Annotated in this window: 184 protein-coding genes, 6 tRNA genes and 2 pseudogenes (1 of these 192 cut by a window edge); 96 read left to right on the forward strand and 96 right to left on the reverse strand. The window is 71.9% G+C overall.

Annotated features, from left to right (window positions below):
• Positions 1 to 171 (forward strand): annotated as a pseudogene (locus ACH4UM_RS16140) (UTP--glucose-1-phosphate uridylyltransferase); the annotation flags it as partial.
• Between the two features lie 138 nt (positions 172 to 309).
• On the opposite strand, the gene obgE reads toward ACH4UM_RS16140, so the two are convergent.
• The 16 genes from obgE to ACH4UM_RS16220 all read right to left on the reverse strand — a co-directional run bounded on the left by obgE (position 310) and on the right by ACH4UM_RS16220 (position 23,896).
• On the reverse strand, positions 310 to 1,746 hold the full coding sequence (gene obgE / locus ACH4UM_RS16145) for a GTPase ObgE (RefSeq protein ID WP_398178703.1): 1,437 nt from the start codon (positions 1,744 to 1,746) through the stop codon (positions 310 to 312).
• A 141-nt stretch (positions 1,747 to 1,887) separates the two neighbouring features.
• Positions 1,888 to 2,142 (reverse strand): 50S ribosomal protein L27, encoded by a 255-nt coding sequence (gene rpmA / locus ACH4UM_RS16150; RefSeq protein WP_023550764.1) that lies wholly within the window; start codon positions 2,140 to 2,142, stop codon positions 1,888 to 1,890.
• A gap of 14 nt (positions 2,143 to 2,156) precedes the next feature.
• On the reverse strand, positions 2,157 to 2,477 hold the full coding sequence (rplU, locus tag ACH4UM_RS16155) for a 50S ribosomal protein L21 (protein ID WP_009188585.1): 321 nt from the start codon (positions 2,475 to 2,477) through the stop codon (positions 2,157 to 2,159).
• A 295-nt stretch (positions 2,478 to 2,772) separates the two neighbouring features.
• Positions 2,773 to 7,077, reverse strand: a complete 4,305-nt coding sequence (locus tag ACH4UM_RS16160; RefSeq protein WP_398178705.1) for an Rne/Rng family ribonuclease — start codon at positions 7,075 to 7,077, stop codon at positions 2,773 to 2,775.
• Between the two features lie 277 nt (positions 7,078 to 7,354).
• Entirely contained in the window at positions 7,355 to 8,131 is a 777-nt protein-coding gene (locus ACH4UM_RS16165) for a TIGR03936 family radical SAM-associated protein (RefSeq protein WP_398178708.1), read from the reverse strand.
• Positions 8,132 to 8,404: 273 nt separating this feature from the next.
• Entirely contained in the window at positions 8,405 to 10,363 is a 1,959-nt protein-coding gene (locus ACH4UM_RS16170) for a TIGR03960 family B12-binding radical SAM protein (protein WP_398178711.1), read from the reverse strand.
• Between the two features lie 132 nt (positions 10,364 to 10,495).
• Positions 10,496 to 11,998 carry a CHAD domain-containing protein gene (locus tag ACH4UM_RS16175; RefSeq protein ID WP_398178713.1) on the reverse strand — a complete coding sequence of 501 codons (1,503 nt, stop codon included), beginning with the start codon at positions 11,996 to 11,998 and terminating at the stop codon, positions 10,496 to 10,498.
• Between the two features lie 93 nt (positions 11,999 to 12,091).
• On the reverse strand, positions 12,092 to 13,291 hold the full coding sequence (rodA, locus tag ACH4UM_RS16180; RefSeq protein WP_398178716.1) for a rod shape-determining protein RodA: 1,200 nt from the start codon (positions 13,289 to 13,291) through the stop codon (positions 12,092 to 12,094).
• The gene (gene mrdA, locus ACH4UM_RS16185) at positions 13,288 to 15,540 is read right to left on the reverse strand and encodes a penicillin-binding protein 2 (RefSeq protein WP_398178719.1); all 2,253 of its coding nucleotides are present in this window, start codon (positions 15,538 to 15,540) and stop codon (positions 13,288 to 13,290) included. Before mrdA ends, rodA begins: the two co-directional genes overlap by 4 nt.
• A gap of 86 nt (positions 15,541 to 15,626) precedes the next feature.
• A complete protein-coding gene (mreD, locus tag ACH4UM_RS16190) occupies positions 15,627 to 16,304 on the reverse strand; it encodes a rod shape-determining protein MreD (protein ID WP_398178721.1) in 678 nt (225 codons plus the stop codon).
• An 18-nt stretch (positions 16,305 to 16,322) separates the two neighbouring features.
• Positions 16,323 to 17,261: a rod shape-determining protein MreC gene (gene mreC / locus ACH4UM_RS16195; RefSeq protein ID WP_398178724.1), complete on the reverse strand. Its 939-nt coding sequence runs from the start codon at positions 17,259 to 17,261 to the stop codon at positions 16,323 to 16,325.
• 162 nt (positions 17,262 to 17,423) lie between these two features.
• Positions 17,424 to 18,443, reverse strand: coding sequence for a rod shape-determining protein (locus ACH4UM_RS16200; protein WP_037854464.1), 1,020 nt, complete (start codon positions 18,441 to 18,443; stop codon positions 17,424 to 17,426).
• Positions 18,444 to 18,757: 314 nt separating this feature from the next.
• Positions 18,758 to 19,171 (reverse strand): nucleoside-diphosphate kinase, encoded by a 414-nt coding sequence (ndk, locus tag ACH4UM_RS16205; protein ID WP_398178727.1) that lies wholly within the window; start codon positions 19,169 to 19,171, stop codon positions 18,758 to 18,760.
• Between the two features lie 75 nt (positions 19,172 to 19,246).
• Positions 19,247 to 19,621, reverse strand: coding sequence for a DUF4233 domain-containing protein (locus tag ACH4UM_RS16210; RefSeq protein WP_398178730.1), 375 nt, complete (start codon positions 19,619 to 19,621; stop codon positions 19,247 to 19,249).
• Positions 19,622 to 19,627: 6 nt separating this feature from the next.
• Complete coding sequence (locus ACH4UM_RS16215; protein WP_398178733.1) at positions 19,628 to 21,148, reverse strand: bifunctional folylpolyglutamate synthase/dihydrofolate synthase; 1,521 nt, start codon at positions 21,146 to 21,148, stop codon at positions 19,628 to 19,630.
• 117 nt (positions 21,149 to 21,265) lie between these two features.
• Positions 21,266 to 23,896, reverse strand: coding sequence for a valine--tRNA ligase (locus tag ACH4UM_RS16220; protein ID WP_398178736.1), 2,631 nt, complete (start codon positions 23,894 to 23,896; stop codon positions 21,266 to 21,268).
• 137 nt (positions 23,897 to 24,033) lie between these two features.
• On the opposite strand from ACH4UM_RS16220, the gene ACH4UM_RS16225 reads away from it, so the two are divergent.
• Complete coding sequence (locus tag ACH4UM_RS16225; RefSeq protein WP_398178739.1) at positions 24,034 to 25,014, forward strand: hypothetical protein; 981 nt, start codon at positions 24,034 to 24,036, stop codon at positions 25,012 to 25,014.
• A 67-nt stretch (positions 25,015 to 25,081) separates the two neighbouring features.
• Here ACH4UM_RS16225 and clpX read toward each other — a convergent pair whose 3' ends face one another.
• The 5 genes from clpX to ACH4UM_RS16250 form a co-directional block, all read right to left on the reverse strand.
• On the reverse strand, positions 25,082 to 26,368 hold the full coding sequence (gene clpX / locus ACH4UM_RS16230) for an ATP-dependent Clp protease ATP-binding subunit ClpX (protein ID WP_398178742.1): 1,287 nt from the start codon (positions 26,366 to 26,368) through the stop codon (positions 25,082 to 25,084).
• A 160-nt stretch (positions 26,369 to 26,528) separates the two neighbouring features.
• Complete coding sequence (locus tag ACH4UM_RS16235) at positions 26,529 to 27,230, reverse strand: ATP-dependent Clp protease proteolytic subunit (protein WP_398178745.1); 702 nt, start codon at positions 27,228 to 27,230, stop codon at positions 26,529 to 26,531.
• Positions 27,231 to 27,362: 132 nt separating this feature from the next.
• A complete protein-coding gene (locus tag ACH4UM_RS16240) occupies positions 27,363 to 27,968 on the reverse strand; it encodes an ATP-dependent Clp protease proteolytic subunit (RefSeq protein ID WP_398179575.1) in 606 nt (201 codons plus the stop codon).
• 328 nt (positions 27,969 to 28,296) lie between these two features.
• On the reverse strand, positions 28,297 to 29,712 hold the full coding sequence (tig, locus tag ACH4UM_RS16245) for a trigger factor (RefSeq protein WP_398178748.1): 1,416 nt from the start codon (positions 29,710 to 29,712) through the stop codon (positions 28,297 to 28,299).
• 202 nt (positions 29,713 to 29,914) lie between these two features.
• Positions 29,915 to 29,991 (reverse strand) — tRNA-Pro (locus ACH4UM_RS16250).
• 367 nt (positions 29,992 to 30,358) lie between these two features.
• Here ACH4UM_RS16250 and ACH4UM_RS16255 point away from each other — a divergent pair.
• Positions 30,359 to 30,429: transfer RNA gene (locus ACH4UM_RS16255), tRNA-Gly, on the forward strand.
• Positions 30,430 to 30,547: 118 nt separating this feature from the next.
• Positions 30,548 to 30,676: pseudogene (locus ACH4UM_RS16260) on the forward strand (GntR family transcriptional regulator); the annotation flags it as partial.
• 129 nt (positions 30,677 to 30,805) lie between these two features.
• Here ACH4UM_RS16260 and ACH4UM_RS16265 read toward each other — a convergent pair.
• Both ACH4UM_RS16265 and ACH4UM_RS16270 read right to left on the reverse strand, forming a co-directional pair.
• A complete protein-coding gene (locus ACH4UM_RS16265) occupies positions 30,806 to 31,507 on the reverse strand; it encodes a hypothetical protein (protein ID WP_398178751.1) in 702 nt (233 codons plus the stop codon).
• Between the two features lie 551 nt (positions 31,508 to 32,058).
• Positions 32,059 to 32,253 (reverse strand): hypothetical protein, encoded by a 195-nt coding sequence (locus ACH4UM_RS16270; RefSeq protein ID WP_398178753.1) that lies wholly within the window; start codon positions 32,251 to 32,253, stop codon positions 32,059 to 32,061.
• A gap of 512 nt (positions 32,254 to 32,765) precedes the next feature.
• Here ACH4UM_RS16270 and ACH4UM_RS16275 point away from each other — a divergent pair.
• Positions 32,766 to 33,968, forward strand: a complete 1,203-nt coding sequence (locus ACH4UM_RS16275; protein ID WP_398178756.1) for an acyltransferase family protein — start codon at positions 32,766 to 32,768, stop codon at positions 33,966 to 33,968.
• Here ACH4UM_RS16275 and ACH4UM_RS16280 read toward each other — a convergent pair.
• Both ACH4UM_RS16280 and ACH4UM_RS16285 read right to left on the reverse strand, forming a co-directional pair.
• Positions 33,965 to 34,462, reverse strand: coding sequence for an HD domain-containing protein (locus ACH4UM_RS16280; protein ID WP_398179578.1), 498 nt, complete (start codon positions 34,460 to 34,462; stop codon positions 33,965 to 33,967). The genes ACH4UM_RS16275 and ACH4UM_RS16280 overlap by 4 nt on opposite strands.
• 213 nt (positions 34,463 to 34,675) lie before the next feature.
• Positions 34,676 to 35,854, reverse strand: coding sequence for a PP2C family protein-serine/threonine phosphatase (locus ACH4UM_RS16285; RefSeq protein ID WP_398178758.1), 1,179 nt, complete (start codon positions 35,852 to 35,854; stop codon positions 34,676 to 34,678).
• A 162-nt stretch (positions 35,855 to 36,016) separates the two neighbouring features.
• Between ACH4UM_RS16285 and ACH4UM_RS16290 the strand changes: the two genes are divergently transcribed.
• Positions 36,017 to 37,258 carry a GNAT family N-acetyltransferase gene (locus ACH4UM_RS16290; RefSeq protein WP_398178760.1) on the forward strand — a complete coding sequence of 414 codons (1,242 nt, stop codon included), beginning with the start codon at positions 36,017 to 36,019 and terminating at the stop codon, positions 37,256 to 37,258.
• A gap of 45 nt (positions 37,259 to 37,303) precedes the next feature.
• Here the strand turns inward: ACH4UM_RS16290 and ACH4UM_RS16295 are convergent, their stop codons facing one another.
• Both ACH4UM_RS16295 and ACH4UM_RS16300 read right to left on the reverse strand, forming a co-directional pair.
• A complete protein-coding gene (locus tag ACH4UM_RS16295; RefSeq protein ID WP_398178763.1) occupies positions 37,304 to 38,113 on the reverse strand; it encodes an Fpg/Nei family DNA glycosylase in 810 nt (269 codons plus the stop codon).
• Between the two features lie 237 nt (positions 38,114 to 38,350).
• Positions 38,351 to 38,836: a ribose-5-phosphate isomerase gene (locus ACH4UM_RS16300; protein ID WP_398178766.1), complete on the reverse strand. Its 486-nt coding sequence runs from the start codon at positions 38,834 to 38,836 to the stop codon at positions 38,351 to 38,353.
• A gap of 216 nt (positions 38,837 to 39,052) precedes the next feature.
• Between ACH4UM_RS16300 and ACH4UM_RS16305 the strand changes: the two genes are divergently transcribed.
• The gene (locus tag ACH4UM_RS16305) at positions 39,053 to 40,549 is read left to right on the forward strand and encodes an amino acid permease (RefSeq protein ID WP_398178768.1); all 1,497 of its coding nucleotides are present in this window, start codon (positions 39,053 to 39,055) and stop codon (positions 40,547 to 40,549) included.
• A 166-nt stretch (positions 40,550 to 40,715) separates the two neighbouring features.
• Here the strand turns inward: ACH4UM_RS16305 and ACH4UM_RS16310 are convergent, their stop codons facing one another.
• A complete protein-coding gene (locus ACH4UM_RS16310; RefSeq protein ID WP_398178771.1) occupies positions 40,716 to 42,827 on the reverse strand; it encodes a serine/threonine-protein kinase in 2,112 nt (703 codons plus the stop codon).
• A 231-nt stretch (positions 42,828 to 43,058) separates the two neighbouring features.
• Between ACH4UM_RS16310 and ACH4UM_RS16315 the strand changes: the two genes are divergently transcribed.
• Positions 43,059 to 43,781, forward strand: a complete 723-nt coding sequence (locus ACH4UM_RS16315) for a hypothetical protein (protein WP_398178774.1) — start codon at positions 43,059 to 43,061, stop codon at positions 43,779 to 43,781.
• Positions 43,782 to 43,874: 93 nt separating this feature from the next.
• Here the strand turns inward: ACH4UM_RS16315 and ACH4UM_RS16320 are convergent, their stop codons facing one another.
• A complete protein-coding gene (locus tag ACH4UM_RS16320; protein WP_398178777.1) occupies positions 43,875 to 44,465 on the reverse strand; it encodes a biotin transporter BioY in 591 nt (196 codons plus the stop codon).
• Between the two features lie 392 nt (positions 44,466 to 44,857).
• Here ACH4UM_RS16320 and ACH4UM_RS16325 point away from each other — a divergent pair, with 392 nt between their 5' ends.
• Both ACH4UM_RS16325 and ACH4UM_RS16330 read left to right on the forward strand, forming a co-directional pair.
• Positions 44,858 to 46,243, forward strand: a complete 1,386-nt coding sequence (locus tag ACH4UM_RS16325; protein ID WP_398178780.1) for an amino acid permease — start codon at positions 44,858 to 44,860, stop codon at positions 46,241 to 46,243.
• A gap of 142 nt (positions 46,244 to 46,385) precedes the next feature.
• Positions 46,386 to 47,027 carry a superoxide dismutase gene (locus ACH4UM_RS16330; RefSeq protein ID WP_398178783.1) on the forward strand — a complete coding sequence of 214 codons (642 nt, stop codon included), beginning with the start codon at positions 46,386 to 46,388 and terminating at the stop codon, positions 47,025 to 47,027.
• A gap of 119 nt (positions 47,028 to 47,146) precedes the next feature.
• On the opposite strand, the gene ACH4UM_RS16335 is transcribed toward ACH4UM_RS16330, so the two are convergent.
• The gene (locus ACH4UM_RS16335) at positions 47,147 to 47,809 is read right to left on the reverse strand and encodes a DsbA family protein (protein ID WP_398178786.1); all 663 of its coding nucleotides are present in this window, start codon (positions 47,807 to 47,809) and stop codon (positions 47,147 to 47,149) included.
• A gap of 169 nt (positions 47,810 to 47,978) precedes the next feature.
• On the opposite strand from ACH4UM_RS16335, the gene pepN (ACH4UM_RS16340) reads away from it, so the two are divergent.
• Both pepN (ACH4UM_RS16340) and ACH4UM_RS16345 read left to right on the forward strand, forming a co-directional pair.
• Positions 47,979 to 50,576: an aminopeptidase N gene (gene pepN, locus ACH4UM_RS16340; RefSeq protein WP_398178789.1), complete on the forward strand. Its 2,598-nt coding sequence runs from the start codon at positions 47,979 to 47,981 to the stop codon at positions 50,574 to 50,576.
• A 201-nt stretch (positions 50,577 to 50,777) separates the two neighbouring features.
• Positions 50,778 to 51,851 (forward strand): hypothetical protein, encoded by a 1,074-nt coding sequence (locus ACH4UM_RS16345; RefSeq protein WP_398178791.1) that lies wholly within the window; start codon positions 50,778 to 50,780, stop codon positions 51,849 to 51,851.
• A gap of 67 nt (positions 51,852 to 51,918) precedes the next feature.
• Here the strand turns inward: ACH4UM_RS16345 and ACH4UM_RS16350 are convergent, their stop codons facing one another.
• The 5 genes from ACH4UM_RS16350 to ACH4UM_RS16370 all read right to left on the reverse strand — a co-directional run bounded on the left by ACH4UM_RS16350 (position 51,919) and on the right by ACH4UM_RS16370 (position 56,993).
• Complete coding sequence (locus ACH4UM_RS16350) at positions 51,919 to 53,091, reverse strand: serine hydrolase domain-containing protein (RefSeq protein WP_398178794.1); 1,173 nt, start codon at positions 53,089 to 53,091, stop codon at positions 51,919 to 51,921.
• Between the two features lie 89 nt (positions 53,092 to 53,180).
• Positions 53,181 to 54,944: a TIGR03767 family metallophosphoesterase gene (locus tag ACH4UM_RS16355; protein ID WP_398178797.1), complete on the reverse strand. Its 1,764-nt coding sequence runs from the start codon at positions 54,942 to 54,944 to the stop codon at positions 53,181 to 53,183.
• Positions 54,945 to 55,143: 199 nt separating this feature from the next.
• Positions 55,144 to 55,638 carry an NUDIX hydrolase gene (locus tag ACH4UM_RS16360; RefSeq protein WP_398178800.1) on the reverse strand — a complete coding sequence of 165 codons (495 nt, stop codon included), beginning with the start codon at positions 55,636 to 55,638 and terminating at the stop codon, positions 55,144 to 55,146.
• A gap of 9 nt (positions 55,639 to 55,647) precedes the next feature.
• Positions 55,648 to 56,529 (reverse strand): pyridoxamine 5'-phosphate oxidase family protein, encoded by an 882-nt coding sequence (locus ACH4UM_RS16365; RefSeq protein WP_398178803.1) that lies wholly within the window; start codon positions 56,527 to 56,529, stop codon positions 55,648 to 55,650.
• Positions 56,530 to 56,546: 17 nt separating this feature from the next.
• Entirely contained in the window at positions 56,547 to 56,993 is a 447-nt protein-coding gene (locus ACH4UM_RS16370) for a VOC family protein (RefSeq protein ID WP_398178806.1), read from the reverse strand.
• A 127-nt stretch (positions 56,994 to 57,120) separates the two neighbouring features.
• On the opposite strand from ACH4UM_RS16370, the gene ACH4UM_RS16375 reads away from it, so the two are divergent.
• On the forward strand, positions 57,121 to 57,660 hold the full coding sequence (locus ACH4UM_RS16375; RefSeq protein ID WP_398178809.1) for a CGNR zinc finger domain-containing protein: 540 nt from the start codon (positions 57,121 to 57,123) through the stop codon (positions 57,658 to 57,660).
• 177 nt (positions 57,661 to 57,837) lie between these two features.
• Here the strand turns inward: ACH4UM_RS16375 and ACH4UM_RS16380 are convergent, their stop codons facing one another.
• Complete coding sequence (locus ACH4UM_RS16380) at positions 57,838 to 59,040, reverse strand: hypothetical protein (RefSeq protein WP_398178812.1); 1,203 nt, start codon at positions 59,038 to 59,040, stop codon at positions 57,838 to 57,840.
• A 1-nt stretch (position 59,041) separates the two neighbouring features.
• Positions 59,042 to 59,578, reverse strand: coding sequence for a sigma-70 family RNA polymerase sigma factor (locus ACH4UM_RS16385; RefSeq protein WP_398179581.1), 537 nt, complete (start codon positions 59,576 to 59,578; stop codon positions 59,042 to 59,044).
• Positions 59,579 to 59,935: 357 nt separating this feature from the next.
• On the opposite strand from ACH4UM_RS16385, the gene ACH4UM_RS16390 reads away from it, so the two are divergent.
• Both ACH4UM_RS16390 and pepN (ACH4UM_RS16395) read left to right on the forward strand, forming a co-directional pair.
• On the forward strand, positions 59,936 to 60,952 hold the full coding sequence (locus ACH4UM_RS16390; protein WP_398178814.1) for an aspartate-semialdehyde dehydrogenase: 1,017 nt from the start codon (positions 59,936 to 59,938) through the stop codon (positions 60,950 to 60,952).
• Between the two features lie 139 nt (positions 60,953 to 61,091).
• Complete coding sequence (gene pepN / locus ACH4UM_RS16395) at positions 61,092 to 63,716, forward strand: aminopeptidase N (RefSeq protein WP_398178817.1); 2,625 nt, start codon at positions 61,092 to 61,094, stop codon at positions 63,714 to 63,716.
• A gap of 70 nt (positions 63,717 to 63,786) precedes the next feature.
• On the opposite strand, the gene ACH4UM_RS16400 is transcribed toward pepN (ACH4UM_RS16395), so the two are convergent.
• On the reverse strand, positions 63,787 to 64,905 hold the full coding sequence (locus ACH4UM_RS16400) for an EamA family transporter (RefSeq protein ID WP_398178820.1): 1,119 nt from the start codon (positions 64,903 to 64,905) through the stop codon (positions 63,787 to 63,789).
• 106 nt (positions 64,906 to 65,011) lie between these two features.
• Here ACH4UM_RS16400 and ACH4UM_RS16405 point away from each other — a divergent pair, with 106 nt between their 5' ends.
• Positions 65,012 to 65,533, forward strand: coding sequence for a MarR family winged helix-turn-helix transcriptional regulator (locus tag ACH4UM_RS16405; protein ID WP_398178822.1), 522 nt, complete (start codon positions 65,012 to 65,014; stop codon positions 65,531 to 65,533).
• Between the two features lie 19 nt (positions 65,534 to 65,552).
• On the opposite strand, the gene ACH4UM_RS16410 is transcribed toward ACH4UM_RS16405, so the two are convergent.
• Positions 65,553 to 67,007 carry an FAD-dependent monooxygenase gene (locus ACH4UM_RS16410; protein ID WP_398178824.1) on the reverse strand — a complete coding sequence of 485 codons (1,455 nt, stop codon included), beginning with the start codon at positions 67,005 to 67,007 and terminating at the stop codon, positions 65,553 to 65,555.
• A gap of 142 nt (positions 67,008 to 67,149) precedes the next feature.
• Here ACH4UM_RS16410 and ACH4UM_RS16415 point away from each other — a divergent pair, with 142 nt between their 5' ends.
• On the forward strand, positions 67,150 to 67,770 hold the full coding sequence (locus ACH4UM_RS16415) for a TetR family transcriptional regulator (protein ID WP_398178827.1): 621 nt from the start codon (positions 67,150 to 67,152) through the stop codon (positions 67,768 to 67,770).
• A 113-nt stretch (positions 67,771 to 67,883) separates the two neighbouring features.
• On the opposite strand, the gene ACH4UM_RS16420 is transcribed toward ACH4UM_RS16415, so the two are convergent.
• From ACH4UM_RS16420 to ACH4UM_RS16430, 3 genes are all read right to left on the reverse strand, one after another.
• Positions 67,884 to 68,153: a hypothetical protein gene (locus ACH4UM_RS16420; protein ID WP_398178829.1), complete on the reverse strand. Its 270-nt coding sequence runs from the start codon at positions 68,151 to 68,153 to the stop codon at positions 67,884 to 67,886.
• A 146-nt stretch (positions 68,154 to 68,299) separates the two neighbouring features.
• Positions 68,300 to 70,603 (reverse strand): 4-alpha-glucanotransferase, encoded by a 2,304-nt coding sequence (gene malQ, locus ACH4UM_RS16425; protein ID WP_398178832.1) that lies wholly within the window; start codon positions 70,601 to 70,603, stop codon positions 68,300 to 68,302.
• Complete coding sequence (locus ACH4UM_RS16430) at positions 70,604 to 70,951, reverse strand: hypothetical protein (protein WP_398178835.1); 348 nt, start codon at positions 70,949 to 70,951, stop codon at positions 70,604 to 70,606. It lies immediately after the preceding gene.
• A gap of 231 nt (positions 70,952 to 71,182) precedes the next feature.
• Here ACH4UM_RS16430 and ACH4UM_RS16435 point away from each other — a divergent pair, with 231 nt between their 5' ends.
• The 5 genes from ACH4UM_RS16435 (at position 71,183) to ACH4UM_RS16455 (ending at position 77,718) form a co-directional block, all read left to right on the forward strand.
• Positions 71,183 to 74,281, forward strand: a complete 3,099-nt coding sequence (locus tag ACH4UM_RS16435; protein ID WP_398178838.1) for a beta-N-acetylglucosaminidase domain-containing protein — start codon at positions 71,183 to 71,185, stop codon at positions 74,279 to 74,281.
• A 347-nt stretch (positions 74,282 to 74,628) separates the two neighbouring features.
• Positions 74,629 to 75,051 (forward strand): hypothetical protein, encoded by a 423-nt coding sequence (locus ACH4UM_RS16440; RefSeq protein ID WP_398178841.1) that lies wholly within the window; start codon positions 74,629 to 74,631, stop codon positions 75,049 to 75,051.
• 134 nt (positions 75,052 to 75,185) lie between these two features.
• Complete coding sequence (locus ACH4UM_RS16445; RefSeq protein ID WP_398178844.1) at positions 75,186 to 76,403, forward strand: hypothetical protein; 1,218 nt, start codon at positions 75,186 to 75,188, stop codon at positions 76,401 to 76,403.
• Positions 76,400 to 76,978 (forward strand): hypothetical protein, encoded by a 579-nt coding sequence (locus ACH4UM_RS16450; RefSeq protein ID WP_398178846.1) that lies wholly within the window; start codon positions 76,400 to 76,402, stop codon positions 76,976 to 76,978. Before ACH4UM_RS16445 ends, ACH4UM_RS16450 begins: the two co-directional genes overlap by 4 nt.
• Complete coding sequence (locus ACH4UM_RS16455; protein WP_398178849.1) at positions 76,975 to 77,718, forward strand: ATP-binding cassette domain-containing protein; 744 nt, start codon at positions 76,975 to 76,977, stop codon at positions 77,716 to 77,718. Before ACH4UM_RS16450 ends, ACH4UM_RS16455 begins: the two co-directional genes overlap by 4 nt.
• A gap of 72 nt (positions 77,719 to 77,790) precedes the next feature.
• Here the strand turns inward: ACH4UM_RS16455 and ACH4UM_RS16460 are convergent, their stop codons facing one another.
• Positions 77,791 to 78,327 carry an HNH endonuclease gene (locus ACH4UM_RS16460; RefSeq protein WP_398178852.1) on the reverse strand — a complete coding sequence of 179 codons (537 nt, stop codon included), beginning with the start codon at positions 78,325 to 78,327 and terminating at the stop codon, positions 77,791 to 77,793.
• A gap of 334 nt (positions 78,328 to 78,661) precedes the next feature.
• Here ACH4UM_RS16460 and ACH4UM_RS16465 point away from each other — a divergent pair, with 334 nt between their 5' ends.
• From ACH4UM_RS16465 to ACH4UM_RS16530, 14 genes are all read left to right on the forward strand, one after another.
• On the forward strand, positions 78,662 to 79,759 hold the full coding sequence (locus ACH4UM_RS16465) for a mechanosensitive ion channel family protein (RefSeq protein WP_398178855.1): 1,098 nt from the start codon (positions 78,662 to 78,664) through the stop codon (positions 79,757 to 79,759).
• A 335-nt stretch (positions 79,760 to 80,094) separates the two neighbouring features.
• Positions 80,095 to 81,306 (forward strand): ROK family protein, encoded by a 1,212-nt coding sequence (locus tag ACH4UM_RS16470; RefSeq protein ID WP_398178858.1) that lies wholly within the window; start codon positions 80,095 to 80,097, stop codon positions 81,304 to 81,306.
• 76 nt (positions 81,307 to 81,382) lie between these two features.
• Positions 81,383 to 82,720, forward strand: coding sequence for an ABC transporter substrate-binding protein (locus ACH4UM_RS16475; protein ID WP_398178861.1), 1,338 nt, complete (start codon positions 81,383 to 81,385; stop codon positions 82,718 to 82,720).
• A gap of 6 nt (positions 82,721 to 82,726) precedes the next feature.
• Positions 82,727 to 83,668, forward strand: coding sequence for a carbohydrate ABC transporter permease (locus ACH4UM_RS16480; RefSeq protein ID WP_398178864.1), 942 nt, complete (start codon positions 82,727 to 82,729; stop codon positions 83,666 to 83,668).
• A gap of 2 nt (positions 83,669 to 83,670) precedes the next feature.
• A complete protein-coding gene (locus ACH4UM_RS16485; RefSeq protein WP_398178867.1) occupies positions 83,671 to 84,564 on the forward strand; it encodes a carbohydrate ABC transporter permease in 894 nt (297 codons plus the stop codon).
• Between the two features lie 4 nt (positions 84,565 to 84,568).
• Positions 84,569 to 85,840 carry a 6-phospho-beta-glucosidase gene (locus tag ACH4UM_RS16490; protein ID WP_398178869.1) on the forward strand — a complete coding sequence of 424 codons (1,272 nt, stop codon included), beginning with the start codon at positions 84,569 to 84,571 and terminating at the stop codon, positions 85,838 to 85,840.
• Positions 85,831 to 86,799 (forward strand): N-acetylglucosamine kinase, encoded by a 969-nt coding sequence (locus ACH4UM_RS16495; RefSeq protein ID WP_398178872.1) that lies wholly within the window; start codon positions 85,831 to 85,833, stop codon positions 86,797 to 86,799. Before ACH4UM_RS16490 ends, ACH4UM_RS16495 begins: the two co-directional genes overlap by 10 nt.
• Positions 86,800 to 87,097: 298 nt before the next feature.
• Complete coding sequence (locus ACH4UM_RS16500) at positions 87,098 to 88,549, forward strand: hypothetical protein (RefSeq protein WP_398178875.1); 1,452 nt, start codon at positions 87,098 to 87,100, stop codon at positions 88,547 to 88,549.
• Positions 88,550 to 88,584: 35 nt separating this feature from the next.
• The gene (locus ACH4UM_RS16505; RefSeq protein ID WP_398178878.1) at positions 88,585 to 89,601 is read left to right on the forward strand and encodes a glutamate ABC transporter substrate-binding protein; all 1,017 of its coding nucleotides are present in this window, start codon (positions 88,585 to 88,587) and stop codon (positions 89,599 to 89,601) included.
• 104 nt (positions 89,602 to 89,705) lie between these two features.
• On the forward strand, positions 89,706 to 91,037 hold the full coding sequence (locus ACH4UM_RS16510) for a hypothetical protein (protein WP_398178881.1): 1,332 nt from the start codon (positions 89,706 to 89,708) through the stop codon (positions 91,035 to 91,037).
• Positions 91,034 to 93,598, forward strand: coding sequence for a tetratricopeptide repeat protein (locus ACH4UM_RS16515; protein ID WP_398178884.1), 2,565 nt, complete (start codon positions 91,034 to 91,036; stop codon positions 93,596 to 93,598). The genes ACH4UM_RS16510 and ACH4UM_RS16515 overlap by 4 nt, the downstream gene beginning before the upstream one ends.
• Positions 93,599 to 93,601: 3 nt before the next feature.
• A complete protein-coding gene (locus tag ACH4UM_RS16520) occupies positions 93,602 to 95,029 on the forward strand; it encodes a PP2C family serine/threonine-protein phosphatase (protein ID WP_398178887.1) in 1,428 nt (475 codons plus the stop codon).
• A 142-nt stretch (positions 95,030 to 95,171) separates the two neighbouring features.
• Positions 95,172 to 96,554 carry a VWA domain-containing protein gene (locus ACH4UM_RS16525; RefSeq protein ID WP_398178890.1) on the forward strand — a complete coding sequence of 461 codons (1,383 nt, stop codon included), beginning with the start codon at positions 95,172 to 95,174 and terminating at the stop codon, positions 96,552 to 96,554.
• A gap of 92 nt (positions 96,555 to 96,646) precedes the next feature.
• Positions 96,647 to 98,086: an FHA domain-containing protein gene (locus ACH4UM_RS16530; protein WP_398178893.1), complete on the forward strand. Its 1,440-nt coding sequence runs from the start codon at positions 96,647 to 96,649 to the stop codon at positions 98,084 to 98,086.
• Between the two features lie 183 nt (positions 98,087 to 98,269).
• Here ACH4UM_RS16530 and ACH4UM_RS16535 read toward each other — a convergent pair whose 3' ends face one another.
• Positions 98,270 to 99,256, reverse strand: a complete 987-nt coding sequence (locus ACH4UM_RS16535) for a methyltransferase domain-containing protein (protein WP_398178896.1) — start codon at positions 99,254 to 99,256, stop codon at positions 98,270 to 98,272.
• A gap of 140 nt (positions 99,257 to 99,396) precedes the next feature.
• Here ACH4UM_RS16535 and ACH4UM_RS16540 point away from each other — a divergent pair, with 140 nt between their 5' ends.
• Complete coding sequence (locus tag ACH4UM_RS16540) at positions 99,397 to 99,801, forward strand: globin (protein WP_398178899.1); 405 nt, start codon at positions 99,397 to 99,399, stop codon at positions 99,799 to 99,801.
• Between the two features lie 167 nt (positions 99,802 to 99,968).
• Here ACH4UM_RS16540 and ACH4UM_RS16545 read toward each other — a convergent pair whose 3' ends face one another.
• The 4 genes from ACH4UM_RS16545 to ACH4UM_RS16560 all read right to left on the reverse strand — a co-directional run bounded on the left by ACH4UM_RS16545 (position 99,969) and on the right by ACH4UM_RS16560 (position 103,190).
• Positions 99,969 to 100,652 carry a hypothetical protein gene (locus ACH4UM_RS16545; RefSeq protein WP_398178902.1) on the reverse strand — a complete coding sequence of 228 codons (684 nt, stop codon included), beginning with the start codon at positions 100,650 to 100,652 and terminating at the stop codon, positions 99,969 to 99,971.
• Positions 100,649 to 101,086, reverse strand: a complete 438-nt coding sequence (locus ACH4UM_RS16550; protein ID WP_398178905.1) for an acyl-CoA thioesterase — start codon at positions 101,084 to 101,086, stop codon at positions 100,649 to 100,651. Before ACH4UM_RS16550 ends, ACH4UM_RS16545 begins: the two co-directional genes overlap by 4 nt.
• Positions 101,087 to 101,094: 8 nt before the next feature.
• Positions 101,095 to 102,759, reverse strand: a complete 1,665-nt coding sequence (gene ettA / locus ACH4UM_RS16555; protein ID WP_398178908.1) for an energy-dependent translational throttle protein EttA — start codon at positions 102,757 to 102,759, stop codon at positions 101,095 to 101,097.
• A gap of 355 nt (positions 102,760 to 103,114) precedes the next feature.
• Positions 103,115 to 103,190: transfer RNA gene (locus ACH4UM_RS16560), tRNA-Arg, on the reverse strand.
• A 321-nt stretch (positions 103,191 to 103,511) separates the two neighbouring features.
• Here ACH4UM_RS16560 and ACH4UM_RS16565 point away from each other — a divergent pair.
• The 4 genes from ACH4UM_RS16565 to ACH4UM_RS16580 all read left to right on the forward strand — a co-directional run bounded on the left by ACH4UM_RS16565 (position 103,512) and on the right by ACH4UM_RS16580 (position 109,903).
• Entirely contained in the window at positions 103,512 to 105,125 is a 1,614-nt protein-coding gene (locus tag ACH4UM_RS16565; protein WP_398178910.1) for a dynamin family protein, read from the forward strand.
• A 423-nt stretch (positions 105,126 to 105,548) separates the two neighbouring features.
• Positions 105,549 to 107,441 (forward strand): GTPase, encoded by a 1,893-nt coding sequence (locus ACH4UM_RS16570; RefSeq protein WP_398178912.1) that lies wholly within the window; start codon positions 105,549 to 105,551, stop codon positions 107,439 to 107,441.
• Positions 107,442 to 107,729: 288 nt separating this feature from the next.
• A complete protein-coding gene (locus ACH4UM_RS16575) occupies positions 107,730 to 108,233 on the forward strand; it encodes a single-stranded DNA-binding protein (RefSeq protein ID WP_398178914.1) in 504 nt (167 codons plus the stop codon).
• Positions 108,234 to 108,568: 335 nt separating this feature from the next.
• The gene (locus tag ACH4UM_RS16580; RefSeq protein ID WP_398178916.1) at positions 108,569 to 109,903 is read left to right on the forward strand and encodes a TQXA domain-containing protein; all 1,335 of its coding nucleotides are present in this window, start codon (positions 108,569 to 108,571) and stop codon (positions 109,901 to 109,903) included.
• A 94-nt stretch (positions 109,904 to 109,997) separates the two neighbouring features.
• Here ACH4UM_RS16580 and ACH4UM_RS16585 read toward each other — a convergent pair whose 3' ends face one another.
• The gene (locus ACH4UM_RS16585) at positions 109,998 to 110,687 is read right to left on the reverse strand and encodes a class F sortase (protein WP_398178918.1); all 690 of its coding nucleotides are present in this window, start codon (positions 110,685 to 110,687) and stop codon (positions 109,998 to 110,000) included.
• Positions 110,688 to 110,820: 133 nt separating this feature from the next.
• Positions 110,821 to 111,870, reverse strand: a complete 1,050-nt coding sequence (locus ACH4UM_RS16590) for a hypothetical protein (protein WP_398178921.1) — start codon at positions 111,868 to 111,870, stop codon at positions 110,821 to 110,823.
• A 414-nt stretch (positions 111,871 to 112,284) separates the two neighbouring features.
• Here ACH4UM_RS16590 and ACH4UM_RS16595 point away from each other — a divergent pair, with 414 nt between their 5' ends.
• Entirely contained in the window at positions 112,285 to 112,521 is a 237-nt protein-coding gene (locus ACH4UM_RS16595; RefSeq protein WP_398178923.1) for a hypothetical protein, read from the forward strand.
• 129 nt (positions 112,522 to 112,650) lie between these two features.
• Here the strand turns inward: ACH4UM_RS16595 and ACH4UM_RS16600 are convergent, their stop codons facing one another.
• The 9 genes from ACH4UM_RS16600 to ACH4UM_RS16640 all read right to left on the reverse strand — a co-directional run bounded on the left by ACH4UM_RS16600 (position 112,651) and on the right by ACH4UM_RS16640 (position 124,355).
• Positions 112,651 to 112,890 (reverse strand): chaplin, encoded by a 240-nt coding sequence (locus ACH4UM_RS16600; RefSeq protein ID WP_398178926.1) that lies wholly within the window; start codon positions 112,888 to 112,890, stop codon positions 112,651 to 112,653.
• A 199-nt stretch (positions 112,891 to 113,089) separates the two neighbouring features.
• Positions 113,090 to 113,821: a chaplin family protein gene (locus tag ACH4UM_RS16605; RefSeq protein WP_398178929.1), complete on the reverse strand. Its 732-nt coding sequence runs from the start codon at positions 113,819 to 113,821 to the stop codon at positions 113,090 to 113,092.
• Positions 113,822 to 113,952: 131 nt separating this feature from the next.
• Positions 113,953 to 114,180, reverse strand: coding sequence for a chaplin (locus ACH4UM_RS16610; protein WP_398178932.1), 228 nt, complete (start codon positions 114,178 to 114,180; stop codon positions 113,953 to 113,955).
• Between the two features lie 598 nt (positions 114,181 to 114,778).
• Positions 114,779 to 115,669 carry an ABC transporter permease gene (locus tag ACH4UM_RS16615; protein ID WP_398178935.1) on the reverse strand — a complete coding sequence of 297 codons (891 nt, stop codon included), beginning with the start codon at positions 115,667 to 115,669 and terminating at the stop codon, positions 114,779 to 114,781.
• Entirely contained in the window at positions 115,666 to 118,320 is a 2,655-nt protein-coding gene (locus tag ACH4UM_RS16620; protein WP_398178938.1) for a CocE/NonD family hydrolase, read from the reverse strand. The genes ACH4UM_RS16615 and ACH4UM_RS16620 overlap by 4 nt, the downstream gene beginning before the upstream one ends.
• Positions 118,321 to 118,485: 165 nt before the next feature.
• Positions 118,486 to 119,904: an APC family permease gene (locus ACH4UM_RS16625; protein ID WP_398178941.1), complete on the reverse strand. Its 1,419-nt coding sequence runs from the start codon at positions 119,902 to 119,904 to the stop codon at positions 118,486 to 118,488.
• A gap of 380 nt (positions 119,905 to 120,284) precedes the next feature.
• Positions 120,285 to 121,787 carry a CoA-acylating methylmalonate-semialdehyde dehydrogenase gene (gene mmsA, locus ACH4UM_RS16630; RefSeq protein WP_398178944.1) on the reverse strand — a complete coding sequence of 501 codons (1,503 nt, stop codon included), beginning with the start codon at positions 121,785 to 121,787 and terminating at the stop codon, positions 120,285 to 120,287.
• Between the two features lie 14 nt (positions 121,788 to 121,801).
• Positions 121,802 to 123,685, reverse strand: a complete 1,884-nt coding sequence (gene iolD, locus ACH4UM_RS16635) for a 3D-(3,5/4)-trihydroxycyclohexane-1,2-dione acylhydrolase (decyclizing) (RefSeq protein ID WP_398178946.1) — start codon at positions 123,683 to 123,685, stop codon at positions 121,802 to 121,804.
• A gap of 481 nt (positions 123,686 to 124,166) precedes the next feature.
• Positions 124,167 to 124,355, reverse strand: coding sequence for a hypothetical protein (locus ACH4UM_RS16640; protein ID WP_398178949.1), 189 nt, complete (start codon positions 124,353 to 124,355; stop codon positions 124,167 to 124,169).
• A gap of 329 nt (positions 124,356 to 124,684) precedes the next feature.
• Here ACH4UM_RS16640 and ACH4UM_RS16645 point away from each other — a divergent pair, with 329 nt between their 5' ends.
• A complete protein-coding gene (locus ACH4UM_RS16645) occupies positions 124,685 to 124,885 on the forward strand; it encodes a helix-turn-helix transcriptional regulator (RefSeq protein WP_398178952.1) in 201 nt (66 codons plus the stop codon).
• A gap of 59 nt (positions 124,886 to 124,944) precedes the next feature.
• Here the strand turns inward: ACH4UM_RS16645 and ACH4UM_RS16650 are convergent, their stop codons facing one another.
• A complete protein-coding gene (locus ACH4UM_RS16650; RefSeq protein WP_398178954.1) occupies positions 124,945 to 125,988 on the reverse strand; it encodes a zinc-dependent alcohol dehydrogenase family protein in 1,044 nt (347 codons plus the stop codon).
• A gap of 73 nt (positions 125,989 to 126,061) precedes the next feature.
• A complete protein-coding gene (locus tag ACH4UM_RS16655; RefSeq protein WP_398178957.1) occupies positions 126,062 to 128,485 on the reverse strand; it encodes an MMPL family transporter in 2,424 nt (807 codons plus the stop codon).
• A 164-nt stretch (positions 128,486 to 128,649) separates the two neighbouring features.
• Between ACH4UM_RS16655 and ACH4UM_RS16660 the strand changes: the two genes are divergently transcribed.
• The 3 genes from ACH4UM_RS16660 (at position 128,650) to ACH4UM_RS16670 (ending at position 132,038) form a co-directional block, all read left to right on the forward strand.
• Entirely contained in the window at positions 128,650 to 129,339 is a 690-nt protein-coding gene (locus ACH4UM_RS16660; protein ID WP_398178960.1) for a TetR family transcriptional regulator, read from the forward strand.
• 70 nt (positions 129,340 to 129,409) lie between these two features.
• A complete protein-coding gene (locus tag ACH4UM_RS16665) occupies positions 129,410 to 129,658 on the forward strand; it encodes a heavy-metal-associated domain-containing protein (protein WP_398178962.1) in 249 nt (82 codons plus the stop codon).
• Positions 129,659 to 129,752: 94 nt separating this feature from the next.
• Positions 129,753 to 132,038, forward strand: coding sequence for a heavy metal translocating P-type ATPase (locus tag ACH4UM_RS16670; RefSeq protein WP_398178965.1), 2,286 nt, complete (start codon positions 129,753 to 129,755; stop codon positions 132,036 to 132,038).
• 650 nt (positions 132,039 to 132,688) lie between these two features.
• Here ACH4UM_RS16670 and ACH4UM_RS16675 read toward each other — a convergent pair.
• Both ACH4UM_RS16675 and ACH4UM_RS16680 read right to left on the reverse strand, forming a co-directional pair.
• On the reverse strand, positions 132,689 to 133,978 hold the full coding sequence (locus ACH4UM_RS16675) for a citrate synthase (protein ID WP_398178968.1): 1,290 nt from the start codon (positions 133,976 to 133,978) through the stop codon (positions 132,689 to 132,691).
• 297 nt (positions 133,979 to 134,275) lie between these two features.
• The gene (locus tag ACH4UM_RS16680) at positions 134,276 to 136,540 is read right to left on the reverse strand and encodes an ATP-dependent RecD-like DNA helicase (protein WP_398178971.1); all 2,265 of its coding nucleotides are present in this window, start codon (positions 136,538 to 136,540) and stop codon (positions 134,276 to 134,278) included.
• 349 nt (positions 136,541 to 136,889) lie between these two features.
• On the opposite strand from ACH4UM_RS16680, the gene ACH4UM_RS16685 reads away from it, so the two are divergent.
• The gene (locus ACH4UM_RS16685; RefSeq protein WP_398178974.1) at positions 136,890 to 138,056 is read left to right on the forward strand and encodes a ribokinase; all 1,167 of its coding nucleotides are present in this window, start codon (positions 136,890 to 136,892) and stop codon (positions 138,054 to 138,056) included.
• Between the two features lie 376 nt (positions 138,057 to 138,432).
• Here ACH4UM_RS16685 and ACH4UM_RS16690 read toward each other — a convergent pair whose 3' ends face one another.
• Genes ACH4UM_RS16690 through ACH4UM_RS16700 form a run of 3 tightly spaced genes read right to left on the reverse strand, consistent with a single transcriptional unit; the run spans position 138,433 to position 141,721 of the window.
• Positions 138,433 to 139,269, reverse strand: a complete 837-nt coding sequence (locus ACH4UM_RS16690; RefSeq protein ID WP_398178977.1) for a sugar phosphate isomerase/epimerase family protein — start codon at positions 139,267 to 139,269, stop codon at positions 138,433 to 138,435.
• A complete protein-coding gene (locus tag ACH4UM_RS16695; protein WP_398178980.1) occupies positions 139,266 to 140,573 on the reverse strand; it encodes a dihydrodipicolinate synthase family protein in 1,308 nt (435 codons plus the stop codon). Before ACH4UM_RS16695 ends, ACH4UM_RS16690 begins: the two co-directional genes overlap by 4 nt.
• Positions 140,570 to 141,721, reverse strand: a complete 1,152-nt coding sequence (locus tag ACH4UM_RS16700) for a Gfo/Idh/MocA family protein (protein ID WP_398178983.1) — start codon at positions 141,719 to 141,721, stop codon at positions 140,570 to 140,572. The genes ACH4UM_RS16695 and ACH4UM_RS16700 overlap by 4 nt, the downstream gene beginning before the upstream one ends.
• 421 nt (positions 141,722 to 142,142) lie before the next feature.
• Between ACH4UM_RS16700 and ACH4UM_RS16705 the strand changes: the two genes are divergently transcribed.
• Both ACH4UM_RS16705 and ACH4UM_RS16710 read left to right on the forward strand, forming a co-directional pair.
• Positions 142,143 to 143,189 (forward strand): LacI family DNA-binding transcriptional regulator, encoded by a 1,047-nt coding sequence (locus ACH4UM_RS16705; protein WP_398178986.1) that lies wholly within the window; start codon positions 142,143 to 142,145, stop codon positions 143,187 to 143,189.
• A 155-nt stretch (positions 143,190 to 143,344) separates the two neighbouring features.
• Positions 143,345 to 144,145, forward strand: coding sequence for a sugar phosphate isomerase/epimerase family protein (locus ACH4UM_RS16710; protein ID WP_398178989.1), 801 nt, complete (start codon positions 143,345 to 143,347; stop codon positions 144,143 to 144,145).
• Positions 144,146 to 144,177: 32 nt separating this feature from the next.
• Here the strand turns inward: ACH4UM_RS16710 and ACH4UM_RS16715 are convergent, their stop codons facing one another.
• Positions 144,178 to 144,825 (reverse strand): GNAT family N-acetyltransferase, encoded by a 648-nt coding sequence (locus tag ACH4UM_RS16715; RefSeq protein ID WP_398178992.1) that lies wholly within the window; start codon positions 144,823 to 144,825, stop codon positions 144,178 to 144,180.
• A 235-nt stretch (positions 144,826 to 145,060) separates the two neighbouring features.
• On the opposite strand from ACH4UM_RS16715, the gene ACH4UM_RS16720 reads away from it, so the two are divergent.
• From ACH4UM_RS16720 to ACH4UM_RS16740, 5 genes are all read left to right on the forward strand, one after another.
• Positions 145,061 to 145,561 (forward strand): SAV_915 family protein, encoded by a 501-nt coding sequence (locus ACH4UM_RS16720; RefSeq protein ID WP_398178995.1) that lies wholly within the window; start codon positions 145,061 to 145,063, stop codon positions 145,559 to 145,561.
• Entirely contained in the window at positions 145,561 to 145,863 is a 303-nt protein-coding gene (locus ACH4UM_RS16725) for a DUF6317 family protein (protein WP_398178998.1), read from the forward strand. Before ACH4UM_RS16720 ends, ACH4UM_RS16725 begins: the two co-directional genes overlap by 1 nt.
• Positions 145,863 to 147,152 carry a WXG100 family type VII secretion target gene (locus tag ACH4UM_RS16730; protein WP_398179000.1) on the forward strand — a complete coding sequence of 430 codons (1,290 nt, stop codon included), beginning with the start codon at positions 145,863 to 145,865 and terminating at the stop codon, positions 147,150 to 147,152. Before ACH4UM_RS16725 ends, ACH4UM_RS16730 begins: the two co-directional genes overlap by 1 nt.
• Positions 147,133 to 147,654 carry a hypothetical protein gene (locus ACH4UM_RS16735; RefSeq protein WP_398179003.1) on the forward strand — a complete coding sequence of 174 codons (522 nt, stop codon included), beginning with the start codon at positions 147,133 to 147,135 and terminating at the stop codon, positions 147,652 to 147,654. The genes ACH4UM_RS16730 and ACH4UM_RS16735 overlap by 20 nt, the downstream gene beginning before the upstream one ends.
• Before the next feature lie 131 nt (positions 147,655 to 147,785).
• Positions 147,786 to 148,256, forward strand: coding sequence for a hypothetical protein (locus ACH4UM_RS16740; RefSeq protein ID WP_398179006.1), 471 nt, complete (start codon positions 147,786 to 147,788; stop codon positions 148,254 to 148,256).
• Here ACH4UM_RS16740 and ACH4UM_RS16745 read toward each other — a convergent pair.
• Positions 148,204 to 149,130, reverse strand: a complete 927-nt coding sequence (locus ACH4UM_RS16745; RefSeq protein WP_398179008.1) for an EamA family transporter — start codon at positions 149,128 to 149,130, stop codon at positions 148,204 to 148,206. The genes ACH4UM_RS16740 and ACH4UM_RS16745 overlap by 53 nt on opposite strands.
• Positions 149,131 to 149,259: 129 nt before the next feature.
• On the opposite strand from ACH4UM_RS16745, the gene ACH4UM_RS16750 reads away from it, so the two are divergent.
• The 3 genes from ACH4UM_RS16750 (at position 149,260) to ACH4UM_RS16760 (ending at position 153,246) form a co-directional block, all read left to right on the forward strand.
• Positions 149,260 to 150,177: a LysR family transcriptional regulator gene (locus ACH4UM_RS16750; RefSeq protein ID WP_398179010.1), complete on the forward strand. Its 918-nt coding sequence runs from the start codon at positions 149,260 to 149,262 to the stop codon at positions 150,175 to 150,177.
• Between the two features lie 341 nt (positions 150,178 to 150,518).
• Entirely contained in the window at positions 150,519 to 152,408 is a 1,890-nt protein-coding gene (locus tag ACH4UM_RS16755; RefSeq protein ID WP_398179013.1) for a glycoside hydrolase family 3 protein, read from the forward strand.
• 175 nt (positions 152,409 to 152,583) lie between these two features.
• Positions 152,584 to 153,246, forward strand: a complete 663-nt coding sequence (locus tag ACH4UM_RS16760; protein ID WP_398179016.1) for a hypothetical protein — start codon at positions 152,584 to 152,586, stop codon at positions 153,244 to 153,246.
• Between the two features lie 22 nt (positions 153,247 to 153,268).
• Here ACH4UM_RS16760 and ACH4UM_RS16765 read toward each other — a convergent pair whose 3' ends face one another.
• The 8 genes from ACH4UM_RS16765 to ACH4UM_RS16800 all read right to left on the reverse strand — a co-directional run bounded on the left by ACH4UM_RS16765 (position 153,269) and on the right by ACH4UM_RS16800 (position 165,942).
• Positions 153,269 to 154,723, reverse strand: coding sequence for a S28 family serine protease (locus ACH4UM_RS16765; protein ID WP_398179019.1), 1,455 nt, complete (start codon positions 154,721 to 154,723; stop codon positions 153,269 to 153,271).
• A 98-nt stretch (positions 154,724 to 154,821) separates the two neighbouring features.
• Positions 154,822 to 155,211 (reverse strand): hypothetical protein, encoded by a 390-nt coding sequence (locus tag ACH4UM_RS16770; protein ID WP_398179022.1) that lies wholly within the window; start codon positions 155,209 to 155,211, stop codon positions 154,822 to 154,824.
• 91 nt (positions 155,212 to 155,302) lie between these two features.
• The gene (locus tag ACH4UM_RS16775; RefSeq protein ID WP_398179025.1) at positions 155,303 to 159,091 is read right to left on the reverse strand and encodes an ABC transporter ATP-binding protein; all 3,789 of its coding nucleotides are present in this window, start codon (positions 159,089 to 159,091) and stop codon (positions 155,303 to 155,305) included.
• 85 nt (positions 159,092 to 159,176) lie between these two features.
• Positions 159,177 to 160,208 carry an esterase-like activity of phytase family protein gene (locus ACH4UM_RS16780; RefSeq protein ID WP_398179028.1) on the reverse strand — a complete coding sequence of 344 codons (1,032 nt, stop codon included), beginning with the start codon at positions 160,206 to 160,208 and terminating at the stop codon, positions 159,177 to 159,179.
• Between the two features lie 51 nt (positions 160,209 to 160,259).
• Positions 160,260 to 161,186 carry a serine hydrolase gene (locus ACH4UM_RS16785; RefSeq protein WP_398179031.1) on the reverse strand — a complete coding sequence of 309 codons (927 nt, stop codon included), beginning with the start codon at positions 161,184 to 161,186 and terminating at the stop codon, positions 160,260 to 160,262.
• A 561-nt stretch (positions 161,187 to 161,747) separates the two neighbouring features.
• Entirely contained in the window at positions 161,748 to 163,433 is a 1,686-nt protein-coding gene (locus ACH4UM_RS16790; RefSeq protein ID WP_398179034.1) for a thiamine pyrophosphate-binding protein, read from the reverse strand.
• A 23-nt stretch (positions 163,434 to 163,456) separates the two neighbouring features.
• Entirely contained in the window at positions 163,457 to 164,425 is a 969-nt protein-coding gene (speB, locus tag ACH4UM_RS16795; RefSeq protein ID WP_398179037.1) for an agmatinase, read from the reverse strand.
• A 56-nt stretch (positions 164,426 to 164,481) separates the two neighbouring features.
• Positions 164,482 to 165,942, reverse strand: coding sequence for a sodium:solute symporter (locus ACH4UM_RS16800; protein WP_398179040.1), 1,461 nt, complete (start codon positions 165,940 to 165,942; stop codon positions 164,482 to 164,484).
• Between the two features lie 220 nt (positions 165,943 to 166,162).
• Between ACH4UM_RS16800 and ACH4UM_RS16805 the strand changes: the two genes are divergently transcribed.
• The gene (locus ACH4UM_RS16805; RefSeq protein ID WP_398179042.1) at positions 166,163 to 167,845 is read left to right on the forward strand and encodes a PucR family transcriptional regulator; all 1,683 of its coding nucleotides are present in this window, start codon (positions 166,163 to 166,165) and stop codon (positions 167,843 to 167,845) included.
• 94 nt (positions 167,846 to 167,939) lie between these two features.
• Positions 167,940 to 168,755: a phosphatase gene (locus ACH4UM_RS16810; RefSeq protein ID WP_398179045.1), complete on the forward strand. Its 816-nt coding sequence runs from the start codon at positions 167,940 to 167,942 to the stop codon at positions 168,753 to 168,755.
• Between the two features lie 103 nt (positions 168,756 to 168,858).
• On the opposite strand, the gene tesB is transcribed toward ACH4UM_RS16810, so the two are convergent.
• The 3 genes from tesB to ACH4UM_RS16825 all read right to left on the reverse strand — a co-directional run bounded on the left by tesB (position 168,859) and on the right by ACH4UM_RS16825 (position 171,686).
• Positions 168,859 to 169,731 carry an acyl-CoA thioesterase II gene (gene tesB / locus ACH4UM_RS16815; protein ID WP_398179048.1) on the reverse strand — a complete coding sequence of 291 codons (873 nt, stop codon included), beginning with the start codon at positions 169,729 to 169,731 and terminating at the stop codon, positions 168,859 to 168,861.
• Positions 169,732 to 169,775: 44 nt separating this feature from the next.
• Positions 169,776 to 170,933: an acyl-CoA dehydrogenase family protein gene (locus ACH4UM_RS16820; RefSeq protein ID WP_398179051.1), complete on the reverse strand. Its 1,158-nt coding sequence runs from the start codon at positions 170,931 to 170,933 to the stop codon at positions 169,776 to 169,778.
• A gap of 132 nt (positions 170,934 to 171,065) precedes the next feature.
• Complete coding sequence (locus tag ACH4UM_RS16825; protein WP_398179053.1) at positions 171,066 to 171,686, reverse strand: TetR/AcrR family transcriptional regulator; 621 nt, start codon at positions 171,684 to 171,686, stop codon at positions 171,066 to 171,068.
• A 95-nt stretch (positions 171,687 to 171,781) separates the two neighbouring features.
• On the opposite strand from ACH4UM_RS16825, the gene ACH4UM_RS16830 reads away from it, so the two are divergent.
• The 10 genes from ACH4UM_RS16830 (at position 171,782) to ACH4UM_RS16875 (ending at position 184,809) form a co-directional block, all read left to right on the forward strand.
• Entirely contained in the window at positions 171,782 to 173,398 is a 1,617-nt protein-coding gene (locus tag ACH4UM_RS16830) for a carboxyl transferase domain-containing protein (RefSeq protein ID WP_398179056.1), read from the forward strand.
• A 17-nt stretch (positions 173,399 to 173,415) separates the two neighbouring features.
• Positions 173,416 to 175,398 carry a biotin carboxylase N-terminal domain-containing protein gene (locus ACH4UM_RS16835; protein WP_398179059.1) on the forward strand — a complete coding sequence of 661 codons (1,983 nt, stop codon included), beginning with the start codon at positions 173,416 to 173,418 and terminating at the stop codon, positions 175,396 to 175,398.
• Positions 175,395 to 176,345 (forward strand): hydroxymethylglutaryl-CoA lyase, encoded by a 951-nt coding sequence (locus ACH4UM_RS16840; protein ID WP_398179062.1) that lies wholly within the window; start codon positions 175,395 to 175,397, stop codon positions 176,343 to 176,345. The genes ACH4UM_RS16835 and ACH4UM_RS16840 overlap by 4 nt, the downstream gene beginning before the upstream one ends.
• 6 nt (positions 176,346 to 176,351) lie before the next feature.
• The gene (locus ACH4UM_RS16845; protein ID WP_398179065.1) at positions 176,352 to 177,512 is read left to right on the forward strand and encodes an acyl-CoA dehydrogenase family protein; all 1,161 of its coding nucleotides are present in this window, start codon (positions 176,352 to 176,354) and stop codon (positions 177,510 to 177,512) included.
• A 160-nt stretch (positions 177,513 to 177,672) separates the two neighbouring features.
• The gene (locus tag ACH4UM_RS16850) at positions 177,673 to 178,722 is read left to right on the forward strand and encodes an ABC transporter substrate-binding protein (RefSeq protein WP_398179068.1); all 1,050 of its coding nucleotides are present in this window, start codon (positions 177,673 to 177,675) and stop codon (positions 178,720 to 178,722) included.
• Positions 178,723 to 178,770: 48 nt separating this feature from the next.
• Positions 178,771 to 179,604: a siderophore-interacting protein gene (locus tag ACH4UM_RS16855; protein WP_398179071.1), complete on the forward strand. Its 834-nt coding sequence runs from the start codon at positions 178,771 to 178,773 to the stop codon at positions 179,602 to 179,604.
• 184 nt (positions 179,605 to 179,788) lie between these two features.
• Entirely contained in the window at positions 179,789 to 181,231 is a 1,443-nt protein-coding gene (gene desA, locus ACH4UM_RS16860; protein WP_398179074.1) for a lysine decarboxylase DesA, read from the forward strand.
• Positions 181,215 to 182,504, forward strand: coding sequence for a lysine N(6)-hydroxylase/L-ornithine N(5)-oxygenase family protein (locus ACH4UM_RS16865; RefSeq protein WP_398179077.1), 1,290 nt, complete (start codon positions 181,215 to 181,217; stop codon positions 182,502 to 182,504). The genes desA and ACH4UM_RS16865 overlap by 17 nt, the downstream gene beginning before the upstream one ends.
• Positions 182,501 to 183,034: a GNAT family N-acetyltransferase gene (locus tag ACH4UM_RS16870; RefSeq protein WP_398179080.1), complete on the forward strand. Its 534-nt coding sequence runs from the start codon at positions 182,501 to 182,503 to the stop codon at positions 183,032 to 183,034. Before ACH4UM_RS16865 ends, ACH4UM_RS16870 begins: the two co-directional genes overlap by 4 nt.
• Positions 183,031 to 184,809, forward strand: a complete 1,779-nt coding sequence (locus ACH4UM_RS16875) for an IucA/IucC family protein (protein WP_398179083.1) — start codon at positions 183,031 to 183,033, stop codon at positions 184,807 to 184,809. Before ACH4UM_RS16870 ends, ACH4UM_RS16875 begins: the two co-directional genes overlap by 4 nt.
• 72 nt (positions 184,810 to 184,881) lie before the next feature.
• On the opposite strand, the gene ACH4UM_RS16880 is transcribed toward ACH4UM_RS16875, so the two are convergent.
• Positions 184,882 to 186,501 carry a beta-N-acetylhexosaminidase gene (locus ACH4UM_RS16880; protein ID WP_398179086.1) on the reverse strand — a complete coding sequence of 540 codons (1,620 nt, stop codon included), beginning with the start codon at positions 186,499 to 186,501 and terminating at the stop codon, positions 184,882 to 184,884.
• A 96-nt stretch (positions 186,502 to 186,597) separates the two neighbouring features.
• Between ACH4UM_RS16880 and ACH4UM_RS16885 the strand changes: the two genes are divergently transcribed.
• From ACH4UM_RS16885 to glmS, 3 genes are all read left to right on the forward strand, one after another.
• Positions 186,598 to 187,551 (forward strand): DUF4429 domain-containing protein, encoded by a 954-nt coding sequence (locus ACH4UM_RS16885; RefSeq protein WP_398179089.1) that lies wholly within the window; start codon positions 186,598 to 186,600, stop codon positions 187,549 to 187,551.
• A 175-nt stretch (positions 187,552 to 187,726) separates the two neighbouring features.
• On the forward strand, positions 187,727 to 187,984 hold the full coding sequence (locus ACH4UM_RS16890) for a hypothetical protein (protein ID WP_313748401.1): 258 nt from the start codon (positions 187,727 to 187,729) through the stop codon (positions 187,982 to 187,984).
• Positions 187,985 to 188,053: 69 nt separating this feature from the next.
• Positions 188,054 to 189,871 (forward strand): glutamine--fructose-6-phosphate transaminase (isomerizing), encoded by a 1,818-nt coding sequence (gene glmS / locus ACH4UM_RS16895; protein WP_398179092.1) that lies wholly within the window; start codon positions 188,054 to 188,056, stop codon positions 189,869 to 189,871.
• A 186-nt stretch (positions 189,872 to 190,057) separates the two neighbouring features.
• Here glmS and ACH4UM_RS16900 read toward each other — a convergent pair whose 3' ends face one another.
• Entirely contained in the window at positions 190,058 to 190,621 is a 564-nt protein-coding gene (locus ACH4UM_RS16900) for a GPR1/FUN34/YaaH family transporter (protein ID WP_398179095.1), read from the reverse strand.
• A 140-nt stretch (positions 190,622 to 190,761) separates the two neighbouring features.
• Positions 190,762 to 191,289, reverse strand: a complete 528-nt coding sequence (locus ACH4UM_RS16905; RefSeq protein WP_398179098.1) for a universal stress protein — start codon at positions 191,287 to 191,289, stop codon at positions 190,762 to 190,764.
• 532 nt (positions 191,290 to 191,821) lie between these two features.
• On the opposite strand from ACH4UM_RS16905, the gene ACH4UM_RS16910 reads away from it, so the two are divergent.
• The 4 genes from ACH4UM_RS16910 to ACH4UM_RS16925 all read left to right on the forward strand — a co-directional run bounded on the left by ACH4UM_RS16910 (position 191,822) and on the right by ACH4UM_RS16925 (position 194,656).
• Positions 191,822 to 192,085 carry a hypothetical protein gene (locus ACH4UM_RS16910; RefSeq protein WP_398179584.1) on the forward strand — a complete coding sequence of 88 codons (264 nt, stop codon included), beginning with the start codon at positions 191,822 to 191,824 and terminating at the stop codon, positions 192,083 to 192,085.
• A 377-nt stretch (positions 192,086 to 192,462) separates the two neighbouring features.
• A complete protein-coding gene (locus ACH4UM_RS16915) occupies positions 192,463 to 193,674 on the forward strand; it encodes a helix-turn-helix domain-containing protein (protein ID WP_398179101.1) in 1,212 nt (403 codons plus the stop codon).
• Between the two features lie 188 nt (positions 193,675 to 193,862).
• Positions 193,863 to 194,471, forward strand: a complete 609-nt coding sequence (gene orn / locus ACH4UM_RS16920; protein ID WP_398179104.1) for an oligoribonuclease — start codon at positions 193,863 to 193,865, stop codon at positions 194,469 to 194,471.
• A gap of 112 nt (positions 194,472 to 194,583) precedes the next feature.
• Positions 194,584 to 194,656, forward strand: a tRNA-His gene (locus ACH4UM_RS16925).
• Positions 194,657 to 194,851: 195 nt separating this feature from the next.
• On the opposite strand, the gene ACH4UM_RS16930 is transcribed toward ACH4UM_RS16925, so the two are convergent.
• Positions 194,852 to 195,907 carry a LacI family DNA-binding transcriptional regulator gene (locus ACH4UM_RS16930; protein WP_398179107.1) on the reverse strand — a complete coding sequence of 352 codons (1,056 nt, stop codon included), beginning with the start codon at positions 195,905 to 195,907 and terminating at the stop codon, positions 194,852 to 194,854.
• Between the two features lie 436 nt (positions 195,908 to 196,343).
• Here ACH4UM_RS16930 and ACH4UM_RS16935 point away from each other — a divergent pair, with 436 nt between their 5' ends.
• From ACH4UM_RS16935 to ACH4UM_RS16950, 4 genes are all read left to right on the forward strand, one after another.
• On the forward strand, positions 196,344 to 197,702 hold the full coding sequence (locus tag ACH4UM_RS16935) for an ABC transporter substrate-binding protein (protein WP_398179110.1): 1,359 nt from the start codon (positions 196,344 to 196,346) through the stop codon (positions 197,700 to 197,702).
• A gap of 5 nt (positions 197,703 to 197,707) precedes the next feature.
• Positions 197,708 to 198,721, forward strand: coding sequence for a carbohydrate ABC transporter permease (locus ACH4UM_RS16940; RefSeq protein WP_398179113.1), 1,014 nt, complete (start codon positions 197,708 to 197,710; stop codon positions 198,719 to 198,721).
• Between the two features lie 11 nt (positions 198,722 to 198,732).
• On the forward strand, positions 198,733 to 199,632 hold the full coding sequence (locus ACH4UM_RS16945; protein ID WP_398179116.1) for a carbohydrate ABC transporter permease: 900 nt from the start codon (positions 198,733 to 198,735) through the stop codon (positions 199,630 to 199,632).
• A gap of 113 nt (positions 199,633 to 199,745) precedes the next feature.
• The gene (locus ACH4UM_RS16950; RefSeq protein ID WP_398179119.1) at positions 199,746 to 201,182 is read left to right on the forward strand and encodes a GH1 family beta-glucosidase; all 1,437 of its coding nucleotides are present in this window, start codon (positions 199,746 to 199,748) and stop codon (positions 201,180 to 201,182) included.
• Between the two features lie 6 nt (positions 201,183 to 201,188).
• Here the strand turns inward: ACH4UM_RS16950 and ACH4UM_RS16955 are convergent, their stop codons facing one another.
• The 3 genes from ACH4UM_RS16955 to ACH4UM_RS16965 form a co-directional block, all read right to left on the reverse strand.
• Complete coding sequence (locus ACH4UM_RS16955; RefSeq protein WP_398179122.1) at positions 201,189 to 202,655, reverse strand: cellulose binding domain-containing protein; 1,467 nt, start codon at positions 202,653 to 202,655, stop codon at positions 201,189 to 201,191.
• A gap of 213 nt (positions 202,656 to 202,868) precedes the next feature.
• Complete coding sequence (locus ACH4UM_RS16960) at positions 202,869 to 204,242, reverse strand: sensor histidine kinase (RefSeq protein ID WP_398179125.1); 1,374 nt, start codon at positions 204,240 to 204,242, stop codon at positions 202,869 to 202,871.
• On the reverse strand, positions 204,239 to 204,946 hold the full coding sequence (locus ACH4UM_RS16965; protein ID WP_398179128.1) for a response regulator transcription factor: 708 nt from the start codon (positions 204,944 to 204,946) through the stop codon (positions 204,239 to 204,241). Before ACH4UM_RS16965 ends, ACH4UM_RS16960 begins: the two co-directional genes overlap by 4 nt.
• Before the next feature lie 139 nt (positions 204,947 to 205,085).
• On the opposite strand from ACH4UM_RS16965, the gene ACH4UM_RS16970 reads away from it, so the two are divergent.
• Positions 205,086 to 205,613, forward strand: a complete 528-nt coding sequence (locus ACH4UM_RS16970) for a hypothetical protein (RefSeq protein WP_398179131.1) — start codon at positions 205,086 to 205,088, stop codon at positions 205,611 to 205,613.
• 28 nt (positions 205,614 to 205,641) lie between these two features.
• Here the strand turns inward: ACH4UM_RS16970 and ACH4UM_RS16975 are convergent, their stop codons facing one another.
• Positions 205,642 to 206,520: a spermidine synthase gene (locus ACH4UM_RS16975; protein ID WP_398179134.1), complete on the reverse strand. Its 879-nt coding sequence runs from the start codon at positions 206,518 to 206,520 to the stop codon at positions 205,642 to 205,644.
• Positions 206,521 to 207,248: 728 nt separating this feature from the next.
• Complete coding sequence (locus ACH4UM_RS16980) at positions 207,249 to 207,629, reverse strand: hypothetical protein (protein WP_398179587.1); 381 nt, start codon at positions 207,627 to 207,629, stop codon at positions 207,249 to 207,251.
• Positions 207,630 to 207,929: 300 nt separating this feature from the next.
• On the opposite strand from ACH4UM_RS16980, the gene ACH4UM_RS16985 reads away from it, so the two are divergent.
• Positions 207,930 to 209,465 carry a hypothetical protein gene (locus tag ACH4UM_RS16985; RefSeq protein WP_398179137.1) on the forward strand — a complete coding sequence of 512 codons (1,536 nt, stop codon included), beginning with the start codon at positions 207,930 to 207,932 and terminating at the stop codon, positions 209,463 to 209,465.
• Between the two features lie 85 nt (positions 209,466 to 209,550).
• On the opposite strand, the gene ACH4UM_RS16990 is transcribed toward ACH4UM_RS16985, so the two are convergent.
• On the reverse strand, positions 209,551 to 210,147 hold the full coding sequence (locus tag ACH4UM_RS16990) for a histidine phosphatase family protein (protein WP_398179139.1): 597 nt from the start codon (positions 210,145 to 210,147) through the stop codon (positions 209,551 to 209,553).
• 210 nt (positions 210,148 to 210,357) lie between these two features.
• On the opposite strand from ACH4UM_RS16990, the gene ACH4UM_RS16995 reads away from it, so the two are divergent.
• The 7 genes from ACH4UM_RS16995 to ACH4UM_RS17025 all read left to right on the forward strand — a co-directional run bounded on the left by ACH4UM_RS16995 (position 210,358) and on the right by ACH4UM_RS17025 (position 216,766).
• Positions 210,358 to 211,353, forward strand: a complete 996-nt coding sequence (locus ACH4UM_RS16995; protein WP_398179142.1) for a phosphatase PAP2 family protein — start codon at positions 210,358 to 210,360, stop codon at positions 211,351 to 211,353.
• Positions 211,268 to 212,437 (forward strand): hypothetical protein, encoded by a 1,170-nt coding sequence (locus tag ACH4UM_RS17000; RefSeq protein WP_398179590.1) that lies wholly within the window; start codon positions 211,268 to 211,270, stop codon positions 212,435 to 212,437. The genes ACH4UM_RS16995 and ACH4UM_RS17000 overlap by 86 nt, the downstream gene beginning before the upstream one ends.
• A complete protein-coding gene (locus ACH4UM_RS17005) occupies positions 212,428 to 214,023 on the forward strand; it encodes a hypothetical protein (RefSeq protein WP_398179145.1) in 1,596 nt (531 codons plus the stop codon). The genes ACH4UM_RS17000 and ACH4UM_RS17005 overlap by 10 nt, the downstream gene beginning before the upstream one ends.
• Complete coding sequence (locus ACH4UM_RS17010; protein WP_398179148.1) at positions 214,020 to 215,435, forward strand: AAA domain-containing protein; 1,416 nt, start codon at positions 214,020 to 214,022, stop codon at positions 215,433 to 215,435. Before ACH4UM_RS17005 ends, ACH4UM_RS17010 begins: the two co-directional genes overlap by 4 nt.
• A 134-nt stretch (positions 215,436 to 215,569) precedes the next feature.
• A complete protein-coding gene (locus ACH4UM_RS17015; protein WP_398179151.1) occupies positions 215,570 to 215,944 on the forward strand; it encodes a hypothetical protein in 375 nt (124 codons plus the stop codon).
• A 116-nt stretch (positions 215,945 to 216,060) separates the two neighbouring features.
• Positions 216,061 to 216,702 (forward strand): bifunctional DNA primase/polymerase, encoded by a 642-nt coding sequence (locus ACH4UM_RS17020; protein WP_398179154.1) that lies wholly within the window; start codon positions 216,061 to 216,063, stop codon positions 216,700 to 216,702.
• Positions 216,693 to 216,766 (forward strand) — tRNA-Lys (locus ACH4UM_RS17025). Before ACH4UM_RS17020 ends, ACH4UM_RS17025 begins: the two co-directional genes overlap by 10 nt.
• Positions 216,767 to 216,830: 64 nt before the next feature.
• Here ACH4UM_RS17025 and ACH4UM_RS17030 read toward each other — a convergent pair.
• The gene (locus ACH4UM_RS17030; protein WP_398179157.1) at positions 216,831 to 218,333 is read right to left on the reverse strand and encodes a M6 family metalloprotease domain-containing protein; all 1,503 of its coding nucleotides are present in this window, start codon (positions 218,331 to 218,333) and stop codon (positions 216,831 to 216,833) included.
• Between the two features lie 838 nt (positions 218,334 to 219,171).
• Here ACH4UM_RS17030 and ACH4UM_RS17035 point away from each other — a divergent pair.
• Entirely contained in the window at positions 219,172 to 220,983 is a 1,812-nt protein-coding gene (locus tag ACH4UM_RS17035; protein WP_398179160.1) for a putative bifunctional diguanylate cyclase/phosphodiesterase, read from the forward strand.
• Between the two features lie 170 nt (positions 220,984 to 221,153).
• Here ACH4UM_RS17035 and ACH4UM_RS17040 read toward each other — a convergent pair whose 3' ends face one another.
• The 3 genes from ACH4UM_RS17040 to ACH4UM_RS17050 all read right to left on the reverse strand — a co-directional run bounded on the left by ACH4UM_RS17040 (position 221,154) and on the right by ACH4UM_RS17050 (position 224,508).
• Positions 221,154 to 222,269: an LLM class flavin-dependent oxidoreductase gene (locus ACH4UM_RS17040; RefSeq protein WP_398179163.1), complete on the reverse strand. Its 1,116-nt coding sequence runs from the start codon at positions 222,267 to 222,269 to the stop codon at positions 221,154 to 221,156.
• A gap of 164 nt (positions 222,270 to 222,433) precedes the next feature.
• Positions 222,434 to 223,588: a glutathione-independent formaldehyde dehydrogenase gene (locus ACH4UM_RS17045; RefSeq protein ID WP_398179593.1), complete on the reverse strand. Its 1,155-nt coding sequence runs from the start codon at positions 223,586 to 223,588 to the stop codon at positions 222,434 to 222,436.
• A 188-nt stretch (positions 223,589 to 223,776) separates the two neighbouring features.
• Positions 223,777 to 224,508: a decarboxylase gene (locus ACH4UM_RS17050; protein WP_398179166.1), complete on the reverse strand. Its 732-nt coding sequence runs from the start codon at positions 224,506 to 224,508 to the stop codon at positions 223,777 to 223,779.
• Positions 224,509 to 224,672: 164 nt separating this feature from the next.
• On the opposite strand from ACH4UM_RS17050, the gene ehuB reads away from it, so the two are divergent.
• From ehuB to ACH4UM_RS17080, 6 genes are all read left to right on the forward strand, one after another.
• Entirely contained in the window at positions 224,673 to 225,590 is a 918-nt protein-coding gene (gene ehuB / locus ACH4UM_RS17055; protein WP_398179169.1) for an ectoine/hydroxyectoine ABC transporter substrate-binding protein EhuB, read from the forward strand.
• A complete protein-coding gene (gene ehuC / locus ACH4UM_RS17060; RefSeq protein WP_398179172.1) occupies positions 225,587 to 226,315 on the forward strand; it encodes an ectoine/hydroxyectoine ABC transporter permease subunit EhuC in 729 nt (242 codons plus the stop codon). Before ehuB ends, ehuC begins: the two co-directional genes overlap by 4 nt.
• A complete protein-coding gene (ehuD, locus tag ACH4UM_RS17065; RefSeq protein ID WP_398179175.1) occupies positions 226,312 to 226,962 on the forward strand; it encodes an ectoine/hydroxyectoine ABC transporter permease subunit EhuD in 651 nt (216 codons plus the stop codon). Before ehuC ends, ehuD begins: the two co-directional genes overlap by 4 nt.
• The gene (ehuA, locus tag ACH4UM_RS17070; protein WP_398179178.1) at positions 226,952 to 227,740 is read left to right on the forward strand and encodes an ectoine/hydroxyectoine ABC transporter ATP-binding protein EhuA; all 789 of its coding nucleotides are present in this window, start codon (positions 226,952 to 226,954) and stop codon (positions 227,738 to 227,740) included. The genes ehuD and ehuA overlap by 11 nt, the downstream gene beginning before the upstream one ends.
• A gap of 265 nt (positions 227,741 to 228,005) precedes the next feature.
• On the forward strand, positions 228,006 to 228,764 hold the full coding sequence (locus ACH4UM_RS17075; protein WP_398179181.1) for an IclR family transcriptional regulator: 759 nt from the start codon (positions 228,006 to 228,008) through the stop codon (positions 228,762 to 228,764).
• A gap of 85 nt (positions 228,765 to 228,849) precedes the next feature.
• A tRNA-Lys gene (locus tag ACH4UM_RS17080) sits at positions 228,850 to 228,923 on the forward strand.
• A gap of 123 nt (positions 228,924 to 229,046) precedes the next feature.
• Here the strand turns inward: ACH4UM_RS17080 and ACH4UM_RS17085 are convergent.
• The 3 genes from ACH4UM_RS17085 to ACH4UM_RS17095 all read right to left on the reverse strand — a co-directional run.
• On the reverse strand, positions 229,047 to 229,508 hold the full coding sequence (locus tag ACH4UM_RS17085) for a DUF3592 domain-containing protein (protein WP_398179184.1): 462 nt from the start codon (positions 229,506 to 229,508) through the stop codon (positions 229,047 to 229,049).
• Positions 229,509 to 229,597: 89 nt separating this feature from the next.
• Positions 229,598 to 230,203, reverse strand: coding sequence for a lytic polysaccharide monooxygenase (locus ACH4UM_RS17090; protein ID WP_398179187.1), 606 nt, complete (start codon positions 230,201 to 230,203; stop codon positions 229,598 to 229,600).
• 114 nt (positions 230,204 to 230,317) lie between these two features.
• Positions 230,318 to 230,686, reverse strand: the end of a protein-coding gene (locus ACH4UM_RS17095) for an SPFH domain-containing protein (protein ID WP_398179190.1). It continues 783 nt past the right edge of the window; only the last 369 of its 1,152 coding nucleotides appear in the window; its start codon lies off the right edge, out of view; its stop codon occupies positions 230,318 to 230,320.

A 230,686-nucleotide genomic window follows, 5' to 3' on the forward strand; every position in this document is an offset into this window, starting at 1 on the left:
GGCCCGGTGCACGGCGTCGTCTTCAAGGGCCGCCGCTACGACACCGGCGACCGCGGCGACTACCTGCGTGCCATCGTCCGGCTCGCGTGCGAACGCGAGGACCTGGGCCCCGGCTTCAGGGCCTGGCTGCGGGAGTACGTCGGCCAGGAGCTGGCGGGGGGCAACGCCTGACGGCGGCGCCGGAACAGCGCGAAGGGCGGGCCCCGGAGGAGAACTCCGGGGCCCGCCCTTCCGGTTCCGTGCGCCCTCGCGCCGGCCGGGCGCAGGCCCTGAGAACGCCCGGGGCCCGACCCGCCGGACGGGCCGGCCCTAGAACGGCTCGAAGTCGTCGAAGTCCTGCTGGGCCTCGTCGCGTTCGGCCTGCCGGTCGCGGCGGCGCTGCGCGGCGGGGCGTACCCCTTCGAAGCGGTGGTCCTCGCCGCGCCGGCCGAGCATCTCCGCGCCCGCCATCACCGACGGCTCCCAGTCGAAGACGACCGCGTTGTCCTCGGGGCCGATGGCGACCCCGTCACCGCCGCGGGCGCCCGCCTTCATCAACCCCTCCTCGACGCCGAGGCGGTTGAGGCGGTCGGCGAGGTAGCCGACGGCCTCGTCGTTGTTGAAGTCGGTCTGCCGCACCCAGCGTTCGGGCTTCTCGCCGCGCACCCGGAACAGCCCGTCTTCCTCGCGGGTGACGGTGAAGCCCGCGTCGTCGACCGCCTTCGGCCGGATGACGATCCGCGTCGCCTCCTCCTTCGGCCGGGCCGCGCGCGCCTTCGCGACCAGCTCGGCGAGCGCGTACGACAGCTCCTTCAGCCCCGTGTGCGCCACCGCCGAGACCTCGAAGACACGGTAGCCGCGCGCCTGGAGGTCGGGCCGGACCATCTCGGCGAGGTCCCGGCCGTCCGGGACGTCGATCTTGTTGAGGACGACGATGCGCGGCCGGTCGTCGAGCCCGCCGTACTGGCGCAGCTCCTCCTCGATGACGTCGAGGTCGGAGACCGGGTCGCGGTCGGACTCCAGGGTCGCCGTGTCCAGCACATGCACCAGCACGCTGCACCGCTCCACGTGCCGCAGGAACTCCAGGCCCAGCCCCTTGCCCTGGCTGGCGCCCGGGATCAGGCCGGGCACGTCGGCGATGGTGTAGACGGTCGAACCGGCCGTCACCACGCCCAGGTTGGGGACGAGGGTGGTGAAGGGATAGTCGGCGATCTTCGGCTTGGCCGCGCTCAGCACGGAGATCAGCGAGGACTTGCCGGCGCTCGGGTAACCGACCAGCGCCACGTCGGCGACGGTCTTCAGCTCCAGGACGATGTCCCGCAGGTCCCCGGGCTCGCCGAGCAGCGCGAAGCCGGGCGCCTTGCGCCGGGCCGAGGCCAGCGCCGCGTTGCCCAGACCGCCCCGGCCGCCCTGTGCGGCGACGAAGGAGGTGCCGTGGCCGACCAGGTCGGCCAGCACGTTTCCGGCCTTGTCCAGGACGACGGTGCCGTCCGGCACCACCAGGACCAGGTCCTCGCCGTCCTTGCCGGAGCGGTTGCCGCCCTCGCCCGGCTTGCCGTTGGTGGCCTTGCGGTGCGGGGAGTGGTGGTATTCGAGCAGCGTGGTGACGGACTGGTCGACGGTGAGGATCACGTCGCCGCCGCGTCCTCCGTTGCCGCCGTCCGGGCCGCCCAGCGGCTTGAACTTCTCGCGGTGGACGGAGGCACAGCCGTGACCTCCGTTACCCGCGGCGACATGCAGCTCGACGCGGTCCACGAAGGTGGTCATGGTGAGTGCCTCCTGGGGATCCCCCGGCCCGAAGGCTGGGGGAGTACGGGTGTGTCTTGTTCTCAACGCGCGAAAGGCGGACCCGCCTTCCCGCCCGGGAAGTGAGGTCCGCCTCGCGAGACGTTCGGTCTGAGCCTGAGGTCAGGCGACCGGAACGATGTTCACGACCTTGCGGCCACGGTGGGTGCCGAACTCCACCGCACCGGCCTGCAGCGCGAACAGCGTGTCGTCGCCGCCGCGGCCGACGCCCGCACCCGGGTGGAAGTGGGTGCCGCGCTGGCGGACCAGGATCTCACCGGCGTTCACGACCTGACCGCCGAAGCGCTTCACGCCGAGCCGCTGGGCGTTGGAGTCGCGACCGTTCCGGGTGGACGATGCGCCCTTCTTGTGTGCCATCTGTTCTCAGTCCCTTACTTCGCAGCCGTGGGGATCGACGTGACCTTGATCGCCGTGTACTGCTGGCGGTGGCCCTGCCGACGGCGGTAGCCGGTCTTGTTCTTGTAGCGCAGAATGTCGATCTTCTGGCCCTTGTGGTGGTCCACGACCTCGGCCTGGACCTTGATGCCGGCCAGCACCCACGGGTCGCTGGTCACAGCGTCGCCGTCGACAACGAGCAGGGTCGAGAGCTCGACCGTGTCGCCAACCTTGGCAGTGGAAATCTTGTCAACCTCAACGATGTCGCCGACAGCAACCTTGTGCTGGCGACCACCGCTGCGCACGATGGCGTACACGCGGATCTCACTCTCTCGCTCGGGGAACGGCACCCCCGCAGGCCAGCCGCCCGGCATGCGGGCAACCTCTCCCGGCCAACCGTGTGCCCGGGAGGAAGAGGTTTACGGGGATGTGGCGTGCTCAGTGGACACGCCGACGGTCTAGGTTACGGGTCCTGCCGCACAGGGGTCAAACCGGGCCCCGGCCGGGACACGGGCAGGACATGGGCAGGGGTCCCGGCCGGGGCACAGCGGCCCCCGGCAGCGGTGCGGCCCTGCCCGCACGGGGCAGGGCCGCACCGCTTCGTCGAACCGCTCAGTCCTCGTCGGTCGAGGCCGACACGGAGGACAGCGTCTGCTGCGCCGCCGCGGTCTTCTTCGACGCCGACTTCTTCGCGGCCGTGGCCGTCTTGGCGGTCTTCGCCGCCTTCTTGGCCGTCACCTTCTTGGCGGCGGTCTTCTTGGCCGCCGTCTTCTTGGTGGCGGCCTTCTTCGCCGTGGCCTTCTTGGCGACCTTGCGGGCCGTCTTCTTGGCCGGGGCGGCCTCGACGGCGCCCTCGCCCGTCTCGGCAACCGGTACGGCCGCCTCGGGGGTCTCGCCGGCCTCCGCGGTCTCCGCCCGGGTCTCGTCGGCCGGGCCCGCCGGGACGACCACCACGGCCGCCTCCTCGGACGCGGTCGGCGCAGTGGCCTTGCGCACGGCACGGCGGCGCGGACGGGCCGGGGCGGCGCTCTCGGCGGGGGCGGGCGCCTCGGCCGGGGCCACGGCCTGCTCGGCCGCCGGAGCCCCGGTCGCCACGGCCGCCGGAGCCTCGGCCGCCGGAGCCTCGGCCGCCTCGGGCACCGTCACCACGGCCGCCCCGGCTCCCACGGGGGAACCGGCCGGCGCCGACACCTTGCGGGTCGCGCGGCGGCGCGTACGGCCCTTGGGCGCGGCCTCCTCGGCGGCCGGCGCGGTCGCGGACGCCGGGACGACCGGGGCCTCGGCGGCCACGGGCTCGGCCTGCGCCGTGGGAGCCGGCTCCTGGCGCACCGGGCGCTCGGCCTCCTCGGCGGCGGTGACCGCCTGCGCCGTGGCAGCCGGGCCGGCACCGTCGGTGTGCGCCTTCGGCGCGCCCGCGGGAGCGGACGCCCGACGGCTCGCCCGGCGACGGCTGCGGCCACGGGTGGCCGCGGCCTCCGCCTCGGCGATGCTGCTGTACAGCTCCTCGTCGGGGGCGATGTCGGGCGCGGGCAGCGCGACCGGCTCGGCGACCTCGGCGGCGACTTCGGCGGCTGCGGCCTCCGACTCGATCTCCGCCTCCTCCTCGGCAGTCTGCGCGGCGGCCTCCACGGCCTCGTGCTCGGGCGGCAGCTCGGCACCGGCGCGGGCGCGCTTGCGGCGCTTGCCGCCACCCTGGCCGCCGGCGGTCGGCTGCTCCATGTGGACGATGACACCGCGGCCGTTGCAGTGGACGCAGGTCTCGGAGAACGACTCCAGCAGACCCTGGCCGACCCGCTTGCGGGTCATCTGGACCAGGCCGAGCGAGGTCACCTCGGCCACCTGGTGCTTCGTACGGTCGCGGCCCAGGCACTCCAGCAGGCGGCGCAGCACCAGGTCGCGGTTGGACTCCAGGACCATGTCGATGAAGTCGATCACGATGATGCCACCGAGGTCACGCAGCCTGAGCTGGCGCACGATCTCCTCGGCCGCCTCCAGGTTGTTCCTGGTGACCGTCTCCTCCAGGTTGCCGCCCTGACCGGTGAACTTGCCGGTGTTGACGTCGATGACGACCATCGCCTCGGTCCGGTCGATCACCAGCGAACCGCCGCTGGGCAGCCAGACCTTGCGGTCCAGCGCCTTGGCGAGCTGCTCGTCGATCCGGTACGTGGCGAAGACGTCGACCTCGCTGGTCCAGCGCTGCAGGCGCGGCGCGAGGTCCGGGGCGACGTGCGAGACGTATCCGTGGACGGTCTCCCATGCCTCGTCACCGCTGACGATGACCTTGGAGAAGTCCTCGTTGAAGATGTCGCGCACGACCCGGACGGTCATGTCCGGCTCGCCGTACAGCAGCGAAGGCGCACTTGAGCTGCCGCCGCTCTTGGCCTTCTTCCGGATGTCCTCCCACTGCGCCTGCAGCCGCTCGACGTCCCGGCGCAGTTCGTCCTCGCTCGCGCCCTCGGCGGCGGTGCGCACGATGACGCCCGCGTCCTCGGGAACGATCTTCTTGAGGATGGTCTTCAGCCGGGCCCGCTCGGTGTCGGGCAGCTTGCGGCTGATGCCGGTCATCGAGCCCTCGGGCACGTACACGAGGTAGCGGCCGGGGAGGGAGACCTGGCTGGTCAGCCGGGCGCCCTTGTGGCCGATCGGGTCCTTGGTCACCTGGACCAGGACGGACTGCCCGGACTTCAGGGCGGACTCGATGCGGCGCGGGCCGTTGGCCATGCCCAGCGCCTCGAAGTTGACCTCGCCGGCGTACAGGACGGCGTTGCGGCCCTTGCCGATGTCGATGAAGGCGGCCTCCATCGACGGCAGGACGTTCTGCACCTTGCCGAGGTAGACGTTGCCGACGTACGAGGTCGACTGCTCCTTGTTGACGTAGTGCTCGACGAGCACTCCGTCCTCCATGACGCCGATCTGCGTACGGTCGCCGTTCTGCCGGACCGCCATCACGCGCTCGACGGCCTCGCGGCGGGCCAGGAACTCGGCCTCGGTGATGATCGGCACACGGCGGCGGCCCTGCTCGCGCCCCTCGCGGCGGCGCTGCTTCTTGGCCTCGAGACGGGTCGAGCCCTTGATGGACTGCACCTCGTCGGCGGCGTCACCGTGCCGCTCGTCCTTCTTGCGCGGCTCACGGACCTTGACGACGGTGCGCTCGGGGTCGTCGGCGGACGGCTCGCCGTCGGTGCCGCCGTCACCGGCCCGGCGGCGACGGCGACGGCGACGACGGCTGCTGCTGTTGCCACCGGGGCCCGACTGCTCCTCGCCCTCGTCGGCGTCCTCGGCCTCCGCCGCGCTCTCCTCGTCCTCTTCGAGCTGCTCGGCGGTGTCCTCGGCGTCCTGCGCGGCCTGCGCGGCGGCGAGCTCCTCGCTCTCCTCCGCCTCCTCGTCGGCGCCGGACTCCGCGGACTCTCCCCGGCGACGGCGACGGCCACCGCGGCGACGGCGACGGCGGGAGCCGGACTCCTCGCTCTCCTCGTCCTCGGCGGCGTCCTCGGCCGGCTCGGCCTCCTCCTCGTCGGCGGCGACGGCCGTGTCGGCGGCCTGGGCCTCGGGCTCCTCGGCGGAGCCGCGACGACGGCGACGACGGCGCGCGGAGACCTGCTCGCCGGACTCCTCGGCGGCACGCTCGGGCTGCCCGGCCGGGGACTCCTCGGGCTCCTCGGCCTCCGCGGCCTCGGCGGCCGCCTGCGCGGCGGCCCGCTCCGGGGTCTGGAACCTGGGCTCGGCGAAGACGGGCGCCTGGAACACGGCGACGGCGGGACGCGAGGGCCGGCGCGGGGCCTCCTCCTCGGCGGCCCCGGCGGTCCCGGCAGCGGCGGCCGGCCGTCCGGGCTCGGAGAACCCGGTGGCGGCACGCCGCACGACCCGGCGACGGCCACGGCGCGGGCCGGCCTCCTCGGCGGCCTCTGCGGCGGGGGCCGGGGCCTCGGTCCCGGCGGGGGCCTCGGCGGCCTGCGGCGCGGGCACGGAAGCCCGGGAAGCGGGCTCAGCGGCGGCGGGCGCCTCGGGCATCGTCTCGTCCTCGGGGGCACCGGCGGGCGCGGCGACGCGGCGCGTGGCACGACGACGCTCCCGGCGCGGAGCCGGTGTCTCGGCGACGGCCTCGGCGGGCGCCTCGGCGGCAGCGGTCACGTCCTGGGCGGGCGCGGACGCCTCTCCGGAGTCCGCAGTCTCGGCGGTCCCGGCCGCCTCGTCCGGCTTCGGCGCCGCGGCGGGCGCGGACGACCGGCGAGTGGCGCGGCGCCGCGGACGACCGCCGGTCGCGGTCTCGGCGTCCTCGACGGAAGCGACGGCAGGCACCTCGGCGGCGGCCTCCGGCGTGGCGCTCTCCGTGCCGGTGGCGGCAACCGCCGTCTGGTCCGGCTCCGCGATCGCCGGGGCTCCGGTGGGCGCGGAGACGCTGCGCGTGGCGCGGCGGCGGGTACGGCGCGGAGCGGCGTCCGCACCGGCCTCGGCGGACCCGGCGGGCGCCTGGGCCTCGACCGGCTCCGCGGCGGCGGGCGTGTCGGCGGTCACCGGCACGACCGTCTCGGCGGCCTCCTCGCCCTCGGCGGCGTCCTTGGGCGCCCCGGCCGGAGCGGAGGCCCGCCGACGACGCGTGCGACGCGCGGGCGCGGGCTCCTCGGCGGCGGCCTCTGCGGCCTTTGTCATCTCGCTGTCGGCCTCGGTGGCCCCTTCGGTCTCCACTGGCCCGGCGCTCACGGCGCCCTCTTCCTGCTCCACCGGCTCAGCCTCCTCGGCGAGCTCGGCGGGGTCCGCGGCCGGTATGGCCGGCGCGGTGATCTCGGCCGGGGCCTCGGAGGCGCCGGGGGGTCCCGCCGGGCGGGACGCGGCACGGCGCCGGCGACGCGGCGGCAGCGTGTCGCTGGGGGTGTTCAGTTCTTCGGAACCCTCGGTGGGTTCGGTCGGCTCGAGCATGCGGGCGTATCTCCCGTCAGGCTCCCGGGCGCCGCGCCTGGTCCGGTGCCGATCATGTAGATCGAACACCGTTGACGTCCGCGGCCGCGCGATGCGCGATGGCCGCCGTCCGGGGCGCGGGCGCCACACGGGAGCTCTCTGTGTCCTGTCTCGCCGGTTCCGCACGCCTTGTCGCGTACGGCCTGGCGAAAGTCTTCTGGTCGGTGCGCTGCCCGACCCAGGTGGCTCCCGAGTACGAGGGCGGCGCTTCGACGTCCGTCCCTGCGCGGAACCTTCCCTACGCGGGCGCCTTCGCGGCGGCAGTCGCTTCGGCCGGGTGCGGCTCGGTCGCTGCTGCCTCGCGGTCGGGCGCGAGCGGGTCGGTCACCGTGCCGGTCTCTTCATCGAACAGCCCCTGCGCCAGCCTGGTCACCGCTGCGGGGACCGGCGGCGCCAGGTCGGCCACGGCGCGGAGACCGGACAGGACGTCGTCGGGTCGTACGGCAGGCGTCACGTGCCGAACCACCAGCCGCAGTATCGCACAGGGCTGGTCGCTCGGCCTATCAGCCGCCGAACTGTGCGTTTCCGTGCTCTCCAGGTCCACGACCGCGGGGCGGGCGTCGAAGGTGCGCATGCCGTTCTTGGTCAGGCGCTGCACTTCGACGGTCCCGGCGGCGTTGAAGGCCGCGACCGCGCGTTCGGCCTCGGCCGGGTCGACGCCGTCCAGCCGCAGCTCCCACACGGAGGCCGTCAGCCGGTCGGCGAGCCCCGGCGTGCGGGCCTCCACCGCCTCGACGACGTCGAGCCCGGCGGGCAACGACTCGTCGAGGAGGACGCGCAGGCGCTCCGGGTCGCGAAGCGCGGTGAGCGCGATCTCCAGGTACTCCGCCTCACTGCCCGTGCCGGTGGGTGCGGCATTGGCGTAGGACACCTTCGGGTGCGGTGTGAACCCCGCCGAGTACGCCATGGGCACCTCGGCACGGCGCAGCGCACGCTCGAAGGCGCGCTGGAAGTCACGGTGGCTGGTGAACCGGAGGCGGCCGCGCTTGGTGTAGCGCAGTCGGATGCGCTGCACCGCGGGTGCGGGCGGCGGGCCTTCGGGCTGTCGCTTGCCCAGTGTCGTTCAGTCCTTCGTGAGAGCGGTCCTGCTGCCTTCAAGAGTACGTGTCCCGCGTCCCGGAGGTTCCCGCAAGGACGTGCCGATCAGCGGTGCCGCCCCGGCGAGCGGCGTGACGCCTGCGCTCGTGTCGCCGACGAAGGTGGCCGCCGTACCGAACGTGCTGCTGTGCCGGATCGCCTGACCCCGGGCACCGCGGGTTCCCGGCCGCTGACCGTGCCGGAGCCCCGTTCAGCCCGCGTGACCGCCGGTGGCGGCGGGTGCGGCGTTCTTCACCGTCAGCGGCAGCAGCTTCTTGCCGGTCGGGCCGATCTGGATGCTGGTGTCCATGGCGGGGCACACTCCGCAGTCGAAGCAGGGCGTCCAGCGGCAGTCCTCGACCTCGGTCTCGTCGAGGGCGTCCTGCCAGTCCTCCCAGAGCCAGTCCTTGTCCAGTCCGGAGTCCAGGTGGTCCCAGGGCAGGACCTCCTCGTAGGAACGCTCGCGGGTGGTGTACCAGTCGACGTCGACGCCGTAGGGGGCCAGGGCCTTGTCGGCGCAGGCCATCCAGCGGTCGTAGGAGAAGTGCTCGCGCCAGCCGTCGAAGCGGCCGCCGTCGTCGTACACCGCGCGGATGACCGCGCCGATCCGGCGGTCGCCGCGCGAGAGCAGGCCCTCGACGATGCCCGGCTTGCCGTCGTGGTAGCGGAAGCCGATCGAGCGGCCGTACTTCTTGTCGCCGCGGATCTTGTCCCGGAGCTTCTCCAGGCGCGCGTCCGTCTCCTGTGCCGACAGCTGCGGGGCCCACTGGAAGGGCGTGTGCGGCTTGGGGACGAAACCGCCGATCGAGACGGTGCAGCGGATGTCGTTGGAGCCGGAGACCTCACGGCCCTTCTGGATCACGTGCATCGCCATGTCGGCGATCTGGAGGACGTCCTCGTCGGTCTCGGTGGGCAGGCCGCACATGAAGTACAGCTTCACCTGGCGCCAGCCGTTGCCGTACGCCGTGGCGACCGTCCTGATCAGGTCCTCTTCCGAAACCATCTTGTTGATGACCTTGCGGATGCGCTCCGAGCCGCCCTCGGGGGCGAAGGTGAGGCCCGAGCGGCGGCCGTTGCGGGTCAGCTCGTTGGCCAGGTCGATGTTGAAGGCGTCCACGCGGGTGGAGGGGAGCGAGAGGCCGATCTTGTCTTCCTGGTAGCGGTCCGCCAGGCCCTTGGCGATGTCGCCGATCTCGCTGTGGTCCGCGGAGGAGAGGGACAGCAGGCCCACCTCCTCGAAGCCCGTCGCCTTCAGGCCCTTCTCCACCATGTCGCCGATGCCCGTGATCGAACGCTCGCGCACCGGACGGGTGATCATGCCGGCCTGGCAGAAGCGGCAGCCTCGCGTGCAGCCGCGGAAGATCTCGACCGACATGCGCTCGTGGACCGTCTCCGCCAGCGGGACGAGCGGCTGCTTGGGGTACGGCCACTCGTCCAGGTCCATCACCGTGTGCTTCGACACGCGCCACGGGACGCCCGACTTGTTGGGCACCACGCGGGCGATGCGGCCGTCGGGCAGGTACTCGACGTCGTAGAAGCCGGGCACGTAGACCCCGCCGGTCCTGGCCAGCCGGAAGAGGAGTTCCTCGCGGCCGCCCGGACGGCCCTCCGCCTTCCAGGCGCGGATGATCTCCGTGATCTCCAGCACGGCCTGCTCACCGTCGCCGACGACCGCCGCGTCGATGAAGTCGGCGATGGGTTCGGGGTTGAAGGCGGCGTGACCGCCGGCCAGGACGATCGGGTCGTCGACGGTGCGGTCCCCGGCCTCCAGCGGAATGCCCGCCAGGTCCAGAGCCGTGAGCATGTTCGTGTAGCCCAGCTCCGTGGAGAAGGACAGGCCGAACACGTCGAAGGCCTTCACCGGGCGGTGGCTGTCGACCGTGAACTGCGGAACGCCGTGCTCCCGCATCAGCGCCTCGAGGTCCGGCCACACGCTGTAGGTGCGCTCGGCGAGGACGCCCTCCCGCTCGTTGAGGACCTCGTAGAGGATCATGACGCCCTGGTTGGGCAGGCCGACCTCGTAGGCGTCCGGGTACATGAGCGCCCAGCGGACGTCGCACTCGTCCCAGTTCTTGACGGTGGAGTTGAGCTCTCCGCCGACGTACTGGATCGGCTTCTGCACGTGGGGGAGCAGAGCTTCGAGCTGCGGGAAAACCGACTCGACAGGCATCTCGCGAACCTTCATGAGCTGACAGGGGTGACCATCAAGCGTAACCCGCCCGGAAGCCTGCCCCGGACGCCCGGAAACGGACGCCCGGACGGGCGCTCGGACGGGCGCTCGGACGGGCGCCGGGCCGGAGGCTCAGACGGACGTTGCGGACCGGATCGCCCGCCAGACATCCGGCAGCTCCGCCTCCACCGCCGCCGCCCGCTGCTCCTCGCGCCCGTACAGCAGCCCGTAGGTGAACGAGCTCTCCCGTGCCGCGTGCGCCTGACCGGCGAGTTCACGCAGGGCCTGGCGGGCCATGACGCTGTCCTGGTGGTCGCCGAGCAGGCCCTGGAGGGTCTTGGCCGCCTTCACCAGCTCGCCGGCCACGTCGCCGAGGGCGGGGGCGGCGGCCTCGGCCGCGTACCTCGTCCGCTTGGCCTTCTTGCGGGCCTCGTGCAGGGCGAGGTCGCGGTCGTGGCCTGGGGGCAGATCGAGGGCCTGGTCGAGCAGGGCGGACAGCTTGGCGAAGTCCTTCCGTACGGCCCCGGCGATCACTTTGGCGGGCTTCCCGGCGGCCGCCGGACGCAGCGGCGGGTCGGCCAGCAGCGCGTCCAGCGCGTCGAGCAGGGCCAGGTAGCGCCCGCCGTCCAGGACCGCGACGAGCCGGCGGCGCGAGCCGCCGCGGCGAGCCTGCGACCAGGTGCGCAGCCGGTCGCGCACCGGGCCGGTCACCAGCGCCCCGGGCAGGGCGTCGAGGTCGGCGGTGAGGCGCTCGGTGAGCACTTCCTGGTCGCGGTCCAGGCCGAGTTCGCCGCCGAGCCACTTCAGCTCCTCGCCGATCGGGTCGGTGACGGCGCGGTCCAGGACCCTGCCGTAGGTGCGCAGGGCGCTGCGCATCCGGCGGGTGGCGACGCGCATGCGGTGCACGGAGTCGTACACGTCCCGCCGCACGGCCGGGTCCAGCGCGACGACGGCGTCCCGCTGGGCGCGCAGATAGGCGAGGACGTGGTCGCCGGCCGTGCCGCGGGCCGGTTCGGCAGCTTCCGGGCGGCGGTCGGCGGGAGCGGTCTCGGCCAGGGCGCGGGCCAGTTTGGAGGCCGAGGAGGACGGTCGTACGCCGGCCTTGCGCAACCGTTTCTCCACAGTGTCGAGGAAGGCCGGGTCGCCGCCGTCGGCCAGCTCCACCTCGATCTCCGTCCACTGGGCCGACCCGCCCTCGCCGGTGAGCCGCTCGGCCCTCACGGCGTCCACGCCGACCTCGGCGAGCAGTGTGCCGTCGGTGTCGACGAGGTGGCTGACGTCGCGCTGCGAGCGGAGGCGGACCAGGGGCCGCAGCTCGCTGTCGCGGACCCGGGAGCGGACGAGCGCGGCGAGGGCGGGCGGCAGGGTGTCGGAGAGGGGAGCGCGGATCTCGTCCCGGACCCCGGGTGCGACGGGGAACTTCAGGTGCCAGCCCGCGTCCGAGCCTCCGGTGCGGCGGCGCAGGGTGAGTCCGGCGGCGGCGAGGCGCTCGTCGGCGGTGTCGTAGTAGACGGCGTCCAGCTCGGCGACACCCTTGTCGATGACGGCCGCGACCCCGCCGGCGCCGGTCAGATCGGGCAGCCCGCTGTCCTTGGACTCGTACTTCCGCTCGATCTCGCGCTTGGTGTCCGCCATGACCCGAATTTAGTGGCAGTCACGTCCGGGAGCGAGAGGGCGGGGGCGGTCACTCGCACCGGCCCCGCCGAGGGCGGCCCAACCGCCTGAGTCCTACGCCGACATGGGCCGCTGCACCCTGATCGACTGCAACAGCCCCACCGCCACCCACACCGCGAACATCGACGAGCCGCCGTAGGACACGAACGGCAGAGGCAGACCGGTGACCGGCATGATGCCGAGGGTCATGCCGACGTTCTCGAAGGCCTGGAAGGCGAACCAGGCGACGATCCCGGCGGCGACGATGGTGCCGTACAGCTCGGTGGTCTCGCGGGCGATGCGGCAGGCGCGCCACAGCACGACGCCCAGCAGGAAGATGATCAGGCCCGCACCGACGAAACCGAGCTCCTCCCCCGCGACCGTGAAGACGAAGTCGGTCTGCTGTTCCGGGACGAACTGCCCGGTCGTCTGGGAACCGTGGAAGAGGCCCGCGCCGGTCAGACCGCCGGAGCCGATGGCGATGCGGGCCTGGTTGGTGTTGTAGCCGACTCCCGCCGGATCGAGGCTGGGGTTGGCGAAGGCGGCGAATCGGTTGATCTGGTACTGGTCCAGGATGTGCAGCTGCCACACGACGGCACAGCCGACCGCGCCCGCGGTGAGCAGCCCGAAGATCCAGCGGTTGGAGGCGCCCGAGGCGAGCAGCGCGCCCAGGATGATGACCACCATGACCAGGACCGTGCCGAGGTCCGGCATGAGCATCACGATCATGATCGGCACGGCGGCCAGGCCCAGCGACTGCAGCACCGTGCGGTGGTCGGGGTACTGCCTGTCACCCGCGTCCACCCGGGCGGCGAGCAGCATCGCCATGCCCAGGATGATCGTGATCTTCACGAACTCGGAGGGCTGGAGGGAGAAGCCGCCGCCGAAGACGAGCCAGTTGCGGTTGCCGTTGATGGTGGCGCCGAGCGGGGTGAGCACGAGCAGCACCCCGAACAGCGAGACGCCGTAGAGGATCGGCACGGCGGTGCGCAGGGTGCGGTGGCCGAGCCAGACGGTGCCGATCATCAGGGCGAGCCCGATGCCGGTGTTCATCAGATGCCGGATGAGGAAGTAGTACGGGTCGCCCTGGTTGATCTCGGTGCGGTTGCGGGTGGCCGAGAAGACCAGGGCGGAGCCGATCCCGGACAGGACGAGGGCCGACAGCAGTATCGGCCAGTCCAGCCTGCGGGCCATCGAGTCTCGGGCGAAGAGCCGCGTCCAGCCGGCCCGTTCGGGACCGTACCCGGAGACGGAGAAGCTGTTCGCGCCGGTCATGCGGTCATCCTCCGGCTTCCCCCGCGGCGCGGGCGCCTGCGGGTGTTGCGGTTGCCCGTCGGGGTCGAGGTCGTGGTGCCCGGCGTCTGGTCGCCGTTCGGGGCGGTGTCGCTCTGCTCGGCCGCCTTCTCCTGGTCCTTGGCGGGGTCGCCGGAGATCTTCGGGGCGGTGATCGAGCCGTCGGGCTGGACCTTCGGCAGGCTCTTCTGCGGGGTGGGCAGCAGGGCCTTCTTGTCGTCGATGGAGCCGTCGCCCTGAACGCCGTACAGGGCGCTGTAGATGTTGCGCACCGCTTCACCGGAGGCGCCGGAGCCGGTACCGGCCTGGGCGATGGTCATGATGACCGAGTAGTCCTTGGTGTAGGTGGCGAGCCAGGACGTGGTCTGCTTGCCGTAGACCTCGGCGGTACCGGTCTTGGCGTGCAGCGGGATCTTGTCCTGCGGCCAGCCGGTGAACTTCCAGGCGGCCGTACCGCGGGTGGCGACGCCTGCGAGGGCCTCGTCCATCATGTCGCGGGTGGCCTTGGTGATGGGCAGCCGGCCGTGGGACTTGGGCTTGATCTCGGTGACGTGCTTGCCGTCGGGGCTGACGACCGCCTTGCCGATGGTCGGGGTGTACATGGTGCCGCCGTTGGAGATCGCGCCGTAGATGACGGCCTCCTGGATCGGCGTGAGGAGGGTGTCGCCCTGACCGATGGAGTAGTTGATCTCGTCGCCCTCGCGCATCTTGTTGCCCTCGAGGCAGTTCTCGTACGCGATCTTCTCGACGTAACTGCCGTTCTTCTTGCCGGACTTGCACCAGGCGTCCTTGTTGGCCTGCCAGTACCTCTGCTTCCACTGGCGGTCGGGGACGCGACCGGTGACCTCGTTGGGCAGGTCGATGCCGGTCTCCTTGCCGAGGCCGAACTGGTGGGCGGTCTTGAAGAAGTAGTCCTTGGGCTGCCCCTTCTTGGGGTTGATGCCGCCGTCCTTCTTCCACTCGTTGTCCGCGAGGCCGTAGAAGACGGTGTCGCAGGAGACCTCCAGCGCCCGGCCGAGGGAGATGGGGCCGAAGTTCTCGCCCTCGAAGTTCTTGAAGACCTGGCCGCCGACCGAGTAGGAGCTGGTGCAGGGGTAGTTGCCGTTGAAGTCGTAGCCGGCCTGGACCGCGGCGGCGGTGGAGACCACCTTGAAGGTCGAACCGGGCGCGGACTGACCCTGTATGGCCCTGTTGAGCAGCGGGTAGTCGGAGCCCTTGCCGGTGAGCGCCTTGTAGTCCTTGGCGGAGATGCCGCCGACCCAGACGTTGGGGTCGTAGGTGGGGGCGGAGGCCATGGCGACGATACGGCCGGTCCTGGCCTCCATCACCACCACGGCGCCGGAGTCGGCCCTGTAGTTCTCCCCCGTGACCTTGTCGAACTGCTGGCGGGCTGCCTTCATCGCGTTGTCCAGCTGGTACTCGGCGACCCGCTGGACTCGGGAGTCGATGCTGGTGACGAGGTTGGAACCGGGCTCGGCGGCGTCCGCCTTGGCCTTGCCGATGACCCGGCCGAGGTTGTCGACCTCGTAGCGGGTCACGCCGGCCTTGCCGCGCAGCTCCCTGTCGTACTGCCGCTCCAGACCGGAGCGGCCGACCATGTCGGAGCGCAGATAGGGCGATTCGGTGCCCTTGGCCTGCTGGATCTCGTCGTCGGTGACCGGCGAGAGATAGCCGAGGACCTGGGCGGTGTTGGACTTGCCGGGGCCCGCGTATCGGCGCACGGCCTCGGGTTCGGCGGTGATGCCGGGGAAGTCCTCGGCACGCTCGCGGATCTGCAGGGCCTGCTTGGGGGTGGCCTCGTCGGTGATGGGGATGGGCTGGTAGGGCGAGCCGTTCCAGCAGGGCTGGGGGGTCTTGGCGTCGCACAGCCGGACCTTCTGCATGACGTCCTGGGGGGCGATGCCGAGGACACCGGCCAGCTTGGTCAGGACCGCCTTGCCGTCGTCCTTCTGCTTGAGCAGATCGGTGCGGGAGGCGGACACCACCAGCCGGGTCTCGTTGTCGGCGAGCGGCACACCGCGCGCGTCCAGGATCGAGCCGCGCACGGCGGGCTGGACGACCTGCTGGACGTGATTGCCGGAGGCTTCCTTCTGGTACTCGGCGCCGTTGCGGATCTGCAGGTACCACAGGCGGCCGCCGAGGGTGCCGAGCAGGGAGAGGACGAGGATCTGGATGACGACGAGCCGGGTCTGGACCCGTGGGGTCCGGCCGGTCTCGGGGATGTTGGTCACTGGTGCTGCCTCCCCCTCTCAGTGTGTGTACGGGTCGTGTGCGACGAAGCTGTGGGACCCCCGGCGGGCGGTCAACCGGCTCGCTGTCACAGCCGCTTGACCCCCTTGATGCGGCCCACCCGGGCGGAGCGGCTGCGGGCCTTCACCTTCAGGCCGCCGAGCGCGCCGCGCTGGCCGCCGATGCGCAGGCCGGTGCCGGAGGAGAGCCAGCCGGAGGAGATGTCGGCCGCCTTCGACGCGGAGCTGGTCTCGGCGAGCGGATCGTTCTCCGCCCGCCGGGCGAGCGCCATGATGCCGGGCACCACGAAGGGCGCGAGCAGCAGGTCGTACACGGCGGCGCTGATCAGCAGGCCGGGCAGGCCGACATGGCGGGCGGCGGTGTCGCCGACGAGGGCGCCGACGCCGGCGTACAGCAGCGTGGAGCCGATGGCGGCGGCGACCACCACGGCCATGGGGCCGGTGGCCGACTTGACCTGGCCGGTCTCGGGCTTGATGAGCCCGGCGAGGTAGCCGATGACGCAGAGCACGAGGGCGTAGCGGCCGGCGGCGTGGTCGGCGGGCGGGGCGAGGTCGGCGAGCAGTCCGGCGCCGAAGCCGATGAGGGCGCCGCCGACATGACCGTAGACCATGGCGAGGCCCAGGACGGTGAGCAGCAGCAGGTCGGGGACGGCGCCCGGCAGGTGCAGCCGGGACAGCACGCTCACCTGGATCACCAGGGCGACGACGACCAGCGCGGTGGAGAGCAGGATCCGGTTGAGACGCATGGGGACTTCTAGCTCCTACTACTGCGGCTGGCCGGTGGCGGTGGCGTCGGCGGACGGGGTGACCGTGACGGTCACCGTGGGCGTCGGGGTCGGCTTGGGCTTGGGCGGCAGGACCTCGTCGCGCGGGTCCTTCTTCGGGGCCTGGACGACGACGCCGACGATGTCCAGCTTGGTGAAGCCGACATACGGCGTGACATAGACCGTGCGGGTCAGATCGCCGCCGGAGGGGTCCACGCGGGAGACGATGCCGACCGGGACGCCGGGCACGAAGGGCTTGTCGGCCTGCGAGCCGAAGGTGACCAGCCGGTCGCCCTTCTTCACGTCCGCCTTGCCGTTCAGGAGCTGGACGCGCAGCGGACGGTCGCCCTGGCCGGAGGCGAAGCCGAGTTCGTCGCTGCCCTCCATACGGGTCCCGACGGTGAAGTCGGGGTCGTTGGCGAGCAGCACGGTGGCGGAGTCGGGTCCGACGGTGGTGACACGGCCGACCAGGCCGTCGCCGTTGAGGACGGTCATGTCGCGCTTGATGCCCTCGTTGGCGCCGGCGTCGATGGTGATGGTCCAGGAGAAGCCCTGGGCCGCTCCTATGGCGATGACCTCGGCGCCCTTGATGCCGTACTGGCCCTCGCCGGCCACCTTCAGCATCTTGTCGAGCTGCTTGAGGCGGCTGCGGTTGCGGTCGTCGCTGCCGAGTTTCGCCTTGAGGGCCGCGTTCTCCCTCTCCAGTGCGGCGAGCCGGTCGTGGCGGTCGCCGGAGTCACGGATCGCGGAGACCGCGTTGCCGACCGGGTTCACCGCCGCCGACACACCGTTCTCGACCGGGCCGAAGACGGTGGCGGCGGCCTGCCGGGCACCGTCCACCGGGGAGTTCTCCCCGCCACGGATGTCCACCGTGATCAGCGCGAACGCGATGGCGATCAGCAGCACCAGGAGCAGCCGGCTCTCTTTCGTGTCCCTCACGTGCGGCGGCCGTGCCCTTCCTCATAGGAATCGGGTGGCCCCCCAAGGCGCTGAGTGCGAAGCGCAACCCCAAGGGGCCCATTTGTGGGAGCTTATGCCCCTATATCAACGATCCGCCGCACGAGAGGGGATCATCTCGTACGGCGGAATCGAAGAGTTGCCTCATCTGCGCGGCTGGGCGTCCAGGACCTGCTGGAGCGCCTCGAACTCCTCGACGCACTTGCCGGAGCCGAGCGCCACGCTGTCCAGCGGGTCCTCGGCGATGTGGATCGGCATCCCGGTCTCCCGGCGCAGCCGCTCGTCCAGACCGCGCAGCAGCGCCCCGCCGCCGGTCAGAACGATTCCTCGGTCCATGATGTCGCCGGACAGCTCCGGCGGGCACTTGTCCAGGGTCGTCTTGACCGCGTCGACGATCGCGTTGACCGGCTCCTCGATCGCCTTGCGGACCTCGGCGGCCGAGATGACGACGGTCTTCGGCAGTCCGGACACGAGGTCCCGGCCGCGGATTTCGGTGTGCTCGTCGGCGTCGAGTTCGTACGCCGAACCGATCGTGATCTTGATCTGCTCGGCGGTCCGCTCACCCAGCAGCAGGGAGTACTCCTTCTTGACGTGCTGGATGATCGCGTTGTCCAGTTCGTCGCCCGCGACGCGGATGGACTGGGCGGTGACGATGCCGCCGAGCGAGATGACCGCGACCTCCGTGGTGCCACCGCCGATGTCCACCACCATGTTGCCCGTGGCCTCGTGGACCGGCAGGCCGGAGCCGATGGCCGCGGCCATGGGCTCCTCGATGATGTGCACCTGGCGGGCGCCGGCCTGGGACGACGCCTCGATGACGGCGCGGCGCTCGACGCCGGTGATGCCGGAGGGCACGCAGACCACGACCCGCGGACGAGCCAGATACCGCCGCTTGTGGATCTTCAGGATGAAGTAGCGGAGCATCCGCTCGGTGATCTCGAAGTCCGCGATGACGCCGTCCTTGAGCGGACGCACGGCCACGATGTTGCCGGGCGTACGCCCGATCATCTTCTTCGCCTCGGCGCCGACCGCGAGGATGCCACCGGTGTTCGTGTTGATCGCGACGACGGACGGCTCGTTGAGTACGATCCCGCGACCCCTGACGTACACCAGCGTGTTGGCGGTCCCGAGGTCGACAGCCATGTCACGGCCGATGAACGACATTGAGTTCCCCATCAGGATTCGTCTGGCCTTCCCTGGGAGCTTTTGAGGGCATTTCAGGTACGGCGAGGTGGGTGCTGTGACGTGAAGGCTTCCATCGTAGACGCGCCTGCACGAACACTGCGCGAGGGTCTTCGCCATTGTCAGCAGATGGCGTACCGCCTCGCTTGTGGAGACGGTCCATCGGGGGCACGCGTTCCCCCGATCGGCACCGCATATGCCTCAGGGCGGCCGGTGCTGTGCGGCCGCCCTGATCAGGCGGGCCGATCGGCTGACGATACGTCAGGAAAAGCGACCCGGTCCCGGCGCTGCGGCGGTCAGCCCCGGCCCGGGAAGAAGATCTTCACCTCGCGCTCGGCGGACTCCTCGGAGTCGGAGGCGTGGATCAGGTTCTCCCGGACGATCACACCGTAGTCCCCGCGGATGGAGCCGGGAGCGGCGGCGATGGGGTCGGTCGGACCGGCCAGGGCGCGCACGCCCTCGATGACCCGCTCACCCTCGACGATCATGGCCACTACCGGACCGGAGGACATGAACGCCACCAGCGGCTCGTAGAACGGCTTGCCCTGGTGCTCGCCGTAGTGCTGCTCCAGGGTGTCGGTGTCCAGGGTGCGCAGCTCCAGCGCGGTGATCTGCCAGCCGGCCTTGCGCTCGATACGGCTGATGATCTCGCCGGTCAGGCCACGACGGACGGCGTCGGGCTTGAGGAGGACGAGGGTGCGCTGGGTCACGGGGGACTCCTTCTCCTGACAGATGTGCGGTGGGACGAAGGTTACAGGGCGTGTCCCGGCCGCCGTTACGCAGCGTCAGGCAGCGCCGGGCGAGGAGGGGCCGGCCTCGGCGGCCCGGGCCGCCTGGGCCGCGAATCTCGCCTTCGCCTCGTCGACCTTCCGCCCGAAGTGCACCGACGCCCACCACAGCGCCGCGAACACCGCGCCCATGAAGTACATCATCGGCACCACCACGCCGGAGGCGATCAGCGCCACCTGCAGGGCCCAGCCGAGGGCCACGCCACCGGGCCGGGTCAGCACTCCGCACAGCAGCACGCACAGCAGCATCGCGATGCCGCTGACCGTCCACACCGCCGCCATGGACAGGTTCGGGTCCTTCATCGCGACCAGCGCGGCGAAGCCGATGACGAAGAACTCACCGATCAGGGTCGAGGAACAGAGTGTGCGCACGAGAAGTCAGCCCCTCCCGAGGAGCAGTCGGGCCTCACCGACGGTGATGACCGAGCCGGTGACCAGCACACCGCCACCCGCGAACTCGCCCTCCTCCTCGGCGAGCGTGATGGCGGCCTCCAGCGCGTCCGGCAGCCGCGGCTCGACCTGGACCCGCTCCTCGCCGAACACCTCGACGGCGATCGCGGCCAGCTCGTCGGCGCCCATCGCGCGATGGCTGGAGTTCTGCGTGACCACGACCTCCGCGAAGATCGGCTCGAAGGCCTCCAGCAGACCACGCACGTTCTTGTCGCCGCTGGCCCCGACCACGCCGATCAGCCGGCTGAAGTCGAAGGCCTCCTGGACCGCCTCGGCGGTCACCCGCGCACCCGCCGGGTTGTGCGCGGCGTCCAGCACCACGGTCGGCGAGCGCCGCACGACCTCCATCCGGCCCGGTGAGGCGACCGAGGCGAACGCCTTGCGCACCGTCTCCGCGTCCAGCGGCTCGGCGCGCTGCGCGCCGACCCCGAAGAACGCCTCGACGGCGGCCAGCGCGACGGCGGCGTTGTGCGCCTGGTGGGCGCCGTGCAGCGGCAGGTACACCTCGGGGTACTCGCCGCCCAGCCCGCGCAGGGTCAGCAGCTGCCCGCCCACGGCCACCTGCCGCGCCACGACCCCGAACTCCAGCCCCTCACGGGCCACGGTCGCGTCGACCTCCACGGCCTTCTTCAGCAGCACCTGAGCGGCGTCCACCGGCTGCTGGGCCATGATCACGGTGGCGCCCTGCTTGATGACGCCGGCCTTCTCACCGGCGATCTCGGCGGTGCTGGAGCCGAGCCGGTCGGTGTGGTCCAGATCGATGGGGGTGATCACGGCGACGTCCGCGTCGATCACGTTGGTGGCGTCCCAGCTGCCGCCCATGCCGACCTCCACCACGGCCACGTCGACGGGCGCGTCCGCGAAGGCGGCGTAGGCCATGCCGGTCAGCACCTCGAAGAAGGACAGCCGGTACTCCTGGGAGGAGTCGACCATCTCCACGTACGGCTTGACGTCGTGGTAGGTCTCGACGAACCGCTCAGGGCTGATCGGCGCGCCGTCCAGGCTGATCCGCTCGGTGATCGACTGCACGTGCGGGGAGGTGTACCGGCCGGTGCGCAGCTCGAAGGCGCCGAGCAGGGCCTCGATCATGCGGGCGGTGGAGGTCTTGCCGTTGGTCCCGGTGATGTGGAGGGAGGGGTACGACCGCTGCGGCTCCCCCAGGACGTCCATCAGCGCCGCGATCCTGCTGACCGAGGGCTCCAGCTTGGTCTCGCCCCAGCGGCCCGCCAGCTCCTCCTCGACCTCGCGCAGCGCCCGGTCGACCTCGGGGTCCTCCGGCCTGCCCGGCACCTCCGCCTGCGGCGGCCCGCCCTGCGTCCGCAGGGTACGGCTGCCGGCCTCGATCACCGCGAGATCGGGGTCACGCTCGGTCTCCGCCGAGATGATCTCGTCGAACGAGTCGGCGGGGTCGGGCTGCGCACTGTCGTCGTAAGGGGGGAGGTCGCTCACGGGGCAAGTGTACGTAGGCCCGCACGCTCCGCGGGCAGGCGCGGTGAGCGGCCCCCCTGGGGCAGCGCAGGGCCCCGGAGCCCGACGGCTCCGGGGCCCTGCGCGACGTACGGGGAATCAGCCCTGCGGCAGCCGTTCCAGCTGGGCGGCGATCCGCGTGATGTCCTCCTCGGCCTTGGCGAGCCGCGTACGGATCTTCCCGACCACGTGGTCGGGCGCCTTCGCCAGGAACGCCTCGTTGCCGAGCTTGGCGCCCGCCTGGGCCTTCTCCTTCTCCGCGGCCGCGAGGTCCTTGGCCAGGCGCTTGCGCTCGGCGGCCACGTCGATCGTGCCGGACAGGTCCAGCGCGACCTCGGTGCCCGCGACGGGCAGCGTCGCCGTCGCCGTGAAGGAGTCGCCCTCCGGCTGGAGGCGGAGCAGCTGGCGGATGGCGGCCTCGTGCGGTGCCAGCGCCGTGCCGTCCAGCGCCAGCCGGGCCGGAACCCGCTGCCCCGGCTGCAGACCCTGGTCGGCGCGGAACCGGCGCACCTCGGTGATGACGGACTGCAGCGTCTCGATCTCCCGCTCGGCGTCCGCGTCCCGGAAGCCGCTGTCGGCCGGCCACTCGGCGATGACGACCGACTCGCCGCCCGTCAGCGTCGTCCACAGCGTCTCGGTGACGAACGGGACCACCGGGTGCAGCAGCTTCAGGGTGACGTCGAGGACCTCGCCCAGGACCCGCTTGGAGACCTCGGCCGCCTCGCCGCCCGCCTGGAACGTCGTCTTGGACAGCTCGACGTACCAGTCGAAGACCTCGTCCCAGGCGAAGTGGAACAGCGCGTCCGACAGCTTGGCGAACTGGAAGTCCTCGTAGTACGCGTCGACTTCGGCGACGACCGAGTTCAGCCGGGACAGGATCCAGCGGTCGGTGGCCGACATCCGCGAGGCGTCCGGCAGCGGGCCGTCCACGGTCGCGCCGTTCATCAGCGCGAAGCGGGTGGCGTTCCAGATCTTGTTGGCGAAGTTGCGCGAGCCCTGGACCCAGTCCTCGCCGATCGGCACGTCGACGCCGGGGTTGGCACCGCGGGCGAGCGTGAACCGCAGGGCGTCGCTGCCGTACTTGTCCATCCAGTCCAGCGGGTTGACCGCGTTGCCGAAGGACTTCGACATCTTCTTGCCGAACTGGTCGCGGACCATGCCGTGCAGGGCGATGGTGTGGAACGGCGGGGTGCCGTCCATCGCGTACAGGCCGAACATCATCATCCGGGCGACCCAGAAGAAGAGGATGTCGTAGCCGGTGACCAGGACGGAGTTCGGGTAGAACTTCGCCAGGCTCTCGGTCTGCTCCGGCCAGCCCAGCGTGGAGAACGGCCACAGCCCGGAGGAGAACCAGGTGTCGAGGACGTCCGTGTCCTGCTTCCAGCCCTCCGCCTCGGTGCCGGGCGGCTCCTCGTCGGGACCGACGCAGACGACCTCGCCGTTCGGCCCGTACCAGACGGGGATCCGGTGGCCCCACCACAACTGCCGCGAGATGCACCAGTCGTGCAGGTTGTCGACCCAGTCGAAGTACCGCTTCTCCATCTCCTGCGGATGGATCTTGACCTTGCCCTCGCGGACCGCGTCACCGGCGGACTTCGCCAGCGGGCCGACCTTGACCCACCACTGCATGGACAGACGCGGCTCGATGGTGGTCTTGCAGCGCGAGCAGTGGCCGACGGAGTGGACGTAGGGCCGCTTCTCGGCGACGATCCGGCCCTCGGCGCGCAGGGCGGCGACGATGGCCGAGCGGGCCTCGAAACGGTCCAGGCCCTGGAAGGGGCCGTGGACGGTGATGACGGCGTGCTCGTCCATCACGGTGATGGCGGGCAGACCGTGACGCTGGCCGATCTCGAAGTCGTTCGGGTCGTGGGCCGGGGTGACCTTGACGGCGCCCGTGCCGAACTCCGGGTCGACGTGCTCGTCCGCGACGACGGGAATGGACCTCTCCGTCAGCGGCAGCTTGATGAGCTTGCCGACGAGGTGCCTGTAGCGCTCGTCGTCGGGGTGAACGGCGACGGCGGTGTCACCGAGCATGGTCTCGGCACGGGTGGTGGCGACCACGATGGCGTCGTCGCCCTCGCCGTACTTCATGGAGACGAGCTCGCCGTCGTCGTCCTGGTACTCGACCTCGATGTCGGAGATCGCGGTCAGGCACCGGGGGCACCAGTTGATGATGCGCTCGGCGCGGTAGATCAGCTCGTCGTCGTAGAGCCGCTTGAAGATGGTCTGGACGGCCTGGGAGAGTCCCTCGTCCATGGTGAAGCGCTCACGCGACCAGGCGACGCCGTCTCCCAGGCGCCGCATCTGGCCGGAGATCTGGCCGCCGGACTCGGCCTTCCACTGCCAGACCCGCTCGACGAAGGCGTCCCGCCCGAGGTCGTGCCGGGACTTGCCCTCCTTGCCGAGCTCGCGCTCGACGACGTTCTGCGTGGCGATGCCGGCGTGGTCCATGCCCGGCTGCCACAGCGTCTCGTACCCCTGCATCCGCTTGCGGCGGGTGAGGGCGTCGATGAGGGTGTGCTCGAAGGCGTGGCCCAGGTGCAGGCTGCCCGTGACGTTCGGCGGCGGGATGACGATGGTGTACGGCGGCTTGTCGCTCTTCTCGTCCGCCTCGAAGTAACCCCGCTCCACCCAGCGCTCGTACAGCGGCCCCTCTACGTCGGCCGGCGCGTACTGGGTCGGCAGTTCGGTGTCGGGCGCTGGTGGCTGCTGCTGAGCATTCTCGGTCACGGGGCCCAGTTTAGAGGTGTCACGACGCCGTCCCGAACCGCATTTGTTGTGTAACGGTGGGGCCCCCGATGCCGTGCGCCGACCGTGCCTGCGCCAGGATGTCGTGAACACATAAGCATCTGGAGGGGAACCCCGTAATGAGCTACAACCAGCCGGGCCCGTACGGCGGGCAGCCCCAGCAGCCCGGACCGTACGGTCAGCCGGGACAGCCTGGGCCGTACGGCCAGCCGCCCCAGGCACCCCAGCCCGGCTACGGCTACCCCCAGCAGACTCCCCCCGCCCAGCCGCAGCCCGGCTACGGCTACCCGCAGCAGCCCCCGCAGGGCGTCCCGCCCCAGCCGAGCCCCTACGGCCAGCAGCAGCCGCCGTACGGCCAGCCTCCCTACGGCCAGCAGCCCTACGGCGCCGTCCCGCAGCCCCCGGCCCCGGGCGGCGGCAAGAAGAAGACGGGCCTGATCATCGGCGCGGTGGCGGTCGTCGCGGCGATCGCGGTGGGCGCGTACTTCGTCCTCTCGGGCAGCGGCAGCAGCTCGGTGGCGGACGACGGCCCGCACAAGCTGATCACTCCGGCGACGGTGATCAACGGGACGTACAAGAAGTCGAACAGCAGCGGCTCGGACTCCATGAGCGACAGCGACCTGGCGGACTTCAAGAAGTGGGGCGTGAAGGACCCCAAGGACGTCGGCGCCGGATACGTGAACGGCACGGGCCTGACCGCCAAGAACCTTTCCTTCCGCGGTGTCTACGGGACGATCGACGACCCCGAGGCGGTCGTGGACGCCATGTTCGCCAAGCTGAAGTCGCAGTCCGAGAAGGACCCGGGCAGCGGCAAGACCAAGGGCAAGCTGCTCGGCAGCCCTGAGACGGTCCACCCGTCGGGCTTCAACGGCATCATGAAGTGCCAGGTGGCCCAGATCGACAGCACCGACCCCTCGTCCACCGGCGCGAGTGCCGCGAAGTCCATCAAGATGCCGCTGTGCGTCTGGGGTGACCACAGCACCGTCGTGGACGTCACGGCGTTCAGCCTGGCCGGCCTGGCCGGCGGCGACGGAGGCACCACCGAACAGACGGCCGACCTCGCGGCCAAGCTCCGCAACGACGTGCGCGTCAAGGCCTGACGCCCTGCACGCCGAAGGGGCCCCGGTCGGTCGACCGGGGCCCCTTCGCATGCGTGCGGGACGGTGATTACGCCGTCTTCTGCTCGCCCGGGCCCCGGCCCCGTGCGTCCCTCGGGATCAGGGTCGGGTTGACGTTGGAGTGGACGACGTCCGCGGTGATGACGACGCGGGCCACGTCCTTGCGGGACGGGACCTCGTACATCACCGACATCAGGACCTCCTCCATGATGGCGCGCAGGCCGCGGGCGCCGGTCTGGCGGAGGATGGCCTGGTCGGCGATGGCCTCCAGGGCCTCGCGCTCGAAGTCCAGCTCGACGCCGTCGAGTTCGAACAGGCGCTGGTACTGCTTCACCAGGGCGTTGCGCGGCTCGACGAGGATCTTCAGCAGCGCCTCGCGGTCGAGGTTGTGGACCGAGGTGATGACCGGCAGCCGGCCGATGAACTCGGGGATCATGCCGAACTTGACCAGGTCCTCGGGCATGACGTCCTCGAACTGGTCCTTGGCCTCCAGCTCCCGCTTGGACCGGATCGTCGCGCCGAAGCCGATGCCCTTGGCGCCGGCGCGGCCCTCGATGATCTTCTCCAGGCCCGCGAAGGCGCCGCCCACGATGAACAGGACGTTCGTCGTGTCGATCTGGATGAACTCCTGGTGCGGGTGCTTGCGGCCGCCCTGGGGCGGGACGGAGGCCGTGGTGCCCTCGAGGATCTTCAGCAGCGCCTGCTGGACACCCTCGCCGGACACGTCACGGGTGATCGACGGGTTCTCGCTCTTGCGGGCCACCTTGTCGATCTCGTCGATGTAGATGATCCCGGTCTCGGCCTTCTTGACGTCGTAGTCGGCCGCCTGGATCAGCTTCAGGAGGATGTTCTCGACGTCCTCGCCGACGTATCCCGCCTCCGTGAGCGCGGTGGCGTCGGCGATGGCGAACGGGACGTTCAGCATCCGGGCCAGGGTCTGGGCCAGCAGGGTCTTGCCGGAGCCCGTGGGGCCGAGCAGCAGGATGTTGGACTTGGCGAGCTCGATGGCGTCCTCGCGGCCCTGGCCGCCGCCGTTCTCACCGGCCTGAACCCGCTTGTAGTGGTTGTACACCGCAACGGACAGCGACTTCTTCGCGGCCTCCTGGCCGACGACGTACCCGTCGAGGAACTCGTAGATCTCGCGGGGCTTGGGCAGTTCCTCCCAGCGCACCTCGCTGGTCTCCGCGAGCTCCTCCTCGATGATCTCGTTGCAGAGGTCGATGCACTCGTCGCAGATGTACACACCGGGCCCTGCGATGAGCTTCTTGACCTGCTTCTGGCTCTTGCCGCAGAACGAGCACTTGAGCAGATCGCCGCCGTCACCGATGCGTGCCACGGTGTGCTTCCCCTTCGCCTGGGAGACGCCTGGATCCAGCGGCTCCTGGTGCTGCCTTATGTCGACGGTACCTTGCCGGGCCCCCCGTTCGGGCCCCCCTTGGCACGGTTCACTTCGACGTGGCCCGTGCCAAGGAGCGGCAGACGATACAGCGTCCGCGTCAGCGGACCGACGCGTTGTTCATCTTCCGGGTGGAAATGATCTGGTCGATCAGCCCGTACGACAGCGCCTCCTCGGCCGTGAGGATCTTGTCGCGCTCGATGTCCTCACGGATCTTCTCGATCGGCGTAGTGGAGTGCTTGGCCAGCATCTCCTCCAGCTGCGCACGCATCCGGAGGATCTCGTTGGCGGCGATCTCCAGGTCGGAGACCTGACCGCGGCCGGTCTCACTGTAGGGCTGGTGGATCAGCACGCGCGCGTTCGGCAGCGCCATGCGCTTGCCCGGCGTGCCGGCGGCCAGCAGGATGGCGGCGGCGGAGGCCGCCTGGCCCATGCACACCGTCTGGATGTCGGGCTTCACGAACTGCATCGTGTCGTAGATGGCCGTCAGCGCCGTGAAGGAGCCGCCGGGGCTGTTGATGTAGACCGAGATGTCCCGGTCGGGGTCCATCGACTCCAGGCACAGCAGCTGCGCCATGACGTCGTTGGCGGAGGCGTCGTCGATCTGGACGCCGAGGAAGATCACGCGCTCCTCGAAGAGCTTCGCGTACGGGTCGTACTCGCGGATGCCCTGGGAGGTGCGCTCCACGAAGCGCGGGATGACGTAGCGGGACTCGGCCGTGGGGCCGGTGTACTCGGCCGTGGGGGCGGTGTACTCGGCGCGCGTACGGTCGTAGAGGCCGCTGCCGGGGAAGTCGTTCACGGTGTCTCCTGGAAAGGGGCTGGGCGGTCGGCTGGGGGGCTGGCTGGGGCTGCGCGGAGGCGCCTCGGCGGCATTCTGCGGGGCGGACGCTCCGCGGGAGCGTCAGGGGCCGTGTGGGGTCCCTGAAGCGGCTCAGGCCCCGGTGCCGCCGCCGCCCGGCATGCCGGCGGCCGAATCCATGACGTCGTCGATGAGGCCGTACTCCTTGGCCTCGTGGGCGTCGAACCAGCGGTCGCGGTCGGAGTCGCGGGTGATCTGCTCGACCGTCTGGCCGGTGTGGAAGGCGGTGAGCTCGGCCATGCGCTTCTTGGTGTGCAGCAGCCGCTCGGCGTGGATCTTGATGTCCGAGGCCGAGCCGGCCAGGCCGGCGGAGGGCTGGTGGATCAGGATCTCGGCGTTCGGCAGCGCGAAGCGCTTGCCGGGGGTGCCCGCGCTGAGCAGGAACTGGCCCATCGAGGCGGCGAGGCCCATGGCGATGGTCACCACGTCGTTCTTGATGTACTGCATGGTGTCGTAGATCGCCATGCCGGCCGTGATCGAGCCGCCGGGGCTGTTGATGTACAGGTAGATGTCCTTGTCCGGGTCGGCGGCAAGGAGCAGCAGCTGTGCGGTGATCTTGTTCGCGATGTCGTCGTCGACCGGCTGGCCGAGGAAGATGATCCGCTCGTTGAGCAGCCGGTTGTAGACCTGGTCGCCGAGGCCACCACCGATGGAAGGCTCGCCGGCGGCGGAGGGCATCAGATTCGTCACGTATCCACCTGCTCGTCTTACGACGGCGCCGGGCCGTCTCACGTGTTCTGCCGGGGCGCGGGGCCGTCCCGGCCGTATTCGGGGACTCCCCTGCCCTCGTATTCATGGACCCTAACGCGCGGGTCCCTTCGGGGAATCCCGCAGACGGGAGTGTTCGCCGGGGGCGTAGCGCCGTCGGGCCCGGGGACCGTGGATGTATGCGGATCGTGTGTGGCCGGGCGCGCGGTTCCCGGTGCCTCCCGGGGACGCCGATGGGCCCTGGGGTCAGACGCTCCCAGGGCCCATCGTACGTACGTCTGAGGAAGACGCGCGGGGATCAGGCCTCGTCGGCCTTCTCGCCCTCGCCCTCGCCCTTGGCCTCGGCCTCGGCGACGGCGTCCGTGGCCGCGGCCTCGGTGGCCTCGTCCTCGGTGGCCTCGTCCTCGTCGTCCAGGTCGACGATCTCGCCGTTGGTGTCCTTCACGGTCGCGGCCTCGACCACGACGGCCAGGGCCTTGCCGCGGGCGACCTCGCCGACCAGCAGCGGAACCTGGTTCTGCTGGACGACCGCCTGGGCGAACTGGTCGGGGGACATGCCGGAGGAGGCCGCACGCCGCATGAGGTGCTCGGTGAGCTCCTCCTGGTTGACGTTGAGCTTCTCCTTGTTGACGAGCTCGTCCAGCACGAACTGGGTCTTGATGCCCTTGACCGCGGCCTCGCGGGTCTCGGTGTCGAACTCCTCGGCGGTCTTGCCCTGGATCTCCAGGTACTTGTCGAGGGTGAGGCCCATCTGCCCGAGCTGGTGGTGCTCGAGGTTGTGCTTACGGGTGTTGATCTCGTCCTCGAGCAGCTTCTCGGGGACCGGGACCTCGACCAGCTCGAGCAGCTTGTCCAGGACACGCTCCTGGGCCTGCGTGGCCTGGTCGTACTGCTTCATGTCCTCCAGGCGCTTGCGGCTGTCCGCCCTGAGCTCCTCGAGGGTGTCGAACTCGGAGGCGAGCTGCGCGAACTCGTCGTCGAGCTCGGGCAGTTCGCGGGCGGCGACCTGGGTGACCTTGACGGTGACCTCGGCCTCCCTGCCGGCGGCGGAGCCGCCCTTGAGCTCGGAGGTGAAGGTGGCCTCGCCACCGGCCTCCAGGCCCTTGACGGCGTCGTCGATGCCGTCCAGGAGCTCGCCGGAGCCGATGGTGTAGGAGACGCCGTTCGCCACGCCGTCCTCGAGGACCTCGCCGTCGACCTTGGCCTGCAGGTCGATGGTGACGACGTCGCCGTCCTCGGCGGCGCGCTCGACCGGGGAGGTGGAGGCGAAGCGCTCGCGCAGCTGCTCGACCGCCTTCTCGACGTCCTCGTCGGTCACCTCGACCGCGTCGACCTCGACCTCGATGCCGGAGTAGTCCGGGATCTCGATGGTCGGGCGGATGTCGACCTCGGCGGTGAAGTTCAGCGTCTCGCCGTCCTTCAGCTCCGTGATGTCGACCTCGGGCTGGCCCAGCGGGTTCAGCTCCGCCTCGTTGACCGCCTCGGTGTAGAACTTCGGGAGCGCGTCGTTGACGGCCTCCTCCAGAACCGCACCGCGGCCGAACCGCTGGTCGATGACGCGGGCCGGGATCTTGCCCTTGCGGAAGCCCTTCACCGTGACCTGCTGGTTGATCTTCTTGTACGCCGCGTCGAGGCTGTCCTTGAGCTCCTCGAAGGGCACCTCGACAGTGAGCCGAACCCGAGTCGGGTTCAGGGTCTCCACGGCGCTCTTCACGGTTCGGTCTCCTTGTGGCTGACTTCTTGGATTTCGCCGGAGCCAGAGGGCTGTCCGGCGGATTCGCCGCCCGAAGGAGTTCGTAGGCCCAGGGGGCCGGACACACGGGCGCGCAGCTTGCATAGTAACCGCAGCCGCTCAACGCCCCAAAAGGGCGATCATGCGGGATCACGCGAGGTGGCGCCGACCGGCGGCCGGCGGGTGGTCGGGGTGGCGGGATTTGAACCCACGGCCTTCCGCTCCCAAAGCGGACGCGCTACCAAGCTGCGCCACACCCCGTCTGGTGCGACACGTAGGGTACATGCCCGCAGCCAGCACGGCTGCCGCATTTCACCACCACGGGCCCGAGTCTCGGCGCACCGGTGCGTCCCGGAGCGCACCCGGGCGCGCACCCCTTACATCTCACGCCCGCGCACGCGGGCACCCGCGAGCACCGCGGCGCGCACTCCCGATGACCCGATGGGGGGAGGCAACCGAGCCTCGGCCGCTCCGGGACGGATGGCGAAGTGCACGGGCGAGCGTGTGATCTCGGCCTGCGCATACGTCCCGCGCAGGCGCCGGGCGGAATGGGGTGTGCGGTGACGGCGGGTGACCCGCTACGATGCTGTGTGTGCCGCGGTCGCCCGATCTGCGGCGCGCATTGTGTGCGGGCGTAGCTCAATGGTAGAGCCCCAGTCTTCCAAACTGGCTACGCGGGTTCGATTCCCGTCGCCCGCTCTGTACGACTCAGGGCCAGGTCAGAGGATCATTCCTCCGCCTGGCTCTGGTCGTTTCCTGGGGTTCCGTTCAGTCCGGCGTGTCCCCGGCGTGCCCCTCGCGGTTCCGCCGGCTGCAGCTCTCCATGGGCACCCCCGTGATCATGATTTGCCGTACGGCATTCGCGGACCAGGGGCGCCCCGTCGAGGTCAACGAGATGACCCTCGACTCCGCCGCGTACGTCCTGGAGTACGACTTCGACGCCTGATCAACCGGCCCATGTTTCATCCGGTAACGGCTGCACCTTGCCCCCTCCGAGGGGGCGCCGTCGCCGACCGTGGGTCCGTCGTGGCGGACGCTGGGGAGGATGGTGGTGAGGTGCTCGGGAAGCGGAACCCTAGTCGGGCTGTGCAGCGCCCATCCGCTGGAGTTGGCGCAGCATCGCGACCTGACGCGCTCTGTCGGGTGCAGATTTGTCGGCGATCAGGATCGTGTCGCGACACCCCGAGCGCTCGAAGAAGTGGATTTTCGCTCCCAACAGGGACCCCCAAAGGCCGGGCACACTTCGCCAGTCGCCACGAACCGCCTGCTCGGCTGTCATCACGATCTGTGTCTCAGGGTCCCGACGCACTAGGCGGGCCGGTGCGGCGCTGCGAAAGTCAAGGCCGCTGGTGAGCCCGGATATGTCCAGGGCCCAGTCACCATCACAGATCAGCTCGACCCAGTGTTCACCATTGGCTCGCTGGTACCGCGGCCACAGATTGGCGGCCGAGATGCCCAGCTTCGGAAGCAGGCTGATGTTGGCGAAGTGACCGCGTAGCACCACCCGGCGGTAAACACAGCCGAATACCCGCATATGGTCGTCCTCGGGGCCGGCCAGGCCATCGATGAGGACGTCCTCCAACAGCGCCCCTTCCAGGATGCAATCGCGCACCGTGCAACCACGCAAGGTGAGGTTGCGGAAGACTGGCCGCTGAGCGGGATCCTCAACCGCTCGGACCTTTCCGCCGAACAGTTCGTAACCATCGAGCTCACGGCCCTCGACCCGCGTGCCGGGCCCGGAGCGGAGAGCCCCCGTGCTTCCTGGCAGTTGCTTCATCAGCCTTCTCTCGCCTCTACTAGCATCCGAGAGCATCTTGGCAAGAGCGCATACAGCGGCCAACAGCAGGCCTTGAAGCCAAGACGGCGCCACTGATCACGCAAGCGCCACTGGCAAGCCAGCGGGACGGGAACACAACGCACGTGCCCCCCACGTGCCCGATCGGATGGCGAACAGCGGGGAGCAACGGGGAGCGTGCGGCAAGTTGCCCACAAACGCGCAGGTCGCCCTCTTGCCAGGTCAGCACCCAGCTTCACAACCGATCTTCCGAACTGGCTGCGCGAGTTCGATTCCCGTCGCCCGCTCTTTACGTCGAAGGCCCAGGCGAGAGGTTGTTTCTCCGCTCTGGGTCTTCGGTGTTTCCGGGGGGACCAGTCGCCACGGCCGGAGGTTCCCGGCCGGAAGTTCCCACGGCCGGACGCTCCCACCGCCGCACACACCCGCGGCTGCCGTGCCTGTGGCCACACATCCCGCGCGCCGGGCGGCGCAGGGTGGCAGCGCGGCAGGGCCCCGCCGGCCGAGCCCGGGGTCCGGTGTCGCTGCCGCGGCGGTCAGAAGCTGATCGAGTTGATCGTTTCCGCTATCGAGTTCAGGAAGCGGTTGATCGACGGGGCCATGCCGGTGGAGGCGAGGAAGAAGCCGAAGAGCACGGCGACGATGGCCGGCCCGGCCTTGATGGATCCCCCTCGGAGCAACACCACCAGGATGATCGCCAACAGCAGCACCACTGACAGTGAAATGGCCACAACTGATCACACCCTAGGTCGGTCCGCTCTCCCGGCCCGGGAGCGCCAACCCCGCGCACCCCCGCTGGAACCATCGTGCCACCAACCCGGCTCGCCTATGCCGTGGCTGACGCATCATCGGTCACGACCGTGCCACAACTCGTGGCCGGGGCGGCCCCGCCAGGGGTGGGACGTGTGGGTCGTACGCCGCCACGTGTGGCCGTCGCACGGGAATTCGACAGTGGGCGTCGCCGTGGCGCCACGGTCAATTCCGAGCCATCGTTTCCATGTCCACACATCACGTTCGCAGCTAATTCGAATTGTTGTCGCAGACAAGACGCCATGCACCAACTGGTCAGGATGTATCCGGACATTGAGGGTGCATATGGTGTGACCAAACGGCATGCGCGATGTGTCGACCGTCACCCATCCGATCACGTCATGGTCGTCAAATCCCGGGTATCCGCAGCCAATAACCAGGACTGACGTCGGGGGTTTCACGGAATCCCACAGTCAACGCTAGGGTGCCTCAAATGTTCCACGCTGCCTCGTCCCCCGGCCAGAACAGAACGCCGCTCCCGCCGGCACAGTCGCCGGCACCGGGAGCGCCGAGCCCTGGCAGATCCGGCGGGGGCCCTGGCAGGTCCGGCGAGTCGGGAAGGCAGCGCGACCCGTTCTTCGACAACGCCAAGTACCTGGCGATCGTGTTGGTGGCCATGGGCCACTCCTGGGCACCGATCAAGGGCGACAGCCGGTTCCTGGAAGCCGCGTACAACGTCGTGTACACCTTCCACATGCCGGCGTTCATCATCATCTCCGGCTTCTTCTCCCGCAATTTCGACCTGCGCCCGGACCGGCTCAAGCGGCTGATCACCGGCGTCGTCGTGCCGTATGTCGTCTTCGAGACGGCGTATTCACTCTTCCGGATCTTCGTCGGCGGCTCCTCCGACCGGCAGATCAGCCTTCTCACCCCCTGGTACCTGACCTGGTTCCTGTGCGCCCTGTTCATCTGGCGGCTGACCGCCCCCATCTGGAGGCTGGTGCGGTGGCCGCTGCCCATCGCACTGGGCATCGCGGTGCTCGCGTCGGTGTCACCGGGAATGGGTGACGATCTGGACCTCCAGCGCGTCCTGCAGTTCCTGCCCTGCTTCGTGCTGGGCCTGTGCATGAAGCCCGAGCACTTCCATCTGGTGCGCCGCCGCTCGGTGCGCATCCTGTCGGTGCCGGTGTTCGCGGCGGCGCTGGCCGTCGGCTGGTGGAGCGCGCCGCGCCTGGACCTCGCCTGGTTCTACCGGCAGAGCGCCGCTCAGGACCTGGGCGACCCCTGGTGGACCGGGCCGGTCATGGTGCTGGCGATGTTCGGCTGCGCGCTGCTGCTGAGCGCCTGCTTCTTCGCCTGGGTACCGGGCCGGCGCACCTGGTTCACGGCGCTCGGCGCGGGCACGCTGTACGGCTATCTGCTGCACGGTTTCGTGGTCAAGACCGTGCTGTACACGGGCTGGTTCGAGCCGGCCTGGCTGCACCGCCCGCTCGGCGCGGCCCTGGTCACCGCCCTCGCGGCGGCGGCCGTCACCCTGCTGTGCACACGGCCGGTGCAACGCGTCTTCCGGTTCGCCATGGAACCGAGGATGGAATGGGCCTTCCGGCCGCAGGACGACGCGGTCGCACCGGCCGCCACCCGCGAGCACGAGGGCTCCACGGTCCGCACGGCCGAGTTCGAGAAGGTCGGCGCCTAACCCAGGGGACCCGGCCCGCCGGGTCCCGCATCCGTGAGACCGAGAAGTGCGCGCATCCGTGCGTACTTCTCGGTCAGTCGTGCGCGGGTCGCCGCGTCCAGGACCGCCAGGCGGCCCGGGTCGGCGTTGTGCGCGAGGTCCGCCTCCTTCACCAGCAGCGCGCCGGGCGTGGCGAGGATGCGCCGCGCGTACGCCGCCGGGTCCTCGCCCGCCCGCTTGGTGACCGCGAGCACGATGTCCTTCGTCCGGCGGCTCAGCCCCGCCTCGCACAGCCAACGCCCGGAGAGGGCGGCGTCCTCCACGGAGTCGTGCAGCCAGGCCGCCGCGATCTGGTCGGTGTCGCCGCCCCGGGCGCGTACGCCCTCGGCGACGGCCTGAAGATGCCCGGCGTAGGGGCGGCCCGCCTTGTCGGTCTGGCCGGCGTGCGCGGCGCGGGCCACGGACTCGACCTCGGCCAGGGTCAGCGGGCGCTCGTGCGGAAGCGGGTGCGGGATCGGGAGCGGGAGCGGGTGCTGCCGGCGCGGGGGCGCCGGGGGCGGTGTCTCGGTCACCTGTTCAGTGTCTCCCGGGGCACCGAGCGGCTTCCGGCCACCCGCCCGGTGTGGCCAGCATGCCCGAACCGGCCTGCGTGGACGAACCGGCCGGTCCGGCCGGCGTGCACAAACCGGCCGGTCCGGCCGGTCCGGCCGGTGGATCGCCCCCGGCCGTCAGCGGATCGCCTGGGCCGTCGGGCCCTCGCGGCAGATCAGCAGGAGCGCGCGGTCGTCGTTGACGTCCTTGGCGACCGCCTCGATCAGATGCCAGGCTGCGCCGTGGAAGCCGCCGGCGACGTAGCGGTCGGCCTCGCCGGTGAGGCGGTCGAGGCCCTCGACGATGTCCCGGTCGGCCGTCTCCACCAGGCCGTCGGTGAACAGCATCAGCACGTCGCCGGAGCGCAGGGAGCCCTTGACGGGGTCGAACTGGGCGCCGTCGTACACACCGAGGAGTGGGCCCTCGGCGGCCTTCTCCTCCCAGCGGCCGCTGCCCGCGCTGAGCTGCAGGCCGGGCGGATGCCCGGCGGAGTACAACTCGTAGTCGCCGGAGTCCAGGTCCAGCACCAGGTGGATGGAGGTCGCGAAGCCCTCATCCCAGTCCTGGCGCAGGAGGTAGCCGTTGGCCGCCGGGAGGAACGCGTGCGGGGGCAGGCTGCCCAGCAGACCGCCGAAGGCGCCGGACAGCAGCAGCGCCCGGGATCCGGCGTCCATGCCCTTGCCCGACACGTCCGTGAGGACGACCTCCAGGGTGCGGCCGCCGTTGGTGCGGGCCGCGACCACGAAGTCGCCGGAGAAGGACTGGCCGCCGGCCGGGCGCAGCGCCATCTCGTGGTGCCACCCGCCCGGCAGCTGCGGCAACTTGCTCTGCACACGGATGCGTTCGCGCAGGTCGAACAGCATGGTGCCGCCGCGCCGCCAGGGCACGCCGACGCGGCTTCGGAACTGGGCGATCAGCAGGCCGAAGAAGCCGCATGCCGCGACCACCAGCACCACGCCCGGGGTCACCCGGGACGGGCCCTCGGTGTACGGCCCGAGCCGCACCGACTCCACGATCAGTGCCGTGGCCCCCGCCGCGTACAGGCCGAGCAGGCTCGCCGGGCGCAGCAGCAGGCCGCCCGCGACGATGGGCAGCACGAGCGCGACCGGCGAGAACCAGACCGAGTTGGCGAGGGTCAGCGCCGCGATCAGCGGGATGGTCAGCAGCAGTCCGCCGAGCGCGATCCAGTCCGAACCGTCCCCGCGGAAGTAGTCGACGGCGGCCCGGCGCACGCCTACGCGCACCCGGTGCCACTGCATCTTCAACCGGGCCGTGAACGTCTCGGCTTCCGCGCGCCGCCTAAGTCCTGCTGCCATTAGTTCGGGACCCTATCCATCAGACCTGCTGCCTGGCACGGGAGGTCCCACTTGTCCCCCTTCCGAGGCTCGACTTCACAGTGAACTTCACAGAGAGCCACCGCGCTGCCACCCCGGCGAAATTCGCTCGCCCGTCCCCCACCGCCCTGGTAGGCATGGCTCATGGCGACTGACCTTGCGACCGGACCGAGGGTGCTGCGGCGCGACGAGTGGGACACGTGGTACGACAACCTGGTCCGCGCCTTCGGCGGAGGGCCGGCGTCGCCCGAGGAACGGGAACTGGACCGCTCGTTGACGGAATTCGACCGGTCTCTGGTGGTCCGGGACGGGGACGTGTGCGTGGGGACGGCCGGGGCGTTCAGCTTCCTGATGACCGTGCCCGGCGGTGCCCCGGTGCCCGCGGCCGGCGTCACGATGGTCAGCGTGGCCGCCACGCACCGGCGGCGCGGCGTGCTGACGTCGATGATGCGGCGGCAGTTGGACGACGTGCGCTCCTGGGGCGAGCCGCTGGCGGTGCTGACCGCCTCCGAGCCCGCGATCTACGGCCGGTTCGGGTACGGCGCGGCGACCTTCCAACTCGGAGCCGAGATCGACACGAGCCGGGTGACGCTGTCGGTACCGGCCGGCACCGACGACGTACGCCTGAGGTATGCGGCGCCCGCCGATGTGCTCGGCGCGTGCGAGGCGGTGTACGCACGGCTGGTGCCCGCACGGCCCGGGATGCTGGCCCGGCGGGCGGGCTGGGAGCGGGCGGGTCTGCTCGACCCGGAGAGCGAGCGGGACGGCGCGTCACCGCTGCAGTGCGTGGTCGCCGAGCGGGACGGCGAGGTCACGGGGTACGCCCGCTACCGCACCAGGATCGGCTGGGGCGTCGGCGGGCACGACGGCACGGTGCTGCTGGACGACCTCGCCGCGCTGGACCCGGCGACCGACGCGGCGCTGTGGCGGTTCCTCTTCGACATCGACCTGATGACGAATCTGACCGTGCGCGGGCGGCCGGTGGACGACGCCTGGCAGTACCTGGTGTCCGACATCCGGCGCGCCCGGCCGCGGCTGCGCGACGCGTGCTACGTACGGCTCGTCGACGTCGGGGCGGCGCTGGCCGCGCGGACCTACCAGGCGCCGGTGGACGTGGTGTTCGAGCTGGAGGACGCGTTCTGCCCCTGGAACCAGGGGCGTTGGCGGCTGAGCGGGGACGCGAAGGGGGCGTCCTGCGAGCGTACGTCCGACGCGGCCGATCTGGCCCTGTCCGTAAGGGAGTTGGGCGCGGCGTACCTCGGCGGTGTGCCGTTGGCCGCGCTGGCGGCGGCCGGGCGGATACGGGAGCTGCGGCGGGGGGCGCTGGCGGAGGCGTCGGTGGGGTTCGGGTCGGCGGTGGCGCCCTGGCTGCCGCACGGCTTCTAGTGCTCCGGTCTCAGCACCGGGGGCCGCTGTCCGGCGGCCCCGGCCTCAGCGCTTCTGGCAGGTGGGGCACCAGAAGAGATTGCGGGCGGCCAGGTCGGCGGTACGGATCCCGGTGGCGCAGATGTGGCAGGGCAGGGTGGCCCGCCGGTAGACGTAGACCTCGCCGCCGTGGTCGTCGACGCGGGGCGGGCGGCCCATCGCCTCGGGGGTGTGCTCGGGGCGGACGGTGTCGATGCGGTTGTTGCGGACGCCCTCGTGCATGAGCTCGACGAGGTCGGTCCAGATGGCGTCCCACTCGGCCGGGGTGAGGTCCCTGCCGGGGCGGTAGGGGTCGATGCGGTGCCGGAAGAGGACCTCGGCGCGGTAGACGTTGCCCACGCCCGCGATGACCTTCTGGTCCATGAGGAGCGCGGCGATCGTCGTACGGCTGCGGCGGATACGGGCGCAGGCGGTGGCCGGGTCGGCGTCGGGGCGCAGCGGGTCGGGGCCGAGGCGGGCGTGTATGGCGTTCTTCTCGGCCTCGGTGATCAGTGCGCAGGTGGTGGGGCCGCGGAGGTCGACGTACGCGCTCTCGTCGGCGAGGCGGAGGCGGACGGTGTCCGTGGGCGGGGGTGCGGGGGCACCGCCGAAGGTGACCTTGCCGAAGAGGCCGAGGTGGATGTGGACCCAGTCGCTGTCGCGGAAGCGGAGGAAGAGGTGCTTGCCGTGGGCCTCGGTGCCGGTGAGCTCCGCGCCGGTGAGGAGGTCGGCGGCGTCGGAGAACTTGCCCTGGGGGCTGGTGACGCGTACGGGGCCGCGTGAGAAGCGGGCGGCGTAGTCCTGCGCGAGGCGGTGGATCGTGTGCCCCTCTGGCACGGTGCCGTGTCCTTTCCTGCCGCCCGGGGCTCCGCCCCGGACCCCGTCCTTCCCAGCCGCCCACCCGTCTCGGTGGGGGAAGCGTCACCCAGCTCCGGGGCTCCGCCCCGGACCCCGGCGGGGGCTCCGGCCCCCTGCACCCCCGGCAGGGAGCCCCGTCACCACCGGCACGAAGTCCCGCCACCGCCGGCACGGGTCTCCGTCGCCGTCGGACACGAAGCCCCGTGGCGGGTTGCCCTACTGCTGCGGGTGGTGTGCCGGGATCGGGGGGAGGTCGCCCGTCGTCTCGTAGGCCGAGAGCATGTCGATACGGCGGATGTGGCGCTCGTCGCCGGAGAACGGGGTACCGAGGAAGGTCTCGACGAACTTCGTCGCCTCCTCGACCGTGTGCATGCGCGCACCCACCGCGACGACGTTCGCGTTGTTGTGCTGCCGGCCGAGCGACGCGGTCTCCTCGCTCCAGGCGAGGGCCGCGCGCACGCCCTTGACCTTGTTCGCCGCGATCTGCTCGCCGTTGCCGGAGCCGCCGATCACGATGCCGAGGGAGTCGGGGTCGCCGGCCGTGCGCTCCGCGGCGCGCAGGCAGAAGGGCGGGTAGTCGTCCTGGGCGTCGTAGATGTGCGGCCCGCAGTCGACGGGCTCGTGACCCGCCGCCTTGAGCCACTCGACGAGGTGGTTCTTGAGTTCGAAGCCCGCATGGTCCGAGCCGAGATACACGCGCATGGTCCGAGTGTGACACGGCACAGGGCGGGCGGACGCGCCGGGTGGCGCCCTACCACTCCTCGTCAAAAACTGTGAGCAACACTACAAACCTCAAGAGAACCTCAAGTAACGATTGCGTTTCGAAGGTTCACGAATTCCGTTGCCTCCGATTCACTGGACCGGCTCGTACACCGCTCGTACGAGTAACCGCTCACCCGGCGCAAAGGAATTCCGTCCATGACCTCGCAGCCGACCCTGCCAAAGGCTGGAAGCGGCCACACAAGCCCCGAAGAACACGGTTCCGGGCTTAAGGCCGGACTCAAGAACCGTCACCTGACGATGATCGCGATCGGTGGTGTCATCGGTGCGGGACTGTTCGTCGGTTCCAGCTCCGGTATCGCCACCGCCGGCCCCGGCATCCTCCTGTCGTACGCCCTCGTCGGCACCCTCGTCGTCCTCGTGATGCGCATGCTCGGCGAGATGTCCGCCGCCAACCCGACCTCCGGCTCCTTCTCCGCGCACGCCGACCGCGCGCTCGGCAGCTGGGCCGGGTTCTCCATCGGCTGGCTCTACTGGTTCTTCTGGGTCGTCGTGCTGGCCGTGGAGGCCACCGCCGGCGCCAAGATCCTCGAGGGCTGGATCCCCGCCGTTCCCCAGTGGGGCTGGGCGCTCATCGTGATGGTGGTGCTCACCGCCACCAACCTCGTCTCCGTCGGCTCCTACGGCGAGTTCGAGTTCTGGTTCGCCGGTATCAAGGTCGTGGCGATCGGCGCGTTCATCGTCGTCGGCGCGCTGGCGATCTTCGGCGTGCTGCCCGGTGCGCACAGCGACAAGGCGGGCTTCGGCAACCTCACCGACCACGGCGGCTTCCTGCCGCACGGGCCCGGCGCCATTCTCACCGGTGTGCTGCTCGTCGTCTTCTCTTTCATGGGCAGCGAGATCGCGACCCTGGCCGCCGGCGAGTCGGAGGACCCGCAGCGGGCCGTCACCAAGTCGACCAACAGCATCATCTGGCGTATCGGCGTCTTCTACCTCGGCTCGATCCTCGTCGTCGTCACCCTGCTCCCCTGGAACGACAAGTCGATCAGCGACAAGGGCTCGTACGTCGCCGCCCTGGACTCCCTGGGCATCGCGCACGCCGGTCAGATCATGAACTTCATCGTGCTGACCTCGGTGCTGTCCTGCCTCAACTCCGGTCTGTACACGGCCTCCCGCATGGCCTTCTCGCTCGGCGCGCGCGGCGACGCGCCCAAGGCGTTCGCGCGGACCACCAGCCGCGGTGTGCCGATGACCGCCATCGTCGTGTCGGTGGTCTTCGGCTTCGTCGCCGTGTTCTTCAACTACAAGTTCCCGGACTCCGTCTTCCTCTTCCTCGTCAACTCCTCCGGTGCGGTCGCCCTGTTCGTCTGGCTGGTGATCTGCTTCTCGCAGCTGCGCATGCGCAAGATCATCCAGCGTGAGGCGCCGGAGAAGCTGGTCGTGAAGATGTGGCTGTACCCGTACCTGACCTGGGCGACGGCCGCGTTCATCGTCTTCGTCCTCGGCTACATGCTGACCGACACCGAGGGCGAGAGCAGCGGGCGCACGACCGTGCTGCTGTCGGTGCTGGTCGCGGCGATCGTGGTGGCGATCGCCGTCGTCAAGCAGAAGCTCGGCGGCGGCCGGGCCACGGCCGAGTCCGAGGCCGGGCCCGTGACGCAGGCCGCCGGGACGGAGAAGATCTCGGCCGGCTGACGCGAGCACCGGAAACCATCCGCGAGGGAGCCCTTCGGGGCTCCCTTCGCCTTTCCCCGCTCCTTCTTCCTTCTTCTCCTGCTTCTCGCTTCTCGCTTCTCGCTCTTCTTCTCCCGCTGTCGCTCTTCTTCTCCTGCTGTCGCTCCTTCTCCCGCTTCTGCTGCGGTCACAGCACCGTGAAGCTGTCCTTGACCCTCCCGTAGGTCGTCAGCGCCTGCGGTTCCACGTCCGGCTGGTACCAGGTGTTGATCTGGTACGACTTGCCGTCCGCGTCGAAGCCGAGCAACTGGGCGTGCCACGGGATGCCCTTGAGAGTGAACGTGTACTCCCAGATCACCGCCGGGTGGCCGTGGAAGGTCGTCCGTGCCAGGCGGATCTTGCGGTAGTCCTGGCCCTGGTGGGCGTTCTGCTCCGAGGTGCGCCAGGTCTCCATCAGGTCGCCGCGGGCCAGAGAGGACTTGGCTGCCAGCTCCTGCGTGCCGTCCGGCGCGGTGTAGTGCACCTCGGCGCCCGTCTTCACGTCCCGCCGCCACCCCTTCGGCGTCGCCCACGCGAACCCGCCCGCCTCCCAGTGCGCGCCCGGCGGCAGGCTGGGCGGCCGCGACGTGCCCTCGACGGTGGGTGAGGGTGACGGGGAGGACAGGGACGACGGCGAAGACGGCGAAGACGGCGAAGACGGCGAAGACGGCGAAGACGGCGAAGACGGCGAAGACGGCGACGGGTCCGACGGCGACGACCCGGACGAAGCGGAGGATGCCGAGGATGCCGAGGATGCCGAGGATGCCGAGGATGCGGACGGCTGGGTGCTACCCGCCGCGTCGTTCCGCGCCCCGCCGTTGTCCGGCAGGGCCAGTACGACCCCGAGTACGGTCCCGGCGACGACCGCCCCCGCGGCGATGACCAGCCCGGCCCGGCGACGCCTCCTGCCGTGCGGCCCGAGGGGCGCCGCCATGGCCGCCCCCAGCACACCTGGCACACCTGGCACACCTGGCACACCTGGCACACCTGGCACACCTGGCACACCTGCCCCTGGTGGCCCTCCGACGGTCTGCCCCGGCCGTGTGCCGGGCACGCTGTGTCGCCCGGTCACCGCCCGCGTCGGCGGTACGCCGGCCGGGTGCTGCGCGGGCGGAGCCGGGCTCCGCGCGGTCCCGGGAGGAGCAGGGGCCCCGGGAGCTGTGAGATCCGGGTGGGCGGCGGCCGAGGCGGCCGGGCCGCTCGTCGCCGCGCCGGACGGCGGCACCACCGTTGGCGGCGGCTGAAGCGGCACCGGCGTCGGCCACTCCCTGGGCGCCCACGGGAAAGCCGGGGTCGGCGGGATCGGCGGGATGGCCGGGTTCCCCGGGCTGCCCTGCCCGGGTTCCGTCCCCGGCAACCGTGCTGGCTGCCCCACCTCCCCGCTGCCGCCACCGTGCCCGCGCCCGTCCCTTTCCCTGGCGCCGTCTCCGTCCCCTTCCCCTTCCCTGGCGCCGTCCCCGTCCCCGTCCCCGTCTCCGTCCCCGGCCACGGCCACGGTGGGCGTGGGTTCCGGATACGCCACCGGGCGCAGGGCGGCCTCCAGGTCGTCCAGGCCCGGCCGGAACGCCGGCTCCTTCACCAGCAGGGCCGCCAGCGTCTCGTTCAACGGACCTGCGCTGTGGGGAAGTTGAGGCTCATCGTGCAGCACCGCGTGCAGGGTCGCCAAGGTCGTGTCGCGGGAGAAGGGGGAACGGCCTCCCAGGGCCGCGCACAGCGTCGCGCCGAGGGACCACACGTCGGACGGCGGGCCCTGCGGACGGCCGGAGATGCGTTCGGGGGCCATGTAGTCGGGGGAGCCGACCAGCATGCCGACCATGGTGAGCGCCTTGGCGTCCTGGATCGCGGCGATGCCGAAGTCGGTGAGGACGACACGCCGCCCGCCGCTCTCCACCAGCACGTTGCCCGGCTTGATGTCCCGGTGCAGCACCCCCCTCGCGTGCACCTGACGCAGCGCCGCCACCAGTCCGAGTCCGATGCGGGCCGTCTCCCGTGGGCCCAGTGGGCCCTCCCGCACCATGATCTGCTCAAGGGAACGGCCGGACACCAACTCCATGACGATCCACAGCCGTTCACCCTCGTCCACCACGTCGTAGACGCGGACGACATTGGGGTGGTCGATGCGGGCCGTGGCCCTGGCCTCGCGCAGGGTGCGTTCGCGGCGGGTGCGCGTGTCCTCCGGATCGAGGCCGTCGATCCGCATTTCCTTGACCGCGACCTGCCGGTCGAGTATTTCGTCGGCGGCTCGCCACACCCGCCCCATTCCCCCCTGACCAATACTTTCGACCAATCGGTAGCGTCCCGTCACCAGTAACCCCGGAACACCGCCACTCATCGAATTCCCCGGCAATTCGCTGCACCCCCTCAACGACGCCCCGCCCTGTCCCGATGGGAACACAATGGTCACACTTGGGTCCGTCCCAGCATAGTGCGGAGAAATCTTGTGGTACCTCTTCAAGTACTGCGAATTCAGGCGCAGCCAAGGGGGACGAACATGAGTTCTCGTCATATGACGGCCATCGCGGGATCGCTGGTCACAGCAACTTTTTCCACGGTGATGATCCTTTCCCTCACCGCCTCCGCGGATGACCAGGGGCCCGGCAGCAGCCAGGGGGGAAAGGCCGTCGACAAGGCACCGGCGGGCGTGAAGGTGACCACGCTGCTGCCGAAGAAGATCTCGGTCGACAACAGTTCGAAAAAGACGGTGATTAACGCCACCGTACGGAACGAAGGGACCAGCAACAGCGGTGACATCAAACTTCTGTTCGTCGGTTTCGACGGCCTGAAGGTCACGAATGTGCCGGGCTGCTCGGCGATCCCGGAAAAGGGTCTGCCGGCCGGCTCGAACAGTGGATTCAGCTGCGCGGTCGGCCAACTGGCCGCCGGCGCCTCGAAGTCGTACACGGTGGACGCGACGTACGACCTGAGCAAGGAGGGGAAGATCTGCCTGCCCGTGCAGAGCGGCGACGGGAAGAAGACGTACTGGCAGCAGGGCCCGGTGCCGTTCGGCACGACGAACCCGTCACCGAACGCCCCCGCCACCCCACTGCTGCTCGGCACGGACAACAAGCCGGTCGCTCCGGGCGGCGACCAGCTGCCCAGGACGGGTGTGGGGCGTGACGTCCTGCCCCTTGGCGCGGCCGGTACGGCGCTGATCGCGGCGGGCGTGGCCGGGCTCTGGTGGTCGCAGCGGCGGCTTCGGGAGCAGCGGGGCTGAACACCGGCGCGCCCGGCCGCCGGGAGTTGGCCGGGCGACCGGGTGCGCCGGCGCAATGAAGTGCGGGTGCGTCGGCCCGGTGAGGGTGAAGGGTCAGCGCCTGCCGGCGAGCTTCCAGGCGGTGGGCAGCGCGCCCATCGCCAGGGCGGCCTTCAGGGCGTCGCCGATCAGGAACGGGGTGAGGCCGGCCGCGATCGCCAGGGACGCGGACATACCGGTGGCCAGGGCCAGGTAGGGCACGCCGACCGCGTAGATGATCGCCTCGCCGAGCACCATCGCGCCCGCCATCCGCCAGACGCTGCGGTCGGCGCCGCGGCGGGCCAGCGCGCCGACGACCGTGGAGGCGAGCAGCATGCCGAGGATGTAGCCGAAGGAGGGGGCCGCCGCGCCCGAGGTGCCGCCGGCGAACCACGGCACACCCGCCATGCCGGCGAGGGCGTACAGCGCGAGGGCGAGGAAGCCGCGGCGGGCTCCGAGCGCGGTGCCGGCCAGCAGCGCGGCGAAGGTCTGGCCGGTCACCGGCACCGGGGAGCCGGGCACGGGCACCGAGATCTGGGCGGCGAGACCGGTGAGCGCGGCGCCGCCGAGCACGAGAGCGGCGTCCCGGACGCGGGAGGAGGGCAGCAGGTCGGCGAGGACCTGCCCGGTGCGGGCGGGGGCGGGGGCTGCGGCGGCGGTGCTCATGGGGACTCCGCGGAGTGAGGGCAGTTGGGACACCGTGACGCTATCCCGGCGGCCGCGCCCCGATCACCGTCAGCGCCCGACAAAGGGGGGAACCGATGCTTCGTCATATTCACACAAAGAAAGGGACCTACACGCGATCCGGCGTGACGCCGATCACTGAGGTGGAGCGGATTCCGCCACCCTCAGCGGCTTCTGAGTGACTGTAGGGTCCCACCAAACGACTCGGCACCCCGCCCGGACGCCGTCCCGCCCGTCGGCGCCGGCCGCCGCGTAGTCGCCGTCTCACTGCGTGTACAGAGCGCGTCCGGATGGTGGGCGGCCGCCCCGTCCAGGCGGAGCGGCCGCCCAGACTGTGGGCGTTTTGCCCATCTCTCACTGGACGAGCCGCGCCCATGCCCAGCAGCAGCACCACCGTCGAGACGCCGGAGAAGGCGGACGACGTCACCCTGTCCCACGGCCTGAAGCAGCGCCACCTGTCGATGATCGCCCTTGGTGGTGTGATCGGCGCGGGCCTGTTCGTCGGCTCCGGCGCCGGCATCGCCGCCGCCGGTCCCTCGATCGTCGTCGCCTATGCCGTCTCCGGCATCCTCGTGATGCTGGTGATGCGGATGCTCGGTGAGATGTCGGCCGCGTACCCGTCGTCCGGCTCCTTCTCCGCGCACGCCGAGCGGGCGCTCGGGCCGTGGGCCGGTTTCGCCGCGGGCTGGTCGTTCTGGGTGCTGCTGTGCACGGCGGTCGGTCTGGAGGGCATCGGCGCCGCGAAGATCGTCACCGGCTGGTTGCCGGGTACGCCGGAGTGGGCGTGGGTGGCGCTGTTCATGGTGGTGTTCTGCGGCGCGAACCTGGCCGCGGTGAGGAACTTCGGCGAGTTCGAGTTCTGGTTCGCCGCCCTGAAGGTCGGCGCGATCACGCTCTTCCTGGTGCTGGGCGTCCTGGCGATCGCCGGGTTGCTGCCCGGCACGGACTCCCCCGGCGCCTCGAACCTCACCGACTTCCTGCCCCACGGCGGCCAGGGCCTGATCATCGGCCTGCTCGCCTCCGTCTTCGCCTACGGCGGCCTGGAGACGGTCACCATCGCGGCGGCCGAGTCGGAGAACCCGGTGCAGGGCGTGGCGCGCGCGGTCCGTACGGCGATGTGGCGCATCGCGCTCTTCTACGTCGGCTCGATGGCCGTCATCGTCACGCTGGTTCCGTGGAACTCCGAGGACGTCGTCACCAAGGGCCCGTACGTCGCCGCGCTCGACCACCTCGGCATCCCGGGCGCGGGTCAGCTGATGAAGGTGATCGTCCTGGTCGCCCTGCTGTCCGCGATGAACGCCAACATCTACGGCTCCTCGCGCATCGCGTACTCGCTGGTGCAGCGCGGACAGGGCCCGAAGGCGCTGGCACGGGTCTCCGGCGGCGTGCCGCGGGTCGCCGTCCTGGTGTCCTGCGTGTTCGGCTTCGTCTGTGTGCTGCTCAACTACTGGCGGCCGGACGACGTCTTCCCCTGGCTGCTGAACATGATCGGCGCGGTGATCCTGGTCGTCTGGATGTTCATCGCCGTCTCGCAGCTGCGGCTGCGGCGCAGGCTGGAGCGTAGGACGCCGCAGAAGCTGGTCGTGACGATGTGGGGGTTCCCGTGGCTGACGTGGGTCGCGCTGGCCGGTATGGCGACGATCTTCGTCCTGATGGCCCGGGAGGACGGCACGCGGGTGCAGCTGTACTCGACTGGCGGGATGACGCTGTTCCTGGCGGCGGTGGGATACGCCCGGCAGCGGTCCCGCGCCCGCGGCTGACCCGCCGCACCCCTCGCCGAAGGCTCCCACGTGCGACGACACGTGGGGGCCTTCCCGTCTCCCGCGCCGTTGCCCTCATCCGTCTTCTTGTTGATAGCTTGTAGTTGCAAGTCTTTCGCAATAAGAGTCGGAGGGGACCGCCATGCCCGTCTACACGCTGCCTGAACTGCCCTACGGCCACTCCGCGCTCGCCCCCGTGATCAGCCCCGAGATCATCGAGCTGCACCACGGCAAGCACCACGCGGCCTATGTGAAGGGCGCCAACGACACGCTGGAGCAGCTCGCCGAGGCGCGGGACAAGGAGCAGTGGGGCTCTGTCAACGGCCTGGAGAAGAACCTGGCCTTCCACCTCTCCGGGCACATCCTGCACTCGATCTACTGGCAGAACATGGCCGGTGACGGCGGCGGCGAACCGCTGGCCGCCGACGGCGTGGGCGAGCTGGCGGACGCGATCGACGAGTCCTTCGGCTCCTTCGCCGGCTTCAGGGCCCAGCTGTCCAAGGCCGCCGCGACCACCCAGGGCTCCGGCTGGGGCGTCCTCGCCCACGAGCCGCTCAGCGGCCGTCTGATCGTCGAGCAGGTCTACGACCACCAGGGCAACGTCGGCCAGGGCGCGACGCCGCTCCTGGTCTTCGACACCTGGGAGCACGCCTTCTACCTGCAGTACAGGAACCAGAAGGCGGACTTCGTCGAGGCGATGTGGCAGGTCGTCAACTGGCAGGACGTCGCCCGGCGGTACGCCGCCGCCAGGTCCCGCACCGACGTGCTGCTGCTCGCGCCCTGAGCTCCCGCCCCGGATCGTCCTGCCTTGTGATCGTCTTCTCACCCTTCACGCGGGCAGGCGGATGAGAAGAACCGGCCCCCGCGTGGACGTGACACGCGGGGGCCGGTTCCGTTCGGGTCTCAGAGGTTGCTGAAGTCCGGGCCCGCCGTGCGGGTGCGCTTGATCTCGTAGAAGCCGGGGACCGAGGCGACCGCGATCGTGCCGTCCCAGAGGCGGGCGGCCTGCTCGCCCTTGGGGGCGGGGGTGACGACCGGGCCGAAGAAGGCGATCTGCTCGCCGTCGGAGCCCGGGAGCGCGATGACCGGGGTGCCGACGTCCTGGCCGACCTTCTCGATGCCCTCCTTGTGGGAGGCGCGCAGCTCGGCGTCGAACACGAAGTCCTCCTGGTCGGCGTACTCGATGAGGTCGGCGGGCAGGCCGGCGTCCGCCAGCGCGCCGGCGATCGCCTCGCGGGTGGGACCCTCGCCGCGGTTGTGGAAGCGGGTGCCGAGCGCGGTGTAGAACGGGCCGAGGACGTCCTCGCCGTGCTTCTGCCAGGCCGCGGTCACCACGCGCGCCGGCGCCCACGCCTTGGTGGTGAGCAGCTCGCGGTAGTTCTCGGGCAGCTCGTCCAGTTTGTCCTCGTTCAGCACCGCCAGGCTCATGATGTGCCAGCGCACCTCGATGTCGCGGACCTTCTCCACTTCCAGGACCCACCGGGACGTCATCCACGCCCACGGGCACAGCGGGTCGAACCAGAAGTCGACGGGGGTCCTGCCCGGTGTGGCAGCGGTCTCGGACATGTCTCTCCTCGGCAGACGGAAGACGCGCGGCACGGCGCTCGCGGCCCTCCGACGAACAACACCGGTCACTGCGGTCCCATTCCCTGCTGCCGCGCGTCAGGGGTGCGTGGCAGGATCGGTCATGTTCGATCGTGTCCGGCATCCGAGACGTACCGAGGGAGTACCACCCGTGCCCGGTGAGAATCTGTCCCGCGACGAGGCCCGGGAACGGGCCGCCCTGCTGTCCGTCGACGGATACGACGTGTTCCTGGACGTGCGTTCGGCGGTCGGCGAATGGGCCGGGGACGGGCCGCGGACGTTCCGGTCGGTGACCACGATCCGCTTCCGCTGCAACGAGGTGGGCGCGGCCGGCTTCGCGGACCTGATCGCACCGGGCGTCACCGCCGTCTCGCTCAACGGCAAGGACCTGGACCCCAGCGAGGTCTTCGACGGCTCCCGGATCCAGCTCGAGGACCTGGCCGCCGACAACGAACTCGTCGTGGACGCCCAGTGCGCCTACTCGCGCACCGGCGAGGGCCTGCACCGCTTCGTCGACCCGGAGGACGGCGAGGTCTACCTCTACACCCAGTACGAGCCGGCCGACTCCCGCCGGGTGTTCGCGAACTTCGAGCAGCCCGACCTCAAGGCCCCGTTCCGCTTCGAGGTGCGGGCCCCTCAGGGGTGGACGGTGTGGAGCAACGGGGTCGGCGAACAGCACGACGGGGTGTGGCGGTTCGCGGAGACCAAGCCGATCTCGACATACATCACCTGTGTGGTGGCGGGCCCGTACCACTGGGTCACGGACTCCTACGAGCGGGTGTTCGAGGACGGCACACGGCTGGAGATCCCGCTCGGCGCGCTGTGCCGCAAGGGCCTGGCCAAGCACTTCGACGCCGACGACATCTTCCTGGTCACCAAGCAGGGCCTGGACTTCTTCCACGACCACTTCGACTACCCGTACCCGTTCGGGAAGTACGACCAGGCGTTCGTGCCCGAGTACAACCTGGGCGCGATGGAGAACCCGGGCCTGGTGACCTTCCGGGAGGAGTACATCTTCCGCGGGAAGGTGACACAGGCCTCCTACGAGGGCCGGGCCAACGTGGTCCTGCACGAGATGGCGCACATGTGGTTCGGCGACCTGGTCACCATGGAGTGGTGGGACGACCTGTGGCTGAAGGAGTCCTTCGCCGACTTCATGGGCGCCTTCGCGCTGGTCGGCGCGACCCGCTTCACCGACGGCTGGATCACCTTCGCCAACCGCCGCAAGGCGTGGGCCTACCGCGCGGACCAGCTGCCGTCCACGCACCCGATCACCGCCGACATCCGTGACCTGCAGGACGCCAAGCTGAACTTCGACGGCATCACCTATGCCAAGGGCGCCTCGGTGCTCAAGCAGCTGGTGGCGTACGTCGGCCAGGACGCGTTCCTGGAGGGCGCGCGCCGCTACTTCAAGCGGCACGCCTACGGCAACACCCGGCTGGGCGACCTGCTCTCGGCCCTGGAGGAGACCAGCGGCCGGGACATGAGCACCTGGGCGCGGTCGTGGCTGCAGACGGCCGGCGTCGACTCGCTGACCCCGCAGGTGCTGCTGGGCCCCGACGGGCGGATCGAGGAGCTCGCGGTGGTGCAGGAGGCCGTCGAGTCGCATCCCGAGCTGCGCCCGCACCGGGTGGCGGTGGGCCTGTACCAGCGGTCACGGGCCGGGAAGCTCGAGCGGTACGCGCGGGCCGAGGTCGACGTGGCCGGGGCACGGACGGTGGTGCCGGAGCTGGCCGGTGCGAACGCCCCGGAGCTGGTGCTGGTCAACGACGAGGACCTGACGTACTGCAAGATCCGATTCGACGAGACCTCGCTGGCGACCCTGCGCGAGCACCTGGGCGCCCTGACCGACCCCCTGGCCCGCGCCCTGTGCTGGTCGGCGCTGTGGAACCTGACCCGGGACGCGCTGCTGCCGGCGCGGGAGTTCATCGACCTGGTGCTGCGCTTCGCGGGCCGCGAGTCCGACATCGGGGTGCTGCAGATGCTGCACGCCTGGGCGGGCTCAGCGCTGGTCCACTATGTGGCACCGGGGTGGCGGCAGGCGGGCGAGCGGGTGCTGGCCGAGGGCGCGCTGGCCGAGCTGCGGCAGGCCGAGCCGGGCAGCGAGCACCAGCTGGCGTGGGCCCGCTTCTACGCGACGGTGGCATCCGCACCCAACGACCTGGAGCTGCTGAAGGGTCTGCTGGACGGCACGGAAAGGATCACCGGGCTCGACGTCGACCAGGAGCTGCGCTGGGCGTTCCTGGAGCCGCTGGCGACGTACGGGGTCGCGGACGAGAAGGTGCTCGCCGGTGAACTCGCCCGGGACGACACCGCCTCCGGCAAGCGCCACCAGGTGCGCTGCCTGGCCGCGCGCCCCTCGGCCGCCGTCAAGGCGCAGGCGTGGGCGCAGGTGGTGGAGTCGGACGCGCTTTCGAACGCGCTGGTGGAGGCGACGATCGCGGGCTTCGTCCAGCCCTCGCAGCGGGAACTGCTCGCGCCGTACGCGCCGAAGTACTTCGCGGCGATCGAGCGGGTGTGGACCGAGCGGTCGATCCAGATCGGGATGGACGTCGTCCGGGGCCTGTTCCCGTCGCTGCAGGACTCGCAGGAGACCCTGGCGGCGACGGACGCGTGGCTGGCCGCACACGAGGGGGCCGCCCCGGCACTGCGCCGACTGGTGCTCGAGGCCCGGGACGACCTGGCGCGGGCGCTGCGCGGACAGGCGTGCGACACGGCGGCGGGGGCGGCCGGGGAGGGCATCCGGTGAGCCGTAGCTCTGGCCAAGGCTCAGGCGCGCGGTAACCGTTACGAAATTCGGTCAAGACACACCGTAACCCCTGGTCCTCCCGCAGGGGACCAGGGGTTTTCGGCATCCGAACACCCGTCCTTTAGGGCGGGCTTGTCCTGGTTCGTCGACGGACGTGTAACAGCGGTTAGCGGGCGGAGCGGGCGCGGGAACCTGCCGGACATGAACCACAACACCCCCCTCTCCCCCCGCCCCCTCAGCCACCTCTCCGAGACGTGCCGCCGGGTCCTGACGGCCGCTCAGCTGCGCGCCCACGGAGTGCCGACGGCCGAGGCGAACGAGCGGTGCCGTGCGGGCGGCCCCTGGCAGCAACTCCTGCCGGGCGTCCTCCTGCTCCACCCGGGGCCGCCGACCGGCGAGGAGCGACTGCACGCGGTGCTCCTGTACGCGGCGCGCGGACGACTCCCGGCGCCGGCCCCCGGGGTGCCGGCGCAACCGACCGCGCGGCAACCGCACGGCCCGGCCCACGCCGAGGCGATGATCACGGGCCTTGCGGCCCTCACCCTGCACGGCTTCGCCTCCGCCCCGCCCCTGCCGTCGCTGGAGGTGATCGACGTCCTGGTGCCGCGTCTGCGCCGGCTGCGCTCGACCGGCTGCGCGCGGATCGTCCGCACCGCGGGCCTGCCCGTCCCCGAACCGGTCACGGGCCTTCCGGTGGCGCCGGTACCGCGCGCCCTGGCGGACGCGGTGGCCCACCTGACGGACGCGGGCACGGTACGGCGGCTGCTGACGGAGGCGGTGCGCGGCGGGTACTGCGAACCGGCCGCCGTGGTACGGGAGCTGACCGAGGCGCGGCTGCTGGGCCGGCCGCACGTGGTGGACGCGGTGGACTCGCTGCTGGCCGAGGGGCGGGCGCTCGCGGAGGACCGGCTGTACCGGATGGTGCGCGAGCACGGCCTGCCCGACCCGGTCTGGAACGTGAACCTGCGGCTGCCCGGCGGCCCCCACCTGGGCGGCCTGGACGCGTACTGGCCGGAGCAGGCGGTCGCCCTCGAACTCGACACCCGCGCGCCGCGCCCGGGCGACCGGCCGGACGGCGGGCCGGACGAGGACGCCCAGTGGACGGAGTACGCCCGCAAGCGCGAACACCTGGAGCGGCTGGGCATCACGGTCGTCCACATCACCCCCAAAAAGCTCCGCGACGCGATGGACCAGCAGGCGACGGTGGTCCGCACCGCCCTGATGGCGGCCACCGACCGCGACCCGGCCGCGTACGTCGTGGTGCTGCCCCGGTAGTGACGGACCGGGACGCATCAGGAGGGGCAGAGGGGGCCGCCGGTGCCGAGGCCGGCGGCCCCTTCCGTCAACGGCCGGCGCCGGGTCCCGACGGCTGCTGGGGGCAGAACTCCGCGGTCAGCACCGCGTCGCTGTCGCCCGTCCAGTCGCCGTTGAAGTTCAGGGAGAGGGCGTGGCGGCCGTCGGCCGTGGCCGCCGCGGCGGACGCCGAGCCGTGGATGCCGCCGTCGTGGCCCCAGATCCGCACGCCGCAGGAGAGGGTGAGCTCCATCAGGCCCAGGCCGTAACCGGCGTTCGGCTCGCCCGTGTTCGTCACCGTGGTCTTCATCTCCTTCAGCTGGCGCGGCGGCAGCAGCCGGCCCCGCAGCAGGGCGGTGTAGAAGCGGTTCAGGTCGGCCGAGTCGGAGATCATCTCGCCGGCCGAGGAGGCCAGCGAGGGGTTGAGTTCCGTGACGTCGTACGTCGGGCCCGCCGCGGTCCCGCCCAGTTTGGAGTAGGCGCGGCTGCTGGGCCGCGGGACGGTGACCCGGGTGCCCGGCAGGGAGGTGGCCGTCAGGTGCAGCGGGGCGATGATCCGGCTGCGGATCTCCCGCGCGTAGGAGTGGCCCGTCACGCGCCGGATCACCATGCCGGCCAGGACGTAGTTGGTGTTGGAGTACTTCCAGGAGGTGCCCGGCGCGAAGTCCGGACGGTGGGACATGGCGATCCGCACCAGGTCCTCGGGCCGCTCGGTGTCGTAGCGGTGCCGGAAGAAGCCGTCCTTGAGGAAGTAGGTGCGGGCGAAGGTCTCGTCGGACGTGTAGTTGTAGATGCCGCTGGTGTGGTTGAGCAGTTGGCGGACGGTGATGCGGCGGCCGTCGTGACCGTGGCCGTGCACGACGCCCGGCAGCCACTTCTCCACCGTGTCGTCCAGGGACACTCTGCCCTCCGCCTCCAGTTGGAGCAGCACCGTGGCCACGAACGTCTTGGTGATGCTGCCGACCCGGTAGCGGTCCTGCGCCGAACGGGGCCGGCCCGTCCCCGGATCGCCCACGCCCGCGGTCGTGGACCAGGTGCCGTGGGCGTCCCCGGCCGTGGCCGTCACACCGGGCACACCGGCCGCGACCGCCGCCAGGACGGCCCGCCGGGTGGCCTCGTGCCGCCCGGCTCCGGCGGGTGCGGCCGCCGCCAGGGCGGGTGCGGCGAGCGAGGCCGAGAGTGCAACGGCCGTCGCTCCCACCAGGATCGTGCGTACGGACATGAACTTCCCCCTTCGTCGGGCTCGGTCGAGGAAGGGGACTCGTACCGGACCGGGGTGAGTTGCCCCGTCGAACACCAGTCGGGCGGGTTTCAGCCCTTCTTCAGCACCAGTTCCGTGTTCCGGTCCACCGCGCCTCCCGCCAGGTTCTTCAGCGCGCCGGGGGCGTTGAAGGCCAGTTCGCGGTAGAGGGCGGCCAGGCCGGTCTGGCTGAGATCGGCGAAATCCGTGCGGTGCGGGGCGGCCGACTCGATGAGCGTGGTGAAGACCGAGAGCGTGCCGTCCTTGTTGTCCACCAGCTCGATGATGCGGGCGAGGTGGGGGTAGTCGACGTGCGAGGCGGTGGAGATCTCCCAGAAGGCGTGGCCGCCGGAGACGGAGTGCGGGGTGATGACGTTCTTGTGGACGTGCCCGTTCACCCAGGCCAGCACGTTGGGGTGGCCGGCGAGGAGGGCCACCAGCTCGGCACCGCCGTGGCGGCGCTCCCCCGGGCGGGCCGGGTCGGGGCGGGTGTTGTCCATCGAGGCGCTGGTGTGGTGGCTGAAGACGACGGCGTAGGAGTCCTTGTTGTCCGCCAGTGTCCTCTGCAGCCACTTCAGCTGGGCCGTGCCGATGGAGCCCTCGTAACTGCCGCCCGCGTCGGTGGTGTCCAGGCTGATGCCGATGACGTCGTCGGCGACGCGGAAGCTGTAGTACTGGGTGCCCGCGTCCAGGTTCGCGGAGGAGTATCCGTGGCCGACGGGGCCGAGGCCCCGGTGCGCCGGGTCCAGGTGCGCCTTGAGGTAGCCGGCGGGGGTGCAGGGGGCGCGCTTCTCGTCCGGGGTGACCGAGCGCATGTCCCGGGCGTGGGCCTTGAGCAGGTCGCGCAGCCGCACACCCCTGGGGTCCCGGGCGTTCTTGATCGAGTCCTGGAGCCTGCCGGCCTCCGCCGCCGGCAGGCTCATCAGTTTCCTGCCGCCGACGGCGTACTCGGCGAGGTAGGGGTCACCGGGCCCGTAGATGCCGAGCGGGAGGGCGTCGTGGTTGCCGACCGTGGAGTACCACGGAAGGTTGAGGCCAGGGCTGCGGACCTCGCGGGTCGCGGCGGCGAGGAAGCCGTGCAGATGCGGGAAGCCGAGCTGCTTGTCGGCGTCGCGGACGGCCGAGTCGGGCTGCCAGTACAGCTTCAGTCCGCTGTTGTGGACACCCTCGTAATGGCGCGGGTCGCCCGAGTCGGGGGTGATGCGGCCGCCGCTCATGACCTTCATGAACCACTCGAGTTCGGTCCCGGCGTTGTTGTCGGTGTTGTCACCGGTGGTCATGACGAAGTGCAGCGGTGCGCCGGTGACGGGCGCGCCCCGCAGCGCGTTGACCCGCTCGACCAGCGAGATCGCGCCCTGCACGGTGAGCGCCTCGTGCGGCCGCCACAGGCGGTTGTCGCAGGAGCGCAGATACTCCACGCGCAGCGGATGCTGGGTGTCCGCCAGGTGCAGGTCGGTGAACTGCACGAAGGCGGCGAGCATCGTACGGCGCCCGGCGCGGCCGGACCTGGGCGCGGCGAGCTCGCCGCGCACCACCCGCTTCCAGCCGGGGCCGTCGCCGAGCCGGCGGTAGGCGGAGCCGGAGCGGGGCGCGGCGACGGAGTCGAGGGTGGTGCCCTTCGTGTACGGCGCGAGGGGCGCGGCCGGCGCCCTCCGGGAGGACGCGAGCGGAGCCTCGGCCGTACCGGGGCCGCCCCCTTGCGGCGCGGCCTGGCTGTCGGTGGGCCGCAGGGCGTAGCCGACGCCCGCGGACAGGGTCACCGCCCCGGCGGCGGCGAGGACGGTGCGGCGGTCGACCCCCAGCGTGGAGGCGGTGACAGAGCGTGTGCGCGACATGGCGCGATCTCCCCGGGTGCGAACGCGTCGGCAGTGGTCGCGGGCGGTCGCTGACGCGAACCTCCCGCTCGTACCGGATGCTTGGCACCGGGAGTGACCTGCACGTGAACGCGACGGCAACGCGCGGCGCCGATCACCGTACGTGGATCTCGGACCACCGTGTGCGTCCACGGCCGCTCGTCGGGCGGCCCGGGGGTGGCTACTCCTCGTTCATCTTCCGGGGTAGGGGAGCTGTTCCGTCCGGGATCGCGACCCGGCCCGCCGAAGGCCGCTCGTGCCACAGCCGCAGTCCCACGTCGACCAGACCGACCCGCGGGAGCTCGGGGACGGCCTCCAGGGGGTGCCAGGCCGCCCGGTCCGTCGAGCCGTTGGTCTCGTGGCGCAGTTCGCCGCCCGTGACGTGGCCCTCGTAGACGATGCGCAGGCCGTGGAAGTCGGCATGGGTGCCCAGAGAGCGCCGCGGGTAGGTGCGCCGGATGGAGTCGAGGCCGAGGAGGACGACCGGTTCGACGGTGTAGCCGGTCTCCTCCTCCGCCTCGCGGACCACGGTGTCATAGGGGTCCTCGCCGTGTTCCATGCCGCCGCCGGGCAGGGTCCACCGGCGCGTGCCGTCGCCGGCGACCCAGCGGGCCAGCAGCATCCGTCCGTCCCGCACACACACGGCGTAGGCCGCCACTCTCAACTCCTTGCGCATACGGTGACGTTACGGCAGCAACGGGTTGGCCGGTGAGTATTCGGGCGGAGCCCAGCGCAGCGGCACCGCCCCCTGCGTCTCGACGACCCCGGCGACCGTGAACCGCACCACGCGCCCGGCGTCCGCCCCGAACTCCGCCCGCGCCTCACCCGTGAGCTGCAGCGACGTCCCCGTGGTCCAGTCCAGGAAGAGCAGCCCCGCCCGCGGGTCGGCGGCGAGGTTGCCGAGGGTGAGGAACATGGAGTTGCCGGGGTAGTCGCGCCAGAGCAGTTCGCTCGGCGAGATCACCCGTACGAAGCCCGGATTGCCGCCGCGGTGACTGGCGTCGGCGCCGCCCCGGTGCACCGAGGCCAGGAAGAAGGTGTCGGCGCCGGTCACGAAGTCCCGCTGCTCCTCGGACAGTTCGGAGCCGCGGCGCGGCTCGCCCGGGGTGCGGGTGACGCTCTCCCAGGACTCCCTGCGCTGCAGGTACTTGGGGCAGTTGGAGAAGACCTGGTCCGCCTCGACGGCGAAGCCCCGGGAGGTGGGGCGGACTTGGCCGTTGAGGCGCATCCGGCGCCGGGTTCGCGGGTCGAGGGCGATGGTGCCCGCGTACGCGCCGTCCGTGGCGAGCGCCGCCGCCAGCGGGTCGCCGGGGCCCACGCCGCCCGTCACCGACATCCGGCGCGGACCGGTGGCCCGGACGAAGCCCGGCCTTCCGCTGAGCGGCGAGGCCCAGACCGTGCCGGTCACCGGGTCGGTGGCGCCCAGGACGAGCAGGGGCTGCAGTTCCAGGAAGGCGGCGGCGACCGGCCTGATGTCCCGGCCGACGGCCCGGCCCACGTGGTCGGCCGCCGCGCGCACACCGACCCGGTCCTGCACGGTGCGCGAGCCCGCGTGGTAGATCCCCATGTCGAGGCGCCCCCTCTCTAGAAGAAGCCGCAGGTCGGAGCCGTCTCGTGCGGTGCCGGTGCGCCTTCGGCGCCGTCCGCGACCGAGATCTCCAGGCGGGTGCCGTCCGGGTCGTGGAAGAAGATCCCGCCCGAGGCCGAGCCCTCGCGGTGGGCGACCACGCCCTCGTGCGCGAAGTCCACGCCGTACCTCCGCAGCGCCGACTCGTAGGCCCTGACCTGCTCGATCGACTCGGCCGTGAAGGCGAGGTGGTGCAGTCCGGCGCGGTCACCGCCGTACGGCCGCCCGGCCTGCTGCCAGAGGGTGAGCAGGGGCCGGTCGCCGCCGTCGCCGAGGAAGGCGTGGCGCCGGTCCTCCTCCTTGCCCTCCGCGAGCAGCGCGAAGCCGAGCACGTCGCGGTAGAAGGCGAGCGAACGGTCGAGGTCGGTGACGTTCAGGCCGATGTGACCGGTGCGCAGAGACATGGGTGATCCCTTCGAAAGATCCGGGGGAGCCGCAAGAACTAACCCCTTTCATTTCATTTAACGGTTAGAATCGAGGCGCGTCAACCTGTCACGTACTCTTGACTGGTTAGCCGAGAAGGAGTGCCCCATGTCCAGCGCCCGCGACCCCCGCCCCCTGACCGGCGAGCCCCTCGCACTCGACCTGCTCAACACGCGCTGGAACCGGGAGGGGGTCACCCAGGACCTGCTCGCCGGCACCGACGGGCTGGCCGTGTGGCTGGCGGGCAACGGGCTGGGCGGGGAGTACGCGGCCGACCCGTCCGTACTGCGGCATCTGCTCCAGGCCCGGGACGCGCTGAAGGCCGTCGTGGACGGGTCGCCGAAGCAAGGGGCACCGCTCGTCGACGCCGTGCTCGCGCACGGACGGATCCGGGCCGGACTGACCGTCGAAGGGCCCGTCGAGCGGCCCGAGTTCGCCGACCCCTCATGGGGTCCCGCCTGGCTCGCCGCCCGTAACTACCTGGAACTGCTCGCCACCGCGCCGGACCGGATCAGGGCCTGCGCCCACGAGTCGTGCATCCTGCACTTCTTCGACACGTCGAGGAACGGTACGCGCCGCTGGTGCTCCATGGCCGCCTGCGGCAACCGTGCGAAGGCGTCCCGCCACTATGCGCGGTCGCGTGCCTGAAACGCCGAGCGGGCGCCCGAGGGGCGGGAGTTCTTCGGGCGGGTGCAGCCGGTGAACGCGCGCGGCACGGTGGCGGGCATCGGCGACGTGAAGATCGAGAAGGCCGTGCCGCAGGGCTCGGTGCGGCTTCGGTACGGCTGTGGCGGGGGCGGGCGTCCGTGCGGGGGCCCGCCCCCGTCATTCGCATGTGAGGGCGCGGGAGCGGGGCAGCGCTCGGGTGATCCCGTCGCGTTCGGGGGCGATGTCCTTCTCCCCCACGATCCAGGCGTCGGGCTCGGCCGCCCGGAGCGGGATGCCGACGAGCACATGGTCGCCCCTGCCGAAGTCCAGGGGCCCGTCCGCGGTGAACGTCACCTCGCCCCGTTCCTTCTCCGGCTTGTAGGAGCGGGTCACGCGCAGGGTGACGCGGACCTGTCCGGTGCCGGACACCCCCCGTATGTCCGTCACGTCGCCCTCCACGACGAGGCGGGCGCAGGCGAGGTATCCCGGGGCGGCGAACAAGGAGCCCTCGGCCGCCCGCCCGGCACTCGCCTTGTCGGCGGTCCCGCCCCGCGAGTCTCGGCCGGCGCCGCCCTGTTCGACGAGCCACCCCAGGCCGAGGAGGGCGGAGACGGCGGTGGCCACGGCGACGGCGCCGAGTCCGAGGGCCCGAGCTCCGGCCCGGCGCCGGGACCGCGAGCCCGGCCCCACCCGCTCCGGCCGCACCGAGCCCTTCGACCCCCGCGAGCCCGCCCCCCACGCCACGAGGCGCGGACGGGAGCCTGCGGGAGCCGGACGGGCCGAAGCCGGACGGGCCGGAGCCGGACGGGCCGGGGCGGGAGCAGGGTGATCCGCCGCGCGGCCGGCACCCGCCGCCGCAGGGCCCGAGCGTGCCGCCGCACCACCTGGACGGTCCGTCACACCACCCCGGCTCTCGCCGATGCCGTCCCGGCCCGCGCCGACACCGTCCCGGCCCACGCCCGCATCCCGGCCCGTCGCCTCGCCGTCCAGGCCGTCCGCCCCGCAGCCCGAGCAAGCCGCCTCGTCCTCCGGGCCCACCGGCGATCCGGGCCGGTCGGGCGCGGCGTGGGACGGATCCGTCGTCGCGCGGGACGAGCCGGGCGTCGCACCGCAGCGGCCGGCCCCCGGCTCCGGCTCCGGCTCCGGCTCCGGCTCCGGCTCCGGTTCCGGTTCCGGCTGCGGCTGCGGCTGCGGCTGCGGTTCGGTCACCGCGTCCCCGATGATGCGCAACTGCTGCCTGAGCAGGGCGACGTCCGTGCGGGCCGCTCGGTAGGCGGCCATGAAGGCGGGGTCCGCCTGGGGCTCGGCGGGCAGGGGGGCGTCCGTGAGCGCGGCCATCAGCGGGTCGATGCCGTCGTGGCCCTCGTGTTCGGCCGTCACGTCACACCACCTCGTCCTCGTGCAGGCGGTCGCGCAGCGCGCGGACCGCCGTGTGCAGCCTGCTCTTGACCGTGCCCTCCGGTACGCCGAGCTGCTCCGCTATGGAGCGGACCGGCAGGTCGGCGTAGAAGCGCAGGACGACGACCTGCCGCTGGGCGTCGGGCAGCTCGTCCAGACCCTGCGCGACCGCGAGGGACAGCAACCGGGTGTCCTCGCCCCCGGCGGTGTGCTCGGGCGGGCGCAGAGCGGCCAGGCGCTCGCCGAGCCGGTCCTGGCGGCGCCTGGCCCGGTGCCAGTCCATGGCCAGGTTGGAGGCGACGACCGCCGCCCAGGCCGAGACGTCGCGCGGCGCCTCCTGACCGCTCGCGGCCCGTTCCAGCAGCCGCAGCCGGACCTGCTGCACCCCGTCCGGCAGGTCCGCCTGCGGCACGCCGCCGAGCGCGAGCACCGCCCGCACGCGGCGTTCCTGGACCGCGTCCAGCGGATCCTCGCCGCCGTGGTCCGTCTCCTGGCCGCGGCGCGCCCTTCTGCGCAGCACCAGCCACCCCCTCACCGCGTCTCCTCTACGACGCCGGGCCCAGGCGGAACGTTCGGCGTGACCGCGGGCATTTTCCGGCGCCGCGGCAGAGGCGTACGTCACATCGCCGTATGCGCCGGGTAGGGGCGGGCAGGCACGGAGCAGCACGGCTTGCGGCAGGCGGGCCGAACCGGGCGAATTTCTGCAGCTCGCCAGGGGTGCGCACCGCAGGACCGCAACCGTGCGGAAAACGGACTCGTCCCAGTCCTCGGGCACACCGCGCAAAGAATTGGACACGTGGGCCGGGGTCGGCCGCATGATGGACAGGGCCTCGGCCGAGCGCACACGCCACGCACAGCACACGAAGAGGGAGTCACCGTGAGGGTCGGAATCGTCGGAGCCACCGGTCAGGTCGGCACGGTCATGCGCAGGATCCTCACCGAGCGCGACTTCCCGGTCACCGAGCTGCGCCTGTTCGCCTCGGCCCGCTCGGCGGGGACGGTCCTGGACGGGGTGACGGTGGAGGACGCGGCGACGGCCGACTACACCGGCCTGGACATCGTGCTGTTCTCCGCGGGCGGCGCCACCTCCAAGGCGCTGGCCGAGAAGGTCGCCTCGCAGGGCGCCGTGGTGATCGACAACTCCTCGGCGTGGCGCAAGGACCCGGACGTGCCACTGGTGGTGTCCGAGGTGAACCCGCACGCGATCGCCGACCGCCCCAAGGGCATCATCGCCAACCCGAACTGCACCACGATGGCCGCGATGCCGGTGCTGCGGCCGCTGCACGCCGAGGCCGGGCTCGAGGCGCTGGTCGTCGCCACCTACCAGGCGGTGTCGGGCTCCGGTCTGGCGGGCGTGGCGGAGCTGCACGGCCAGACGCAGAAGGTGGTCGCGGAGGCCGACAGGCTGACCCACGACGGCGCGGCGGTGGACTTCCCCGAGCCGGCCGTCTACAAGCGCCCGATCGCCTTCAACGTGCTCCCCTTCGCGGGCAACCTCGTCGACGACGGCCTGAACGAGACCGACGAGGAGCAGAAGCTCCGCAACGAGTCCCGCAAGATCCTGGAGATCCCGGACCTGAAGGTCTCCGGCACCTGTGTGCGTGTCCCCGTCTTCTCCGGGCACTCCCTCCAGGTCAACGCCCGTTTCGCCCGTCCGATCAGCGTGGAGCGCGCCACCGAGCTGCTGGCCGGCGCCCCCGGTGTGGCCCTCTGCGACATCCCGACCCCGCTGCAGGCCGCCGGCCAGGACCCGTCCTACGTCGGCCGCATCCGCCGCGACGAGACGGTGGACAACGGCCTGGCCCTGTTCATCTCCAACGACAACCTCCGCAAGGGCGCGGCCCTGAACGCGGTCCAGATCGCGGAGCTGGTGGCGGCCGAGCTGAGCGCCTAGCGCGGGACCGTCCCCGGCGGACGGGGGCGGGCGCGTACGTACTTCGAGTGGGCGGTCACCGGTAGTCGGTGACCGCCCGTTCACATCAGGGACGACGTGGAAGGATGACCGCACCCACACATCACGAGGAGATGACCGCGTGCCTGGCACAAACCTGACTCGCGAAGAGGCGCAGCAGCGGGCGAAGCTGCTCACCGTTGACTCGTACGAGATCGATCTCGACCTCTCCGGCGCGCAGGAGGGCGGCACCTACCGGTCCGTGACCACGGTGCGCTTCGACGTCGCCGATGGGGGCGCCTTCCGCTCAGGCGAAGCCGAGAGTGGGGGAGGCGCCACGTCCTTCATCGACCTGGTCGCCCCGGCCGTCCACGAGGTGACCCTCAACGGGGAGAGCCTCGACGCCGCCGAGCTCTTCGAGGACTCCCGGATCACCCTCCCGGGCCTGCTGGAGGGCCGCAACGTCCTGCGGGTCGTCGCCGACTGCGCGTACACCAACACCGGCGAGGGCCTGCACCGATTCGTCGACCCGGTCGACGACCAGGCGTACCTCTACACGCAGTTCGAGGTCCCCGACGCACGCCGGGTCTTCGCCTCCTTCGAGCAGCCGGACCTGAAGGCCACCTTCCAGTTCACCGTGCGCGCCCCCGAGGGCTGGACCGTCGTGTCCAACTCGCCGACGCCCGAGCCCCAGGAGAACGTCTGGGTGTTCGAGCCGACGCCGCGCATCTCGACGTACGTCACGGCGCTGATCGCCGGGCCGTACCACAGTGTGCACAGCGTGTACGAGAAGGACGGGCAGTCGGTGCCGCTCGGCATCTACTGCCGCCCCTCGCTCGCCGAGTTCCTCGACTCGGACGCCATCTTCGAGGTGACCCGGCAGGGCTTCGACTGGTTCCAGGAGAAGTTCGACCACGCCTACCCGTTCGCCAAGTACGACCAGCTCTTCGTGCCGGAGTTCAACGCGGGCGCGATGGAGAACGCGGGCGCGGTCACCATCCGCGACCAGTACGTCTTCCGGTCCAAGGTGACCGACGCGGCCTACGAGATGCGCGCCGAGACGATCCTGCACGAGCTGGCCCACATGTGGTTCGGCGACCTGGTCACCATGGAGTGGTGGAACGACCTGTGGCTGAACGAGTCGTTCGCCACCTACACCTCCATCGCCTGCCAGGCGCACGCGCCCGGCTCGCGCTGGCCGCACTCCTGGACCACCTTCGCCAACTCGATGAAGACATGGGCGTACCGGCAGGACCAGCTGCCGTCCACCCACCCGATCATGGCGGAGATCAACGACCTGGACGACGTGCTCGTCAACTTCGACGGCATCACCTACGCCAAGGGCGCCAGCGTGCTCAAGCAGCTGGTGGCCTACGTCGGCATGGACGAGTTCTTCCGGGGCGTGCAGGCGTACTTCAAGCGGCACGCCTACGGCAACACGCGGCTGACCGACCTGCTGGGCGCCCTGGAGGAGACCTCCGGCCGCGATCTGAAGACCTGGTCGAAGAAGTGGCTGGAGACCGCCGGCATCAACATCCTGCGGCCGGAGATCGAGACGGACCAGGAGGACGCCACGGGTGTCATCACCTCCTTCGCCATCCGCCAGGAGGCTCCGGCCCTGCCCGCCGGCGCCAAGGGCGAGCCGACGCTGCGCCCGCACCGGATCGCCGTCGGCCTGTACGACCTCGACGAGGCGAGCGGCAAGCTGGTGCGCGCGGCCGACGGCCGCATCGAGCTGGACGTGGACGGCGAGCTGACCGCCGTACCGCAGCTGGCCGGCCGGCGCCGTCCGGCGGTGGTCCTGCTCAACGACGACGACCTGTCCTACGCCAAGGTCCGCCTCGACGAGCAGTCGCTGGCCTTCGTCACCGAGCACCTGGGCGACTTCGAGTCCTCGCTGCCGCGTGCCCTGTGCTGGGCGTCGGCCTGGGACATGACCCGCGACGGCGAGCTCGCCACCCGCGACTACCTCTCCCTGGTGCTGTCCGGCATCGGCAAGGAGTCCGACATCGGCGTGGTGCAGTCGCTGCACCGCCAGGTGAAGCTGGCGATCGACCTGTACGGCGACCCGGCCGCCCGCGACACCCTGCTCAGCCGCTGGACCGACGCCACGCTGGCGCACCTGCGCGCCGCCGAGCCGGGCAGCGACCACCAGCTGGCGTGGGCGCGCGCCTTCGCGGCCACGGCTCGCACACCGGAGCAGCTCGACCTGCTGAACGCCCTGCTGGAGGGTTCGCAGACGGTCGAGGGCCTGGTCGTGGACACGGAGCTGCGCTGGGCGTTCGTGGAGCGGCTCGCGGCGGTCGGCCGGTTCGACGAGGCGGAGATCGCCGGCGAGTACGAGCGGGACAGGACGGCGGCGGGCGAGCGTCACGCCGCCACCGCCCGCGCCGCCCGCCCGACCGAGGAGGCCAAGGCGGAGGCCTGGGCGTCGGTAGTCGACTCCGACAAGCTGCCGAACGCCGTCCAGGAGGCGGTCATCGCCGGCTTCGTCCAGACCGACCAGCGCGAGCTGCTCGCGCCGTACGCGGAGCGGTACTTCGAGGTGGTCAGGGGCATCTGGGACTCCCGCTCCCACGAGATGGCCCAGCAGATCGCGGTCGGCCTGTACCCGGCGATCCAGGTGTCGCAGGAGACCCTGCGCAGGACCGACGAGTGGCTGGCCTCCGCCGGACCGAACGCGGCCCTGCGCCGGCTGGTCTCGGAGTCCCGCGCGGGCGTCGAGCGTGCGCTGAAGGCCCAGGCGGCGGACGCGGCGGCCCAGTAGTCGGCCGTACGACAGCAGGGGGCGCCCGGTGTTCGGCCGGGCGCCCCTTTCCGTACCGCCCGTGCTCGCTTCACAGCTGGGCGCGTGATGTTCGCGTCGCACCGGAGACGCAGGTGGAGGCGCACGTGGAGGCGCACGTGGAGGCGCACCTGCAGACGCACGTGGAGGTGCAGGGAGAAGTGCGGGTGGAATCGCCCGTGGGCGTGCGTGTGGACGTGTGCGTGGACGTGTGCGTGGACGTGTGGGCAGAAGTGGGGGCGCAGGCGGGGACGGGAGCGGAACCGAACGCTGCCGGCCGGAGCGCAGCGGCCGGGCGGGCCCCCAGCTGCCCCGCGACCGTGGCCCCGAACGCCAGGGCCATGCCGAGCAGTTGGACCGGTGTCAGGGCCTGGCCGAGGGCGGCCCAGCCGAGCACGGCGGCGGTCAGCGGGGACAGCGGGCCGAGGAGGGTGACCTGGGTGGCGGTGAGCCGGCCGATGCCGCGGAACCAGAGCCAGTAGGCGACCGCCGTGTTCACCAGGGCGAGATAGAGGTAGCCGCCGACGGCGCGGGCGTCCAGCGCGGGCGGCGGTCCTTCGGCCAGGAGGGCGAGGGGCGCGATCAGCAGGCCGCCCGCGGTCAGCTGCCAGCCGGTGAGCGCCAGCGGGCCCACGCCGGGCGGGCGGCCCCACTTCTTGGTCAGCACGGTTCCGGTGGACATCGAGGCGGCCGAGGCGAGCGCGGCCAGGACTCCCACCGGGTCCGGCGTCCCGGCAGACCGCAGCACGACCAGGCTGACGCCGGACGCGGCCACCACGGCGGTGAGCAGCGCACGCGCCGTCGGCCGCTGCCCCAGCAGCGGCGCCGCCAGGCCCACCACGAACAGCGGGCCGGCCGAGCCGGCCACGGCCGCCATACCGCCGGGCAGCCGGTAGGCGGAGAGGAAGAGAAGCGGGAAGAAGGCACCGATGTTCAGCGCGCCGAGCACCGCCGACCGCCACCACCAGGCGCCTTTCGGCAGGGCACGGGCCAGGGCGAGCAGCAGCAGCCCGGCGGGCAGGGCACGCGTCAGGGCCGTGAAGAGGGGGCGGCCGGGCGGAAGGAACTCGGTGGTGACGGCATAGGTGGTGCCCCAGGACACGGGGGCCGACGCGGTGAGCACGGTGAGGGCGGTCACGGATATGGCGGCGGGGCGTCGGTCGGTGGCCATGGGAGACCCTTCCGGACGTAGGTCGGTGGAAAGTAGCTTAGCTATAAGCTACTTTTCGTCAAGCTACTTTCTTGCGGGCGACCGTACGGCGGCGGATACTCTGCCCATGAGTGCACGCCCGCCGCAGCGCCAGGACGCCGTCGACGCGATCATCGACCAGTGGGTGGCCGTCCGGCCCGACCTGGACACCGCGGCCATGGAGGTCTTCGGGCGGATCTTCCGGCTGTCGCGCGCGATGGGCGACCGGATGGAGAAGGCGTACGCGCCGTTCGGAATCTCGCGCGGCGAGTTCGACGTCCTCGCCACCCTGCGCCGGTCCGGCGCCCCCCACACCCTCTCCCCCCGGCAGCTCTCGGCGACGCTCATGCTCACCACGGGCGGGATGACCGGCCGCCTGGACAAGCTGGAGCGCGCGGAGCTGCTGCGCCGCTCCCCCGACCCGCACGACCGCCGCGGCCTGCAGGTGACCCTGACCGGGAAGGGACTGCGGCTCATCGACGAGGCGGTCGGCGCGGGCCTGGCCGCCCAGACGGAGGCCCTGTCCGCGCTCGACGCCGAGCAGGCCGGCCAACTGGCCGGCCTGCTCAGGGAGTTGCTGGAGGGGACACAACCGGGCTCCGCGGCCTAGGAAGAACGCGGGACTCCGCTCAGCCCACGTGGGCGGCGAGCGCGGCCTCGATCGCCGCCGGGCCGGCCGCGTCGGCGGCCCAGGCGACGTAGCCGTCGGGGCGGACCAGCACGGCCGTGCGCCGGCCGCTCGCCCAGCGGGTCGCGGTCAGCCGGCCGGCGCGGTCCGGCCCGGCCTCGTACGCCTCCGGGGCGACGAGCACGAACCGGCCGCCGCGCAGGGCCTCGTAGAGGCGGCCGCCGCCGGCGAGAGCGACGTCCGGAACACGGGTCCCCACCAGGCGGTGGGCGCCGCGGGGAGCGGGGTACCGGTAGCCGATGCCGGTGATCTGGCCGGCCACCTTGCGGCGGACCGGGCCCACCTTGTCGAGGACGGTGACGAGCGCGGCGCGCAGGGCGAGCGTCCAGGGGCGCCGGGCCATGGCGAGACGGATGATGCCGCCGCTGCTGCGCAGCACCGACCTGCCGACGGGGTGGCGTTCGGCCTGGTAGGTGTCGAGCAGCGCCTCGGGGGCGTGGCCGGTGACGACCTGGGCGAGCTTCCAGCCGAGGTTGGCCGCGTCCTGCAGACCGGTGTTCATGCCCTGTCCGCCGGCCGGACTGTGCACATGGGCGGCGTCGCCGGCGAGGAAGACCCGCCCGACGCGGTAGGCGGGCGCCTGGCGCTCGTCGCTGTGGAAGCGGGACATCCAGCGGGCGTCGTGCATGCCGTAGTCGCGGCCTAGGGCGAGCCGGGTGATCTCCTTGACCTCGTCGAGGTCCAGAGGCGCACGGTCGGAGACCTCGTGGCCGCGGCGCCAGCCCATGGCGCGGTAGTAGCCGTCGCCGAAGGGCGCGATGAAGGCGAAGGCCTCGCGGGTGGCGTTGACGGTGAGCAGCGTCCCGGGCGGCTCGGCGAGCCGGACGTCCGCCAGGACCATGGAACGGATCACCGAGTGCCCCGGGAACGGCAGCCCGAGCGCCTCCCGCACACCACTGCGCATCCCGTCCGCGCCGACGGCGTACGCCGCCCGCAGCGACTCCGGCTCCCCGTCCGGTCCGCGCACCTCGACCGTCACGCCGGACGCGTCCTGGGTCAGCCCGGTCACCTCGGTCCCGTACCGGAAGTCGGCACCGGCCTTGACCGCGCGGCTCTCCAGGGCCTCCTCCACCTCGTACTGCGGAAGGACGAGCACGTGCCGGAACCGGGAGGGCAGGGCCTCGAGGTCGATGGCCAGCCGGTCGAAGAGCCGCAGCCGTTCGAGGGGGCGGCCGGCCGCCTCCAGACCGTCGGCGAGGTCACGGGCGTCGAGTTGCTCGAGGGTGCGGGCGTGCAGGACGAAGGCGCGGGAGAGGTTGCTGATCCGGTGCGGCCGCTTCTCGAGGAGGGTGACGGGCACGCCGGCGGCGGCGAGATCACCGGCCAGGAGCAGGCCGGTGGGACCGGCGCCGACGACGATCACGGGGACGCCGGGGATGCCAATGGTTCCGGACATGGGGGCCTCCTCGGAGCCGGCTCCGGCAGTCAACAGCCGTTGGCCAACACTTGTGGGTCAACGATTGTTGGCAAACGTAGTCCGCATGGGCCGTCATTGTCAACAGTTGTTGGCCTACACGTGTTGGCCTACGCTTGTTGGCATGGAACGACCCACCTCCGGCTCCCCCAGCACGCCCGCGCCCGCACCCTCGCCGCCCCCGTCATCGCCCTCCCGCCGCTCCGACGCCACCCGCGCCGCCATCCTCACCGCCGCCCGCGAGCGCTTCGCGGCCGACGGGTACGAGCGGGCCACCATCCGGGCGATCGCCAAGGACGCGGGCATCGACCCGTCGATGGTCATGCGGTACTACGGCAACAAGGAGGGACTGTTCGCGGCGGCCGTCTCCCTCGATCTGCGGCTGCCGGACCTGGCCGCGCTGCCCCGTGACGAGGCCGGGTGGGCGCTGGTGTCCCACTTCCTCGACCTGTGGGAGGAGAACGGGGAACTCACGGCGATCCTGCGGGTCGGCGTCACCAACACCGCCGGGGCCGAGCGGATGCAGAAGGTGTTCCGGGACCAGTTGCTGCCCGCCGCCCGGGCGGTGTGCCCCGACCCCGAGCAGGTTCCGGCGCGGGCCGCGCTGTGCGCGTCGCAGCTGCTGGGGCTGGCGCTCACCCGCTATGTGCTGCGTCTGCCGGCGGCCGTCGCCCTGGCGCGCGAGGAGGCGCTGGCGTGGCTGGCGCCCACGGTTCAGCGGTACCTGACCGCGCCCAGCCCCTGACGCGCGTACAAGCCCCGGAACGCGCCGAGGGCGCCGGCCCCGCCGCACGTACGGCGATGCGTACCTGCGGCGGGGCCGGCGCCCTCGGCGTGAAGAACCCGGTGGGCCCTGGGTCAGGCCTTGGCCTTGACGCTCACGCTCCGGCTCGTGTCCCGCTGCTTGCTCCGGGACTTGTCCAGAACGATGACCAGGCCGGCGATGATCAGGAACAGGGCGAGCGGGATACCGACGAAGAGACCCAGCGTCTGGACGACGCTCAGGCCGGACCCGGGGTCGTCGCCGTCGTCGCGGGTCAGCGCGAGCGCGGGAGACGACATGAGCAGCATCATCAGCGTCGTACCGGCGGCCAGGGCGCCGGCGCGCAGGGCGTTCTTCTTGTCCACGGTGCAAAAGTAGCGAACGCCGGAACGGGCCGCGCGCCCGGGGTGCCGTATGAGGCCCCCGACCGGCGCGGGCGCTCCCCGAGCCGGGCCATCGCCGCCCCGCACCGCAACCCCCCGCACCGCAACCCCCCGCACCGCACCGTCCTTCACGACGTCCTGGAGCCGCTGGTCCCGGCCCGCAGCACCTCCGTGAGCGCGCGCAGCCGGGGTGAGGCGGCCAGGTCCTCCAGCGTCACTGGGCGGCCCCCGGCGTCGGCGACGGGCAGGCGCCAGTTCGGGTACTGGTCCCAGGTGCCGGGGAGGTTCTGCGGGCGGCGGTCCCCGACGGTGTCCGGGAGCCAGAGACCGATCATGCGGGCCGGGGTGCGCAGCAGGAAGCGGTGCACGGCCTGGATCTCGGCCTCCTCGGACGGGGGGCCGATGCCGCCGCTCGTGCCCTGCAGCAGGCCCAGTTCCGCCAGCAGCGCCAGCCACTCGCCGGCGTCCGCGGCCGCCTGAGAGCGCTCCTTCTCCAGCGGGCGGGTGAGCAGGCCGAGGCGGTGGCGGAGTTCGACGTGCTCGCCGGTGAGGCGGGCGGCGGTGGGCGGCAGGTCGTGGGTGGTGGCGGTGGCCAGGCACTCGGCGCGCCAGCGTTCGGGCGGCAGCGGACGGCCGTCGCCCTCCCAGTCGCGCTCGAACCACAGCACCGAGGTGCCGAGCACCCCGCGCCGGTGCAGGGTCTCGCGGACCCCGGGCTCCACCGTCCCCAGGTCCTCGCCGATCACCACGGAGCCGGCCCGCGACGCCTCCAGCACCAGGACGGCGAGCATGGCCTCGGCGTCGTAGCGGACGTACGTGCCCTCCGTGGGCGGCCGGCCCTGGGGCACCCACCACAGCCGGAACAGGCCCATGACGTGGTCGATGCGCAGGGCGCCGGCGTAACGGAACAGGGCGCGCAGCAGGCGGCGGAAGGGCGCGTAGCCGGAGGCGGCCAGGCGGTCGGGGCGCCAGGGCGGCAGGCCCCAGTCCTGGCCGCGCGCGTTGAAGGCGTCCGGTGGGGCACCGACGGACATGCCGGCCGCGAAGTGGTCCTGCTGCGCCCAGGCGTCGGCGCCGCCGGGGTGCACGCCCACCGCGAGGTCGTGCACGACCCCGATCGGCATGCCCGCCTCGCGGGCCGCGCGCTGGGCGGCGGTGAGCTGGTCGTCGGTGAGCCAGGCGAGCCGGGAGTGGAAGTCGACGCGGTCCATCAGCTCGGCGCGGGCGCGGGCGGTCTCGGCCGAGCGCGGGTCCCGGAGCCCCTCGGGCCAGTGGCTCCAGTCCGAGCCGTGCACCTCGGCCAGGGCGTACCAGGTGGCGTGGTCCTCCAGTGCCTGGCCATGCTCGGCGAGGAAGTCGGCGTAGGCGGCGCGGCGGCCGGGCCCGAGCGGCACCCGGCGGACGAGTTCCAGCGCCTCGCGCTTCAGTTCCCACACCGCGTCCCGGTCGATCAGCGCGCCCTCGCCGGGCTCCTCGTCACGCTGCTTGCCGGGCCCGGTGCCGGACTCGGTGCCAGGCCCGGTGCCGGACTCGGTGCCGAGCACGGCGGCCCGCAGCCGCCCGGCCCGCTCCAGCAGGGTCCGCACCCGCTCGCGGTCCTCGCGGTCCTCGATGTACGGGAACTCGGGGACGTCCTCCACCCGCAGGTGCACGGGGTCGGGGAAGCGGCGTGAGGAGGGACGGTACGGGGAAGGGTCGGTGGGCGCGCCTGGCACCGCCGCGTGCAGCGGGTTGACCTGCACGAACCCGGCGCCCAGCGCCCGGCCGGCCCACGCGCTCAGCTCGGCCAGGTCGCCGAGGTCGCCCATGCCCCAGGAGCGGCCCGAGAGCAGCGAGTACAGCTGGACGAGCAGCCCGTAGGAGCGTCCGGCCGGCGTGGGCAGCCGGGGCGGGGCGACGATCAGATGTGCCTGTCCGGTACGGCCGTCGGGGGCGGTGGCGGTCAGCCGGTGCACGCCGGGCGGCAGGCGGTCCACGCAGGAGCGGGTCTCCCCCTGCTCGGTCTCGACTCGTAAACGGGTGCCGGGCGGCAGCGTGGCGAGGGCGGCGGGAACAGCGGAAGCAGCGGGGGCGGCGGTTGTTCCGCCGGCACGGCCCGAGGCGCGGACGTCGTCCACGTCACTGGACGTCCCGTCCTCGCCCCAGCACACCACCGTCGGGGGCAGGAGCCGTTCGGCGAGCTCCCGTTCGCGGTCCGTGCGGGCGGTGCGGACCGCCTCGGGGGTGCCCGCGTCGACGCCGAGGGCGGCCAGGGCAGCGACGACCGCGGTGGCGGAGGCGGCGACCGTACGCCCCGGGGAGGGGCTGTAGGAGGTCGCGACGCCGTGCAGCCCGGCGAGCCGGGTCAGCTCCTCGCCGAGGGACTTCCCGGCGGCCGATTTCCCGGGCGGGGACGCCCCGGCGGGGGGCTCGGCCGGCCGTGGCGCCGGCATCTACAGCTCCGTGCAGCGGGGGTCGGGGTCGGCGAACTCGGCGGCGGACTCGCTGGTCAGGGGCGCGGTCTCGGCGAGCGGCGGCTCGCTGGTCAGCGGCTCGGCGTCGGGCAGCGGCGGTTCGCTGGTGAGCGGGACCTCGGCGCCGGCGCCCTCGGCGCCGAAGGCGTACAGCCGGGACTCGGCCGGCAGCGCGTGGTCCGCGAGCGGCTCGGGGGAGGCGGGCACGTACGGCTCCGCCCCGGGTTTGGACGGGGCCGTGCCGTTCGGGGCCGTATAGGGCAGGCCCGTGTCGGACAGGGCCGTGTCGGACAGGGCCGAGAGCAGAAGGTGTGCCGGTGCGGCCACGGGGGCCTCCTTGTCGAGTGCGGCATCGTGCGGATTACCGCAGCCCTACCCAGTGCGCGCGACGGCAGACGTACGAGGACGGGGGACGTGCTTCTGGTCACATTCCGCTCTTTCCAGGGTGGGGCAAACATGGCACAGCGGCCACTCTCGTTGACAGCTGCCCCGCCGGATGGTGGGCTCGATGCTCCTCGATCACCGCCGTGGGGAGGCCGTGCGACGAAGGAGGGGGCCGTGCAGGTTAGGCGCGGAAGGGGGGCCGCCGCCCTCGCGTTCGCCGTCGTCGCCGCGGCGCTGGGCACCGCCCCGGCCGCCGTTGCCGCCCCGGCGGACCCCGGCACCCCGGACCCCGGCACCCCCGCCACGCATCCCGAGCAGCCCACCGCCGCCTCCCCGGGCGTCGCCGTGTGGCCCCGCCCGCAGTCCCTGCGGACGACCGGTGCCCCGGTCGCGGTGACCGACCGGGTGGCCGTGGTCGCCGACGCGACGGCGGACCCGTACGCCCTGGGCGCGCTGCGCGCGCTGCTGCGCGGTGCCGGGGCCCGGACGGTCACGGACGTCACCCCGGCGGACGCCGTCCCCGCGGGCGTCCTGGTGGTGCGGGCGGGCACCGAGCAACCGCACGGCGATCCGCGCCACGCGCTGCCCTCCGGCGGTTATCTCCTGAGTGTCCGGCGCGGTCAGGGACACGGCGAGGGCACCGTGAGTCTCACCGGCGCAGGCGAGGACGGTCTGTTCCACGCCGTGCAGACCCTGCGGCAGCTCGTGCGCCCGGAGGGGACGATCCCCGGCGTCACCGTCCGGGACTGGCCCGGCACCGCCGTGCGCGGCATCACCGAGGGCTTCTACGGCACCCCGTGGACACAGGAACAGCGGCTCGGGCAGCTGGACTTCATGGGCCGGACCAAGCAGAACCGGTACCTGTACGCGCCCGGCGACGACCTGTACCGGCAGGACCGCTGGCGCGAGCCGTACCCGGCGGCGCAGCGGGCGGAGTTCCGGGAGCTGGCCGAGCGGGCGCGCCGCAACCACGTCACGCTCGCCTGGGCGGTGGCGCCGGGCCAGTCGCTGTGCTTCGCCTCGGACGGCGACGTACGGGCGCTGACGCGCAAGCTGGACGCGATGTGGGCGCTCGGTTTCCGGGCCTTCCAGCTGCAGTTCCAGGACGTCAGCTACAGCGAGTGGCACTGCGGCGCGGACCCGGACCGGTTCGGGTCCGGTCCGGACGCGGCGGCACGGGCACAGGCGCGGGTCGCGAACGCCGTCGCCCAGTACCTGGCGGAACGCCATCCCGGGGCGGTTCCGCTGTCGTTGATGCCGACCGAGTACTACGAGGACGGCACGACGCCCTACCGGCAGGCGCTGGCGGGCGCGCTGGACGAGTCGGTCCAGGTGGCCTGGACGGGCGTGGGCGTGGTGCCCCGCACCATCACGGGCAGTGAACTGGCCGAGGCCCGGGAGGTGTTCGGGCACCCGCTGGTGACCATGGACAACTACCCGGTCAACGACTACGCCGAGGACCGCATCTTCCTCGGCCCCTACACGGGCCGCGAACCGGCGGTGGCGAGCGGCTCGGCCGCCCTCCTGGCCAACGCGATGGGGCAGGCTGAGGCCTCCCGCATCCCGCTGTTCACGGCGGCCGACTACGCCTGGAACCCGCGCGACTACCGCCCCGAGGAGTCCTGGCGGGCGGCGATCGCCGACCTGGCGGCGGGCGACGCAGGGCGTGCGGGGGCGCTCTCGGCACTGGCCGGGAACGACGCGTCCTCGGTCCTCGGCGGCACCGAGTCGGCGTATCTGCGCCCGCTGATCGCCGCCCTGTGGCAGGCCCGTACGACGACGGACCGCGCCGCGAACGAGGCCGCCGAACGGCGGCTGCGCGCCGCCTTCACGGTGCTGCGCGACATGCCGGCCCGGCTCGCTCCCGACGGGGTCCTTGCGGCCGAGGTGGCGCCGTGGTCCGCGCAGTTGGCCCGCTACGGCGAGGCGGGCGGCGCGGCGCTCGACATGCTCCGGGCCCAGCGCGCCGGCGACGCGGCGGGCGCCTGGACGGCGTGCCGGACGCTCGGCCGGCTGCGGGAGGAGGTGCGGCGCGGCGGGGTGACCGTGGGCAAGGGCGTACTGGACCCCTTCCTCGACCGGGCGCGGCAGGCGTACGAGGCCTGGGCGGGCCTGACGAACGAGCCGGCCGCGGACCCGGGCGGCAGCGCGGACGGGCGCACCGTCCGCCTCCCGCACGCCCGCGCCCTGACCGCCGTGACGGTGCTGACCGACCCGGGGACGAGCGGAGACGTCGAGGTCCACGTTCCCGGACAGGGCTGGCGCCGCATCGGGACGCTGGCGCAGAAGGGCGCCACGGAAGTCGGGGCCGGGCAGCTCCCGCCCGCGGGCCCGCACACCCGCCCGTCCCACGGCGCCGTGGGCAGCACCCCCTCGTCCGCCGATCCGGTGACGCACCCGCCGGCCGTCTGGCCGCCCGGGCCACCGGCCTCCGGCGCGTGGACCCGCCCGCCGGCCCTGCCGCCGGTCACGCCCCCGGCCGCCGGCACCCTGGTCGACGCCGTCCGCGTGACCGGCCCGTCCTCCTCCCTGGTGCACCATCTGGTTCCGTGGTTCGCGGACACGGCGGCCGCGGACGTGACGGTGCCGGGCTCGGCCGACGCGGAGATCGGCGGCGCCGAACGGCTGACCGCCCGGCTGACGGCGCTGCGCCCGGCCGATGTGCGGGGCAGGGTGACGGTCGAGGCCCCCGAGGGCATCGGGGTCCGCGTCCCCACCGAACCGCTGACGCTGCCGCGCGGCACCACGGTGGACGTCCCCGTCGAGGTGACCGTCTCCCCGACGGCGCCGTCACGGCCGTACGACGTCCGGCTGACCTTCGCCGGGGTGACCCGCACGATCACGGTCCGTGCCTTCCCGCGCACCGCCGGCCCCGACCTGGCCCGCACCGGGACCGCGAGCTCGTCCGGCGACGAGACATCCGGCTTCCCGGCGCCGGCGGCGAACGACGGGAACCCCACGACACGCTGGTCCTCGCCCGTCGACGACGGCGCCTGGTGGCAGCTGGAGCTGGCCCGCCCGGTACGGCTGGGCCAGGTGGTCCTGCGCTGGCAGGACGCGTACGCCGCCGCGTACCGCGTGCAGGTCTCCCCGGACGGGCGCCGCTGGCGCACCGCCGCCACCGTGCGGGACGGCCGCGGCGGCCGCGAGGTACTGCGGATGGACGAGCGGGACGTGCGGTACGTGCGCGTGCAGGGCGAGAAGCGTGCCACCAGGTACGGCTACTCGCTGTGGTCGGTGGAGGCGTACGCGGTCGGCTCACCGACGCGGTGAACCCCACCCGGGACCCGGGCGGGGCCGGGGAACCCCACCCGGGACCCGGGGCGGGGCCGGGGCCGCCGGCCGGCTGCCGTGGTGCCGCGCCCCGGACGGCACCGTGCGTCCACGGCCGGAACGATCATGAAGGGCCATTTTGGACAACACGGCCCAGCTCGGCACATTCTTGATGGCGAAATGCACACTGCCGGGTAAACCAAAACTTGACCTTCCGCGAACCGCACTGTTAGGTTTTGGCCACGGGCTTGCAGCCCTTAGCTGCACGGGGGAGGGGGGATATGGGGGGAAGTGTTTTTCCTTCCAGGCACCTGTCCTGTGCTTTACCAACACAGAAACAGGGGAAAATGAAGCGCAGCGCACGCATTTCCATGGTCGCCGGTACGGCAGCAGTGATCACTCTCGCACTGGCACCCGTCGCCGAGGCCAACTGGAGCAGCTCCATATCCGGCGCCAGTGTCGGCTTCGAGTCCCGGCGCTGGTCCGACGAGCTCTACTCGCAGATCACCTTCCACGGCTGCCACACCGACGGCTCGAAGAGCACCGACGTGCAGATCTGGAACGACATCTCGTTCGCGCCGGACAAGGCGTACGACAACAAGACGTACACCGCCTGCTTCAACGGCGGTGTCAGCAACGGCGAGTGGACCGACCTGCCGTCCGGCAAGCGTGACTACTACTTCAAGATCATGAAGATCGGCGGCTCCACCTTCGGCCCGCAGCTGAGCGTGGACTCCCTCGTCGTGGACACCACCAAGGCCGACGGCTGACGATCCCAGCCCGGAGGGGTGCCCCCGGTGGGGCACCCCTCTTCGGCCGACGAGTGGTTCGGTGAGACTCCATGAAATTCAGCACCTCCCTGCGCAGCGGTAGTGTGCGATGGGCGGCACCTGTCGTTCTCCTATTGACCGGGCTTTACTACCTGTCGGGAGAAACGGCACCCCTCTCAAGTTATTACCACTACGCGCCGAGCATTGTCTCCGCACCACTGGAGACGCTTTATGCTCTGGCGTACGCGGTAGTAGCCGCCCTTTCCTGCTGGGAGAGCGGGCGTCTGAAAAGCGCACGGATATGGGCGCTGGCCCCGGCCCGCTCGCGCTACCGGATCGCCGCCAATGCCCTGGCCCCGGTGATCCTTCTCTCCTGGCTCGTGCTGCTGGTTCCGCCGGCGATCTCCCTCGCACGGTCGGCGACGATGCCCAGTGTCGACAGCCTGCGGCTGCCGCTCGCCGCGATGGTGCTGTGCGTGGCCCACGCCGTCCTCGGATTCGCGCTCGGCTGCTGGGTCCCCCGGATCATCGCCACGCCGATCCTGGCCGTGGCCGACTGGATCACCGTCGCCTTCACCAGGGCGGTGCTGCCCTACTGGCCTCGCCATGTCTCCGGACAGTTCGACGCCGTCGGTTTCGGAGAAGTGCCCGGCTTCGTCACCATGGCGGTCCCCGTGCTGCTGGCCGGCGGCATAGCGGCCGGGCTCATGATCCTTTGGCTGCCCTACGGATGGCGCGCGCTCCGGGTCGCGGCCGCCGCCGTACTCGCCGTGGGCGGCGTCCTCGGGGCCTACCGCACGGCCGCCGACTGGTCGGCCACCGCACCGATGACCACCGGGAACGTGGCGATGACGTGCGCGGGCAGCGCACCACGCATGTGCGTCCCGGAGTTCAACGCGCGCTATCTGCCGCAGGTCCAGCGCGACACCGCCAAGGCACTGCGTACGCTGCGTGACGCCGGGGCGACCTCGGCACAGCCCCGTCTGATTACCGACAGCTACGCCGACGGCCGTCGTCAAAGGCCCTCCACGGACACCGAGTGGCGCATGATGCTGACCGAATCGGTGCCCAGCGGTGACGCGGTGTACCGGGTCGTGGTGCAGGCTCTGCACTTCCGCTGCGAGCAGGTCAGCGCCCGTTCCGCCCATTCGGCCTGGCTGTGGGGTGCCGTGAAGACCGGCCAGGAGAGGGCGTACCGGGAGCGCCGGGAGGAGGAGGGCCTGAATCCCGCGGCCCGGACGCTGGAGAAGCAGGTGCAGGCCGATGTCGCGCGAGTGCTGGCCGAGCCGCGGGCCGAACAGGCCGAGTGGATCAGGGGGACGCTCGACACCTGCGGGGCGAAGAAGTCATGAGGTGGTGGTTCAAGGCCCGCAAGGGCCACACGCTGCTGCCACTGGCCCTGGTCCTCTTCGCCGCGGCCCTCTACGGGGTGCAGGACATCACGGTGCTGCTGCCGTCCATCACCGGCAGCCCCCAGGTCGCGCTCTCCCTGTTCGTCCCCGTCCCGCTGCTCGCCTTCCTGATGGCGATGCTGGAGTCGCGGCTTCCGGCGGCAGAGGTCTCCGGAGTCCGGGCCATGACACGGCTCGACAACACGCTCGTCACCGCGGTCATGGCCGCCGCGGTGCTGTGCAGCGCTCTCATCGCCGCCCTGCAGGGCACGGCCGCCACCGCGACCGGTGGCCGCAACGCCCTGTTCCTGACCGGCTTGATGCTGCTCGGCCGGGCATGGGCCGGCCAGGCGGCGGTGATGTTCCCCGTCGGCTGGCTGGTCACTGTCGTGGTCATCGGATTTCGCGGCAACGTGCCGCGCCCCTGGACCATCATCGCGCTCGCTGCGGACAACCCGCTGGCGGCAGCCGCCTCCCTGGTGGTGTTCGCCGTCGGCCTTGCCGCCCAGATCCGCTCGTCGAGGAAAACAGCGTGACTCTCGAACTCAGCAACTGCACCTACGGCTACCGGCGCTGGAAGCAGCCGGTGCTGCGGGACTTCTCCTACGCCCTGCCGGAAGGCCTCACCGTCCTGCTCGGTCCCAACGGCGCCGGCAAGTCCACCCTGCTGAAGCTCGCGGCCTCGGTGACCAGACCGCAGAAGGGACACGTGGCCCTGGACAGCGCGCCGGCGGGTACCGCGGCGTACCGGCGGGCCGTGGCCTGGATGCCGCAGGACATCGTGCCCATGCCCACGCTCACGGCGCGCGAGTACGTCGCCTACATCGGCTGGCTCAAGGGCATGAACCGCGCCGACGCCTGGAAGAACGCCCGCAAGGCCCTGCTGCGCGTGGACCTGGCCGACAAGACCGACGCCCGCACGAGCCGGCTCTCCGGCGGCCAGTTGCGGCGTGTCGGCGTGGCCGGGGCGCTCGTGCACGGAGCACGGGTTCTGCTGCTGGACGAGCCCACCGCCGGCATGGACCCCTACCAGCGCCGGGTGTTCCGCGACATCCTGCGCGGACTCAGCGACGACGTGCGGGTCCTGCTGTCCACGCACGACGTCGCGGATCTCGCGGAGGAGGCGGACCACGTCACGGTCATGTACGGGGGGACGATCCTGCACCACGGGAACACCGGAGCGTTCCTGGACCACACCCCGGCCGGCACCCTCGAGGGCCGTGCCGCCGAAGCGGCGTACACCGCCCTGCTCAGAAGCCGGGGTGTCGCCGCCTGACCCCCGGCGCCGGCTGTCGGGGCCACGGGGTCGTGGGCGGCCCCGACAGCAGACACCAGAAGGCCCGGATCGTCAGGCGGAGATGCCGTCGATCCGGGCCATGGCGTCGTCCGCGCCGAACGGCTGCAAGTAGGGCAGCCAGCGCGGATCCCTATGCCCGGTGCCGATGATGCGCCAGGCCAGGCCGGTGGGTGGAGCCGGTTTGTGGCGCAGCCGCCAGCCCAGCTCGACGAGGTGACGGTCGGCCTTGACGTGGTTGCAGCGGCGGCAGGAGGCCACCACGTTGTCCCAGACGTGCTTGCCCCCGCGCGAGCGCGGGATGACGTGGTCGACGCTGGTTGCGACGCCACCGCAGTACATGCACCGGCCCCCGTCGCGCGCGAACAGCGCACGCCGGGTCAGAGGAACGGGCCCCCGGTAGGGAACCCGCACGAATCGCTTGAGCCGGACCACGCTGGGTGCGGGGACTGTGACGGTTGCACTGTGCATAAAGGCGCCGGACTCCTCGAGGCAGACTGCCTTGTTCTCGAGCACGAGGACGAGCGCGCGGCGGAGCGGTACGACGCCGAGTGGCTCGTACGACGCGTTGAGGACCAGGACATGCGGCACGGATGCCTCCTTGTGCGTCGGCGGCGCGTGGCTCGCGCCGGGACGATCTGCAGCCAGTCTCCCCTCATGCCTGGTGAACGCGCCACCATGTCCCGGTAACGGGCTGGGAGTGTTTTCGACCACACCTGATTCATCCCCAGGATCACGTCCCCCTTACACGGCCTGATCAGAGGCGGGTGGGCACCGTGTCCCCACCATCCCCACTCGGAACTTCGCGGGAATCCACACACCGTGCCCCGTTAGTGTGGTGGTTCTGCCCGTCCGGTTACCTGTTCGTGACCCAGACGATATTGACCGCTGCGCCGGAGGGTGGACGCACCTGGAGGTACCTGCCGTGTCCTTGCCCGCCGTCCTGCTGGCCGCCGGTTCGCCGCCGTCGCCGTCCGTCTCGGGGTCGCCGACCGTGCCGGTGCCCACGCTCCAGGACGCCCAGGAGAGCGCGACGAACGCCGCCAGCTGGGTCGAGCAGAACTGGTCGACCTGGCTGGCGATCGGTCTGAGGGTCCTGCTGATCCTGGTGATCGCCGGCGTGCTGAGAGTGATGGTCCGGCGGGCGCTGACCAAGCTCATCGACCGGATGACCCGTACGGTCCAGGCGGTGGACGGCACCGCACTGGGCGGACTGCTGGTGAACGCCGAGCGGCGCCGGCAGCGCTCGCAGGCGATCGGCTCGGTGCTGCGCTCGGTGGCGAGCTTCCTGATCCTGGGCACGGCCGCCCTGATGGTGCTGGCCACGTTCCAGATCAATCTGGCCCCGCTGCTGGCGTCGGCCGGTGTGGCGGGCGTGGCGATCGGCTTCGGCGCCCGCAACCTGGTCACGGACTTCCTCTCCGGCGTCTTCATGATCCTGGAGGACCAGTACGGGGTGGGCGACACGATCGACGCGGGGGTGGCCTCCGGCGAGGTGATCGAGGTCGGCCTGCGGGTGACCAAGCTGCGCGGCGACAGCGGCGAGATCTGGTACGTGCGCAACGGCGAGATCAAGAGGATCGGCAACCTCTCCCAGGGCTGGGCGACGGCCGGCGTCGACGTGACCGTCAAGGCGGACGAGGACCTGGACAGGCTGAAGGCCACCCTCGACGAGGTCGCCGGGAAGATGAGCAAGGAGGAGCCCTGGAACGAGCTCCTGTGGAGCCCGATCGAGGTGCTCGGCCTGGACAGCGTGCTGATCGACTCGATGGTGGTCCGCGTCTCGGCGAGGACGATGCCGGGCAAGTCGGTGGCGGTCGAGCGCGAACTGCGCTGGCGCATCAAGCGGGCCTTCGACGCGGCCGACATCCGTATCGTCGGCGGCGCGACGGCCCCGGCGGAGGAGGAACCGGCGCCGGACCCGACGGCGGCGGTCGCGGCCCCGTCGGTGTTCGCCAACTCCGCCTCCCCGCAGGCGGAGGCCACCACTCCGATCACTTCCCAGCGGCCCGCGCCGAGGTAGGCCCGCTCCCTCCCGCGCCCCCCACCGCGCCCCCCACCTTGCCCCCGCGGGTAACGACTGTGTTGCCTCGGGGGCGCCGTCTATTGACGCCCCCTTCGTCCTGGGCTTACGTTCCTTCCACCCGAATAGGAAACTTTCCTAACAGTGATCTCCGTACGGGGCTCCGCACAGGGCTCCACAGGGGTATCCGCGGGAAGCTCCAACGGGCGTCTCCCGGTGAGGACCGAGGGGAACCCGCAGGGAGAACCCGCAGGGAGATTCCGCAGGCACCCCCTGTGGACTTCCGGGTGATCACGTTGAGAAGCTGGGCAGCGGAAGGGCAGGTGGCACAACGCATGGCAGGAACCGCCGGTACGCCGGGCACCCCGCGCGTCCTGCGCGCCATGAACGACCGGACCGCGCTCGACCTGCTGCTGGAGCACGGGCCGCTGTCGCGCACCCGGATCGGCAAGCTCACCGGCCTGTCCAAGCCGACTGCCTCGCAGCTCCTGGCCCGCCTGGAGTCCGCCGGGCTCGTTCTGGCCACCGGGACGAGCGAGGGCCGCCCGGGGCCCAACGCGCAGCTGTACGCGGTCAACCCGGCCGCCGCGTACGCCGCCGGCCTCGACGTCAACCCCGGCCGCATCCGCGCCGCCGTCGCCGACATCACCGGCCGCACGGTCGGCGAGTACGAGCTCGCGACCCCGGGCCGGCGCCCCTCCCAGCCCGTCGTACGGCAGGTCACCGACGCCCTCGACGGCGCGGTGAAGGCGGCCGGGCTGGCCCGGGGCGACGTGCACCGCCTCGTCATCGGCACCCCCGGCGCCTTCGACCCGAACACCGGCCGGCTGCGCTACGCCTCCCATCTGCCCGGCTGGCACTCCCCCGCGATCCTCGACGAACTGGCCGCCGCCCTGCCGATGCCGGTGGAGTACGAGAACGACGTCAACCTCGTCGCCATCGCCGAGCAGCGGCTGGGCGCGGCCCGCGGGCACCGGGACTTCGTGCTGCTGTGGAACCAGGAGGGCCTCGGTGCCGCCCTGGTACTCGGCGGCCGGCTGCACCGCGGCTGGACCGGCGGCGCCGGCGAGGTCGGCTTCCTGCCGGTGCCGGGCGCCCCGCTGGTCCGCCAGGTGACCCGGGCCAACAGCGGCGGCTACCAGGAGCTGGCCGGCTCGCAGGCGCTGCCGGGGCTGGCCCGGGAGCTGGGCATCGAGGACGTGCCCACCGGACCGCACGCCGCGGCCGCCGCCGAGCTCGTGGCCCGGGCCGCCGACCACGCCGGCGGCCCCCACCGCGAACTCCTGACGACGTACGCGACCCGGCTCGCCACCGGTCTCGCCTCCCTCGTCTCCGTCCTCGACCCCGAACTCGTCGTCCTCAGCGGCACCTCGCTCACCGCCGGCGGCGAGGTGCTGCGCACCCTCGTCCAGGCCGAACTGGAGGAGCTGGCCGCCTCCCGGCCGCATCTCGTGGTCGGCGACGTCCGCGAACATCCCGTGCTGCGCGGCGCGTTGGAGAGCGCCCTCGCGGCCACCCGCGACGAGGTCTTCAACACCTCGCGCTGACACCCCGTCCCGTCCCAGAACTCCCCTCCCAGAACTCCCCTCGTCCGACCCCCGCCCGTCCCAGGGAGATCCAGCCATGCCCGAAGTGTCCCGGAAAGCGGCCATCGCTCTGGCCGCCTCCGCCTCCATAGCGCTTTTCGCCACGGCCTGTACTGGCCAGTCGAACTCCGGCGCGAACGACGACGCCTCGAAGGAGACGACGATCAACTTCTGGCACGCCTGGAGCGCGCCGAACGAGGTGAAGGCCGTGCAGTCGCTGATCGCCGGCTTCGAGAAGGCGCACCCCAACATCCACGTCAACGTCGTCGCCAACATGACCGACGACAAGATGAACCAGGCGCTGCGCACGGGCGGCGACAAGGCGCCGGACGTGATCTCCTCCTTCACCACGAACAACGTGGGCAAGTTCTGCTCCTCCGGCGCGCTGATCGACCTCAATCCCTTCTTCAGGAAGGCGGGCGTCGATCCGCGGACGACGTTCCCGAAGGCGATGAACGAGTACACCCAGTTCGGCGGCAACCGCTGCACGGTGCCGCTGCTGGGCGACGCGTACGGCCTCTACTACAACAAGACCGCCTTCGCCAAGGCCGGCATCACCCATCCCCCTAAGACCTGGTCCGAGTTCGAGTCGGACGCCAGGAAACTGACGATCCCCCAGGGTGACGGGTTCAGGCAGCTCGGCTTCATGCCCGACTACCACGGCTGGGAGTCGACGACCGAGCACTACTTCGCGCAGTTCTCGCCGACCTACTTCGGCTCCAGCGGCAAGTCGGACCTCGCCAAGGACCCCGCCTTCGAGAAGGGCTTCACCCTCCAGAAGCGGCTGGTCGACGAACTCGGCGGCTACCAGAAGCTGGAGAAGTACCGCGCCACCCTCGGCGACGAGTGGGGCCCCAAGCACCCCTTCCACACCGGCCAGGTGGCCATGCAGCTCGACGGCGAGTGGCGGCTGGGCATGGCGACGGACGCCAAGCCGAAGTTCGACATCGGCGTCGCCCCGCTGCCCGTCCCGGACGACCGGGCGAGCCAGTACGGCAAGGGCTACATCACCGGCACGATCGCCGGCATCGCCGCCACCAGCCACAAGCAGAACGCCGCCTGGGAGTTCGTCAGGTACATCACCACGGACACCGACGCGGTGGTCGGCTTCGCCAACGACATCCACAACGTGCCGTCCACCCTGGCCGCGCTGAAGTCCCCGAAGCTGAAGTACGACCCGCGCTTCAAGACCTTCCTGGACATCGCGGCGAACCCGGAATCGACCACGACACCGGCGTCGATCAACGGCGGCCAGTACCTGGTGACGATCCAGCAGTTCGGCTACGACTACGAGAGCGGCAGGGAGAAGGATCTGAAGGCCGGCCTGGCCAGGACGGCGAAGCAGATCGACACGGACATCGCGCAGGCGAAGTAGACGCGCATGAGTACCGTCACCCTGTCGTCGAAACGCCGCCGTTCGGCGCTGAGGGCCCTCGCCTTCATGTCGCCCTGGCTGATCGGATTCGCGGTCTTCTTCGCCTATCCGCTGATCTCGACCGTGTACTTCTCGTTCATGCACTACGACGGCTTCCGGCCGCCGGCGTGGAGCGGCACGAAGAACTGGACGTATGTCTTCCGGAACTACCCGCTGTTCTGGCCGGCCCTGCGCAACACCCTCTGGCTGGTCGCGGTCATGGTCACCCTGCGGGTCGTCTTCGGCCTCGGCGTCGGGATGCTGATCACCAAGATCAAGACGGGCACGGGCGTCTTCCGCACCCTCTTCTACCTGCCCTATCTCGCCCCGCCGGTCGCGGCCACCATGGCCTTCGCCTTCCTCCTCAACCCCGGTACCGGCCCGGTCAACTCCCTCCTGGAGAAGGCCGGCATCCCCGCCCCCGGCTGGTTCAACGACCCCACCTGGTCCAAGCCGGCCCTGACCCTGCTCGCCCTGTGGGGCGTCGGCGACCTGATGGTCATCTTCATGGCCGCCCTGCTCGACGTGCCGGCGGAGCAGTACGAGGCGGCCGAACTGGACGGCGCCTCGCCCTGGCAGCGCTTCCGCTACGTCACCCTGCCGAACATCTCCCCGATCGTGATGTTCGCGGTGGTCACCGGCGTGATCCAGACGATGCAGTACTACACCCAGCCGCTGATCGCCGGAAAGGTCGCCTCGGGCGTGATCCAGGGCGCGGGCACGCAGTTCGAGCCCGGCTACCCGGACAAGTCCACACTCACCCTGCCCCAGCTCGTGTACAACCTCGGCTTCCAGCGGTTCGACTACGGCTCGGCCTGCGTGGTGGCACTCGTCCTCTTCGTGCTGTCGATGGTGTTCACCGCGTTCCTGATGCGGCGCCGGGGCGGTCTCATCCAGGCAGGTGACTGACGATGACCCAGGTACTGGACAAGCCGGTCGGACTGAAGGCGCCGGCCTCCCCCGCCGAGCGCACGGCCCGGCGCAGGGCGGTGCTGGAGTGGGTCGCGATCCACTCCCTCGGCGTGGCGGCCGCCCTCTTCTTCACCCTCCCCTTCGTCTTCGTCCTCCTGACCTCCTTGATGAGCGACAGCCAGGCGCTCAGCCGCGACCTGATCCCGCACACCTGGGAGTGGGGCAACTACCGGAAGGTCTTCGACACCCCGGGGTTCCTCACCTGGTGGAAGAACACACTGATCTACGCCGGCCTCGGCACCGTCCTGACGGTCGCGTCCTCCATCCCGGTGGCATACGCGCTCGCGAAGTTCCGCTTCCGGGGCCGCAATCTGTCACTCATGCTGGTGATTTCGATGATGATGCTGCCCCCGCAGGTGGTCATCATCCCGATGTACCTGTTCTGGGCGAAGCAGCTGGACCTGTCCGGCACGCTGTGGCCGCTGATCATCCCGATGGCGTTCGGCGACGCGTTCTCCATCTTCCTGCTGCGGCAGTTCCTGATGACGATCCCGAACGAGTACCTGGACGCGGCGAGGGTGGACGGCTGCGGCGACCTGCGCACCCTGGTGAAGGTCGTCCTGCCCATGGCCAGGCCGGGCATCGCGGCCGTCGCCCTCTTCCAGTTCTTCTACGCCTGGAACGACTACTTCGGCCCGCAGATCTACGCCTCGGAGAACCCGGGCGCGTGGACCCTGTCCTACGGCCTGGAGTCCTTCAAGGGCGCCCACCACACCGACTGGAACCTCACCATGGCCGCCACCGTGCTGGTCATGGCCCCCGTGATCCTCGTGTTCTTCTTCGCCCAGAAGGCGTTCGTCGAGGGCGTCACGCTCACCGGAGTAAAGGGTTAAAGGCATGAAACTCACCGTGGTCGGCGGCGGCTCGACCTACACCCCCGAACTCATCGACGGCTTCGCCCGCCTCAGGGACGCCCTCCCCGTCGAGGAACTGGTCCTCGTCGACCCGGCCACGGACCGCCTGGAGCTGGTCGGCGGCCTGGCCCGCCGCATCTTCGCCAGACAGGACCACCCCGGCCGGATCGTCACCACCTGTGACCTGGACTCGGCCGTGGACGGCGCCGACGCGGTCCTGCTCCAGCTCCGCGTCGGCGGCCAGGCGGCCCGCGAGCAGGACGAGACCTGGCCCCTGGAGTGCGGCTGCGTGGGCCAGGAGACGACGGGCGCCGGCGGCCTGGCCAAGGCCCTGCGGACGGTCCCGGTGGTCCTGGACATCGCGGACCGGGTCCGCCGCGCGAACCCGAACGCCTGGATCATCGACTTCACCAACCCGGTCGGCATCGTCACCCGTGCCCTGCTGCAGGCCGGCCACAAGGCGGTCGGCCTGTGCAACGTGGCGATCGGCTTCCAGCGGAGGTTCGCGGGGATGCTGGGCGTCGCCCCCTCCGACGTCCACCTCGACCACGTGGGCCTCAACCACCTCACCTGGGAGACGGGGGTACGCCTGGGCGGCCCCGAGGGCGAGAACGTCCTGCCCAAGCTCCTGGCGGAGCACGGCGACGCGATCGCCGACGACCTCCACCTGCCGCGCCCGCTCCTGGACCGCCTCGGCGTGGTCCCGTCCTACTACCTGCGCTACTACTACGCGCACGACGAGGTGGTGCGGGAACTGCGCACCAGGCCGTCCCGGGCCACCGAAGTGGCGGCGATGGAACGCGAGTTGCTGACGATGTACGGCGACCCGGCCCTGGACGAGAAGCCGGCCCTGCTCGCCAGGCGCGGCGGCGCCTACTACTCGGAGGCGGCGGTGGACCTGGCGGCGGCCCTGCTGGGCAAGCAGGGCGGCGGCAGCCCGTACCAGGTGGTCAACACCTGCAACAGGGGCACTCTGCCCTTCCTCCCGGACGACGCGGTGATCGAGGTGCAGGCGGCGGTGGGCCCCAAGGGCCCGACCCCCCTCCCCGTCGCCCCCGTGGACCCGCTTTTCGCGGGCCTGACGGCGAACGTGACCGCCTACGAGGACCTGGCCCTGGAGGCGGCCCTGCGCGGCGGCCGGGACCGGGTCCTGCGCGCCCTCCTCTCACACCCGCTCATCGGCCAGTACGAGTACGCCGACACCCTCACCGACCAGCTGATCGCGCACAACCGGGAGCACCTCGCGTGGGCCTGACCGCAAGCGTCCTCGCCATCGACGCGGGCAACAGCAAGACCGACGTCGCGGTCGTGGCGGCCGACGGAAACGTCCTCGCCACCGCCCGCGGCGGCGGTTTCCGGCCACCGGCCGTGGGCATCGAAACGGCGGTGGACGCCCTGGCGGAGACGGTGGACCGGGCCCGCGCGGCGGCCGGGGTCACCTCCGTCGCCCATGTCTCGGCCTGTCTGGCCAACGCCGATCTGCCCGTGGAGGAGGAGCAGTTGGCGGCGGCCCTGCACGCGCGCGCGTGGGGCACGACCGTGGAGGTCCGCAACGACACGTTCGCGATCCTGCGCGCCGGTGTGGCCGAACCGCGCGGCGTGGCGGTGGTCTGCGGCGCCGGCATCAACTGCGTCGGCATGCGCCCGGACGGCCGCACCGCCCGCTTCCCGGCGCTCGGCCGCATCTCCGGCGACTGGGGCGGCGGCTGGGGGCTGGCGGAGGAGGCCCTGTGGTACGCCGCCCGTGCGGAGGACGGCCGCGGCGAGCCCACGGCCCTGGCCCACACCCTGCCGGCCCACTTCGGCCTCGACTCCATGTACGCCCTCATCGAGGCCCTCCATCTGGGACACGTCCAACTCCACCGCCGCCACGAGCTGACTCCCGTCCTGTTCACCACGGCGGCGGCCGGCGACCCGGTCGCCCGCGCGATCGTCGACCACCTGGCCGAAGAGGTCGTGTCCATGGCGATGGTGGCCCTGACCCGCCTCTGCCTCCTCGACGAGGAAACCCCGGTACTCCTCGGCGGCAGCGTCCTGGCCGCCCGGCACCCCCAGTTGAACGACGGCATCCGCGAACTGCTGACCGCCCGGGCACCCAAGGCGGTACCGCAGGTGGTGACGGCGAGCCCGGTCCTGGGCGCGGCACTCCTCGGCCTCGACCACGTAGGGGCCCCGCCGGAGGTGCGGGAGCGACTGCGGGCCCACTTCGCATAGTCGCCCGCGGACACCCGGCGGACCCCACGGCGAAAGCCGCGCCCGCGAGACGGCGGGAGTGGGCCGTGGGGACGGCCCCGCCCCATCCACACCCGGCACGCGCGACGGCGCCCGGAGGGAACCGAACCGATTCCCCCGGCGTATTCATGGGCAGGGGGTGGTGCGGGACGCGGCGCGCGGCGCGCCGTCACGCAAGCCGGCCGCGCTGCGATCCGATCAAGATCCAGTGAAGGCCGGTGCGGATGCCGGTCCCGGCAGCGATACTTGCGGCGACGGATGACCATGGGGGAGGTCAGCAGTGACACACCCGCCGACGAGCAGCACGGCACCACCGGGTTCCGGCCTGCCCACTGTGCCGGCCCTGCCGCCGCAACCCGCCCGGCTCCCCACGGCGACCGCGCCGAACACCCCACCCGCGCCCCCGCGCCGCACCGCCTTCGCCGAGGGCGCCGACCGCCTGCGCGCGGCCGCCACCACCGAGCCCGGCCGGCTCCGCATCATCGGCGCCGTCCTCGCCCTCGTCGTCGTGGCCTTCGGCGCGGTCACCGCCTGGCAGACCACGAACCGCGCGACCGCCGCCGACGACGTCCTGCACAGCAGCCAGCCCCTCAGCTCCGACGCCGCCGACATCTACCGCTCCCTGGCCGACGCCAACACCATGGCCACCAGCGGCTATCTGGCCGGCCTGCAGGAGACCGGCGCCACCCGCGCCCGCTACGAGTCGGACGTCCGCACGGCCGCCGCCAAGCTCGTCACCGCCGCCGCCAGCACCGATCCCGGCTCCCCCTCCGCGGCCACCATCACCAGGCTCAACGAGCTCCTGCCGCGCTACAAGGGGCTGGTCGAGTCCGCCCGCGCCAACAACCGCCAGGGCTACCCGGTCGGCGGCGCCTATCTGCGCGCCGCCAACGACACGATGCAGAACCAGATGCTCCCGGCGGCCGAGGACCTGTACCAGAAGGAGAACCAGCGCCTGCGCGCGGACTACGCGGACGCGACCCCCTACCCGTGGGCCGCGATCGCCCTCGGTGTCCTCACCCTGGCCGTCCTCGCCTGGGCCCAGCACCGCAACTACCGTCGTACCAACCGCGTGCTGAACCATGGCCTGGTGGCCGCCACCGCCGCCACCACCGTCGTCCTGCTGTGGCTGGTCCTCGGCCACAGCATCGCCCGCATGGGCCTGGACGGCTCCTACGCCCACGGCGTCCGCTCGCTGAACGTGCTGCACGACGCCCGTATCGCCTCCCTCAAGGCCCGCAGCGACGAGAACCTGACCCTCGTCAGCCGCGGCGCGGAGACCAAGACCCTGAAGGACGGCACGGTCATGGACGCCTACGACTGGGCGTACGACCAGGAGATCGACCGGCTCGCCAGGACCCTCGCCCAGGCCGGCTCCCTCGCCGACGACACCGCGGGCCAACGGCCCGTGCGGGTCGCCGGCAAGTCGATGACGGTCTGGAAGTCCCGGCACGCGCTGGCCCGCCAGGCCAACGACTCCGGCGACTACCAGAAGGCCCGCGACCGGGTCATCGGCACCAGTGCCAAGGACGAGGCGACGGGCGAGTGCTTCGACAACGTCGACACCTCGCTCGCCTCGGCGCTCACGCACGAGACGAACGAGTTCAAGCAGGCCGCGGGCAGCGGCCGGGACGCGATGACGGGCCTGCCCGTGGGTGCCGGGGCGCTGGCGTTCCTCGGCGCGGCCGGCGCCGTGCTGGGCATCGGGCGCAGGCTGTCGGAGTACCGGTGAGAAGGGGCGTGGCAGCGGTGAGAGGGGGCGTGACGATGCGAGCACGACGTCTGCGGGCCGGCCTGAGGGGCTGGGGCGGCGTAGGGGCGATGGCGGCCGTCTGCGTCCTGGCGCTGGCGTTCGTCCTGCTGCTGCCGCTCACCCAGTCGCACGGCGGCGGCACCCCGGCCGCCGGCGGTCCGGGGACGGCCCGGGCCACCCAGGCCAGGGCCGGCAACTGCAAGGACGGCGACGCCCAGAACCAGAGCCTGTCCCCGTCCGGCGCCGACGGCGCCACCACCGGCGCCATCAGGGCGCGCGGCTACCTCTCGGTCGGCGTCGACCAGAACAGCTACCGCTGGGGCTACCGCAATCCGAACAACTCCTCCGGCGAGCTGGAGGGTTTCGACATCGACCTCGTCCACCGCATCGCCAAGGACATCCTCGGCGACGAGAACAAGGTCCAGTTCAAGGCCATCCCCACCAACGAGCGCATCCCCGCGATCAGAAGCGGCCGGGTGGACATGGTGGTGCGCACCATGACCATCACCTGCGACCGTCTGACGCAGGTGGCGTTCTCCGCCCCCTACTTCCTGACCGGCCAGCAGGTCCTCGCCCCGAAGACGTCGTCGATCACGGGCTACGACAAGTCGCTGGCCGGCAGGCGGATCTGCTCGGCCGCGGGCTCCACGGCCCACGACCACCTCTCCGCCGGCAAGAAGGACGGCACGCTCCCCGCCACCACCGACATCACCACCACCGTCCCCAACCAGCTGGACTGCCTGGTGCGGCTCCAACTCGGCGAGGTGGACGCGGTGGTGACCGACGGCGCGCTCGCCGCCAGCCAGGCCGCACAGGACCCGACGGTGGAGCTGAAGGGCGGCACCTTCACCAAGGAGTACTACGGCGTGGCGATGAAACTGGGCGCCGACGATCTGGTACGCCAGGTCAACCGAATACTGGAGAACTACCGCAAGGACGGCGGCTGGAAGGCGTCGTACGACAAGTGGCTGTCCCCCACGCTGGGCAAGGACTCCCAGTCGGCGACCCCGCCGACGCCGAGCTACCGGTGACCGGCCCCGCCGAAGCGCGCCCGGGGGGGCAGCACGGGCAGCCGGCCACCGGCCGGCGTACGACAGACGGAACACGGAAGACGGAACACAGCGAGAGGTGATCGATGGGCGTCACGGACCCCGCCGGGCCGGTGATGGACCGGGACGAGGTGGACCGTGCGCTGGCGCGGCTCGGCGCGGAGCACGAGGCGATCGAGACCTCGCTCCTGGCCCTGCAGGACCATGCGGGCCGCAGACTCCTGGAGGGCGCCGAGCTCACCGGTGTCACCAAGGAGCGCTGGACGACGACGGAGGCGTCGATAACGCTGCTCTGGGCGTACTTCGACTCCTACAGCGGCGCGCTGCGCACCGCCCGTGAGATCCGCGCCCGGCGCCGCTGGTCCAGCCGCGAGGACCTGGTGGAGCTGACCGAGCTGCTGCGCGGCGAGTCGGTGACGGTCGCCGGTTCCGCCGCGGCCCTCGCGGGCGCTCCCACCCTGTCCGGCCCGGGCCGGCTCAGCCAGAGTTTCTCCCTGGCCACGCTGGTGGACCGGATGAACGAGCTGTACGCGGCCGGCCTGGACATGGTGGTCGCCGCCGACGCCGTGTGGTCGGCGCTGCCCGCCCGGATCGATTTACTGGCCGCGGAACTGCAGCGCACCCGAAGGCTCGCGCACTCGGTCGGCGTGCGCCCCGGCGAGCACCCGGCGGGCGACGACCTGGAGCGCATCACCCGCACCCTGACGAAGCTGCGCGAGCAGGTGGTCTGCGACCCGCTCGCGTTCTGGGTCCCGGCGCAGGGCAGTTCTGCACCCGGCGGCGGCCGGCCGGACACCACGGTGTACGACCGCGAGGCGCGGGCGCTGGAGGAGGTGCGCAGGGAGATCGACGCCGTGCTCGGGGTCCGGCAGGACGCCGAGCAGCGGCTGATCAAGCTGCGGGACGTGCTCTCGCGCGCGGACCGCACGCTCGCCGAGGCGCGTACCGCGCGCGGTGAGGTGCTGGCGAAGATCGCCGCCACGGAGGTGCCGGTGGTCAGCGGCCCGCCGACCGCGCTGCAGGAGCAGCTGGCGACGGCCGCCGAGTACCGCAGACAGGCCCAGTGGCACCGCCTGTCGCCGCTGCTGGAGTCCCTGGAGCAGAAGGCGGAGGACGAACTGCTGCGGGCACGGGAGTCGCTGACGGCGGTCACCGCGCCGCTGGCGGTCCGCGCCGAGCTGCGCGGCCGGCTGGACGCGTACAAGGCGAAGGTCGCCCGGCACGGCCTGGCGGAGGACCCGATGCTGGTCGAGCGGTACGACGCGGCGCGCCGCATGCTGTGGAGCGCGCCCTGCGACCTGCGGGTGGCCGAACAGGCCGTGCTGCGCTACCAGCAGGCGGCGGCCGAGCTGCTCGGCACCGCGCGGGTGCCGGGGCAGGGCGGTCCTCAGGACGGTGACGGTAGGGGGGGTTCATGAGTCAGGCGGGGCAGAGCTGTCAGCGCCCGGACTGCGGCGGGGCGTACGAGGACGTGGGCGGCGGCGAGCTGTACTGCGACACCTGCGGGCTCGCGCCGGTGGTGTCGGCGACCGGGACGGTCGGTTCGCCGCCCACCGGGGTCACCGGCGGTGGCAAGGGCTCACGGGGTTCGGCGGGCAGCGGCGGTTCCCGCTCCAGCGCGCACAGCGGCGGCAGCAGCCGTACCTCGTCGCAGTCGACGGGTTCTTCGAGGTCTCGCCGCTCGGTGTCGGGCCGGCTCTCGCGCTCGCTGTCGGGCAGGTCCACGGGCCGCTTTGTGTCGGTGCGCAGCTCCGGATCCACGACGGGCTCCTCCGGCCGCGGCCGGCTGGGGGCCGGGCTGGTGCAGGTGCCACAGGTGCCGCGCCCCGACCCGCGCTCGATGGTGCTGGAGAACCCGGAGGTCCCGGAGCGGAAGCGGTTCTGCTCGCGCTCGGACTGCGGGGCGCCGGTCGGCCGCGCCCGCGGCGACCGGCCGGGCCGCACGGAGGGCTTCTGCACCAAGTGCGGCCACCCGTACTCCTTCGTGCCCAAGCTGAAGGCCGGGGACATAGTCCACGGGCAGTACGAGGTCGTGGGCTGTCTGGCGCACGGGGGTCTGGGCTGGATCTACCTCGCCGTGGACCGCGCGGTCTCCGACCGCTGGGTGGTGCTCAAGGGCCTGCTCGACACCGGCGACCAGGACGCGATGGCGGCGGCCATCTCCGAGCGGCGCTTCCTCGCGGAGATCGAGCACGCCAACATCGTGCGGATCTACAACTTCGTCGAGCACCTCGACCAGCGCACCGGCTCCCTCGACGGCTACATCGTGATGGAGTACGTCGGCGGCAAGTCGCTCAAGGAGATCGCCAACTCCCGCCGCGCGGCGGACGGCAAGCGCGACCCGCTGCCGGTGGAGCAGGCCTGCGCGTACGGCATCGAGGCCCTGGAGGCGCTGGGGCACCTGCACAGCCGCAACCTGCTGTACTGCGACTTCAAGGTCGACAACGCCATCCAGACCGAGGACCAGCTCAAGCTGATCGACATGGGCGCGGTGCGCCGCATGGACGACGACGAGTCGGCGATCTACGGCACGGTCGGCTACCAGGCGCCGGAGGTCGCCGAGGTCGGCCCGTCGGTGGCCAGCGACCTGTACACGGTGGGCCGTACGCTCGCCGTCCTCACCTTCGACTTCCAGGGCTACACGAACGTCTTCGTGGACCTGCTGCCCGACCCCGACAACATCGAGGTCTTCCGCCGGTACGAGTCCTTCTACCGGCTGCTGGTCCGCGCCACCGACCCCGACCCGGCCCGCCGGTTCGCCTCCGCGCAGGAGATGTCCGAGCAGCTGACGGGTGTGCTCCGGGAGGTCGTCTCCCTGCAGACGGGCCGCGCCCGGCCCGCGCTCTCGACGGTGTTCGGCCCGGAACCGAGGGTCACGGACACGGAGTTGTTCCCCAGGCTGGACGGGGACGTGTCCCGGCTGGGCACGCGGGCCACGACCCGGACGCGCACCCCTGCCCCCGCGCCCGGCGCCGCGCCCTCGGCCGGCAACGCGGCCCCGGTCCCGCCGAACACGCCGGGTGTCCCCGTCACCCCCGCCATCGTCAGGCAGGTCGACTCCCCCGCCGCGGCCCTGGCCCTGCCGGTGCCGCACGTGGACCCCTCGGACCCCAACGCGGGTTTCCTCGCCGGTCTGCTGACTTCGGCACCCGGTGAGCTGATCAACGCCCTCGCGGCCGCGCCCACGCAGTCGACCGAGACCCGGCTGCGCCAGGTCCGCGCCTGGCTGGAGACCGGTGAGTCGGCGACCGCGCTGCAGGCGCTGCGCACACTGGAGGAGCAGGACCCCGACGACTGGCGGATCGTCTGGTACCGGGGCGTGGCCTCCCTGGTCACCGGCGACCACGAGGAGGCGGCGCTCGCCTTCGACGCGATCTACGACGCCTTTCCCGGCGAGGTCGCGCCGAAGCTGGCACTCGGCCTGTGCGCGGAGGTGCTCGGCCAGCTCGACAACGCGGCCGAGTACTACCGGCTGGTGTGGTCCACCGACCCCAGCCATGTGAGCGCCGCGTTCGGCCTGGCCCGCGTCCAGCTCGCCACCGGCGACCGGCGCAGTGCCGTACGCACCCTGGAGTCGGTCCCGGAGTCCTCCATCCACTACACGGCGGCGCGTGTGGCGGCCGTCCGGGCGCGGCTGCGGCACCGTACGGCGGTCGCCTCCGACACGCCGTTCCTCGACGACCTGACCGCCGCCGCCGGGCAGGTCGAGGCGCTGCAGGCGTACGGTCTGGACCCGGCGCGGCGCGAGCAGTTGTCGGCGGAAGTCCTCGGCTGCGCGCTGGACTGGATACTCTCCGGAGGGCGGGCCGCCGACCCGGCCGCCCGGCGGGTGCTGCTCGGCAGCGACCTGGACGAGCGGGGACTCCGCTTCGGCCTGGAGCGCTCGTACCGCACGCTGGCCCGGCTGGCGCCCGGCGGCGAGGAGAGGATCGACCTGGTGGAACGTGCCAACCGTTACCGCCCCCGGACGTGGGTGTAGTTGATGTCCCAGATGCACCAGCAGGCCGCCCTGTCGAAGTGCCCGAGCTGCGCGGAGCCGCTCGAGTCGGGTGACCGTTTCTGCGGCGCCTGCGGATTCGACCTGTCCGCTGCCGCCGCACCGCCGGACGACACGCCGACGCTCACCATGGCGGGCGGCGCGGTGCCACGCCCGGCCGCGCCCGGCGACGACGCCGACGGCTTCGTCTGGCCCCGCGCGCAGCAGCCGGCCGGCGCCGACGCCCCGCCCCGGCGGCATCTGCCCACGGAGCCGGCGGGCACGGAGCCGGGCGGCTCCCCGCTGCCCGCGCACACACCCCCTGCGCACACACCCCCCGCGCCCCACGCATCGCACCAGGAACCCCCCGCACCGCCCGAGCCGGCCCAGTCCCCGCTTCCCGGATCACCGGTGTCGCCGGCCTCGGGCGTACGGTTCGACCGCCCGGCCGAGCCGGACGAGTACCCGCTGCAGGCGCCGGACCCGCGTGTGGCCGCCGACACCGCCCAGGACGAGGGCCCGGCGGTGTGCGTGGCATGCCGCGCCGGCCGGGTGGACAGCGACGGCTACTGCGAGAACTGCGGGCACGCCCAGCCCCGCGAACGCGACCACATGGAGCAGGAGTCGGGCCCGCTGGCGGCGGTCAGCGACCGGGGCCTGCGCCACCACCGCAACGAGGACGCCTTCGCCGTCGGCCGCACCGCGCTGCCCGACGGCTCGCCCGCGGACGTGGCAGTCGTCTGCGACGGCGTGTCCTCCGCGACCCGCCCGGACGACGCCTCGCTCGCCGCGTCCCGGGCGGCGAGCGAGTCCCTGCTGGCCGCGCTGCCCCGAGGCACGCACCCGCAGCAGGCCATGCACGACGCGATCGTCGCCGCCGCGCACGCGGTCAACGCGCTCGCCGAGGAACCCGCGACGGCCCGTGAGCACTCCCCGCACCAGAACGCGCCCGCGTGCACGTTCGTCGGCGCGGTGGTCACCGCCGGGCTGCTGGTCGTCGGCTGGGTCGGCGACAGCCGCGCCTACTGGGTGCCGCTGGACCGGACCACGCCGGCCGCCCGGCTCACCGAGGACGACTCCTGGGCCGCCCAGATGGTCGCCGCCGGCCTGATGAGCGAGGCGGAGGCGTACGCCGACGAGCGCGCCCACGCGATCACCGGCTGGCTCGGCGCGGACGCCTACGAACTGGAGCCGCACACCGCCTCCTTCAAGCCGGACCGGCCGGGTGTGGTGGTGGTCTGCACGGACGGCCTGTGGAACTACGCCGAGACGGCCGAGGAGATGGCCGAGGCCGTTCCCCTCGACGCGGCGGCACGGCCTCTGCACAGCGCCCGGGTGCTGGTCGGCCACGCCCTGGACGGCGGGGGCCACGACAACGTAACAGTGGCCGTCATGCCGTTCCCGGCGCCGCCGCAGGGGGCAGGATCGGCCTGAGGGACGTGGGCCGGGGCACGCGCGCGGAGCCCGGGCCGTCCCTCACACGGGGAACGGGGAAGTTCCGGATGGCCGGAGGGGACCGGTCCGTTCGCAGTCGTCAGCCCCGCTCGCGGGGGTTGTGAGGGGGATCTGAGAAGGCATGGCCAATTTCTCGAAGTCCAGCGTGCCGCAGTTCTCGGTGGACGTGTACCAGAACGAGTACCTGCCGGAGGGCGGCCGGGAGGTCAACGCGATCGTGACGGTCACCGCGACCGGCGGCGGCACGATCGGGAGCGCGGTCGCGGCGCCGCACCTGTACACACCCGGCCAGGGGCCCACCGCGGCGGTGGCGCTCATGGTCGACTGCTCGGGTTCGATGGACTACCCGCCGACCAAGATGCGCAACGCCCGGGACGCCACGGCCGCCGCGATCGACACCCTGCGCGACGGCGTGCACTTCGCGGTGGTCGGCGGCACCCACGTGGCCAAGGAGGTCTACCCGGGCGGCGGGCGCCTCGCGGTCGCCGACGCCACCACCCGTGACCAGGCCAAGCAGGCGCTGCGCAAGCTGAGCGCGGGCGGCGGCACGGCCATCGGCACCTGGCTGCGGCTGGCCGACCGGCTGCTGTCGTCGGCGGACGCCGGCATCCGGCACGGCATCCTGCTCACCGACGGCCGCAACGAGCACGAGTCGCCCGAGGACCTCAAGCGGGCGCTCGAGGACTGCGCCGGCCGCTTCACCTGCGACGCGCGTGGCGTGGGCACCGACTGGGAAGTGAAAGAAGTCACAGGGATCGCCTCGGCGCTGCTCGGCACGGCCGACATCGTCGCCGACCCGGCGGGCCTGGCGGCCGACTTCACGCGGATGATGGAGACGGCGATGGGCAAGGAGGTCGCCGACGTCGCCCTGCGGGTGTGGACCCCGGTGGGCACCACCATCAAGTTCGTCAAGCAGGTCGCGCCCACCGTCGAGGAGTTGACCGACCGCCGTACCGAGGCCGGCCCCCGCGCCGGGGACTACCCGACCGGTTCCTGGGGAGACGAGTCCCGCGACTACCACGTCTGTGTCGAGGTGCCCGCGGCGAACGTCGGCCAGGAGATGCTCGCCGCCCGGGTCTCCCTGGTGGTGCCCCAGCCTGACGGCACCTCCCGCTCGAGCGGAGCCGGGAGTGAGGGAGGAACGGCACAGATCCTCGGCGCCCAGGGCCTGGTACGGGCGGTGTGGACCGACGACATGGCCGCCTCCACCTCGATCAACCCGCAGGTCGCCCACTACACCGGCCAGGCCGAACTGGCACAGGCCATCCAACAGGGGCTCGACCTTCGCAAAGCGGGTGATTTCGATGGAGCAACGGCCAAACTGGGCCGCGCGGTTCAGCTCGCGAGCGCCTCGGGGAACGCGGATACTGCGAAACTGCTTGCGAAGGTGGTGGACGTGGTCGACGCCGCGACAGGTACTGTGCGACTGAAGGCGAAGGTCGAGGACGCCGACGAGATGACTCTCGAGACACGGTCCACAAAGACTGTTCGTGTAAAGAAGTGACGTAGCAGGACCGAAACAGCAACGAGCCCGGCCCCTCGGGGTGGGAGAAAATCCGGTCGAAACGGCCGGAAAGGAGAGGGGGAAGCGCCGACATGCCGACCTGCCCGAACGGACACCAGTCGGGTTCCGACGACTGGTGCGAGGTCTGCGGTCACCGCATGGCCGGTGCCGTGCCTCCTCCTCCCCCGCCGCCCCCGGTCGGCGGCTACGGCTTCCCGCCCGCGCCGGGCCCCGGCGGGCCGCAAGGACCTGGCGGTCCCGGGGGTCACGGTGGACCCGGGGGTCACGGTGGTCACGGTGGACCGGGCGGCCCCGGTCAGCCGGGGGTGCCCGGAGGGCCCGGAGGGCGTGCGCACCTGTCCGCCGTGCCGGACCACCAGCCGGAGCTCTGCCCGCAGTGCCGCACACCCCGCGAGGGCGGTGCGCCGTTCTGCGAGGAGTGCCGGTGGAACTTCCTGACGAACACGGCCACCTCGTACACCCCGGCCGCGCCGCGCCCGCCGGCGCCCGGCCCGGGCCCCGGCCCGGGTGCCCGCTTCCCGCAGCCGCCCGGCCCGACCTTCGGCGGCGACTCCTACGAGTACCAGGGCTCCCGTCCCTCCCAGGTGAACCGGCCCGCCGAGCCGATCCCGCCGGCCCCGCCCTTCGGCGCCGAGCCCCAGGGCCGCCCCGGCGGACCCGGCCCCTCGGGCTTCGGCGGCGACCCCGGCCCCTCGGGCTTCGGCGGCGACCCCGGCCCCTCGGGCTTCGGCGGCGACCCCGGCCCCTCGGGTTTTGGCGGCGACCCCGGCCCCTCCGGGTTCGGCCCCGACCCGTCGCGGGCGTTCCCGCCGCCGCCCGGACCGACGCCGCCCGCCGGTCCCGGTGCGCCCGGTGGTGCCCCGCAGGCGTTCCAGCAGGCCGGTCCGCCCGCTCCGCCGGCGTTCCCGCAGGAGACGGGCCGGCCGCAGCAGGGCGGCCCGTCCTTCGGTGGTGAGGACGACTGGGTGATCTCCCCGCCGTCGTCCCCCGGTCCCGGTGGTCCGGGGGGTCCCGGCGCCGGCCAGGGCGGTGGCTACGGCTACCCGCAGCCCGGTCCCACCCAGGCCCCGCCCGGCCCCGGCTTCCCCCACCAGGCACAGCAGCCGGCGACCTGGACGGCGACGGTCGGGCCGGACCGCGACTACTTCATGGCGATGATGCAGCGCTCCGGCCCCGAGGCCACGGGCCTGAACCTGCCCGCGTACTCACCCGAGCAGCAGCGCACGCTCAGCGGCAACCAGGTCACCATCGGCCGCCGCCGGCACTCCACCGGCGACACCCCCGACATCGACCTGTCGGTGCCCCCGGAGGACCCGGGCGTCTCCCACCAGCACGCGGTGCTGGTCCAGCAGCCCGACGGCAGCTGGGCGGTCGTCGACCAGAACTCGACCAACGGCACCACGGTCAACGGCTCCGAGGAACCGATCCAGCCCTTCGTGCCGGTACCGCTGCAGGACGGCGACCGGGTGCACGTGGGCGCGTGGACCACGATCACCATCAGGCGCGGCTAGCCCCCGTCCGGCCGGAAGGACCAGCCGGACCGGCCCGGAAGGCCGGGTCGGCCCGGAGAGCCGAGTCAGCCCGGAGAGCCGGACCGGCTCGGTCAGTCCGGTCAGTCCGGTCAGTCCAGAAAGCACGGTCGGTCCAGGTACACAGTCGGTCCCGGGAAACACAGTCGGTCCGGGGAAGCCTGGTCAGCCCGGCAAGGACCAGGTGTACGGCCCCTCCGGCTGGTCCAGCCACGCCCATGCGTGCTCGCCGCTCACCGTGATTCCGTAGCGCGGGCGCCGTGGCCGTCCCTCGCCCTCCCACAGGACGTACGCCTCCTGCGCGTCGAGGCGGCCGCGGGTCAGCGCGAGCAGGAAGCGGTACAGCTCGTACTCACGGGCCCGCGGCGGCAGCCCGTCCAGCCGCGGGACGGGCTGCTCGGGCCTGCTCTCGCCGCGCAGCGGCACGAAGTAGGCGGGCGTGTCCAGGAAGTGGCCCTCGGCGTGTGTGGCGTCTCCTACCGTCAGCGCGACCAGCCCGGTGGCGATCGGCGTCAGGATCCGGGCGCCTGGGACGCACTGGGCGAGCCAGGCGGACGGGATCGAGGACAGCTCACACGTGGCGACGATCCGGTCGAAGGGGGCGCGTTCGGGGACCCCGCGGGCACCGTCGCCGGTGACGACCACCGGGTGGTACCCGGCGGCGGCCAGATGCCGGCGCGCCGACTCGGTGATCTCCGGCTCCAGGTCGACCGTGGTGACGAGGCCGTCCTCGCCCAGCCGGTGGGCGAGCAGGGCCGCGTTGTAGCCGGTGCCGGCGCCGATCTCCAGGACCCGGTCGCCGTCCTCCACCCGCAGCTCGGCCAGCATCTCCGCCATGAGCGAGGGCTGGCTGCTGGAGGAGAGAAGCGCCCCGTCGCGCAGCCGGGTGGCCAGCGGGGTGTCGGCGTAGGCGCCACGCAGCCAGCGCTCGCGCGCCCGGGGGTCCGGGCTCTCGCCCCAGCGCCGCTCGTAGCCGCCGGCGACGGCGACGTAGTAGTACGGCACGAAGAGATGCCGCGGCACCGCGGCGAACGCCTCCCGCCACACCGGGTCCGACGCCCAGGCGCCGCTCGCGTCGATCTCGCGCACCAGCTCCGCCCGCGCCGAGGCGGCGAGGTCGTCCGGCTCCTTCTCGACAGCGTGCGCGCCCATGCCTCCACTGTGCTGCGCGACCCGGCACGAGGCGAGTACCGGCTTCGGCCGTCGGGGGCATCCTGCAGGGCGTCCTGCTCACCGATGGGGTTGGTCCGGAGCCGGGAGTCCTCCGTCCGGCGGTCTGAGACCATGGACAGGTGAATGAGATTCGGCGCGGCACGCTTCAGGAGCAGACCTTCTACGAGCAGGTCGGCGGGGAGGAGACCTTCCGCCGGCTGGTCCACCGTTTCTACGAGGGCGTCGCCGGGGACCCCGAGCTGCGGGCCATGTATCCCGAGGAGGACCTGGGTCCGGCCGAGGAGCGGCTGCGGCTGTTCCTGATCCAGTACTGGGGCGGCCCGACGACGTACGGCGAGCGGCGCGGCCATCCGCGGCTGCGCATGCGCCACGCGCCCTTCACGGTCGACCGGGCGGCGCACGACGCCTGGCTGCGGCACATGCGGGTCGCCGTCGACGAACTCGGCCTGTCCCAGGAGCACGAGCAGACCCTGTGGAACTACCTGACGTACGCGGCCGCCTCGATGGTGAACACGCCCGACTGAGTCCCGGATTCCGATCACGAAGTGCTGCCGCGGGCACGGGCGCACCGGCCGCTCCTGGCCGCAGCGCGCCCACGGTCCTGCCGACCACGGCGGTGCCCGCGACGCCCACCGCGATCGGCGCGGCCGCAGACAGGCGGGCCGCAGGCGAACGGGAGCGACCCGCGGCCTCAGCGAACGCTGACGCCCAGCACCCCGAGCCCCGCCTGGCGTACGGCTATCGACCCGTAGGGAGTCCGCAGCCGCAGCCACGTCCCCGACGAGAACAGCGCGAGGTCCCCCTCGCTCGAGGCCGAGGGGGAGCGCAGAAAGCCCAGGGACTGCGCCGCGTGCAGGGCCCGCACCGGCAGCCGGGACTGCCCGACCGTCCGGGACCAGATCTCCCGCCCGATCCGGTCGAGTCCGGCGCGTGTCCGCTGCTCGGGTGACAACTCCTCGCTGCGGGAGCGGAACTCGACGACAGCGGCGGTGACCGCCGCGCGCAGATCGTCCGCCCGGGGCAGCCCCGGCTCGGGCCGCCAGCCGCCGCGCGGCGGGAGCACGCCCGCCCACGGCGGTCCGGTCACCGCGGCCGGAACGGCGGCCGTTGCGGCCCTGTCGTTCACCGACTCCAGGAATTCACCCGCGGAGACGGTCACGTCGAGGGTGACCTCGAGCCCGTTCTCGTACGGCTTGGCCAGCCGCACCGCGCGCACCGCCAGCACCTCGAAGGACGGCGGCCGCCCGAACACGGCGAGCGCGGTGCCCGCCGCCTGCAGACGGACGGCGGCGGAACGGTCGTAGTGGAGCAGCCGGGAGAGGAAGGCGGCGAGGTCCGCCGCCTCCGCCTCGTCGGCGAGGTGGAGCACCGTCATGCGGCGACGGCCTCCTCCTCGCCGTCGGCTTCGGCGTCGGCGTCGGCGTCGTCCATGTACTCCTGGAGGAACTCCCGCTCCTCGGCGGTGATCCGGCGCGGCCGCTGCGCCTCGAAGTCGAACGGCACGATCACCGTCGCGGCCCGTACGTAGATCTGGTCGCCGTCCTTGACCTCGTAGGCGAGGGTGAAGGACGCCGCCCTGATCTCGGTGACCCACAGCTCGATGTCCACCGGCGCGTGCCGGTGGACGAGCTGCCGCTTGTAGTCGATCTCGTGACGCGCCACCACGGACCCCTGCTTGAACTGCTTGTCCGGGCGGAACAGGAAGTCGATACGGGCCTCCTCCAGGTAGCGGAGGAACACCACGTTGTTGACGTGGCCGTACGCGTCCATGTCCGCCCAGCGCAGCGGGCAGCGGTATGTGTGGCGCATCTGCTTGATCAGCCCCGGGTCAGCTTCTTGTAGGTGGCGCGGTGCGGACGGGCAGCGTCCGGGCCGAGCCGCTCGATCTTGTTCTTCTCGTACGACTCGAAGTTGCCCTCGAACCAGAACCACTTGGAGTCGCCCTCGTAGGCGAGGATGTGCGTGGCCACGCGGTCGAGGAACCACCGGTCGTGGGAGACGACCACGGCGCAGCCCGGGAACTCGAGCAGCGCGTTCTCGAGGCTGGACAGGGTCTCCACGTCGAGGTCGTTGGTGGGCTCGTCCAGGAGCAGCAGGTTGCCGCCCTGCTTCAGGGTGAGTGCGAGGTTGAGCCGGTTGCGCTCACCGCCGGACAGCACGCCCGCCGGCTTCTGCTGGTCCGGGCCCTTGAAGCCGAAGGCGGAGACATACGCCCGGGACGGCATCTCGACCTGGCCCACGTTGATGTAGTCCAGCTCGTCGGAGACGACGGCCCACAGCGTCTTCTTCGGGTCGATGTTCTCGCGGCTCTGGTCGACGTAGGAGATCTTGACGGTCTCGCCGACCTTGATGCTGCCGGAGTCGGGCTGCTCCAGGCCCTGGATCATCTTGAAGAGCGTGGTCTTGCCGGCGCCGTTCGGCCCGATGACGCCGACGATGCCGTTGCGCGGCAGCGTGAACGAGAGGTCGTCGATGAGCACCTTCTCACCGAAGGCCTTGTTGAGGTTGTTCACCTCGACGACCACGTTTCCGAGCCGCGGCCCCGGCGGGATCTGGATCTCCTCGAAGTCCAGCTTCCGCATCTTCTCGGCCTCGGCGGCCATCTCCTCGTAGCGGGCCAGACGTGCCTTGGACTTGGCCTGCCGCCCCTTGGCGTTGGAACGGACCCACTCGAGCTCATCCTTGAGCCGCTTCTGCCGCTTGGCGTCCTTCGCGCCCTCGACCTTGAGGCGGGTGGCCTTGGTCTCCAGGTACTTCGAGTAGTTCCCCTCGTAGCCGTGGAGACGGCCGCGGTCCACCTCGCAGATCCACCCGGCGACGTTGTCCAGGAAGTACCGGTCGTGGGTGACCGCGACGACGGTGCCCTCGTACTTGGCGAGGTGCTGCTCCAGCCAGTTCACCGACTCGGCGTCGAGGTGGTTGGTGGGCTCGTCGAGGAGCAGCAGGTCGGGCTGCTCCAGCAGCAGCTTGCACAGCGCGACGCGGCGCCTCTCACCACCGGAGAGGTTGGTGACCGGCCAGTCGCCGGGCGGGCAGCCGAGGGCGTCCATGGCCTGCTCGAGCTGCGCGTCGAGGTCCCAGGCGTTCGCGTGGTCGAGCTCCTCCTGGAGCTTGCCCATCTCGTCGAGCAGCGCGTCCGAGTAGTCGGTGGCCATGAGCTCGGCGATCTCGTTGAACCGGTCGAGCTTGCCCTTGATCCCGGCGACGCCGTCCTGGACGTTCTCCAGGACCGTCTTCTCCTCGTTCAGCGGGGGCTCCTGCAGCAGGATGCCGACGCTGTAGCCGGGCGACAGGAAGGCGTCACCGTTGGACGGCTGCTCCAGCCCCGCCATGATCTTCAGCACGGTCGACTTACCGGCACCGTTCGGACCGACGACGCCGATCTTGGCACCCGGAAGGAAGTTCAGGGTGACGTCGTCGAGGATCACCTTGTCGCCGTGCGCTTTGCGCGCCTTGCGCATGGTGTAAATGAACTCAGCCAAGAGAAACCGTCCGGCAGCTTGAAACTGGCAGTGGGCAGATACACCCCATCTTGCCCGACCGCCACCCCTGGGGGGAAACCCGTCTCCCCTGAGGTCTCTGACCTGCAACTTTGCCCGTCGGCGGCCGTGGATGGCCCGTTACTGCCGGTCATCGCCCCCCGGCCGCGCGGGCCCCGGCCCCCGGCCCGGGACATCTCCCGGCCCCCGCCCCGGCCCCCGCAGGGCGCCGAGCGGCCACTGGCCGATCATGAACGCGGACTCCCCCGGTCGCCCCAGTGCTGCTTCACGAGGTCTCGCAACGGGCCGGTCCGAGGAGTTCGGAGGCCAGGCCCTCGCCAACCTGACTGAGCGTCAGTGGCGCCCCCGGCAGGACTCGAACCTGCGGCCAAGCGCTTAGAAGGCGCCTGCTCTATCCACTGAGCTACGGGGGCCTGGTGTGGTGGCCTCTGTCGTGGTGCCCGGGTGTGGGCCGTGCCGTGACGTTGCCGGAGACAAGGATAGGGCTCCCGGATCCTCGTCCCTGTTGCTTCGCCTCCGTGGCTCAATGTGGAGGTTCGGTGAAGCGGTCCTGATAATCGCAGGCAGGTACGAATCGTGCACCGCTTTCGGCCTCTGGCGCACCGGGTGTTGTGCACTCGTTATGCCTGGACTGCGCCCGCGCCCCAGTCATCCCTTCCGTCCCTTGTGTTCTATCGGCACGCAGACATGCTCATATGCTTCAGAATTCCCCTAAAATTGGGCATTCTTCGCATGTGGTGACCTTGGACGTACGGCCTCAGCTGCTCGAAGCAATCTCCGCCCTGCGCGACCGTGTCGCCGCCGCACGCTTTCCGCTACCCCTCGCAGGGGCTCCGCGCGCGCGTGCCAACCGCGACGAACTGCTCGCACAGCTCGACGACTACTTGGTGCCCCGGTTGAGACAGCCCCAAGCGCCGTTGCTGGCCGTCGTCGGGGGATCCACGGGCGCCGGGAAGTCCACACTCGTCAACTCCCTTGTCGGGCGGCGGGTCAGCGAGGCGGGAGTGCTGCGGCCGACGACGCGTACCCCGGTGCTGGTGTGTCATCCGGAGGACCACCACTGGTTCAGTGGCATGCGCGTCCTGCCGGATCTCACACGGGTCTGGGTGCCCCAGCCCTACCCCGGCGCCGGCGACGACCTGCTGACACCCGAGGACGCCCCCACCCGCACGCTGCGGGTCGAGACCGTCCAGACCCTGACCCCCGGCCTGGCGCTCCTCGACGCGCCCGACATCGACTCCCTGATCGCCGACAACCGCGTCCTCGCCGCCGAGCTGATCTGTGCCGCCGACGTCTGGGTCATGGTCACCACGGCCGCCCGGTACGCCGACGCCGTCCCCTGGCACCTGCTGCGCGCCGCCAAGGAGTACGACGTCACGCTCGTGACCGTGCTGGACCGGGTGCCCCACCAGGTCGTCTCCGAGGTCTCCCGGCAGTACGGGGCGCTGCTGACCAAGGCCGGCCTAGGCGACGTACCGCGGTTCACCGTGCCGGAACTGCCCGAGTCCGCCTGGGGCGGCGGCCTGCTGCCCGCCACCGCCGTGGAACCGCTGCGCACCTGGCTCGTCCACCGGACCCAGGACAGTACGGCCCGGCAGTATGCGATGGCCCGCACGGCCCGAGGCGTCCTGGACTCCCTGAAGTCCCGGATGTCGGAGCTGGCCAGTGCCGCCGCCGCCCAGCACGCGGCCGCGCTGCGGCTCACCACCGCCGTGGAGAGCGCCTACGACACCGAGCACGCGCGCGTGCGCGACCGTCTGCAGGCCGGGGCCGTCCTCGCCGGGGACGCCCTCAAGCGGTGGCGCGCCTTCCCGCTGGACTGCGCCGCCGGCGAACTGCTCGACGCGCTCGTGGAGAGTCTGGGTGCCCTGCTCCTGTGCGCCGTGACCGCGGCCGACGAGCGTGTCGACGACGCCTGGCGGCGCGAGCCGGCCGCCGGCGCCCCGGGGCTCGCCGACCGCGCCGCCTCGCCGGAGAGCGCCGAGCACCGCATCGGACTGGCCGTACGGCGGTGGCGGCGCGAACTCGAGGAGTACGCCGAGGACGAGGTGCGCAAGCTGGACCGGAGCGTCGCGCCGGACCCCGAGGTGGTCGCCGCCCTGGCTGCCACCGGGCTGCTCGGGGGCAGCCGCGCGCGCTCCGCGGGCGAGGGACTCGCCGGGCGGATCAGCGCACACGGCGCGCTGCGGCTGCGCGACCGCGGCGGCCGGCTGCTCACGGAGCACGTGGACCGGGTGATGAACACCGAGCGCGAACGCCGGCTGGCCCCGCTCGACGCCCTGGACGTCCATCCCGAGCCCCAGGCCGAACTCATTGCCGCGCTGTCCGTACTGCTGAAAGAGAGGTGACCGGTGACCGCCGTCACTGACCAGGACCAAACGGAACACGCCGATCAGACGGAGGCCACGGTCCCGGCGGACAGAGAGAGGACCGAGCACAGCGCCGGGGCCACGGACGCCCCGGACCCCGGGAGCGCCCGCCGTCCCCGGGGCACCGAGGCGCCCGGCGCCGGGCGCCACCGCCTGCTCACGTTCGGCCTCGTGCCGGCTGGGGGCGAAGACCCGCAGGCCGGCCGCGTCGCCGGGCGCGACGGTGACCGTGGCGGCACCGCCGCCGACGGCCTGGACCAGAACACAGCCGCAGGGACGCGGACGGAGACAGAGACGGAGACAGGTACGGAGACAGGGGCAGAGGGGGAGACGGGTACGGAGACAGGGGATCGCAGCGAAGGGGTCGGCGAGGAGCCCTCGGTAGCCGACCAGGCTCCTTCCATGAACGCCCCGTCCTCGGAGGCCGCCCTCCACAAGGGCACCCCCGTAGAGGACAGCGGGACCCCGAGGGGCGAGGCTGCTGCCCACGCGCGCGGGGAGCACGACGACCGGCACGCGCGCGGGGAGCACGACGGCACCCGCGTGGGTGCGATGGACGGCGACAGGCGGGATCACACGAAGTCCGACATGGAATCCGACGACATCTGGGACGACGGGCTGATCGCTCGCCGCGTCACCGAGGCCACGGCCGCCGAACTCGTACCCGCCGTGGAGTCCCGCGGCTCCGGGCCGCTGCCGGCGACCCCCCTCGCCTACGACGGTCCGCTGCGCTCACGGCTGGACGCGCTGCGCGAACTGGTGGGCCTGTCCCGCACCCGGCTCGACAGCCGCACCCTCGCCGAGGCGGGCCGCGTCCTGGACGAGGCGGCCGCGCGGCGGCGGCTCTCCGGGCAGCACACCGTCGTGGCCATCGCGGGCGCCACCGGAAGCGGCAAGTCGCAGCTGTTCAACGCACTCGCCGGGGTGGCCATCTCGGAGACCGGCGTACGCCGTCCGACCACCGCGGCTCCCATCGCGTGCAGCTGGAGCGACGGCGCGGCCAGTCTCATCGACCGGCTCGGCATCCCCGGACGGCTGCGCAGACGCCCGGTCCAGGGCCCCGACGGCGACCCGCAGCTGCGCGGCCTGGTCCTGGTCGACCTGCCCGACCACGACTCGGCCGCCGTGCAGCACCGTGAGCACGTGGACCGGATCCTCGGGCTCGTCGACGCCGTCATCTGGGTCGTCGACCCGGAGAAGTACGCCGACGCCGTCCTCCACGAACGCTACCTGCGGCCCCTGGCGGGCCACGCGGAAGTCATGTTCGTCGTCCTCAACCAGATCGACCGGCTCCCGGGCGAGGCCACCGACCAGGTCCTCGACGACCTGCGGCGGCTGCTCGACGAGGACGGCATCGCCCTGGGGGAGCACGGCGAGCCGGGCGCGACCGTGCTCGCGCTGTCCGCGCTCACCGGCGACGGCGTCGGCGAACTGCGCGAGTCACTCGGTCAGTTCGTTGCGGAGCACGGGGCCGCGGCGCGGCGGATCTCCGCCGATGTGGACGCCGCGGCCCTTCGACTGCGGCCCGTCTACGCCACCCGGCGGCGCGCCGGGCTCACCGAGGAGGCGCGCGAGGAGTTCGCGGCACGGCTCGCGGACGCGGTGGGTGCCACCGCCGCCGGCGAGGCCGCCGAACGCGCCTGGCTGCGCAACGCGGGCCGCGCGTGCGGCACCCCCTGGCTGCGGCTGTGGCGGTGGTACCAGGACCGGAGCGAACCGCCCACCGGCCGGCTGCCGATGCGCGCACAGCCGGACGAGGAGGCCACCGCGCGGCAGCGCGTCGAACAGGCGGTGCGCACGGTGGCCGACCGGGCCTCGGCCGGCCTGCCGGCCCCGTGGGCGCAGGCGGTGCGCGAGGCCGCGGCGCGCGGCGCCCAGGGGCTGCCCGAGGCGCTGGACGAGCTGGCGGCGCGGACCGGGCTTCCGCCGGGGCGGCCGCCGCGGCCGGGCTGGTGGCCCGTGGCGGTCCTGGCACAGGCATCGATGACGATCCTGCAGGTCGTCGGCGGTCTGTGGCTGGCCGGCCAGATCATCGGGGTGATGGCGCCGAACCTTGGGGTGCCGGTGCTGCTGATGGTCGCCGGCATCATCGGCGGGCCGCTGGTGGAGTGGAGCTGCCGGATCGCGGCGCGCGGCCCGGCACGACGGTACGGCCAGGAGGCGGAACGCCGGCTGCGGGAGGCGGCCGCAGGGTGCGGCCGGGCCCGGGTGCTGGATCCGGTGGCGGCGGAACTGCTGCGGTACCGGGAGGTGCGGGAGCAGTACGCACGGGTCATGGGGGCGGGGGTGCGGTGAGCCGGGCGGGGCGCACTGTGAGACCCGCTGGGGGCGGGCCCGGCGGGGCCGGTTGGAGCGGGCCCGGTGGGCACGAGTCCGGCGGGGTCGGTTGCCACCCGTTCGGGTGAGGGAGTTTTCCACAGGCGGGTGGTGGTCCACAGGGTCCTGCGGGCTCGGCCCGGCGGAGGCAGTCTGGTTCCGCGGCGATCGCGACGGACGCGGTCGGCACGGCAGGCGCAGCCGTACGGGACGGGCCCGTACGCGTGTCCGCCCGGCCCGCACGGCCGGGTGAGGGAGGGGTTCGCGATGAACGAGACGATGGTCTGCACAGTGGGCAACGTGGCGACGCAGCCGGTGTACCGGGAACCGGCGTCGGGTGGGTCGGCGAGGTTCCGGCTGGCGGTGACCTCGCGCTACTGGGACCGGGAGAAGGGCACTTGGACGGACGGGCACACCAACTTCTTCACGGTGTGGGCCAACCGCCAGCTGGCCTCGAACACGATGGCGTCACTGAACGTGGGCGACCCCGTCATCGTGCAGGGCCGGCTGAAGGTGCGCTCGGAGACCCGGGACGGCAGCAACCGGACCTGGGCGGACATCGACGCGCTGGCCATCGGCCACGACCTCGCCCGGGGCACGTCCGCCTTCCGGCGCTCCGCAAGGACCGAGCCGGGAACCGCCGCCCCGCCCGCGCCGCAGCCCGAGCCCGCCTGGGAGACACCGGCCGGGACATCTGCCGGGACGCCGGCCGAGATGCCTGCCGGGGACACGAAGTCGCCACAGCGGCGGGAACCGGCCGCGGTGACGTGACGACGACAGTCCACTGAAACGGGCCGGGCGAACTGCGGCTTATCGACGAATGCGCTCGGGAACGCCCCGGTGGATTTGTCGATGAGCCCCGCTCGCAGGCGGTTGCGGCGATAACGATTCCGATTCGGATCAGTCATCTGACGATACGACAGAGGAGCTTGGTGCGCAGGGTCCTTAGGATGCCGGACATGGCTCTGTGAGCTTGAAGCTTCTGCTGGTGGGACCTTGCCCCCCACGCCAACGGGTCCTGCTCGAAGGGGAATTCTGTGTTTTCTTCGCACGCTGCGCCGTCCGCGCGCAGGCGAGGGGCAGCCCGCCTCGCCGCCGCGGCATTGATGTCCGGACTGGTCGCCGCCGGTGTGATGGCCGCCGCGGGACCGGCCGCAGCCGTCGGGACGCCGCAGGGCCAGGGCGGGGCGACCGCCACCATGGGTAGCCTCAAGACATACGGCACCGCCGTCGTCCACGAGGACGGTCGGGACTACCAGGTGCCCGCCGGACTGTTCGAGATGTCCGTCGACGGCGGCGGCATGCTGCAGACGTACTGCGTCGACCTCCACGACCCCACGCAGAAGGACGCCAAGTACCAGGAGACGCCCTGGAGCGGCACCTCGCTGGGCACCAACAAGGACGCCGGCCGGATCCGCTGGATCCTGCAGAACTCCTATCCGCAGGTGAACGATCTCGCCGCGCTCGCCGCCAAGGCGGGGGCGACGAACCTCACCGAGCAGGACGCGGCGGCCGGCACCCAGGTGGCCATCTGGCGCTACTCCGACGGCGCCCGTGTCGACGCCGTCGACCCCCAGGCCGAGAAGCTCGCGGAGTACCTGCAGAAGACCGCCGGCGACCTGCCCGAGCCGAGGGCCTCGCTGACGCTCGACCCGCCCGCCGTCTCCGGCCGCCCCGGCGAGCGGCTCGGCCCGGTCACGGTGCACACCGACGCGAGCAGCGTGACGGTGACGCCCCCGGCGGGTGCCGCCACCAGCGGCGTGCGGATCGTGGGGAGGAACGGCCGGCCGGTCACGTCCGTCACGGACGGCGGCCAGGTGTTCTTCCAGGTGCCCAAGGACGCCGCGGCCGGCGCGGCCGAGCTGACCGTGCAGGCCTCGACCACGGTCCCGGTCGGCCGTGCCTTCACCTCCGACAGCCGCAGCCAGACCCAGATCCTGGCCGGCTCCAGCGAGTCGACGGTCGCCGCGACCGCCAGCGCCACCTGGGCCGCAAAGGGCGCGATACCCGCACTGTCCGCGGCCAAGAACTGCGCCAAGGGCGGTGTGGACATCACCGCGGTGAACAAGGGCGGCGAGGCGTTCACCTTCGAGTTGCTGGGCATCCGGCACAGCACCGCCGCGGGCGCGTCCGAGACGGTCACCATCCCGCTGCAGGAGGATCAGGCCTACGACTTCACGATCACCGGCCCGGGCGGCCAGGGCCGGCGCTTCACCGGCGTCCTCGACTGCAAGACCCAGGGCGCCGCGACCGGCACCACCACCCAGACCCTCAGCGAACCCAGCCCCGCCACGGTCGGCGGCACCGCCGGAGGTACGGACCTCGCCGACACCGGCGGCACCAGTACCACCCCCCTGATCGCCGCCATCGGCCTCAGCCTGCTGGTCCTGGGAGCCACGGCCCTGAGCATCGTCCGGAAGAAGAAGACGACCCAGGACTGAACCGGCCGGGCGGTGGCCCCCGGGCCACCGGGAGGGAGCCCGGGGCGTGCGCTGCCCCTGGCTCCCCCGGGGGCGGACTCCTCGCGGCCGTGCGTCACTCGCGCTTGGCCGAGTCCAGGTGGGCGAACACCACCACGTTGGCCTCGTAGTCCTGGACACTGCGGTTGTAGCTGCCACCGCAGGTGATCAGACGCAGTTGGGCAGAGGGTGTGTCCGCGTAGACCTCGTCGTCCGGAAAGTCCTTCTTGCTGAATGTCTGGACGGAATCCACCTCGAAGCGAGCGACGATTCCGTCTGCGCGAGTGATGTTCACCGTGCTTCCGGGCTCGAGTGTGTCAAGCCGCTCGAACACGGCCGGTCCGGTCTTGGTGTCGACGTGGCCCACGACGATCGACGACCCGCGCTCGCCGGGCGAGACTCCACCCTGGAACCAGCCGACGAGATTGGTGTCGTTCGAGGGCGGCGCGTCGAGATGTCCGGAGGAGCCGATGGACAGCTTGGTGAAAGGCGCGTCCACGCCGATGTCCGGGATGGAGATCCGCTCCGGCACCGACCGCGGCAGCGCCTCACCGGCGGCACCCGGGGTCGCCGTGGGCCTTGCGGAGGCCACCGTCACGGGTCGGGCGGGTTGCCTGTGCTCGGCTACAGGGCCGCCGAGGGAGTTGTAGATGAACATGAGGCCCAGTCCGACTGCTGCTGCGGGCCACAGCAGGGCGTGTCGGACAGGAGTTGTCGCGGACTTGATCCAGGGCTGCTCCGGCTGGGGCGGCTGCTGGGCGGCCATGGCAGGGTGCCTTTCGTGAAAGAGGGTGGCGGTGAGACGTGCGGATCTGTGGAAACGCCGCTGTCGCGGCCTCTGTCACCCTCGGGGATGACTGAGGCCGCGACAGCACAGCGAGGTGGTGACAGGAACCGGATCAGGCCGCGGTATTCGAGGCATTGCGGCGGCGCAGCATGTACGCGCCGGCGCCGAGGCCGCCGAGCACCAGTGTGGCACCTGCGGCCAGGTTGCCTCCGGTCGTCGCCAGGCCGCCGCCACCGGCGTGGACACCACCGTGCGGCTTCTTGCCGTTCCCGTCCTCGTCGTCGCCCTTGGACCTGCCGTGGCGGCCCTCGTCGGAGTCGTCGCCCTTCGACCTGCCGTGGCGGCCCTCGTCGGAGTCGTCGCCCTTCGACCTGCCGTGGCGGCCCTCGTCGGAGTCGTCGCCCTTGGACCTGCCGTGGTCGTCGTTGCCGTACCCGCCGTCCTCGCCGGTCCGCAGGGCCAGGGCACCACCACCGGCGTGAACACCACCGTGCGGCTTCTTGCCGTTCCCGCCCTCGTCGTCGTCGCCCTTCGACTTGCCGTGGTCGTCGTCGCCCTTGGACTTGCCGTGACCGCCCTCGTCCGAGTCGTCGCCCTTCGACTTGCCGTGGTCGTCGTCGCCCTTGGACTTGCCGTGACCGCCCTCGTCCGAGTCGTCGCCCTTCGACTTGCCGTGGCGGCCCTCGTCGGAGTCGTCGCCCTTGGACCTGCCGTGGTCGTCGTTGCCGTACCCGCCGTCCTCGCCGGTCCGCAGGGCCAGGGCACCACCACCGGCGTGAACACCACCGTGCGGCTTCTTGCCGTTCCCGCCCTCGTCGTCGTCGCCCTTCGACTTGCCGTGGTCGTCGTCGCCCTTGGACTTGCCGTGACCGCCCTCGTCCGAGTCGTCGCCCTTCGACTTGCCGTGGTCGTCGTCGCCCTTGGACTTGCCGTGACCGCCCTCGTCCGAGTCGTCGCCCTTGGACCTGCCGTGGTCGTCGTTGCCGTACCCGCCGTCCTCGGACCCGTCGTCCTTGGACTTGCCGTGGTCCTCGCCGCTGTACGAGGACATGCCGACGGAAGTCGAAAGCTCCGCCAGGGTGAGGGCGCTGGCCGCGGGAGTGGAGATGGCCACGGCTGTGGCGATCGCCGCAGAGACGAACAGCGTACGGGTGATTCGCATGTGAGGTATTCCTTCCGCCGTCCCTGCGACAGCCGACACAACGCCGACTCATTCGGAATCGCAGGTGCGACGTGATCACCTTCAGCGAGATGACGGCGCCTCACCACTGGGGCGCCGCATTCGGACTACCTGATGGTCTCTTCGAGTGCCCACGGATCGGGCAGGGGCCGAACCGACATGCTGTCAGCCGCCCGGCATCCCCGGCCGGATCGGACAGTCACGGCTTCGGGTGCCGGGCGATCCGGCGCCGTCCCCGGCGAGGTGGGCGAGGTGCGGGGCCGGCCTCGGGCGCACAGGCGATCCACGGAGCGGAGGACTTGGCGGCACGTCACCGAACCACGGTGTCCCTCAGCGTGTCGTCGCGCCACGGCCGTCGTTGCCCCAGGTATGGAGGATGATCCAATCAAGAGGGCCATGCCCCAGTTGCTCGACGCGTACTGGCTCGACTCCCCGGTGCTGGAACACAGCGGCTGCGGATGTTCCGGACTGGACCGGAAGCGGACGCGCTGGATGGGCCTCGGCAGCAGAGTGCTGATCCGCGCTCTGACATTGGCCCTCGCGGCGGCGCCGGCGATGGCGGCAGCCGCCATGAAACTGAGGGTGTGGAGAACCCGGCGGGCATCGGCAGGGCACACCAAGCCGGCTCGCTGAACCGGTGACCCAGGGCCGCATCCCCCACGGACCGGGCGAACCGAGGTCTCATCACTCGGCTCGCCCGGGCAGGAGCACCGGCCGCTCGCCCGGGCGGTAGAGCGGCCGGTGGAAGAGTCCGCGACTGGATCAGCCGTTGGTGCAGCCGCTGCCGGCCGCCGGGTTCAGCAGGCCGATGACGTCGACGGTGTCACCGCAGGCGCTCACCGGAACGTGGACCGGGGCCTCGGCAACGTTGCCCGCAAGAACGCCGGGAGAGCCACTGGCAGTTCCGACGGCACCACTGTCGGCGGCGGCGATACCGGCGGTACCCGCGACGGCGGCGGCGGCGACGGAGGTGAGGGCCAGGCCCTTCACGATACGCAACATGGGAAGTGCTCCTTGGGGGTGATTAAACATCGGGGCGAATGCCCGCTGCTGTGTAAACGCACCAGCCACTCGCAGGTTGTGCGCCAATGGAGTGATCCGTTCGCGACGGCCACGCTCCCGCGAGACGCACGGGAGCACCCGCACACGACCTGCTCAAGCGTCGTGCGCAGGTGCTCCTGGCGGTGCGTGCAACCGGCATCTAGCGGTGGCCCATGGCCCGCCCCCGCCGGTACAGGAAGACTCCGCCGACCATCAGTGCGGCGCCGGCGCTCGAGGCTGCGAGCAGCTCCTTGCTGCCGGTCTCGGCAAGGGTGTCCCGGGCTCCGGGAGTGGAGGGGTTTTCAACCGCAACGGTCTGGGGGGTGTGCGACGGCCGGGGAGCCGGCATGGTCGCGGGCTGCGACGGCTGACTGGTACCCGAGGTCCGGGGCACGTCCGGCGTGCTGGGGACACCGGGGGAGGTCGGGGTGACGACGGGAGTCCGGGCGGGCGGCGTCGAGGCGGACTGCGGCACGTCGACCGGCACCGAGGCGGTACCGCCGCCGCCGGTGCCGCACGCGTTGCCGGAAACCGGGTTGGCAGCGCCGACCACATCCACGGAGTTCCCGCACGCGTTCACCGGAACATTCACCGGCACCTGGACTTCGTTGCCCGAAATCACACCGGGCGAGTTCGAGGTGCCGCCGGCGGCAGCGGCCTGCGGCACACCGGCAGTCCCGGAGGTGTTGGCGCACGAGTTGCCGAAGGCCGGGTTGAGAAGGCCGACGACGTTCGCGGAGTTCCCGCACACGTTCACCGGAACGTCCACCGGCGCCTGAACGGTGTTGCCCGACAGCACACCGGGCGAGCCGTCGGCTGCCCCGTCCGCGCCGGCGTCGGCGAAAGCCGTGGTGCTGTACAGGGACAGGAGGCTCGTCGCGGCGGCAGCCACGACCGTTCCCCTACTCAGGGTCTGTCGCACTTTCAGTTGTCTTCCTGCTTGGAGAGGTGGGAAAAGCCGGCCTTGGCACCGAAGAGGTCCAAGGCCGGCTGTGACACAGCTGTGTGGCTGGTGCGGTGACGTCAGCCGTTGGCGCAGGTGTTGGCGGCCGTCGGGTTGAGCAGGCTGATGAGGCCGAGCGAGTTGCCGCACGCGTTGAGCGGGATGTGCACCGGGACCTGGACCGTGTTGCCGGAGAGCACGCCCGGGGAGTCGCTGGCGGTGCCGGTGGCCCCCGCGTCCGCGAACGCCGGAGCGGCCACACCCATGGCCATGATCGCCCCAGCGATGACAGCAGCGCTCTTCTTCATGAACTTTCCCTTCTCTTCTCTGCGGCCAGGTCTCTGTGTCGGCCGTAACCGAGCGAGCGAAGGTTGAACGGCTCGCACCATGACCTGCAGGCTGTAAACGAGAGATAGACGACCGAAGAAACTGCAAAGCGCAGGCCTCGCTGCAATTCACCCGAATGCCGTGCATGGAAGCGCCGCCCGAGCGAAACCCGACAAGAGACGCTTCATATAAGAATGGTTGAGGACCGGAAACCGAGTGAACCCGCACGCCGGCGCGTTTCCGCAGGTCTGCTTGGCACCGATGCTCGGAGGCCGCGCCGCCTCGCAGCGGTTCCCTCTGCATTCTGCGCTGCCCCACCCTGACACAGGTGTGGACCCATGGCCTTGATCTCACCGGGCTGCACCATGGGCGGTTCCGATCATTCACGCGATCGGAGGAATAACCGCTGAGAAATCCATAAAATCGCCGGACGCAGGAGCTCTCGGGAAACCTGCTGCCGTTGTCGGCGTGAAGGGCCCCAGCCGGCGTACAGCGACTCGATCTCGCCCGCGTACACCGTCACCGCCGCGTGCCGCTTGACCTTCAAGAGCGGGGTCGGCGTCAACAGGCGCGTACCCCTCAGGAGACGATGTCCTTGCGGGCGAACCCGCGGAAGGCCAGGGCGAAGAGCACCAGCGCATAGCTCACGGAGACCGCTGTGCCCTGGATCATCCCGGACCACTCGGGGTGCGGCTGCACGGCGTCGGCCCAGGCGAACTGCCAGTGCGCGGGCAGGAAGTCGCGCCAGTGCCCGAGGGCGGTGACGGCGTCCAGGACGTTGCCCACGATGGTCAGTCCCACCGCGCCGCCGACCGCGCCGAGCGGCGCGTCGGTCTTGGTCGACAGCCAGAACGCCAGCCCCGCGGTGACCAGTTGCGACACGAAGACATACGCCACGACGGCCACCAGCCGCTGGGTGGCGGTGCCCACCTCCAGCGCCCCGCCGGTGGGGATCTGCAGTGGGCCCCAGCCGTATGCGGCCGTGCCGACGGCGAGCGCCACGACCGGCAGCAGCACCATCGCGGCCAGGCTCAGCCCCAGCCCGACGACCAGCTTGGACCACAGCAGCCGGGCCCTGGGCACCGGCGCCGCGAGCAGGTAGCGCAGCGAGGACCAGCTGGCCTCGGAGGCGACCGTGTCCCCGCAGAACAGCGCCACCGGGATGACGAGCAGGAAGCCCGCCGACACGAACAGGTTCACCGCGGCGAAGTTGGCGCCGGAGGCGGTGGCCGTGTCCATCAGCGTCACCCGGTCGTTGCGGCCGCCCGGGTCGCCGCCGATAGCGAAGGCGATCACCAGCACGAAGGGCAGCGCGGCCAGGATGCCGCCCATGATCAGGGTGCGGCGCCGCTTCAACTGCCGTACCAGCTCGACCCTGAGGGGCAGGGTGCGGCCCGCGCGGTAGCCGGAGGCGACCCCCGCGGGCTCTGTGGCCTCGATGGCCTCGATGGCCTCGGGGAGCGTGCTCATGCGGAACCTCCGATCAGGGTGAGGAAGGCGTCCTCCAGACGGCGGTGCGGGCCGACCGAGACGACCGGCACCTCCAGGCGCACCAGTTCCACTACCAGTGCCTGGGCCGTACCGCCGGGCTCCAGCCGGACCAGGAGCCCGTCCTCGGTCCGGACCGCCGAGGCCACACCCGGCAGCGCGGCCACCTTCTCCACCACGGGCTCGTCCACGGACGTGGCGGTGCCGACCAGCAGGGTGTCCCCGGAGCCTACGATCTCGCCGACCGGACCCGCCTGCACCAGCCGCCCGCGGTCCATCACGACCAGATGTGTGCAGGACTGCTCGACCTCGGCCAGCAGATGACTGGAGACGATCACCGTGCGGCCGCCGGCCGCGTACCGGATCATCACCTCGCGCATCTCGCGGATCTGGGGTGGGTCGAGGCCGTTGGTCGGCTCGTCGAGGATCAGCAGGTCCGGCAGGCCGAGCATGGCCTGGGCGATGGCGAGCCGCTGGCGCATGCCCTGGGAGTAGGTGCGCACCGCGCGGGCCAGCGCGTCACCGAGCCCGGCGATCTCCAGGGCGTCCTCCAGGTGCGCGTCCCCGGGCGGGCGGCCCGTGGCCCGCCAGTACAGCTGAAGGTTTTCCCGGCCGGACAGGTGCGGCAGGAAGCCCGCGCCCTCGACGAAGGCGCCGACCCGGGACAGCACGGGCGCGCCGGGCCGGATCGCGTGGCCGAAGACACGTATCTCGCCTGCGTCCGGCCGGATCAGGCCCATCAGCATGCGCAGGGTGGTGGTCTTGCCGGCGCCGTTCGGCCCGAGCAGACCGAGCACCTGGCCCTTCTCCACCCGGAAGGACAGGTCGCGTACCGCGTACGAGTCGGAGGACCTCGCGTACCGCTTGCCCAGTTCGGTGATCTGCAGCGGGACGTCGGCCAGTTCCGGGTCGGGGGCGGGGGCGGCCGTCCGGCGGCGGGCCGTCAGCAGCAGCGCGAGCGCGACGGCCGCGCCCGCCACCGGGAGCCACCACACCCACGCGGGCAGCGGGGCCGCCGCGGTGGTCACGCCGGGCGCGGTCGGCACCAGCAGGTCGCTCTTCAGGGAGACGGTGTACGTCGCCGGGGCGGCCGGGGACGCGTAGCCGAGATCGGTGGAGGCGAGGACCAGGCGGAGGCGGTGGCCCTTCTGCACCTCGTGGTCGATCGCGGGGAGGGTGAGGGTGACGTCCTTGCCCGCCCGGGCGCCCTCGACGCGCACCGGGTCCACCAGCTGTGCGGGCAGCACCGGCCGGGCGCTGCCCGGCCCGACGTCGTACACCTTCGCGAAGAGCACCGCGTCGTCGCCGGTCGAGGTCACATGGACGGTGACCGTGGGCGATCCGGTGATCCGAAGGTCGCCGTGCACGGGCGTGGAGTCGAACCGGGCGTACTGGCCGGGGAAGTCCAGCGAGATCCCGACGCCGAGCGCGGAGAGCTGGGCCAGCCCGCCGCCAGCGCCACCGAGGCCGGGCAGGGAGGAGACGGCGGGCGGGTCGGCCCCCGCCGGGTTCTCGAACCGCTGCTCGCCGCCCCTGAGCGCGACGGCCCGCTGCCCGCTCTCCAGCCCCGGGTACGCACTCCCGCTCGCGCCGCGCAGCAGGGCCGCCCCGTCGGTGGAGTCGACGCCCCCGGTGCGGGTGACGCGGAAGGCGGGGCCGGTGCCGACGCCCTTGTCCCCCTTGAGGTACCGGTCGAACCAGGTCTGCACGCGCGCCTGCACACGGCCGCTCTCGAGGTCGCCGCCGTCGTGGCCGCCGGCGATCCAGTCGACGTCGACCGGGGGGCCGTTCGCCCGGATCGCCCGCTCGGCCGCGTCGGCCTGGCCGAGCGGGAAGAGGGAGTCGGTCTGGCCCTGCACCAGCAGCGTCGGCACCTTGATGCGGTCGGCGACGGCCGAGGGCGAGCGCTCCTCCAGCAGCTTGCGGGCGTCGGCGTCCGGCTTCCCGGACTCGGCGACCCGCTGGTACATCCGGCACAGCTCGGGCTCGAACTTCGCGCAGCCGCCGCCGGAGTTGAGGAAGACGCCCGCCCAGAGCTTCTTGAAGACGCCGTTCGGGAACAGGGCGTCCGCGAGGTTCCAGTAGGTGATCGCCGGGGCGATGGCGTCCACCCGGTGGTCGTACCCGGCGGCGAGCAGGGAGATCGCGCCGCCGTAGGACCCGCCTGCCACGCCCACGCGTGGGTCGCCGGGCGCGTCGAGCCGGACCTGGGGCTGCTTCGCCAGCCAGTCGATCAGCTTCGAGACGTCGGCGACCTCCCTCTTGGGATCGTTCAGCCCGATCTTCCCCGTGGACCTGCCGAAGCCGCGCGCCGACCAGGTCAGCACCGCGTACCCGTGCCGGGCGAGGTCCTCGGCCTGCTGCCGTACGTCGGTCTTGCTGCCGCCGAAGCCGTGCCCCAGCAGGACGGCGGGGTGGCGGCCGGCGGCGGCCGGGGTGAAGTAGGAGGTGTCGACGCGCACCCCGTCGCCCATGCTCATGAACCGGTCGGCGCGGTGCACCTCAGACGGGTCGCCGGAGGCGGCCGCCGTCCAGGTGCCGGCCCCGGCGAGGACGACGACGGCGGCCCCGGCGGCAAGCAGGCGCCGGGGCCTTCGAAGCAGCCCGCGAAAGCCGGGCAGTCGAAGATCCATGCCCTCCACGGTACGGGCCGCCACCGACAACCGATGCAGCCCGTGGGCCGAATCCCCGGCCCTCCCCCGGGAGTAGGGCACCCCCTCGCCCTACCGCGGCTGCGGTACGGCGAGGGGGTGCGGCACGGTGAGGGGGCGTGGTGCCCCGGGAGGAGCTGCCGGTGCTCAGACCCGCGCGTCCTCCGGGATCGACACCAGCCAGCGGGTGTCGCGGCGCGGGCGGAGGTAGAGGACCCAGTACAGGGTGGCGGCGGCCGTGATGCCGCCGGTCCACAGCAGGTAGGTCATCTCCTGCTGGCTGAGGATGTACGCCAGCACCGCGATCAGCAGGACCGGCATGGCCGGCCACAGCGGCATGCGCCAGGCGGGCGTGTGCTTGTGGTGGCCGCGGCGGGAGAGCAGCGCCGCGACCGCGACGAGCAGGTACATGCCGGTCACGGAGACGCCCGTGACGCCGTACAGCGTGTCCAGGTTGACGAAGCACAGGACCGCGCCGGGGACGCCCACCGCGAGGGTGGCGACCCACGGGGAGCCGAAGCGGCCGAGCTTGGAGAAGACGTTGTTGACCGGCTCGGGCCAGGCCTTGTCGCGGGCGGAGGCGAACAGCACCCGGGAGTTCTGGATGACCATGACGATGCCCGCGTTGATGATCGCGAGGGCCACGCAGAGGCTGACGAAGGTGCCGACCGCGGAGTTGGACCAGGCTGTCACCATCGAGCTCAGGTCGCCGCCGGTCAGCTCCTTGATGTCGGAGGCGCCCATGGTGATGGCGACGACGGGGACGAGGATGATCACCGACGAGATGGCGAGGGTGACGAGCACCGTGCGGGCGACGTTGCGGCGCGGGTGCTCCAGTTCCTCGGAGAGGTAGACGGCCGTCGAGAAGCCCTGGGTGACGAACAGGGCGATGGCGAGCCCGGAGACCACCAGCATGGCCGTCACGGTGTCGGTGTGGCCGTCGGCGCCGGCCACCTGCATGGAGACCAGGCTGCCGACCCCGCGGTGGCTGTGCGCGAAGCCCAGCATGGCCACCACGCCGGCCGCGATGACCTCCAGGACCAGGAAGATGCCGGTGATCCAGGCGTTGGCGCGCAGGTCGAGCAGGCCGGCGAGGGTGGCCAGGAGCATCACGCCGGCCCCGGTCATCGCCGGGTCGAGGTGCACGATCGGCGCCAGGTAGTCCGCCGTGCCCATCGCGATCACCGGCGGGACGATCATGACGACCAGCAGGGAGAGCACGAAGACCAGCCAGCCCGCCAGTCGCCCGGCCATCGTCGACACCATGGCGTACTCGCCGCCCGCGCTGGGGATGAGGGTGCCGAGCTCCGAGTAGCAGAACGCCACGGCGATACAGAGGAGGGAGCCGATGGCGATGGTCAGGGCCGTGGCGGTGCCCAGCGAGCCGAAGAGGTCGGGGACGACCACGAAGAGCGTGGAGGCGGGCGTCACGCACGAGAGCGTGAGAAGGGTGCCGCCGACCACCCCGATGGAGCGCTTGAGCTTCTGGGGGCCGTCGGTCGCCTCTGTGGGAGTGTCCGTCGCCCCTTGGGCGGCGGTCTCGACAGGGCGGAGCGTGTCGGTCATGCGGCGGTTCCGATCGACTCGTGCAAACAGATGGTGGGGCTCGGGAGCGCTATCGCCTCCGGCGGCTTCGGTCGTACGTGCTCTCGTCCGCTCCCGGCGCGAGCATGGAACCCCGACGAAAACCACCGCGTCAATGGCTGTTTACCTTCGAAATCCGCAACGGAGACATCGTCTCGACGACTTCGCTTTCGCAGGCGATCAAGAGCAAGTAGCGCATTCCGCAAGATGTTCAGAAACATGACCTTGCTTTCAAAGGCTCTCTGATCCATTCACCTGCGTCACCCGTTTCATCCCACCAACACGAGAATCGCAGGCACGGCGTCAAAAAAATGTCAGGCCGTCCGGATAGCGGACGGCCTGACAGAGGGCTGGGACGAGGTTCAGTGGTTGCGCGGGAACCCGAGGTCGACGCCCGTCGGGGCCTCGGAGGGGTCGGGCCAGCGGGTCGTGACGACCTTGCCGCGGGTGTAGAAGTGGGTGCCGTCGTTGCCGTAGATGTGGTGGTCGCCGAAGAGCGAGTCCTTCCAGCCGCCGAAGGAGTGGTAGCCCACCGGGACCGGGATCGGCACGTTGACGCCGACCATGCCGGCCTCGATCTCCATCTGGAAGCGGCGGGCCGCGCCGCCGTCCCGGGTGAAGATCGCGGTGCCGTTGCCGAACGGCGAGGCGTTGATGAGGGCCACACCGTCCTCGTAGGTGTCCACGCGCAGCACGCACAGCACCGGGCCGAAGATCTCGTCCTGGTACGCCTTGGCGCCGGTCGGCACCTTGTCCAGCAGCGAGATGCCGATCCAGTGGCCGTCCTCGAAGCCCTCGACCGTGTGGCCGGTGCCGTCCAGGACCACCTCGGCGCCCTCGCCCGCCGCGCCCGCCACGTAGGAGGCCACCTTGTCGCGGTGCGCCTTGGTGATCAGCGGGCCCATCTCGGAGGCGGGGTCGTTGCCCGGGCCGATCTTGATCTTCTCGGCGCGCTCGCGGATCTTGTCCACCAGCTCGTCGGCGATCGAGCCGACCGCGACGACCGCCGAGATGGCCATGCAACGCTCGCCCGCCGATCCGTAGGCCGCCGAGACCGCCGCGTCCGCCGCCGCGTCAAGATCGGCGTCCGGCAGGACCAGCATGTGGTTCTTGGCACCGCCCAGCGCCTGCACGCGCTTGCCGGCCGCCGAGGCGGTGGTGTGGATGTAGCGGGCGATCGGGGTGGAGCCGACGAAGGACACCGCCTTGACGTCCGGGTGCTCCAGGAGCCGGTCGACGGCCACCTTGTCGCCGTGCACGACGTTGAAGACGCCGTCGGGCAGCCCGGCCTCGGCCAGCAGCTCCGCGATGCGGATCGACGCCGACGGGTCCTTCTCGCTCGGCTTCAGCACGAAGGTGTTGCCGCAGGCGATGGCCATGGGGAACATCCACATCGGGACCATCGCCGGGAAGTTGAACGGCGTGATGCCCGCGACCACGCCCAGCGGCTGCCGGATCGAGGCCACGTCGACCCTCGTCGCGACCTGGGTCGACAGCTCGCCCTTGAGCTGCACGTTGATGCCGCAGGCCAGGTCGACGATCTCCAGGCCGCGCGCGACCTCGCCGAGCGCGTCGGAGTGCACCTTGCCGTGCTCGGCGGTGATCAGCTCGGCGATCTCGTCGCGGTGGGCGTCGAGCAGCGCGCGGAACTTGAACAGGACCGAGGTCCGCTGGGCCAGCGAGGACTGGCCCCAGGTCTGGTAGGCGTCCTTGGCGGCGGCGACCGCGGCGTCCACCTCCTCGACGGAGGCGAACGCGACCTTCGTGGTGACCGCGCCGGTCGCCGGGTCCGTGACCGGCCCGTACGTCCCCGACGCGCCTTCGGCGGTCTTCCCGCCGATCCAGTGGTTGACGATCTTCGTCATTCCCGGTTACTCCTTCACAGATGGCGGCGTCGGGTCGAGACGTGCCGTTCGTAGAGCTCACGTGCCTTGACCGCCGCCGGTCGGCTCGCGGTCTCGGCCACGGGTACATCCCACCAGGCCTGCGCCGGGGGCGCGCCCGACACTGTGTCTGCGGTTTCGGTCTCCACGTAGACACATGTGGGAGTGTCCGCCGCCCGCGCCACGGCGAGGGCCTCGCGCAGGTCCCGCACGGTCTTCACGCGCAGCACCCGCATCCCGAGGCTGGCCGCGTTCGCGGCGAGGTCGACGGGGAGCGGGGCACCCGTATGGGTGCCGTCCTCGGCCCGGAAGCGGTAGGCCGTGCCGAACCGCTCGCCGCCCACCGACTCCGACAGACCGCCGATCGAGGCGTACCCGTGGTTCTGCAGGATCAGAACCTTGATCGCGATCCCCTCCTGCACGGCGGTGACGATCTCGGTGGGCATCATCAGATAGGTCCCGTCGCCGACCAGCGCCCAGACGGGCCGGTCGGGGGCGGCGAGTTTCACCCCGATGGCGGCCGGGATCTCGTAGCCCATGCACGAGTAGCCGTACTCCAGGTGGTACTGGTCGCGCGACCGGGTCCGCCACAGCTTGTGCAGGTCGCCGGGGAGGGAGCCGGCCGCGTTGACCAGGATGTCGCGCTCGTCGACGATCGCGTCCAGGGCGCCGAGGACCTGCGGCTGGGTCGGGCGTGCGTCGGGCTCGCCGGCCTCGTAGCAGGCGTCGACGCGCTGTTCCCAGCGCTCCTTGTCCTCGGTGTACTGGGTGACGTAGGAGGGCGGGACGCGGTGCTCGTGCATCTCCAGCGCCTCGGTCAGCTCCTGCAGGCCGCTGCGGGCGTCCGCGACGAGGGGGATCCCGGCAAGCTTGTGGCCGTCGAAGGGGGCGATGTTGAGGTTGAGGAAGCGCACGCCCCGGCCGGCGAAGAGGGTGCCGGAGGCGGTGGTGAAGTCGGTGTACCGGGTGCCGACGCCGATCACCAGGTCGGCGGTGCGGGCGAGTTCGTCGGCGGTGGCGGTGCCGGTGTGGCCGATGCCTCCGACGTCCTGCGGGTGGTCGAAGCGCAGGGAGCCCTTGCCGGCCTGGGTGGAGGCGACCGGGATGCCGGTGGCCTCGGCGAACTCGGCGAGGGCGTCCTCGGCACGGCTGTGGTGGACGCCGCCACCCGCGATCAGCAGGGGGCGGCGGGCGGCGCGGATCGCCCGGACGGCCTCGCCGAGTTCGGCCGGGTCGGCGCCCGGGCGGCGCACGCTCCAGGTCCGCTCGGCGAAGAACTCCTGCGGCCAGTCGTACGCCTCCACCTGGACGTCCTGCGGGAGCGCGAGGGTGACGGCGCCCGTCTCGACCGGGTCGGTGAGCACGCGCATCGCCTGCAGGGCCGACGGGATCAGCGCTTCGGAGCGGGTGATCCGGTCGAAGTAGCGCGACACCGGGCGCAGGCAGTCGTTGACCGACACATCCCCGGCATACGGCACCTCGAGCTGCTGGAGGACGGGGTCGGCGGGGCGGGTGGCGAAGACGTCGCCGGGCAGCAGCAGGACCGGGAGGTGGTTGACGGTCGCGAGGGCGGCGCCGGTGACGAGGTTCGTGGCGCCCGGGCCGATGGAGGTGGTCACCGCGTGCGTGGCCAGCCGGCCCGACTGGCGGGCGTGGCCGACCGCCGCGTGCACCATGGCCTGCTCGTTGCGGCCCTGGTGGTACGGCATGACGTCCGCGTACTCCACGAGCGCCTGACCGAGGCCCGCGACGTTGCCGTGCCCGAAGATGCCCCAGGTGGCGCCGATCAGCCGCTGTCGTACGCCGTCCCGCTCGGTGTACTGGGCGGACAGGAACCGCACCAGCGCCTGTGCGACCGTCAGCCTCGTCGTCGAGGTCATCGGTGGTCCTCCGTATGGTCCGGATGGAAGCAGATCCAGCACTTCCGTACGGCTCGGGCGGCCCGTCCCTCTCGACGCCCGACGGCTTCCCCCGCGGGCGGCGCACGGCGCGGGTCGGGAGCCTCCGGCGCGGGGCCGTAGCGGGCGGGGAGTCGACGCTCGCACTTCGCTCCTGCCAGGGCGAAGCGGCCTCCCGCACCGGAGGCGATCGGTGGCCGGGCGGCCTTCGGCACGCGGCTGGCTTCACCCAACGTGCCCTGGCGGCCCGGGACTTGGAACTCCTCGTGCGCCATGCCTTCCGGTGTCCGCACCGTACGGCCGCCGTTGGCCGTGGGTACGGTCCACTCGCTGCCGCCGGTGGACGTGTGTGTCATGCGGACCTCACGGCAGTCCCGCGCCGGCCGTCCACGGCGGTCGGCCACGCATGCGCGCGTGCCGCCGTCCCCGCCCGGGTTGCGGGCGCCCGCAACCCGGCCCGCCCTCACAGCACCGCTCCGGGCGCGAGGGCGGACTCCACCTCGTCCGGGGTGGGCATCGCGGCGACCGCGACGTTCGGCGCCGAGCCGCCCGGGAACCCGCCGAAGGCCGGCACCCGGGCCGGCGGCACGCCGGTCTGCAGCGGACACCGGCCGACTCCGATCCGTCCCGTGGTGATCACGTCGTACGTCATCGGCTTCCCTCCGCATCGACTCCCCCGGTTCTAGTGCCGGGCACGTGGCCCTGTCAATGTTTTGTCCGGACATAAGGACGAGACGAGGAAGAGCTTCCGCATCTGCTCCCCACCCGTTCTTCCCTCTGCTTCAGATGTGTCACAAAAGCAACTCCCCTGTCACGCATGTCGCATGTACGCGGGCTGTCCGTCACACCTGCTCGACAGGCACTTGCCGCTGCCCGGCGCGCGTCGTTCACCGAGCACAGGCTTTGTGATCGCCAGCTCGCACCCGGTCCCCACGACGGCTCCCCGGCCGCCACCGCGGTGCGCGCGGGGAGGTGCTCTTCATGACCGACCGACGGCTCTGGTCGTACAAAGAGATCGCGGCGCACATCCGGGTGCAGCCGGACACCGTGCGGTCCTACCGCAAGCACGGTCTGCTGCCGCCACCCGACCACGTGGAGAGCGGCAAGCCGTACTGGTACGCCGACACCGTCCGCGCCTGGGTCGCCTCCCGGCCGGGCAACCGCGGCCGCAGAAGCGACTGACGGCCGGCGCCCGGCCCCTTGGTAACGGCCTGCCCCAATCTGTGCGGGGGACCGTCCTGTCAGCTCCAGGGCTCGATGACCGTGGCCCCGGCGCCCGGCGCCGTCCCCATCGCCGTCAGCGCGTCGGGGACCGCGGCGAGCGGGACGGTCCGTGTCACCAGCAGATCGGGGCGCAGCACACCGGCCCGCACCAGTTCCAGCATCCGCGGGTAGGAGTGCGCGGCCATCCCGTGGCTGCCGAGGAGTTCGAGCTCCAGCGCGATGGCGCGGGCCATGGGCACGGGGGTCGTGCCCGTCTCGGAGGGCAGCAGGCCGACCTGGACATGGCGGCCGCGGCGGCGCAGACCGTTCACGGAGGCCGCGCAGGTGGCGGGCGAGCCGAGGGCGTCGAGGGAGAGATGGGCGCCGCCCCCGGTCACCTCGCGGACCAGCTCCGCCGTGTCCGCCGCCCCCGCCGCGTCCACGCACCGGGCCGCGCCGAACCTCCGCGCCAGCTCCAGGGCCCCGGGCGACACGTCCACCGCCACCACCCGCGCCCCGGACGCCGCCGCGATCATCACCGCGGACAGACCCACACCACCGCAGCCGTGCACGGCGACCCATTCACCGGCGGCGACCCGGCCCTGCTGGACCACCGCGCGGAACGCCGTCGCGAACCGGCAGCCGAGCGAGGCCGCCGTAACGAAGGAGAGGCCGTCGGGGACGGCGACCAGGTTCACGTCGGCGTGGTCGAGCGCCACGTACTCGGCGAAGGAGCCCCAGTGGGTGAATCCGGGCTGGGTCTGCCGCTCGCACACCTGCTGGTCGCCCGCCGCGCAGGCGGGGCAGGTGCCGCAGGCGCAGACGAACGGCACCGTCACCAGGTCGCCAGGCCGCCAGCGGGTGACCCGGGGACCCACCGCCTCGACGACACCGGCCAACTCGTGCCCGGGCACGTGCGGCAGCGTGATGCCGGGATCGTGACCCTGCCAGCCGTGCCAGTCGCTGCGGCACAGGCCGGTCGCCTCGACCCGCACCACCACCCCGTGGTCCGCGGGCCGCGGATCGGCCACCTGCCGCACCTCGGCCTGCCCTCCGTACCGCTCGAACACCACGGCCCGCATCCGCGCCTCGCCCTCGCCCCGGAGATCACCGCTTCCGCCGGAACGGTAGTACGAGGGCAGGCCCTAGCTTCGGCTAGCTGCGGCTCGCGGCCCTGTCCCGCCTGGGGTCACCTCCGGTCCGCCGGGCCTCCTCGGCCTGCCCGGCGTCCTCCGCCCGGCCGGAGTCCCCGGACCGCTCCGCCGCCGCTGCCGCCGGATCGCCCTCGCTCAGCCCGAACCTGGCGTGGAAGCGGCGCAGTGGGGCCGGGGCCCACCAGGTGGCCCGGCCGGTGAGGCGCATGACGGCGGGGACCAGGAGGCTGCGGACGATCATCGCGTCCATCAGCACCGCCAGCGCGATGCCCAGACCGAGCATCTTGGTGTTGGTCACCCGGGAGGTGCCGATCGCGACCATCACCACCGCGAGGATGACCGCGGCCGCCGTGATCAGTCCGCCGGTGCGCTGGAGCCCGTGCCGCACCGCGCCGCGGTGGTCGCCGGTGGCGTCGTACTCCTCCTTGATAAGGGAGAGCAGGAACACGCCGTAGTCCATGGACAGGCCGAAGGCCACACAGAACATCAGCACCGGCAGGGTCGTCTCTATGGAGCCGGGGCTGGTGAAGCCGAGCAGCCCGGACAGATGGCCGTCCTGGAAGACCCACACCACCGCGCCGAACATGGCCGTCAGGCTGAGCGCGTTGAGCACCACCGCCTGGATCGGTATCACCACGCTGCCGGTGAGCAGGAAGACCAGCAGCAGCGTGACGATCGCGATGAACGCCGCCGCCCAGGGCAGCTGCCGGGCGATCGCGTGCTTGGAGTCGACCAGCACGGCCGCCGTGCCGGTCACTTTGGTGGAGAAGGGCGCGTCGGTCGAGCGGAGCTCACCCACCAGGTGCTGGGCGGCGTCGTCCACGGCCTCCCCCCTGGGCAGCACCGTGAAGTATGCCGAGTCGCCCTTCACCAGCGGCCCGTCGACCCGCAGCACCTGCGGCAGCGCGGCGACCCGCTCCTTGTACACGGCGTACTGCGCCAATGTCGCGCGGCCCTCGCCCAGCACCTCCAGGCCGCCGCCGGGGCTGCCCGGGAAGCCCTCGCGGATGTGCTGCTGCACCACGTGGGACTCGGCCGTGGACGGCAGCTGGCGGTCGTCCGCCGTGCCGAACCTCACGCCCGTGAAGGGCAGTCCGAGCAGGACCAGTACGGCCGTGGTGGCCAGCGCGAAGAACGGTGCGCGGCGCATGACGAGGGTCGCCGTGCGGGCCCAGGCCGTGCCCTCCGTGCCGGCGGGCCGGGGCTGCCGGCCGCGGCGGAACAGGCGCCGCAGGTCCAGGGAGTTCACCCGGTGGCCGAGGAGCACCAGGGCCGCCGGGAGCAGGACGAGGGCCGCGGCCGCCGCCAGGAGGACGACGGCTATGCCCGCGTAGGCGAAGGACCGCAGGAAGTACTGCGGGAAGAGCAGCATCGCCGCCAGTGACACGGCGACCGTGAGCGCGGAGAAGAGGACCGTGCGGCCGGCCGTGCGCAGCGTCGTGCCGACGGCGGTCAGCGGCTCGGCGTCCGCGGACAGTTCCTCGCGGAAGCGGCGCACGATGAACAGCGCGTAGTCGATGGCGAGGCCGAGCCCCAGGGCGGTGGTGAGGTTCATCGCGAAGACGGAGACGTCGGTGAACTCCGTCAGGCCGCGCAGCACCGCGTTGGTGCCGAGGATCGCGACGATGCCGATGCCGAGCGGCAGCAGGGCGGCGATGGCGCTGCCGAAGACCATGACCAGCAGGACCAGCGTGACCGGCAGGGCGATCAGCTCGGCCCGGGTGAGGTCCTCACGGATGATCGTCTGCATCTCGTGCCGCACGGCGACCGGGCCGCCGACCCTCACCTTCACCGGTCCGCGCGTCCCCCGGAAGGAGGGCGCGATGCGGTCCAGGGTCTTGCCCATCGCCTTCTCGTCGCCCGTGATGCGGGCGGCGATCAGCGCCTCGTGGCCGTCCCTGGCGCGCAGGGCCGGTGCGCCTGTCCGCCAGTAGGAACCGACGCCTGTGACGCCCTTCTCCGCGGCCAGGCGCGCGGTGAGCCGCTCGGCCTCGGCGGCGACCCCCGGATCGTCCACCGAGGAGCGGCCCGCATCGACCAGGAGCAGCAGATTGGGCTGGGAGGCGGGGAACTCCCGCTCCAGCGCCTTCGTCGCGTACGTCGACTCGGCGGCCGGGTCCTCCCAGCCTCCGCTGCCGAGCCGGTCGGCGACTCCGCTGCCCGCCAGCACGGCCAGCACGGTGAGCACGAGGGCGGCGAGCAGGGACAGCCGGGGCCGGGCGGTCACGAGGCGGGTCCAGCCGCCGACCCGGCCCGCCCGGCCCGCCGGGCCGGAGGGCCCGGGACGCGCCTGCGGCCCGCCTGCCTTCCCGACGCTCCCCCGGCCGGCCTTCTTGCCCGCCTCCCCGTTCTTCCCCCCGGCTGTTTCCCCGCTCGCGTCCCCGCTGCCGTCCCCGCCGTCGGTCGGCACATTGACTCCGGTCATCCCGCGGTGTCCCCTTCACCATGACCCGTGCCCTTGCGCACACAGCAGGCAGCATGGGTCTGCCATTGCCTAAACTGGCAAACACGAGTCGTCGCTCGCATTTCCCTAGAATGCGAGCGACCGCTCGCGTTTGTCAATCGCCTGCGGAGAGCTGGGGATAACTCGTGCCCGACAAGACCGAGAAGTCCGGGAAGGACCCGGTGGCCACCGACCGGCCGCGCCGCCGGCAGGCCCGGGGTGAGCGCCGGATCGCCCAGCTGCTCGAAGCCGCCGCCTCCGTCTTCTGCACCTCCGGCTACACCGCAGCCAGCACCAACGCCATCGCCCGCGAGGCCGGGGTGTCGCCGGGCACGCTCTACCAGTTCTTCCCGAACAAGGAGGCCATCGCGATCGAGCTGGGCGACCGGCTCGTGCACGAGATGCGCGAGACGTACGGCGAGGCGCTCGCGCCGGTCGAGCCGGGCACCACGCTCGCCGAGGCGGTCGGGGCCGCCGTCGACCGGTTCATCGACTTCAACTGCCGGCACCCGGTGTTCTTCGCGCTGATGCACGGCCCCGACATCCCGGGCCGGATCGCCGAGGAGCACGACGCCCTGCATGCGACCCTGCTCTCACGCGTCGAGGTGCTGCTCTCCTCGTTCATGCCCCAGCCCCCGCAGGCCGACGTCACCCGCACGGCCGACGTGTGCCTGTGCGTGTACAAGGCGGGCCTGGAGCTGGTGCTCGCCCACGAGGGCGCCGAGCGCGACGCCTACGTCCGGGAACTGAAGGACGTGCTGGTCCGCTACCTGACGCCACTGGTGGACGAACGCGCCGCCGCTCCGGCCGCGGCTTCTTTGAGAAATACCCCCTAGGGGTATACTCTCGGTGAGGTGGCCCCCCGTGGGTCACGCCCGCCCCACCGCCTCGACGAGGAGAACGACCATGAGCGCTCAGACCGGCACCCCGGACACCGTCACCACCGTCACCACCGTCTACAAGGTGAGCGGGATGAGCTGCGGACACTGCGAGGGTTCCGTCTCCGCCGAGATCTCCGAGATCGCGGGCGTCGACTCCGTGAAGGCCGTCGCCTCGACCGGCGAGGTCACCGTGCTCTCCGCCGCCCCGCTCGACGACGAGGCGGTGCGTGCCGCCGTGGACGAGGCCGGCTTCGAGCTCGTCGGCCGCGCCTGATCCGGACGCCCCACCACGCAACTCTCGACACCGGGCCGTATCGGCCAGCTGATACTGGTGCTGTACGGCCCGGTCCGTTCACTGGAGTACGGACATGACCAGCACCACCAGCGCAGCGGCCCCCATAGGCGGCGAGCGGCCGGAGACCGGGCCGTCCGAGGTCGAGCTGCTCATCGGCGGAATGACCTGCGCCTCCTGCGCGGCCCGCGTGGAGAAGAAGCTCAACCGCATGGACGGCGTCACCGCGACGGTGAACTTCGCGACGGAGAAGGCGAGGGTCGCCTACCCCCAGGGGGTACAGGTCGCCGACCTGATCGCCACCGTGGTGAAGACCGGGTACACGGCCGAGGAGCCGCCACCCCCGCAACCGGAGCCCGCGCCGCGGCGGGCCGCGGAGGCCACCCCGGCCGCGGACCCGGAGCTGACCGCCCTGCGCCGGCGCCTGATCGTTTCCGCGCTTCTCGCGGCCCCGGTCGTCCTGCTCTCCATGCTTCCGGTCCTGCAGTTCGACAACTGGCAGTGGCTCGCGCTGACCCTCGCCGCACCCGTTGTCGTCTGGGGCGGCCTGCCCTTCCACCGCGCCGCCCTCACGGGCGCCCGGCACGGCGCCGCCACCATGGACACGCTTGTCTCGGTCGGCACCCTGGCCGCGTTCGGCTGGTCACTGTGGGCGCTGTTCCTCGGTGACGCGGGCGCGCCCGGGATGCACGACGAGTTCCGTCTCACCGTCTCCCGGATGGACGCGGCGTCCACGATCTATCTGGAGGTCGCCTCCGGAGTCGTCGCGTTCATCCTGCTCGGCCGGTATCTGGAGGCCCGTTCCAAGCGGCGCGCGGGCGCCGCGCTGCGGGCGCTGCTGGAGCTCGGCGCCAAGGACGTCTCCGTGCTGCGGGACGGGCGGGAGGTCCGGATCCCCGTGGCCTCGCTGGCCGTCGGCGACCGGTTCGTCGTACGGCCCGGGGAGAAGATCGCCACCGACGGCAGGGTCGTCGAGGGCGCCTCGGCGGTGGACGCCTCGATGCTGACCGGCGAGTCCGTCCCGGTGGACGTGAACGTCGGCGGCACGGTCACGGGCGCCACGGTCAACGCGGGCGGCCGGCTGGTCGTCGAGGCCACCCGGGTCGGCGCGGACACCCAGCTCGCGCGGATGGCCAAGCTCGTCGAGGACGCACAGAACGGCAAGGCCCAGGTGCAGCGGCTGGCCGACCGGATCTCGGCGGTCTTCGTACCGGTCGTCCTTCTCATCTCGCTCGGCACCCTGCTCACCTGGCTGTTCGTCACCGGCGAGGTCACCGCCTCCTTCACCGCGGCCGTCGCCGTGCTGATCATCGCCTGCCCCTGCGCGCTGGGCCTGGCCACTCCGACCGCGCTGATGGTCGGCACGGGCCGGGGCGCCCAGCTCGGCATTCTCATCAAGGGCCCCGAGATCCTGGAGTCCACCCGCCGCGTCGACACCGTCGTCCTGGACAAGACCGGAACGGTGACCACGGGCCGGATGACGCTCCAGGAGGTCTACGCCGCCGAGGGCACCGACGAGAAGCAGCTGCTGCGGCTCGCGGGCGCCCTGGAGCACGCCTCCGAGCATCCCGTCGCCCGCGCGATCGCGGCCGGCGCCGAGGAGCGACTGGGCCCCCTGCCCGCGGTCGAGCACTTCGAGAACGTCCCCGGACGGGGCGTACGAGGGCGCGTGGAGGGTCATGACGTGGCCGTGGGCCGGCTCACCGAGCTCACCGCGGGGCCGGCCGGGGACGTGGCCCGCGCCCGCCGTGAGGCCGAGAAGGGCGGCCGTACGGCCGTCGTCGTCGGCTGGGACGGGGTGGCACGGGGTGTCGTCGCCGTGGCGGACGCGGTCAAGGAGACCAGCGCCGAGGCGGTACGGCAGCTGCGGGCGCTGGGACTGCGGCCGGTGCTGCTGACCGGCGACAACCGGGCGGTCGCCGAGGCCGTGGCGCGGACGGTCGGGATCGACGCCGGGGACGTGCTCGCCGAGGTGCTGCCGGAGGACAAGGTCGACGCCGTCCGGCGGCTGCAGGCCGAGGGACGGACCGTGGCCATGGTGGGCGACGGCGTCAACGACGCGGCCGCGCTCGCCACCGCCGACCTGGGCCTGGCGATGGGGACGGGGACGGACGCCGCGATCGAGGCGGGCGACCTGACGCTGGTGCGCGGAGACCTGCGGGTGGCCGCGGACGCGATCCGGCTGTCCCGGCGGACGCTGGCCACCATCAAGGGCAACCTCGTGTGGGCCTTCGGCTACAACGTGGCCGCGCTGCCGCTGGCCGCCGCCGGACTGCTCAACCCGATGATCGCGGGAGCGGCGATGGCGTTCTCCTCGGTGTTCGTGGTGACGAACAGCCTTCGGCTGCGCACGTTCCGCTGAGCGAAAGCAAACCGGACTGAAGTAAGAGTCCCTCTAGAGTCCTGCGCGCGCCTCACATAAGCTCTTCACAAGGCTCGCGCATCATCCTTACGCTTGGGTCCCAGTCGCCGTACCAGGGCTCTTGCGCATCTAAGGGACGTTTGCAAGAGACGCAGATCACAGTGATGTGAACGTAACCATCGAAGGGGTTCGAAGGTCTAAGTTTGGCGATGTCAGGAAGCGTCTTGGGGGGCGCCGACTGACGTCTGGGGATGTCTTGGGGGACTTCCTCAGAGATGCGTTGCCGGGGCACGCACACCGGGAAGCTTTGAGCGGCCCTCCCGCGCGTGCGCTGTCCCGGCAGATCGCACAGCAGTACATGCGACACCGCAGTACGACGGGTGCGTTCGTCGTGCTCACAGCGATTCAGGCGCTGGTCCTCACAAGCGCCCGGCCGGATCCCGTGGGGGGAATCCGCACCGGGACATGGGAAGGCGCCCTGGTCGTCGGCCCGTGGGGGGACTGGCGCTGGGGCGCCTTCCGTTTATCCGGAGGTCCTCACAACCGGAGGTCCTCACAAGGGGACGCCGCCCGGCACAAGGCCCCGCAACCGCGGTCTGCGCGGATACGGGGCCCGGTGACGTCACGAGGAATCATCGCTCCTCGATGGCTCAGCGCTCCTCGACCGGAACGAAGTCGCGCTCGACGACACCCGTGTAGATCTGGCGCGGGCGGCCGATACGGGAGCCCGGCTCCTTGATCATCTCGTGCCACTGGGCGATCCAGCCCGGCAGTCGGCCGAGGGCGAACAGGACCGTGAACATCTCGGTCGGGAAGCCCATGGCCCGGTAGATCAGGCCGGTGTAGAAGTCGACGTTCGGGTAGAGCTTGCGCTCGACGAAGTAGCCGTCGGAGAGGGCGTGCTCCTCCAGCTTCAGGGCGATGTCGAGGAGCTCGTCCTCCTTGCCCAGCGCGGAGAGCACGTCGTGCGCGGCGGCCTTGATGATCTTGGCGCGCGGGTCGAAGTTCTTGTAGACCCGGTGGCCGAAGCCCATCAGGCGGACGCCGTCCTCCTTGTTCTTCACCTTGCGGATGAAGGTGTCGACGTCGTTGCCGGAGTCGCGGATGCCCTCCAGCATCTCCAGCACCGACTGGTTGGCGCCACCGTGCAGCGGCCCCCACAGGGCGCTGATGCCGGCCGAGATCGAGGCGAACATGTTGGCCTGCGAGGAGCCGACCAGGCGGACCGTGGACGTCGAACAGTTCTGCTCGTGGTCGGCGTGCAGAATCAGCAGCTTGTCCAGCGCGGAGACGACCACCGGGTCCAGGTCGAACTCCTGCGCGGGGACCGAGAAGGTCATGCGCAGGAAGTTCTCGACGTAGCTGAGGTCGTTGCGCGGGTATACGAACGGATGACCGATCGACTTCTTGTACGCGTACGCCGCGATCGTCGGGAGCTTGGCGAGCAGGCGGATGGTGGAGAGGTTGCGCTGCTTCTCGTCGAACGGGTTGTGGCTGTCCTGATAGAAGGTTGACAGCGCCGAGACGACGGAGGAGAGCATCGCCATCGGGTGGGCGTCGCGCGGGAAGCCCTTGTAGAAGTTCTTGACGTCCTCGTGCAGCAGCGTGTGCTGCGTGATCTCGTTCTTGAAAGAAGTGAGCTCGTCGATGGTCGGCAGCTCACCGTTGATCAGCAGGTAGGCCACCTCCAGGAAGGTGGAGCGCTCGGCCAGCTGCTCGATCGGGTAGCCGCGGTATCGGAGGATGCCCTGCTCACCGTCGAGATAGGTGACGGCGGATTTGTAGGCGGCCGTGTTGCCGTAGCCGCTGTCCAGAGTCACCAGACCGGTCTGGGCGCGGAGCTTCCCGATGTCGAAGCCCTTGTCGCCGACGGTGCTGTCGATCACCGGGTAGGTGTACTCGCTGCCGTCGTACCGCAGTACTACAGAGTTGTCGCTCACGTCTTCCCTCACCGACGTAGTGCCTCATCTTCGAGGTGCCCTGACTGTCTCTACCATCCCCCATTTGGCTCAGGAGAGTGCACTCGGGGTCGACCATTGGGCCTATTGGCGGCACTCAGTGCCGCCAACCTGCTCATCCTGCCCCCTCGATCCGGCCACGGGAAGTGCTGTGTGACCTTTACGACTCGTTTGATCGATCATTTTTTGTGACGCAGAGTCAGAAAGCGGCGTTCCGGCCCCTGGCGGGCGACTTTTCACCCCTCGGCGGCGGCCCTCCGGCCCCGCAGACGGTGGCTTTCAGCCGCCGCCCAGCCGGAAGTCCAGCGCCGTGCAGCGCCGTCCCGCCGACACCGTGCGCACCGCCTGGCCGATCGCCTTGCGCGAGCCGACGAGCACGACCAGCTTCTTGGCCCGGGTCACCGCCGTGTACAGCAGATTCCGCTGGAGCATCATCCAGGCGCCGGTGGTGACGGGGATCACCACGGCCGGATACTCACTCCCCTGGGAGCGGTGAATGGTCACCGCGTACGCATGTGCCAGTTCGTCCAGTTCATCGAATTCGTACGGAACCTCCTCGTCCTCGTCCGTCAGCACCGTCAGGCGCTGGTCGACCGGGTCGAGCGAGGTGACCACGCCCACGGTGCCGTTGAAGACACCGTTCCTCCCCTTCTCGTAATTGTTGCGAATCTGGGTCACCTTGTCGCCGACACGGAAGACCCGGCCGCCGAACCGCTTCTCCGGCAGATCGGGCCGGGCCGGGGTGACGGCCTGCTGGAGCAGGCCGTTGAGCGTGCCGGCGCCCGTCGGGCCGCGGTGCATGGGCGCGAGGACCTGCACGTCCCGGCGAGGGTCGAGCCCGAACCGGGCCGGGATCCGCCGCGCCGCCACGTCCACCGTGAGCCGGCCCGCCTCCTCGGTGTCGTCCTCGACGAAGAGGAAGAAGTCCTTCATGCCGTCGGTGACGGGATGCTGCCCCGCGTTGATCCGGTGCGCGTTGGTCACCACGCCCGACTGCTGGGCCTGGCGGAACACCCGGGTGAGGCGCACGGCGGGAACGGGGCTGCCGTCGGCCAGCATGTCCCTGAGGACCTCGCCGGCGCCGACGCTGGGCAGCTGGTCCACGTCCCCGACGAACAGCAGGTGGGCGCCGGGAGGCACCGCCTTGGCCAGCTTGTTGGCCAGCAGCAGGTCCAGCATGGACGCCTCGTCCACGACCACCAGATCGGCGTCCAGCGGACGGTCCCGGTCGTAGGCCGCGTCACCGCCGGGCTTGAGCTCCAGCAGGCGGTGAACGGTGGAGGCCTCGGCACCGGTGAGCTCGGCAAGGCGCTTGGCGGCCCGGCCGGTGGGTGCGGCGAGCACGACCTTCGCCTTCTTGGCGCGGGCCAGCTCCACGATCGAGCGCACCGTGAAGGACTTGCCGCAGCCGGGGCCGCCGGTCAGCACGGCCACCTTCTCGGTGAGCGCCAGCTTCACGGCCGCCTCCTGCTCGGGGGCAAGGTCGGCCCCCGTACGCCCCTCGAGCCAGGTGAGCGCCTTGTCCCAGGCCACGTCCCGGAACGCCGGCATCCGGTCGGCCTCCGTGCGCAGCAGCCGCAACAGCTGGGCGGTCAGGGAGAGTTCGGCGCGGTGGAAGGGGACCAGATAGACGGCGGTGACCGGGTCCCCGCCCTCGGGACCGGGCACCTTCTCCCGGACGACACCGGGGTCCGCGCCGTCCTGCGCCGGCTCCGCGAGTTCGGCCAGGCACTCGATGACGAGCCCGGTGTCGACCTGGAGGAGCTTGACGGCGTCCGCGATCAGCCGCTCCTCCGGGAGGAAACAGTGGCCCTGGTCGGTGGACTGCGACAGGGCGTACTGCAGGCCCGCCTTGACGCGCTCCGGACTGTCGTGCGGGATGCCGACCGACTGGGCGATCCGGTCGGCGGTCAGGAAGCCGATGCCCCAGACGTCGGCGGCCAGCCGGTAGGGCTGGTTCCTCACCACCGAGATCGACGCGTCACCGTACTTCTTGTAGATGCGCACCGCGATCGACGTCGAGACCTCGACGCTCTGGAGGAAGAGCATGACCTCCTTGATCGCCTTCTGCTCCTCCCAGGCGTCGGCGATCTTCTTCGTCCTCTTGGGTCCAAGGCCGGGGACCTCGATCAGCCGCTTGGGCTCCTCCTCGATGATCTTCAGGGTGTCCAGCCCGAAGTGCTGGGTGATGCGGTCGGCGAAGACCGGGCCGATGCCCTTGACCAGGCCGGAGCCGAGATAACGGCGGATGCCCTGGACGGTGGCCGGCAGGACCGTCGTGAAGTTCTCGCAGACGAACTGCTTGCCGTACTGCGGGTGGGAGCCCCAGCGGCCCTCCATGCGCAGGGACTCGCCGACCTGGGCGCCGAGCAGCGCGCCGACGACCGTCAGCAGATCGGCGCCGCCCCGGCCGGTGTCGACCCGGGCGACCGTGTAGCCGTTCTCCTCGTTGGCGTACGTGATGCGCTCGAGGACTCCTTCGAGCACGGCCTGCCGTCGCTCGCCGGCCCCCGCCTGAGGGGGACCCCCCGCCTGATTGGACATGATCCGACGCTACCGCCAGGGTCCGACAGCGCAGCGCGCCTGTGGACAACTTCATCCGCGGACAGCCGCCACCTTCACGCACTGCTGTGCCTCTCGCGGGAACCCCGTGGTCCGCGCGGACGGGCAGACGGCAGACAGCAGACAGCAGACAGCAGACAGCAGACAGCAGACAGCAGACAGCAGACGACGGTACGGAACCTGGTCGACCGCCTCGAGTGCCGCCCTGCGGAGCCGACGGTGAAGGTGCCGTACAAGGTGGTAACGAAGAGGAGAGCGTGGCCGGGTTCAGCGGCTGACCCGAGAGGCCGCCCCGGAACACCCGTGTGACGCACCTGAGGAGACGGTTCGCATGTACGACTACGACCTCCTGGTCGTGGGCTCGGCCAACGCCGACCTGGTGATCGGCGTCGAGCGGCGGCCTGGCGCCGGGGAGACGGTGCTCGGCTCCGACCTGGCCGTCCACCCGGGCGGCAAGGGCGCCAACCAGGCGGTCGCGGCCGCCCGGCTCGGAGCCCGTACGGCCCTGCTGGCCCGGGTCGGCGACGACGCGCACGGCCGGCTGCTGCTCGACTCGCAGCGGGCGGCCGGGGTGGACCCGGCGGGCGTGCTGGTCGGCGGCGCGCCGACCGGGGTGGCGCTGATCACGGTGGACCCGTCCGGGGACAACAGCATCGTGGTCTCGCCGGGTGCCAACGGCCGGCTGACTCCCGGGGACGTCCGGGCGGCGGCGGGTCTCCTCCGGGCCTCCCGGGTGGTCTCGGCGCAGCTGGAGATCCCGCTGGAGACGGTCGTGGAGACCGTACGGCACCTGGCGCCCGCGGGCCGCTTCGTACTGAACCCCTCGCCGCCGCGCCCGCTGCCGCAGGAGCTCCTGGACGCCTGCGACCCGCTGATCGTGAACGAGCACGAGGCGAAGGTGATCCTGGGCGGGTCCGGGTCCGGGTCCGGGTCCGAGTCCCGGTCCGGATCAGGGGAGATTTCCGGGTCCGGGGCCGGGGCCGGGGCCGGGGCCGGGTCCGGGTCCGGGTCCGGGTCCGGGGCCGGGGCCGGGGCCGGGTCCGGGTCCGGGTCCGGGTCCGGGGCCGGGGCCGGGGCCGGGTCCGGGTCCGGGTCCGGCGAAGGGTCCGGGGCCGGGTCGGGCGAGGGTTCGTGGTCCGGGTTCGGGGCCGGCGAAGGGTCCGGGGCCGGAGAGGGCTTCGAGGTCAGCGACGGCCCGGAGGGCTGGGCTCGGGCGCTGCTCGCGCGCGGGCCGCGCTCAGTGGTCGTCACCCTGGGCGCGCAGGGCGCGCTGGTGGCTTCCCCCGAGGGGGTCGCCCGGGTCCCGTCGGTGGAGGTGGACGCCGTGGACACCACCGGTGCGGGCGACGCGTTCACCGCTGCGCTGGCCTGGCGGCTCGGGGCGGGCGCGACCCTGGCTCAGGCGGCGGCCTACGCGGCCCGGGTCGGCGCGGTGGCCGTCACCCGGCCGGGCGCGCAGGAGTCCTTCCCCACGGCGGCCGAGGTCGACACCCTGTGACGAAGGGCCCAATCCTCGACCGCGGTCTCTCCGGCGCGCCGGAGAGACCGGGGCCACAGGGACGGGCTGCCGTCCTCCGCCGAGGTGCGGGGTCTTCTTCCGGCCCGCTGCGCGGGCAAATCGAAATCGAAGGGGCCCAGTCCATCGACCGGGCCCCCTCGGCTTTCCCCTCCTGCATCAGAACCCCCGCGATCCCCCCAGATCCCCCTCCAAAGGTTCTGATGCCAGGTACGACACCCAGACCGCGGGAAGGGTTGCACGGAGTTCCAAGATTTTCTTTCCCTCCCACCACCCCCGCGGTGCCGCGCACGCGAGGCGGCCCGCCGAGGGGCCGCCGCACTGGGCGCTCATATCCGTCATACGGGCATTCATAAGGTCATTGGATCACGTGTGCGATGAACCGCTCCGCCGTGCGCGCCAGCACCTCCCGCCCGTCCCGTGCCCACAACTCCCCGTTGAACAGTTCGACTTCGATCGGCCCCGAGTAGCCGGCCGCCTCCACGTATCCCTTCCACTCCCGCATGTCGATCGCGCCGTCCCCGATCTGGCCGCGGCCGTTGAGGACGCCCTCCGGCAGGGGGGTCGTCCAGTCGGCGAGCTGGAAGGCGTGGATGCGGCCGCCCGCACCCGCCCGGGCGATCTGCTCGGGGGCCCGGTCGTCCCACCAGACGTGGTACGTGTCCACGGTGACGCCGACCTGGTGGGCGGGGAAGCGTTCGGCGAGGTCCAGTGCCTGGGCGAGGGTGGAGACCACACAGCGGTCGGCTGCGTACATCGGGTGCAGCGGCTCGACGGCCAGCCGCACGCCGTGGTCTTCCGCGTACGGGCCCAGTTCCGCCAGCGCGTCCGCGATGCGCTCACGCGCGCCGCGCAGGTCCTTGGACCCGGCCGGGAGACCGCCGGAGACCAGCACCAGGGTGCCGGTGCCGAGCGCGGCCGCCTCGTCGACGGCCCGGCGGTTGTCGGCCAGGGCCGCCGCCCGCGCCCCGGGGTCGATCGCCGTGAGGAAGCCGCCCCGGCACAGTGTCGTCACCGTCAGGCCCGCGTCGCGGACCAGTTTCGCGCTCGCGTCGACGCCGTACTCCTGCACCGGCTCGCGCCACAGACCGACGTTGCGGACGCCGGACAGCGCGCACGCGTCGGCCAGTTCGGGCAGGGACAGCTGCTTCACCGTCATCTGGTTGATGGAGAAGCGTTCGAGACCGGTGCTCATAGGTTCACCCCGTACAGCGACAGCAGGTTCCGCATCCGCTCCTCGGCGAGCTCCGGGTCGGGGAAGAGGCCGAGTCCGTCGGCGAGTTCGTAGGCGCGGGCGAGATGTGGCAGGGAGCGGGCCGACTGCAGACCGCCGACCATCGTGAAGTGCGACTGGTGTCCGGCGAGCCAGGCCAGGAAGACCACACCCGTCTTGTAGAAGCGGGTCGGGGCCCGGAAGAGGTGGTGGGACAGCTCGACGGTGGGGTCGAGGAGTTCACGGAAGCCGGGCACGTCCCCCGTGTCCAGTACCCGTACGGCCTCCGCCGCCAGCGGGCCCAGCGGGTCGAAGACGCCGAGCAGCGCGTGGCTGAAGCCCTGCTCGTCACCGGCGATCAGTTCGGGGTAGTTGAAGTCGTCGCCCGTGTAGCAGCGCACGCCCCGCGGCAGGCGGCGGCGCAGGTCGATCTCGCGCCGGGCGTCGAGCAGGGAGATCTTCACGCCGTCGACCTTGCCGGGGTGGGCGGCGACGACCTCCAGGAAGGTGCCGGTGGCCGCGTCCAGGTCGGTGGAGCCCCAGTAGCCGTCCAGCGCCGGGTCGAACATCGGGCCGAGCCAGTGCAGGATCACCGGTTCGGCGGCCTGGCGGAGGAGGTGACCGTAGACCTCCAGATAGTCGTCCGGCCCCCTGGCCGTGGCCGCCAGCGCCCGCGAGGCCATCAGGATCGCCCGGGCGCCCGCCTCCTCGACGACGGCGAGCTGCTCCTCGTACGCGGCCCGGATCCCGGCGAGCGAGCAACCGGTGACACGGCCTCTGATCCGGCCTGTGATCCGGCCGTTGTCCTGGTCGGTGCTCCGGCCGTTGTCCTGGTTGGTGCTCCGGCCGTTGTCCTGGTCGGTGCTCCGGCCGTTGTCCTGGTCGGTGCTCCGGCCGTTGACCTGGTCGGTGCTCCGGCCGTTGACCTGGTCGGTGCCGACGCCGCAGGCGATGCGCCCGCCGACGCCGCGCGCCTCCGCCGCGGACCGGCGGATCAGCTCGGCCGCGGCCGCCCAGTCCAGGCCCATGCCGCGCTGCGCGGTGTCCATGGCCTCGGCGACGCCCAGCCCGTGCGCCCACAGATGGCGGCGGAAGGCGAGGGTGGCGTCCCAGTCGACGGCGGCGGGCGAGTCCGGGGACACGTCCGCGAACGGGTCGGCGACGACGTGCGCGGCCGAGAAGACCGCACGGGAGGTCAAGGGGGCCCCCGGGGTGATGGCGAGGGGTTCGGTGCGGGGCTCGTAGGCCCGCAACGCCCCGCTCGCGTCCGGCAGATGGATGGTCACAGGTGGATCTCCGGCACGTCGATGCGGCGGCCCTCGGCCGAGGACTTCAGGCCCAGCTCGGCGAGCTGGACACCGCGGGCGCCGGCGAGCAGGTCCCACCGGTAGGGGGCGCCGGCGTACACATGCTTGAGGAACAGCTCCCACTGGGCCTTGAAGCCGTTGCCGAACCCGCCGTTGTCGGGCACCTCCTGCCACTGGTCGCGGAAGACCTCGGTGGCGGGGATGTCGGGGTCCCACACCGGCCTGGGGGTGGCGGAGCGGTGCTGGGCGCGGCACCTGCGCAGGCCGGCGACGGCGGACCCGTCCGTGCCGTCGACCTGGAACTCGACGAGCTCGTCACGGTTGACCCGGACCGCCCAGGAGGAGTTGATCTGGGCGATCGCGCCGCCCTCGAGCTCGAAGACGCCGTAGGCGGCGTCGTCGGCGGTGGCGTCGTAGGGCTTGCCCCTCTCGTCCCAGCGCTTGGGGATGTGGGTAGCGGTGAGGGCCTGGACCGACCTCACCCGGCCGAAGAGCTCGTGCAGGACGTACTCCCAGTGCGGGAACATGTCCACGACGATGCCGCCGCCGTGCTCGGCGCGGTAGTTCCACGAGGGGCGCTGAGCCTGCTGCCAGTCGCCCTCGAAGACCCAGTAGCCGAACTCGCCGCGCACGGACAGGATGCGGCCGAAGAAGCCGCCGTCGATCAGCCGCTTCAGCTTCAGCAGTCCGGGCAGGAAGATCTTGTCCTGCACGACGCCGTGCCTGATCCCCGCGGCGTTTGCGAGCCGGGCCAGCTCCAGGGCGCCGTCCAGGCCGGTGGCGGTGGGCTTCTCGGTGTAGACGTGCTTGCCTGCGGCGATCGCTTTCCTGATGGCCTCCTCGCGGGCCGAGGTGACCTGTGCGTCGAAGTAGATGTCGACGGCCGGGTCGGCGAGGACCGCGTCCAGGTCCGTCGAGACGTGCTCCAGGCCGTGCTTGCCGGCGAGCGCCGTGAGTGCCTGCTCGCGCCGGCCGACCAGGATCGGTTCCGGCCACAGCACGGTGCCGTCGCCGAGGTCGAGTCCGCCCTGCTCGCGCAGGGCGAGGATCGAGCGGACGAGGTGCTGGCGGCAGCCCATGCGCCCGGTCACGCCGTTCATGGCGATCCGCACCGTCTTGCGTGTCACGTCACTCCCTTCGTACGTGCGCGGCCCACGCGCCGGATGCGCTCCGGTGGTGCCGTGCGGTCGCACCGGGCCTCACGCCGCGCGCGCGGCCCCACTCGGCGCCCGCAGTCCCACTCGATGCACGCGGCCCCACTCGGCGCCCGCAGTCCCACTCGGCGCCCGCGGTCCCACTCGGCTCACACGGCCTCACGAAGCCTCACCCGATGTCACTGGCGAGCATTGCAACAAGCGCTTTCCATGATGGGGGAAGTCGGCCTCCGAGCGCGCTCTGGACAAGAGTTGCGTCCGGACCGTGTTGTTCGAGGGGGCGAACAAGACGGCCGGGTGGTCGTAAGGTCTGCACGACACCGCACCCGGCGACATACCCCCGGACTGCGGTGATCACGTACGACGACGAGATGCGCGACCGGAGGACGACGAGATGACGGTGACCCTGGCGGACGTGGCGGCCCGCGCGCAGGTCTCGCCCGCGACGGTGTCGCGCGTGCTGAACGGGAACTACCCCGTGGCGGCCTCCACCCGGGAGCGGGTGCTGAAGGCGGTCGACGAGCTGGACTACGTACTCAACGGCCCGGCGAGCGCGCTCGCCGCCGCGACCTCCGACCTGGTCGGCATCCTGGTGAACGACATCGCCGACCCCTTCTTCGGGATCATGGCAAGCGCGATCCAGTCCGAGATCGGCGGCCCGGGCGGCCGGGCGGGTGGGGAACGGCTGGCCGTGGTCTGCAACACGGGCGGCTCGCCGGAGCGCGAGCTGACCTACCTGACGCTGCTGCAACGGCAGCGGGCCGCGGCCGTGGTGCTGACCGGCGGGGCCGTGGAGGACGAGGCGCACGCGGCGGCGGTCGCCGCGAAGCTGCGGAAGCTGGCGGACGCCGGAACGCGGGTGGTGCTGTGCGGCCGCCCGCCGGCCCCGGACACCCAGGCCATCGCGCTGGCCTTCGACAACCGCGGTGGCGCACGGCAGTTGACCGAGCACCTGATCGGACTGGGCCACCGGCGGCTCGGCTACATCGCGGGCCCCGAGGAGCGCACGACCACCCGCCACCGCCTGGAGGGGCACCGCGAGGCGCTGGCGGCGGCCGGCCTGGAGGAGGACCCGCGCCGGACGGTGCACGGGCACTACGACCGCCGCTCCGGCTACGAGGCCACGCTGGAGCTGCTGCGCCGCGACCCGGCCCTGACCGCGGTCGTCGCCGCTAACGACTCCGTCGCGCTGGGCGCGTGCGCGGCCCTGCGGGAGTCCGGCCTGCGCATCCCCCAGGACGTCTCGGTGGCCGGCTTCGACGACCTCCCCTTCAGCATCGACGCGGTGCCCTCCCTGACGACGGTCCGGCTGCCGCTGGCGGAGGCGGGAGCGCGGGCGGGCCGCATCGCGATGGGGCGGGAAGAGCCGCCGCCCGGGGGGATCGCGACGGTGCGGGGGGAGCTGATGGTGCGGGGGTCTTCGGGCGTGCCGCGAGGGTGAGGCGGTTCGCCCCCCATGGGCGGCCCGGTCGCCGGGAAGCCCCACCGCTCCTCCGGGCAGGACCTCGCCGGCCGGGTCCGGCACCCGGGCCTGCGCGCCGCGCCCGAGTGACGGCGACGGGCGGGGAAGACCTACGGCGAGTAGGGTCGACGGGTATGAAGCTGGCGTTCTCCACCCTCGGCGTCCCCGGCCTGCCCGTACCCGACGTGGTCCGGCTCGCGGCCACCCACGGCTACCACGGTGTCGAACTGCGCGCGCACCCGGAGGAGCCCGTCCATCCCGGCATCGACCGGGCCCAACGGGACCGGGTCGCCGCCGAGTTCAAGGCGGGCGGCGTCGAGATCCTGGGCCTGTCCGGGTACGCGCGCGTCGCCGCACCCGGCGACGACGCACCCGTGTTCGCCGAGATCCGCGAACTTCTCGAACTCGCCCACGACTTGGGCGCGCCCTTCGTCCGGGTCCTCCCCGGCGGCGACCCGGAGCAGCCCCGCGAGGAGGCCGACGCCACCGCCGCCCGGCGGCTGGGCACCGCCGCCGAGCACGCCGCCGACCTCGGCGTCCGCATCCTGCTGGAGACCCACGACTCGCACCGCACGGGCGCGGACGCGATGCGCGTCCTGGGCTTGGTGGGTCACCGGCACGTGGGCGCCCTGTGGGACGTGATGCACACCTGGCTGGGCGGCGAACAGCCGTCGGACACCTACGCCGCGCTCTCCCCGTATCTCGGATACGTGCAGGTCAAGGACATCGTCTCGGCCGACGACACGACGCCCGTTCCGCTCGGCTCCGGCGTGCTCCCGCTCGCCGAGTGCGTCGACGTCCTCTCCCGCGGCGGCTGGGACGGCTGGCTGTGCTGGGAGTACGAGAAGCGGTGGTACGAGGCTGCGGCGCCGCTGCCGGAACTGCTCGGCCCCGGGCACGACCACCTGGCCCGGCTGCTGAACGACTCGGCCTGATCTCTCCGCGGCTCCGAGGCCCCCGACCATTCCTACCGCACGCCCTCCCCCGCCGCCCGGGCCGACTTCCTCGCCACCCTCGCCTCCAGCAGTGACCGGCGCCGGGGCCACTCCTCCGCCGTGATCGAGTAGATCGCGGAGTCCCTGAGGCGGTCCTCCTCCCCCGGGGCCCAGGAGCGCGACCAGTTCCGCAGGACGCCCTCGAAGCGTGCGCCGACGCCCTCGATGGCCGCCCGGGAGCGGCTGTTGCGGGCGTCGGTCTTGAGGTCGACGCGGGATACGCGCCACTCCTCGAACGCGTGCCGGAACAGCAGCAGTTTGGCCTCGGCGTTCACGCCCGCGCCCTGGGCCGACCGGGCGAGCCAGGTGAACCCGACCTCGACCGCGTCCAGTTGGCCGTCCCTCAGCCAGGAGCGCGGCTCCCAGTACGACGTCGCGCCGACCGCCCGTCCCGTGGCCAGGGAGATCTGGGCGTACGGCGCGAGCCGGCCGGTCTCCGCGCGCGAGAGCTGGGCGTCGATGTACTCCCCTACCTGCTCGGCCCTGGGCACCCAGGTGAACGCGTACGTGCCCCGGTCCTCCTCCGCCGCCACCGCCAGATCGGCCGCGTGCCCGGGCCCCAGCGGCTCCAGCCGTACGAGCGTGCCTTCCAGGACCGGCGCCTTCAGCATGAACGTCACGGCCGGAGTCTGGCGTACCCGCCCTGTGCCGTCGAACGGATTTCGCTCGACGGCCGGCCCGGTCATCGCCGGGTCAAGGGTTGTCCTGGCAACGGCCAAACGAACGTATGAGTTGCGCATGCAACCGCTCGACCGGTCTGACATAGCCGGATTTGCTCTCACGCGGGCTGACTACTGTGGCGGGGCCCGCCGGATGGCGGTGAGGAGCAGGGGGAGTCCGGCGGTGGAAGGACCGATGCGGTCGCGCATTCTCGACTATGCCGAAGGTGCCGGGCCGGAGCCGAACGCGGCCTCGATGGAGGTGTCGCCGTCTCCTCGTTCACGGCTTCTCGACTACGCCGAGGCGGCCCCGCCCGAACGGCCGGCCACGGACGGCCGGCCGGGTCCGAAGCCCGGCGTTCCCCCTTACCACACACCGGTGTTCGTACCGGCCCATCCTCGGTACGTCGACGCGAGGGACGCGGATGGCCGTCCCGCCCGCGTGCCCTTCATCGCGTACGAGCTCTTCGCACACCCCACGGACGCCGACGGCACCGTGGCCTTCGCCTTCACCTCGCCGGCGAGGCTGGTCGCCGCGCTCGGCGGGGCGCAGCCGTGGATCGCCGCGTCGATAGGCCCCCTGGCCGAGGGGCTGCGCGAGCACGACGTGACCGTCCTGCTCGATCCACGAGTCGCTCCCGGGCAGCACAACTGGCAGCCGGAGGACCTGGCCGCCTACGCACAGGAGGTGCGCTGATGCCGGCCGACTTCAAGGCGGTCATGAGTGACCTCACCTCGATGGCCAAGACGTTCCACGAACAGGCCCGCCACTACCGGGAGCTGCACCCGAACGTCACCCCCTCCGTGGTCAGCGGCGGCGACGCAGGCCTCGACCACGCGATCAAAGAGGTCGCCCAGCTCATTGAAGGCCTGCACGTGCTCCTCGCCGACCGGCTCGACAGCCATGGTGACAAGGTGACGCACGCGCGTGACTCCTTCCAGCGGCACGACGTGGACGTGCACGGCCTGTTCGAGGACCTGATGGTGGGTGAGGGCTGATGGGCGACAGCTGGGTCGGCGGAGACATCGGCGGTCTGCGCACGATGGCGGAGACGTACAAGGACGCGAAGAAGAAGCTGGACGACGTCGTCCATCCCCTCGGCCGTGCCGTCGACACGCTGGTGGACGACGCCGGCTGGAAGGGGGATGCCGCCGAGACCTTCCGCGGCGCGTGGACCGAGGACGCACTGACCGCAGGCGCCTTCGCTCAACTCGTCCACGGCGCGGGCGACATCCTCGGCAAACTGGTCGACGCGCTGTCCGCCTGTGAGACCGCCCTGCAGAACGCCGAGCACACCGCGACGCGCAAGGGCGTCCCGATGGGTGACAAGGGCGTGCCGCTACAGATGGTCACGGCGAACCCGCCCAGCGCGAACGACCAGAAGACGATCTCCGCGATGAGCGAGTACGACAAGGTCCGCCAGGAGATCCTGCACACGGCCCAGCACGCACGGCTGGTCGCGGCGGACAAGTTGCGGGGGCTGTACGCGCAGGTGACGGCGCCGGTGTCGCCGGGGGACAAGATCACCGTCGCGGATGCACTGCGGGGTCTGTACGCAGCAGACGCCGAGGACACCCGGGCTGCGGGCAAGCGGGCCCGGATGCTGATCGACGATGCGAAGGCCGAGGAACAGGTCGCGAAGAAGGATCTGCGCGCGGAACGCAAGGCGTATCAGAAGGCGGGCCGAGCCCTGCCCAAGGATTTGCCCGCCAAGAGCGCCTACCGCGACGCGGTCGCCAGGGTGGAGGCCCTCGAGGAGGACATCGCCAGCGCCGAGCGCGGCAGCAGCGAACTGCCCTACGACCGGGCCCTGAACGTCAAACTGGCCGACGCCGCGGACGCGCTCCGCTTGGGCAAGGGTCTGGAGAAGCTGCCGGAGTTCATCAAGGAGATACCGGTCCTGGACGTCGCGGCGGCCGGAGCCTGCGGAGTGCTGGAGGCGTCGGACGATCACGACAAGGGCTGGTCGTGGCAGCACTCGGTGGTCGTCGACGGCGGCGCCAACCTGGGCGGCCTCGCCGCCGGTGCGGCTATCACCGCGGGCGTGGTGGCCGCAGCGCCTTTCGAGGTGGGGGCGGGCGTGGTGGCCGGAATCGGCGTCGCGACGGCTGTCGGCGCGACCAGCATCCTGGACCATTCCTTCCACGAGCACTGGAGCGAGGACATCCACGACCATGGCGTGATCGGTGGCGTACTGCACGGAACCGGCAACGTCCTGTCGGAGACCGGTGACGACTTCAAGCGATACGGAAAGGACATCTGGCAAGGTGTCACGAGCATCTTCTGAGGCTTCGGCCCCGGGAACGCCTGCCCAGATCCCGGCTCTGCCGGGGCTCGGCACCAGCTGGTACGGACGCGGCGCGGGCTACTGGCTGCGCCGCGTCCGCACGGCAGTCCTCCTGCTCGCCGTGATGGCCTTGCTCTGCTTCGTGTCGATCAGCCTGTACCAGGGGTTCCGCACCGTGCTGCCGCCGAGCGCGCGCCCCGTGGCGGACTGGGCCCAGGCAGCCGCGTCCTGCATCACTCTGGTCTGGGGATGGCTGGTTCAGCGCCGGGACCACCACAGGCAACTCCAGGCTCCGCCCACCCCCGACGAGTTCCGCAGCCGCAAACGCGCCGAGGTCCGCGGCTCCGTGAAATGGGGGTTCGCCGGCCGTGGCCTCTTGGCACTGGCGGCGCCCGTCATGCCGGCGTTCGCCGCTTGGTGCGTCGGCTGGTCCATGGCCATGCTCAGCGTCCGCGAGTATCCCAGCGAAGTCGGCGCCCGACGCTGGTTGCAGGAACGATGACATCCAGCAAGGCATCGCGGGCATCTTCCACGGGGCGGGCGCCAGTCCCGGCAGCGCGTGAATACCGCCCGAAGTCCGGAGCCCGTCTGGGCGGCGTCGTACTGCTGATCGCCGGACTGATGTTCCTCGTCATGGGAAGTACCGGCTTCGCGTACGCCGCCCGGCTGGCCGGGACCCCGGGTACGTTCGGCGTGGAGTACGCCGAGCAGGTTCCCGGCACGGGACGGGACAGCAACCACTACCACACCGTCTGGCACGGAACCTTCCGGTCGGCTGACGGGAGGGTGGCGGACACCGACGCCACCCTTGAGGACGAGGCCGACCGCCACGAGGGGGACGCGCTGGTACCCGTCACCCGGACCGCATGGGGCACCTACTACACCGCGCGGCCGAACTACGCCCTCGGCTGGCTGTGCATGTGCTTCGGCGGAGGATGCCTCACCGCGTGCGCCCTTCCCCCGCTCCGCTTCGGCCGGCCATTTCGCCGTACGGATCCGCAAGCACCCGCGTGGGTCCGCAAGGTCCTGCGCATCGCCTGGGGGTGCCTGATCACTTGCGGGGCAGCAGGGGCAGCCGCTCTTGCCGCGGCTGTGGTGGCCTGACCGGCTGCCGGGCTCCGGGACGGCTCCGCGCCAACGACGTCACCGCCACCCCACCCACCAGCAGCGCCGCCGCGCACCACCGCAGCAAGGTCACCGGCTCGCCGAGGAACAGGGCCGCGGAGGACATACCGAAGACCGGGACCAGCAAGGAGAACGGCGCGACGGTCGAGGCGGCGTGGCGGCGCAGGAGCCAGCCCCAGGCGCCGAAGCCGAAGACGGTGGTGACCCAGGCGACGTAGAGGACCGTGCCGGTGCCCTGCCAGTCCAGGGTGCGCAGGGCGGCCAGGTCGCGGGAGGGGCCCTCCAGTGACAACGACAGGGCGAGCAGGGGCAGGACCGGGACCGTGCTCACCCAGACCATGAAGTTCAGCGCGTCCGGGGGCGCCGCTTTGCGGGTCAGCACGTTGGACGCGCCCCAGCAGGCGGCCGCGGCGACGACCAGGGCGAAGGCGCCGAGCGGGCCCGAGGTGCCCTCGTCCACGGCCGCGACGGCGATTCCGGCCAGCGCCACGGCCATGCCCACCAGCCGCCGCCCGGAGGGCCGTTCGCCCAGCGCGAGGCAGGCGAACAGGGCCGTGAACACCGTCTGGATCTGGAGCACCAGCGAGGACAGTCCGGCGGGCATCCCCGCGTCCATCCCCACGAAGAGGAGCCCGAACTTCGCCACGCCCAGCACCAGGCCCACCGACACGATCCACTTCCAGGGCACCTTCGGCCGGCCCACGAAGAGGACCGCGGGCAGCGCGGCGGCCAGGAAGCGCAGGGCCGAGAACAGCAGCGGCGGGAAGTGGCCGAGGCCGATCTCGATGACGGTGAAGTTCACGCCCCAGACGGCGGCGACGAGGACGGCGAGAAGAACATGGGCTGGTCGCATGCGTCGAGGATCACTTCCCCGGACCGTGAAGCACCAGCGATGATTACTGGACGGTTGGATGAAGCGTCGCTAATCGATCAGCGGCCGACGGACCCCGGTCACCGGCCGGCAGCACTCCAAGGAGGAGCCGTGCTCGATCTCCAGCGCCTGCGCGCCCTGCACGCCGTCTCGGTGCACGGCAGCGTCGGGGCGGCCGCCGTCGCGCTCGGCTACACGTCCTCGGCCGTGTCGCAGCAGATCGCCAAGCTGGAGAGGGAGACCCGGACCGTGCTCCTGGAGCGGGCGGGGCGGGGTGTGCGGCTCACCGACGAGGCGCACCAACTGGTCGCCACCGCGGGCGAGTTGCTGGCGATCGTGGAGCGGGCGGAGACCGAGCTGGAGGAGCGGCGCGGGGTGCCGGCCGGACGGCTGACCGTGGCGGCGTTCCCCTCGGCGGCACGCGGGCTGCTGCCGGGGGTCCTCGCGGACCTGGCCCGACGGCACCCCGGCCTGGACGCGCGGCTCAGCGAGATCGACCCCCATCTGTCCGTCGACCTCGTCGCCAAGGGCGCGGTCGACCTCGCCGTCGCGCACGACTGGGACATCGCGCCGCTGCCCGCGCCGGACGGGGTGGAGCAGGCGGCCATCGGCGAGGACCTGTGCGACCTGCTCGTGCCCACGGGGCACCGGCTCGCCGGGCGAACGGCGGTACGGCGCTCGGAGCTGGGCGGCGAGCGGTGGGTCTGCCAGCCGCCCGGGCGGGTCTGCCACGACTGGCTGCTGCGCACCCTGCGTGCCGCCGGCCACGAGCCGGACGTCGTCCACCAGGCCGAGGAGAACCCCACGCTCGTCGCGCTGGTCGCCGCGGGACTCGGTGTGGCGCTGATCCCGCGTCTGGGCCGCGGCCCGCTGCCCGAGGGGGTCGTCGAGGTACGGCTCGACCCGATGCCCGTACGGCGGCTCTACGCGCTGTGGCGGACGGGGGCCGCGCGCCGCCCTGCGATCGCGGAGGCGGTGCGCACCCTGCGGGAGCACTGGCCGAAGGTGACGGCTCCCGCGTCCCGTTGAGCACAGCGTGCACGCGCCCACCGACTTGCCCCGAATCCGCGCCCGGCCGGGAACCCGGCCGCGCCCCGGCTCGTCCCATCGGCAAGCTGCCGGATGAGTCTCCGCGGTGCGGTGTCGGCCCTCGCTACTGGCTGCGATCGCTGACCACCCTCTCCTCCGTACCGCGGCCGGCAGCACGCCGCCGTCGGCGCGCCCCCCTCCAACAGCGCCGATGGCGGCCCCTCGCCCCACCCCGGCGTCCTGCGCGCTCCCTTGACTGGCAGAAACTTCCCGGATATTGGTGACTCCTCGGAAGTTTCCTTCAGTGGCCGCCCAGCGGATCTCCTCCGGAAGGAGCGCACGTGCACGACACCAGCACGGGAAGCACGGGAAGCACCACGAGCTCAGGAAGACCGGGAAACCCGGGAAGGCCGGGAGACGGCGCGCGTCCCTCCAGACGTACCGTCCTCGCCGCGACCGCGGCACTCACCGCCGCCGTCGCGTTCGAGCAGACGACCGGCACCGCGCACGCCGCCTCCCCCGCCGGTGACGACCGGCTCCGCGCCCTCATCTCCCGGATGACGCTGGAGGAGAAGGTCGGTCAGCTGTTCGTGATGCGGGTCTACGGCCACTCGGCCACCGCCCCCGACCAGGCCGACATCGACGCCAACCTCAAGGAGATCGGCGTCCGCACCGCCGCCGAGCTGATCGCCAGATACCGCGTCGGCGGCATCATCTACTTCACCTGGGCCCACAACACCCGCGATCCCCACCAGATCGCCGACCTGTCCAACGGCATCCAGACGGCCTCCCTCACCCAGCCGCGCGGCCTGCCCGTCCTCGTCACCACCGACCAGGAGCACGGCATCGTCTGCCGTGTCGGCAAGCCCGCGACCCTCTTCCCGGGAGCCATGGCGATCGGCGCCGGCGGCTCGCGCGCCGACGCCCGCACGCTCGGCCGGATCTCCGGAGCCGAACTGCGCGCGATCGGCATCAACCAGGACTACTCCCCCGACGCCGACGTGAATGTCAACCCGGCCAACCCCGTCATCGGCGTACGGTCCTTCGGCGCCGATCCGGACGCGGTGGCCGCGCTGGTGGCCGCGGAGGTGAGGGGTTACCAGGGATCGCGGGTCGCGGCGACCGCCAAGCACTTCCCCGGTCACGGCGACACGGCCGTCGACAGTCACTACGGCTTCCCGGTCATCACGCACAGCCGCGAGCTGTGGGAGAAGCTGGACGCCGTACCCTTCCGGGCCGCGATCAGGGCCGGCATCGACTCGATCATGACCGCCCACATCCAGTTCCCGGCGCTCGACGACTCCGGCGACCCGGCGACCCTCTCCCGCCCGATCCTCACCGGCATCCTGCGCGGCGAACTCGGCTACGACGGGGTCGTGGTGACCGACTCCCTCGGCATGGAGGGGGTGCGCACCAAGTACGGCGACGACCGGGTGCCGGTGCTCGCGCTGAAAGCGGGCGTGGACCAGCTGCTCAACCCGCCCTCCCTGGACGTCGCCTGGAACGCGGTGCTGACGGCGGTGCGCGAGGGTGAGCTCACCGAGGCGCGACTCGACGAATCGATCCTGCGCATTCTGCGGCTGAAGGCGAGGCTGGGCCTCTTCGACGAGCCCTACGTCAGCACGGCCGGCGTCGACCGCACGGTCGGCACCCCACAGCACCTGGCCGCCGCCGACCGCATCGCCGAGCGCACCACGACCCTGCTGGTCAACGAGGGCCGGCTGCTGCCGCTGTCCCGGCGCACCCACAGGAAGCTGCTGGTCGTCGGCGCCGACCCCGCCTCACCCTCGGGCACCACGGGCCCGCCCACCGGAGTGCTCGCCGCCGCCCTCACCGAGCTGGGCTTCACGGCCACGGCCCTGTCCACCGGCATCACCCCGTCCGCGGCGGCCGTCGACAAGGCGGTCGCGGCGGCCGCCGACGCGGACGCGGTGGTGGTCGGGACGTACAACGTCACGGCGGGCAGCTCGCAGAAGACGCTCGTGGAGCGGCTCACGGCGACCGGGAAGCCGGTCGTGGCGGTCGCGATCCGCAATCCCTATGACGTCGCCCAACTGCCCACCGTGCACGGCTGCTTGGCGTCGTACTCCTGGACCGACGTGGAACTGCGAGCCGCCGCACGGGTGATCGCCGGCCGGGTGCGGCCGCGCGGGAGGCTGCCGGTGGCGGTGCAGCGGGCGGACGATCCGGCGACGGTGCTGTATCCCATCGGGTACGGACTGTCGTACTAGCCTCGTCCCGACCGGCCCCTCTCATCGGACGTACGAGACGTACGCCGCGCACCCGGCGGAACACCCCCGACTTACGCAAAGCACCCCATACGCCTGGCGTGGCCCCATCGCCGCGGGTCACGCTGGACGAGGGTGGGAAGTGGACCGGGGGGATGCAATGCGTGGGAGAAGGTCCATGGGGGCGGGATGGAGAGCGGGGGGAGTGGGGTGCGCCCTGCCTGTGCTGCTCGCCGCCCTGCTGGCGCTGACGGGCTGCCGGCGGGCGCCCGGCCCCGCCGGAGCCGGACCGGGGGAAAGGCCCACCGCCGCAGCGGCTTCGACACTGCCCTCCGGCTACGGCGCGGTGTTCCTCGGCGTGGGCGAGTGCAGTTCCTTCGGCACGACGAGTTTCACCGAGGTGCCCTGCTCCGGTGAACGGGCGGCGGCCCGGGTGATCGCCCGCCACGAAGGCACTCCGGGCGACGGCCCGGCCTGCCCCCCGGCCACCGACTTCGTGCTGCACATCAGCGCCCAGCGGCCCGTCTCCGACAGCGACGGCGACGGCGACGGCGACGGCGACGGCGCGATCGGGCAGGGCTACGCCTGTATGCGCAACCTGGAGCCGCCGCATCCGGGCGATCCGGGCGGCGGGGGCGGCCCCCGCACCGTCGTCGGCGACTGCGTCTACGGCGCGGGCCGCGGCGAGGTACGGGAGACCGCGTGCGACGGCACGGGGAAGAGGAGGCCGGAGTACAAGGTGACCCGGGCGGTGCGCAGCCGCGACCAGTGCCCGTCCTCGACCGCCCTGTACGTCCAGCTCGGCGGCGGGGAACCGGTGGGCTGCGCCCGGAAGCTGTGAGTCCGGGCGCAGCCCGCGCGGGTCACGGCCTCAGCGCCGGCTCCCGCTCCACGTCCTGCACGTCCAGCTTCGCGTCGTAGCGGGCCAGCGGCCTGGCCGCCGACGGGTCTGCGGCCACCGCCGGGGAGGCGACACCGGCCCACTGAAGGATCCTCGCCGTGGCGAGCGACTTCTCGTCCGGAACCAGGCCCGCGACGTTCGCGCCGTGGTTCAGGCCCGGCGCCGTGAAGACGTAGGAGTCGCGTGCGCCGTGGCCGAGGCGGAAGCGCTCCGAGCCCCACGGGTCGTTCTGGCCGTAGACGAAGAGCATGTGGTGCGCGTGGTGGCGCACCCAGGTGTCCACGTCCCGCATCGCGTACGGCTGGAAACGCATCGCGATGGAGCGCGGCACGAAGTTGCGCGGCGGCTGGTAGCCGTAGCGGATCAGGTTCTTCTCGATGTACGGGAAGTGGATCGTCGGCGCGCCCAACTGCGTGCCCGCCTGGTAGTAGTAGGGCGTGTAGGTCTCAAGGCCCTGGTCGGTGTAGGCCTGGAAGCCGGAGACGGCGTCGACGGAGTCCCAGATCTGCTGGTCCGTGGCGTTCACGGCGTCGGCCGGGATCGTGTCGCAGTCCTTGAGCAGGCTGTACTGCCAAAAGCCCCACACGTAGTCGAGGACGACCGCCTCGTAGGCCCGGTCCAGGCTGCCGATGGTGGTGAAGGTGTAGCCGTGGTCGGCGGCGTACTGCGCGTACCTCTTCTCCAGCGGCTCGCGGCGCACCAGCGCCTCGCGCTGCACGGCGTTCAGCCGGTCGCGGCACTCCTTGGTGCCCACGGTGGCGAAGAAGCGGTCGTAGGCGGAGTCCTCGTCGTTGACGACGTCGTCGGGGGCGACGTAGGCGACCACGCCGTCCATGTCGCGCGGGTAGAAACGCTCGTAGTAGGTCGCCGTCATGCCGCCCTTGGAGCCGCCGGTGGCTATCCACTTGTGCGAGTAGACCGTCTTCAGGGCCTCGAAGACGCGGTGCTGGTCGCTCGCCGCCTGCCAGATGTCGAGCTTGGACCAGTCGGCCGGGTCCGGCCGGGACGGCGTGAAGAAGCGGTACTCCAGGGAGACCTGGTTGCCGTCGATGATCTGGGTGGGCTCGCGGCGGCCGGGGTTGGTGGAGACGTTGTACCCGCTGGTGTAGAAGACCGTCGGGCGGTCGACTCCCTTGTGCAGCACGGTGATCCGCTGCTGGAAGGTGCCCTTCGACGGGTGCCGGTGGTCGATCGGCTGGGTGTAGTCCAGGACGAAGTAGCGGTAGCCGGGGTAGGGCTTCTCCTCGATCAGGCTCATGCCCTTGATGGCCAGGAGCCGGTCCTTGATGTCGGTGTCACTGCTGCCCGCGGTGGTGTTCGTGGCCTCCGGCCGGGCCGCGGCGGTGGCCGCCCCCGCCGTGCTCATGGTGCCGATGAACACCGCGAGCGCGAGCAGCCATCTGAGCGCCTTGCGCATGCACACTCCCCTGTGAGACAGATGTGCGCCGGAAGCTATCGGAGCAACTCGGTTGCACACCAGGGGAGTCGGGGATATTCCGGGGAGGCTTCAGTGCTTCAGCACAGGATCCAGCCGCTGTGCACCGAGCCCGATCCGACCGATCCGGAGACCCGCACGCAACGGTGACCGGCGTGCACGACGACCGGGCCCGCGTGGTAGGAGTAGCGGCCCTGGTCGGTGACCGGCCGGTTGCCGCGGGCCTGCACGGTGACCGACATCGACTGCTTGCGGCCGGGGTGGTCGGGCGTGGTGAGGGCGCAGACGTACCCGTCGCTCCTGTAGACGTGGACGGAACCGGTGTCGAACGGGAGCGTCTTGACCTCGCGGCCGGAGCAGGTGGAGGCCGCCGCCTGTGCCGTGCCGGGCACGGCGAGCGCCATCAGCCCCGCTCCGGTCAGCACGGCCAGGCCCAGCCCCAGCCGCCGGCGTATCGCACCACTGTCCACGATCGTCCCTCCCCTTGCGACACATGCATGGCCCTACACGCGTACGGATGTACGGACGCAGACGTACGCCGAATGGTTGCCCCCGCCGGGCTCAGCGGGACGCGCTGACCGGTTCCTCCGGCTCGGGCGCGCCGACGAAGGTCCGCCAGAGCCGGGCGTACTGCCCTTCGAGGGCGAGCAGTTCCTCGTGCGTGCCGTCCTCGGCCACCCGGCCGTGGTCCATCAGCACGACCCGGTCCGCACGGGCGGCCGTCGTCAGCCGGTGGGCGACGATCAGGGTGGTGCGCGCGTAACCGTTCGAGGGGTGGCGGTCGGGCGACGGGAGAGCCGCACGGCGGCCCGCGAGGCGGTCGGTGGCCCGGTTGACCTGCGCCTCGGTCGCGAGGTCGAGGGCGGCCGTCGCCTCGTCGAGCAGCAGCACGTCGGGGTCGACCAGCTCGGCCCGGGCGAGGGCGATGAGCTGGCGCTGACCGGCCGACAGGTTGCGGCCGCGCTCGGCGACCTCGTGCAGATAGCCGCCCTCCAGCGTGGCGATCATCTCGTGCGCGCCGACCGCCCGTGCAGCCGCCTCCACCTCGGCGTCGGTCGCGCCGGGCCGGCCGTAGGCGATGGCGTCGCGGACGGTGCCCTGGAAGAGGTACGCCTCCTGCGGTACGACTCCGAGCCGGTGACGGTACGCAGCCAGGTCCAGCGCCCGCAGATCCGTGCCGTCGACGGTCACCCGGCCGCGGGTCGGGTCGTAGAACCGGGCCACCAGCTTGACCAGGGTCGACTTGCCCGCGCCGGTCTCGCCGACGAAGGCGACGGTCTGCCCGGCGGGGATGTGCAGGTCGATCCCGGTCAGCGCCGCGTCGCCCGCGTCGGCGGCGCCGTACGCGAAGTGCACGTCCTCGAAGGCGATCTCGCCGCGCAGGGAGGGGACTTCGAGGGGCTGGTCGGCGGACTTCGTCGAAGTCGGCTCCTGGAGCAGCTCCTGGATGCGGCCGAGGGAGACGGTCGCCTGCTGGTAGCCGTCGAAGACCTGGGAGAGCTGCTGGACGGGGGCGAAGAACAGGTCGATGTAGAGCAGGTACGCCACCAGGGCGCCCGTGGTCAGCGTGGCCGCCTCCACCCGGCCCGCGCCCGCGATCAGCACCGAGGCCGCCGCGACCGACGACAGGAACTGCACGAAGGGGAAGTAGACGGAGATCAGCCACTGGCCCCGGATGCGGGCCTGGCGGTAGCTGTCGCTGCGCTCGGCGAACCGCCGCCCGCCGTCCCCCTCACGCCGGAACGCCTGCACGATCCGCAGCCCGGCCACCGACTCCTGGAGGTCGGCGTTGACCACCGACACGCGCTCACGCGCCAGCTGGTACGCCTTCACGCTGGCCCGGCGGAAGAAGAAGGTGGCCGCGATCAGCGGCGGCAGGGTCGCGAAGACGACCAGCGCCAGCCCCACGTCGAGGACCAGCAGGGCGACCATGATGCCGAAGAAGGTGACCACGGAGACGAACGCCGTGACCAGGCCCGTCTGGAGGAACGTCGACAGGGCGTCGACGTCCGTCGTCATCCGGGTCATGATCCGGCCGGTCAGCTCGCGCTCGTAGTAGTCGAGGCCGAGCCGCTGGAGCTGGGCGAAGATCTTCAGGCGCAGCGAGTACAGGACGCGCTCGCCGGTGCGGCCGGTCATCCGGGTCTCGCCGAACTGCGCCGACCACTGCAGGAGGACGGTGAGCAGCGCGAGCAGGGAGGCCGACCAGACGGCGCCGAGGGCCGTCTTCGTCACGCCCTGGTCGATGCCGTGCCGGATCAGGACGGGCAGCAGCAGGCCCATGCCGGCGTCCACGGCGACCAGGGCGAGGCTGACGAGGAGGGGCAGCCCGAAGCCGCGCAGCAGGCGGCGCAGGCCGTAGGAGTCCTCGGGCCGCAGGGCGCGGTCCTCGTCGATGTCGGGGGTGTCGGCCGCGGGCGGCAGGGCCTCGACCTGGGCGAGGAGTCCGGGGGTGGCGGGCATGCCGTCCATGGCCGGGTCCCTGGGCTCGCGCTCCCCGGCCCACAGCTTGGGCGTGATGCCGCGCTCGGCGTCGAACTCGGCGTCCAGCTCCTCCCGGACGGTGGTGTCCTCCAGCGGGACGGCGGGCCGGGTGTGGCCGGGCGAGACGCCGCCGAGCTCGTCGGGGTCGGTGAGCAGGCGCCGGTAGAGGGCGCAGCGCTCCTGGAGTTCGTCGTGGGTGCCGATGTCGGCGAGACGGCCGCCGTCGAGCACTGCGATGCGGTCGGCGAGGTTGAGCGTGGAGCGGCGGTGGGCGATGAGCAGGGTGGTACGGCCGGCCATGACCTGCTTGAGTGCCTCGTGGATCTCGTGCTCGACGCGGGCGTCCACGGCGGAGGTGGCGTCGTCGAGGACGAGCAGACGGGGGTCGGTGAGGATCGCGCGGGCGAGCGCGACGCGCTGGCGCTGACCGCCGGAGAGGGTCAGGCCCTGCTCGCCGACCTTGGTGTCGTAGCCCTCGGGCAGCTCGGCGATGAAACGGTCCGCCTGGGCGGCGCGGGCGGCGGCCTCGATCTGTTCCTGGGTGGCGTCGGGGCGGCCGTAGGCGATGTTGTTGCGGACGGTGTCGGAGAAGAGGAAGGAGTCCTCGGGCACCAGGCCGATCGCGGCCCTGAGCGAGTCCAGGGTCAGTTCGCGCACGTCGTGCCCGCCGACCAGGACGGCGCCGTGGGTGACGTCGTAGAAGCGCGGCAGGAGCAGGGAGACCGTTGACTTGCCGGAGCCGGAGGAGCCGACCACGGCGAGGGTCTCGCCGGCGCGGATCTCGAAGCTGAGCCCTTCGAGGACGGGGCCGGTCCTGCCGGGGGCGCGGTCGTAGCCGAAGGCGACGTCGTCGAACTCGACGGTGGCGGGCGCGTCGGCCGGCAGCTCCCTGCTGCCGTCGGTGAGCGTGGGCTCGGTGTCGATCAGCTCCAGGACGCGCTCGGTGCCCGCGCGGGCCTGCTGCCCGACCGTGAGCACCACGGCCAGCATCCGCACCGGGCCGACCAGCTGGGCGAGATAGGTGGAGAAGGCGACGAAGGTGCCGAGCGTGATGTGCCCCCGCACCGCCAGCCAGCCGCCGAGCGCCAGCATGGCCACCTGGCCGAGGGCTGGGACGGCCTGGAGCGCCGGGGTGAACCTCGCGTTCAGCCGGATCGTGCGCAGCCGCCCGGCGAAGAGCCGCCGCCCGACCTCGCGGAGCTTCCCGGTCTCCTGCTCCTCCTGCCCGAAGCCCTTCACCACGCGTACGCCGCTGACGGCCCCGTCGACCACACCGGCGACGGCCGCGGCCTGCGCCTGGGCGTACCAGGTGGCCGGGTGCAGCTTCGTCCGGCTGCGGCGGGCGATCCAGCCGAGCGCGGGGGCCACGGCGAGGGCGACCAGGGTCAGCGGCAGCGACAGCCAGGCCATGATCACCAGGGATATCAGGAAGAGCAGCACATTGCCGATGGTCATCGGCAGCATGAAGAGCAGGCCCTGGATCAGCTGGAGGTCGCTGGTGGCGCGGCCGACCACCTGCCCGGTGGACAGCTCGTCCTGGCGGCGGCCGTCGAGCCGGGTGATCGTCCCGTACATCTCCGTCCGCAGGTCGTGCTGGACGTCGAGGGCGAGCCGGCCGCCGTAGTAGCGGCGGACGTAGGCCGCGGCGTAGACGAGCAGCGCGGCGCCGATCAGGGCACCGGCCCAGGGGGCCATGGCACGGCTGTGGTTGCCGATCACATCGTCGATGATCACCTTGGTGATCAGCGGGACCAGCGCCATGACGGCCATGCCGGCGAGGGAGGAGCCGAGGGCGAGGACGACGTCCTTCGGATACCGCCAGGCGTATCCGGCCAGTCGCCGTGCCCATCCCCGTTGCGCGCTCACGCGGGTGCCCTCCGTTTTTCTTTTCGTCCTGCCCTGCCGGAAGGCACCAACGCGCGCGGCAGCGGATTTCATCCCTCCGCAGCGATCACGCACGTACTCGCAGGTAATAGAAGCGGGTCGTCTGCACCGCGCTCTGGTTGTCGTCGCTCACCAGCACCACCCTCAGGCGGCCCCTCGCCCCGCCGGTGATCGTCATGCCCTCGATGTTGTCCAGGAGTGGGTTCGGCTGGGGCTGCTTGGCGGTGGCGCCGAGAGAGGGGCAGGAGGCGATGTCGGTGAGGAGGGTCTTCCTGATCGCGCGGACGCCGTTCCGACCGGTGAGGTTCTCGATGCCGCGGGTGTCGGTGGCGTGCCGTGGGTCGGCCAGGTAGAGGCGGACCGTGTTGCCGGCGCCGGAGGTGAAGCCTCGCTCCAGGACCAGCAGGCGGCCGTCGGGGGTGGCCTGGACCTCGGCGACACCGAGGCCGTCGTCCGTGCGGTAGGCGTACTGGGCGGCGAGCCGGAAGTGGCCGTCGTCCCCGGTCCGCCGCCACGTCTGGAAGCGGACGATGCCTGCGGCGTCGCCGGAGATCGCGTCCTCCATCGACGCGAGCAGGGTGTGGCCGCCGGGCAGCAGGGTGAGGCCCTCGAGGGTCTGGTTGGCGGTGGCGCGGCCGGCCGGGGCGACCAGGAGCGAGGACGGTACCGGGAGGCGGTCGAGGATGCGGCCGTCGCGCGAATAGCGGCGCACGGACGGCTCGGTCTCGGAGGTGACCAGCCGGCTGCCGTCGCGGTCCACGGCCAGGCCCTCGGAGTCGAGCGCGGCGCCGGTCTCGTCGGCGAGCCGGACGGCGTTCCCCGGCCGGAGAGTCGTGCGGTCCAGGCCGAACAGCGACGAGCGGTCGGAGAGCGCGGCGAGGGAGCCGTCCCGGTCCACCGCGAGCGCGGAGAGGTTGCCGACGAAGGTGCCCTGATACGTCGTCTTGTCCAGCGCGTCGGAGAAGCGGTCGAGGGAGACGGTGGGCGAACAGGCGTGGTTCCGGGCCGTGTCGGCGGTGGCGGCGGCCGGCCCTGCGGTCGGGCAGGTGGCCGCCGCCAGGCCGGCGGTGAGGGTCGCGAGTACGGTTCTCAGGCGCATGAGCGTCACCGTAGGACGCGCGGGTGACCGGGGACACCTCCCCATGAAGCGTCAGCCGGTGGGCGGCACCGCCACGAAGGCCTCCTTGGGCGAGGTCGTCGGGGTGTAGAGCGTCGTGCTCGTCGTGGTGGGGACGAGGTCCTTGTGGATGGCCTTCGCGATGTTCTGGATGGTGGTGACGCCGTAGTCCATGGTGCTGTTGTCCTGCGTGAGCACCGTGATCATGTAGTCGTGGCCGGCGCCGTTGAAGGTGCCGACGCTGTGCACCCGCCAGCCGTGCGTGGCGCGCTGCAGCCAGCCGTTCTTGACGTGCACGGCGACGGAGGACGGCGCCCCGGCGGGCGTGCCCCAGCGCTGCGAGGAGATGACCTGGCTCATCAGCTTGAGGATGTAGGCGCGGGAGTTGTCGCTCAGCACGGAGTTCTTCGCCGTGATCAGGCCGAGCAGCTTCTGCTCGTCGCGCACGGTGATCTGGGTCAGGCCCCAGTAGCCACCCGCGCCCGGCTTGGTCTGGGTCATGCCGGCGGCGGTGAGGAAGCCCTGCACCTTCGACACGCCCAACTGCTTCCACAGGGTGGAGGTCGCGCTGTTGTCCGACTGGGTGATCATGGCCTTGGCCAGGTCGGCCTCGGTCTGCGTGAGGTAGCGGTTGTGCTGCTTGGCGTCCCAGAGCAGTGTGGCGAGCACGGTCACCTTGACGACGCTGGCGGAGTCGTAGGCGGTCGACTCCCTCAGTGTGCAGGTGGTGTTGGTGCTGCGGTCGCGCAGACCGACGGCGATGGTGCCGGTGCGGCCCGCCATGGCCGCGGTGATGTCCTTCTGCAGCTTGGCGGCCAGGCCCGCGTTGCCGGAAGTGCAGCTGACCGTCGGGGTGGTGGCCGCGGCGGGCGTCGCGGCGGCCACGCAGGGAACGAGCATCCCGGCGCCGAGGCCGACCGCCGCGAGCGCTCTGGCACGTCGGGTTATCCAGTGAGTCATGCCCAGTTGACGCCTGGGTCCGCTGGAATGGTTGTACGAACGGCGAAGGTTTGATCAGTCGTTACCGTCTCCCCCCAGGTCCCCCCCAAGAAAGGCGTGAGCATCCCAGCCCTCGCTGTACCCATGTCGCTCGTTCGAGCGTCTGAGCGCCGTTCGCCTGCCCAGTGCTCACGCTTTCCAGAGTGGGTGTCAGCCGAAGACCGGACTCGCCCAGGCCTTCGACACCGCGGGCCGCGCCTGCCCGGGCGACGGCACCGTCCAGGGACTCACCGCGCACCTGACGCAGGTCGTGCGCGTCGTCCGCCGGCACCCGGCCACGGCCGCACCGACAAGGCGATGACCCTCGCCGGGCTCAGGGAACTGGTGCACAACGGCGAGTTGCACCCTGTCCGGCTCGGCGGCACGGGCGGTGGCCCCGGAGGGGGAACAACGGCGTCGCCTCCGGGGTCACGGCCTGGGTGCAGCGGCACGGCACGGCGGTGAGGGAGAGCGCGTACGGCAAGAGCGCCTCCTCCTCGCAGAGCGGCCGGCCGACGCTCCACCGCCTGGATCCGTCGGACGTCAGCCGAGGTGCGTCGGCGCGAACATCCGCAGCACCACGGGCAGCACGACCACCGACGGCCCCGGTTCGGCAAGGGCCTTCGCCAGGTCGGCCTCCAGGGTGCCGGGGCTCGTACGGACTCCCGGGACCCCGAAGGACTCGGCGAGGGCCACGTAGTCCGGGCGGGTGAGTTCCGTCGCGGTGGGCCGGCCGAAGGCGTGGGTCATGTACTCGCGGAGGATGCCGTAGCCGCCGTCGTCGACGATCAGCCAGGTGACGTTCAGGTCGTACTGGCGGGCCGTGGCCAGTTCGGCGATCGAGTACAGGGCTCCGCCGTCGCCCGAGACCGCGAGGACCGGGCGGGTGGGGTCCGCGGCCGCCGCGCCGAGCGCCGCGGGGAAGCCGTAGCCGAGGCCGCCGGCGCCCTGGGCCGAGTGCATGGTGTTGGGGCCCTGGGCGTCGAAGGCCGACCAGGCCCAGTACGCCAGGATCGTCATGTCCCAGAAGGACGGGGAGGCGGCGGGCAGCGCGCGGCGGACCGAGGCCAGCACGTCCTGCTCCAGGGTGAGTTCCTGGGACGCGAGGCGGTCGCGGACCTTGGCCAGGACCTCCCGCACGCGGGTCGCCGCGTCCTCGTCCGCCCGCTCCGCCACCGTCTCCAGCAGCGCCTGCAACGCCAGGCGGGCGTCGGCGTGGATGCCCAGCGCCGGGTGGTTGGACTCCAGCTTGCCGAGGTCCGCCTCGATCTGGACCACACGGCCGCGCGGCTTGAACGTGTGGTAGTTCGAGGAGAGTTCGCCCAGGCCCGAGCCGACCACCAGCAGGACGTCGGCGTCCTCCAGGAAGTCGGTGGTGTGGCGGTCCTCCAGCCAGGACTGCAACGACAGCGGGTGCTCCCAGGGGAAGGCGCCCTTGCCGCCGAAGGTCGTGACCACCGGGGCCCGGAGCCGCTCCGCCAGCGCCAGCAGCTTGCCCGACGCGTCCGCCCGGACCACTCCCCCGCCCGCGATGATCGCCGGACGGGCCGCCTTCGACAGCAGGTCGGCCGCCACCGCCGTCAGTTCGGGACGCGGGGCCAGTTCCTCCGGTGTCGCGTCCACCGCCGTCACCACCGGCAGGCCGGTGCGGTCCAGCAGGACGTCCTGCGGGATCTCCACCCACACCGGGCCGTGCGGAGCCGTCAGCGCCGACTTCCACGCGGCCGCGATGGCTGAGGGGATCTGGGACTGGGTGCGCACCGTGTGGACCGACTTCACCACGCCCCTGAACGAGGCCGCCTGGTCGGCCAGTTCGTGCAGGTAGCCGTGGCGGCCGCCGCCGAGGCCCGCGGTCGGGATCTGGCTGCTGATCGCCAGGACGGGGGCGGAGGCGGCGGCGGCCTCCTGGAGGGCGGCCAGGGACGTCAGCGCCCCCGGGCCCGTGGACAGCAGCAGCGGGGCCGCCTCGCCCGTGATCCTGCCGTAGGCGTCCGCCGCGAAGCCCGCGTTGTTCTCCACCCGCAGGCCGACGTACGTCAGGTCCGAGCGGCGCAGCGCGTCGAACATGCCGAGGGCGTGCTGGCCGGGCAGGCCGAAGACGGTGGTGGCGCCGAGCCCGGTCAGGGTCTCCACGACCAGGTCTCCGCCGTTGCGGCCCGGTGGGGGGTTCAGCGCGGCCTCCGTCTGTGCGGGCGTCGGGCGGAGTACCAGGTCGTGGTCGTGAGTCACTTGGGCTCGGTCCCCTACAGGAGTTACGCGTTGCGGGCCGCCGCGATCTGGCGGCTCATGATGGTGGTCAGTTCGTACGCGGTGTGCGAGGCCGCCACCGACGTGATCTCGGCGTGGTCGTACGCCGGCGCCACCTCGACGACATCCGCCGACACCAGGTTGCAGGACGCCAGGCCGCGCAGGATCTCCAGGAGTTCGCGGGAGGTCATGCCGCCCGCCTCCGGGGTGCCGGTGCCCGGCGCGTGCGCGGGGTCGAGGCAGTCGATGTCGATGGAGATGTACAGCGGGCGGTCACCGATGCGCTGACGCAGCTGGTCGGCCACCTCGTCGGCGCCCCGCCGGTAGATGTCCGCCGAGGTGACGATGCCGAAGCCCATCTTCTCGTCGTCGGTGAGGTCCTGCTTGCCGTACAGCGGGCCGCGGGTGCCGACGTGGGAGAGCGCCTCGGTGTCGAGAATGCCCTCCTCCACCGCCCGGCGGAAGGGCGTGCCGTGCGTGTACTCGGCGCCGAAGTACGTGTCCCAGGTGTCGAGGTGGGCGTCGAAGTGGAGCAGGGCCACCGGGCCGTGCTTCTTCGCGACCGAGCGCAGCAGCGGCAGCGCGATGGTGTGGTCGCCGCCCAGGGTCATCAGACGGGCGCCGGTGCCGAGCAGGTCGTCGGCGGCCGCCTCGACGGTCTCCACGGCCTCGTTGATGTTGAAGGGGTTCACGGCGATGTCGCCGCCGTCGGCCACCTGGGCGAGGGCGAAGGGCGAGGCGTCCTGCGCCGGGTTGTAGGGGCGCAGCAGCCGGGACGCCTCGCGGATGGCGTTGCCGCCGAAGCGGGCGCCCGGCCGGTACGAGACGCCGGAGTCGAACGGCACGCCCACGACGGCGACATCGGCGGTGCCGACCTCGTCGAGGCGGGGCAGCCGGGCGAAGGTGGCGGGGCCGGCGTACCGCGGCACGCGGGAGGAGTCGACGGGGCCGCGGGGCGTCTCGTTGCTGCTCATGATGAAATGCCTTCTTTCCTGCGCTTCGTCGCGCATGTACTGCTTTCCATACGACTCTACTGGTGAGCCGGGACCGGTTCGGACACGAGTTCGGGGATCTGCCCGGCGAGGCGCTCGCGCCAGGCGGTGAGGACGGCCTCGTCGGTCGGCCGGGTCACCAGGGAGACGGCGACGTAGGCGGCCAGGGAGGACAGCAGTCCGTAGTAGACGGGCTCGTTGGCGAGGACACCGAAGGCCGCCATCAGGCCGATGACCGCGAGGCCGCCGACGATCACGGAGGCCAGCGCGCCCTGCACGGTGCCGCGCTTCCACAGCAGCCCGCCGAGGATCGGCACGAGCAGTCCGCCGACGAGCAGGTTGTAGGCGACGGTGAGCGCCTCGACGACGTTGTCGAGCACGATCGCGGTGCCGATCACGCCCAGGCCCATGATCAGAACGAAGGCGCGGTTGCCCCTCACCTCGTCGTGCGTGTCCTCGGCGCGGCGGACGACGCCCCGCAGCCGGGACCAGATGTCGTTGTCGGCGACGGTCGCGCAGGCGATCAGCGCGCCGGAGGAGGTGGACATCACGGCGGCCAGCGCGGCGGCGAGCACCAGTCCGCGCACCCCGATGGGCAGTTCGTCCTTGACGATGGTCGCGAAGGCGTCGTCGGCGCTGCCCAGGTTCGGGTAGAGCACCTTGGCCGCCGTGCCGATGACCGCGCCGGCCAGGGCGTAGACCAGACAGTAGGTGCCGGCGACCGTGCCGCCCCACCTGGCGGTCCTGTCGCTGCGTGCGGTGAACACGCGCTGCCAGATGTCCTGGCCGATGAGCATGCCGAAGGTGTAGATCAGGACGTAGGTGAAGATCGTCTCGCCGCCGATGCCCAGCGGGTCGAAGTACGGGGTCGGCAGCTTGGCCCTCATCTCGCTGAAGCCGCCCGCCTTGACCACGGCGATCGGCAGCAGGAGCAGCAGGACACCGATGGTCTTCACGACGAACTGCACCATGTCGGTCAGCGTGATCGACCACATGCCGCCGAGGGTGGAGTAGGCGACGACGATCGAGCCGCCGAGGATGATCGCGACCGTGCGGTTCATGTCGAACAGGACGTCGAAGATCGTGGCGTAGGCGATGGTGGAGGTGACGGCGAGCATCAGGGTGTACGCCCACATGACGACACCGGAGATGACGCCCGCCCGGCCGCCGTAGCGCAGGTCGAGCATTTCGGAGACGGTGTAGACCTTCAGCCGGGCGATGCGGGCCGAGAAGAACACCGACAGGGCCAGCAGGCCGAGGCCGATGGTGAAGACCATCCAGGCGCCGGAGAGGCCGTACCTGTAGCCGAGGCCGACGCCGCCGATGGTGGACGCGCCGCCGAGAACGATCGCCGCCATGGTGCCCGAGTACATCGCGGGTCCGAGGCGGCGGCCCGCCACCAGGAACTCGCTCTTGGACCTGGCGCGGCGCATGCCCCACCAGCCCATGGCCAGCATGCCGGCCAGATAGACGACGATCACTGTGTAGTCGACGGCCATGTGGGGCCCTCCTTCGCGCACATTCCGGTGGCGTGTCGTGCAAGGTCGTGTGCATTGCCCGGGGCAGGACGCCGGCAGCGGCTCGCGGGGACATCCGCCCGTACCCGCGGCTGCCGGTCCGGACTTGACACTAGGTGGCCGGAAAGCGGCTGCGAAGTGTACGTTTCATCCATTCGAGAGGGACGGGATGGAGGGAACGCACACCGTGCCGGACTCATCGATGTCATCCGCACCGGCGGTCCCACCGACCCCACCGGTCCCGCTGTCGGCACTGCTGGCCCGCGAGGACCTCGCCCTGCGCCGGATCGCGGGTCCGGCGGACCGGGACACCGTGATCCACTGGGCGCACACCTCGGAGATGTCCGATCCCTACCCCTACCTGCTGGGCGGCGAGCTGCTGCTGACGGCGGGCGTGCACGTCCCGCGGACGGCGGTCGCGGACCCCGCGAGCACGTACTTCGGCGACTACGTCTCCCGGATCGTCGCGGCGGGCGGCGCGGCCCTCGGTTTCGGCCTGGCGCCGCTGTACGACACGGTGCCGCCCGCCCTGGTGGCGGCCTGCGACGCGTACGGCCTGCCGCTGCTGGAGGTCCCGCCGCAGACCACCTTCTCCGGCGTGGCCCGCGCCGTGTGGCAGCTGATGGCCCAGGCCCGCCTGGCCGAACTCCGCCGGGTCACCGAGGCCCAGCAGAGCCTGGCCGCCGCGGCCGCCCGCCCGGACCCCGTGCCCTCGGTCCTGCGCCGGCTCGCCCAGCGGGTGACGGGCCGGGCGGTGCTGTACGGGCCCGACGGCACGGAGATCGCCGCGGCGGGCCGGGAGCACACACAGCAGGTGCGGCAGGCGCTCGCCGGGCTCGCGGCGGTGGTACGGCCCACCACCACGACCGCGGGCCCGGCAACCGCCCCCACCACCACCGCGGGCCCGGCGCCTGCCGCTACCACCGCCACCCGGCCCGCGCACACCACCGCCGCGCGACCCGCCGCCTCTTCCGCCACGGGGCCCGCGCGCACCACCGCGGCCGCCGCCCAGTCCGCCCGCACCACCGCGGCCGCCGCCCAGTCCGCCCGCACCACCGCGGCCGCCGCCCGGCCCGCCCCCTCCTCCGCCACCGACACGGTCGCCGGCACCCATCTCGCCGCGTACGCCCTCGGCACCGGCCAGGGTTTCGTGCTCGCCGTCGCCGCTCCGCACCGCGACCCCGGCGACCACACCATCGCGTCCGTGGCCGCCGTACTGCTCTCCCTCCTGACCGGCGAGCACCAGAGCGCCACGGGAGCGGCCCGCTCCTCGGCGCTCGTACGGCTGCTGCTGGGCGCCCCGCCCGAGCAGGTGGCCCCGCTGCTCGGGTCCGGGCGGTGGGTCGTCGTGCACGCGCGGCCGGACGCACAGGCCCCGGACGCCGTGGCCGCCTCGGCGCTCGGCGCCGCCCTGGGCTCGGCGCTGGTCGACCTCGCGGACGGTGTCGTACGGGTCCTCGTCCCCGCCGAGCGCGAACCGGCGCCGCAGCCCGGCTGGACCCTCGGCGTGAGCGCCGCCGTCGCCCCGGGCGACTGGCCGGCCGCCGACACCCAGGCGGCCCGCGCCCTGGCCCGGGCCCGTGCCACCCGCACCGCCCTGCTCCGGCACGGCGCCCGCCCCGGCCTCACCGGCCTGCTCCCGCCCGAGGAGGCCGACGCGCACGCCCGCGCGCTCCTCGCGCCCGTGGCCGCGGTGCCCGCGCTCACCGAGACGCTGCGCACCTGGCTCTCCCTGCACGGCAGTTGGGACCGCACCGCGGTCGCCCTGGCGGTGCACCGCAACACCGTCCGCCAGCGGATCGCCCGTTGCGCCACCCTGCTCGACGCCGACCTCGACGACCCCGACGTACGCATGGAACTGTGGTTCGCGCTGCGGCGCGGCTGACGGTTCCCGGCCCACCCGGTCCGACGGCGTGACCCATGTCCCAGCGGCCGGGACGCCGAGGCCGGACACCGGCCGCTGCACCACAATGGGAGCCATGCCGATACCCGGGACACCCAGCCGCGTTGAGCTCGTCGACCACCTCGTGAGGACCCGTATCGCGGGGGACGTCGCCACGCCCCGCGAGAACAACCTCTCCCACTACCGAAAGCTCGCGAACGGCGACCGCAACTTCTGGCTCGGCCTGGAGCTCGGCGACCGCTGGAGCGACGAGCAGGACGTGCTCGCGGTGATGGCGGAACGTGTCGGCGTCAGCGACGACCCGGAGCACCGCCACGGCCAGGACACCATCGACCCCGAGCTGACCGTGGCCGCGCTGGACCGGCTGGCGGGCCGGCTGCGCAAGGCGGCCGACGGGCAGCAGCGGGTGCTGTTCGCCACCGGCCACCCCGGCGGTCTGCTGGACGTGCACCGCGCCACGGCCGCCGCGCTGCGCACCGCCGGCTGCGAGATCGTCGTCATCCCGGACGGACTGCAGACGGACGAGGGGTACGTCGTGCAGTTCGCGGACGTGGCGGTGCTCGAGCACGGCGCCACGCTGTGGCACACCCACTCCGGTCAGCCGATGCGGGCCATCCTCACCGGCCTGGAGCGCGAGGGCCGCCCGCTGCCCGACCTGGTCGTCGCCGACCACGGCTGGGCGGGCTACGCCGGTCAGCACGGGGTGGACTCCGTCGGCTACGCCGACTCCAACGACCCGGCCCTCTTCCTCGCGGAGGCCGAGGGGACCGTTCAGGTGACGGTGCCGCTCGACGACCACGTGGTCAGCCCCCGGTACTACGACCCGATGACGGCGTATCTGCTGGACCAGGCGGGGCTGGGCGGGCCGGCCGGGCCGGGCCCGCGGGCCTGAACCCGAACGGGACATGTCCGGCGGCGGCGATCACCGCGAAGGTGCTCTCGCCGCCCGCCGGTGTCCTGCCGTGCCGTCTGCCGCGCGGTCTGCGCCGTGCCCCTCAGTTCTCCCGGGGAACGCGGACCACGCCCTCCTGGATCACCGAGATGGCCAGCCGGCCGTCCTGCGTGTAGATACGGGCCTGGCCCAGGCCCCGGCCGCCGTGCGCCGAGGGGGACTCCTGGTCGTACAGCAGCCACTCGTCGGCCCTGAACGGCCGGTGGAACCACATGGCGTGGTCCAGCGAGGCCCCCACCACGTCACCGACCGCCCAGCCGCCGCGGCCGTGCGCGAGCAGCACGGAGTCGAGGAGCGTCATGTCGGAGACGTAGGTGGCGAGGACGACGTGGAGCAGGGGGTCGTCGTCGAGCTTGCCGTTGGTGCGGAACCACACCTGGGAGTGCGGTTCGCGCGGCTCGCCGAACCTGCCGTACGGCGGCTCGTCGACGTAGCGCAGGTCGACGGCCTCGCGGGCCTCGAGGAAGCGCTCGACGACCTGGGCGGGAAGGTGGTCGTAGCCGCGCAGGCGCTGCTGGGAGGTGGGCAGGGTCTCCGGGTCCGGCGAGAGGGGCATGGGGGTCTGGTGGTCCAGGCCCTCCTCGAACGTCTGGAAGGACGCGGAGAGGTGGAAGATCGGCTGCCCGTGCTGGACCGCGACCACCCGGCGGGTGGTGAAGGAGCGGCCGTCGCGGATGCGGTCCACCGTGTAGACGATGGGCGCGCCGGGGTCGCCGGGGCGCAGGAAGTACGCGTGCAGCGAGTGCGCGTGCCGGTCCTCGGGGACCGTGCGCCCGGCGGCGACCAGGGCCTGCGCGGCGACCTGCCCGCCGAAGACGCGGGGCACGACGGCGGAGCAGGACTGGCCGCGGAAGATGTCCTGCTCGATCCGCTCGAGGTCGAGCAGATCGAGCAGGGACTGGAGTGCCTGACTCATACGTCAGTTGTATCCTGCACTGTTTTCGTGGGCGTAGGGGGCTCTTACAGGCCCATGTCCTTGGCGATGATCGTCTTCATGATCTCGCTGGTGCCGCCGTAGATGCGGTTGACCCGGTTGTCCGCGTACAGGCGGGCGATCGGGTACTCGTTCATGTAGCCGTAGCCGCCGTGCAGCTGGAGGCAGCGGTCGATGACACGGTGCGCGACCTCGGTGCAGAACAGCTTGGCCGAGGCGGCCTCGGCCGGGGTCAGCTCACCGGCGTCGAGGGCTTCCAGCGCCCGGTCGGCGACGGCCTCGGCGGCGTCCACCTCGGCCTGGCAGGCGGCCAGCTCGAACTTGGTGTTCTGGAAGTGGGCGACCGGCTTGCCGAAGACGGTGCGGTCCTGGACGTACTGCTTGGCGAACCGGACGGCGGCCTTGGCCTGCGCGTAGGCACCGAAGGCGATGCCCCAGCGCTCGGAGGGCAGGTTGGCGCCGAGGTAGTGGAAGCCCTTGTTCTCCTCGCCGAGCAGGTCCTCGACCGGAACCTTGACGTCGACGAACGCGAGCTCGGCGGTGTCGGAGGTCTTCAGACCGAGCTTGTCGAGCTTGCGGCCCACCGAGTAGCCCTCGGACCTGGTGTCCACGGCGAACAGGGAGATGCCGTGGCGGCGGTCCTCGGCGGTGGCCGGGGCGGTACGGGCGCAGACGATGACCTTGTCGGCGTGGACGCCGCCGGTGATGAACGTCTTGGCGCCGTTGAGGACGTAGTGCGTGCCGTCCTCGCTCGGCTTGGCGGTGGTCTTCATGCCCGCGAGGTCGGAGCCGGTGCCGGGCTCGGTCATCGCGATGGCCCACATCTCCTCGGCGGAGACGAACTTGGGCAGGAAGCGCTTCTTCTGCTCGTCGGTGGCGAGCATCTTGATGTAGGGGAGGGCCAGGAGGACGTGCACGCCCGAGCCACCGAAGGTGACGCCCGCGCGGGCCGTCTCCTCGTACTGGATGGCCTCGAACTTGTGGCTCTCCAGGCCGGCGCCGCCGAACTCCTCGGGGACGTTGATGCCGAAGAGGCCGAGTTCGGCGAGCTTGTAGTAGAACTCGCGCGGGGCCTGGCCGGCGGCGAACCACTCGTCGTACACCGGTACGACCTCGGCCTCGATAAAGGCGCGAAGGGTCTCCCGGAACGCCTCGTGATCCTCGTTGAACACCGTACGGCGCACGCCGCCACCTCCACGTACCATCGCCTGTCTAAGCGCTTGCTCATGCCAAACGTACCGGCGGGTAGGCAAGCCCGTAAAGAGCAGCCGCCGTAACGCTCGTCACGCCCGTTTCGCGCTCACACCACCCCTCGCTCAGCCCGCCGCAGGCGACTGTGCCGAAGCGCCCGCCGAGGCGAACGCCCCCCGCGCCATCCGATGCAGCAGCGCCGCCGTGGCGGCGCGCCCCGGCAGCGAACCCGGACGCCCCAGGTGAGGCGTGGAGTTCAGCAGCCCGAACACCGAGTGGACCGCCGCGCGCGCGGCGGGCTCGGCCAGGTCCGGGTGGACCTGACGCACCACCTCCACCCACAGTTCGACGTACTGCCGCTGGAGCTGGCGCACGAGCTTGCGGTCACTGTCCCGGAGGCGGTCCAGCTCGCGGTCGTGCAGGGTGATGAGGGGACGGTCGTCGAGCGCGAAGTCGATGTGGCCCTCGATGAGCGAGTCCAGGACCGCGTCCGGGCCGGCCACCCCGTCGGCCTCCGCCAGGCGCCGCTTGGCCCCCGTCAGCAACTGACCGCTGATGCCGACCAGCAGCTCCGCGAGCATCGCGTCCTTGCCCGCGAAGTGCCGGTACAGCCCCGGCCCGCTGATGCCCACCGCGGCGCCTATCTCGTCGACGCCGACGCCGTGGAAGCCGCGTTCGGCGAAGAGCCGGGCGGCTTCCTTGAGGATCTGCTCGCGGCGGGTGGGGGCGTCGGTTCGCGTGGCCATGAAAACAATTCTAGACAGGGAGGTTAGCGGTCGTTAACCTGAAGGAAATGGTTAACGCTCATTAACAGTCCACCACTGGGTGAGGGGACCGCAGGATGCACGAGGCACCGGAGCTGACGAGCGCGGCCGATCCCGCGTCGGAGGCCTGGCGGGCCAACGAACAGGCGCACCGCGCACTCGTCGGCGAACTGCGCGGCAAGCTCGCCGCCGCCCGGCTCGGCGGTGGCGAGAAGGCCCGCGCCCGGCACACCGCGCGCGGGAAGCTGCTGCCACGCGACCGCGTGGACACGCTCCTCGACGCGGGCTCGCCCTTCCTGGAGCTGGCCCCGCTGGCCGCCGACGGGATGTACGACGGGCAGGCCCCGGCCGCCGGGGTCATCGCCGGGATCGGGCGGGTCAGCGGCCGCGAGTGCGTGATCGTCGCCAACGACGCCACCGTCAAGGGCGGGACGTACTACCCGATGACGGTGAAGAAGCACCTGCGTGCGCAGGAGGTGGCCCTGGAGAACCGCCTGCCCTGCCTCTACCTCGTGGACTCCGGCGGCGCCTTCCTGCCCATGCAGGACGAGGTCTTCCCCGACCGTGAGCACTTCGGGCGGATCTTCTACAACCAGGCCCGGATGTCGGGGGCCGGGATTGCGCAGATCGCCGCCGTCCTCGGGTCGTGCACCGCCGGTGGCGCCTACGTCCCGGCCATGAGCGACGAGGCCGTGATCGTCCGCAACCAGGGCACGATCTTCCTGGGCGGCCCCCCGCTGGTGAAAGCCGCCACCGGCGAGGTCGTCACCGCCGAGGAGCTCGGCGGCGGCGAGGTCCACTCCCGCACCTCCGGCGTCACCGACCACCTCGCCGAGGACGACGCCCACGCCCTGCGCATCGTGCGGAACATCGTCTCCACCCTCCCGGCGCGCGGCTCGCTCCCCTGGGAGGTCACCGCGTCCGTCGAGCCCAAGGTCGATCCCTACGGGCTCTACGGCGCCGTCCCGGCAGATCCCCGCACTCCCTACGACGTCCGCGAGATCATCGCGCGCGTGGTCGACGGCTCCCGTTTCGCCGAGTTCAAGGCCGAGTTCGGGCAGACCCTGGTCACCGGCTTCGCCCGGATCCACGGCCACCCGGTCGGGATCGTCGCCAACAACGGCATCCTGTTCTCCGAGTCGGCCCAGAAGGGCGCCCACTTCATCGAGCTGTGCGACCAGCGCGGCATCCCGCTGCTGTTCCTGCAGAACATCTCGGGCTTCATGGTGGGGCGCGACTACGAGGCGGGCGGCATCGCCAAGCACGGCGCCAAGATGGTCACGGCCGTGGCCTGCACGCGGGTACCCAAACTGACGGTCGTCGTCGGCGGGTCCTACGGCGCGGGCAACTACTCGATGTGCGGCCGGGCCTACTCCCCCCGCTTCTTGTGGATGTGGCCGAACGCCAAGATCTCCGTCATGGGCGGCGAGCAGGCCGCCTCGGTGCTCGCCACCGTCAAGCGGGACCAGCTCGAAGCACGCGGCGAGGAATGGCCCACGCAGGACGAGGAGTCCTTCAAGGCACCCATCCGCGCCCAGTACGACCGCCAGGGCAACGCCTACTACGCCACCGCCCGCCTCTGGGACGACGGCGTGATCGACCCGCTGGAGACCCGCCAGGTGCTGGGCCTGGCCCTGACCGCCTGCGCCAACGCCCCGCTGGGTGACCCCCAGTTCGGCGTCTTCCGGATGTGAGGGGGGACCTCGTGACGATGTTCGAAACAGTTCTGGTGGCCAACCGCGGCGAGATCGCCGTCCGCGTCATCCGCACCCTGCGGGCGCTCGGCGTCCGCTCGGTCGCCGTCTTCTCCGACGCCGACGCCGACGCCCGGCACGTGCGGGAGGCCGACACGGCGGTGCGGATCGGCCCGGCGCCCGCGGCAGAGAGCTACCTGTCCATCGAGCGGCTCCTGGAGGCCGCCGCCCGGACCGGCGCCCAGGCCGTCCACCCCGGGTACGGCTTCCTCGCGGAGAACGCCGAGTTCGCGCGTGCCTGCGAGGCGGCCGGGCTGGTCTTCATCGGACCGCCCGCGGACGCGATCTCGCTGATGGGCGACAAGATCCGCGCCAAGGAGACCGTGCGGGCGGCCGGCGTGCCGGTCGTCCCCGGCTCCAGCGGCTCCGGACTCGACGACGGGCAACTCGCCGCGGCCGCCCGCGAGATCGGGATGCCGGTGCTGCTCAAGCCCTCCGCGGGCGGCGGCGGCAAGGGCATGCGGCTGGTGCGGGACGCCGGCCTGCTCGCCGAGGAGATCGCCGCGGCCCGCCGTGAGGCCCGCGCCTCCTTCGGCGACGACACCCTCCTCGTCGAGCGCTGGGTCGACCGGCCCCGGCACATCGAGATCCAGGTGCTGGCCGACGGCCACGGCAACGTGATCCACCTCGGCGAGCGCGAGTGCTCCCTCCAGCGCCGCCACCAGAAGATCATCGAGGAGGCGCCCAGCGTGTTCCTCGACGACAAGACCCGGGCGGGGATGGGCGAGGCCGCGGTCCAGGCGGCCCTGTCCTGCGGCTACCGGGGCGCGGGCACGGTGGAGTTCATCGTGCCCGGCACGGACCCGGAGTCGTACTACTTCATGGAGATGAACACCCGTCTCCAGGTGGAACACCCGGTCACCGAGCTGATCACCGGCCTGGACCTGGTGGAGTGGCAGCTGCGGGTGGCGGCGGGCGAGCCCCTGCCGTACGCGCAGGAGGACATCGTCCTCACCGGTCACGCCATCGAGGCCCGGCTGTGCGCCGAGATCCCCGCGCGCGGTTTCCTGCCCTCGGGCGGCACGGTGCTCAGGCTGCGCGAGCCGCAGGGCTGGGGGTCCCCCCTGCTCGAAGAGCTTGGGGGAGGGGTGCGCACCGACTCCGGGCTGAGCGAGGGCACGGAGGTCGGCAGTCTGTACGACCCGATGCTGTCCAAGGTGATCGCCCACGGCCCGGACCGCGCCACCGCGCTCAGGAAGCTCCGCGCGGCCCTCGCGGCGACGGTCACGCTGGGCGTGCAGACCAACGCCGGGTTCCTGCGCCGGCTGCTGGCCCATCCGGCGGTCGTGGCGGGCGAGCTGGACACCGGGCTGGTGGAGCGGGTGGTCGACGAACTGGTCTCCACCGACGTACCGGAGGAGGTCTACGAGGCCGCCGCCGCCGTTCGCCTGGACGCGCTGCGCCCCAGGGGCGAGGGCTGGCAGGACCCCTTCTCCGTGCCGAGCGGCTGGCGGCTGGGCGGCGAGCCGAAGCCGGTGGCCTTCCCGCTGCGGGTGACCGACCCCGTGGAGTACACCCCGCGCGGCACCCACACCGTCACCGAGGACACGGTCTGTGTCACCCTCGACGGCGTCCGGCACACCTTCCACCGCGCCGCCGACTGGCTCGGCCGCGACGGCGACGCCTGGCACGTGCGCGACCACGACCCGGTGGCCGCGTCGCTCACCCGGGCGGCCCACTCCGGCGCCGACTCGCTGACCGCCCCCATGCCCGGCACGGTCACGGTGGTGAAGGTCGCCGTCGGCGACGAGGTGGCCGCGGGCCAGAGCCTGCTGGTGGTCGAGGCGATGAAGATGGAGCACGTCATCTCCGCCCCGCACGCCGGCACCGTCACCGAACTGGACGTCGCCCCGGGCACGACGGTCGCCATGGACCAGGTGCTGGCGGTCATCGCGCCGCACGACGGGGAGGACGCCGAGGACGGGGAGGAGACGGCATGAGCACCCCCGAGCTCGGTCTGCCCATGGTCGTCCCGGCTCCCGACCTGCCCGAGCGGGTCAGGATCCACGAGGTCGGCCCGCGTGACGGCCTGCAGAACGAGAAGGCGACCGTGCCCACCGAGGTCAAGGCGGAGTTCATCCGCCGTCTCGCCGACGCGGGCCTGACGACCGTGGAGGCCACCAGCTTCGTCCACCCGAAGTGGGTGCCCCAACTGGCCGACGCGGAGACCCTGTTCCCGCAGGTGAAGGACCTGAAGGGGGTGCACCTCCCGGTCCTGGTGCCGAACGCGCGCGGACTGGACCGCGCACTCGCCCTCGGCGCGCACCGCATCGCCGTCTTCGCCAGCGCCACCGAGTCCTTCGCCAAGGCCAACCTCAACCGCACGGTGGAGGAGTCCCTGGCGGTCTTCGACCCCGTCGTCACCCGTGCGAAGGACGAGGGCGCCCACGTCCGCGGCTATGTCTCCATGTGCTTCGGCGACCCCTGGGAGGGCGCCGTCCCCGTGCACCAGGTCGTCCACGTGTGCAGGGCGCTGCTGGACATGGGCTGCGACGAGCTGAGCCTCGGTGACACGATCGGGGTGGCCACCCCCGGCCATGTGCTGGAGCTGCTGGCCGCGCTCAACGAGGCCGGCGTGCCGACCAACGTCATCGGCGTGCACTTCCACGACACCTACGGCCAGGCCCTCGCCAACACCCTGGCCGCTCTCCAGCACGGCGTCACCACCGTCGACGCCTCCGCGGGCGGCCTCGGCGGCTGCCCCTACGCCAAGTCCGCCACCGGCAACCTCGCCACCGAGGACCTGGTGTGGATGCTGCGGGGCCTCGGCATCGACACCGGAGTCGACCTCGGCCGCCTCGTCGCCACGAGCGAGTGGATGGCCGACCGGCTGGGCCGCCCCAGCCCCTCCCGCACCCTCCGCGCCCTCTCCCACAAGGAGCAGTGATCGACGATGAACCACCGTCTGACCCCCGAGCTGGAGGAACTCCGCCGTACGGTGGAGGACTTCGCCCACGACGTCGTGGCGCCCAAGATCGGCGACTTCTACGAGCGGCACGAGTTCCCGTACGAGATCGTGCGCGAGATGGGCCGCATGGGCCTGTTCGGGCTGCCGTTCCCGGAGGAGTACGGCGGCATGGGCGGCGACTACCTGGCCCTGGGCATCGCGCTGGAGGAGCTCGCCCGGGTGGACTCCTCGGTCGCGATCACCCTGGAGGCCGGGGTCTCCCTCGGCGCCATGCCGCTGCACCTGTTCGGCACCGAGGAGCAGAAGCGCGAGTGGCTGCCCCGGCTGTGCGCCGGCGAGATGCTGGGCGCGTTCGGCCTGACGGAGCCGGACGGCGGCTCCGACGCGGGCGCCACCCGTACGACGGCCCGCCTGGACCCGGACACCGACGAGTGGGTGATCAACGGCACCAAGTGCTTCATCACCAACTCGGGCACGGACATCACCGGCCTGGTCACGGTGACGGCGGTGACCGGCCGCAAGTCCGACGGCAGCCCGCAGATCTCCGCGATCATCGTCCCCTCCGGCACCCCCGGCTTCACGGTGGCGCCCGCCTACTCGAAGGTCGGCTGGAACGCCTCCGACACCCGTGAGCTGTCCTTCTCCGACGTCCGCGTACCGGCGGGCAACCTGCTGGGCGAGGAGGGCCGCGGCTACGCGCAGTTCCTGCGCATCCTCGACGAGGGACGTATCGCCATCGCGGCGCTCGCCACCGGCCTGGCCCAGGGCTGCGTGGACGAGTCGGTGAAGTACGCCAAGGAGCGCCACGCCTTCGGCAGGCCCATCGGCGCCAACCAGGCCATCCAGTTCAAGATCGCCGACATGGAGATGAAGGCCCACACGGCCCGTCTGGCCTGGCGCGACGCGGCCTACCGCCTGGTGGCCGGTGAGCCCTTCAAGAAGGAGGCGGCCGTCGCGAAGCTCTACTCCTCGACGATCGCCGTCGACAACGCCCGCGACGCCACCCAGATCCACGGCGGCTACGGCTTCATGAACGAGTACCCGGTCGCCCGCATGTGGCGTGACTCCAAGATCCTCGAAATCGGCGAGGGCACGAGCGAGGTCCAGCGGATGCTGATCGCCCGGGAGCTGGGGCTGACGAGCTGACGAGCTGGCCACCGCACGGCACGACTGACAACCGAACAGCGCACGGGCCGCCGAACGGCACGGGCGCGGCGCCCACCCACTGGACAGAAGCTGAGGTTAGGCTAACCTAACTTCAACCTGTCCGGCGGGCGCTCCGCCCCGTTCGAAAGCAGCCATACCCATGCCCAACGCCCGTGCCACACACCTTTCCCGCCGCGGCGTCCTCGCCGCGGGCGGCGCCCTCGGCCTCGGTGCCGCGCTCGCAGCCTGCGGCGACGGCGACGCGAAAAACGGTGGGCCGGGCAGCGGGACGGCGGCGGCGAGGTCCGGCCCCTGGTCCTTCAAGGACGACCGCGGGCAGACGGCCAGGGCCGGCAGGGCGCCCTCCGGCATCGTCGCCTTCGTCGGCGTCGCCGCCGCGCTGTACGACTACGGCGTCCAGGCCAAGGGGGTGTTCGGACCGACGAGGACCAAGGACGGCAAGGCCGACGTCCAGGCCGGCGACATGGACGTCAGCAAGGTGACGGTCCTCGGCAACGAGTGGGGCCAGTTCAACATCGAGAAGTACGCCTCCCTCGCCCCGGACGTCCTCATCTCCACGATGTTCGACGCCGCCGGCACCCTCTGGTACGTCCCGGAGGAGTCGAGGAAGAAGATCCTCGCCGTGGGCGCCCCGAGCGTGGGCATCTCCGTCTACGACCGGCAGCTGACCGAGCCGCTGCAGCGCATGCTCGCGCTCGCCAAGTCGCTCGGCGGGGACGTGACCTCCGGCAGGGTCGCACGGGCCAGGAAGCGGTTCGAGGACGCGGCCGCCCGGCTGCGCGCCGCCGCCAGGGCCAAGCCGGACATCAAGGTGCTGGCCGGCTCCGCCGGCCAGGACCTGTTCTACGTCTCCGGCACCGACCTCTCCGTCGACCTGGAGTACTTCAAGGCCCTCGGCGTGCACTTCCTCGAGCCCCCGCAGAGCGCCAAGAAGCAGGGCGGCGGCTGGTACGAGTCGCTGAGCTGGGAGAACGTCGACAAGTACACGGCGGACATCATCATGATGGACAACCGCACCTCGGCGATCCAGCCCGCCGACATCACCGAGGGCACCTGGAAGAGGCTCCCCGCCGTCAGGGCCGGCCAGGTCATCGCCCGCAACCCCGAGCCGATCCTGTCCTACGACAAGTGCGCCCCGCTCCTCGAGGACCTCGCGAAGGCCATCGAGAGGGCGAAGAAGGTCTCCTGACCCGCTCCCCCGCACCACACGCCCCCTGACGCGAACTCAGGAGCACATATGACGACGGCCGTGGCCGCCCCGTTCCGCTTCTTCTCCCTGCAGGTCGTACGGACGAGGCGGCTCGGCCCGTCACTCGTCCGGGTCACCTTCTCCGGCCCCGGCCTGCGCGCCTTCCGCTCCCACGGACGCGACCAGTCCCTCTCCCTCTTCCTGCCGCACCCCGGCCAGCCGGAGCCTGTCGTACCGGTCGGGCTCGGCGACGGCTGGTGGCAGGGCTGGCGCGAACTCCCCGAGGGCGTAAGGGCGGTGATGCGCTCGTACACCCTGCGGGCACTGCGCCGGGACCCCGATGAGATCGACATCGACTTCGCCCTGCACACTCCCGCCGGACCCGCCGCCCGCTGGGCGGCCCGCGCCATCCCCGGCGACCGAGTGCTGCTGATCGGCCCGGCGGTCGGGGACAACCGGGCGATCCGCTTCCGTCCGCCCGGGGACACCGACCTGGTGGTGATGTGGGGCGACGAGACGGCCGTACCCGCCGCCACCGCGATCCTGGAGTCCCTGCCTGCCGGCCGGCGGGTGCGCGCCTGGCTGGAGGTACGGCACCCCGGCGACATCCAGGACGTGGCGACCGAGGCGGACGCCGAGGTCACCTGGCTGGTGACGGGCGAAAGCCGCTCCGGACGGTCCCCCATGGCCCTCGGCGCCCTGCGCACCGCCCAGCTCCCGCCCTGCGCACACCCCTACGTCTGGATCGCGGGCGAGTCCGGGTGCGTCAAGGCACTGCGGCGGCACTTCGTCGGCGAGCGCGGGATCGACAGGCGGCGTGTCACCTTCGTCGGCTACTGGCGCCACGGCCTGAGCGAGGAGGAGCTGCGCGCGCGGGAGTGAGGGCGGCACGGCGAGCGGCGCCGGCGCCGGAACCGGCAGGCGAGTGACGCCGGCCACCGGAGGGCGCCCCCCTGCACTTGAAGTTAGGTTAGGCTAACCTAAGTCAATGCCGCGGGAGCCCGCGCCCCTCATCCCGTCAGCTCGCCCCGCACGGACCGTCCCCACCCACCCGGAGGACCCCCACATGCGCTCACACCTGCTCAATGACCTGACCGCGGAGCACTACCGCCGCTCCGTGACCGAAGGAGTCGAGCGGGTGGCCGCCAAACTCGCCGCCACCGACCGTCCGTTCACCGGCGTCACGGCCGACGCCCTCGCTCACCGCATCGAGCGGATCGACCTCGACCGGCCGCTGCACGACACGGCGGCGGCCCTCGACGAACTGGAGGAGGTCTACCTCCAGGACGCGGTCTACTTCCACCACCCCCGCTACGTCGCCCACCTCAACTGCCCGGTCGTCATCCCGGCGGTGCTCGGCGAGGCCATCCTGTCCGCCGTCAACTCCTCCCTCGACACCTGGGACCAGTCGGCCGGGGGCACCCTGATCGAGCGCAGGCTCATCGACTGGACGGCCGCCCGCATCGGCCTCGGCCCCGCCGCCGACGGGGTGTTCACCTCCGGCGGCACCCAGTCCAACCTCCAGGCGCTGCTGCTGGCCCGCGAGGAGGCCAAGACCGACGACCTGGCGAGGCTGCGCGTCTTCGCCTCCGAGGCCGGCCACTTCAGCGTGCGGAAGTCGGCGAAACTGCTGGGCCTGGGCCCCGAGTCGGTCGTCGCGGTCCCCGTCGACCACGACAAGCGCATGCGGACGGTCTCGCTCGCCCACGAGCTGGAGCGCTGCCGCCGCGACGGACTGGTCCCCATGGCGGTGGTCGCCACCGCCGGCACCACCGACTTCGGCTCCATCGACCCGCTGCCCGGGATCGCCGAGCTGTGCGCCCGGTCCGGCGCGTGGCTGCACGTCGACGCGGCCTACGGCTGCGGACTGCTGGCCTCCCCCACCCGGCGCCACCTGCTCACCGGCATCGAGCGCGCCGACTCCGTCACCGTCGACTACCACAAGTCCTTCTTCCAGCCGGTGAGTTCCTCGGCCGTGCTGGTCCGGGACGCCTCGACCCTGCGTCACGCCACCTACCACGCGGAGTACCTCAACCCCCGCCGCACGGTCCAGGAGCGCATCCCCAACCAGGTCGACAAGTCCCTGCAGACCACCCGCCGCTTCGACGCCCTCAAGCTGTGGATGACCCTGCGCGTGATGGGTGCCGACGGCATCGGCCGGCTCTTCGACGAGGTGTGCGACCTGGCACGGGAGGGCTGGCGGATGCTCGCCGCCGACCCGCGCTTCGACGTCGTCGCCGAACCGGCCCTGTCCACTCTGGTCTTCCGCTGCGTCCCGGCGGCCGTCACCGATCCGGCCGAGCTCGACCGCGCCAACCTCCACGCCCGCAAGGCCCTGTTCGCCTCCGGCGACGCGGTGGTCGCGGGCACCACGGTCGGCGGCCGCCACTACCTGAAGTTCACCCTGCTCAATCCCGAGACCCGGGCGGCCGACCTCGCCGCCGTCCTCGATCTGATCGCCGGCCACGCCGAGCAGTACCTGGGAGAGTCCCTTGACCGCGCGTCCTGAAGCCCAAGCCGTGAACGAGACCCACGACTTCGTGGGGATCGGGCTCGGCCCCTTCAACCTCGGCCTCGCCTGCCTGACCGAGCCCATCGCCGAGCTGAACGGCGTCTTCCTGGAGTCCAAGCCCGGCTTCGAATGGCACGCGGGCATGTTCCTCGACGGGGCCCACCTGCAGACCCCGTTCCTGTCGGACCTGGTCACCCTGGCCGACCCGACCTCGCCGTACTCCTTCCTCAACTACCTGAAGGAGCGGGGCCGGCTGTACTCGTTCTACATCCGCGAGAACTTCTACCCGCTCCGGGCCGAGTACGACGACTACTGCCGCTGGGCTGCGGCCAGGCTGACCGGCGTCCGCTTCGGCACGACGGTCACCGAGGTGACGTACGACGAGGCGGACGAGCTGTACGCGGTGCGGACGCACACCGGAGCCACGTACCGCGCCCGCCGTCTGGTCCTGGGCACCGGCACGCCGCCCCACCTTCCCGAGGCCTGCCGCGGACTTTCCGGCGACTTCCTGCACAACTCCCGCTACCTGGAGCACAGGGCCGGACTCCGGCGCAAGAAGTCGATCACGCTGGTCGGCAGCGGCCAGTCCGCCGCCGAGATCTACTACGACCTGCTCGGCGAGATCGACGTCCACGGCTACCAGCTGAACTGGGTGACCCGCTCCCCGCGCTTCTTCCCGCTGGAATACACCAAGCTCACCCTCGAAATGACCTCCCCGGAGTACATCGACTACTACCACGCGCTGCCGGAGCCCACCCGCTACCGCCTCACCGAGCAGCACAAGGGCCTGTTCAAGGGAATCGACGGCGACCTGATCGACGCGATCTTCGACCTGCTCTACCGGAAGAACCTCGACGGCCCGGTCCCCACCCGGCTGATCACCAACTCCTCGCTGAACGGCGCCTCCTGCACCGACGGCACGTACACCCTCTCCTTCCGCCAGGAGGAGCAGGGAAAGGACTTCGAGCTGCGCAGTGAGGGCCTGGTCCTGGCCACCGGCTACAGGTACACCGAACCGGAGTTCCTCAGGCCCGTCCGCGACCGCCTGCGCTACGACTCGCACGGCAACCACGACATCGGCCGCAACTACGCCATCGACGTCACCGGCCGGGGCGTCTTCCTGCAGAACGCCGGCGTCCACGCGCACGGCGTCACGTCCCCGGACCTGGGCATGGGCCCGTACCGGAACTCGTGCATCATCCGCGAGCTGCTCGGCACCGAGTACTACCCGGTCGAGAAGACGATCGCATTCCAGGAGTTCGCGGTATGAGCAGCATGACGTTCACGTTCCGCCCGCTCGACCCCCCGAGGGACGCCGGGCTGCTGCACGGCTGGGTCACCCGTCCCAAGGCGGCGTTCTGGATGATGCGGGACGCGACACCGCAGGACGTCGAGCGCGCCTACCTGGAGATCGCGGCCGACGAGCACCACCACGCGCTCCTCGGGCTGCACGAGGGCGTCCCCGCCTTCCTGATGGAGAAGTACGACCCGGCCCACCGCGAACTGGCCGGGCTGTACGAGCCGCGGCCGGGTGACGTCGGCATGCACTTCCTGGTCGCCCCGGCCGGCACACCCGTGCACGGGTTCACCCGGGCCGTGATCACCGCCGTGATGCGGCACCTGTTCGAGGATCCGGCGGCACGGCGGGTCGTGGTGGAGCCCGATGTGCGCAACAAGGCGGTGCACGCGCTGAACGCGGCCGTCGGGTTCGTACCGGAGCGCGAGATCGACAAGCCGGAGAAGAGGGCGTTGCTGAGCTTCTGCACCAGGGAGCAGTTCGAGAGGGCGGTGGGCGCATGACTCCCGCCGACGCCGTCTCCCACCTCTCCCCCGAGCGCTGGGAGGCCGCCGGCCGCCTCCTCGTACGCAAGGCACTCGCCGAGTTCGCGCACGAGCGGCTGATCAGGCCCGAGGCGGACGGGGACGGATACGTCGTCCGCAGCGACGACGGACTCACCCGGTACCACTTCACCGCCGTGCGCCGCGCCCTCGACCACTGGCAGGTGGACCCCGAGTCCATCACCCGCCATCGCGAGGGCGACCGCGACGGCCGGCTCCCGCTCGCCGCGCTGGACTTCTTCGTCGAGTTCAGGACGTCCCTGGGCCTGAGCGACGAGATCCTGCCGGTCTATCTGGAGGAGGTCTCCTCCACCCTCGCCGGGATCTGCTACAAGCTCACCAAGCCCCAGGTCACCTCGGCGGAGCTGGCCCGCGGCGGCTTCCAGCAGATCGAGACCTCCATGACCGAGGGCCACCCGTGCTTCGTCGCCAACAACGGGCGGCTCGGCTTCGGGGCCCACGAGTACCTGTCGTACGCCCCCGAGACCGCGAGCCCCGTCCGGCTGGTGTGGCTGGCCGCGCACCGCTCACGGGCGGCGTTCACGGCGGGGGCCGGCATCGAGTACGAGTCCTTCGTGCGGGCCGAGCTGGGCGAGGCCGCCGTCGAGCGGTTCGGGGAGCGACTGCGCGGGCAGGGGCTCGACCCCGCCGACTACCTCCTCGTCCCCGTGCACCCCTGGCAGTGGTGGAACAAGCTCACCGTCACCTTCGCCGCCGAGATGGCCCGCCGGCACCTGGTCTGCCTGGGTGAGGGCGACGACGAGTACCTGGCCCAGCAGTCCATCCGGACCTTCTTCAACACCTCCCACCCGCACAAGCACTATGTGAAGACGGCTCTCTCCGTCCTCAACATGGGCTTCATGCGCGGGCTCTCGGCCGCCTACATGGAGGCGACCCCGGCCATCAACGACTGGCTGGCCCACCTCGTCGGCAACGACCCGGTGCTGAGGTCGGCGGGCCTGACGATCATCCGGGAACGGGCGGCCGTCGGCTACCGGCACCTGGAGTTCGAGGCGGCGACGGACCGCCACTCGCCGTACCGCAAGATGCTGGCCGCGCTGTGGCGGGAGAGCCCGGTGCCCTCGCTGCGGGAGGGCGAGTCCCTGGCCACCATGGCCTCGCTGCTCCATGTGGACCACCTGGGCGCGTCCTTCGCCGGTGCCCTCGTCAGGAGCTCGGGCCTGCCCCCGCAGGAGTGGCTGCGGCGGTATCTGCGCGCCTATCTCACGCCGCTGCTGCACAGCTTCTACGCCTACGGCCTGGTCTTCATGCCGCACGGCGAGAACGTGATCCTCGTCCTGAAGGACGGCGTGGTGCGGCGCGCGGTGTTCAAGGACATCGCCGAGGAGATCGCGGTGACGGACCCGGACACCGTGCTGCCGCCCGAGGTGCGGCGCATCCGGGTCGAGGTCCCCGAGGAGCAGCGGCTGCTGTCCATCTTCACGGACGTCTTCGACTGCTTCTTCCGCTTCCTGGCCGCCGGCCTGGCCGCCGAGGGAATCCTGGCGGAGGGCGGCTTCTGGCGGACGGTCGCCGAGGTCGTGCGCGAGTACCAGGAGTCCGTGCCCGAACTCGCCGGGAGGTTCCGGCGGTACGACATGTTCGCCCCCGAGTTCGCGCTGTCCTGCCTCAACCGGCTCCAGCTGCGCGACAACAGGCAGATGGTGGACCTGGCGGACCCCTCCGGCGCACTGCAGCTGGTGGGCACCCTGCCCAACCCCATCGCGGGGCTGTAGGGCCCACGGGCCGGGCAGACGGGCGGGCACCCCGGAGTACGGTCCTCCGGGGTGCCCGTCGGCGTCCGGCGCCTACCGGGCGGGCCAGGGCACCTGCGGCGACCGGTAGTACCCGATCCCCAGCGCGTCCCAGCGCGGCGCCTGCGCCGCGAGCCGCAACCGGTAGGTGTCCCAGTCGTGCGTGGCCGCCGGCGACCAGCCGAGCTCGGCGGCGCCCGGCAGCCTGGGGAAGGCCATGTAGTCGATGTGGGCTGAGGTGGACAGGGTCTCAGACCACAGCGGGGCCTCGACACCCCGGACGGCGGACGCGGGCGCGCCCGCCAGATAGCTGCCCGGGTCCCAGTCGTAGGACCGTCTCACCTCGACGTAGCCCGCCCAGGCGAGCCCCAGCGGGGTGTCCTTGGTGTACTTCATGTCGAGGTAGACCCGGTCGGCCGGGGACAGGATCAGCCCGGTGCCGTTCTGCGCGGCCCGCGCGACCTGGGCCTTCTCGGCCGCGCTGGTGGAGTCCAGGCCCCAGTACTGGGCGAGGGCGCCCTTGGCCGGGGTGGCGCCGGTCAGCTGGTGCCAGCCGATCACCGTCTTGCCGTGGCGGGTGACGATCGGCTGCACCCGGTCCATGAACTTCACGTAGTCGTCGTGGCTGGTGGAGTGCGCCTCGTCGCCGCCGATGTGGAGGTAGCCGCCGGGGGTCATGGCGGCGAGCTCACGCACGACGTCGTCCACGAACTCGTAGGTGACCTCCTTGGGCACGCACAGCGAGCTGAAGCCGACGTTGGTGCCGGTGTAGAGGGGTGGTGCCACGCCGTCGCAGTTCAGCCCGGCGTAGGAGGCGAGGGCCGCGTTGGTGTGGCCGGGCATGTCGATCTCGGGGACGATCTCCAGGTAGCGGGAGGCGGCGTAGCGGATGATCTCCTTGTAGTCGGCCTTGGTGTAGTAGCCGCCCCTGCCGCCGCCGACCTCGGTGGAGCCGCCGTAGGTGGCCAGACGCGGCCAGGAGTCGATGGCGATGCGCCAGCCCTGGTCGTCGCTGAGGTGCAGATGCAGCTTGTTGATCTTGTAGAGGGCGAGCTCGTCGATGTACCGCTCGACCTGCGCGACGGTGAAGAAGTGCCGGGAGACGTCGAGCATGGCGCCCCGGTAGCCGTAGCGCGGCCTGTCCTGGACGGTGCCGCCCGCGACCGGCCAGGGACCGGGCTGCACGGACTTCTTCTCCACGGCGGCGGGCAGCAGCTGACGCAGCGTCTGCACACCGTGGAAGAGGCCGGCGGGCTCCCGGGCGGTGATCGTCACCCCGTTCCCGCCGCTGTCGAGGCGGTAGCCCTCGGCGCCGAACGCGCCCTTGGTGAGCCGCAGCCGGATGCCCGCGTGGCCGTACGTGGTCAGGGGCAGCCGGTAACCGGTCGAGGGGCGGAGGAGGTCCGCGAGGTACTCCCCGATCCGGCGCGCCTCCCCGGAGCCGTCGACGCGGATGCGGGTGCCGGGGGTGATGCGGTAGGGGGTTCCGCCCGCCGTGACGGAGGCGGGCGCGGGGACGACCTGGCCCAGCGGGGTCGCGGCCGGCGCGTGCCGCACGGGTGCCGCGCCCACGGCGAAGGCCCCGGCCGCGGCCACCAGCAGCAGCGAACCCAGGGCGCGGGTCACCCGGGTCGTACGAGGATTGCGGGGAGTCGTTCTGTGGTGCCGTGTCACATGCGCTCCCTTCACACTCGGATCGGGATCGGAGCCAGTCATTGCGCCCCGAGGGTATAGACCACTCTCTCGCAGGAGCGGTGAAACAATCCCCCCATGGCGGAAATCATCCAGAAGGACGGCACGTGGGCATTCGACGGCGATGCCCTGCGACTGACCCCGGGACGGGACCGGAACGTCGGTCTGCTGCGCCGGACCCTGGGTGAACTCGTGGTCCCGCTGGCGGCGTTGGCGGGCGTCTCGTTCGAGCAGGGGAGGAAGGCGGGGCGGCTCAGGCTGCGGCTGCGCGACGGCGCCGACCCGCTGCTGCTCGCCACCGGCGGGCGGCTGACCGAGCCCAACGACCCCTACCAGCTGCTCGTGGAGTCCGACCGCTACGGCGTCGCCGAGTACTTCGTGGAGGAGGTCCGGGGCGCCCTGCTGCTGGACCAGGTCCCGCCGGACCCGGTGACGGAGTATCTGCTGCCCGGCCCGTCCGTGCCGCTGTCGGTGTCCGCCGGGGACGGCACGGCGAGCATCGACGGCGAGTGCGTGCGCCTGGAGTGGAACTGGAAGACGGAGGACGCCAAGGCCGCCGCCGGCGCCCGTACGGTCCCGCTCGCCGACATCGCCGCGGTGGAGTGGCTGCCCGCCGCCGGGCTGGAGAACGGCCATCTGCGCCTCACCGTGCGGAACGCGCCCACCCAGGCCCCGCCCAAGTACGACCCGAACGCGGTGGAGCTGTGGGGCTTCAAGAAGGACCCGCTGATGGCGCTGGTCGCGGCAGCGGTGCAGGCACGGCTGCCGCATCCGTCCGGGCCCGGCGCCGGGGCGCCGCGCACCGAGACCGTACACACGGAGGCCGTGCCGGAGGCCGTGCCCGGGGCCGCGGGGCCACCGGAGCCCGGGGCGCCGGGGCGGCTCGCGCCCGCGCCCGCGGCCGCGACCGCCGAGGACGAGCACGACGCGCTGCTGCGGCGGCTGCGGGAGCTGGGCGAGCTGCACCGCACCGGGGTGCTGACCGACGACGAGTTCAGCATGGCCAAGCAGGCGGTCCTCAAGCGGATGTGAGCGCCCCCACAGGCAACCTTGCCGCCCAGGGCTCAGGCGTTCGAACGAGTGAGACGGCCCGAGGGGTGACCCGCATCGATGCCACGCCGCCCCGGCGCAAGCACACTAACAGACGCTTGCCCGAAATCGGGCAGGATTCTTGCGAAAGTGTCGCCGTTACCCCAGGATCTACCGGGTGCACGACGAACTTGTTGATCATCTGACGCGGTCCACCCCCCTGAACCGGGGCGAGGCGCTGCGGGTGATCCAGGACGTGCTCGCCTACTTCGACGAGACGACCGAGGAGTTCGTCCGTCGCCGCCACCGCGAACTGCAGGCCCAGGGCCTGGTGAACGCGGAGATCTTCGAACGGATCGGGGCGGACCTGAAGTACCGCGCGGTGGCGCCGCCGGAGCTCTCCCTCCGGCAGCTGCGCCGCATCGTCTACGGCTGACAGCCCGCCGGCCGGACGGCCGCCGCAGAAGCCGGCGGCACCATCAACTCGGGAACAAAAGGGACTTATATGTGCGGAATCGTCGGATACATCGGGAAGCGTGACGTCGCGCCGCTGCTCCTGGAGGGCCTGCAGCGCCTGGAGTACCGCGGCTACGACTCCGCGGGCATCGTCGTCACCTCGCCGAGGACGGCCGGCCTGAAGATGGTCAAGGCCAAGGGCCGGGTCCGCGACCTGGAGGCCAAGGTCCCGGCACGCTTCAAGGGCACCACCGGCATCGCCCACACCCGCTGGGCCACCCACGGCGCCCCCTCCGACGCGAACGCCCACCCGCACATGTCGGCCGACAACACTGTCGCCGTCGTGCACAACGGCATCATCGACAACGCCGCCGACCTGCGCCGCAAGCTGGAGGCGGACGGCGTCGAGTTCCTCTCCGAGACCGACACCGAGGTGCTCACCCACCTCGTCGCCCGCTCCCAGGCCGAGACGCTGGAGGAGAAGGTCCGCGCGGCCGTCCGCATGGTCGAGGGCACCTACGGCATCGCGGTCCTGCACGCCGACTTCCCCGACCGCATCGTCGTGGCCCGCAACGGCTCCCCGGTCGTGCTCGGCATCGGCGAGAAGGAGATGTTCGTCGCCTCCGACATCGCCGCGCTGGTCACCCACACCCGGCAGATAGTCACGCTCGACGACGGTGAGATGGCCACCCTGAAGGCCGACGACTTCCGCACCTACACCACCGAGGGCACCCGGACCACCGCCGAGCCGACCACCGTCGAGTGGGAGGCCGCCTCCTACGACATGGGCGGCCACGACACCTACATGCACAAGGAGATCCACGAGCAGGCCGAGGCCGTGGACCGGGTGCTGCGGGGCCGGATCGACGACCGGTTCGCCACCGTGCACCTCGGCGGCATCAACCTCGACGCCCGGGAGGCGCGCGCGGTGCGCCGGGTGAAGATCCTCGGCTGCGGCACCTCGTACCACGCCGGAATGATCGGCGCCCAGATGATCGAGGAGCTGGCCCGCATCCCCGCCGATGCCGAGCCCGCCTCCGAGTTCCGGTACCGCAACGCGGTCGTGGACCCCGACACGCTGTACATCGCGGTCTCGCAGTCCGGTGAGACGTACGACGTGCTGGCCGCCGTGCAGGAGCTCAAGCGCAAGGGCGCGCGGGTGCTGGGCGTCGTCAACGTGGTCGGCTCGGCGATCGCCCGCGAGGCGGACGGCGGCATCTACGTGCACGCGGGCCCCGAGGTGTGCGTGGTGTCCACCAAGTGCTTCACCAACACCACGGTCGCCTTCGCGCTGCTCGCGCTGCACCTGGGCCGCATCCGCGACCTGTCGGTGCGCAACGGCAGGCGGATCATCGAGGGGCTGCGCAAGCTGCCCGAGCAGATCTCCGAGATCATGAAGCAGGAGGAGGAGATCAAGAAGCTGGCCGAGAGCTACGCCGACGCCCGCTCGATGCTCTTCATCGGCCGGGTGCGGGGCTACCCGGTGGCCCGTGAGGCCTCCCTGAAGCTCAAGGAGGTCTCCTACATCCACGCCGAGGCCTACCCGGCCTCCGAGCTCAAGCACGGCCCGCTGGCGCTCATCGAGCCCGCCCTGCCGACGGTCGCGATCGTGCCGGACGACGACCTGCTGGAGAAGAACCGCGCGGCCATGGAGGAGATCAAGGCCCGCAGCGGCAAGATCCTGGCCGTCGCCCACCAGGAGCAGGAGAAGGCCGACCAGACGATCGTCGTGCCGAAGAACGAGGACGAGCTGGACCCGATCCTGATGGGCATTCCGCTGCAACTCCTCGCCTACCACACGGCGCTGGCGCTGGGCCGGGACATCGACAAGCCGCGGAACCTGGCCAAGTCGGTGACGGTGGAGTAGCAACTGCCGTGCCACCGACGGCAGCCGCCCCGCCGGGGACGGCAACCGCCCCTCCTCGGAGGGCAACCGCCTGGACGGCAACCGTCCCGCCGTGGACGTGACATGAACGACCCCCTGTGTGCCACCCGCACAGGGGGTCGTTCCTTCAGGGCCCGGGGCCGCCCAAACCCCGGCCCGGCGCCTGCCTCAGCCGGTGGCCGTCACACCCCGGCCGGCGGCGCGTCGCGGAAGGGCCGTGGGCCAGTGCGCGAGGGCCGCGGTCGCCGCGTACCAGGCCACCGCCCCGGCCGCCACGGCGAACCAGCCGCCCACCTTCGCCAGACTGGCGTGGCCGGCGAAGCGCGCGATGGCGAGCAGGAGCAGGGAGACGAAGAACAGCCCGTAGGTGCCCTGACCGAGCACGTCGCCGCCCGCGAGGGTCAGAGTGAGGGCCACCAGGGCGAACAGGAGCAGGAACAGTCCCGCGCCGTTGCCGGAGATCTGGTTGCCGGCCGAGACGGCCCAGGTGAACCACAGGGCACCGAGCGCGGAGAAGGCCGTACCGGTCGCGGTGTCGCGCTCGTGCAGGGACAGCAGTCCGGTGACGAACAGCGCGACGCCGCCCACGTAGTGAGCGAGTGTCACCGCGTCGTTGGCCGTGACGCCGTTGATGACCCTGGTGTATCCGAGGCCGAAGGCCAACAGGGTGATGCCCAGGGCGAGTCGGCCGACGATGGTCGTGGTGCTTCCCGCGGAGACGTCGTTGTCCACGGCGGGCTCCCTTCGTGCATGTGCAGTTGTGCGGTGACCGGTATATGCCCTTCACAAAGGCACAAACACCTCTACGCGCCAGTAGGTTCGCGCTGGGAAACCCGCGGTCGCGGAAGGGGGCCCGCCGGGGTGGACGACGGCTAGGGAATGACCACGACCGGCCGCTGCGCCCGCTTGGCGAGCCGGCCGGCGACCGAGCCGAAGATGCGGCCTACGATGCCGTGCGTGGAGCCGACGACGATGGCGTCCGCCTCGTACTCCTTGCCGACCTCTTCGAGTTCGTGGCAGATGTCGCCACCGCGCTCGACCAGGATCCAGGGCACCTCGGCGAGGTACTCGGCGCAGGCGAGCTCCAGCCCGAGGACCTCCGTGCGGTGGTCGGGCACGTCCACGAAGACCGGGGGCTCACAGCCCGCCCACACCGTGGTGGGCAGCCGGTTGGCGACGTGCACGATGATCAGCCCCGAGCTGGAGCGGTGCGCCATGCCGATCGCGTAGGCGAGGGCGCGCTCACTGGAGGTCGATCCGTCGAAGCCGACGACGACGCCGTGCTTGAACGCCGGATCGCAGGAATGGCGTGGCTCTTGCGCCGCCAGGGCATCGGCCGCCGTGGGGTCGGCGACCGGCCGCTTGCGGTCCGCGGGTTCGAAGAATTCGTGACCGGCCATGGCTGTCTCGGCGTTGTGATCCTTTGTCGGGGACGACAGTGTGCGGCGGAGCTTAGGAGCTGTGTCCGGGAATCATCTTCCCGTCCCCATACCCCCAAGGGTACGGCGGCACGCCTCCTTCGCCCAGATCCCGCGCACTCTCCGTGGCGGTTCACCGGAGCATGCACGAGCGACGCCCGTAACGCAATGGTTGCTGCCCCGTACAGGCGGTTTGCACGGGATTCACTTACCGCGACCGGCCGATCGCCCTTCCCTCGGGGCGCCACGGGAGGGCCACGGGCGGCCATACCGGTGTCGCACAGTGACCGGTGGATCGAACAGGCGTTGAACACGGTGAACCACCGCCGGCCGCCGTAGGGAGCACGCCGTGTCCGGACGCCGTACCGCCTCCGGGCGACGCAAGTCGTCGCCCCCCGCGCCCGACGCGGCGGCCGGAGGCGGAAGCGCTCCCGAGGGCGGAGGCGGAAGCGCTCCGGGGGCCGGGGCCGGGGGTGCTCCGGGGGCCGGCGCGGGAACGGACTGCGCGAGCGACGTGGTCCGCTGGGCGGCCTTCAGCTGCGTCCTGGTCCCCGTGGTCCTGCTCTGGTACGGCACCTCGCTGGCCGGCGCCACCGGCACCGCCCTGGGCCTGGCGGCCGTCACCGCGGTCTGCCGCGTCCTGCTGCGCCAGTCCGAGCGCGGGGCGGCCCGGCTGCGCGCCGAGGAGCGCGCCCCGCACCGCGGCCGCCACCACCGGACGGGCACGGGTGCCCACCGGGGCGGCCGCCACCCGGGGGGAACGACACCGGTCGGCTGACCGGTTTCCGCGCACGCGCCCGTATCTTTTCAGCCAACTTCTCGAAGTCGCGCATCCCCCGCCCGAAGTACCCCCCAACCCCCGTTCGACCTGCACCGAAAGGGTCTCAGGGCGCCTGCGCACCCTACGGGGATTGGCCACTGCCACGAGGCGCACTTCCCTGCACGCTCCCCGAGTGCAACGCTTCGTGATCGAATGCTTCACGCCAAGTTGCCATGTCGACAATGTGCCGGGTGGCGAACTGGTCACCGTGGCACGGCGGGACACAGTAGATTCGATCTTGACGTCTTACGGCGGGGGACTCGTGCAGGACCGAGGGGAAACGTGCAGGAGCGACACAACCGAGGAGCCGCGACCACCGAGGGGGGCTTAGCAGTATGAGCCACGACTCCACTGCCGCGCCGGAAACCGCGGCCCGGAAGCTTTCCGGGCGACGCCGCAAGGAGATCGTCGCGGTGCTGCTGTTCAGCGGCGGCCCCATTTTCGAGAGTTCCATACCACTTTCGGTGTTCGGGATTGACCGCCAGGACGCCGGAGTGCCGCGCTACCGCCTGCTCGTGGCGGCCGGCGAGGACGGCCCGCTGCGGACCACAGGGGGCCTGGAACTCACCGCGCCACACGGCCTGGAGGCGATCTCGCGCGCGGGCACGGTCGTCGTGCCCGCATGGCGCTCGATCACCTCCCCACCGCCGGAGGACGCGCTCGACGCGCTGCGCCGGGCGCACGAAGAGGGCGCCAGAATCGTGGGCCTGTGCACCGGGGCCTTCGTACTGGCCGCGGCCGGCCTGCTGGACGGCCGTCCGGCGACGACCCACTGGATGTACGCGCCGACGCTGGCCAAGCGCTACCCGTCGGTGCACGTCGATCCGAGAGAGCTGTTCGTCGACGACGGCGACGTGCTGACGTCGGCGGGCACGGCGGCCGGGATCGACCTGTGCCTGCACATCGTGCGCACGGACCACGGCAACGAGGCGGCGGGCGCGCTGGCCCGGCGGCTGGTGGTCCCGCCCCGCCGGAGCGGAGGCCAGGAACGCTACCTGGACAGGTCTTTACCGGAGGAGATCGGCGCCGACCCGCTCGCGGAGGTCGTCGCCTGGGCGCTGGAACACCTCCACGAGCAGTTCGACGTGGAGACGCTGGCCGCGCGGGCGTACATGAGCCGGCGTACGTTCGACCGCCGCTTCCGCTCGCTCACCGGCAGCGCGCCGCTGCAGTGGCTGATCACCCAGCGGGTGCTGCAGGCGCAGCGGCTGCTGGAGACGTCGGACTACTCGGTGGACGAGGTGGCGGGACGCTGCGGCTTCCGCTCCCCCGTGGCGCTGCGCGGGCACTTCCGGCGGCAGCTGGGCTCGTCCCCGGCCGCGTACCGGGCGGCGTACCGGGCGCGCAGGCCGCAGAGCGAGCGGCCGTCGGAGGGAGACGGACCGGCGGGGACCGGCGCCACGCCGGCGCCGGCCGGGCCGCTCGGCCTGCCGGGGCCCGCGTCTCCGGCGCCGTCCCTGCACCCCGAGGGCTCGGTGCCCCACCAGGCCCGCCGCGCCCCGGCGGCCCTGTCGGCCAGCGTGCCGGGGCCACGCAGCGGAGGCTGAAGGCGGGTGGGCGGGCGCCTTGCCCGCCCACCCGGGCCGACTCGGTGGGACCACGGCGGGGCCACGCCCCTGCACCCCGGCGACGAGCCGCTCGTCGCCGGGGCCGCTCGGCTCGCCGCTCGCCGCTCGCCGACAAGGTCACTGCACGGTCGGCTCAGCCCGCGGCGGGTCGCCGTAAGGTTAGACACATGAACGATCGCATGGTGTGGATCGACTGCGAGATGACCGGCCTCTCGCTGTCCGACGACGCGCTCATCGAGGTGGCCGCCCTCGTCACCGACTCCGAGCTGAACGTGCTCGGCGACGGAGTCGACATCGTCATCCGGCCGCCGGACTCGGCGCTGGAGACGATGCCGGAGGTGGTGCGTCAGATGCACACCGCGTCCGGCCTCCTCGCCGAACTGGCCGGCGGCACGACGCTGAAGGACGCCGAGGAACAGGTCCTGGCCTACGTACGGGAGTACGTGAAGGAGCCCGGCAAGGCCCCGCTGTGCGGTAACTCCGTCGGCACCGACCGCGGCTTCCTGCTGCGCGACATGCCGGCGCTGGAGGGCTACCTCCACTACCGGATCGTCGACGTGTCCTCCATCAAGGAGCTGGCCCGGCGCTGGTACCCGCGGGCGTACTTCAACAGCCCCGAGAAGAACGGCAATCACCGCGCCCTCGCCGACATCCGCGAGTCCATCGCGGAGCTGCGCTACTACCGCGAGGCCGTCTTCGTCCCGCAGCCCGGCCCTGACTCCGACACCGCCAAGACGATCGCGGCGAAGCACGTCCTGCCTGCTCAGCAGGCATAAGGAGGGTCCACGAAGGGGCGCCGCGAAAGCCGTGCGCGAGCACCCCTTCGGACCCTGTACACTTTTTCTCGGCCGGTCGGGGAAACCACGAAGTCAACCGCCGCCGGTCATGGTGGGTGTAGCTCAGCTGGTAGAGCACCTGGTTGTGGTCCAGGATGTCGCGGGTTCGAGTCCCGTCACTCACCCTCAGTGGTCAGCCGGTGACGCCGACGCAGGTCGGAGTCGCCGGCTGTCTCGTTTTCCGGAGCCCCGCGTGCCCGCCGAGTCGCCCACGGGCGATGAGCAGGGCGGCGAGAGGCACGGCGAGGCCGGGTGCGGCCCGTCCTGCCGCCACGTTGATTCCACTCCCTCGCCGCACGCCGGGCCGGCAGCGGCCGCGCTCACGACGACGTCCGCACCACCAGCTCCGTGGGCAGCACCGCGTGCCGTCGTTCCAGGCCGCGGGAGACCGCCGGGCGGCGGTCCGCGATCTCCGTCAGGAGGAGGTCGATCATGGCGCGGCCCATCTCCACGATGGGCTGGCGGACGCTGGTCAGCGGCGGGTCCATGTGGCGGGCGATGGCCGAGTCGTCGTAGCCGACCAGGGCCACGTCGTCGGGTATGCGGCGGCCCGACTCGCGCAGCACCTGGCGGGCGCCCGCCGCCGTCACGTCGGAGGCCGCGAAGACCGCGTCCAGTTCGGGGCAGCGCTCCAGCAGCCGAGCCATCGCCCGGCGGCCGCCCTCCTCGGTGAAGTCGCCCTTCTCCACGAGGAGTTCGTCCACGCCGGGGCCCGCGTCCCGCAGGGCGTCGCGGTAGCCGTCGACGCGGCGCTGGGCGCCGTAGACGTCCATCCGGCCGGTGATGTGGGCGATGCGGCGGCGGCCGCGGGACAGCAGGTGCTCCACCGCCGAGCGGGCGCCGCCGTAGTTGTCGGAGTCCACCGAGGTCAGCGTCTCGCGCGCCGAGCGCGGGCCGCTGATCACCGCCGGGATCTCCAGCTGGGACAGCATGTCCGGGAGCGGGTCGTCGGCGTGCACCGAGACCAGCAGGACACCGTCCACCCGGTGCGCCGCCAGGTACTGGGCCAGGCGCTGCCGCTCGCGGTCGCTGCCGGCGAAGATCAGCAGCAGCTGCATCTCGGTGTCCGACAGCTCCGCGCCGACGCCCCGCAGCATGTCCGAGAAGTACGGCTCCGCGAAGAAGCGGGTCTCCGGCTCGGGGACGACGAGGGCGATCGCGTCGGTGCGGTTGGCGGCCAGGGCGCGGGCGGCCGTGTTGGGGACGTAGCCCAGTTCGGCGACCGCCGCCTCGACCGCGGCGCGGGTGGCGTCGCTGACCCGGGGCGAGCCGTTGATCACCCGGGAGACGGTGCCGCGGCCGACGCCGGCCCGTGCGGCGACCTCTTCGAGCGTCGGCCGACCGCCGCTCCGGCCCCGCGCTCCGTGGCCTGCCATGGGCTCCGCCTCCCCGCCGTTGTCGACTCGCTGGCCTGGAATCTAACAGTCCCGCCCGGTCAAGGGCCGTCCCCGACGGCCGCGCCGGCCCGCCGGTGCGGCCGGGTCCAGGCCGCCCGGGGGCCGGGTCGGGCCCGCCCGGGAGGCCCGGTTCGCCCCTCCGGGAGACCCCGTCCGGTCCGCCCGGGGCCGGGAACGTCCCGCTCCCGGAGGTTGGTTAACAGCCCGATAACCGAAGGCGTCTCTCCTCGCTCACACCCTTGACACCCCCGGCCCGGACCCGCGACTCTTCAACTCATCACCGATGGGAGCGCTCCCACGGTACCTGACACATACACAACCCGCACGTTCCCCGCCCGAGCCGCAGCTACAACAAAACGGGCCCAACCATGCAGTTGGCCGGGGGGTCGGCACGTCAGGGCAACAGGAGGACGCAATGCGAGCACGTTCCCTCCCCCACTCTCGGCTTCGCCCGAGCGGGGGGACCCCCATCGCCCGCAGGGCGGTGGTCCTGGCGGCAGCCGCGTCGCTGGGCGCCGGGCTGCTGGCCGGCTGCGCCAACGACAGCGGAGACAAGTCCGGCTCGTCGGACGGTGGCGGCAGCGGCAAGACCACGATCACGCTGGGCCTTTTCGGCACCCAGGGATTCAAGGAGGCCGGCCTCTACGCCGACTACGAGAAGCTCCACCCCGACATCAAGATCCAGGAGAACGTCACCGAGCGGAACGAGAACTACTACCCGGCGCTCGTCAACCACCTCACCACCAACAGCGGCCTGATGGACGTCCAGGCCGTCGAGGTCGGCAACATCGCCGAGGTCGTGCAGACCCAGGCGGCCAAGCTCGAGGACCTCGCCAAGGCTCCGGGCGTGGACAAGAGCGCCTGGCTGGACTGGAAGTGGCAGCAGGCCACCACCAAGGACGGCCGGACCATAGGCCTCGGCACCGACATCGGCCCGCTGGCGATCTGCTACCGCAAGGACCTCTTCCAGAAGGCCGGTCTGCCCACCGACCGCGAGGCGGTCGGCAAGCTGTGGGCGGGCGACTGGAACAAGCTCGTCACGGCCGGCCGGACGTACAAGAGGAAGGCGCCCGCCGGCACCTACTTCATGGACTCCCCCGGCGGTCTGCTCAACGCCGTCCTCAGCAGTGAGAAGGAGAAGTTCTACGACTCCTCCGGCAACGTCGTCTACAAGACCAACCCGGCCGTCAGAGGCGCCTTCGACCTGACCGCCAACGCCGCCAGGGACGGGCTGGTCCAGTCCCAGACCCAGTTCCAGCCGGCCTGGGACCAGACGATCGCCAACGGCAAGTTCGCCACGGTCGCCTGCCCGCCGTGGATGCTCGGCTACCTCAAGGGCAAGTCCAGGCCCGCGGACGCCGGCAAGTGGGACGTGGCCGCCGCGCCGAAGTCCGGCAACTGGGGCGGCACCTTCCTGGCCGTGCCCAAGAACGGCAAGCACGTGAAGGAGGCGGAGGCGTTCGTCGCCTGGTTGACCGCCCCCGCCCAGCAGGCGAAGCTGTTCGGCGTTCAGGGCAGCTTCCCGAGCGCGACCGGTGCCTACAGCCTCCCCGCCGTCACCGACGCGAAGAACGAGATGACCGGTGACGCGCCGATCGGCAAGATCTTCGCGGAGGCCGCCAAGTCCATCCCGCCGCAGGTGATCGGCCCGAAGGACGGGATCATCCAGCAGGGTCTGACGGACAACGGCGTCATCCTCGTGACGAAGGGCAAGTCGCCGGCCGACGCCTGGAACACGGCCACCAAGACCATCGACAACAACCTGGAGAAGTGACCGGTATGGCCACCCGGCACGACACCGCCGCGCCCCCCGTCGAGGGGGGCGCGGCCCCGGGCCGCCCGGGCGCGGGCGCCGCACTCGACGCGGCGGAGCACCGGCACCGGGCCCGGCTGTCCCGTCGCTGGCAGCGGGACGTGCGGTGGAGTCCGTACGCGTTCGTCTCGCCGTTCTTCCTGCTGTTCGTGGCGTTCGGCCTGTTCCCGCTCATCTACACGGCCTGGGCCTCGCTGCACACGGTGGAGCTGACCGCGCCGACCGACATGCAGTGGGCGGGCCTGCGCAACTACACCCGGATCTTCGACGACGACTTCTTCTGGAACGCGGCGAAGAACACCCTGACCATCGGCATCATCTCCACGGTTCCGCAGCTGCTGATGGCGATGGGCCTGGCGCACATCCTCAACTACAGGCTGCGGGCGTCGACCTTCTACCGGGTCGTGATGCTCGCGCCCTACGCCACCTCGATCGCCGCCGCGTCGCTGGTCTTCGTGCTGCTCTTCGGCCGCGACTACGGCATGATCAACTGGGGCCTGCACCTCGCCGGCATCGGCGGCATCGACTGGCAGAACGACAAGTGGCTCTCGCAGATCGCCGTGTCCTCGATCATCATCTGGCGCTGGACCGGCTACAACGCGCTGATCTACCTCGCGGCGATGCAGGCCATCCCGCAGGATCTGTACGAGTCGGCGGCCCTCGACGGCGCCAACCGCTGGCAGCAGTTCTTCCACGTCACGCTGCCGCAGCTGCGCCCGACGATCCTGTTCACCACCGTGGTCTCGACGATCGGCGCCAGCCAGGTCTTCGGCGAGCCGCTGCTGTTCGACGCCAACAAGGGCGCCTCCGGCGGCGCGGAGCACCAGTTCCAGACGCTGGGTCTGTATCTGTACGAGCAGGGCTGGGTGAACCAGCACCTCGGCCGGGCCTCCGCGATCGCCTGGACGATGTTCCTGATCCTCATCGTGATCGGGATCGTCAACTACGTCATCTCGCGCCGGCTGCGCGCCAGTAGTTAAGGAGTACGGCCGTGACGACGACCCTGACGAAACCCGGGACACCGGCCGCCGAGCCGCGCCGCAGGCGGTCCAGGGCCGCCCGCGCGGGCGGCCAGCTGTACGCCGGTCCGATCGCGTACGTGATCCTGGCGCTGTTCACCCTCGGCTCGCTCTTCCCGTTGGTGTGGACCGCGATCGCCGCCTCCCGGGACAACAACCGCCTGGCGCAGACCCCGCCGCCGTTCTGGTTCGGCTCGAACCTGATGCACAACCTGCAGGTGGCCTGGTCGGACGCCAATCTCGGCAAGGCGTTCTGGAACACCACGATCGTGGCGGGGATCTCGGCGGCGACGATCGTCCTCCTGTCGACGATCGCCGGGTTCGCCTTCGCCAAGCTCCGGTTCAAGGGCCGGGGCGCCCTGATGCTGATCGTGATCGGCACGATGATGGTGCCGCCGCAGCTCAGCATCATCCCGCTGTACATGGTGGTGGCCAGGCTGGACTGGACCGACCAGTTGCAGGCGGTGATCCTGCCCTCGCTGGTCAGCGCGTTCGGCGTGTTCTTCATGCGGCAGTACCTCCTGCAGTCGCTGCCGGACGAGATCATCGAGGCCGCCCGGGTGGACGGCGCGAGCAGCTGGCGCGTGGTGTGGCACGTGGTGTTCCCGGCGGCGCGGCCGGCGATGGCCGTGCTCGGGATGCTGATGTTCGTGCAGACCTGGAACGACTTCCTGTGGCCGTTCCTGGTGCTGACCCAGACCGGCAACCCGACCGTGCAGGTCGCCATCGCGGGCCTGGGCCGCGGTTACACCCCCGACCAGTCCCTGATCATGGCGGGCGCGCTGCTCGGCACGCTGCCGCTGCTGCTGGTGTTCGCGGTCTTCGGCAAGCAGATCGTGGGCGGCATCATGCAGGGCGCGGTCAAGGGCTGACGCCCGCCACCTGTTCCAAGGGCCGGGTCACCGCCGCCTCGGCCCTCCCTTTCCTTCCTCTCACCCTCCTCTCCTGCCCGTCGGTCTTCCCGACCTCCTATGGGAGCGCTTCCATGTCTGAGTCCGCTCAGCCGGTGACCCCGGCTACCTTTCCTCCCGCCTTCCTCTGGGGCGCCGCAACCTCCGCGTACCAGATCGAGGGTGCGGTGCGGGAGGACGGCCGTACGCCCTCGATCTGGGACACCTTCAGCCATACCCCGGGCAAGACAGCCGGTGGCGACACCGGTGACATCGCTGTCGACCACTACCACCGCTACCGCGACGACGTGGCGCTGATGGCGGAGCTGGGCCTGAACGCCTACCGCTTCTCCGTCTCCTGGTCGCGCGTGCAGCCGACCGGCCGCGGGCCCGCCGTCCAGGTGGGACTGGACTTCTACCGGCGGCTGGCCGACGAGCTGCTGGAGCACGGCATCAAGCCCGCGGTCACCCTCTACCACTGGGACCTGCCGCAGGAGCTGGAGGACGCGGGCGGCTGGCCGGAGCGGGAGACCGCGCTGCGCTTCGCGGAGTACGCGCAGATCGTGGGCGCGGCGCTCGGCGACCGGGTGGAGAACTGGATCACGCTCAACGAGCCCTGGTGCAGCGCCTTCCTGGGCTACGGCTCCGGAGTGCACGCGCCGGGCCGCACCGAACCCCTGGCCTCCCTGCGCGCCGCCCACCACCTGAACCTGGCCCACGGACTGGGCACACAGGCGCTGCGCTCGGTGATGCCGGCCCGCAACACGGTCGCCGTCAGCCTCAACTCCTCGGTGGTCCGCACGCTCTCGCAGAACCCGGCGGACCTGGCGGCGGCCCGGAAGATCGACGACCTGGCCAACGGCGTCTTCCACGGCCCGATGCTGCAGGGGGCGTACCCGGCCACCCTGCTGGAGGCGACCTCGTCGATCACCGACTGGTCGTACGTCCTCGACGGCGATCTGCGCACCGTCCGCCAGCCGCTGGACGCGCTCGGCCTCAACTACTACACGCCGGCACTGGTCTCGGCGGCGGACCCGGCCAAGGAGGGGCCGCGCGCCGACGGCCACGGAGCGAGCGCGCACTCGCCGTGGCCGGGCGCGGACGACGTGGCGTTCCACCAGACGCCCGGTGACCGCACCGAGATGGGCTGGACGATCGACCCGACCGGCCTGCACGAGCTGATCATGCGCTACACGCGCGAGGCCCCGGGCCTGCCGCTGTACATCACGGAGAACGGCGCGGCCTACGACGACAAGGTGGACGCCGACGGCCGCGTGCACGACCCGGAGCGCATCGCCTACCTGCACGGCCACCTGGCGGCGACCCGCCGGGCGATCACGGACGGGGCGGACGTCCGCGGGTACTACCTGTGGTCCCTGATGGACAACTTCGAGTGGGCCTACGGCTACGGCAAACGGTTCGGCGCGGTCTACGTCGACTACACCACCCTCGCCCGGATCCCGAAGTCCAGCGCCCACTGGTACGCGAAGGCGGCCCGCACCGGGGAGCTTCCCCCGGTGGAGGCCGTCTGAGACACATCAGTTGAAGGCGCCGAAGGCCTTCGAGAAGGCGAAGTTGTCCTGGGCGATGGAGCTGCAGGTCGCGTCGGCGGTGGGCTTGGGGCCGCCGGCGCAGCTCTTGTCCCGGGCGGCCGACCACATGGAGAGCCAGCCAAGGCCCTTGGACTTGGCGAAGTTCACCAGCTGGGTGGCGTCGTCGACCTTGAAGACCTCCGAGGAGACGTCGTTGACGCCGATCATCGGGGTGACGGCCACCGTCTTCCAGGCGGCGCTGTCGGACAGCGCGAGGACGCTCTTGATCTGGGCCTGGGTGGCGGTGGCGGCCTGCTCGGCGTAGGTGCCCATGTCGCCGCTGTAGGCGGGGCCGTAGTCCATCGCCATGATGTTGACGGCGGAGATCTTCACCCCGCCTGACTTGGCGTCGGAGAGCAGGTTCACGCCGTCCTGGGTGAGGCCCTCGGGCATGACGGGGAGGGTGAAGGAGACGTCCAGGCCCGGGTGCTGCTGCTGGAGCTTGGCGATGGCCTGGGCGCGGCGGGTGTTGGCGGCCGTGTTGGACAGCGCGCCGCCCTCGACGTCGAAGTCGACCTTGGTGAGCTTGAACTGGTCCACGGCCTTGCCGTACGCCGCCGCCAGCGCGTCCGCCGAGGAGCAGGTGGTGGCGAGCTCCGAGCCGGAGGCCCCGCCGAAGGAGACCCGCACATCGCCGCCCTTGGCGCGCAGCGCGCCGATCTGGGACGCCACGCCGTCGCTCGCGAGGTCGGTGACACCGCCCCACTTCGGGGTGCAGCCGCCGCCGTCGGTGATGAAGGCGAGGTTGTAGTTCTTCACGCCGGTGGCGTTGGCACTCGCCAGCAGGTCGAAGGCGGGGAAGAGGGAGGTGTCGACGTAGGGCGCGAATCCGGCGCTCGCGGTCGTGCCGTTCCCGGTGCCGGTGCCCGTGCTCTGCGAGGGGGTCGGGGTGGTGCTCGGGGTCGAGGACTTGGTGGGGGTGGGGGAGGAGGTGGGCGTCGGGGTTGCGGACCGGGTGGGGCGGCCGCTCGGCTCCGGGGTCGCGGTGCCGTCCGCCGAACACGAGGCGTTGTCGATACGGCAGGTGGTCGGGTCGCCGGTGCCGTTGACCACGAAGCCGACGGTGACCGACTTGCCGGGGGCGAGCCCCGCGGGGTCCCACTTGGCCGGCTTCACCGTGACGTGCTGCCCGCTGACGCTGGACTCGGCGTTCCACAGCGAGCCGAGCCTGGCGCCGGCCGGCAGGTCGAACTCCAGGGTCCAGTCCTTCTCCGTCTGGCCGGTGTTGTTCGTGACGACGTACTGCGCGGTGTAACCGCCCGACCAGCCGCTGGTCCTGGTGTACGCGGCGCCGACGCCGGCCGCCTGGGCGATGCCGGTGAACACGAGCGCGCCACCGCCGACCACGGCCGCGGTCACCAGGCCGCCTATCGCCTTGTTCCTGCCACTGATCCTGCGCCGGTGCGTGCTCATCGTGCCTGCCTTCGCTGTTCACGGGGGTGAGGTGCGGCAGCACGCTAGCGATACGGAATCGGGCAAACGGCTTGATCCGGACGGGGGTTGAGGATCTTAGGGTGCGCTTAAGGAGGGGATCGGGGAGGGTTAAAGGTAGAGACCAATCCGGGAGCACGGCGGGCCGGAGAGGTGCCCGAGGCCCGAGGCCCCCGAGGCCGGCAGCCGGACCGGTCACCTCAGGGCCGGGCGTCTGCGCCGCCGTACGGCCCCCCGGTGGCTTCTGCGCACCGGCTGCCGCCCGTCCAGCTGGATCCAGAGCCTGACCTCCGTGCCGCCGAGCACGGAGGAGCCGATCCGGACGTCCCCACCGGTCGCCTCCGCCAGGCGCCGCACGATGTCCAGGCCCAGTCCCGTGGAGCCGTCGGCGCCGGAGCCCCGCCCGCGCGCCATGGCCGCCTCGGGGTCGGTTATGCCGGGGCCGGCGTCGGAGACGAGCACGATCACGGCGTCGTCGCCGTTGTGCACGTCGACGGCGAAGGCGGTGCCCTCGGCGGTGTGCCGGAAGACGTTGCCGAGCAGGGCGTCCAGCGCCGCCGCGAGGTCGGCGCGGGCCACGGGTATGCGTACCGGCCGATCGACCCCGGCCACCCGCCACTTTCGGCCCTCGTCCTCGGCGAGCGCGGACCAGAACCCCATCCGCTCCCGGACCACCTCGGCCGCGTCGCATCCGGCGCCCGGACCGGCGGCGGCCGTCTGCGGCTTGGCCTCGCGGGCGGTGCGGATGATGGTGTCCACCTCGCGCTCCAGCTGGGCGACCGCCGCCCGGGTCTGCTCGGCGGCCGGACCGTCGCCGAGCGAGGCGGCGTTCAGCCGCAGCACGGTCAGGGGCGTGCGCAGCCGGTGGGACAGGTCGGCCGCCAGCTCGCGCTCGTTGGCGAGGAGTTGTACGACCTGGTCGGCCATGGAGTTGAACGCGACCGCCGCCAGGCGCAGTTCGGTCGGGCCCTCCTCGGGCACCCGTGCGCCCAGCTTGCCCTCCCCCAGTTCGTGCGCGCCCTCGACGAGCCGCTGCGCCGGCTGCACCATCCGCACGCCGAGCCGGTCGGCGACGGCGACCGAGCCGACGACGAGCGCCACGCCGACGCCGGCGAGCACCGCCCAGGCCGTGCCGACGCCGTTGGTGACCTCGGACTCGGGGACGTAGACCTCGACGACCGCGATGGCGCCGGAGCTCAGCGCGACCGGCTGGAGCAGCGTGGACCCGCCGGGCACCTCGGTGGTGGAGGCGCGGCCCATCTTCCGTACGGTCGCGATGTCCTCGTCGGCGGCGCGGCGGTGGCCGATGTCGACGGCGCCCCTGCCGTCGGCCGCCGGTATGTGCACGGCCATCTGGGCGTCCGCGCCCGCCGAGGCGACGACCCGCTCGAGCTGGTCGCGCTCGGTGGTGATGGACAGCGCGGGCGCGACCGCCGCGGCCTGGCGCTCGGCGTTGGAGAAGGCGCGGTCCCGGGCCATCTCCTTGATGACGAGCCCGAGCGGGACCGCGAAGGCGACCACGACCATGGCGGTGACCGCCAGACAGACCTTGACCAGTGCCCATCTCATCGTGGCGACTCCACTGCGCCGGGCGGCTCCAGCTTCACGCCGACGCCACGCAGGGTGTGCAGATAGCGGGGCCGGGCGGCCGTCTCACCCAGCTTGCGCCGCAGCCAGGACAGATGGACGTCGATGGTCTGGTCGTCGCCGTACGACTGCTGCCACACCTCGGCCAGCAGCTCCTTGCGCGGTACGACGACGCCGGGGCGGCCGGCCAGGAAGGCGAGCAGGTCGAACTCACGGCGGGTCAGGTCCAGCCGTGCCCCGTCGAGTTCGGCCTGGCGGCGCAGCGGGTCGACGGTCAGGCCGCCGACGCGGATCACGGTGGACGGCGGGGCCTCGCCCGCGGCGGAGCGCGCCCGTCGCAGCACGGCGGCCATCCGCGCGGACAGGTGCTCGACCGAGAACGGCTTGGTCAGGTAGTCGTCCGCCCCGGCGTTGAGCAGCCGGACGACCTCCCCCTCGTCGTCCCGCGCGGTGGCGATGATGACGGGGACGTCGGTGATGCCGCGCAGCATCTTCAGGGCCTCGGAGCCGTCCAGGTCGGGCAGTCCGAGGTCAAGGACGACCACGTCGAAGCGGAAGTGGGCGACCTCGCGCAGCGCCTCCAGCGCCGTACCGACGCTGCGCACGGTGTGCGAGGCGTCGGTCAGATGCCGGATGAGCGCCGAGCGTACGAACTGGTCGTCCTCGACCACGAGCACACTTGCCATGCGCCGCACCGTACGCCATGCGGACGGACCCGGTGCGGGCCTGTGGACAACTTCGCCCCGCCTCCCGCCGCCTGTGGACAACCTCACCCGAACCATGTTCGGGCGACACCGGTGGGGCGGGTGAGGCAGTATGGCCGCGATGCTCAGAGGACTCGTACACGTACTGGCGTGGTCGCTCGCCACCGGCGCGGCGGTCACGTTGTCGTGGTGGGGCGTCCACACGGTGATGGCGGGCACGGCCTACGACCCGCCGCGCGCCCTGCCGATCACGGCGGCCGGGGCGACCACGCAGGGGTCGAAGCCGCTGGCCTCCTCCACCCACCGGCCGGCGCCCTCGAAGAGCCCGTCGGCCCGGCCCGGCGAGGCGTCCGGCAGGCGGACCCTGGCCCCCGGTGCCTCCAAGTCGGCGCCCACGGCGGGCCGTATCTCCTCCGCCACCACCTCCGGTCGGGTCAAGAGCTACGACACCGACGGCGGCCGGGTGGTCTTCGACCTCGGCCCGGCGTCCGCGACCCTCGTCTCGGCGACCCCGGACACGGGCTGGTCGATGCAGGTGTGGAAGACGGAGACGTGGATCCGGGTGGAGTTCACCTCGGGCGCGAACCGGGTGTCTGTCATCTGCACCTGGCACGACGGGCCGCCGCATGTCGAGGTGGGCAACTACTAGCCGCCGCGGGCCTCATGCGCCCCCGCGGTCAGCGGAAGACGGAGGGCGGCGGGGCGGGTGAGGCCACTGCGGCGGTGTCCGTCACCGGGGTGGCGCCGCCCGTGAAGTCGGCGAGCGCGCGGCCGTGTTCGACGCGGCCCGGGTGCGGGTCGGAGGCGGCCCGGCGGGTGAGCTCGGCGACCGGAAGCGGCAGGTCGGAGGCGACGAGCACCGCGTTGCCGAAGCGCTTGCCGCGCAGCACGGCCGGGTCGGCGACCAGGGCGAGTTGCGCGAAGCGGGCGGTGGCGGTGGCGATCTGGCCGCGCAGATGGGCGAGCGGCGGGCCGTCGGCGAGGTTGGCGGCGAAGACCCCGCCCGGCTTCAGGACCCTGCGGACCTCGTCGAGGAACTCCGTCGAGGTGAGGTGGGCGGGCGTACGGGCCCCGCTGAACACGTCCGCGATGACGAGGTCGGCCCAACCGTCGGGCACCTTGGCCAGTCCCTCGCGGGCATCGGCCGAGCGCACCCTTATCCGGGCGTTCGCATCCAGCGGCAGTTCCCGGCGCACCAGTTGGACGAGGGCGGCGTCCCGCTCCACGACCTGCTGGGTGGAGCGGGGCCGGGTGGCGGCCACGTAGCGGGCGAGGGTGAGCGCGCCGCCGCCGAGGTGGACCGCGTGCAGGGGCCGGCCCTCGGGTGCGGCGAGATCGATGACGTGCCCCAGCCGCCGCTGGTACTCGAAGGAGAGGTACGCCGGGTCGTCGAGATCGACGTGCGACTGCGGAGCCCCGTCGATCAGCAGCGTCCAGGCCCGCGGCCGGTCCCGGTCGGGTATGAGCTGCGCGAGCCCGCCGTCGACCTGCTCGACGACGGCTTCTGCGGCTCCTCGCCCACGGCGGGGGCTCCTGGACCGTGCGGACCTTCCCATGACCCCATTGTCGCAAGCCACGACCCCTCACACCTGCGGGGTCGGGGCGTGGAGCCGAGCCACCGGCCGGGGCGTGGAGCCGGGCCGACCACCGGCCGGAGCGTGGGTCCGCGCCGTCGACCGGGTGTGGGTCCGCGCCGTCGGCCGGGCGTGGGTCCGAGTCGCGCGCCCCAGCTGCTGGATCGCGCCGCGGCCCGCGTGGCGGGTCCCGGCCACTGGGCCGGGCCTCCGACCGGAGGCATGGATCCGGGTCGCCGAACCGAACCGCCGACCCGGGAACCGGGCCCGGGCCCGGGCCGCCCACCCGTCTCTCACCGCCCCTGGGCACGCGTCCAAGTCGCCGGACCGCGCCGCCAGGCCGAGCCGCGCGTCCGGGCCGCTGGACCGGGACACCGACCGAGACCCGGGTCCGAAGCGCGCGTCCGTTCCTTGGATCACGCCGCCGACCCGGGTCACCGAACCGAGTCGGAGAACCGAGTCGGAGAACCGAGTCGGAGAACCGGGGCTCGCGTCCAAGTCCCCGACCTACCGCCAGGCCGAGTCGCGCGTCCAAGTCGCCGGACCGCGCCGCCGGTCCGAGGCGTGCTCCCGAGTCCTGGACCTGGCAGCCGGCCCGGGGCGTACTCCGCGCCGTGCGTCCGAGCCCTTGGGCCGCGCCGCCGGTCCGGGTCGCGTTCCGAGTCGGTGGAACCGGGGCGGCGGCTGCGGCGGGCGGTGGGCCGGTGGGGTCAGCGGCAGTTGTCCGCGGCCTCGATGGTCCGGGCCGCCTCGCCCAGTGCTCGGCGGAGTACTGCGGGGTCGGTCGCGAGGTCGGCCTCGCCGGGCGGGAGCAGCCAGTCCGCACCCTCCACCGGGGGCTCCGGTGCCAGGCGCAGGCCCCGTCCGTCGGTCTCCGTGCACGTGCTCCCGGGCACGTCCCAGCCCGCTGCAGTGCCCGCCGGGACGACGAACCCAAGGGTGTCGCGGCCGTCGTCGTGCAGTACGGGCCCCACTGCATCCCCCGCCCCGCGGCGCAGGATGTCGACCGCCTCCAGCCCCTGCCGGGCCGGCACCGTCACCAGGTCGCACCCGGGCGGCGCACACGTGTCGACGCTCCGGTCGGTCTCCATACCGGCGTCCACCACGAAAACCCCTCCTCGTGAGCGAGCGGGTCGGGAGTCGGGCGGCTCCCGGGTCCACGGGGTGCAACGCGTCGGCCGCGTCAACGGCAACGGTCAAAGTCCGCCGCAAAGGATGGCAGTTCATGGCAGATCACGGATGAGATATCCGGTTTGTAGCCAAACACTGCGTGGCGGAGCGGACACAGCAGGTACGTTCTTGCTCGCCGGAAACGGGGAGACATTCGGAACAACCCGACAACCAGTCCTGAATCCGGCATGGTTCGACGGTTCGCACGAGAGGGCCCGGCCATGACGTCGTCAACGGTGACCTCGTCGCAGTCCCCCCGGCCACCGCGGCCGAATCTCGCCTTCCGGCGATTGCGCGGACAGCGCTCGCCGGCCGAGTTCGCCGCGGCGGTGCGGCGGGCCGCCCGCGAGATCGGCGAGCGGGTCAGCTGTGACGCGCGCTACATCGGCCGGGTCGAGGCGGGTGAGATCCGCTGTCCCAACTACGCCTACGAACGCGTGTTCCTGCACATGTTCCCCGGCCGCACGCTCACCGACCTGGGGTTCGCACCCCGCTCGTCCGTCCGCGGGCGGGCGGCGCGCACCGCCGAGGACGACGCGTCGCCCTCGTGCGCCGCGAGCCCCGGGCACGCCCCGTTTGAAACGCGGACGGCGTACCACCCGTATCACCAGTACGACAGGCAACACCCGTTGGACCGGGAACAGCAGCAACACCTGCAACATCCGCAACACACGACACACGCGCAACACCCGCTGGACCCGCACGACCCGTACCACCCGCACGAAGACCACGAGGAGAGCGACGTGCTGCGTCGCGCATTCATGACCCGAGGGGGCGCCACGGTGGCCGCCGCCTCGCTGGGCCCCCTGGGGCTCGCCTTCGACGCCTCGGCCGCGGACCGTGCCGTCCGCCGGGCCGGGGCGAGCGACGCGGGCGCCCTCGAAGAGGCCGTCCGAAGGATCCGGCTGCTCGACGACCGGCACGGAGCGGACGGCCTCTACCGCAGGGCCGCGGCTCCGCTGCGCGCCGCGTACGCGCTGCTCGACGCCGGCGCGACGCGGCAGACCACCGCCGACCGGCTGCACTCGGGCGCGGGTGAACTGGCCATCTCGGTGGGCTGGCTGGCACACGACTCCGGGCGCTTCGACGACGCCCGCTCGCACTACGCCGAAGCCCTGGCCACCGCACGCATGACCGGGGACCCGGCCCTGGAGGCCCACGCCTTCTGCAACACGGCCTTCCTCGCGCGGGACGCGGGACGGCCGCGGGAGGCGGTGCGGGCCGCGCAGGCCGCGCAGCGCGTCGGGCGCGAACTGGGCTCCGCGCGGCTGATGTCGCTGCTCGCTCTGCGCGAGGCGGGCGGCTGGGCGGGGCTCGCCGACCGTACCGCCTGCGAGCAGGCGCTCGCGCGGGCGCAGGCCCTCTACGAACGCGGGCCCTCGGACGCCGATCCCGAGTGGATGAGCTTCTACGGCGAGGCCGAGCTGGAGGGTCTGGAGGCGCAGTGCTGGTCGACGCTGGGCGACTGGCCGCGGGCGGCCCGGCACGCGCGGCGGGCCGCGCAGTTGCAGGACCCGCACTTCACCCGGAACATCGCGCTGTACACGGCCGAGTTGGCGGACGACCTCGCGCGCGGCGGACGGCCGGACGAGGCGGCGACGGCCGGGATGCGGGTGCTGGATCTGCTGGACCAGGTCCAGTCGTCCCGTGTCCAGTCGATGCTGGCGGGAACGGCGCGGGTGCTGTTGCCGCACCGGCGGGCGAGCGGGGTGTCGGTGTTTCTCGACAGGCACGCGAGTTCACCGCGTACGGCATGAGCGCCGCGGGCGCGCCGGGCGCACGCGTGCCGATGCCGGCCGGGGCCGGGCGGGGTGGCGCCCGCCCGCGCGGGCAGGGTGCCGGTTACATCGCCAGGTGGCCCAGGTCGTTCCAGCTTTCCATCGCCGGCTCCCCGTACGCCCAGCCCAGTACCGACAGCGACGTGGGGTTGAGGCGGACGCGGGCCGCGAAGTCGATCGGCAGGCCGAGCCAGCGGGCGCCGATCGACCGCAGTATGTGCCCGTGGGCGAAGACCAGGACGTCGCGGTCCTCCGCGCGTGCCCAGGCCACCACCTCGTCGGCGCGTGCCGTCACCTCGGCGAGCGTCTCCCCGCGCGGGACGCCGTCGCGCCAGATGAGCCAGCCGGGCCGCTCGGCCTGGATCTCCTCGGGGGTCAGGCCCTCGTACGCGCCGTAGTCCCACTCCATGAGCGTGTCCCAGCGCATCGCGCGGTCGCCGAAGCCGGCCAGCTCGCACGTCTCACGCGCGCGTACCAGCGGGCTGGTGCGGACCTCGACGCCGGGCAGGCCGCCGAACGGCATCCGGTGCAGTCGCTCGCCCAGCAGCTTGGCGCCGTGCCGGCCCTCCTCGAGGAGGGGGACGTCGGTCCTGCCGGTGTGCTTGCCGGACAGCGACCACTGCGTCTGTCCGTGCCGGGCCAGCAGGATGCGCGGTGCCATGGGAGACCTTTCCGGGAGAAAGCGAGAACTTCAGGCGGAACCCCTCCATCATCGCGCACCCTGTTCGGGGGCAACCCGGCGGGCGATCCCTGCGTCTTTGAGAGCCGGGGGCGCCCCATGGGGGCGAGCGCACACGCCGTAAGGTGACACGACCGTCCGGGCACCGCCGGGCGTCGCAGCGACACGACCAGACAGGGGGAGGGGCATCGGATGCCGCAGACGGAGGCACCGGCACCGCGCATCGAGGCTGCCCCGACGACCCGGCTGCGCTGGTGGACCGAGCTGCCGCTGATCCTCCTGGTGTACGGCTGCTACTCGGCGGGCCGGCTGCTGGCCCGCAGCGACGTCTCCAGTGCCGTCGACCACGGCCTGTCGATCCTGCGCCTTGAGAAGCTGCTCCACCTCAACGCCGAGCACCCGCTCAACCGCCTCTTCACGCGCGAGCCCTGGCTCGGCGTCCCGGCCGACTTCTGGTACGCGTCGCTGCACTACCTGGTCACGCCCGCGGTCCTGATCTGGCTGTTCCGGGCACGCACCGCGCACTACCGCGCGGCCCGCACCTGGCTGATGACGTCCACGTTCATCGGGCTGATCGGCTTCACCCTGCTGCCGACCTGCCCACCCCGCCTGCTCTCGGCGGGACACGGGTTCGTGGACACCATGGCCCACTACAGCTCGTACGGCTGGTGGGGCGCCCAGGCCAGCGCACCGCGTGGCCTGGGCGGTATGACGAACCAGTACGCGGCCATGCCGAGCCTGCACGTGGGCTGGGCGCTGTGGTGCGGGGTGATGCTGTGGCGCCACGGCGGCACACGCCGGGCGAAGGCCGCGGGCATCGCCTATCCGCTGCTGACCGCGCTCGTGGTGATGGGCACCGCCAACCACTACTTCCTGGACGCGGTCGCGGGCGTGGCCGTGATGGGCGTCGGGATCCTGCTCGCACCGTTCGTGATGCGCGGTGCGGACCGGGCGGGGGCCCTGGTGAAGGCCCGGGTCACAGCCGTCACGGGCCGCTCCGGCGGCGCAGGTTCCCCGATTGTCAGTGGTGGATGCCAGACTTCGGCGGGTGAGCGAATTCCACGGCAGCGCGAAGCACGGCTCGGTCCCGGAGCCGAGCCGGGTGCCTCCCCCAAGGACGCGGACGGCGCCGCGGATTGGGGACTCCCCCGCTCGAGCGAAGTCGAGAGCCTGGGGAAGGCTCGCTGAGCTGCGGGGGCCGGGCGTACCGGCGCGGGCGCTGGACGCGCGTGCCCTAGCCGCGCTCGCCGCGAACCCGGGCTGCAGGCGGCGCGCGATCCTGGACGGCGCGGGTGTGGACAAGGCGGCGCTCGCGGGCGCCTTGGGCGCCCCGTCGGCCTTCGGGCAGTCGCAGTTCGCCTTCATGCGGGGCAACGCGTTCGAGGCGAAGGTCAAGGCGGACGGCGGCGCGGAGCTGCTGCGGCTGGTGCACCGGAAGCTGGACGCCGGCGCCGAACCGCCGGGCGGGGCCCGTGTCCCCGAGCTGGGCGCCGTGGGCCCCGAGGGGCGCGCGGCGCGTACGGCGCTGGCGCTGCGCGAGGCCACCGAGGCGGGCGGCTGGACGCTGCTCGACCATCCGATGCTCGCCCTGGAGGTGGCGGGCTCGCCGGCCTTCCTGGAGCCGGACGCGGTGGTGGTGCACCCGGACGGCAGCTGGACGGTCGTGGAGATCAAGTCCTTCCCGATGCTGGACGGCGCAGCGGACCCGGCGAAGGTGGGCGCGGCCGCCCGGCAGTCGGCGGCGTACTTGCTGGCGCTGGAGGACGTCGCCGCGCGCCTGCACCCCGCCCCGCGCGTGCGGGACCGGGTGCTCCTGGTCTGCCCCAGGGACTTCTCCAACCTGCCCACCGCCTCCGCCGTCGACGTCCGCAAGCAGCGCGCGGTGACCGCCCGCCAGTTGACGCGGCTGACCCGCATCCAGGACATCGCCGACACGCTCCCCGAGGGCGTGTGCTTCTCCCCCGAACTGCCCGCCGAGGAGCTGACGGCCGCGGTCGAGGCGGTCCCGGCGACGTACGCACCCGAGTGCCTGGCCACCTGCGAGCTGGCCTTCCACTGCCGGGCGCGGTCCCGCGCGGAGGGTGCGGTGACCACACTGGGCCGCTCGGCCCGCGCCGAGCTGGGCGGCCTGACCACGGTCGAGGACGTCCTGGCGGCAGCCCACGGCGAGGCGGGCGACCCGGACGACCCGGCGGTGGCGGCCCTGCGCAGGGCCGCCACCCTGCGGGCGGAGGCGCTTGGGTCGGTGGGCCGGGAGGCGGCATGTCGCTGATCGCCACCCTCGCCCGGCTGGAGGCCGTGCGGGCCGGGCGGGCCGAGCCCGCCGCGACCGTCCGGCACCGGCATCTGTCCGGCCGGCCGCTGGTGTTCGTGCCGCTCACCACCGCCGGTGAGGCGGGCGCCCCGCTCGGCGCGCTGGTCGGCACCGACCGGCACGCGCCACGGCTGCTGGCCGTGCCGCAGCCGCGCGACCGGGACCTCAGGTTCGCGTTCCTCGCCGAACTGGCCGACGTGGTCCTGCCGTACATCGACTCCTGCGCCGAGGCGGTCGAGGCCGCCGAGCGCACCGAGACCGACCCGGCGACCGGCAAGCGGATCAAGGTCGAGGTCGAACTGTGCGCGGACGCGCCCCAGTTGATCGTGCCGAGCCGCGCGGGCGTCGACTTCGTACGGCTGCTGGGGCGCTCCATGCGCTTTCGCCGCACCGCCGAGCAGGACCCGGAGAGCCCGCACCCGGCGCCGCCCAGGGTGCCGCTGCTCGGGCGGTGGCTGACCCACTTCGGGGAGCGGGCCCGGGTGCCCGGCTCCTCGTTGCTGCTGGCGATGAGCGATGTGCTGGCCCGGCACTGGACCACCGGCCAGTCCACCCTGGAGGACCAGCACCTCGGCGCGCTGCTGGCGTGGATCGCCCCGCCCGAGGGCGTCCCGGGCGCCGAGGCCGCGCTGCGCGCCGAGCTCGCGCGTGACGCGGACGGCCAGCTTCAGTGCCCGCCCGCGGGCCCGGCCACCGACCCGGCGTTCGACAACAGGCTGCTCGCACCCGCCATCGAGCGCTACGACCGTGCGCGCACGGCCCTCGCCGCCGCCGAGGACGGCCTGGAGGCGGACGACCGGCTCGGCGCCCTGACGGCGGCCGAGCGCGAGATCCGCGCTCTCGTCGAAAGCCGCACCCTCCCCACCTGGGAGAAGGTCTGGGACGGCCTGGACCTGCTGCGGGCGCTGCCCGAGGGGGCGCACGTCGAGGAGCGGTGGACGCGCGACCGCTGGTCGTTCACCGGCCACCGCGACCGCGTGCTGGCCGGCGAGCCGCCGCAGCCGCGCCGCGACGACGCGGTCACCGCGGCCGGCAAGCTGGCCGCGCGCGAGCGCGAGCAGGCCCGCCTGGACGCCCAGGAGGCGCTGGACGACCCGCTGGTCATGGCCGGGCGGCGGCTGGCGGGCGAGGCGTTCGCGGGCGAGGTCACGGACGTCGTCATGGCCTACGGCGAGGGCAGGCGGCCCAGCCCGCGCCCGCTGGTGACCGTGCGCACGGACGACCGGCCGCATCTGGGCGAGCGGGCCCGGGCGTACCGCTCGCTGGGCGGCAAGCCGCAGTCGGCCGAGTTCGTCGCCTCGGAGGAGGACGGGACGCTGGTCGTCCTGCGGATCCTCGACAAGATGGGCCGCGGCAAGGAGCCCGAGGCGGGTTCCGTGCCGGAGAAGGGCGACCGGGTGTGCTTCACCCTCTTCGAGCACGAGCAGCGCGGCGGGGCAAAGCTGCCCGACCCGGAGGAGACCCCGTGGACGCACGGCGGGCCGCCGGGCGAGCAGAGCGCGCCGGAGGCCCCGGACCCGGTGACCGAGGAGGACGTCCTGTGACCGCCCGTGCCGAGGAGACCGCTTCCGGGCGGAGCGCCCGGGAGTCCGCCTTCGACCCCGGCGCGGCGGCCGCGCGCGCCACCGCCGCGATCCTCCACGACACGCTGCACGGTGCGCACCGCGGTGTCGTCGTCGACTCCCCGCCCGGCGCCGGAAAGTCGACGCTCGTCGTCCGCGCGGCGCTGGAGCTGGCCGCCGCCGGGCGGCCGCTCATGGTGGTCGCGCAGACCAACGCGCAGGTCGACGACCTGGTGGTGCGGCTGGCGAAGAAGAACCCCGAACTGCCCGTCGGCCGTCTGCACAGCAGCGACAGCGCCCCGTACGACAGGGCGCTGGACGACCTGCCCAACGTGCGGAAGTCCGCGAAGGCCGGCGACCTCGCCGGGCTGGACGTGGTGCTGTCGACCGCCGCGAAGTGGGCGCATGTGAAGGCCGGCGAGCCGTGGCGGCACGCGATCGTCGACGAGGCGTACCAGATGCGCTCGGACGCGCTGCTCGCCGTGGCCGGACTGTTCGAGCGGGCGCTGTTCGTGGGCGATCCGGGTCAGCTGGACCCGTTCGCGATCGTCGGCAGCGAGCAGTGGGCGGGACTGTCGTACGACCCCTCGGCCTCCGCCGTGACGACCCTGCTCGCGCACAACCCCGAGCTGCCCCAGCACCGGCTGCCGGTGTCCTGGCGGCTGCCCGCGTCGGCGGCGCCGCTGGTGTCGGACGCGTTCTACCCGTACACGCCGTTCCGCAGCGGCACGGACCACGGGGACCGGCGGCTCGCCTTCGCCGTCCCCTCGGACGGCTCCGGCCCGGACCGGGTGATCGACGAGGCGGCCGAGTCCGGCTGGGGCCTGCTGGAGCTGCCCGCCCGGCATACCCCGCGCACGGACCCCGAGGCGGTGCGGGCGGTGGCGGCGGTCGTGGCGCGGCTGCTGGAGCGGGGCGGCGCGGCCGTCTCCGAGCTCCCCCAAGCTCCCGGCTCCGCCCGGGCAGGGGGGAGCGCCATGGCGGATCCGGTGCCTCTGACCGCCGACCGGATCGCGGTCGGCACGGCGCACCGGGACCAGGCGGCGGCCGTCCGGGCGGCCCTCGCGGAGCTGGGTGTCACGGACGTCACCGTGGACACGGCGAACCGGCTCCAGGGCCGGGAGTTCGACGTCACGGTGGTACTGCACCCGCTCTCCGGCCGCCCCGACGCCACCGCCTTCCACCTGGAGACCGGCCGTCTGTGCGTCCTGGCCTCCCGCCATCGCCACGCCTGCATCGTGGTGTGCCGCGCCGGGGTGAGCGAGCTCCTGGACGACCACCCGTCGACGGAGCCGGTACAGCTGGGTGTGACCGTGAAGTTTCCCGACGGCTGGGAGGCGAATCACGCGGTGCTGGCGCATCTGCGGGAACATCGGGTGTCCTGGCGGCCTTGAGACGCTCCGGGGCTGGGCGGGTCCGGGCCCGGCATCCGGGCCCGACCGACCGCCCTCTTGCGCCCGCGCGAGACAATGGACGGTGGCCCTTCCACAGGGTGGGCGCCATCCGAACCGTACGAGGAGGACAAGACATGGCGGAGCCCACGCCGCGTCGCAACGAACCGCGGCTACGCCCCGCGCCCCTGCTCTTCGAGCCCGCCGAAGCGGTCTCCGACCCGGAGCACTTCTTCGATCTGGAGTCGATCGACGATCCGCGGGCGCTGCTGGCGCGGGCGACGGAGCTGACGCTCGCGTTCCGCACGGCGGCCGACCGCGCGGTGGAGTTCCAGGCGATCGCCGCGGCGCAGCTCGCCGACCCGCGCCGGTTCGACCGGCTGAGCCCCGCGGACATCGCCGAACGGGCGGACTGGACCGAGGACTACGCCAGGAAGATGGTGGAGTTCGGGCGGGATCTGCTGCGCGGAGCCGAGGGCGGCGTGCACGCCAATCCCGCCGACCCGGTGTGACCGCGGCGCCCTGCGGCATATGCCAGCCGGGCAAGATACCCCTTCGCCCCTCCCTTCGTCCCGGTTTCCCGCAACCCTGTGGAAGCGCCCGCTCACGGCCGGTAGATGTATGCGGCATGAGCCGCACAGGGAACGAACCCTTCGTCGACCTTTTCGACCGGCCGGCCGGCCGCCGCTCGGACGCCTCCGGCGTCACCGCGGACGGTGCCGCCTGGCTGGCCTCTGCAGGAACGTATCCCCGCAGCACCCTCGCCTTCTGGCGGGAGCGGCCGGACGCGCCGGCCGTGCTGTCCTGCGGCACCGCGTTCGACGTGGTCAACGCACCGGCGCTCTTCGGCCGCCGCATGCTGGACCGGCTGTGGGAGGAGGGCCCGGGGTCCGGACCGGTGGCCGTCCACCGGGGGCGGATGCTGCTGTTCAGCGCGCCGGGCACCGCACATCGGCTGCCCTCGCTGCTGGAGTGGGAGGAATGGGGGTCCCAGGGCCGGCGCGACACCGGCCGCACCGCGGCCATTCCCCCGCTGCTGTGCCACGGCAACGGCGACGCGGTGACCGTCCCCGCCCCGGCCGGCGCCCCCGCCCCCGGCCGGTTCGCCTCCCGCTGGCTCGTCGCCCCGGACACCCGTCACCCCTGGCTGCCGGGCCCGGAGATCCTGCTCTGGGCGGCCGTCCGAGCGGCCCGCGCGGCCGTTCGGATTTCGATTTTTCCTCCCGCGGATCAGGATGCTAAGGTCTACGACGTCAGCAGGCGCCGCTAGCTCAGTTGGTTAGAGCAGCTGACTCTTAATCAGCGGGTCCGGGGTTCGAGTCCCTGGCGGCGCACGATGGCGATGGCGGGGATGGTTCGCGGAAAGCGTGGATCGTCCCCGCCATCTCTGTTTTCCGGTCACCCCGGTGTGATCTTGACCGTGTACGCACCCGAGGCCGTACGGCTCTCCACCTCCACTCGGACGCCGTCGCCCGGCACGGTGAAGCTCTCCCCCACCTCGACGGGCGCGTCGGCCAGGGGCGGGTAGACGGAGTTCTCCCAGCAGGCCTGGGTGTGCGGGTGGGCGTCGATCACCTCGATGGGGCCGCCGCCCGACTCCGCCCCGCTGCGCACCCGGTACACCAGCACCCCCTGCCGGCACCCGGCCGCGTCGTTGCCGAGTGAGGCCCGCGCCTCGAGGGCCAGCGCACTGTCGCCCCCGGTCCGCACCACCGCCAGCTTCGTCCCGCGGCCCAGCCCGAACAGCGGCGGCCCGGCCGCAACCGTCCCCGGCAGCCCCACCCCCGATCCGTCCCTACCCGACGCGCCCGCACCCGCTGCGCCCACACCCGGTGCGCCCGCTCCCGCTTCGCCCGTCCCCGACGCCCCGGCGCCCGCCCCGCCCTCGCCCGACGCTCCAGGGCTCAGGACTCCAGGGCCCGACCTTCCGGGGTCCGCTCCGGCCGCCCCCTGCCCGCCCATGCCGGCCGGCCCCACCTCCACCGGTTCCAGTGTCAGCCGGGTCGGCCCGATGCCCCGTACGCACGTCACCTGACGGGGGTCCAGCCAGCCGAGCTTCCACTTGTGCCAGGCGAACGGGTCCGGCGACAGCGCGAACTGGCTGCCCATCAGGTCCCAGTCGCCGACGTAGGTGTCCCAGTCCCCGTTGCCGTCCGCGGGGCGGTGGTACAGGTCCGGCAGGTCGAAGACATGACCGGTCTCATGGGCGAGCACCAGCCGGTCCGGCGGGTGCCGCTCGAACACCGTTACGACCCGCCGGATGTCCGTGCCGTCGGCCCGCAGCGGGGTGTCCAGGTTGACGACCTTCGTCGCGTCCGAGTCGACGCCGGGCGCGTCCGGGTCCGCCACGAAGTAGACGACGTCGTAGCGCGAGAAGTCGACCTCCGGATCGGCCGCGGCGAGCGCGTCGCGCAGGTAGGCGGAGCGGTCCCCGGCATCCCAGTCACGGTGCATGTTGTACGCCGTGGACGGCCGCGGCATCCGGATCCAGTGCCGCAGCGGGTGCGGGCGCAGCGTGAACCTGCCGTAGGAGGCCTGTTCGAAGAAGCGGCTGGTGGCGGGGAAGTGGTCGGAGGTGAGTTCGGCCGGTGTGGTGAGCGGGGCCGAGTCGGGGAAGGACAGGAACACCATCACGGCGTCCAGCGGCCGGGTCGGCTGCACGTAGGAGGTGTTCCAGGTGTCGACGCCCTCCGAGTGGTGCGCGCCCGTGCGTTGCAGCGCGCAGGGAGTGGTCGAGAACGGCTCCGCGACCGACGGACCCGAAAGGATCGAGGTGGCGGCGACCGCCGACAGGGTGGTGAACACGGCAGCGGTGCTGCGCAGTCGGGGCCGCGCCCCGGCCCGGTCCAGCGCCTTGAGGGCGTCACGGCTGAGCGCCTTCAGGGGGAGCTGACGCGGCACGGGGACCTCCGGGTGCGGTTCGCGGGGACACCGCACCCAGCCTGTGCGAGTTTGGGGAGGTACGCCCTGTTTGTCTGCACCGGAAGGGTGAGAGGCCCGAGTTCGCGGGGTGCGGTCCGGCGAGTGCCGAGGGGAAGCGACACCCCCGGACCACTCACGGAACGTCACAAGTGGTCGGCCTCCCGAAGAACCCGTCCAGGTGTGGGCAGAAACGATCTGCCAGAAGAGCCGGTCGCCCATCGGAACCGGCAAGTGGCTGGAAGGGGTCCGGCACGAGCATCTATGATCGGCACACTTTCCTGGCACTTCCTGCGCGGACACGGGCCGGGCGGCCGTTCGTCACCCGGCCGGCCACCCGACGAGACCGATACGAAGACCGAGTGCACTGCGGGAGCGAGCGGTGAGCGGAACGTCCGAAGGGCCGACGCCCGCGGCAGACCTCATCCGGCTGAATGTCACACAGGGTGATGTTATGAAGCCTCCGGGTACCGATCCGGTCGCGGCCGCCATGGGCGAACGAGCCGCCGCCGCCAGCGCGCCCGCTCCCCCGCTCACCACCCCGGCCCAGCCCGAGGCCGCCCCCGGCCTCACTCCGATGGCGGAGCCCGCCCCCGCTCCGGCGGGATTCACCGACTTGGCCGAACCGGCGCCGGCGCCGCCGGCAGGGACACCGCCGGGGACACCGCCGGGGACACCGGCACGGGCGCAGGCACCGACGCGGACACCGGCACGGGCGCAGGCACCGGCGCGGGCACGGACGGCTGCACCGTCACCACCGTCCCCGTCCCCGTCCCCGCCCCGGTGCGGCAGGAAGCCGCTCGATCCCGTGCCGCCCGTCATGGAACCGCAGCTGGATCCCGCTCCGGCGGAGCACCCCTTCCGCTCCGCCTTCTCCGCCGCCCCCCTCGCGATGGCGGTCGTCGACCACGAGGGGGTGGTCGTCAGCGCCAACGACACCTTCGGCGCGCTGCTCGGCACCGGCCCCGGCGATCTCGCCGGGCAGGACGCCGCCGAACTGGTGGACCTGACGTCCGACGCCCGCGCACACCACGCGTACCGCGAGGTCCTCAGCGGCCACCGGGCCGGCCTGCGCTGCACCCGGCGCCTCAAACATCCCGACGGCCGCTCCCTGTGGGTGCAGGTCACGGTCGCCCCCCTGCCGCCGGACCTGCCCGGCGGCTCTCCGGACAGCTCTCCGGACGGCTCCCCGGGCGGCTCCCCGGGCGTGCTGATGTCCCTCACCGACGTCAGTGCCCGGCGGGAACTCCAGGCCCGGCTGCGGCACTTGCAGAACCACGACCCGGTGACCCGGCTGCCCAACCGCACGCTGTTCTTCGAGCGACTGTCGGCCGCGCTGGAGGCGGAGTCGTACGAGCGCGGCGGGACCGGCCGGATCGGTCTGTGCTACCTGGACCTGGACGGCTTCAAGGCGGTCAACGACACCCTGGGCCACCGCGTCGGCGACCGGCTGCTCGCGGCCGTGGCCGAGCGGCTGACCCGCTGCGCGGACGAGGCGGGCTACGGCCGTGCGAGCGCCCCCCTGGTGGCCAGGCTCGGCGGGGACGAGTTCGCGCTGCTGGTGGAGGACTCGACCGGCACCGAGCAACTCGCCGACCTGGCCGAGTCGGTGCTGACGGCCCTGCAGGCGCCGTTCGAGGTCTCCGGGCGGCGGCTGTCGGTGTCGGCGTCGATCGGCGTGGTCGAACGGCGCGCCGCCGGGACCTCGGCCACCGCCCTGATGCAGGCCGCCGATACGACGCTGTACTGGGCGAAGGCGGACGGCAAGGCCCGCTGGACCCTGTTCGACCCGGAGCGCAACGCACACCGCATGACCCGCCAGGCCCTCGTCTCCACGTTGCGCGCCGCCGTCGAGCGGGGCGAGTTCACGCTGGAGTACCAGCCGTTGGTCGGCATGGACGACGGACGGCTGCGCGGCGTCGAGGCCCTGGTCCGCTGGCGGCACCCGCAGTTCGGGGTGCTGACGCCGAACCGGTTCATCCAGCTGGCGGAGGACGACGGCTCGATCGTGCCGCTCGGCCGCTGGATCCTGGCCACCGCCTGCCGCCAGGCCCGCCGCTGGCAGCTGGACCACCCGGACGAGCCGCCGATCTTCGTCAGTGTCAACGTGGCCGTCCGCCAGGTGTGGGACTCCGACCTCGTGGCGGACGTGGCCGAGGTGCTGGCCGAGACCGGACTGGCGCCGCAGCTGCTGCAGTTGGAGCTGACCGAGTCGGCCGTGATGGGCTCGGCCGGCCGGCCGCTCCAGGCCCTGCAGGCGCTCAGCGACATGGGCGTGCACATCGCCATCGACGACTTCGGCACCGGCTACTCGAACCTCGCCTACCTCAGCCGCCTGCCGGTCTCGGTGCTGAAGCTGGACGGCTCGTTCGTACGGGGCTTCCAGCACGAGGAGCAGGCGGGGGCGGCGGACCGGCCGAGCCCCGCCGACGAGGTCATCGTCGAGGCCATGATCCAGCTCGCCCACCGGCTGGGGCTGACCGTCACGGCCGAGTGCGTGGAGACGTCCGGCCAGGCCAGCCGGCTGCGCCGGATCGGCTGCGACACCGGGCAGGGGTGGCTGTACTCGCGGCCGGTGCCGGCGGACCGCATCTCCGAGCTCCTCGACGGCCGCGCCTGCGGCCGTCGCTAGTGCTGTGGCCGGAAAGGTTTGCCGGAAAGCTCGCGGCGTCCGGTGCGGTGCATCGCAAGGCGGAGCGTCGCCCGCGTACCGGATGTACTCGGGTGATGCGACAACGCGGCGAGGTGCCGTGCCGGGCATCGCGAGCCGGTGAACCTTTCCGGTCGCAGCACTAGGGGACATCAGCTCCTGGGCAGTCCGTAGGCGTCCGCGATGAGTTCGTAGGAGCGCAGCCGTATGTCGCCGCCGTGGGCGTTGCTCGTGATCATCAACTCGTCGGCGCCGGTGCGCTTCTGCAGGCCGTCGAGGCCGGCGCGGACCTCGTCCGGGGTGCCGTGAACGACGTTCGCGTTCCAGGAGGCGACGAACTCCCGTTCCATCGGGCTGAATTCGTACGCCTCCGCCTCCTCGGGGGTGGGCACGAGGCCGGGGCGGCCGGTGCGCAGTCGGACCATGCTGAGCGCGGCGGCCAGCACCTGCCTGCGGGCCTCCCGCTCCTCGTCGGTGGCGAGGGCGGCGACACCGATGAGGGCGTACGGGGCGTCGAGCACGGCGCTGGGCCGGAAGGACTCACGGTAGAGGTCGAGGGCCGGGACGGTGTTCTGCGCGGAGAAGTGGTGGGCGAAGGCGAAGGGCAGGCCGAGCGTGCCGGCCAGCCGGGCGCTGAAGCCGGAGGAGCCGAGCAGCCAGACCGGCGGGCGGTGCGGGGACTGGACGCCGCCCGGTGAGGTGGCCTGGATCGGGCCGGGTACGGCGTGGATACGGCGGTAGGGGTGGCCGTCGGGGAAGTCGTCGTCGAGGAAGCGGGTGAGCTCGGCGAGCTGCTGGGGGAAGTCGTCGGCGCCCGGGTGACTGGGGGTCCCCCCTGCTCGAAGAGCTTGTGGGAGATCCGTGCGGCGCAGCGCGGCGGCGGTGGCACCGTCGGTGCCGGGGGCCCGGCCCAGGCCCAGATCGATACGGCCGGGGGCCATCGCCTCCAGGGTGCCGAACTGCTCCGCGATGACCAGGGGGGCGTGGTTGGGCAGCATGACACCGCCCGAGCCGAGGCGGATGCGGTCGGTGCGGGCGGCGAGGTGGGCGAGGATCACGGCCGGTGAGGAGGAGGCGACACCCGGCATCGAGTGGTGCTCGGCGACCCAGTAGCGGTGGTATCCCCGGGACTCCGCGAGGCGGGAGATCCCGACGCTGGTGCGGAGGGCGTCGGTGGCGGTGCGGCCGGCTCCTACGGTCACCAGGTCCAGTACGGAGAGGGGTACGGGCGCGGTGCCGTGCGCTTCGCCTCGGATCTCGTCTGCCACCGGGTGCCTCCTGCGGGTCGGCCGTGCGTTGCTCTGCCCGGCGTCAACAGGAGACCGTCTCCGTTTGTTCCTTTGCCGACCCGCCGGTGCGCCGCCGGGCACCGGCGGCGCACCTGGTCCGATGGGTGGGCGCGGCCGGGGTCGGGGCGCCCCTCACGGGTGTGTCATGCGGCGAGTGCGTGGCCCGGGTGGAGTACCACCTTGGTGTAGCCCTCGATCCGCTTGTCGAACTTCTCGTACGCCTGTGGTGCCTGGTCCAGCGGAAGCTCGTGGGAGACCACGAAGCTGGGCTTGGCGCGCCCGGCGATGATCAGGTCGCGCAGCTGACGGTTGTACTGCTTGACGTTGCACTGGCCGGTGCCCATCTGCTGACCCTTTTCGAACATCTTGCCGATGGAGACCAGCAGCTGGCCGTGCTTGGCGTGCTCGTCGGGTCCGCCCGGGTCGGAGGGGACGTACAGACCCGGTATGCCGAGCAGGCCGGTGGGCCGTACCGTCTCGACCAGCCCGTTGAGGACGACGGCGGGCTCCTCGTGGCTGATGTCCTTGTGGGACTGGGCCTGGTAGCCGACGGCGTCCACGCCCTTGTCGGTGCCTTCTCCTCCCGTGTGTTCCTTGATCTGCTCCGCCGGGTCGCCCTTGCTGAAGTCGATGGGGATGGCCCCGATCTGCTCCGCCTTGGCGAGCCGCTCGGGCACCCGGTCGACCGAGAACACCTTCGAGGCGCCGCGCAGCAGCGCCGAGTAGGCGGCCATCAGGCCCACCGGTCCCGCGCCGAAGACGGCCACGCTCTCACCGGGCTTCACCTGGGCGAGTTCGCAGCCGTGGTAGCCGGTCGGGAAGATGTCGGCGAGCAGCACGAAGTCCGTCTCGAACTCCTCTCCCGGCGGCAGCTTCAGGCAGTTGAAGTCGGCGTAGGGCACGCGCAGCCGCTCGGCCTGGCCACCGGTGTACGGGCCCATCGCCACGTATCCGTAGGCTCCGCCGGCGAAGCCGGGGTTCACCGTCAGACAGAACCCGGTCTTCCCGGCGAGGCAGTTCTTGCAGAATCCGCAGGCGACGTTGAACGGCATCACGACCCGGTCGCCCTGGGACAGGGAGGTCACGCCGCTGCCGGCCTCCTCGACGATGCCCATGTTCTCGTGGCCGAAGACGATGCCGGACTCGGCGGCCGTACGGCCCTCGTACATGTGCAGGTCCGATCCGCAGATCGCGGTCGACGTGACCCGTACGATCACGTCGTTCGGGTGCTGGATCCGTGGATCGTCGACATCCCGAACCGTCACGTTGAAGGGCTTCTCATAGACGACGGCTTTCACCTCGGTCACCTCCGCGTCGTACGCCTGACGAAGGCGGCGACGGCGGGGCGCTACCGGGGGAACACACGGGCAGGCGGAGACCCGTCGGCCCGTGCCGTGACCCCGGGCGTTCTCGCTGCACCGCCGGATACTTCCAGGTAACGCCCCGGTGGCGAGGACCGCAACCCGCGTCCGCCCTCGTGTCCGCCTCACACCTGAACGATCGGTTCCCGGGTGAACAGTGCGCCCAGGCCGGGGGCGTTGACCCGGCGGTCGGTCAGCCGCAGCGCCTCCCAGACGGTCACCTGGTTCGCCGTGAGGACCGGTTTGCCGAGGTCCTTCTCGAGCGTCGCGATGTGCGAGGCGGTGTGCAGGGCGGTGTCCGGCAGCAGGACCGCCTCGGCCCGAGCGGTGTCGGCCGCCCGCGCCAGGGCCAGGATCTCCGGCTCGTCCCAGCCCGCCACCTCCGCCGCCGTGGTGATCCCGGCGCTGTGGGCGGCGACCACCTCCAGCCCCCCGGCACGCAGGAAGTCCGCGAAGAGGGCGGTCACGTCCTCCGGGTAGGTCGCCGCGACCGCGACCCGCCGTGCCCCGACCTCGGGCACCGCGTGCACGAAGGCGAAGGAGGTCGAGGAGGCCGGCATGCCGGCCGTGCGGGCCAGGGTGCGCACCTGCTCGTGGGCGCCCTGCCAGCCGTGCGCGAAACTGCCGCTGGTGCTCGCCCACACCACCGCCTCCGCGCCCGCCAGCCGCAGCGCCTCCACTCCCTTCACCAGCCGCTCGGCCGAGCCCGCGTCGCGCAGCGCGTCCAGGCGGTGCGCGCCCTCGCCGATGCCGGCGTGGGCCAGGTCCACCCGGATGTCACTGCCCAGGAGCTGCTCGATGCGCGGATAGTCGTCCTCGGCGAAATGGCCCGGGTAGAGGAATCCGAGTGCGGTCATGACCAGCCTTCCTGCTGTGGTGCGGGCAGTCCTTCTCCCGCACGGGTACCCCGTCGACGCGGCGCAGCCCCCACCGCCCGCACCACCTGACGGTCACCGCTTCCCCACCGGGCCCCCACATCCTGCGGGGCATGGCCCGCATGCCCCTGGGTAGCCGCGCGCCCATGGCTCCACCACATGCACATGCGCTTGGGAAAGGCAGACAGATACCCGGGCCCAGCCGCCGGTCGCTGCTCGCGGGGGTCGCGGCGCTCGGCGCGCTGGGCGCGGCGGGATGCAGCCGCGTGGCCTCGGCATCCGCCGAGAAGGGCGGTGACCTGCTTCGCAGACTCAGGGCTCAGGGCGTCGTACGGCTCGGCATCGCGGGCGAGATCCCGTTCGGGTACATCGACAAGAACGGCAACCTGACTGGCGAGGCGCCCGAGTTGGCGCGGGTCGTCTTCAAACGCCTGGGCGTGGACCGGGTGCAGCCGGTGCCGACCGAGTTCGGCTCGCTCATCCCGGGGCTGAACTCCCAGCAGTTCGACGTCGTGGCCGCCGGGATGTATGTGAACCCGGACCGCTGCGAGCAGGTCATTTTCACCGACCCCGACTACCGGATGCTCGACTCCTTCATCGTGCGCAAGGGCAACCCGAAGGGGCTGCACAGCTACCAGGACGTGGTGCGCAAGAAGGCGAGGTTCGCGACCGGCACCGGATACGCGGAGATCCAGTACGCGGTGGAGGCCGGGTACCGGCAGAGCGACATCCTCATCGTCCCCGACCAGGTGGCCGGGCTGAACGCCGTCGAGGCCGGGCGTGTGGACGTCTTCGCCGGTACGGCGCTGACCACCCGCGAGGTGGTGAAGAAGTCGTCGAAGGCCGAGGCGACCGAGCCCTTCGCGCCGCTGGTGAAGGGCAAGCCGCACGTCGACGGTGGCGCCTTCGCGTTCCGGCCGAACGAGACGAGGCTGCGGGACGCCTTCAACGTGGAGCTGCACAGGCTGAAGAAGAGCGGCGAGCTGTTCCGGATCCTTGAGCCCTTCGGGTTCACCAGGGACGAGATGACGGATCTGACCGCGAAGGAGCTGTGCGGCGGATGACCAAGGGACTCTGGGAACTGGTACTCCAAGGCGCCTGGACCACCGTCCAGCTGCTGTTCCTCAGCGCGCTGCTGGCCACCGCCGTGTCCTTCGTGGCCGGCGTGGCCCGCACCCACCGGCTCTGGATCGTCCGCTTCCTCGCGGGCTTCTACACCGAGGTGTTCCGCGGGACCTCGGCGCTGGTGATGATCTTCTGGGTGTTCTTCGTGCTGCCGCCCGCCTTCGGCTGGCAGCTGGTGCCGATGTGGGCGGGCACGCTGGCGCTCGGGCTGACGTACGGGGCGTACGGCTCGGAGATCGTGCGCGGCGCGCTGAACGCGGTGGACCCGGCGCAGCGGGAGGGCGGTGTCGCGCTCAGCTTCACGCCCTGGCAGCGGATGCGGCTGATCCTGCTGCCGCAGGCGGTGCCGGAGATGATCCCCTCCTTCTGCAACCTGCTGATCGAGCTGCTCAAGGGCACCTCGCTGGTGTCGATCATGGGCATGGGCGACCTGGCGTTCAGCGGCAACCTGGTGCGGCTGGCACTGCAGGAGAGCGCGGAGATCTACACGTATGTGCTGCTCATCTACTTCGTGCTCGCGTTCGTACTGACCCGGCTGATGCGCGGGCTGGAGAAGCGGCTGAAGCGGGGGGTCGGCAAGGACCCCCGCAACGAGGCGGGCGCGCGTGAGCCGGGGCGCGCCGAGACGACCGGCGTGGGAGCCGCGGGAGGTGGTGTCGCGTGAAGTGGGACTGGGGCGCCGTGAGCGACTTCATGCCGCACTTCTGGGAGGGACTGCTGGTCACCCTGCAGGCTCTCGCCCTCGGCTCGGTGATCTCGTTCGCGCTGGGCCTGGTGTGGGCGCTGCTGATGCGGACGCCCACCCGGTGGCTGCGCTGGCCGGTGGGGGCGGTGACGGAGTTCGTCCGGAACACTCCGCTGCTGGTGCAGCTGTTCTTCCTCTTCTACGTGCTGCCCGAGTGGGGGCTGACCTTCTCGGCCCTGGCCACCGGCGTCTTCGCGATCGGGTTGCACTACTCGACGTACACGATGCAGGTCTACCGGGCCGGCATCGAGGCGGTGCCCGCCGGCCAGTGGGAGGCGGCGACGGCGCTGAACCTGCCGCGGCGGCGGACGTGGACGGCGGTGATCCTGCCGCAGGCGATCCGCCGGGTCGTCCCGGCGCTCGGCAACTACGTCATCTCGATGCTCAAGGACACGCCGATGCTGATGGCGATCACCGTGCTGGAGATGCTCGGGCAGGCGCGGCTGTTCTCGCAGCAGCACTTCCAGTTCACCGAGCCGCTGACCGTGATCGGCGTGGCCTTCGTCCTCGTTTCCTATCTGGCCTCCCTCCTCCTGCGAGCACTGGAGCGACGTCTTGTCCGTTGACACCGCCAAGAATCCCGACCGTCCCATCGACGCCACCCCGGCCTCCGAACTGGTCCGTCTGGAGAACGTGACCAAGCGGTTCGGGGACCACACGGTCCTCGACGGGCTCGACTTCTCCGTCGAGGCCGGCAAGCACGTCACGCTGATCGGCCCCTCCGGCTCGGGCAAGACCACGATCCTGCGGCTGCTGATGACGCTGACCCGGCCCGACGAGGGCACCATCACGGTCGACGGTGAGCGCCTCTTCCCGGCCCCCGGGAAGCAGGTACGCGAGATCCGCAAGAAGATCGGGATGGTCTTCCAGCACTTCAACCTGTTCCCGAACATGACGGTCCTCAGGAACATCACCGAGGCCCCCGTCACGGTGCTCGGCATGTCCAGGGACGAGGCGAAGGCCCGTGCCCGGGAACTGCTGGAGCTGGTGGGGCTGGCCGACAAGCGCGACGCCCGCCCCTCCCAGCTGTCCGGCGGTCAGCAGCAGCGGGTGGCGATCGCCCGGGCGCTGGCGATGCGGCCGCGCGTGCTGCTGCTCGACGAGGTGACCTCGGCGCTGGACCCGGAGCTGGTCGCGGGCGTCCTGGACGTGCTGCGGGACATCGCCCGCTCCACGGACATCACCATGCTCTGCGTGACCCACGAGATGGGCTTCGCCCGGGACATCTCCGACCAGGTGCTCATGTTCGACTCGGGGCGCGTGGTGGAGTCCGGTCCGCCGGAGAAGATCTTCGGCGATCCGGAGCAGGAGCGGACCCGGGAGTTCCTCAGCGCGGTGCTGTGACCGGAGCGGCCCCTCCCGGCGGCTACTCGGCTACATGGCTACATGGCTACATGGCTACATGGCCAAGCGGCTACGCGAAGTGAACCAGCCGTCACACCAGGTCCGGGGCGCCGCCGGTGCCGAGGGGCTGCGCCGGTGGGCCGGCGCCCCGTTCAAGAGCGCCGCAATCTCGCCAACACCCGTCCCCTGCTGGGCGTTTGACCGATATCGTGGAGGGGATCGACCGACCGGATCACGGCCCAGACAGCGAGCGCAGGGGGAAACCGTGGCGCTGATGCACGAGCCGACCGCCCCGTACCACTGGGCCCAGGACGCCCTGCGCGTGCTGGAGGCGTTGGCGCGCCACCGCTCCGGGGCCACCGACACCGAGCTCGCCCGCCGCACCGGACTGACCCCCGAGCGGCTGACGGGGCTGCTGCGCATGCTGCGGCGCGAGGGCTACGTCGAGCAGATCTCCGACGGCGCCTACGTGACCGGGGACTCCCTCGCCCGCCTCGGCTCCGCCCGGGGCCACGAGCAGGCCCTGCGCGACCAGCTCCAGCGGACCCTGGACCGGCTGCGCGACTCGGTGGGCGCGGCCGTCTACATCAGCCGGTACGTCGACGGCGAGGTCAAGGTCACCCAGTACGCCGACGGCCCGGCCACCCCCGCGGTCCACGAGTGGGTCGACTTCCGCTGCTCCGCCCACGCCACCGCGGTCGGAAAGAGCCTGCTGACCCAGCTCGACCACAACGGGCGGCGCGACCACCTCGCCCGGCACAAGATGGCCCGGCTGACCTCGCGGACCATCACCAGCGACAAGCTGCTGCTGTCCCGCCTGGCCGCCCAGCCGGCCACGGTCCCGGTCCTGGACCTGCAGGAGTACGCGATCGGCACGGTCTGCGCGGCCGTCCCGATCACGGCCGGTTCTGCGGTGGGCTGCCTCGCGCTGTCGCTGCCCGTCACGCACGCGCACCGGCTGCGCCGGGCCGCGGACCAGCTCAACCGCAACGCGGCGCCGGTGCTGCTGTCCCTGACGATCTAGCTCTTCGCAGGTGGTCACGAGCACCCCCGGAAACCAGGTAGTATTTTCTTCGTCGCCGGCCGCGGAAGCGGACGGCGGGAGTCATGCGCCGCTAGCTCAGTTGGTTAGAGCAGCTGACTCTTAATCAGCGGGTCCGGGGTTCGAGTCCCTGGCGGCGCACGTTGAAGTCGGCGGGTCCTGTTCGCGAAAGCGTGAACCGGACCCGCCATCTTCGTTTCCGCGCGGCTTCACCGCGCGACGCGGGGGCTGCGCCACCCGCACTCCGGGCGCCATGCGCGCCGGCTACGGCAGGAGGTCGCCGGCCGCCGAGAACATGAGGTGCACGACGACCATGAAGACGACGCAGGCCGCGATGAACACCCCGAGGAAGGCCGAGGCGCAGCCCGACTCCACCGCGAGCTTCCCGCGCGCCGGGGCGTGCGCGGTCGCGCGCTCCGGCTGCTCGGCCGTGTAGTGCACGGTGACGATGTCGCCCTCGACGGTCGTCGCCGGTCCGTTGCGTTCCTCGAAGCGGACGCCGCGGCCCTCGCGCGTGGTGAACTCGTACACGTGGTGCCGGGTGGTGCTCACGGAGGTCTCGCCGCCGCCGCTGGTCGTGGTGTACGTCCGCAGGCACCGCGCGTCGGCCGTCAGCCCGCTGCCCCACGCGGTCCTGATCTGCCGGGCGCGCTGCAGCGCGAGGACCAGAGTGAGGACGGCGCCGCTGATCATGAGCATCGGCACGACGTAGAACAGCGCTTCCATGAGGCCCCCCGGCGCTCCGTGCGCGGCCGTGATCGGCCGGCGTGGGAGGAACCTACCCACGCCGGCCGCGCCGGTGGCTCAAGGGATGCTCAGAACGTGACGTCGGAGCAGGCGTAGAACGCGTTGCCCGTGTCGGCGATCGTCCAGACCGCGACGATCATGTGGTGGCCGCTCAGCCCGCCGGGCAGGGTGCCGCTGTGGCTGAGCGTGGCCGGCGGGCGCCGACCGCCGTAGGGGACCGTGAGGAACGGGGTCGTGTCGAGGTCGGCTCGGGTCAGGGCGTGGTTCTGGTTCCAGCCCTGCCTGGTGACGTAGTACTTGAAGTCGGTCGTGGCGTGCATGGCCGTGAACTGCCAGCGGAAGGTGTAGCTCTGCCCGCCGGTGACCTTCGTGGTGGGCCAGGCGCCGCCCGAGGGGGTGCGTGGGCCGTCGAGCTGGCCGAACCGGCTGTTGTTGCCGGAACAGATCTGCCCGTCGGCCGGTCCGGACGCCGGGAAGCCCTTGGGCCCCTCGACGCTCTGCGGCTCCCACTGGATGTCGCCGCAGTTGGTCACGGTGCCGTTCGCGCAGAGCTTCTGCCGGCTGATGGGGAGGTCGGTGTAGCCGTGGCTGCTGGCGCCGCCGGTGGAGAGCACGAAGGCTCCGGCGGTGGTGAGGCCCAGCACGGCCGCGTACAACTTGGCCTTGGTGCGCATGCTGCCGCTCCTGGAGAACGTGGGGAGTTTCAGTGAGCTGTGCAGGTCTAGACCAAGTAGCAGATTATTGCCACCTCTTGGATGTGTCCATATCAAAAGAGGTGTCCATGGCCATCACACCCCGGGTTCCCGGTACCCCTCGCGGAAGGAGACCGTGAGATCCCGCACCAGCGCCTTGCGCTCGTAGTCGTCGAGTTCGACCAGCCCGCGCGTGGTCAGCCGGGTCACCGTGTCCTCCACCGAGTCCACGACCGAGCTCAGCAGGGTGGCCCGCTGCTGGGCGTCCAGCGCGGCGATGCTGCGCCGGTGCATGTCCTCGGCCACCTCGGGCGCGTACTCCACCAGGGCCGGCTGGACCGAGAACACCTCGAGCCCGACCGGCGCCGTCTCACGCGCCACCAGCCGGGTCAGCGTGTCCCCGGTCGCCTCCACCGGCCCGCAGGCGCCGCCCGGCGTCCGAACCGGCACCCGGGCCAGCGCCGC

It is taken from the genome of Streptomyces sp. NPDC020801, from assembly GCF_044334385.1.
Taxonomy (GTDB): domain Bacteria; phylum Actinomycetota; class Actinomycetes; order Streptomycetales; family Streptomycetaceae; genus Streptomyces.

Coding starts and splice junctions, on each gene's coding strand:
- ACH4UM_RS16300 (WP_398178766.1), bottom strand. CDS start 38,836: ATGCGCGTGTATCTCGGCTCGGACCATGCGGGCTTCGAACTCAAGAAC.
- ACH4UM_RS16650 (WP_398178954.1), bottom strand. CDS start 125,988: ATGCGGGCCGTGGTGTTCGAGCGGTACGGAGGGCAGGCCGAGGTGCGG.
- ACH4UM_RS16940 (WP_398179113.1), top strand. CDS start 197,708: ATGGCCACCCGGCACGACACCGCCGCGCCCCCCGTCGAGGGGGGCGCG.
- ACH4UM_RS16405 (WP_398178822.1), top strand. CDS start 65,012: ATGAGTGCACGCCCGCCGCAGCGCCAGGACGCCGTCGACGCGATCATC.
- ACH4UM_RS16785 (WP_398179031.1), bottom strand. CDS start 161,186: ATGACTCACTGGATAACCCGACGTGCCAGAGCGCTCGCGGCGGTCGGC.
- ACH4UM_RS16410 (WP_398178824.1), bottom strand. CDS start 67,007: ATGTCCGGAACCATTGGCATCCCCGGCGTCCCCGTGATCGTCGTCGGC.
- ACH4UM_RS16995 (WP_398179142.1), top strand. CDS start 210,358: ATGCCGCAGACGGAGGCACCGGCACCGCGCATCGAGGCTGCCCCGACG.
- ACH4UM_RS16275 (WP_398178756.1), top strand. CDS start 32,766: ATGTTCCACGCTGCCTCGTCCCCCGGCCAGAACAGAACGCCGCTCCCG.
- ACH4UM_RS16370 (WP_398178806.1), bottom strand. CDS start 56,993: ATGTCTCTGCGCACCGGTCACATCGGCCTGAACGTCACCGACCTCGAC.
- ACH4UM_RS16440 (WP_398178841.1), top strand. CDS start 74,629: ATGAAGCGCAGCGCACGCATTTCCATGGTCGCCGGTACGGCAGCAGTG.
- ACH4UM_RS16950 (WP_398179119.1), top strand. CDS start 199,746: ATGTCTGAGTCCGCTCAGCCGGTGACCCCGGCTACCTTTCCTCCCGCC.
- ACH4UM_RS16800 (WP_398179040.1), bottom strand. CDS start 165,942: ATGGCCGTCGACTACACAGTGATCGTCGTCTATCTGGCCGGCATGCTG.
- ACH4UM_RS16975 (WP_398179134.1), bottom strand. CDS start 206,520: ATGGGAAGGTCCGCACGGTCCAGGAGCCCCCGCCGTGGGCGAGGAGCC.
- ACH4UM_RS17090 (WP_398179187.1), bottom strand. CDS start 230,203: ATGCGCACCAAGGCCAAGTTGTACGCGGCCGTGCTGGGCCTCACCACC.
- ACH4UM_RS16535 (WP_398178896.1), bottom strand. CDS start 99,256: ATGGGCGCGCACGCTGTCGAGAAGGAGCCGGACGACCTCGCCGCCTCG.
- ACH4UM_RS16400 (WP_398178820.1), bottom strand. CDS start 64,905: ATGGCCACCGACCGACGCCCCGCCGCCATATCCGTGACCGCCCTCACC.
- ACH4UM_RS16350 (WP_398178794.1), bottom strand. CDS start 53,091: ATGTCCGTACGCACGATCCTGGTGGGAGCGACGGCCGTTGCACTCTCG.
- ACH4UM_RS16710 (WP_398178989.1), top strand. CDS start 143,345: ATGAAGCTGGCGTTCTCCACCCTCGGCGTCCCCGGCCTGCCCGTACCC.
- ACH4UM_RS16285 (WP_398178758.1), bottom strand. CDS start 35,854: ATGGCAGCAGGACTTAGGCGGCGCGCGGAAGCCGAGACGTTCACGGCC.
- ACH4UM_RS16725 (WP_398178998.1), top strand. CDS start 145,561: ATGCCGGCCGACTTCAAGGCGGTCATGAGTGACCTCACCTCGATGGCC.
- ACH4UM_RS16375 (WP_398178809.1), top strand. CDS start 57,121: ATGTCCAGCGCCCGCGACCCCCGCCCCCTGACCGGCGAGCCCCTCGCA.
- ACH4UM_RS16745 (WP_398179008.1), bottom strand. CDS start 149,130: ATGCGACCAGCCCATGTTCTTCTCGCCGTCCTCGTCGCCGCCGTCTGG.
- ACH4UM_RS16830 (WP_398179056.1), top strand. CDS start 171,782: ATGCACGAGGCACCGGAGCTGACGAGCGCGGCCGATCCCGCGTCGGAG.
- rodA (WP_398178716.1), bottom strand. CDS start 13,291: ATGACCGGCGCGAACAGCTTCTCCGTCTCCGGGTACGGTCCCGAACGG.
- mmsA (WP_398178944.1), bottom strand. CDS start 121,787: ATGACGAAGATCGTCAACCACTGGATCGGCGGGAAGACCGCCGAAGGC.
- ACH4UM_RS16160 (WP_398178705.1), bottom strand. CDS start 7,077: ATGCTCGAGCCGACCGAACCCACCGAGGGTTCCGAAGAACTGAACACC.
- ACH4UM_RS16490 (WP_398178869.1), top strand. CDS start 84,569: ATGAAACTCACCGTGGTCGGCGGCGGCTCGACCTACACCCCCGAACTC.
- ACH4UM_RS16705 (WP_398178986.1), top strand. CDS start 142,143: ATGACGGTGACCCTGGCGGACGTGGCGGCCCGCGCGCAGGTCTCGCCC.
- ACH4UM_RS16595 (WP_398178923.1), top strand. CDS start 112,285: ATGCCCCAGTTGCTCGACGCGTACTGGCTCGACTCCCCGGTGCTGGAA.
- ACH4UM_RS16530 (WP_398178893.1), top strand. CDS start 96,647: ATGCCGACCTGCCCGAACGGACACCAGTCGGGTTCCGACGACTGGTGC.
- ACH4UM_RS16780 (WP_398179028.1), bottom strand. CDS start 160,208: ATGCGCCTGAGAACCGTACTCGCGACCCTCACCGCCGGCCTGGCGGCG.
- ACH4UM_RS16525 (WP_398178890.1), top strand. CDS start 95,172: ATGGCCAATTTCTCGAAGTCCAGCGTGCCGCAGTTCTCGGTGGACGTG.
- ACH4UM_RS16575 (WP_398178914.1), top strand. CDS start 107,730: ATGAACGAGACGATGGTCTGCACAGTGGGCAACGTGGCGACGCAGCCG.
- ACH4UM_RS16970 (WP_398179131.1), top strand. CDS start 205,086: ATGCTCAGAGGACTCGTACACGTACTGGCGTGGTCGCTCGCCACCGGC.
- iolD (WP_398178946.1), bottom strand. CDS start 123,685: ATGACCTCGACGACGAGGCTGACGGTCGCACAGGCGCTGGTGCGGTTC.
- ACH4UM_RS17005 (WP_398179145.1), top strand. CDS start 212,428: ATGTCGCTGATCGCCACCCTCGCCCGGCTGGAGGCCGTGCGGGCCGGG.
- ACH4UM_RS16985 (WP_398179137.1), top strand. CDS start 207,930: ATGACGTCGTCAACGGTGACCTCGTCGCAGTCCCCCCGGCCACCGCGG.
- ACH4UM_RS16600 (WP_398178926.1), bottom strand. CDS start 112,890: ATGTTGCGTATCGTGAAGGGCCTGGCCCTCACCTCCGTCGCCGCCGCC.
- ehuC (WP_398179172.1), top strand. CDS start 225,587: ATGACCAAGGGACTCTGGGAACTGGTACTCCAAGGCGCCTGGACCACC.
- ACH4UM_RS16310 (WP_398178771.1), bottom strand. CDS start 42,827: ATGGGGCGGGTGTGGCGAGCCGCCGACGAAATACTCGACCGGCAGGTC.
- ACH4UM_RS17020 (WP_398179154.1), top strand. CDS start 216,061: ATGAGCCGCACAGGGAACGAACCCTTCGTCGACCTTTTCGACCGGCCG.
- ACH4UM_RS16330 (WP_398178783.1), top strand. CDS start 46,386: ATGCCCGTCTACACGCTGCCTGAACTGCCCTACGGCCACTCCGCGCTC.
- ACH4UM_RS16265 (WP_398178751.1), bottom strand. CDS start 31,507: ATGAAGCAACTGCCAGGAAGCACGGGGGCTCTCCGCTCCGGGCCCGGC.
- desA (WP_398179074.1), top strand. CDS start 179,789: ATGCGCTCACACCTGCTCAATGACCTGACCGCGGAGCACTACCGCCGC.
- ACH4UM_RS16570 (WP_398178912.1), top strand. CDS start 105,549: ATGAACGCCCCGTCCTCGGAGGCCGCCCTCCACAAGGGCACCCCCGTA.
- ACH4UM_RS16905 (WP_398179098.1), bottom strand. CDS start 191,289: ATGGCCGGTCACGAATTCTTCGAACCCGCGGACCGCAAGCGGCCGGTC.
- ACH4UM_RS17035 (WP_398179160.1), top strand. CDS start 219,172: ATGGAACCGCAGCTGGATCCCGCTCCGGCGGAGCACCCCTTCCGCTCC.
- ACH4UM_RS16360 (WP_398178800.1), bottom strand. CDS start 55,638: ATGCGCAAGGAGTTGAGAGTGGCGGCCTACGCCGTGTGTGTGCGGGAC.
- ACH4UM_RS16670 (WP_398178965.1), top strand. CDS start 129,753: ATGACCAGCACCACCAGCGCAGCGGCCCCCATAGGCGGCGAGCGGCCG.
- ACH4UM_RS16690 (WP_398178977.1), bottom strand. CDS start 139,269: ATGAGCACCGGTCTCGAACGCTTCTCCATCAACCAGATGACGGTGAAG.
- ehuB (WP_398179169.1), top strand. CDS start 224,673: ATGGCTCCACCACATGCACATGCGCTTGGGAAAGGCAGACAGATACCC.
- ACH4UM_RS16325 (WP_398178780.1), top strand. CDS start 44,858: ATGCCCAGCAGCAGCACCACCGTCGAGACGCCGGAGAAGGCGGACGAC.
- ACH4UM_RS16475 (WP_398178861.1), top strand. CDS start 81,383: ATGCCCGAAGTGTCCCGGAAAGCGGCCATCGCTCTGGCCGCCTCCGCC.
- ACH4UM_RS16590 (WP_398178921.1), bottom strand. CDS start 111,870: ATGCGAATCACCCGTACGCTGTTCGTCTCTGCGGCGATCGCCACAGCC.
- ACH4UM_RS16810 (WP_398179045.1), top strand. CDS start 167,940: ATGCCGATACCCGGGACACCCAGCCGCGTTGAGCTCGTCGACCACCTC.
- ACH4UM_RS16990 (WP_398179139.1), bottom strand. CDS start 210,147: ATGGCACCGCGCATCCTGCTGGCCCGGCACGGACAGACGCAGTGGTCG.
- ACH4UM_RS16680 (WP_398178971.1), bottom strand. CDS start 136,540: ATGTCCAATCAGGCGGGGGGTCCCCCTCAGGCGGGGGCCGGCGAGCGA.
- ACH4UM_RS16825 (WP_398179053.1), bottom strand. CDS start 171,686: ATGGCCACGCGAACCGACGCCCCCACCCGCCGCGAGCAGATCCTCAAG.
- ACH4UM_RS16930 (WP_398179107.1), bottom strand. CDS start 195,907: ATGGCAGGCCACGGAGCGCGGGGCCGGAGCGGCGGTCGGCCGACGCTC.
- ACH4UM_RS16170 (WP_398178711.1), bottom strand. CDS start 10,363: ATGCCTGTCGAGTCGGTTTTCCCGCAGCTCGAAGCTCTGCTCCCCCAC.
- ACH4UM_RS16485 (WP_398178867.1), top strand. CDS start 83,671: ATGACCCAGGTACTGGACAAGCCGGTCGGACTGAAGGCGCCGGCCTCC.
- ACH4UM_RS17085 (WP_398179184.1), bottom strand. CDS start 229,508: ATGGAAGCGCTGTTCTACGTCGTGCCGATGCTCATGATCAGCGGCGCC.
- ACH4UM_RS16915 (WP_398179101.1), top strand. CDS start 192,463: ATGAGCCACGACTCCACTGCCGCGCCGGAAACCGCGGCCCGGAAGCTT.
- tesB (WP_398179048.1), bottom strand. CDS start 169,731: ATGAGTCAGGCACTCCAGTCCCTGCTCGATCTGCTCGACCTCGAGCGG.
- ACH4UM_RS16335 (WP_398178786.1), bottom strand. CDS start 47,809: ATGTCCGAGACCGCTGCCACACCGGGCAGGACCCCCGTCGACTTCTGG.
- speB (WP_398179037.1), bottom strand. CDS start 164,425: ATGAGCAGCAACGAGACGCCCCGCGGCCCCGTCGACTCCTCCCGCGTG.
- ACH4UM_RS16685 (WP_398178974.1), top strand. CDS start 136,890: ATGTACGACTACGACCTCCTGGTCGTGGGCTCGGCCAACGCCGACCTG.
- orn (WP_398179104.1), top strand. CDS start 193,863: ATGAACGATCGCATGGTGTGGATCGACTGCGAGATGACCGGCCTCTCG.
- ACH4UM_RS16580 (WP_398178916.1), top strand. CDS start 108,569: ATGTCCGGACTGGTCGCCGCCGGTGTGATGGCCGCCGCGGGACCGGCC.
- ACH4UM_RS16225 (WP_398178739.1), top strand. CDS start 24,034: ATGAGCTACAACCAGCCGGGCCCGTACGGCGGGCAGCCCCAGCAGCCC.
- ACH4UM_RS16850 (WP_398179068.1), top strand. CDS start 177,673: ATGCCCAACGCCCGTGCCACACACCTTTCCCGCCGCGGCGTCCTCGCC.
- ACH4UM_RS16515 (WP_398178884.1), top strand. CDS start 91,034: ATGAGTCAGGCGGGGCAGAGCTGTCAGCGCCCGGACTGCGGCGGGGCG.
- ACH4UM_RS16760 (WP_398179016.1), top strand. CDS start 152,584: ATGGGGGCGGGATGGAGAGCGGGGGGAGTGGGGTGCGCCCTGCCTGTG.
- ACH4UM_RS16645 (WP_398178952.1), top strand. CDS start 124,685: ATGACCGACCGACGGCTCTGGTCGTACAAAGAGATCGCGGCGCACATC.
- ACH4UM_RS16885 (WP_398179089.1), top strand. CDS start 186,598: ATGGCGGAAATCATCCAGAAGGACGGCACGTGGGCATTCGACGGCGAT.
- ACH4UM_RS17015 (WP_398179151.1), top strand. CDS start 215,570: ATGGCGGAGCCCACGCCGCGTCGCAACGAACCGCGGCTACGCCCCGCG.
- ACH4UM_RS16875 (WP_398179083.1), top strand. CDS start 183,031: ATGACTCCCGCCGACGCCGTCTCCCACCTCTCCCCCGAGCGCTGGGAG.
- ACH4UM_RS16470 (WP_398178858.1), top strand. CDS start 80,095: ATGGCAGGAACCGCCGGTACGCCGGGCACCCCGCGCGTCCTGCGCGCC.
- ACH4UM_RS16765 (WP_398179019.1), bottom strand. CDS start 154,723: ATGCGCAAGGCGCTCAGATGGCTGCTCGCGCTCGCGGTGTTCATCGGC.
- mreD (WP_398178721.1), bottom strand. CDS start 16,304: ATGCGTCTCAACCGGATCCTGCTCTCCACCGCGCTGGTCGTCGTCGCC.
- glmS (WP_398179092.1), top strand. CDS start 188,054: ATGTGCGGAATCGTCGGATACATCGGGAAGCGTGACGTCGCGCCGCTG.
- ACH4UM_RS16665 (WP_398178962.1), top strand. CDS start 129,410: ATGAGCGCTCAGACCGGCACCCCGGACACCGTCACCACCGTCACCACC.
- ACH4UM_RS16840 (WP_398179062.1), top strand. CDS start 175,395: ATGAGCACCCCCGAGCTCGGTCTGCCCATGGTCGTCCCGGCTCCCGAC.
- ACH4UM_RS16175 (WP_398178713.1), bottom strand. CDS start 11,998: ATGGCGGACACCAAGCGCGAGATCGAGCGGAAGTACGAGTCCAAGGAC.
- ACH4UM_RS16965 (WP_398179128.1), bottom strand. CDS start 204,946: ATGGCAAGTGTGCTCGTGGTCGAGGACGACCAGTTCGTACGCTCGGCG.
- ACH4UM_RS16610 (WP_398178932.1), bottom strand. CDS start 114,180: ATGAAGAAGAGCGCTGCTGTCATCGCTGGGGCGATCATGGCCATGGGT.
- ACH4UM_RS16805 (WP_398179042.1), top strand. CDS start 166,163: ATGTCATCCGCACCGGCGGTCCCACCGACCCCACCGGTCCCGCTGTCG.
- ACH4UM_RS16955 (WP_398179122.1), bottom strand. CDS start 202,655: ATGAGCACGCACCGGCGCAGGATCAGTGGCAGGAACAAGGCGATAGGC.
- ACH4UM_RS16870 (WP_398179080.1), top strand. CDS start 182,501: ATGAGCAGCATGACGTTCACGTTCCGCCCGCTCGACCCCCCGAGGGAC.
- ACH4UM_RS16545 (WP_398178902.1), bottom strand. CDS start 100,652: ATGACGGTGCTCCACCTCGCCGACGAGGCGGAGGCGGCGGACCTCGCC.
- ACH4UM_RS16740 (WP_398179006.1), top strand. CDS start 147,786: ATGGGAAGTACCGGCTTCGCGTACGCCGCCCGGCTGGCCGGGACCCCG.
- ACH4UM_RS16935 (WP_398179110.1), top strand. CDS start 196,344: ATGCGAGCACGTTCCCTCCCCCACTCTCGGCTTCGCCCGAGCGGGGGG.
- ACH4UM_RS16240 (WP_398179575.1), bottom strand. CDS start 27,968: ATGCCCTCCGCCGCCGGCGAGCCTTCCATCGGTGGTGGCCTCGGCGAC.
- ACH4UM_RS16620 (WP_398178938.1), bottom strand. CDS start 118,320: ATGGATCTTCGACTGCCCGGCTTTCGCGGGCTGCTTCGAAGGCCCCGG.
- ACH4UM_RS16640 (WP_398178949.1), bottom strand. CDS start 124,355: ATGACGTACGACGTGATCACCACGGGACGGATCGGAGTCGGCCGGTGT.
- ACH4UM_RS16845 (WP_398179065.1), top strand. CDS start 176,352: ATGAACCACCGTCTGACCCCCGAGCTGGAGGAACTCCGCCGTACGGTG.
- ACH4UM_RS16305 (WP_398178768.1), top strand. CDS start 39,053: ATGACCTCGCAGCCGACCCTGCCAAAGGCTGGAAGCGGCCACACAAGC.
- ACH4UM_RS17050 (WP_398179166.1), bottom strand. CDS start 224,508: ATGACCGCACTCGGATTCCTCTACCCGGGCCATTTCGCCGAGGACGAC.
- ACH4UM_RS16505 (WP_398178878.1), top strand. CDS start 88,585: ATGCGAGCACGACGTCTGCGGGCCGGCCTGAGGGGCTGGGGCGGCGTA.
- ACH4UM_RS16200 (WP_037854464.1), bottom strand. CDS start 18,443: ATGTCGTTCATCGGCCGTGACATGGCTGTCGACCTCGGGACCGCCAAC.
- malQ (WP_398178832.1), bottom strand. CDS start 70,603: ATGCCGGCGCCACGGCCGGCCGAGCCCCCCGCCGGGGCGTCCCCGCCC.
- ACH4UM_RS16720 (WP_398178995.1), top strand. CDS start 145,061: ATGCGGTCGCGCATTCTCGACTATGCCGAAGGTGCCGGGCCGGAGCCG.
- ACH4UM_RS16835 (WP_398179059.1), top strand. CDS start 173,416: ATGTTCGAAACAGTTCTGGTGGCCAACCGCGGCGAGATCGCCGTCCGC.
- ACH4UM_RS16980 (WP_398179587.1), bottom strand. CDS start 207,629: ATGGAGACCGACCGGAGCGTCGACACGTGTGCGCCGCCCGGGTGCGAC.
- ACH4UM_RS16585 (WP_398178918.1), bottom strand. CDS start 110,687: ATGGCCGCCCAGCAGCCGCCCCAGCCGGAGCAGCCCTGGATCAAGTCC.
- ACH4UM_RS16730 (WP_398179000.1), top strand. CDS start 145,863: ATGGGCGACAGCTGGGTCGGCGGAGACATCGGCGGTCTGCGCACGATG.
- ACH4UM_RS16550 (WP_398178905.1), bottom strand. CDS start 101,086: ATGCGCCACACATACCGCTGCCCGCTGCGCTGGGCGGACATGGACGCG.
- ACH4UM_RS16615 (WP_398178935.1), bottom strand. CDS start 115,669: ATGAGCACGCTCCCCGAGGCCATCGAGGCCATCGAGGCCACAGAGCCC.
- ACH4UM_RS16315 (WP_398178774.1), top strand. CDS start 43,059: ATGAGTTCTCGTCATATGACGGCCATCGCGGGATCGCTGGTCACAGCA.
- ACH4UM_RS16365 (WP_398178803.1), bottom strand. CDS start 56,529: ATGGGGATCTACCACGCGGGCTCGCGCACCGTGCAGGACCGGGTCGGT.
- ACH4UM_RS16415 (WP_398178827.1), top strand. CDS start 67,150: ATGGAACGACCCACCTCCGGCTCCCCCAGCACGCCCGCGCCCGCACCC.
- ACH4UM_RS16290 (WP_398178760.1), top strand. CDS start 36,017: ATGGCGACTGACCTTGCGACCGGACCGAGGGTGCTGCGGCGCGACGAG.
- ACH4UM_RS16655 (WP_398178957.1), bottom strand. CDS start 128,485: ATGACCGGAGTCAATGTGCCGACCGACGGCGGGGACGGCAGCGGGGAC.
- ACH4UM_RS16450 (WP_398178846.1), top strand. CDS start 76,400: ATGAGGTGGTGGTTCAAGGCCCGCAAGGGCCACACGCTGCTGCCACTG.
- ACH4UM_RS16355 (WP_398178797.1), bottom strand. CDS start 54,944: ATGTCGCGCACACGCTCTGTCACCGCCTCCACGCTGGGGGTCGACCGC.
- ACH4UM_RS16480 (WP_398178864.1), top strand. CDS start 82,727: ATGAGTACCGTCACCCTGTCGTCGAAACGCCGCCGTTCGGCGCTGAGG.
- ACH4UM_RS16345 (WP_398178791.1), top strand. CDS start 50,778: ATGAACCACAACACCCCCCTCTCCCCCCGCCCCCTCAGCCACCTCTCC.
- ACH4UM_RS16855 (WP_398179071.1), top strand. CDS start 178,771: ATGACGACGGCCGTGGCCGCCCCGTTCCGCTTCTTCTCCCTGCAGGTC.
- ACH4UM_RS16510 (WP_398178881.1), top strand. CDS start 89,706: ATGGGCGTCACGGACCCCGCCGGGCCGGTGATGGACCGGGACGAGGTG.
- rpmA (WP_023550764.1), bottom strand. CDS start 2,142: ATGGCACACAAGAAGGGCGCATCGTCCACCCGGAACGGTCGCGACTCC.
- obgE (WP_398178703.1), bottom strand. CDS start 1,746: ATGACCACCTTCGTGGACCGCGTCGAGCTGCATGTCGCCGCGGGTAAC.
- ACH4UM_RS16960 (WP_398179125.1), bottom strand. CDS start 204,242: ATGAGATGGGCACTGGTCAAGGTCTGTCTGGCGGTCACCGCCATGGTC.
- ACH4UM_RS16625 (WP_398178941.1), bottom strand. CDS start 119,904: ATGACCGACACGCTCCGCCCTGTCGAGACCGCCGCCCAAGGGGCGACG.
- ACH4UM_RS16320 (WP_398178777.1), bottom strand. CDS start 44,465: ATGAGCACCGCCGCCGCAGCCCCCGCCCCCGCCCGCACCGGGCAGGTC.
- ACH4UM_RS16520 (WP_398178887.1), top strand. CDS start 93,602: ATGTCCCAGATGCACCAGCAGGCCGCCCTGTCGAAGTGCCCGAGCTGC.